Raw genomic sequence first — 230,686 nt, 5'->3', positions numbered from 1 at the left:
CAGCCTGGCGTTGTACGCGGATCAGGTCACCGACCTGGGCCACGTCCGATGGCTGCTTGGGCGCCGGGCCCATGCTGTTGGTGTTAAGGAAAGGGCGGGCCCATTTCATGCTGTCCCAGCTCACATGCTCTTCACCGGTGCGGGTCAGGACCTGCACGCCGGTCTTGTCGACCTGGGTGACGATGGCGGGTTCAAGCCCGCTGATAGGACGTTGTTTGGTCAGCTCCGAGGCCCAGGCTGCCTGGGTCTTGCCGGGCAGGCGGGATTCCGGGCCACGGTAACCGTGACGCTGGTCGTAGCTGATCAGGCCTTCATGAACGGCGGTGTTGGCCATTTCCTGCAGGTTGCTCGGCACCGTGGTGGTGACGCGGAAACCTTCGGTGTAGGCGTCGCTGCCGTAGCGCCCGACCATCTCGGCACGGGCCATTTCGGCGATGTACGGTGCGTTAACTTCGGGGGTCGGTACGTGGTAGCTGGCGTTGAGCGGCTCGTTGATCGCGGTGGTGTATGCCGCTTCGTCGATTTTGCCGAGCTTGTACATGCGGCCCAGGATCCAGTCGCGCCGCTCCTTACTGCGGGCCGGGTTGGCCAGCGGGTTGAAGCGCGACGGCGCCTTGGGCAGGCCGGCAATCATCGCCATCTGCGCCAGGCTCACGTCACGAATCGATTTGCCGTAATACACCTGCGCCGCCGCCTCGATGCCGTAGGCACGGTTACCCAGATAGATCTTGTTGACGTACAGCTCAAGGATTTCGTCCTTGGTCAGCTGGCGTTCGATCTGCAGGGCCAGGAGGATTTCCGTGGTCTTGCGCGAGAAGCTGCGTTCGCTGGTCAGGAAGAAGTTTTTTGCGACCTGCATGGTGATGGTGCTGCCGCCCGACTGGATGTGGCCACTCTTGACCAATTGGGTCGCGGCACGCATCAGGCTGCTGGGGTCAACACCGTAATGGTTAGCAAAGTTGTCGTCTTCAGCACTTAGTAACGCATTGATGAAGTTGGGGGGAATGTCGGCGAAACGTATCGGTGTACGGCGCATTTCGCCGAATTCTGCGATCAACTTGCCGTCGCTGCTGTAGACCCGGAGGGGAATCTGCAACTGGATACTTCTGAGCGCCTCTACGGACGGTAACCCAGGACTAAGATAGAGAAACGCGCCGGACAGAGCCAAAAGCAGCCCGCAGAACACAGCGACGATGGACCACCCGAAAAACTTCAGCAGACGAATCAAGGCTTTTGGATTTCCAGAGAAAGGAATGAATTAGGCGTCAGGGCATTCACGGCAAGTATTCACGGTAAATGGGATCGACCCACGCGGCAGGCAAAGCGGAAAAAAACGCTGGGCATTATAAGCATTTTCCGCCAAGGGCGTCATTTGCCGGTCTGTCAAGGCGCGGTGATTGAACGCAATGGGCATTAGGGAGTCCGTAACTCACGGAAAGTCATAGGGAATGGGTAGTGCTAGGACTCTTCAGTAAAAAGACGAGTTCCCTCCTGGGAATCGATATCAGCTCCACCTCGGTCAAGCTGGTCCAATTGAGCCGCGTCGGCGATCGCCACCGGGTCGAGGCCTACGCCGTGGAGGCGCTGCCTCACAGTGCGGTGGTCGAGAAGCGGATCGCCGAGCTTGAGGTGGTCGGGCAGGCCCTCTCGCGAGTAGTGCTCAAGGCCGATTCGCTCGGCAAGGGCGCAGCGGTGGCGATGGCCGGATCGGCAGTCATCAGCAAACTTATCCAGATGCCCGCCGGACTTTCCGACGAAGCGTTGGAAAACCAGCTCAAGGTCGAGGCCGGCCAATATATTCCCTACCCCCTGGACGAGGTCGCCATCGACTTTGAGGTCCAGGGCTGTTCTGCGCACCACCCGGACCAGGTGGACGTGCTGCTGGTGGCTTGTCGCAAGGAGCACGTCGAGGCGCGGGAAGCGGTCCTGGCGCTGGCGGGACTGACGGCGCGGGTGGTTGATATCGAGGTCGCCGCACTCGAGCGCGTCCTGGCGTTGCAGGTCGCGGTGCCGGGGCGGACTTCGGCGCTGGTCGATATCGGCGCCAGTATGACCACACTCAGCGTGCTGCACGACGGTCGAGTCATTTATAGCCGCGAACAATTGTTTGGCGGGCGCCAGTTGAGTGAAGCCATCCAGCGGCGTTATGGCCTGTCGGCCGATGAGGCCGAGCGGGCGAAGCATGATGGGCGTTTGCCGGACGACTACCCCGATCAGGTCCTGCAGCCGTTTTGCCAGGAGCTGGTGCAACAGGTCGCACGTTCCCTGCAGTTCTTTGCCGAATCGCCCCAGGCTCGGGCGCTGGATGACCTGCTGCTGGCGGGCGGTAGTGCCGGGTTGCCGGGTTTGGCGGAGGTCTTGGGCCGGGAGCTGGGTGTTGCGGTTCGGCTGGCCGATCCCTTCGCCGGCATGGTCATCGGTGACAAGGTCGATGCGTTGGCCCTGCAGCGTGACGGGCCGATGTTGATGATTGCCTGCGGCCTGGCGTTGCGAGGGCTCGACTGATGGCGCGGATCAACCTGTTGCCCTGGCGCGAAGAGTTGCGCGAGACGCGGCGCAAGCGTTTTTTCCTGACCCTGGGCGCAGTGCTGGTGGGCGGCTTGGCCGTGGTGCTGGTGGCCGAGCGCTACATTGATGCCGCGATCGAGCGACAACTGGCCCGCAATAACCACCTGAGCCAGCAGGCCGCCCACCTCGATCAGCGGATCGTGCAGATCAACGAACTCAAGGCCCATCGCCAGCAACTGATGGAGCGGATGAAGATCATCGAGGACCTGCAAGGTAACCGCTCGATCAGCGCGCGGGTGTTCGACCAGTTGGTGCGGACCCTGCCTGACGGGGTGTATTTCACCGACGTCTCCCAGGTGGGTACTACGCTGGCGATCTCCGGGTCCGCCGAGTCCAATGACCGGATCTCCGAGCTGATGCGTCAGCTGGACCGCTCCGAGTGGTTTGACGCGCCGGTGCTTGGCGAGGTCAAGGGAACGGCGGCCGAAGGTGCGAACCAGGCCAGCCGCTTCCAACTGAGCGTGCGTCAGACCCGGGCTGCCGCGCCGGAGGACCAGCAGTGAGCATCAGCCGTTGGTTTGCCGCGTTGCGCAAAACGGAATGGGGCGAGCTGGGTACCCACAACATTGGCTCCTGGCCGATCACGGTCAAGACGGCCGTGGCCGGTCTGGTGCTGCTGGTGGTGCTGGCGACGGGCTACAACCTTTATCTCAGCGGTTCGCTGGAACAACTGGAGCACAAGCGCGGGGAGGAGGTGCAGCTCAAGCAGCAGTTCGCCAGCAAGGCCCGCCAGGCTGCGAACCTTGAGCGCTACAGCGAGCAGCTGCATGTCATGCAGAACGCCTTCGGGCTCTTGCTGCGGCAACTGCCCAGCGATACCGAGGTGCCCGGCCTGTTGGAAGACATCAGCCGGACCGGACTGGGCAGTGGCCTGGAGTTCGAGGAGATCAAACTGCTGCCGGAGGTGACGCGGCCGTTCTATATCGAGCTGCCGATCCAGATCACCGTGATCGGTGCCTACCATGACCTGGCAACCTTCGTCAGCGGTGTCTCCGGACTGCCGCGCATCGTGACCCTGCATGATTTCGAGATCAAACCGCTGGCGGCGGGCGACGGCTCCCGGTTGCGCATGAGCATCCAGGCCCGGACCTATCGCTACAACGGCCAGGAGTCGCAGCGATGAACGTGCGGCAGTGGGGCCTGATGGTGATGCTGGGCGGCAGTTTGAGCGGCTGCGATGGCCGCGATGATTTCAGTGATCTGGACGCCTACATGAATCAGATGCGCCTGCAGCCGCCGGCGCAGATTGAACCAACGCCGGCAATCCGGTCTTACCCATCATTCACCTATGACGCAGCGTCGTTGCGCAGCCCGTTCCAGCCGCCACTCAGGGTCGATCCGGCGGGACGACTTCGGGGTTCGAGCAACGTGGCGCCGGACCCGGCCCGGGTGAAGCAGTTTCTCGAAGGGTTCGGCATTGAACAGTTCGAGATGGTCGGGACCCTTTCCAATGCTTCCGGATCCTTTGCATTGCTGCGCGGTGCGGGTGGTGTGTACCGGCTGAAAGTCGGTGACTACCTGGGGCGCAACGATGGCCGAGTCATCGCTATCAGCGATTCACAGATCGAGGTGGTCGAGATTGTTCCCGATGGAGCGGGAGCCTGGCTGGAGCGACCACGGACGATCCCCTTGAAAGAGCACTCTTAGTGGAACTCGAATAATGAACAGGATTCTTTCAGCCTTCGGCACCGCGCTATGGATAGCGCTGCTGTCGCCCATGGCCTTCGCTGCCAGCCCCAAGACCCAGGATGCCTCCGCCCAGGGGCGCGCCATCAACAGCCTGGATTTCCAGCGTGGCGATCGTGGCGAAGGCAATGTGCAGATCCGCTTGTCCGACCCGGGCATCAGCGCGGACGTCCAGCGCCAGGACGGCAAGATCGTCCTCAGGTTCAGCCGGGTCCAATTGCCCGAGCGGCAGCGTGTGCGCCTCGACGTCAAGGATTTCGCCACCCCGGTGCAGTTCGTCAACGCCACGGCCAAAGCCGATCAGGTGACCATCAGCATCGACGCCGGCGGCGAATTTGATTTTTCGACCTATCAGACCGACCGTCTGCTGACGGTCAGCGTTCGTCCCCTGAATGATAAAGACCGGCAAAAACGTGCAGCGACGCCAGCCTACAGCGGTGAAAAGCTGTCGCTGAATTTCCAGAACATCGAAGTGCGTTCCGTGTTGCAACTGATCGCCGATTTCACCGGGCTCAACCTGGTGGCCAGCGATACGGTGCAGGGCGGCATTACCTTGCGCCTGCAAAATGTGCCCTGGGATCAGGCGCTGGACCTGGTGCTCAAGACCAAGGGGCTGGACCAGCGCAAGATCGGCAACGTGCTGCTGGTGGCGCCGGCGGATGAAATCGCCGCCCGTGAACGCCAGGAACTGGAGTCGCAGAAGCAGCTGGAAGACCTGGCGCCGCTGCGTCGGGAACTGTTGCAGGTCAACTACGCCAAGGCGGCGGATATTGCCAAGCTGTTCCAGTCGGTCACCAGCGTTGAAGAAAAGGCCGACGAACGAGGCTCGATCACGGTCGATGACCGGACCAACAACATCATTGCCTACCAGACCCAGGAGCGCCTCGACGAGCTGCGGCGGATCGTGGCGCAGCTGGATATCCCGGTGCGCCAGGTAATGATCGAGGCGCGCATCGTCGAAGCCAACGTCGACTACGACAAAAGCCTGGGCGTGCGCTGGGGTGGCTCGGTGCAGAACCAGGGCAACTGGAATGCCTCCGGGGTACAGAACGGTGCCAATGGTTCGTCGACCATCGGCACGCCGGGCAGCACCAGCAGCAACGCGCCCTTCGTCGACCTGGGGGCGGTGGCCAACACCTCGGGGATCGGCATCGCCTACATCACCGATAACGTGCTGCTCGACCTGGAGCTGACCGCCATGGAAAAGACCGGCAACGGGGAAATTGTCTCGCAACCCAAGGTGGTCACTTCCGACAAGGAAACCGCCAAGATCCTCAAGGGCACCGAGATTCCCTACCAGGAGGCCAGCTCCAGCGGCGCCACCTCGGTGGCGTTCAAGGAGGCCTCGTTATCGCTGGAGGTGACGCCGCAGATCACCCCGGACAACCGCATCATCATGGAGGTCAAGGTCACCAAGGATGAGCCGGACTACCTCAACAGGGTTCAGGATGTGCCGCCCATCAGGAAAAACGAGGTCAACGCCAAGGTTCTGGTCAACGACGGGGTGACGATCGTCATCGGTGGGGTTTTCTCGAATACGCAAAGCAAGGTTGTAGATAAAGTGCCATTTCTTGGCGATGTGCCGTATCTTGGCCGCCTTTTCCGGCGTGACGTGGTGTCGGAGAAAAAATCCGAGCTGCTGGTATTTCTCACTCCGCGTATCATGAATAACCAGGCGATTGCTGTGAGTCGTTGATTCTGTGCGAAATTTGATTCTTGTTGGGCCGATGGGGGCTGGAAAAAGCACCATCGGTCGCTTGCTGGCCAAAGAGCTGCGCCTGCCATTCAAAGATTCCGATAAGGAAATTGAACTGCGCACGGGCGCCAATATCCCGTGGATCTTCGATAAGGAAGGCGAGCCCGGCTTTCGTGACCGCGAGCAGGCGATGATTGCCGAACTCTGTGGATCCGACGGCGTGGTTCTGGCCACCGGCGGCGGCGCGGTCATGCGTGAAGCCAATCGTCGAGCCCTGCACGAAGGCGGGCGCGTGGTCTATCTGCATGCTTCGGTGGAGCAGCAGGTGGGGCGTACCGCACGGGACCGCAACCGTCCGCTGCTACGCACTGCCGACCCGGCGAAAACCCTTCGCGACCTGCTGACGATCCGCGACCCGCTTTATCGGGAAATCGCCGATCTGGTGGTGGAAACCGATGAGCGGCCGCCGCGAATGGTGGTTCTGGACATACTGGAGCGCTTGCAGCAGCTTCCTCCCCGTTAATGCGCCGAGCGAAATGCGCTATCCTCGGCGTCGCGCTTTGACCGCCTGAGGTCGTGGCGTAGAGCCATCAGAGAGCGTCAGAACACCAGGCAATGCCAGCCGTTTATACAGGGCTCGGCGCCTGCTTCCATCTTCACTGTGGGGACACATGCAGACACTTAAGGTCGACCTGGGCGAGCGCAGCTACCCGATTCATATTGGCGAAGGTTTGTTGGATCAACCTGAGCTGCTGGTACCGCATATCGCCGGGCGGCAAGTGGCGATCATTTCCAATGAAACTGTCGCGCCGCTGTACCTTGAGCGTCTGACCCGCAGCCTCGGGCAGTTTTCCGTGATCTCGGTGATTCTTCCGGATGGCGAAGCCTTCAAGAACTGGGAAACCCTGCAGCTGATTTTCGACGGCCTGCTGACCGCGCGGCATGATCGGCGGACCACCGTCATCGCCCTGGGTGGCGGGGTTATCGGCGATATGGCCGGTTTTGCCGCAGCTTGCTATCAGCGCGGTGTCGACTTCATCCAGATTCCCACCACCCTGCTGTCGCAAGTGGATTCCTCGGTCGGCGGCAAGACCGGAATCAACCATCCGCTGGGCAAGAACATGGTTGGGGCGTTCTATCAGCCCAATGTGGTGCTGATCGATACCACCAGTCTCAACACCTTGCCGCCGCGCGAGCTATCGGCAGGCCTGGCGGAAGTGATCAAGTACGGGCTGATCTGCGATGAGCCGTTTCTCACCTGGCTTGAAGAAAACGTCGACCGGCTGCGAGCTCTGGACCAACAAGCGCTGACTTACGCCATCGAACGCTCCTGCGCGGCCAAGGCGGCCGTGGTCGGCGCCGACGAACGTGAGTCCGGTGTACGCGCCACGCTCAACCTGGGCCACACCTTTGGCCACGCCATCGAAACCCACATGGGTTATGGCGTATGGCTGCATGGCGAGGCGGTGGCTGCGGGCACCGTCATGGCCCTCGAAATGTCCGCGCGCCTGGGCTGGATTTCCGCCCAGGAACGCGACCGCGGCATTCGCCTGTTCCAGCGCGCTGGCTTGCCGGTCATCCCCCCTGAAGAGATGACCGAAGCGGATTTTCTCGAACATATGGCAATTGACAAGAAAGTGATCGACGGTCGTTTGCGTCTGGTGCTATTGCGCCGCATGGGCGAAGCCGTAGTGACCGACGATTATCCGAAAGAGGTTTTACAGGCCACGCTGGGAGCGGATTACCGCGTTCTGGCTCAGCTTAAAGGTTAATAAGATCCCCATGACTAGTTTGCACGCCGACGAGGCTTTCCTCGGCCATTACCAGTTAAGCCACGACCCTTTTGCACCGCGGGTCCCTGGTTTCAAATTTTTCCCTGCCCAACGCAAACCGGTGTTGGGCCAGTTGCATCACCTGGCGCGTTATAGCCAGTTGTTGCTGGTGGTTACCGGCCCCCAAGGCAGTGGCAAGACCCTGTTGCGCCAGGCCCTGGTGGCCAGCACCAACAAACAATCGGTGCAGAGCGTGGTGGTTTCCGCCCGTGGCGCCGGCGACGCGGCCGGCGTGTTGCGCCAGGTGGCGCAGGCGTTGAATGTGGCCCAGGCCGAGGTCGGGCCGATCCTGTCCCAGGTGGTGCAACTGGCACTGACTGGCCAGGAAGTCTATCTGCTGGTGGATGATGCCGAGCAACTCGACGAGTCAGCCCTGGAAGCCTTGCTGGCCCTGGCCGCTGGCGCGCCGGAAGGTCGGCCACATGTGTTCCTGTTTGGCGAGTCGTCGCTGATTGCCGCCCTGGAGCAATTGAGCACCGAGGAAGAGCGCTTCCACGTCATCGAATTGCAGCCCTACAGCGAAGAAGAAACCCGCGAATACCTGGCCCAGCGTCTTGAGGGGGCAGGCCAGGGGATCGAACTTTTCTCTGCGGATCAGATCACTGATATTCACGAAAGCTCCGATGGCTGGCCTGGCAACATCAACCAGGTCGCTCGCGATGCAATGATCGAAGCCATGATTGCCAGCCGCTCAGCGGTCAAGCGTCCAAGTATGGGGTTCAACATGCCGAAGAAACACGTATTGGCGATATCCGCAGTAGTGGTTGTCGCGGTGGCCGCTGCCTGGTTGATGCCGGGTCGCAGCAAAGCGCCGGCGACCGGCGCACCTGCTACTGAACAAGCGCAGCTGCCCCTGGGGCAGAAACCGACACCTAACAGTGGTGGAAGCCCGGCGGTCGAATTCGCCGGCTCTTCGCAGCCAATGCCGCTGCCGCTGGTAGGCCAGTCGCAACCGGTCATGCGCGGCCCTCTGGCCGAGGCGGCAGGTGGCATCAGCGAAGGCGACGATGGCGTGCCGGTCGAAGGCTCCAGCGCCACGCCACCGACCGTGACCACCACCGCGCCGCCTAGCGGCATGGCAGCGGGCCCGGCGCCGACTCCGGCCGCGCGTCCGACCCCGGCACCGACCCAGGTCGCCACCGCCAAACCTGCTGCCAAGCCCGCAGAGAAACCGGTCGCCGCCGCCAAACCGGCTGCGCCTGCCAAACCTGTCGAGAAACCAGTGGTGGTGGCCAAGGCCGCCGGTGGCAGTTGGTACGCCGGCCAGGCGCCGGGCAACTACGTGGTGCAGATCCTCGGCACCAGCTCGGAAACCGCAGCCCAGAGCTTCGTCAAGGAGCAGGGTGGCGAGTACCGTTATTTCAAGAAAGTCCTCAACGGCAAGCCGCTTTACGTGATCACTTACGGCAACTTCTCCAGCCGTGATGCAGCTGTAAACGCCATCAAAGCCTTGCCAGCGAAGGTTCAGGCTGGTAAACCTTGGCCTCGCACTGTCGCCAGCGTCCAACAAGAACTGGCAACAACTCGCTGAAGATTCGGCGGCCTTACCCAGGCCGCCTCTCCCGGCACCTCAAAAAAAATCACACGGGCATGCTGCCTTCCAGGCCGCGTGCCTTGTGGTGTCTGCGTCACAGTGGCTTTTGAGTCGTAGCGGTCAACATTAAAAATATTTTGACTAGCACAGCGTATCGCTTTAAACCTTTCATAAATGCGACATAGATTTGCGACATTTCGTCGCCAAATTTGTGAGCGTCTGTGTCGGTGTGTACAATGACCTCCCTTTTGCCCCCGCAAAGCTGGCGTACGTTCGGCGCGGATGGTAACGGGTTGAATTGAAAAGAAATTTGCCTCGAACAAGAGGCAGCCTGGTGAGAAAGTGTCTATGAAAGCAGGTCTGTACCAACCAGATGAATTCAAGGATAACTGTGGTTTCGGCCTGATAGCCCATATGCAGGGCGAACCCAGTCATACCCTGTTGCAAACGGCCATTGAGGCCCTGACCTGCATGACCCACCGCGGTGGGATCAACGCAGACGGCAAGACCGGCGACGGTTGCGGTCTGCTGATGCAAAAGCCCGATCTGTTCCTGCGCGCCATCGCCAAGGAACACTTCGGCAATGACCTGCCCAAGCAGTACGCCGTGGGCATGGTGTTCTTCAACCAGGATCCGGTAAAAGCCCAGGCTGCTCGCGAGAACATGAACCGCGAGATCCTGGCTGCCGGCCTGCAATTGATCGGCTGGCGCAAAGTGCCAATCGATACCAGCGTGCTCGGCCGCCTGGCCCTGGAGCGCCTGCCGCAGATCGAACAAGTGTTTATCGGTGGCGAGTCCTTGAGCGATCAGGATTTCGCGATCAAGCTGTTCAGCTCCCGTCGTCGCTCCTCGGTGGCCAACGCCGCCGACACCGACCACTACATCTGCAGCTTTTCCCACAAGACCATCATCTATAAAGGCCTGATGATGCCGGCCGACCTGGCCGCCTTCTATCCAGACCTAGGTGACCCGCGCCTGCAAACCGCGATCTGCGTGTTCCACCAGCGCTTCTCCACCAACACCCTGCCGAAATGGCCGCTGGCCCAGCCATTCCGCTTCCTCGCCCACAACGGCGAGATCAACACCATCACCGGCAACCGCAACTGGGCCCAGGCCCGTCGCACCAAGTTCGCCAACGACCTGATCCCGGATCTCGAAGAGCTCGGCCCGCTGGTCAACCGCGTGGGTTCCGACTCTTCCAGCATGGACAACATGCTGGAGCTGATGGTCACCGGCGGCATCGACCTGTTCCGTGGCGTGCGGATGATCATTCCGCCAGCGTGGCAGAACGTCGAGACCATGGACCCGGACCTGCGTGCGTTCTACGAGTACAACTCGATGCACATGGAGCCGTGGGACGGTCCGGCCGGCGTGGTCATGACCGACGGCCGTTATGCCGTGTGCCTGCTCGACCGTAACGGTCTGCGCCCGGCGCGCTGGGTCACCACCAAGAACGGTTTCATCACCCTGGCTTCGGAAATCGGTGTCTGGAACTACCAGCCTGAAGACGTGATCGCCAAGGGCCGTGTCGGCCCGGGTCAGATCTTTGCCGTGGACACCGAAACCGGGCAGATCCTCGACACCGACGCCATCGATAACCGCTTGAAGTCCCGCCATCCGTACAAGCAATGGCTGCGCAAGAACGCCCTGCGTATCCAGGCGACCATGGAAGACAACGACCACGGTTCGGCTTTCTACGATGTCGACCAGCTCAAGCAGTACATGAAGATGTACCAGGTCACGTTCGAAGAGCGCGACCAGGTGCTGCGTCCACTGGGCGAGCAGGGCTACGAAGCGGTCGGCTCCATGGGCGACGATACGCCGATGGCCGTGCTGTCCCAGCGTGTGCGCACGCCGTACGACTATTTCCGCCAGCAGTTCGCCCAGGTCACCAACCCGCCGATCGACCCGCTGCGTGAAGCCATCGTCATGTCGCTGGAGATCTGCCTCGGTGCCGAGCGCAATATCTTCCAGGAGTCGCCGGAACACGCCTCGCGCGTGATCCTCAGCTCGCCGGTCATTTCCCCGGCCAAGTGGCGTTCGCTGATGAACCTCGACCGCCCGGGCTTCGAGCGTCAGATCATCGATCTGAACTACGACGAAAGCCTTGGCCTGGAAGCGGCGATCCGCAACGTGGCCGATCAGGCTGAAGAAGCCGTGCGCTCCGGCCGCACCCAGATCGTCCTCAGCGACCGTCATATCGCACCGGGCAAGCTGCCGATCCACGCCTCCCTGGCCACTGGCGCGGTGCACCACCGCCTGACCGAAAAGGGCCTGCGTTGCGACTCCAACATCCTGGTCGAGACCGCCACTGCCCGCGATCCGCACCACTTCGCGGTATTGATCGGTTTTGGCGCTTCGGCGGTCTACCCGTTCCTGGCCTACGAAGTGCTGGGCGATCTGATCCGCACCGGTGAAGTGCTGGGCGACCTCTACGAGGTGTTCAAGAACTACCGCAAGGGCATCACCAAGGGCCTGCTCAAGATCCTGTCGAAAATGGGTATCTCGACCATCACTTCGTACCGCGGTGCGCAGTTGTTCGAGGCCATCGGCCTGTCTGAGGAAGTCTGTGAGCTGAGCTTCCGTGGCGTACCGAGCCGCATCAAGGGTGCGCGCTTTGTCGACATCGAAGCCGAGCAGAAAGCCCTGGCAGCCGAAGCCTGGAGCCCGCGCAAGGCCATCCAGCAGGGCGGTTTGCTGAAGTTCGTCCACGGTGGCGAGTACCACGCTTACAACCCGGACGTGGTCAACACTCTGCAGGCCGCTGTGCAGCAGGGCGACTACGCCAAGTTCAAGGAATACACGGCGCTGGTGGACAACCGCCCGGTGTCGATGATCCGCGACCTGTTCAAGGTCAAGGTCCTGGATACCGCGCTCGACCTCAGCGAAGTCGAGCCCCTGGAGTCGGTGCTCAAGCGCTTCGATTCCGCCGGGATCTCCCTCGGCGCACTGTCGCCCGAGGCCCACGAAGCCCTGGCCGAAGCCATGAACCGCCTGGGTGCGCGTTCCAACTCCGGTGAAGGCGGCGAAGACCCGGCGCGTTACGGCACCATCAAGAGCTCGAAAATCAAGCAAGTGGCCACCGGTCGTTTTGGTGTCACCCCGGAGTACCTGGTCAACGCCGAAGTGCTGCAGATCAAGGTGGCCCAGGGTGCCAAGCCCGGTGAGGGCGGCCAGCTGCCAGGCGGCAAGGTCAACGGCCTGATCGCCAAGCTGCGCTATGCGGTTCCGGGCGTGACCCTGATCTCGCCACCGCCGCACCACGACATCTATTCCATCGAAGACTTGTCGCAGCTGATTTTCGACCTGAAACAGGTCAATCCCCAGGCGCTGGTCTCGGTCAAGCTGGTGGCGGAAGCCGGCGTTGGCACCATCGCCGCTGGCGTGGCCAAGGCCTATGCCGACCTGATCACCATCTCCGGCTACGACGGCGGCACCGGCGCTTCGCCGCTGACGTCGATCAAGTACGCGGGCGCTCCGTGGGAGCTGGGCCTGGCGGAAACCCACCAGACCCTGCGCGGCAACGACCTGCGCGGCAAGGTCCGGGTGCAGACCGACGGCGGCCTGAAAACTGGCCTCGACGTGATCAAGGCCGCGATCCTCGGCGCCGAAAGCTTCGGCTTCGGCACCGCGCCAATGATCGCCCTGGGCTGCAAATACCTGCGCATCTGCCACCTGAACAACTGCGCCACCGGCGTGGCGACGCAGAACGAGAAACTGCGCAAGGATCACTACATCGGCACCGTCGACATGGTGGTGAACTTCTTCACCTACGTCGCCGAAGAAACCCGCGAGTGGCTGGCCAAGCTCGGCGTGCGCTCCCTCGAAGAGCTGATTGGGCGTACCGATCTGCTGGAAATCCTCGAAGGCCAGACCGCCAAGCAGCAACACCTGGACCTGACGCCGTTGCTGGGCAGTGATCACATTCCGGCCGACAAACCGCAGTTCTGCCAGGTGGACCGCAATCCGCCGTTCGACAAAGGCCTGCTGGCCGAGAAGATGGTCGACATGGCGAGGTCGGCCATCAACGACCTCAGCGGCGCCGATTTTGCCCTGGATATCTGTAACTGCGACCGTTCGATCGGTGCGCGGATCTCCGGTGAAATCGCCAAGCTCCACGGCAACCAGGGCATGGCCAAGGCGCCGATCACGTTCCGCTTCAAGGGCACCGCAGGCCAGAGCTTCGGCGTATGGAACGCCGGTGGCTTGAACATGTACCTGGAAGGCGACGCCAACGATTACGTGGGCAAGGGCATGACCGGCGGCAAGCTGGTGATCGTTCCGCCCAAAGGCAGCGTGTACAAGACCCAGGACAGCGCGATTATCGGCAACACCTGCCTGTACGGCGCCACTGGCGGCAAGCTGTTTGCCGCAGGTACGGCCGGCGAGCGGTTCGCGGTGCGCAACTCCGGTGCCCACACCGTGGTTGAAGGCACGGGCGATCACTGCTGCGAATACATGACCGGTGGTTTCGTCTGCGTACTGGGCAAGACCGGTTACAACTTCGGCTCAGGCATGACCGGCGGGTTCGCCTACGTGCTCGACCAGGACAACACCTTCGTTGACCGGGTCAACCACGAACTGGTGGAAATCCAGCGGATCAGCGGCGAAGCGATGGAGGCCTATCGCAGCCACCTGCAACGTGTGCTGGACGAGTACGTCGCGGAAACCGACAGCGAGTGGGGGCGTAACCTTGCCGAGAACCTCGATGACTACTTGCGTCGTTTCTGGCTGGTCAAACCCAAGGCGGCGAGCTTGAAATCTCTGCTCACCAGTACTCGTGCCAACCCGCAATAACGACGCAGCTGCAAGCGGCAAGCTTCAAGCCGCAAGTTAACAGCAGTGCGCGATATGCCTGCACACGTGATTGTCTTGCAGCTTGAAGCTTGTAGCTTCGAGCTGCTGCTAAGAGGTTTTGATAATGGCCGAACGTCTGAATAACGACTTCCAATTCATCGAAGTCGGGCGTAAAGACCCGAAGAAGAAACTGTTGCGTCAACGCAAGAAAGAGTTCGTGGAAATCTACGAACCGTTCAAACCCCAGCATTCGGCCGACCAGGCCCATCGCTGCCTGGGTTGCGGCAACCCGTATTGCGAATGGAAGTGCCCGGTGCACAACTTCATTCCCAACTGGCTGAAGTTGGTGGCCGAGGGCAACATCCTCCAGGCCGCCGAGCTGTCGCACCAGACCAATACCCTGCCGGAAGTCTGCGGCCGCGTTTGCCCCCAGGACCGGCTGTGCGAGGGTGCCTGCACCCTTAACGACGGTTTTGGCGCGGTGACCATCGGTTCGGTGGAGAAGTACATCACCGACACCGCCTTCGCCATGGGCTGGCGTCCGGACATGTCCAAGGTCAAGCCGACCGGCAAGCGCGTCGCGATCATCGGCGCCGGCCCGGCAGGCCTGGGCTGTGCCGACGTTCTGGTGCGCGGCGGCGTGACCCCGGTGGTGTTCGACAAGAACCCGGAAATCGGCGGCCTGCTGACCTTCGGCATCCCCGAGTTCAAACTGGAAAAGACCGTGCTGAGCAATCGCCGCGAAGTCTTCACCGGCATGGGTATCGAGTTCCGCCTCAACACCGAGGTGGGCAAGGACGTGACCATGGAGCAACTGCTCGCCGAATACGATGCCGTGTTCATGGGCATGGGCACCTATACCTACATGAAAGGCGGTTTTGCCGGTGAAGACCTGCCAGGCGTGCATGACGCGCTCGATTTCCTGATCGCCAACGTCAACCGCAACCTGGGCTTTGAAAAGTCGCCGGAAGATTTCGTCGATATGAAAGGCAAGAGGGTAGTGGTCCTGGGCGGCGGCGACACGGCGATGGACTGCAACCGCACGTCGATCCGTCAGGGCGCCAAGTCGGTGACCTGCGCCTATCGTCGTGACGAAGCGAACATGCCGGGCTCGCGCAAGGAAGTGAAAAACGCCAAGGAAGAAGGGGTGAAGTTCCTCTACAACCGCCAGCCGATCGCCATTGTCGGCGAAGACAAGGTCGAAGGCGTGAAGGTGGTCGAGACCCGTCTCGGCGCGCCGGATGCCCGTGGCCGCCGCAGCCCCGAGCCGATCCCGGGTTCCGAAGAGATCATTCCGGCCGACGCCGTGGTCATCGCCTTCGGTTTCCGCCCGAGCCCGGCACCCTGGTTCGAGCAGTTCAGCATCCAGACCGACAGCCAGGGCCGCGTCGTGGCTCCGGAACAGGCCCAGTACAAACACCAGACCAGCAACCCGAAAATCTTCGCCGGTGGCGATATGGTGCGCGGTTCTGACCTGGTGGTGACGGCGATCTTCGAAGGGCGCAATGCGGCCGAAGGGATCCTCGATTACCTGGGCGTCTGACGACGCCAGCGGCAAGCTGCAAGCGGCAAGTCAGAGGCGATACAGTCTCTCTCTTGAAGCTTGCGCTTGCAGCTTGCAGCTGCTCCCCTCTGTGACAAATTGCCCCCATAGACATAAAGAAACGGCTCTTGCCGTGCCTTTTGCGTCGCGCTCTGAGAAAATGCCCCCACTTTTTTTCCGGATGCCGACATGACTGCCCTGAAGAACGACCGTTTCCTTCGTGCCCTGCTCAAGCAACCCGTAGACGTCACCCCGGTGTGGATGATGCGTCAGGCTGGGCGCTACCTGCCTGAATACCGCGCCAGCCGTGCCAAGGCCGGTGACTTCATGAGCCTGTGCATGAACCCGGAGTTCGCTTGCGAAGTCACGATGCAGCCTCTGGACCGCTATCCGCAGCTGGATGCGGCGATTCTGTTCTCCGACATCCTGACCATCCCCGACGCCATGGGCCAAGGCCTGTATTTTGAAACCGGCGAAGGTCCGCGCTTCAAGAAAGTCGTCAGCACCCTGGCCGATATCGAAGCCCTGCCGATTCCGGATCCGCACAAGGACCTGGGTTATGTGATGGATGCGGTCAGCACCATTCGTCGCGAGCTCAATGGCCGTGTACCGCTGATCGGTTTCTCCGGCAGCCCTTGGACCCTGGCGACTTACATGGTCGAAGGCGGCTCGTCGAAAGACTTCCGCAAATCCAAAGCCATGCTTTACGAAAACCCTCAAGCCATGCACTTGCTGCTGGACAAGCTCGCGCAGTCGGTGACGTCCTACCTCAATGGCCAGATCATGGCCGGCGCGCAAGCGGTGCAGATCTTCGACAGCTGGGGCGGCAGCCTCTCGGCGGCGGCCTACCAGGAGTTCTCCCTGGCCTATATGCGCAAGATCGTCAGCGGCCTGATCCGCGAGCACGAGGGGCGCAAGGTTCCGGTGATCCTGTTCACCAAAGGCGGCGGCCTGTGGCTGGAAAGCATCGCCGACGCTGGCGCTGATGCCCTGGGCCTGGACTGGACCTGCGATATCGGCAACGCCCGTGAGCGCGTCGGCAACAAAGTCGCCCTGCAAGGCAACATGGACCCGACCGTGCTCTACGCCAACTCGGAAGCGATCCGCACTGAAGTCGGGCGCATTCTCGCCAGCTACGGCAAAGGCAGCGGCCACGTGTTCAACCTCGGCCACGGCATCACCCCGGAAGTCGATCCGGAACACGCCGGCGCCTTCCTGCGTGCGGTGCATGAGCTGTCGGCGCAGTACCACGAGTAAGCGTCATCCGCTAAAAAACGCCCGGCCAGTGCCGGGCTTTTTTATGGGCGGGGTAAACCGATCGGTGGATTAAGTTTCAATTCAGCATCACTGGTTAACCTGGCTCCATCGAAACCCACACTGGATCACTGCCATGAAAACCCGTTACCTCGTTCTGCTGCTTGCTCCGCTGTTCAGCACCGCTGCTCTGGCTGTCGGTTACACCGGCCCGGGCGCGCACGCGGTCACCACCGTTGCCGCGGCCAACGACGCCGCAGACGACACGCCGGTGGTATTGCAGGGCCACGTGACCAAGAAGTTGAACAATGACGACAAGTACGAATTCAAGGATGCCAGCGGCACCATCACCGTCGAGATCGATGACGAGGACCTGCCGCCCGTGGCGTTCAACGAAAAGACCCGGGTCAAACTGACCGGTGAAGTCGAGAAGAGCCTGATGAAGCGCGAGATCGATGTCGACCTGGTGGAAATCGTCCAGTAACTCGGCCCACCTTCTCAGATGCAGTTGCCCATGCCGGCGATCGGGTCCTGGCGCTCTACGCGCCGAACCCGATCGCCGGCAGGGGCGTTTCAGATCACTGGGTGGCCAGTGGCGGCAGTTTCGACAGCTTCATGGCAATCAGCAGCGCGCCCACCAGCAACGCCCCGATAAACAGCCCGATCCCATTCCAGCCCCCCAGATGCCAGAACACCCCGCCGGCGGTGCCGGCGATGCTGGAGCCGGCGTAGTAGCTGAACAGGTACAGCGACGAGGCCTGGCCCTTGGCCTTGAGGGCGCGGCGGCCGATCCAGCTGCTGGCCACCGAGTGCGCGCCGAAGAAGCCGAAGGTGAACAGCAGCATGCCCGCCAGTACCAGCGCCAGGGGTTGCAGCAAGGTCAGGGCGATGCCCGCCAGCATCAGCACGATGGTGCCCCAGAGCACGCGGCGACGGCCGAGTCGGTCGGCCAGGGCGCCGATTTTTGCCGAGCTGTAGATACCCGACAGGTAAACCACCGACAGCAGGCCGACCAGCGCCTGGCTCATGTGATAGGGCTCGGCCAGCAGGCGGTACCCGATGTAGTTGAACAGGGTCACAAAGGCCCCCATCAGCAGGAAACCTTCAAGGAACAACCAGGGCAGGCCGGCGTCGCGAAAGTGCATGGTGAAGCCGTCCAGCAGGCTGCGCGGGTGCAGCGAGCGGGCGCGGAAGTTGCGTGATTCGGGGAGGATCTTCCAGAACACCGCCGCCGCGATCAGGGACAACCCGCCGATCACCAGCATCGCTGTGTGCCAGCTGACGAAGTCGATCAGGACCCCGACGATCAGCCGCCCGCTCATGCCGCCGATGGCGTTGCCGCCGATGTACAGGCCCATGGCCAGACCGATGTGCTGCGGGTGGATCTCTTCGCTCAGGTAGGTCATGGCCACCGCCGCCAGGCCGCTCAGCGACAGCCCCACCAGCGCGCGCATCACCAGCACTCCCTGCCAGCTTGGCATCAGGGCGCTGGCCATGGTGCAGGCGGCCGCGGCCAGCAGCGCCGCGACCATCACCGGCTTGCGGCCGACGCGGTCGGAGATCGGGCCGGTGATAAGCAAGCCGACCGCCAGCATGCCGGTGGCAACGGACAGGATCAGGCTGCTCTGGGCCGCATTGATGGAAAACTCTTTGGACAGCAGCGGCATCATCGGTTGCACGCAGTACAGCAGGGCAAAGGTGGCGAAGCCGCCGGCAAACAGGGCCAGCACGGTACGCATGAACATCGGCGTGCCGTGTTCGATGTAAATGTCACTGCGCAAAGGGAGAACGTCGTCGAGGGCGGGAGCGGGTATTTCTTGGGCAAGTGGAGCAACGGCAGATTTCACGGGGACCTCAGGGGGGATGCGCAGCCGGTCAGGCAATGGAAAAAAGCATATAGCTGGCTAATGATTCTTTCCAATATATTGTTCGACCTGTTTGATAGGTTGTACGACCTAATGGAGTCTTTATGGAATTGCGTCATCTGCGCTACTTCATCGCGGTGGCCGAAGAGCTGCATTTCGGCCGCGCCGCGCAGGCCTTGGGGATCTCCCAACCCCCGTTGAGCCAGCAGATCCAGGCACTGGAACAGGAGATCGGGGCGCGGCTGTTCGAGCGCACCAACCGTCGGGTCGAACTCAGCGAGGCCGGGCGCCTGTTTCTCGAAGAAGCACGGCTGGTCCTGGCCCAGGTGGATAAAGCCGCCGATGTGGCCCGTCGCGCGCAACTGGGGGAGTTGGGGGAACTGAAGATCGGTTTCACCTCGTCGGCGCCCTTCAATTCCAATATCCCCCAGGCGATCTTCGCCTTTCGCCAGCGCTTCCCGGCGGTGCACCTCAACCTGCGGGAGATGAGCAGCACCCAGGTGGCGGATGCGTTGGTGGACCAGTCGATCCAGGTCGGCCTGATGCGACCCTTGCCGCTGCCTGACTCTTTGAGCGTGGTGGAGTTGCTGCGCGAGCCGCTGGTGGCGGTCCTCAGTGCCAAGCACCCGCTGGTGACGGGCAGCGAGGACGGCCTGCCATTGTCGGCGCTGGCCCATGAGCCGTTTGTGTTCTTCCCGCGCAGTTATGGCAGCGGCCTGTACGCGCAACTGCTGAGCCTGGCCCGTGATGCCGGGTTCACCCCGCATTTTGCCCAGGAGGCGGGCGAGGCCATGACCATCATCGGCCTGGTGGCGGCCGGGCTTGGGGTCTCGGTGTTGCCGGCGTCGTACCAGCGCATGCGCATCGACGGCGTGGTCTATCGCCGGCTGCTGGACCCGGAAGCGGTGTCGGCGGTATGGCTGGTACAGCGCACCGATCAGGCTTCGCCGATGGCCAAGGCCTTTGTCGAATTGCTCACGCGCAAGACCGAAAGCCTGGCAGGGCGGGCCTGATCGCCGGCCGGCAGGTTATTGCAGCCGCACCAGGTCGCCGCGCAACGCCACGCCGGCCATCAGCACTCCGGCATGGCACTCGTAGGTGTTGAGGTCCTTGCGCACCTGGTGCTTGTAGTAACTGACGATGTTGGTCACGGCGTTGGCCCCGGCCTTCTTGGCAGCGGCCTGCAAGGTGATCAACGCCGATTGCAGCACCCATTCGCAGGCGTCGTTGTCGCTCTTGTTGAAGCCGTTGGTCTTTTTGTTGGTGGCGACGTCGCTTACCAGTAGGCGCATCGGTCCTGCCGGCTGGTTGCCGGCCAGGTAGAACTGCACGCTGCCGTCCAGGCGTCCGGCGCGGATCGCATCGGCCACGACTTTCTCGAAGGGCATGTACAGCAGGTTGGTGGCGTGCCCGGTGTCGGGCAGCAGGCTGAGCAGGGCAACGGCGAACAGGGCTTTGATAGGCATGGTCAGCTCCTTGACGTTGAAGGAGAACCGCGATCATCCGCCGGCCCGGAATGCGTTTGGACAAACGCCGTGACGGTCACCTCGCAGTTCGCGCCGGCTGCAATGGGTCAGCTCGCTGTTGCGAGTGTAGACCGGGATTTGCCCCGCGCCGTAGCCGCTGCCGAGGCCCGAGGCTGCGCTGGCCCTCACAGCCGCCGTGGTTGCTTTGGCTGGCGGCAGCAACAGAAAGGGCGCCCTGAGGCGCCCTGGATGCAGCAGGGGCTTGGCTTACTGCACTTTGGCCAGGTCGCCGCGCAACGCTACGCCGGCCATGACGGCGCCGGCGTGGCACTCGTAGGTCTTGGCGTCTTTGCGTTCGTTGCTTTTGTAGAAGCTGGCGATGTCGGTCACGGCATTGGCGCCGACTTTTTTCGCCGCCTGGTGCAGGGTGATCAGCGCCGACTGCAGGGCCCATTCGCAGGCCACTTCGTCAGATTTGTTGAAGGCGTTGGTTTTCTTGTTGGTCACGGCGCCCGGGCTGATGACCGAGACCTTGCCCGCCGGCTTGTTGCCGGCCAGGTAGAACTTGACGCTGCCGTCGATCTTGCCGGTGGCAATGGCTTCGGCGACGACTTTGTCGAATGGGAGGTACAGCGCGGTGTCACGGGCCTGGCTGATGCCGGGCAGGGTAGCGAGCAGCAGGGTGGCGGCCGCGGCCAGGGTCTTGATTTGCATGGTGGTCTCCTTGACGTCTAAGGGGGGCAAAGCACAAAGGTGCAGCCGCCGCCCTGGGGCGACGGCTACAGATCAGTTCGGCGCAGGGATGGCCTGGGCCGCGTCGGACAGCTGTTGCGCGGTGCGTTCGTTCTGGTTGTCACGCAGCTCGCGCAGGATGCCCTTATCCAGCAGGCGCACCCAGCGGATGTAGTTCTTGTGGATCTTGCCGTCCTTGTAGTCCAGGTCACGGCTGTCGCGGTAGACGATCTTGTAGAAGCTGGCCGAGTACTCGATGTCGATCTCGGCATGGAATTCCTGGCGCACGGTGATCTGCGCCTGGATCAGGCCGGGGCTGATGCGTTGCACCTCCCACTTGCGGGCCACCAGGTTTTTCAGGATGGCCTGTTTGACCTGGTCCTGGTCGGCGGTGATGGTCGCCGGGATGACGCGGTTCGGGGTGTACATGCGTTTGCTGGTGCAGGAGACCGTGGTCAGCAGCGCCAGAACGATCAAGGTTGCGCGAAGCAGGGAAGACATTCCGTTTTCTCCAGTGGGGTGGGGCGGTTACGACCAGCGGCGGAAAATCAACGACGTGTTGACCCCGCCAAAGGCAAAGTTGTTGTTCATCACGTACTGATGGCTCATCTGCCGGAACTCGCCGCGCAGGTAGTCCAGTTCGCCGCAACGGGGGTCGACCTCATCGAGGTTGAAGGTGTGCACGTACTGGTCGCGGTTGAGCATCTCGATGCTGAACCACGACTCCAGGGCGCCGCAGGCACCCAGGGTGTGGCCGAGGAAGCTCTTCTGCGAACTGATGGGCATGCCGCTGCCGAACAGGCTGCTGGTGGCCAGGGTTTCGGCAATGTCGCCCTGTTCGGTGGCCGTGCCGTGGCCGTTGACGTAGCCGATGGCGGACGCCGGGATGCCGGCGTCTTCCAAGGCCAGCTCCATGGCCCGGCGCATGGTGGTCTGCTCCGGCCGGGTGGTGTGCTGGCCATCGGCGTTGCTGCCAAAACCGACGATTTCCGCGTGGATGTGCGCACCGCGCGCCAGGGCGTGCTCCAGTTCCTCGAGCACCAGCATGCCGCCGCCTTCACCGATCACCAGCCCGTCGCGGCCGCTGTCGTAGGGCCGAGGACTGGTTTGCGGGGCGTCGTTTTTCAGGCTGGTGGCGTACAGCGCGTCGAACACCATGGCTTCGGTGGGGCACAGCTCTTCGGCGCCGCCGGCGAGCATCAGCGGCAAGCGTCCGAACTTGATCGCCTCATAGGCGTAGCCGATGCCCTGGCTGCCGCTGGTGCAGGCGCTGGAGGTGGGAATCAGGCGCCCGGTGAGGCCGAAGAAGATGCTGATATTGGCCGCCGTGGTGTGGGGCATCATGCGCACGTAGGAGTTGGCGTTCAGGCCTTCTGCCACCGAGTTCAGCAGCATGTTGCCGAAGGCCTTGATCTCGTCGGTGCTGCCGGTGGACGAGCCACAGGCCACGCCCATGCGCCCGTCCTTGATCGACTCGTCGCCCAGCAGCCCGGCGTCGGCCAGCGCCTGCTCGGCGGCGCCCACGGCCAGGCGCGAAACCCGGCCCATGCTGCGCAATTGCTTGCGGGTCCAGTGGGCCGGAACCTTGAAGTCATCGATCGGCCCCGCCAGGCGGGTGTTGAGTTCGGTAAAGCGATCCCACTCGTCCATGCGCCGGATGCCGCTGCGGTTGGCGCTGAAGTTGCCGGCGATGGTGGCCCAGTCGCTGCCCAGGGAGGTGATGCCGGCCATGCCGGTGACGACCACGCGTTTCATCAGCACAGGCCTCCGTTGACGGCCAGCACCTGGCGCGTGATGTAGGACGCTTCGGCTGACATCAGGAAGTTCACCGCACTGGCGACTTCTTCCGGGGTGCCCATGCGTTGTGCGGGGATCATTTTCATCAGTTCCTCCACCGGGACATTCTCGTCGAGCATGGCGGTGTCGATCAGGCCCGGGGCCACGCAGTTGACGGTGATCTTGCGCTTGCCCAGCTCGATGGCGAGGGCCTTGGCGGCACCGATCACACCGGCCTTGGAGGCGCTGTAGTTGACCTGGCCACGGTTGCCGATCAGCCCGGAGACCGAGGTGATGCAGACAATGCGCCCGGCGGCGCGGCGCCGGATCATCGGCATCATCACCGGGTGCAGCACGTTGTAGAAACCGTCGAGGTTGGTGCGCAGCACGTCGTCCCAGTCGTCCTCGGTCAGGGCCGGGAAGGCGCCGTCCCGGGTCAGCCCGGCATTGAGTACCACGCCGTAGTAGGCGCCGTGGGTGTCGACGTCGGCTTCAAGAATGGCCTTGCAGGTGGCGCGGTCGGCGACGTCGAATTGCAGGATGCGCGCATTGCGCCCCAGGGCCTGGACTTCGGCCTGCACCGCCTGGGCCTCGGCGAGGCCGGTGCGGCAGTGCAGCACCAGGTCATGCCCGGCCTGGGCCAGGCGCAGGGCGATGGCGCGGCCGATACCACGGCTGGAGCCGGTGACCAGTACGGATTCAGTCATGGCGGGGTTCCTGTGTTTCGTCGAGATAGTGGGCCGCGTGCGGCGGGCGGAACACGTTGAGGCGAGCGCTGGCCTGGATGCCCGGGCCGCTGAGGTGGCACTCGAATACGCCCATGCCGTTGTCGTCTTCCAGGGAGCGCAGGGCGTGGATGCGCAGCTCGCTGCCGGCCGGAAAGTGTTCCACATTGCATTCGAATTTGCGCGTGCCGAGCAAAAAGCCCAGCTCCACGGCCTGCCCTTGCTGGCGTGCGCGGCAGCCGGCATAGGCGGCCACGCTCTGGGCCATCAGCTCGATACCGAGCCAGGCCGGCAGGCTGCCGTCGGCGCGGTTGAACAGGCCACCGGGCTTGACGGTGAGGCGGGTGTGGATCTGTTCTTCATCGAACCCCAGGACCTGATCGATCAGGATCATGTCGCCCGCGTGGGGCAGCAGTTCGGCGAGTGGCCAAGGGATCATGGGGCGTCTCCGATAATCAGGCTGACGTTGTTGCCGCCGAAGGCAAAGGAGTTGCTCATCAGGCAGCGCGGTGCGCCCGTGGCCAGGCGATCGGCGCTGCCGACCCAGCGCAGGGCGGGCAATTGCGGGTCGGGCTGGGCGTCCCAGACATGGGGTGGCAGGGCCTGTTGCCGATTGTCGGCGGCCAGGCTCAGCCAGCAGAAAGCGGCTTCCAGGGCCCCGGCGGCGCCCAGGGTGTGGCCGCTCATGGGCTTGGTCGACGAGCAGGGCACGCCTTCGGGAAACAGCTCGGCCACGGCCAGGCTTTCCATGGCGTCGTTGTGCTGGGTGGCGGTGCCGTGCAGGTTCAGGTAACCGATCTGCTGCGCTGCCAGGCCGGCACTGCTCAAGGCCTTGCGCATCGCTTGCAGGGCGCCCCGGCCGCTGGGCTCGGGCGCGGAAATATGGTGCGCATCGGAACTCGCGCCGCCGCCCAGCAGGGCGATGGGCTGCTGCGTGCCGGATTCTCTGCTCATCAGGAACAGCACCGCAGCCTCGCCGATATTGATCCCGTCGCGGTTGACCGAAAACGGGTTGCAGCGCTGGTCACTGACGGCTTCCAGCGCCGAAAAACCATTCAGGGTCAGTTGGCACAGGCTGTCGACCCCGCCGCACAGCACCGCGTCGCACAACCCCAGGTCGAGCAGGCGCCGGGCGCTCATCAGGGCCCGGGCGCTGGAGGTGCAGGCGGTAGAAATTACGTAGGCCGGACCGCTCAGTTGCAGCCAGTCGGCGAGAAAGTTCGCCGGTGCCCCGAGTTCCTGCTGCTGGTAGTCGTAGTGGGCCGGGAAGTGCTGGTCGCGCAGGTAATGGGCGATGCCACGGCTGGCTTCGTCGATGCCCGAAGTACTGGTGCCCAGCACCACGCCAATGCGCCCCGGGCCGTAGGCCTGGATCGCCTGGTCGATGTCGTCGCGGATCTGCAGCGCCGCCTCCAGCAGCAGCTGGTTATTGCGACTGTGCTGGCGGCTCAGGTGCGCAGGCAGGGCCGCCAGCGGGCCCTTGACCGCCGCCACCGGCAGGCTGCGCTCGGGCACCCAGCCGGCTTCGTCGCGCATGCCTGAGCAGTCACCGGCAAACAGGCTGCGGGCCACCTGTTGTTTGTCCCGCCCGAGGGCGCAGATCAGCCCCAGGGCGTTGAGGTAGGCCGTCATGGCGCGCGCTCGGCGGTCAACGGGCTGACGTGGTATTGCAGGCCTTGAGGCAGGTTCAACTGGAAATCCAATGGTTGGCGATAACGGAGCTGCCAGCGCGGGGCGAGGCTGCGTTGCTCGCCCCGGGCCTGCGCAGCGGGGTAATTCTCGGACAGCTCGGCGGCTGGCGTCAGGGCAAACAGCAGCGCGGCGAACAGCTCCCGCGCTTCGGGGTTGGGTGGCAGCAGGCCATCGGCCTGCCACTGGCCATCGATCAGGCGCTGGCGGGCCAGGGGAATGCCCAAGGGGTCCATCAGCGACCAGCGCAGGCCGGCGCCTTCGGCCTGGATCACCAGCAGCCAGTCCTGGCGTTGCGCTGCCTGCTCACGCTCGATGTGCAGCTGCAACGGCAGGGCCAGGCTCGGGGTTTTTGCGGGCAGCGGCGCCTGGCTGGCGCAACCGGCCAGCAGCAACAGGCAACCCACCAGCAGGGCGCGGATCATGCCGGCTGCCCTGGCGCGCAGTGCTCGTCCAACGGCTTGCGCGCCACCACGTTGACCAGGGTCTCTTCACGCTGGCCAAAGGGTTTCGGGCGGCGCAGGCCGAAGCGTTCCAGCAGGCCGAAATCCGTCGAACGGCTCCACCACAAGTAGGGGTAGGAGACGTTCTGCGGGGTGAACTCGAAGCCCTGGTTGCGGATCATGTCCAGGTACTGGGCGGCGCTTTTCTGCACGTGCATCGGGTGGCGGAACAGCCAGCGAATGACCCAGGTGTCGATGTAGGCCTCGGTGGACTCGGCAAACAGCAGGTAGCCGCCGGGCTTGAGCACCCGGTAGAACTCGGCCAGGGCTTTGTCCTGCTCCACCAGGTGGTGGAAGGTCTGGTGGCAGAACAGCAGGTCGACGCTGGCGTCCGGTACGTCCAGGGTCGCGCAGTCGCTGCCGATCAGTTCCACCTGCATGCCCTGGCGCGCCGCTTCCTGGGCGCTCAGTTCCAGGCTGTGGGGGTCGGCATCCAGGCCGATCAGGCGCTGGGGCGCGAACACCTGGCGCAGGTGCTGGAACGACTTGCCCTGGCCGCAACCGGCGTCGAGCAGCACCGGGTTGCCGGGCAGGTCGCGGGTGAACAGCGAGCGCAGGTCGTTGATCGCCACCCGCAATACATGGTGCTGCCAGGTGTGGCTGCGCAGGAACCAGAAGCCGAAGCGGGTTTCCTCGACGTACTTATCGCTCAGGTACTGTGGCTGGGGACTGCTCATGCCACCTCCGTCGCGCAGATTTCCGAGAGCATGCGCAGGCGGCGCTTGGGTTCGCTGACAAACGGGTTGCGCTCGTCCCAGGCGTAGCCGGCGAGGATCGAACTGATCATGCGGCGGATTTCCGGCGAGCTGCCGGGGTGGAAGATCACGTCCTGGAAGGTCCCGGCGTACCAGCCTTCGACGTAGCAGCGGAAGGTGTCGACCCCGCGCTTGAGCGGCTCGGCAAACTCGAGCTGCCAGTCGACGCTTTCACCTTGCAGCTGACGATGCAGCACGGCGGCGGCCATGCTCGCCGAACGCATGGCGATGGTGACCCCGGAAGAGAACACCGGGTCGAGGAATTCCGCGGCATTGCCCAGCAGGGCGAAGCCCGGGCCGTGCAGGCTCTTGACGTTGGCCGAGTAGCCGCCGATGGTCCGCGCCGGGGTGTCCCATACCGCGTTGGCCAGGACCTTGGCCAGGCTCGGGGTCTCGGCGATAAAGCCGCGCAGGCACTGGTCCAGGTCCTGGTCGCGGCCGACAAAATGTTCCTTGGCCGCGACCACGCCCACCGAGCACCGGCCGTTGCTGAAGGGGATGCTCCAGAACCAGATGTCGCGCTGGGTCGGGTGGGTGGTGACGAGGATCTTTTCCCGTTCGAAACCGGGGTGGTCGATGCGGTCTTCAACGTGGGTGAACACCGCCTGGCGTACCGGGAAGTTCGACGGCGCCTCCAGGTCGAGCAAGCGTGGCAGGACCCGGCCATAGCCGCTGGCATCGAGTACGAAATGGGCCTCGACCTGGTACTGGCTGCCGTCTTCGCGGCGCACTCCGAGCTGCGGCTGGGGCAGGCTGAAGTCGGCGCTGACGATTTCTTCGCCATAGCGCACTTCAACCCCTTGCAGCGCCGCCTGGTCGGCCAGCAACTTGTCGAAGTCGCCGCGCTGGACCTGGAAGGTGGTGGGCTTGCCGTTGCTGAAGGTGTCGCCGAAATCAAAGGCGCTGTAGCGCTCGCCCCAGGCGAAGGCCGCGCCGTTCTTCAGTTGGAAGCCGGCGGCTTGCACGGCTTCGAGCATGCCCGCTTCCTCGACGAAATCCAGGCAATGGGAGAGCAGGCTTTCGCCGATGGAGAACCGCGGGAAATGCTGGCGCTCGATGATCAGCACGTCGTGGCCCTTGCGCTTGAGCAGGGCGGCGGCAATGGCGCCCGATGGGCCGGCGCCGATGACCACAACCTGGCGGCGTTCCATTTCAACTGTTGGCACTGGGGCTCCTTGCCGGTTCGGCGATGTTCAGATTCAGAGGGACCAAGGGGGTTCGATGCATGCCGGCTACTGCCGGCAGCAGGGTCGCGATCAAGCCCATCAGCATCAGCGCAAAGTACAGCGCCGGGCTGATCAGCTGTTGTTGCAGCAGCAGGTTGAGAAACACGATCTCGCTCAGGCCGCGAATATTGAGCAGCAGGCTTTCCCGCCAGCGGCTGGCACCGGCGAAGGACGCACCGGCCCAGCCCAGGCCCAGCCAGTTGCCGGCCAGCTTGCTGGCAATCGGCACCAGCAGCAGGGCGCCCAGTTGCAGCCAGCTCAGGCTGTCCATGGCGCTGTGCACGTTGATCTGCACGATGCCAAACGTCAGGATCAGCGGGATGGCGATGTAGGTCTGCAAACGGCTCATCCAGGCTGCCTGTAACGGCAGCACCAGCGCCACCTTGAGGGCGGCCATGCACAGCAGGTAACCGATGCCGAAAATCAGCGCATTGAGCTTGTAGTGCTCGGCCACCACCAGCAGCGCAAAGAAGCCCAGGCTGTACAGCAGCGGCTGGCGCAGGCCGAGCAGGCGCAGGAGCAACGGCAGGCAGGCGCCGGCCAGGGGCAGCAGCAGGCTGGCCAGGTGCAGGCTGCCCTGGGCGATGGCGAACAGGCTCCAGCAGGTCAGGTCGATCAGGATCGCGGTCTGCACCAGGCGTCGAGTGGCGGCGGCCGGGTAGTTGATATGGCGCAGGTACAGGTAGAGCACCGGGATCGCGGTGATCGCAAACAGCAGGCCCACTGCCAGGGAGCTCAGCCACGGCTGCGGCGGCAGCAGCCAGAAGGCGATCGCCAGGCCGCAGGCGAAGGGGATGAGGAAACTCGGCAGGGCGATCTTCAGGCTCTGGCGGTCCAGGCGCAGGTCGATCACGTCGCTCAGGATATGCCCCAGCAGCAGGGCGAAGCTCAGGCTGTAGAGGTTTTTCAGCCACACCGGGGACACCAGTTGGGCGCCGCTCAACTGCCAGTGCGGCTCGATCCACAGCAGCATCAGCAGGGGCAGGCCGAAGGTTGCCAGCAGCAACTGACTGACGATCGGGATCAGGCCCAGGCGCCGACCGACGGCGGTCGCCAGGGCAAACAGCGCCAGGGCCAGGCACCAGAACAGGGCGATCAGCATGGGCTTGGCTCCGTCACCTTGGCGTGGTGTTGCTGCTGCCCGGCCCAGGGCGCGAGCATAAAGCTGAAGGCCAACCCAAGGCTGACCGACAGCCCGAAATTGCTCACCGCCGGGGTGCTGGAGATGGCCAGCAAACCGAACGACAGCCAGGTGGTCAGGGCCGCCAGCAGGGTGCCCAGCAGGCTGACGGCGGCGCCGCCGATCTGCTCGCGCATCAGGATGGCGTAGTCGACGCTGATGGCGGTCACCAGCAGCAGGCCGAACAGGCTGAACAGGGTCAGCGGTTGCCCCAGCCAGCCGAGGCTGGCCAGGCTGCACAGGGCCGCCAACAGCGGCAGGGCGACGATGCGCAGGGCCCCGCCAAGGCCGAACGGCAGAATCAGCAGCAACACGATCAGCACGCAGGAGGCGAGTTTGAGTTCGGCGGCACTGATCTGGGTTGCGGCAAAGACTTTATTCAATTCGCCAAGCCGGTCCACCAGTTGCACCCCGGGCAGGTCCTGGGCCTGGGCCCGCAGCAGGCCGGCATCGTTCAGCCCTTGCAGGCTGACCATGGCCGCCACGCCCTCGGGGCCGGCGCCCAGCCACAGTGTGCGGTAGGGTTCGGCCAGCGGGCCGCCGAGGGCGGCATCGATGTCCTGCACCGGCAGCGCCTGCAACTGGGCCAGCTCGGCCTGCAGGGCACTGGCCGGCACGCCGAGGTCCAGCAGCGGCTGCCAGAACTGCGGCAGGCGCGTGAGGGCCTCACGCAGTTGCTGTTGGTCGCTGGGCAGGTTGACCAGTTGATTGAGCGCCAGGTAACCCTGCAACTTGCCCTGCTTGACCAATTGCCCCAGGCGCTCGCCCAGGGCTTGCTGGCGTTCGAGCAATTGCTGCTGGTCGGCGGCGCGCACCAGGAAGAACTGGCTGGTGGGCTGATAGCCGGTGATGCGGGCAATGGCCTGGGCTTCGTTGAGCAACTGCGGCGGTGCACCGACCCACTGGCGAATATCGTTTTTGCTGGTCAGCTGCCACAGCCCGGCGGCGCAGAACACCGCCAACAGTGCCAACAGCACCGGGCTCGGCACTCGCCGCAGCAGGGCTTCGCGCAGTTGCAGCAGGCACTGCGCAACCCGCAGCGGCCATTGCGCCGGGCGCAGGTCAGCGCCCTTGAGCAGGGCCGGCAGCAGGCACACCGCCGACAGGTAGGCGCCGAGCAGGCCAGCCGCGGAGAACACGGCGATCTGGGTCAGGGCCGGGAACGGGGTCCAGGCCAGCGCCAGGTACCCGATGCAACTGGTGGCCAGGCTCAGGCTCAGGCCCGGCAGGGTCAGGCGCAACGCCGGCCAGCTGTGCCAGGGTTTCAGGCTCCAGCTCTTGGACAGGTAATGCAGCGGGTAGTCGACCGCGACGCCGATCAGGCTCGAGCCCAGGACCAGGGTCATCACATGCATATGGCCGAACAGCGCCACGCAGGCCACCGCGCCAAACAACATGCCCACCAGCACCGGCACAAACGCCAGCAGCACCCGCAGCCGGCGGAACGCCAGGAGCAACAGCAGCAGAATGCCCACGGTCGCACCGCCGCCGACCCAGGTGATTTCCCGGGTGGCTTGCTGCTGGCCATTGGCGGCGTACAGCAGGCCGCTGGCGGCCAGCAATTGCACATCGGCCTGGCTCGCCTGTTCGCGGCTTTGCCGGAGCAGCTCGGCCACCTGCAACGGCAGGCTCATATCAAAGGCGTTGCCGGTGGTGCGCGCCCGCAGCAGGACCCAGCTTTTGCCGTCGGCGTCGGCCACCAGGGCGCCGCTGCCGATGTCCAGTTGCACTGCGCCGCATTGCGGTTGGCTGTTCTGGATGCGCCCGGTAAGGCCCAGCCAGTCATCCTGGCTCGGCACCAGGCTGAACCCGGTAAAGGGGTCGAACAAGGCTTGGACCCGCTGCTGGATAAAGGCCGCGGGGTGTTCAATCAGTTGTTGCCGGTCGGCCGCCGAGAGCATCGCCAGCCGGCCTTGCAGCAGTTGGCTGCGCAGTGCCGGAAGGTCGGCTTGCAGGTTCCACTGGACCTTTTCGAACAACCCGCTGGCCTGCCAGCGCTCACCCAGTTGCTGGGCCATGGCCACCGCCTGCTGACGCTCGGCATGGCCCACCAGCACCAGCATTTCGCGGTTCAGCGGCTCTTGCATGCGCTGCTCGGCCTTGAGCTCCAGGGCGTCCGGGGCAGTGCCCGGCACCAGCTCCATCAGGTTGGCCGACAACGGCGCACCCTGGCGCCATTGCCAGCCGGCCAGGGCCAGCACCGCCACCAGCAGGATCAGGAACAGCCTGGGCAACCAGCGCTCACTGGGCAAAGTCATGTTGCTCCGCTGCGCTCAAAGGTTGGCTGCTGGTGCTGTCGCGCATCTGCAGCAGGGTGCTGTCGCCCTGGGTTTCCAGGAGTTCGATGCGCTGCACCAGGGCACCGCCGTCGATATTGATCTGGGTGAACACTTGCTTGAGCAGCAGCGAGCGCGGGGTCAGGGTCAGTTTCCAGTCCTGGGCGTCGCCCGCCAGCTTGAGTTCGAAGTCGCGCTGCAGGCCGCTGCTGTCGCCTTGCAACACCGCGAGGAACAGGCGGTTCTGCTCGGCGCCGGCACTTTTGCCCGGGAGCATCTGCCAGCCGTTGGCGTCACGCCGGGCGATGCCCTGGCCGGTGATGCGGTAGTCCTGTTGCAACGGCGTTTTCAGCAGCCAGAGCAGGCCGTGGTCCTTGGCCAGGACGAACGTGCCCTTGCTGGTCAGGGGCTGGGGCAGGGCCCGCAGGTGCTTTTCCTGGATGAAGTTGCCGTGGATGACCTCGGGCTTGGCCAACTGCTCGCTGAGTTGTTGCAGGTCGAAGGCCTGGGCCAGGGAACTGAACCCCAGCAGCACCAGGCCCGACAGGGCCACCCTGGCCAGAGGCAGGAAATTCAACCGGCTCATAGCAGCACCTTGGCCACGGCGTCGGTAAAGACCCGGGGCGAGGCCAGTTGCATCTCGCGGCTGGCCATGTCCACCGCGACCTGCACCGAGCTGGCGCGGGTCAGGCGTTCGCCGCTGGCGAGGTCGGTGATCAGGTAATTGATCTTCAGCCGGTTTTCCCACTCCACCAGGCTGGCGCGTACGTTCAGGGTCTGGCCGAACACCGCGCCGCGCACGTAGCGCAGTTGCAGGTCGATCACCGGCCAGGCGTAGCCCGACTCGACCATGGCCGTGTAGTTGTGGCCGATCCGATCGAGCAAGGCGCAGCGGGCGACTTCCAGGTATTTGACGTAATGCCCGTGCCAGACGACGTGCATGGTGTCGACGTCGAAAAACGGCACCAGGATCTGGGTGTCGGCGTGCAGCACTCCCTTACTGCGCATGCAGCCTCCAGTGTTGCTCGGCGATGCGTTGCAGGCACAGGCGCAGTTCGCCTTCCAGGGCGCGGTCTTCGATCACCGGCGGGAAATCCTTTGCCAACTCTGCATGCATCGCAGCCAGGGCCGGAGGCAAAGGCCGCGCATCGGCGGACTGGGCGCGCAGCCACACACCCTGGTTGGCTGCCAGCAGGGTGGCGGCGGCGACCTGTTCGGTCAGCTCCAGCACGCGAATCGCGTCCCGGGCGGCGATGGTGCCCATGCTCACCTTGTCCTGGTTGTGGCACTCGGTGGAGCGCGAGAACACGCTGGCCGGCATGGTGTTTTTCAGGGCTTCGGCGGTCCAGGCACTGGTGCCGATCTGCACTGCCTTGAAGCCGTGGTTGAGCATCGCGCGCTCGGCGCTGGCGCCGGACAGGTTGCTCGGCAGGCCGTGGTTGTAACGCACGTCCACCAGCAGCGCGAGCTGCCGGTCGAGCAGGTCGGCGACGTTGGCCACCAGGGTCTTGAGGCTGTCCATGGCGAACGCAATGTGCCCGCCGTAGAAATGCCCGCCGTGCAGCACGCGCTCGGCTTCGGCGTCGATGATCGGGTTGTCGTTGGCGCTGTTGAGCTCGGTCTCGATAAACGCGCGCAGCCAGTTCAGGCTGTCGGCCAGCACCCCCAGGACGTGGGGCGCGCAGCGCAGGGAGTAGCGGTCTTGCAGGCGATGCAGCGGCGCGGTCGGTGCGTCGATGGCCAAATCCTGGCGCAGCCAGGCCGCCACTTGCATCTGCCCCGGGTGCGGCTTGGCGGCGAACAGGCGCTCGTCGAAATGCTCGGGGTTGCCTTGCAGGGCTACTACGTTCAGCGCGGTGATGCGGGTTGCCAGTTGCAGCAGGTAATCAGCGCGGGCGAAGGCCAGGCAGGCCAGGCCGGTCATCACCGCGGTGCCGTTCATCAACGCCAGGGCTTCTTTGGGGCGCAGCACCAGCGGGTCCCAGCCCAGTTCCCGGTGCACGTCGGCGGCCTGACGGCGTTCGCCACGGAACAGGACTTCACGCTCGCCGGACAGGGTCGCAGCCACGTAGGACAGCGGCGTCAGGTCGCCGCTGGCGCCGACCGAGCCTTCTTCCGGGATCAGCGGCAGGATGTCGTGTTCGAGAAAAGCCTGCAGGCGCTCCAGCAGCTCGACCCGCACCCCGGACACGCCGTGGCACAGCGACTGCAAGCGCGCCGCCAGTACCGCGCGGGTGGCCTGGGCATCCAGCAGCTTGCCCAGCCCGCACCCGTGGAAGGTGTACAGGTGGCGCGGCAGGGCCTCGACGTGTTGCAGCGGCACCGCGACCACGCAGGAGTCGCCGTAGCCGGTGGTGACGCCATAGATCACGCCTTCCTTGTCGAGCAAGGAGTCGAGAAACTGCGCGCCCTTGGCGATGCGCTGGCGAAACCCGGCATCACCTTGCAGTTGCACGGGCACCTGACGGTTGGCCAGGGCCAGCACGTCTTCGATGCGCAAGGGGAGTTCGCCGAAGGTTACCGGCTCAAGCGGATGCGTCGTCATCGGTCTTCCAGAATGGGTAAAAGTTGAACCACTGTTGCGGCGCTTCGAGGCAGTACTGGCCCAGGCGTTCGGCGTAGCGGGCGGTCCACTGGGCGATCACTTGCTCGCGGTCGCTGCGTTTCCAGGCCACGGCGTCGGTGAAGGGCTCGAGGATCACCCGGTAGCGACCCTGATGCTTGAGGCACAGCAGCAGGTTGACCGGGCATTTGAGCAGCCCGGCCAGCAGCCACGGGCCTTGGGGGAATGCCGCCGGATGGCCGAGGAAATCCACCCGTACATTGCGTCCGCCGTGCAGCGGCACGCGGTCGCCGGCAATCGCCAGCCACTCGCCGCGGTCCAGGCGCTGGCTCAGTTGCAGCATGATCGCCGGGTCCAGCTCGCTGACCTGGATCAGCCGCAGGTTGGTGGCCCCGGCCTCGCCCAGCAGGCGGTTGAAACGTTCGGCGTGCTTGGTGTGCACCAGCACGTTCATGGTCACCTGCTCACCGAGTTCAGCCAGGGCGCGGCAGACTTCGAGGTTGCCCAGGTGCGCGCCCACCAGCATCTGCCCGCGTTCGCCGCGCAATTCGTTGCGCAGCAGCGCCGGGTCGACAATCTCGATCTGCTCGATGCGCAGCTTGCCGTTCCACACGTCGAGCTTGTCCAGCAGGGCGTCGGCAAAGGCCATAAACTGGCCGAACACCCGACGCTGGGTCGGGCGCAGTTCGTTGCGTCCGCTCCAGTCGGCGAGCCGTTGCTGATACTGCCAGGCGCTGTGTCGGGCGTTGCGGCCGAACAGGAAAAAGTACAGGACGATGGCGTACAGCACCGGGCTCAGCACCCGCCGCCCGAGGATCCTGACCCCGAATGCGGTGAGCTTCATCAGCCAGAAGCTGCCGCGTTCTTCATGCTCGGCCCAATGCTGTTGCTGGCTCATGCTCGCCACCGTCGCCAGAGGATCTGCGGCGCCCGCAGCAACATGCCGAAAAACAGCCGGGTGTGCATGCTGGAAATCAATGCGTTGTCGTGCAGCAGGCGAAAGTGCGAGAGGCCGTCGGTGGGGTAGTGGACCTTGGTCGGCAGCCAGCGCATCGGCTGATTGCGCCAGGCCAGGCGCACCAGGACTTCGGGATCGAAATCCATGCGCTTGCCGAGTTTGACCGAATCGATCAGCGCCAGCACTGGCGGCAGCGGGTAGACCCGGAAGCCGCACATGGAGTCGGGAATCTGCAACGACAGGCTGTTGATCCAGACCCAGACATGGGTCAGGTAACGGGCATACAGGCGGCCCTTGGGCACGCTGCTGTCGTACTGTGGATAACCGCAGATCAGCGCCTCGGGGTGGGCGCGGGAGCTGGCGATAAAGTTATCCACATCGCGCAGGTCGTGCTGACCGTCGGCATCCACCTGCAGGGCGTGGCTGAAGCCCAGGCGCGAGGCCTCGCGCAGCCCGGCCATGACCGCGCCGCCCTTGCCCTGGTTCAGTGCCAGGCGGATCAGGAACACCTGCTCGCGCTTGGCCAGTTGTTCCAGGACCGCCGCGCAGGCCGGGCTGCTGGCGTCGTCCACCAGCACGCAGGGCAAGCCACCGGCGAGCAGGGCTTCGACCACCGCCGGCACCGCGCCTTCGTGGTTATAAACCGGAATCACCGCACAGGGCTTATGCATCGACCGCCCCCTGCCGCAGGCTGCGGCCAATGGCCCGGAACACGCGGATTCCCCGATAAAACTTATCCACAGGCTGCCTCCAGCAAAATGCGCCCACTGGAACAGGCCGCCGTGTCGTTGCGGTAGGCGAAATACAATTTTCCGCGTTCATCGTCGAACCGCAGGTGCAATTGCACCTGGTCGCCGGGGCGCACCAGTTGCTGGAATTTCAGCACTTCCATGCCGGCAAAGCGGCCCGGCAGGTCCAGCAGTTGCTGGCCCAGGGCCAGGGCCCAATCGACCTGGACCACCCCAGGCAATACCGGGGTCTGCGGGAAATGCCCGCTGAAATAGGCCAGGTCCGGGGGAATGCTCAGTTGCAGGTTCCACTCGCCGTCCTGTTCGTGCTGTTCCAGCACTTCAGGCGCTTGTGGGCGCGGTGCCAGCAGCAGAGCCTCGACCTCGGCCTGGGGCAACTTGCCCTGGGCGTTCAGCGGCAGCTGGCGCAGCAACCGCCAGCGGCGCGGCAGGGCCAGGGCTTCGCAGTGCTGGCTCAGGTGCTGGCGCAGGGACTGGGTCAGGTGGCGGCGGCCGCCGTTGCGCAGGGCCTGCAAGCCCGCTTCGCTCAAGACCAGCACGGCGCCGAGGGAGGCTCGGTTTTCCTGGACCACGCCCAGGCGCGCTTCGCTGACCCAGGCGTGGCTGGCCAGGGCCTGTTCGAGCATGGGCAGGGAGATGCGTTTTTCTTCCAGCTTGACGATCCGGTCCAGGCGCCCGAGCAGCTCGAAACGGCCATCGGCCTCGATCCGTGCGGCATCGGCGCTGTGTTCGACATGCCCTTCTGGCAGGTAGGTCGAGGCAATCAGCAGCGCGCCGTCCGCGTCCTGGCTCAACTGCACGCCGGCGAAGGGTTGCCACAGGCTCGCGCCCTGGCGCCAGGCGATGCCGCCGGTTTCCGAACTGCCGAAAATCTCGGTCGGCCATTGGCCCAAGCGCTGTTGCAGGCTGTGCGCGGCCTCGGCGGGCAAGGCGCCGCCCGAGGAAAACACCCGGCTGACCTGGCTCAAGGCCGGCCAGTCGAGGTTGTCGCCCATGCGCTTGAGCAGCGCCGGGCTGGCGACCCAGGCAAAGGCCGGGTACTCGCGGCTGGCGCGTTGCAGGTCTTCGGGGAACGGCAACTGGCGGCGCACGAACGGGCGCCCGGCGCACAGCGGCCACAGCACCCGAAACAGCAGGCCGTAGATGTGTTGCGCGGCGACGCTGCCAATCATGCAGGCGCTGCCCAGTTCCGCGCCCCACAGCTGTTCCAGGGCCTGGACCTCGTTGGCCAGTTGCACCAGGGTCTTGTCGATGCGCTTGGGTTCGCCACTGGAGCCGGACGTGCACAGGCTCAAGCGGCACTGCGCCAGGTCCAGCTCGGCAGCCGGCAGCGGCGCCTGCAACAGGTCAGCGAGGCGCGTGTCGTGCTCCAGGTCGGTGAGCCACAGGTCGACCTCACCGGACCAGCGCTGGCGGGTCTGGGCCTGCAAGTCGGCCGGCAGCAGCACGCTGACCCCGGCCCGCCAGGCGCCGAGCAGGGCGATGGCCAGTTGCGCGGCGTCTTCCAGGTGCAGGGCCATGCGCTGCACGCCCCGGGCCTGGAGCCCGGCGGCCAGGCGCAGCGCCTGGTCGTGCAGGGCGCTGTGGTCGAGTACCGGGTCGAAGGTCACCGTCCGCCCCGGGTGAGCCTTGAGCAGCAGGTGCTCAAGCTTGATCCAATTCATGCGCGGCCTCGTACGCGTTGTCGTAATAGCCATTCAATGGCAAACAGCAAGCCCATCAGCCCGTAGGCGATCAGGCCGTTGTACAACGTCCACCAGCTCAGCGGCGCCCAGAGGGTCAGGGCGGCGGCGAGCAATCCGTTACAGAGGAAAAACACACTCCAGGCCACGGTGACCTGGCGTGTGTAGCGAATCGCCTTGGGCGGCAGCGCAGGCTCACGCAGGCGCGCCAGGCGCTCGGCCACCGGCGGGCCGTATTTCAGGCTCAGGCCGAACAGACCGAGCATGAAACTGCTGATCAGCACCGGGTACCAGCGCAGCAATTGCGGGCTGTCGAACAGCGCCAGCAGCAGGCAGAACAGCATGGCCGCCGCCGCCATCCACAGGCTGCTGGCCCGCCGTTCGCCGGTCAGTGCGCGGGCCAGCCACAGGCCGCCCAGCAACAGGCCGAACTGCCACGGGGCGAAGTGCTCCATGCCGAAATACACCGCAAAGGGGTACAGCAAGCCCGCCAGCAGCAGGCCCAGGCCGATCAGACGGCTCATGCGGCCGGCTGGACCAGACGGTAGACCGCCTCGACCACGTCATTGACGGTGCGCACCGACTTGAATTCCTCGGCGGCGATTTTCTTGCCGGTCTGACGCTTGATGTGGTCGATCAGGTCGACCGCGTCGATGCTGTCGATTTCCAGGTCCTGGTACAGGTTGGACTCAAGGCTCACGCGCTCGGGTTCCAGCTCGAAGAGTTCGACCAGGGCATCGCGCAGGGTGTTGAAGATATCGTCACGAGTTTGCATGGTCCGGTCTCAAGCTGCCTGTTTTGCAGTGACGAAGGCCGCAAGGCTCGCCACGTTACTGAAGTGATTGCGCGTGTCCTTGGCGTCGGCGTCGATCTTGATGCCGTACTTCTTCTGGATCGCCAGGCCCAGTTCCAGGGCGTCTACCGAGTCCAGGCCCAGGCCGTCGCCGAAAAGGGTCTGCTCGTTGCCGATATCCTGTGCGCTGATGTCTTCGAGGCCCAGGGCGTCGATGATCAACAGCTTGATCTCAAGGGTTAAGTCCGGGTGCAGATTGCTCATCTGAGGCGAGCTCCTTAATGAAATAGTGATGCAAGTGGTCGTTGAGTTTGCGCGAGGCCTGGGGTGCGGGGCCTTGAGCGGCGAAGGTCTGTGGGTCTATATCGGCACCCACGCGGAAACTGAAGTGCACGCGACGTTGCGGGATGCGGTACCAGGGTTCGGCCTTGGTCAGGGTGGTCGGGCTGACCTTTATCACCACCGGGGTGAGGATTCTCGCACCCCGCAGGGCAATCGCTGCCCCGCCCCGATGAAAGGCCGGTGCCTGGCCCGGTACGGTGCGCGTGCCTTCGGGGAAAATGATCAGGGTCTGGCCGTCCTGCAGTGCCTGGCCGGCGGCATCGAGCATGTCCATGCTGCCGTCATTGCTGATATAGCCGGCTTCGCGCACCGGGCCCCGGGTGAAGGGGTTCTGCCACAGGCTCTGTTTGACCACGCAGTTGGCGTTGCGCACCAGGCCGATCAGAAACACCACGTCGATCAGCGACGGGTGGTTGGCGATGATCATCTGCCCCGGGCGGCCGAGTTTCTCCGCGCCCTGGACGTCATAGGTCAGCACGCCGCAGCGGGCCATGAACCGGATAAACAGCCAGAACAGCCGGCTGATGGTCGCGCGGGCACGACGCTGGTGCGCCTCGGGTGTGCCCGGCAGGCAGCTCAATAGCGGAAAAATCACCAGGCGCAGGCACAAACTACCTAGACCGAACAGCGTAAAGCTCGCTGCCGTGGCCATCAGGCGCCAGTAGTAGGCATCGCGCGGTTTCGCGCTTACCGGTTGCGTTGCCAGGTCCATACACGATTCTTCCAGGCATGTTGGCAGGTGGCCTGCGGGGTGAGCAGGGTACGCAACAGATTCAGGGCATGGGGCCACTGGGCTCGCGGGCTGTCTTCAGACGCGCTGCCATCGCCGGCGCTGCCGAGGGACAACTGCCAGTCGTCGCCCGGGGTCAGCAGCAGGCCGACCGCATAAGGAAAGGGCACGTCGTCGATCCATTCGGCATAGGCCTGTGGCGGCTGCTCTTCGGTGATCAGCAGCAGCACCGCCGGGGCGCCTTCGGCGAGCAGCGCGGCGGCTTCGAGCATGCCGTGTTCCAGGCCGTCGCCGGCGGCGGCGAGGGCGGTCATTTCGCTGGTTTCGCCGCGCATGATCGACCACAGGCCGATCACCGCGTTATGCACCGACAGGCTGAACTGGGTCGGCGACAGGGGCTGGCCGGCGGCCAGGTCGCTGAGAATGTCGAAGGTGCGTGGGGTTTCGCCGTGGCGTGAAACAAACACCAGGGGCAAGTGTTCCAGGCCTTCGGCCAAGGGCCAGCCAACGCTGAAGGCCATTCGTGCCAGGCGGCTCAGGCGTCGGCGTTGCATGGCGGGCAGGAAGGACACGTCGGGGGCGGCATCGCTGCTGGCAAGCACGGTCGGTTGGCGGCTCCAGGCCTGCCAATCGTCCACGCTTTCGAGCCCAGGGGCCCATGCGCGCCATTGAGCGATGTTGAACTTGATCACTGGTTTTCATCCCGCCCCTGCGGGCTTCCTTGACGCGGTGAGTCGCGTTGATAGCGAACCGACTCTACGTGGCCCTATGGCCGAGTGGCGCGCATTATCCCGGTGCGGCTGGCTTGTAGCAAATATTGGTTACATTTGCTTGAAGAAATAAGACGCTTCTCATGCGGAGATGTCATTTTGACATCTTTTGCCCCGAAAAATAATGCAGCCCATCGGTAATACGGGGGCTTAGGATGATATTTTCCACTGCCGGCTGGGCTCGTGTGCGAGTGGGCCGCCAACGAGGTAGCTAAGCGGCAACCAGGGCTACTACACTCGCTGATCTTTGATACACGGAGGTTTTGACATGCGGCGTGTGGTGTTCAATCAGAAAGGTGGCGTGGGCAAGTCGAGTATTGCCTGCAATCTGGCGGCGGTCAGCGCCAGCGAGGGTTATCGCACCTTGTTGGTGGATCTGGATGCCCAGGCCAACTCCACCCAGTACCTCACCGGCCTGACCGGCGACGACATTCCCATGGGCATTGCCGATTTCTTCAAGCAGACCCTGTCGTCCGGGCCGTTTTCGAAGAAAAACCAGGTGGATATCTACGAGACTCCGTTCGACAACCTGCACGTGGTCACCGCCACCGCCGAGCTGGCCGACCTGCAACCCAAGCTCGAGGCCAAGCACAAGATCAACAAGCTGCGCAAATTGCTCGACGAGTTGTCCGAAGATTACGACCGGATCTACCTCGACACCCCGCCGGCCCTGAATTTTTATGCGGTATCCGCACTGATTGCCGCTGATCGGGTGTTGATCCCCTTCGATTGCGACAGCTTCTCCCGCCAGGCGCTATACGGCCTGCTGGCAGAAATCGAAGAATTGAAGGAAGACCACAACGAAGACCTGCAAGTGGAAGGGATCGTGGTCAATCAGTTCCAGGCCCGGGCCAGCCTGCCGCAGCAGATCCTCGACGAGTTGATAGCCGAAGGCTTGCCGGTGCTGCCGGTGTACCTGGCCAGCTCGGTGCGCATGCGTGAATCGCACCAGGCCAATATGCCGCTGATCCACCTCGACCCACGGCACAAGCTGACCCAGCAGTTTGTCGAATTGCACAATCTGCTGGAAAACGCCTGACTCCACCATGAGGGGGCAAGCCCCTCATTGGCCGGCGCAGGGCCTCAGATGCCCTGGCCGCGCAACCAGCCCAGCAGTTGCGGCAACGGCAGGGCGCCGCTCTGGCGGGCGACTTCCCGGCCGTTCTTGAACAGGATCAGGCTGGGAATCGATCGAATCCCCAATTGCCCCGACAACTGCTGATTGCTTTCGCTGTCGAGTTTGGCCAGCCGGCATTTGCCCTTGAGCTGGGCCGCCGCCTGTTCGAATACCGGGGCGAAGGATTTACACGGCCCGCACCACTGCGCCCAGACATCCACCAGCAACGGCAAGTCGCCCTTGATCTGGCTGGCGTAATCGCCCTGGGTCAGTTCAAAGGGTTTACCCAGCAACACCTCGGCCTTGCAGCGCCCGCACTTGGGCAGGTCGCCCAGGCGCTCGCCGGGGATGCGGTTGAGACCGTTGCAATGAGGGCAGGGGATCAGCAGTGGCTCGGACATGGTTGGGCTCCGCAAGCAGGGTAGAGCGCCTTAAATGGCGGCGCCCGGGGTGAATATCAAGTCGGCGCCGGCAGGCAGGTGCCGACGTGGCGCCCCGGGTTCACGGGGCGGTCGGGGCCTGCTCGACGCTGACCAGGCGGTCCATGGAACGGCCGATGTAAAAGGTAAAGGGCCGACCCAGGGCCATGGCCATACGCTCGCAGCGGCCCATGAACCCTATGTTTTGCAGGGGCGAAATCTCTCCGTCCTCGTGGTGCTGCAGGCCCAGGGAGCCGACATTGAACCCGACCCGGTCGGCCCGGCGATTGGGGCGCGTACCCCAGGAGGTCTTGATTGCACCCAATGTGATGCGGTTGTCGAACAGCTGCTGGTTGAGCGTGGGGTTGACGAAGGTGATGTTGCCGAACAGGTACTGCGCGGGCGCGTGCTTGTCCTCTTTCCACTGCAGGTACAGGTTGTAATCGCCTTTTCCGGTCCCGGCCTTGCTGCCCATCTGGCTGAACGGCATGCCCGGTGGCCGGACAGTGGCCTGGTATTGGCAAAACGCCTCGTTGGGGGTGCCGGCGGCTGCGAGCTTGCCGGTGGCCAATTCCTCTGCCGAGAACTGAAACATGACGTCGGCGAACTTCACCGGCTCCAGGGGCAGCGGCAAGCGGCGCGGCAGGTCCATGGCCTTTTTGCGGTAGTCGGCGCTGGTGTATTTCCCGGTTTCCGGGGCGATCTCCAGCACCGCTTCGAAGGTGCCGGCTGCACGGGCCTGGACGATCTCGTCGAACAGTTCTCGCAGGCGCAGGCGCTGGGCCTCGGGCACGCTGCTGTCCAGTTTGATATGCAGGGTCTTGTCGTCCTGGCGGTCCATCTCCAGGCCGATGTCGCCGGCCTCGATGCCGATCCCGGAGGCCATCTGGGTGATGGTCTCCTCAAAGTACGGCACGATTCTGGCCTGCTTGGGGTTACCCACCTCTTCCTGGAAATGCAGGGTGAGGTAGGTCTGCTTGCAGCCGGTCAGCAGCATCAGCAGCAGGGCGGTCACGCAGAGGCGTCGGTTCAATGGGGATCCTTGTCGCGCAAGTGGTTACAGGTAATCGACCCGGCTCAAGCGATCCAGGGTCCGGCCCATCTGAAACGTAAATGGCCGGCCCAGGGCCTGCATTTTTTGATCGCACAGCGCTTGCAGCTCATCTTTGCGGGTGTCGAAAGACTGGGCGGTTGTGAGCTTCTGCACGCCGATGGAGCCGATGCTGATGGCGAATTCGTCGAACGGAACAGGCGCGGGCCGGGTGATTTTCGAGCTCGATGGCCAGATCTGGACGTTTTTCTGTTGCAGGTGCCGGTTCAAGTCCGGGTCATCGAAATGCACCCTGAGCGGTACCTTGGCGATGCTGCTGCGGATCATCAATGAGATCAGGCCGGGCTCGCTGATGTCGTCCTGGAGGGCTTCGTAGGCGATCAATTGCAAGCGCTCGGGCATTTTCAGGTGGGCGGTGATCTTGCAACTGACCGGGCCTTCGATTTCGCTCTTGCTGACGATGGCGCTCATGCTGTCCTCATAGCTGCGGGCCAGCAGCATTTCGAACGTCGGGTCGAACTCCAGGCTGGCGTCGATGCTGTCCGGCAGCCCGCTGGAGCCGGACGGGGTGACGCTGGCATGGGCGTTATCCAGGTCCAGGCGCAGGTTCATCGAGCTGGCCTTACGCGCGTTGGTGACCCCTTCGAAGATGGCCCTGAGGCTGCCTCGTTGTTCCGGGCTCAGGGAACGGTCCGCCAGGCGCAGGTGGATCACCTTGTCATCCTCCGCGTCGCGCTCCAGGGCGATGGCATCCGGGTCCAGACCCTGGGCGCTGAGCGCGGTGTAAATGCTCTGCTTGTACGCCTCGTGCACCAATTGGTCGGAGAATTGCGGGCCGGCCTTGGGGTCGGAACGCACCGAGTCCTGGAAGTGCAGGGTCGCGAAGTCTTCCTTGCATCCGGTCAGTGAGAGCAGCAGTGGCAACAGCAGCAGGCAGCAACGTTTCATGGTGGGCTCGTGCAGAGGATCAGCGGGGGCAGGGTTCGCGGCATGAGCGAACCGGAGAAGGTGCGGACAGGCGGCCGACGCGTCACTGCGCGAGGCGGCGACCATTGAGGCCGATGACCACGGCGAACTTTTTGGCGATGACCACCTCGGCCAGGTTGCTGGCGGCCAGGAAGTTCTGCATCGGGTAGGGAAATTCCACGGGGATTTCACCGATCGACACATGTTGCAGCGCTTGCGCCGGCAGCTCGATGCCGTCGCTCGCGGCGCCGCCGCGAATCAGGTAGACGTTGTCGCTGACAGGTTCGTAGGACATGCCGCCACTGCCCTGGATGCGTTGCAGGCTGGCGGTCTGCTCGGCCAGCGCCTCCAGTTCGGCCTGGGTGATGGTGCGATGGGGTTTGCCGTGCAGGCGCAGGTCCTGCAGGTTCATGCGGTACTTGGCGCGGCGGCTCAGGTAGATGACAGCCGACACCAGGCTGATGACACCAAAAACCAGGGTGACCAGGTTGAGGAACAGGTTCATGCGCATCCTTGCAGGTACTAGCAATCAGGGTCGCGCATTATCCGCATCCGTTGCCGGTGGGTCCATGGCCCAGCCCGGGGCTTGCCCACTTTTTTGCGCGGCAGGCCAGGGCTTAATCGAAGCTCATGAAGCAGTCGCGCTCGGCGTAGTACTCGATGGCCGCCAGTAGCTCGGTGTTGCTCACCGTCGGCTTGTGGTGCAGGGCGCTCATGACCACGTCTTCGAGCAGTTCGTCGCTGAACCAGAATTCCAGGCCGTTCTGGATGACGTACGGCGGGTAGATTTCTTCGTCGTCATCGGTGATCCGGGAAAACGCCTCGATCACGCAGGGGGTGTGCAAGGTCAGAGGGGTGTCTTGTGGCGTGCCGTAGACGCAGAACTGCAGGGTTTTTTCCTGTTGGCGCAGACGCTCGATCAAGTCGCCAAAGGCCAGGTGCTGCTGGTAGTGCATAACACCTCCGCCGGTCATTCGCGGTAGCTGACGCTGGCGATGTAGTGAACGATCACGCCGCGGATGCTGGCGGTCGATGGGGTGCCGGTGAAACGGTGGTCGTAGGCCAGCACCAGTTGATTGAACGGCTGCGGGGTTTGCCCCAGGCCTTGCTCGGTGAGGCTGTCGCAGATGCTGGCGGCGTATGAAAAGTCTTCAAGGGCGGCGAGCAGCGAGCAGCCCACCTCGACTCGCGCAACTTCCAGCAGGTCGTCGTCGAGGCTCACGCCGAAGGCCCGGGAAAACTCCGAACCCTGGCTATCGCCGTCTTCGGTGTAGCTGGGGCAAGTCAGGTGGTGCAGCGTGTCCTCGCTCCAGTCAGCGTGGGTCGCCCAGATCGAGACGGTTTTTTCCGGCATTTGCGGTTCCTTGGCAAGCGCTCGGCATGGCGGCTCAAGCGTGCTCGGTAAAAGTGTTGCGGACTTTACCAGACACCAGAGTGCCCTGGAGTTTGTTGCAATCGCTCACACACTGCGCGGCAGGCAGGCGCCTTGGCTGTCTAGGCTTGGCAGTACACGAGCGCCGTTGGTCTGACGGCGGATATAGCATCTTGAGATATCCGATGCTCGCGTCTAGCCTCCATAGCACTATGCGATAGGGACATTGCATGCGAATCATCACGGTCAAACGAATCTGGGAAGCCAAGGCGCGCTGGCCGTAGTCGGCCAATGCCCTGGATACGTGGTATCGGTTGCTCAAGGGCAGCAAGCCGGTGGATTCGCCGCCCTGCGCGCCCTTTGTCCGGCGGTGGACAAAGTGGGCCCGCTGCATGTGTTCGATATCGGTGGTAACAAAGTGCGGTTGATTGCAGTGGTTCGCCATACCACGCAGAAGCTGTACATCCGTCATGTGTTGGATCACCGCGACTATGATCGCGGCCAATGGAGGGAGGAACGAGGATGAGTGTGTTGGTCGAGCAGGCTGCCGAGCATTGGCAGTATGTGGCGCCCCTGGTGTGCAAACCCAGGACCGAGGCGGATTACGACAGGTTGGTCGCGGCGCTCGATGAGTTGCTGGAGCTGACCGGGGATGACGAGGCGCATCCGCTCAATAGCCTGGTGGATATCATCGGCGACTGGATCGAGGCCTACGACGAAGAGCATCGGCCCATGCCGCAGGTCAGTGGGGTCAGTATGCTGGCGTCCCTGATGCGCGAGCACGGTCTGACCCAAAGCGACCTGCCCGGGGTGGGCGCGCAGTCGGTGGTGTCGGAGGTGCTCAGTGGCAAGCGCCAGCTCAACCTGCGGCAGGTCCGCTGGCTGGCCGAGCGCTTTGGCATCTCGGCCGAAGTGTTCATCTGAGGGCGCGACTTAGGAAGAACAACTGATCTCCAGGTGCTTGCCCCACTCCGGGGGCCGCTCGGCATAGGCCTGCATGCCGAGCTGCTCCTCGAACGGCTGGCTCAAGACGCTGTGCAGGCGGCGTACCTCGCTGTAGTCGCCGCTCTCGGCGGCATCGATGGCCTTTTGCGCCAGGTAGTTGCGCAGGATGTACAGCGGGTTGACCCCGTGCATCCGTGCCCGGCGCTGAGCCTGAGGCTCCTGCGGCTCGCGGGCGACCCGGGCCTTGTAGCGCTCGGCCCAGGCGTCGAACCCCTTGATGTCGACAAAGTCGTCCCGCAGGCGGGCTACGGCCAGTTCGGCGGACTCGTCCCCCAGGCGGCGGAAGAACAGGGTGTAGTCGACGCTGCTGCCCTGCATCAGTTGCAGCAGTTGCTCCAGCAACTTCTGGTCCTCGTCCTCGGCGGTGGTCAGGCCCAGGCGCCGGCGCATCAGGTCCAGGTACTGCGCCTGGTACAGCGGCAGGAACAGACCGAGGGTTTCGCGCAGCGCCTCGACGCTGATGAAGGGGGTCAGGGCCTGGGCCAGTGCGCTGAGGTTCCACTGGCCGATCGGCACCTGGTTGCTGAAGGAATAGCGGCCCTGGTCGTCGGAATGGTTGCAGATGAAGTGGGCGTCGAAGTCGTCGAGAAAGGCGAAGGGGCCGAAGTCGAAGGTGATGCCCAGGATCGACATGTTGTCGGTGTTCATCACCCCGTGGCAGAAGCCATAGGCCTGCCACTTGGCGATCAGTTCGGCATTGCGCTCGACGATTTCGCGAAACATCGCCAGGTACGGCTCAGGCTGCTCAAGGCACTCGGGGAAGTGCATGGCCAGCACGTGTTCGCCGAGCTGTTTTTGCTGCTCGGGTTTTTTCGTGTAGTAGAAATATTCGAAGTGGCCAAAGCGGATATGACTCGGCGCCATGCGCAGCACCATCGCCGCCCGCTCCTGTTTCTCGCGCCAGACCGGGGTGTCGGAGCCGATCACGCACAGCGCCCGTGAGCTGGAGATGCCCAGGGCATGCAGCGCCTCGGAGGCGAGGAATTCGCGGATCGACGAACGCAGCACCGCGCGACCATCGCCCATGCGCGAGTAAGGGGTTTGCCCGGCGCCCTTGAGGTGCAGATCCCAGTGCTCGCCGGCGGCGTTGTACACCTCGCCCAGCAGCAGGCCACGGCCGTCGCCGAGTTGCGGGTTGTAGGAGCCGAACTGATGCCCGGAATACACCATCGCCCGTGGCTCGGCCTCGGCCCACAGCTTGTGCCCGCCAAACAGCTCGGCGAACACCGGGGTCTCGGCCAGCGCCGGGTCCAGGTCCAGCAGGGCCATGGCGGCGTCGCTTGCCACCACCAGGCGCGGGTTGTCGATGGGGTCGGGCAGGACGTGGGTTGAGAAGGCGTCGCCCAGGCGGGCGAAGCGATTGTCGAAGGTCAGTTCGTCGAGGGCTTTCAACGGCCATCTCCTGGGGTCTGGTGCCGTTTGGTGATGAGCCGCGTTGCGGGGCCAAACGGTGCGAGGAAAGGCGCGGCCTGTCACCAAGCGGCAACAGGCCCTCGCAGAATGTCCGAGCATTCTGCTCGGGATAGGGCGCCTAGTCGAGTTTGCCCGGCGGCGGCTCTTGCAGCGGCTTGCCTTCGGGCAGCGGGACAATGGTCTTGGTCTCCGGCTCGATGGGCACCATTTTGTACTCCTGGCCGTGGAGGTTTTTCAGGTAGACCTCCATCTGCCGGAACGAAATGTTGATGTGCTGCTTCTTGAACTCGCGGTTGATAAAGCGGTTGACCTCATCCACCACCGGGTTGCGGTCGCCCAGCTCGCGCACGTGCATGCGCAGCTCGTGGTCCAGGGTGCTCTCGCCGAAATTGAGGAAGTACACGTGGGGCTCGGGCTCCTTGAGCACCCGTGGGTTCTCCCGCGCGGCCTTGAGCAGCAGTTCTTTCACCAGGTCCAGGTCCGAGCCGTAGTCGACGCCGAGCTTGAGGGTGACCCGGGTGATGGTATCGGTCAGCGACCAGTTGATCAGTTGCCCGGTGATGAAGGTCTGGTTGGGGACAATGATGTCCTTGCGGTCGAAGTCGGTGATGGTGGTGGCGCGGATGCGGATCTTGCTCACCGTACCCGACAGGTTGCCAATGGTGATGGTGTCGCCAATGCGCACCGGGCGCTCGAACAGGATGATGATGCCGGAGATGAAGTTGGCGAAGATCGCCTGCATGCCAAAACCCAGTCCCACGGACAAGGCCGCTACCAGCCACTGCAACTTGTCCCAACTGACCCCGAGGGTCGAGAGGGTGGCGACGAAACCGACCCCGGCAATGGCGTAGGACAGCAGGGTGGTGGTGGCGTAGGCGCTGCCCTGGGCCAGGTCCAGCTTGGACAGCACCAGCACCTCCAGCAGCCCCGGCAAGTTGCGCGCCAGGGCGAAGGTGATGCCGATGATGATCAGCGCGCCGAGCATGTCGCCGATGCTGATCGGCACCATGCTCATGTTGGCGCCGGTGCCGCTGGTGTATTCGTAGAGGGTGACGTTGTCCAGGTAGGAGAACACGGTGATCAGGTCCGACCAGACCCAGTACAGCGCCGCCATGAAGCCGCCGAGCAAGGCCAGGCGGATCAGGCGCAGGGATTGTTCGTTGACCTTTTCGATATCCAGGGGCGGCTCTTCGACCATCGCATCGCCGCTTTCCCCGGCTTCCTTGGCAGCCTGGCGCTTGCTCAGAGCGCGCTGGTAGGCCAGGCGCCGTGCCGCGACGCTGAGGCCGCGCACGAAGGTGGCTTCGATCACCAGCCAGAACATCAGCAGGTACAGGGTATTGATCAGGCGGTCGCTGAGTTTCAGCGCGGTGTAGTAGTAGCCGAAGCACACCGCGATGAACAAGGCGATCGGCAACGCCGTGAACAGCACCCCCACCGCCTTGCGAAACAGCGAGGCGTTCTGGTGGGTCGGGCTGCTCAGCAGCAGGCGGCTGAGCAGCCAGGCCATCAGTGCGTAACAGGTCAGAACCACGGCGATCCCGAGCACATCATCGGCCAGGGCCGCCGGTTGATGCTCGGCCACCGCCACCACGGCCACCAGTGCCAGCACCACCAGGCCCAGGCGCCGGACCCAGCCCTGGAGGAATTCGACCTGGGGCTTCTCCCAACGGAAATGCAGTTCGGCCACGCCGCCCGGCGCGAGGATGCGATAGGCGGTGTAGAACACCAGCCAGGCCTGGGCCGTCTGCAACAGCGCGGCACCGAGGTTGGCGTTCTGCCCCCGGGCGTCGATCTGCAGGGCATAGCCGCACAGCGCCAGGGCCAGGGTCACCGGCATGGCCAGGAGGATATTGACCAGGATCGCCAGCGGTGTGTGCCACTGGCTGTCGCGCTTGAAGTGGCCGATGTCCTGGTGAACCTTGTTCAGCCGCGAATACAGGCTCTTGCGTCGCCACAGCAGGGCACCGATCAATAGCAGCAGCGGCAGGAACAGCAACGGGCGCTGGGCCAGGCCGTCGGTCAGCTCGCTCAGGCTCGAGGCCCAGGGCAGGGTGGTGATCTGCTTCTGCAGGCGCTGCGGCACGCCTTCCAGCCATTCGAGGTCCAGCGGCTTGTTGCTGGGGATCCAGAACATCTGCTCGTCGAGGGTCGCCCGCAGGTTTTGCGAGGTGCTCAGCAATTGCTTCTGGTTCAGTTGCAGGGTGATGGATTCGTTGAGCAGCGCGCTCAGTTCGCGGTTCAGCCGCTCCAGCAGGTCGGCGCGGGTGATCGCCAGGTCGAGCAGGGTCCGGCGCAATTGCGGCGTGACCTGCTCGGACGGCTGGGTGGCCAGCAGGTTGTCGACGTAGGTGCTGGGGCTGCTGATCAGCTCGCGCTGCTGGTTGACTTCGAACTGGTACAGGCGGATGTCGGCGATCTGGTCGGCCAGGTCGCGGTCCAGGCGCAGGCGCGGCAGGGCCTGTTTCTGCTTATAGAGGATCTTCGACAGCAGCAGGCTGCCCTTGAGCACGCTGATCTGCTCGTCCAGGGCTGCATCGCTCTGGGTCACGCTGTCCAGTTGCTGCTTGGTTTCCAGGTTCTGCTGGGTCAGTTCGTTGAGACGGTCGGTGCTTTTGAGCAGGTAGTCGGAGAGCTTGAGGTTGGCCGCGCTTTCGCTGGCCAGCAGGCTGCTGCTGCCGGCCTTTTGCGCTTCGATGGACTGCTGGGTGACGGTCTGCTGCGACTGGGCCAGGCGCTTCTGGTTGATCAGGGTCTGCAGGTCCTGGATTTCCTGTTCCAGGCGCGCGGTTTTTTCCATCAGCAGGTCATGCTGGCTGTTGCCCAGGTCCTGCAACTGGCTATTGCCTGCCAGCTCCTGGCGCCGCAGGGGGATCAAGGCATTGATCGCCGCCAGTTCGGCATTCAACAGGTTGCGCTGGTCGGCGCTGAGCAGCTTGCCGTTGTCACGGCCGGACTTGAGGGTCAGGTTGATCTGCTGGGTGCGGGTCTGGCTGCTGCTGATTTCCGCCTGGGCGCGCTCCGGACGGGTTTGCGCGGTGATGGTCAGGCTGTTGGCATCGGCCAGGGCTTTTTGCAGGTCGCTCTGCTGGGTGGTGCGTTCGGTGAGCAGTTGCTCCAGCTGCGACACCGGCGCGCTGGCATAGCGTTGCGCCACTGGCACCACCTTGGTGGCTTTGAGGCGAGCCAGTTCACGCTGGTTTTCCGTGGTCTGGCGCGGCGCGTTGGCCAGTTGCTGCTTGAGGTCGTTCAGCCGCTGTTCGTAGTCCTGCTTGTTGCTCAACTGGGTCAGGGTGTTTTGCAGCACCGTCTGCAAGGCTTTCTGGTCGGCCTCGGGCAGTTTGCGGTCGGCGATTTTGTCCAGGCTTTGCTGGACCGCTTCGGCGCTGGGCGGTTCGGCAGCCTGGGCGGCGCTTACGGAAAAACACAAGCCCAGCAGGGCAATGGCGAGAAAAGTGCGCAGGGTTGGCATAGAGACCGGTCAAGCAAGTGGAAAAAGGGTCGGGTGCGTCAAAGCTGGTATCAGGTTGATACTAAACCGCAACGCGCCCTGGAGTTTAGAGGAAGAGACCGGGACCCGGGCGACTTCCTTCGGGGAATCTGACGCCCACTTTGCTGATCTTGTTCCCGTCCATCACTGCAACGGTCCAGATGGTGCTGTTCCACTCCACCTGGTCGCCCACCACCGGTGCGCCACCGACCTTCTGGGTGATGAAGCGGCTCAATGGCATGTCGCTATCAAGGCCGTCCAGCTTAAGCCCGTACAGCGCCGAAACCGCGCCCAGCTGGGCATCTCCTTCCAGCACGAAGTCGCCGAAGAAGCGCAGATCCAGGCCACGTTGCGGGGCCTGGCTGAAGAGTTTGCCGAGGGCTGAAAGGTTGTGTTCATGGCCGATCACGCACAGCAAATCATCGGCTTCGAGTACCGTACTACCCGACGGATGGAGCAGTTCCTGGCCGCGGAACAGGGCCGCGATCCGCGTGCCCTCGGGCATTTTCAGCTCGCGCAGGGCGGCGCCGATGCACCATTTCTCCGCGCCCAGGCGGTAAACGAACAGCTCCCACTCGCTGGTGACGTGGACTTCCAGCGCGGCCCGGGAAATCGGCGCCGGCTCCGGCGGCACCGTGACCTTCAGCAGCTTGGCGACCCAGGGCAGGCTGGTGCCCTGGACCAGCAACGACACCAGGACGATAAAGAACGCCAGGTTGAAGTACAGCTGGGCGTGGGGCAGCCCGGCCATCAGCGGGAACACTGCGAGAATGATCGGTACCGCGCCGCGCAGGCCGACCCAGGAGATAAAGGCTTTTTCCCGGCCATGGAAGGCCTTGAACGGCAGCAGGCCGACCATCACCGACAGCGGCCGGGCAAACAGGATCATCCACAGCGCCAGGCCCAGGGCCGGCAGGGCGATGGGCAGCAGGTCGTGGGGGGTGACCAGCAGCCCGAGTACCAGGAACATACCGATCTGCGCCAGCCAGGCCATGCCGTCGAGCATGTGCAGGATGCCGTGGCGGCTGCGCACCGGGCGATTGCCGATCACCAGGCCACACAGGTACACCGCGAGGAAACCACTGCCATGCAGGGCGTTGGTCAGGGCGAACACCAGCAGGCCGCCGCTGATCACCAGGATCGGGTACAGGCCGTTGGCCAGATGGATGCGGTTGACCATTTGCAGCATTACCCAGCCACCGCCCAGGCCGATCACGCCACCGATGCCGAACTCGCGCAGCAGGTGCCCGAGCAAGCTCCAGTGCAGGCCGGTCTGGCCGCTGGCGAGCATGTCGATCAGGGTCACGGTGAGGAACACCGCCATCGGGTCGTTGCTGCCGGATTCGATCTCCAGGCTCGCGGTCACCCGTTCGTTCAGGCCCTTGCCGCCCAGCAGGGAAAACACCGCCGCGGCATCCGTGGAGCCGACGATGGCGCCGATCAACAGGCCCTGGATCAGGTTGAGGTCAAATAGCCAGGCGGCGGCCATGCCGGTCAGCCCGGTGGTAATGAGCACCCCGACCGTGGCCAGGGACAACGCCGGCCACAACGCCACGCGAAAGCTCGAGACCCGGGTGCGCAGGCCACCGTCGAGCAGGATCACGGCCAGGGCCAGGTTGCCCACCAGGTACGCGGTTGGGTAATTGTCGAAAATGATCCCGCCGCCATCGACGCCGGCAGCCATGCCCACGGCCAGGATGATCACCAGGATCGGGATGCCCAGGCGGGACGAAAGTGAACTGACTAAAATGCTCGCACCTACCAGCAACGCGCCGATCAAGAACAGGCTGTTGATGGTCGTCGCATTCAAAGGCAGTACTCCAGGAGCGAAAAGGCGGGCACAAACTGACCATGCAGTCTGCGTGCCAGCGATTCTAACCTGTTGAAATACGGTGATGTCAAAAAGCTTTTTCAGCAATCGCTCGCCACCCTCTGATGCGAGCTAAAACGGGTTCAACCGCTGCTGGCAAAAGAGTGCCAGGTGCACACCGGGTGGTTTTTCCCCTTGCGCGGGTGCCTGGCCGGCCCTTTCCCGAGGTTGGTACCAACGCCGACGACCCTTGGGATTTTCAGAAAAATCCGAGCAGGCGACGAGGCGTCAGGAACCACATGGGCCCGAGGCAGTCTTTAGGACTCATCTGTGAGGTCAGCAGCCAGGTTTATCAAGGCGTTGCGCCGGATAGCCCTGGCATCCGTGGTGACTTTTCTTTATCGTACGCGCCCTTTGAAAATGCTCGGAAAATCATAATGTTGGAAGCATCCCTAAGCCAATTGGAACAGCTGGTCAGCGACCTGGTGCAACAGAACCAGGAACTGCTCGGCACGAACGAAACCCTGAAGAGCGAACTGGCTCAGGCCAAGGATGAAAACGAAAGCCTGCAACTGAGCCTGATGGAGCAGGAAGAGAAACAAGGCGCGACCGCCGCCCGTATCCAGGCCCTGGTCGAGCGCGTCAGCGCTGGTCCCGTTAGCGCATGATGCACGGCGCCGAAGGGGTAAAAGTCGTCTCGATTCTCGGTGAAACCTATTCGATCAAGGCGCCGGCCGGGGAAGAGCAGACCCTGCTGGACGCTGCATTGATGTTGAAAGCCGCGTTGGCCGACACCAAGAAGAAATACCCATCGTTGATTGGCGACCGGTTGTTGGTGCTGGCAGCGATGAATCTGTGTTCGCAGCAGATCGAGATGCAAAAGCGCCACCAGCAGGAACTCAACCGTTACCAAGAGCAAGTCAGCGCCACGGTTGAAGTCATCGCCAAGACCATCAACCAGGGTTGAAGGGTTTGAGTACAACCAAAGAATAGATTGTCGATTGAGTTGTATACAATCGGCACGGCTGTTGCAGTGTTTCAGCCTCTTATTCTTTGGGGGTGCTCCATGCAGTTCTGGCGACGCAGTATTCAATGGCAACTGATCCTGGGCATGGGTACTGCCCTGCTGGTCAGTGTTCTGATCGTGGTTGGCCTCTACACCCTGGTGGTCAACCGCCTGGCCCAGAGCTATCTGCTGGAGCAGGCACTGCCGTCGAGCATCGAAGCGATGCGCAACGATATCGAACGGATTCTGGTACAGCCGCTGACGGCGGCGAAGGACATCGCCGGCAACACAATGGTGCGTGATTGGCTGGCGGGGGGCGAAAACGTCGCTCAATCGGACAGCTTCGTCAGCTACCTGGAAGGTATCCGCGCCGAGCACCAGGCCTTCACCGCCCTGATCGCGGGCACCGCCAGCCACCACTACTACAACGAAAAAGGCCTGGACCGGACCCTCAGCCGGTCCAATCCCGCCGACTCCTGGTTCTACTCCTTCATCGACGGCGATTCGCCGCGCCTGCTCAATATCGATAACGACACCAGCACCGGCGAGCTGGCGCTGTTCATCGACCTCAAGGTGCGCCAGGCCGGCAAGGTGGTGGGCGTGGCCGGGCTGGGCCTGAGCATGCGCGAGCTGTCGGAGCTGATTCACAACTTCAGTTTTGGCGAGCGCGGCAAGGTATTGCTGGTGCGAGACGATGGCCTGATCCAGGTCCACCCCGAGGCCCGATTCAGCGGCAAGCGCCAGCTGGCGCAGCAGATCGGCGACGACGCGGCCAAGGCGGTGATGGGCCATCAAGGCCTGTCCAGCAGCGCCTTCATCCGCGACGGCGAGGACTACCTGGCCTTCAGCCTGCCCCTGCGCGACCTGGGCTGGACCCTGGTGGCCGAAGTGCCCAGGGCGCAGATCTACGCCGAGGCTCGGCAGGCCCTGTGGCTGACCAGCGGCATCGGTTTGGCCGTGGCCCTGGCCTGCCTGTTATTGGTGGTGCTGCTGGCGCGTGGGCTGGTGCGCCCGATCCGCCAGGTAACAGCGGCGCTGGTAGCGATTGGTAGCGGTGGTGGCGATTTGACCCATCGCCTGGATGCCAGTCGTGCCGATGAGCTGGGTGATCTGGCCCGGGGCTTCAATCGTTTTCTGCAAAGCCAGCGCGACATGATCGGCGAAGTCCTGGCCACCAGCGAGCGCCTGCGTGCGGCCGTGGGCCAGGTGGCGCAGGTGGTGGACAACACCGCCGGGCGTTCCGGCCGCCAGCAGGAAATGACCGACATGGTGGCCACCGCCGTCCACGAAATGGGCCTGACGGTGCAGGACATCGCGCAGAACGCCGGCAACGCCGCGCTCGCCTCGCAGTCGGCACGGGACGAGGCGTTGCAGGCCCGTGACGTGGTGGGGGGATCGATCCGGCATATCCAGAGCCTGTCCGATGAGGTGGGGATTGCCGCCGAGGCGGTGAGCGAACTGGCGACCCAGGTGGCTTCCATCGATCAGGTGCTGGCGGTGATTCGCAGTATTTCCGAACAGACCAACCTGTTGGCCTTGAACGCCGCCATCGAAGCGGCGCGGGCCGGTGACATGGGCCGTGGTTTCGCGGTGGTGGCCGATGAAGTGCGAACCCTGGCGCAGCGGACCCAAGCCTCCACTGATGAGATCCAGCACATGATCCAGCGCCTCAAGCAGGGCGCGGAGAACGCTGTGTCTTCCATGCATTCCGGGCAGGCGGCCACCGGCACCGGGGTCGAGTCGAGCCAGCGCACCGGGGCTTCCCTGACCGCGATTACCGGCCAGGTCGAGCGCATCAGCGACATGAACCATCAGGTGGCGACGGCCACCGAGGAGCAGTCGGCGGTGACCGAGGAAATCAATCGCAATGTCCAGGGCATCTCCGACCTGGCGCGGGCCACGGCCAGTGAAGTGCAGGCCTGCCGCGAGGACTGCCAGACCCTGCAGCGCCTGGCGGATGACCTGGCGCGGCAGGTGGGCGGGTTCAAACTGGGTTGATCGAGTGCGTCAGGCCCCGCGCCTCAGAACCCGTGCCTCAGAACCAGGCGTCCTGCATGGTCAGGCAGGTGTCGTCCCGGGCTTCGAGCAGGGCCAGTTCATGATGGCAACTCGGTACTTCCCAGGTCAGGAAGTACCGCGCCGCCTGTAATTTGCCCTGGTAGAAATCGCTGTCCGCCGGGTTGCCCCTGGCCAGCCCTTGTTCAGCGTGGATCGCCTGTTCCAGCCAGCGCCAGCCAATCACCGTGTGGCCGAAAGCTTTGAGGTACAGCGCCGAGTTGGCCAGGCTGCTGTTGACCCGGCCCTGGGCCAGGTCGCCGAGCAGGCCCAGGGTCACGCTTTGCAGGCGTGCCACCAGTTGCTCCAGGGGCTGGCGCAGGCGTGTGAGTGATTCATGGGCCTGGGCCCGTTCTGTGGTCTGGGCGATCAGGCGGATCAGTTGCTTCAGGCCGGCGCCGCCGTTCTGCGCCAGCTTGCGCCCCAGCAGGTCGAGGGACTGGATGCCGTGGGTGCCTTCGTGGATCGGGTTCAGGCGATTGTCGCGGTAGTACTGCTCCACCGGGTATTCGCGGGTGTAGCCGTGGCCGCCGAGGATCTGGATCGCCAGCTCATTGGCCTTGAGGCAAAACTCCGAGGGCCAGGATTTGACGATCGGGGTCAGCAGGTCCAGCAGTTCGTGGGCCTGCCTGCGCTCGGCCTCGCTGCCCAGGGTGGTGGTGTCATCGAACAGCCGCGCGGCGTACAGGCCAAGGTCGAACGCGCCTTCCACATAGGCCTTCTGGGTCAGCAGCATGCGCTTGACGTCGGCGTGCTGGATGATCGACACCGGTGCGGTGTTCGGGTCCTTGCTGTCCGGCAGGCGGCCCTGTGGCCGTTCGCGGGCGTACTCCAGGGAGTACAGGTAACCGGCATAGCCGAGCATCACCGCGCCCATGCCGACGCCGATCCGTGCCTCGTTCATCATCTGGAACATATAGCTCAGGCCCTGGTGCGGCTTGCCCACCAGGTAGCCGACGCAGGCGCCGTTGTCGCCGAAGTTCAGTGCGGTGGAGGTGGTGCCGCGCCAGCCCATCTTGTGGAACAGCCCGGCCAGCAGCACGTCGTTGCGCGGACCGAGGCTGCCGTCATCGTTGACCAGGAACTTGGGCACGATAAACAGCGAAATGCCCTTCACTCCGGCCGGTGCATCCGGCAGCTTGGCCAGGACCATGTGCACGATGTTTTCCGACAGCGGGTGATCGCCGCCGGAGATAAAGATCTTGTTGCCCTTGAGCCGGTAGCTGCCATCGGCCGCCGGTTCGGCGCGAGTGCGGATATCCGACAGCGAAGAGCCGGCGTGGGGTTCGGTGAGGGCCATGGTGCCGAAGAAACGACCGTCGATCATCGGTTGCAGGAAGCGTTGCTTCTGCTCCTCGGTGCCGAAGCTCTCGATCAGGTTGGCCGCACCCATGGTCAGGAACGGATAAGAAGTCGAGGCCGCGTTGGCCGCCTGGAAATGCGCAAAGCAGGCCTGGGACAGCAAGGTTGGCAACTGCATGCCGCCAGCCTCGAAACTGCGGGCAGCATTGAGAAAGCCGGCCTCGAGGAAGGCATCGACGGCGGGTTTGACGTCGGGAATCAGAATCGCGGCGCCGTTCTCATAGCGCGGTTCGTTCTCGTCACCCTTGCGGTTGTGCGGGGCGAAGAACTTCTCGGCAATGCTGCGGGCGGTGCCGATGGCGGCATCGAACGTTTCGCGATTGTGTTCGGCAAACCGCTCGCGCTGGGTCAGGCCCTCGGCATCGAGGACTTCATACAGCTCGAAAGCCAGATTGCGGGAACTGAGCAGCGTCTCGGACATGGCGGCCTACCTGTAGAAAAGTATGCCGCGAGTGTAGGAAGGCTTATAAAAAGGGGGAAGGAAGATAGATGGGGGTGATGGGGCGGCACAAGCAGCAAGTAACAGCGACAAGTTGCAAGCTTCTAGCGGCAAGAAAAAAGCAGCCCGAACTGGACTGCTTTTCCTTGCCGCTAGAGGCTTGCCGCTGCTCTTACCCGATGGTCATGAGGCTGGCGTTACCGCCCGCCGCAGCAGTGTTGACGCTCAGTGCGCGCTCGATCACCAGGCGTTCCAGGGCCACCCCGGTTTCGCCCTGGGACAGGCCGTGCACGCCGACGATGTCACCGGCACGCTTGGCCACTTGCTCGCACACCGCACGCAACTGGTCGGAGTCGCCATGATGCAGCACGGCATCGATCGCCACCTCGTCCTTGGTCCAGTCGGCGACGCGCTGGATGCGGGCCTGGACGTCCTTCGGCAGGCGCGCATACAGCGCCTTGCCCGGTTCACCTTCCGGCCATACCGCGCTGCCGCCTACGGCCAGTACCGCGGCCAGTTGCGTCAGCAGGTCGCCTTCGTCCTGGGCCAGGCACAGCACGTGTTCGCGGGGCAGGATCGCGTAGCTGTTGCGCTCACCGGTCGGGCCGGCCAGGGTCCGGGTGACGCCACTTTGCGATTGCGCCGCAAACTGCACGCAGAGCGCGCCCAGTTCCGCCAACTTATTGCTTTCGGCCCAGGCTTGCAGGGCGCCCAGCGGTTTGCTCATGGCGTCGCGCAGGCGCACATCCGGTGCATTCAGGGCGTCGCCACGAGCGAACGACTGCTCGATGGCGTCCACTGGGCGGGTCGACAGCAGGCGGTACAGGTACAGCGGGCCACCGGCTTTCGGGCCAGTGCCCGACAGGCCTTCGCCGCCGAACGGTTGCACACCGACCACGGCGCCAACGATGTTGCGGTTGACGTAGACGTTACCGGCATGGACGTTGTCGATCACCTTGGCGATGGTTTCGTCGATGCGGGTGTGCACGCCCAGGGTCAGGCCGTAGCCCGAGGCGTTGATCTGGGCGATCAACTGGTCGATCTCTTTGCGCTTGTAGCGCACCACGTGCAGCACCGGACCGAAGATCTCCCGTTGCAGCTCGTCGAAGCTTTCCAGTTCGATCAGGGTCGGCATGACGAAGGTGCCGCGCTTGATTTCTTCGCCGTCGGCAATCGCCACCTGGTACACGTTGCGACCTTTGTCGCGCATGGCCTGGATATGTTTCTCGATGCCGGCCTTGGCTTCGGCGTCGATCACCGGGCCGATGTCCACCGACAGGCGCTCCGGGTTGCCCAGACGGCATTCAGCCATGGCGCCCTTGAGCATTTCGATCACGCGGTCTGCCGAATCTTCCTGCAGGCACAGTACGCGCAGGGCCGAGCAACGCTGGCCGGCGCTGTCGAAGGCCGAGGACACCACGTCGATGACCACTTGTTCGGTCAGCGCCGAGGAGTCGACGATCATCGCGTTCTGGCCGCCGGTTTCGGCGATCAGCGGAATCGGCCGGCCCTGGTTGTCCAGGCGCCCGGCGACGTTGCGTTGCAGCAGCCGCGCCACTTCGGTGGAGCCAGTGAACATCACGCCTTTGACCCGATCATCGCCAACCAGGCGGGCGCCGACGGTTTCGCCGCGGCCCGGCAGCAGTTGCAGCACGCCTTCGGGAATCCCGGCTTCGAGCAGAATGCGCACGGCTTGTGCCGCCACCAGCGGGGTTTGCTCGGCAGGCTTGGCCAGTACCGGGTTGCCGGCAGCCAGCGCTGCGGCGACCTGGCCACTGAAGATGGCCAGCGGGAAGTTCCACGGGCTGATGCAAACCACCGGGCCCAATGGGCGGTGGGCATCGTTGGTGAAGTCGTTGCGAGCCTGTACCGCGTAGTAGCGCAGGAAGTCCACGGCTTCACGCACTTCGGCGATGGCGTTGGCGAAGGTCTTGCCGGCTTCGCGGGCCAGCAGGCCCATCAGCGGCTGGATCTCGCCTTCCATCAGGTCGGCGGCGCGTTCCAGGATCGCGGCGCGTTCGGCGGGCGGGGTCGCCTGCCAGATCGGGCCGGCGTTGATCGCGCACTGGAGAGCATTGTCGACGTCTTCGACCGTGGCTTCCTGGACATGGCCGACCACGTCGCGCAGATCCGACGGGTTGAGCACGGGGGCAGGCGCTTCGGTGCTGGACGCGCAGCCCAGCATCGGCGCGGCTTTCCAGTTGTTGTGAGCAGTGGCCAGCAGGGCGCAGGACAGCGATGCCAGGCGGTGTTCGTTGGCCAGGTCGATGCCCGCCGAGTTGGCGCGCTCGCTGCCGTACAGATCACGCGGCAATGGAATACGCGGGTGCGGCAGGCCGAAGCCGCCTTCCAGCGTCGCCATTTGCTCGATGCTGGCCACTGGATCGGCCACCAGCTCCTGGATCGAAATCGACTGGTCGGCAATTCGGTTGACGAACGAGGTGTTGGCGCCGTTTTCCAGCAGGCGACGGACCAGGTAGGCCAGCAGGGTTTCATGGGTGCCCACCGGTGCGTACACGCGGCACGGTCGGTTCAACTTGCCTTCGGCAACCTTGCCCACCACTTGCTCGTACAGGGGTTCGCCCATGCCGTGCAGGCACTGGAACTCGTACTGGCCCGGGTAATAGTTCTGCCCGGCGATGTGGTAGATGGCCGACAGGGTGTGGGCGTTGTGGGTCGCGAACTGCGGGTAGATGACTTCCGGCACCGACAGCAGCTTGCGTGCGCAGGCGATATAGGAAACGTCGGTGTAGACCTTGCGGGTGTAGACCGGGTAGCCCTCCAGGCCTTCGACCTGGGCGCGCTTGATTTCGCTGTCCCAGTACGCGCCTTTTACCAGGCGGATCATCAGGCGATGGCGGCTGCGGCGCGCGAGGTCGATCACGTAGTCGATCACGTACGGGCAGCGTTTCTGATAGGCCTGGATCACAAAGCCGATACCGTTCCAGCCGGTCAGCTGCGGCTCGAAGCACAGGCGCTCCAGCAGGTCCAGGGACAGCTCCAGGCGGTCGGCTTCTTCGGCGTCGATGTTCAGGCCGATGTCGTATTGCTTGGCCAAGAGGGTCAGCGACAGCAGACGCGGGTACAGCTCGTCCATCACGCGCTCGTACTGGGCGCGGCTGTAACGCGGGTGCAGGGCCGAGAGCTTGATCGAGATGCCCGGGCCTTCATAAATGCCGCGACCGTGGGAAGCCTTGCCGATCGAGTGGATGGCCTGCTCATAGGAGGCGAGGTACTTCTGTGCATCGTGTTCGGTGAGTGCCGCTTCACCGAGCATGTCGTAGGAGTAGCGGAAGCCCTTGGCTTCGAACTTGCTGGCGTTGGCCAGGGCTTCGGCGATGGTTTCGCCGGTGACGAACTGTTCGCCCATCAGGCGCATGGCCATGTCGACGCCCTTGCGGATCATCGGCTCGCCGCTCTTGCCGATGATGCGGCTCAGGGACGATGTCAGGCCGGCTTCGTTGTGGGTGGCCACCAGTTTGCCGGTCAGCAGCAGGCCCCAGGTGGCCGCGTTGACGAACAGCGACGGGCTGTTGCCCAGGTGCGGCTGCCAGTTGCCGGTGCTGATCTTGTCGCGGATCAGCGCGTCACGAGTGCCCTTGTCGGGAATGCGCAGCAGCGCTTCGGCCAGGCACATCAGGGCCACGCCCTCCTGGGACGACAGGGAGAACTCCTGCAGCAGGCCCTGAACGATACCGGCACGGCCGCCGGCGCTCTTCTGGTTGCGCAGTTTTTCCGCAATCGACGACGCCAGCTTGTTGGTGGCTTCGGCCATGGCCGCCGGCAGGCGGGCCTGCTCGATCAGCATCGGCACCACTTCCGGTTCCGGACGGCGGTAGGCGGCGGTGATCGATGCACGCAGCACCGACTGCGGGAGGATGCTTTCGGCGAACTCGAGGAAGCACTGGTGCGCGTGGTCGAGTTGCACCTCGCCGGCTTCGTCGCCGTCGGTGCGGATCGAACCGCTGAGCTCAGTCAGGGTTGCACCACCCTCGAGTTTTTCCAGGTAATTGAAAATTGCCTGCTTGATCAGCCAGTGCGGTGTGCGATCAATCGAGGTCGCGGCCGCCTTCAGGCGCTCGCGGGTCGGGTCATCGAGTTTGACCCCAAGGGTGGTGGTAGCCATATTTTTATCCTCATGTTTGCCACGACTGCGTGGCATCAGCTGGGCGCAAGATTAGCCGGGCGCCGAAAGAGGTGCAACCGGGTGCAACCCTTTTTTTGTCGGACAAATACGCAGCTCATCAGGAAAAAAATTCCAGTTGCTTGGGTGTGATCGCAGTTGGTGCTTTTCATTCTGAAAATCAGGCTTTTTGCTCCAAAAGGGAGCAAGAAATGGGTTATTACGGATTAAAACGACTAGGTGCAACTAATTCTCAAGAAACTGGTTGCACCCTATTTGGGTTGTTGAATAGGATTCGCGCCCAAGGTGCAACCGTCTCACGAGGGCGGTTCACCGGCTGATGGCTTTCCTGGGGAAACATCGGTCATAAATGCGCGGAACACCCCATCGTCTGTCAGACGTACACGTTTGGCGGTGAAGAATGACCGCAGCACCATAAAAACAAAGCCAGGGCGTAACTCAATGAGTGCAAGCAATCCAACCTTGATCACCTTCGTGATCTACATCGCAGCAATGGTGCTGATCGGCTTCATGGCCTATCGCTCTACCAATAACCTTTCCGACTACATTCTGGGCGGCCGCAGCCTGGGCAGCGTGGTAACCGCGCTTTCCGCCGGTGCCTCGGACATGAGCGGCTGGTTGTTGATGGGCTTGCCAGGTGCCATCTATATGTCGGGCCTGTCGGAAAGCTGGATCGCCATCGGCCTGATCATCGGCGCCTACCTGAACTGGCTGTTCGTGGCCGGTCGCCTGCGGGTGCAGACCGAGCACAACGGCGATGCCTTGACCCTGCCGGATTATTTCTCCAGCCGTTTCGAGGATAAAAGCGGTCTGCTGCGGATCATTTCCGCGGTCGTGATCCTGGTGTTCTTCACCATCTACTGCGCTTCGGGCATCGTGGCCGGCGCCCGTCTGTTCGAAAGCACCTTCGGCATGTCCTACGAGACCGCGCTGTGGGCCGGCGCTGCCGCGACCATCGCCTACACCTTCGTCGGCGGTTTCCTGGCGGTGAGCTGGACCGACACCGTACAAGCCACGCTGATGATCTTCGCCCTGTTGCTGACGCCGATCATCGTGCTGCTGGCCACCGGTGGCGTCGACACCACCTTCCTGGCCATCGAGGCCCAGGACCCAAGCAACTTCGACATGCTGAAAAACACCACCTTCGTCGGCGTGATCTCGCTGCTGGGCTGGGGCCTGGGTTACTTCGGCCAGCCGCACATCCTGGCGCGCTTCATGGCCGCGGATTCGGTGAAATCGATCGCCAAGGCCCGTCGCATCTCCATGACCTGGATGATCCTGTGCCTGGGCGGCACTGTGGCGGTGGGCTTCTTCGGCATCGCCTACTTCTCGGCGCACCCGGAAGTGGCCGGCCCTGTGACCGAGAACCACGAGCGTGTGTTCATCGAGCTGGCCAAGCTGCTGTTCAATCCGTGGATTGCCGGTGTCCTGCTGTCGGCCATCCTGGCGGCGGTCATGAGCACCCTGAGTTGCCAGTTGCTGGTGTGCTCCAGTGCCTTGACCGAAGACTTCTACAAGGCTTTCCTGCGTAAAAACGCTTCCCAGGTCGAGCTGGTGTGGGTCGGTCGGGCCATGGTGCTGCTGGTGGCCCTGGTTGCCATCCTCATGGCCGCCAACCCGGAAAACCGCGTACTGGGCCTGGTCAGCTACGCCTGGGCCGGCTTCGGCGCTGCCTTCGGTCCTGTGGTGCTGATCTCGGTGCTGTGGAAAGGCATGACCCGTGACGGCGCGTTGGCGGGGATCATTGTCGGTGCGGCCACTGTGATTCTGTGGAAACACTTCGACACCATGGGCCTGTACGAAATCATCCCGGGCTTTATCTTCGCCAGCCTGGCGATCCTCCTGGTCAGCAGCAAAGGCCGCCCTACGGCGGGCATGCTGCAACGCTTTGACGCTGCGGAAAAAGACTTCAAGCTCAATCGCTGACGGCCACGAGCCAAGGCTCGTTGCCCTCGGATAAGAAACGGCCCGCCACCTTCTGGTTGCGGGCCGTTTTTTTAGGCCAGGCTCAGGGCCTGGTCGAGGTCGGCAAGGATGTCTTCGATGGCTTCGATGCCCACCGAGAGGCGGATCATTTCCGGTTTGACCCCGGCTTTGGCCTGCTCCTGCTCATTCATCTGGCGATGGGTGGTGGAGGCCGGGTGACAGGCCAGGGACTTGGCGTCGCCGATGTTCACCAGGCGCTTGAAGATCTGCAGCGCGTCGTAGAAACGCACGCCGGCTTCATAGCCGCCCTTGAGGCCGAACGAGAGAATCGCCGACGGTTTGCCCTTCATGTATTTCTGCGCCAACTCGTGGTGCGGGTGGTCAGGCAGCCCGGCGTAGCTGACCCAGGCCACCTGGGCATGCTGCTGCAGGAACTGCGCGACCTTGAGCGCGTTCTCGGTGTGGCGTTCCATGCGCAGGGCCAGGGTCTCCAGGCCTTGCAGCAGCAGGAACGCGTTCATCGGCGCCAGGGCTGCGCCGGTGTTGCGCAGTGGCACGGTACGAGCGCGGGCGATAAAGGCCGCCGGGCCGAACTTCTCGGTGTAGACCACACCGTGGTAGGCCGGCTCCGGGGTGTTGAGGCTGGCGAATTTTTGCGGGTGGTCGGCCCACGGGAAGGTGCCGCTGTCGACAATCACCCCACCCAGGGAGTTGCCGTGGCCGCCCACGTACTTGGTCACCGAGTGCACCACGATATCGGCGCCGAACTGGATCGGCTTGCACAGGATCGGCGTGGCCACGGTGTTGTCCACCATCAGCGGCACGCCACGGGCGTGAGCGGCCTGGGCCAGGCCTTCGAGGTCGACGATGTTGCCGGCCGGGTTGCCGATGCTTTCGCAGTACACCAGCTTGGTCTTGTCGTCGATCAGCTCGGCAATCGCCTCGGCCGAATCATCCCGGGCAAACCGCACCTCGACGCCGAAGCTGGGCAGCAGGTGGGCGAACAGGGTGTAGGTGCCGCCGTACAGCTGCGGGGTGGAGACAATATTGTCACCGGCCTGGGTCAGGGTCTGGATCGCGTAGTGGATCGCCGCACTGCCCGCGGCCACTGCCAACCCGGCAATCCCGCCTTCCAGGGCTGCCATGCGCTGCTCCAGCACATCGTTGGTGGGGTTCATGATGCGGGTGTAGATATTGCCCGGCACATCGAGATTGAACAGGTCCGCGCCATGCTGCGCGTTATCGAACTCGAAGGCGACGTTCTGGTAGATCGGCACGGCCACGGCCTTGGTCGTCGGGTCTGATTTGAATCCATGGTGCAGCGCAATCGTTGCGTCTTTCATAAGTGGCTCGACCTCCTTGGCTTGCATTGGTTTTTTTGTAGGGCCTGAATGTAATGCCTTCGCAGCGCACAGGTCGAACTGGCATTAGAATTTTTTCTCACGCCGGCCCCGGTTTGCGGCATAAGCCAGGGGCTGCGCGGCGTGACCTGACGACGGCGCGTGTACAAGGTAAACTTCGCCCCCTGCGCAGGAGCAACCATGAACTATCGTCACGCCTTCCACGCCGGCAACCACGCCGACGTCTTCAAACACCTGACCCTGACCCGCCTCATCGCCCTGATGTCGCGCAAGGAGCAGCCATTCGCTTACCTCGACAGCCACGCCGGCATTGGTCTGTATGACCTTCAGGGCGACCAGGCGTCGCGCACCGGCGAGTACCTGGAGGGCATTGCCCGGTTGTGGGGCGAGCAGGATCTGCCGCCGCTGACCGCCGATTACATGGACCTGCTGCGCAAGATGAACCCGGATGGCCAATTGCGCTATTACCCGGGCTCGCCGGAGCTGGCGCGGCGCCTGACCCGTCCCCAGGACCGGGTGCTGCTCAACGAGAAACACCCCGAAGACGGGCAGTTGCTCAAGGACAACATGAAAGGTGATCGCCGGGTGGCGGTGCACCTGGGCGAAGGCTGGCACGTGGCGCGGGCCCTGCTGCCGGTGGCCGAGAAGCGCGCGTTGATGCTGATCGATCCGCCCTTCGAGCAATTGGACGAAATGCAGCGGTGCGCGGCGTCGCTCAAGGAAGCCATCGGCCGCATGCGCCAGACCGTGGCGGCCATCTGGTACCCGGTCAAGGATCAGCGCATGTTGCGCCGCTTCTACCAGGACCTGGCCGGCACCGGAGCCCCCAAGCTGTTGCGCGTGGAGTTGCTGGTGCACCCGCTGGACACCCCCAACAGCCTCAACGGTTCCGGCCTGGCCATCGCCAACCCGCCGTGGGGCCTGGAGGAAGAGCTGCGGGAACTGCTGCCGTGGCTGTCGAAAAAGCTCGGCCAGACCCAGGGCGGCTGGCAGATGGACTGGCTGATAGAGGAGTAACAGCGGCAAGCGGCAAGCCAGGACTGAGCCGCTTGTCGCTGCTCTTAACTTGCCGCTTGTGGCTGCTCTAAATGGGGCAAGTGACCCCGGTCCCACCGATGCCGCAGTAGCCGGCGGGATTTTTCGCCAGGTATTGCTGGTGGTAGGCCTCGGCAAAGTAGACGGTCGGGGCTTCTTCGATTTCAGTGGTGATGGTGCCCAGGCCGGCCTTGGTCAGTTCTTCCTGATAGGCCTGTGCACTGGCTTTTGCCGCCGCCAACTGCTCTGGCGTGGTGGCATAGATCACCGAGCGATACTGGCTGCCGATGTCATTGCCCTGGCGCATGCCCTGGGTCGGGTTGTGCAGTTCCCAGAACATTTTCAGCAGGTCTTCGTAGCGGGTCTTGGCCTGGTCGTAGACCACCAGCACCACTTCGCTGTGGCCGGTCAGGCCCGAGCAGACTTCTTCATAGGTCGGATTGGGCGTCAGGCCGCCGGCATAGCCGACCACCGTGCTGACCACGCCGTCGTGCTGCCAGAAGCGGCGTTCCGCGCCCCAGAAACAACCCAGGCCAAAGATCGCGAAGCCCACATCGTCGAGGAATGGGCCCAGCAGCGGGTTGCCATTGACGAAATGGGTTTCGGGCAGGTTCATCGGGGTTTCGCGGCCAGGTAGAGCTTGTTCTTTAGTCGGTAGCACGTTTTTGTTCACCAGGATTTCCGAGCGCAGAACCATGATTCAGTCCTCTCAGTCAGGTTGGGGAGTCAGTTACAGAATAGACACGCAGTTTGCCCGAGTGTTACAGCGCTGTCAGGCGATTGGGCCGCGCGGGTAGCGTTTGAGCTTGTCGATCAGCTCGGAGCCGGGGATCGGGCGGTCGAACAGGTAGCCCTGGCCGACGTCGCAACGGTGGCGGCGCAGGAAGGCCAGTTGCTCGGCAGTCTCGATGCCTTCGGCCACCACCTTGAGTTTCAGGTTGTGGGCCATGGCGATCACCGCTGAAGTGATCTCCATATCGTCCTGATTGTCGGGAATTTCGTGGATAAAGCTGCGATCGATCTTGATGATGTCGATCGGGAATTTCTTCAGGTAGCTCAGGGACGAATAGCCGGTGCCGAAGTCGTCCATGGCCAGGGTCAGGCCGAGCTTTTTCAACTGATCCAGTTGCTGGTGGGTGTCTTCCGTTGCTTCCAGCAGCAAGCCTTCCGTCAGTTCCAGCTCCAGCAGCGAGGAGGGTAGCTGCTCCTCCTTGAGGATGCTGGCGATCGAGGCCACCAGGTCCGGGTCGGAAAACTGCTTGGGTGACAGGTTGATCGCCACCTGCAGGTTGCCCAGGCCCGCTGCGGTCAGTTGCTTGCTCATGCGGCAGGCCTGGCGCGCGATCCACTTGCCGATGGGGATGATCAGGCCGGTCTCTTCAGCCACGCTGATGAACTGGTCCGGGCGGATCATGCCCTTTTCCGGGTGGTTCCAGCGCAGCAGGGCTTCCATCCCCAGCAACCGGCCGCTGCGCAGGCAGAGCTTGGGTTGGTAGAACACGTCGAGTTCGTTCTGGGTCAGGGCGCGGCGCAGGTTGTTTTCCACGAACAGCTTGTAGCTGGCCTCGGCGTTCAGTGCTTCGGTGAATACCTGCACCTGGTGCTTGCCGTTGGCCTTGGCCTTGTGCAGAGCCAGGCCCGCGTTGCGCATCAGGGTTTGCGGGTCGCGCCCGTGCAGCGGCGCGCAGGCCAGGCCCACGGAACCGGTGACGCTGATCAGCTGGTTGTCGACGAACATCGGCTTGTCCAGGGTCGTCAGCAACTGGCTGGCAATCAGCTGGCCGGCCTCCAGGCTGGTGTCATCCAGCAGCACCGCGAACTCGTTGCTGGCGAAGCGCGCCAGGCTGCCGCTCGGGCTCAGGCTGTTGCGCAGGCGGCGGGCCAGGCTGATCAGCAATTTGTCGCCGGTCTGGTGGCCGAGGCTGTCGTTGATCCGCTTGAAGTTGTCGATGTCCACCAGCAGCAGGCTGATGGGGGTGTTGCTGTCGCGGGCGAAACGTTCGTCAAGGTTGCGGATAAAGGCAGGACGGTTGCCCAGGTTGGTCAGGTTGTCGGTGTAGGCCAGGCGCTCGATGCGCTGCTGGGCCAGCTTGGCCTGGGTGATGTCTTCATAGATGCCGATGTAGTGCGTCAGCTCGCGGTTGTCGCCATAGACCTTGGAGATCGACAACTGGCCCCAGTAGGGCTCCAGGTTCTTGCGGCGGCTCTTGAACTCGCCTTGCCAGCTGTTGCTCTGGGCCAGGCTGGACGGCGCGTCGAACAGCAGCTCGCTGAGGTTTTCCAGGGCCGGCAGTTCCGACAGCCGATGACCGTGGACTTCCTCGGTGCTGTACTGGGTGATCGCAGTGAAACTGGGGTTGACGTACTCCACCACGCCATCGCAATTGACCAGCAAAAACGCGTTGGCGCTTTGCTCCACGGCACGCTGGAACAGGTGCAGGGCGCTGGTGGCGGTGCGGCGGTTGTGATTGTTGATGACCTGGGCGAACTGATCGGCCAGCTCGCCGGCAAAGGCGATCTCGTCGGACTGCCAGGCCCGGGTCACGCCGGTCTGTTCCAGGCACAGCACGCCGACCACCTGGCCGTCGATGCGGATGCTCGCGTCGAGCATCGCATTCACGTCGCGGGGCCTAAGGCTTTCTGCCATCTCTCGGGTGCGCGGATCGCGCATGGCGTTGTGCGCATCGATGGCGCGGCAGCTGTGCAGGGCCTCCAGGTAATCCGGAAAACCACTGGCGTCGATGACCTCGGGGATCCGGTATTCCTGAGTTGCGCGGGTGTACGCGGCGATCGGCTTCAACAGCTGGTCTTCGAGGTTCCAGATGCTCGCGCAGTCGATCTCGTAGATGTCGCAGGCGCAGCGGGTGATCAGCTCGGCGGCTTCCTTCAACGAGTTGCCGGAGCTGTAGCGCTGGCGCGTCAGGAGCAGGATCAGGTCCTGCTGGGCGCGTACCCGGTCCAGGTGCTGCAGCTGTTCCTGCTGGGCGCGCTGGTTGAGTTCCAGGGCGATCTGCAGGCGGCTGTTCTGGGTCTCCAGGTCCTGGGTGGGCAGTGTGGGGGCGTCGCTGAACAGGCCGTCGACCACCAGCAGGTAGCCGCGCAACAGGTGGCGATTGTGCTGTTTGTAGGCTTCGCCCAGCTCCAGCAGGCTCAACGGGCCTTCGGCTGTATGCAGGGTGTAGCGCACCAGATAGTGCGGGCTGTGGGTCAGTTGCTGCTGGATGGCGTCATGCAACTGATAGCGCGCTTCAGGCTCCATCAGGCTGGCGTAAGGGGCGCCGACCAGAGCACATAGCTCGACCGCCGGCAGGCCGAATTGGCGTTCGCAATTGGGGTCGAGAAACAGCAGCGCCCAGCTAGCTTCGTTCAGCCGTTCGAAACGCAGCATGCCGAGCCTGGAAGGCACGGGCAACTGCGTCACTACCTCGGCCACCATACGGCTGGCGGCATCGGGTTGGCTTTTCATTGAGGAACTCGCTTCGAAAATGCTGATCGCGCTGGGCTCGCGCCCTCTTCACTGTTGTCTGCGGCAAGGTTGCATCATGCGGCACTTACTGACAAGAGAGATGAAGGCTAAGTGCTATAAGAATCTATCGGCAGCGCTCAGGATTTCTGCACACTTATCGCGTGCCGTTTGGCGCCGGGCTCTGGCCTGGCTGCTGCGCCGATGTGCAGGCAAAAAAAGCCCCGCCAAATTGGCGGGGTTGAGGTACGAGCGTGGCGCTCGGAAAACAGTGCGTATCGGCTCTCCCGTGACAGGAGAGCCGATTGGCTTACAGCAGGATGGTGCGGATGTCGGCCAGCAGGTCGCTCAGGCGCTTGGTGAAGCGTGCCGCAGCGGCGCCGTTGATCACACGGTGATCGTAGGAGAGCGACAGGGGCAGCATCAGCTTCGGCTGGAAGGCTTTACCGTCCCAGACAGGCTGGATGGTGGCCTTGGAAACACCGAGGATCGCCACTTCCGGCGCGTTGACGATCGGCGTGAAGCCGGTGCCGCCAATGTGTCCGAGGCTGGAGATGGTGAAGCAGGCGCCCTGCATGTCGTCGGCCGAAAGTTTCTTGGTCCGGGCTTTTTCAGCCAGGGCCGCGGCTTCGGCAGCCAGTTGCAACAGGCTCTTCTGATCGACGTTCTTGATCACCGGTACCAGCAGGCCATCAGGGGTGTCGACCGCGAAGCCGATGTTGACGTACTTCTTGCGGATGATCGCCTTGCCGCTAGGGGCCAGCGAGCTGTTGAAGTCCGGCAGTTCCTTGAGCAGGTGTGCGCAGGACTTGAGCAGCAATGGCAGCACGGTCAGCTTGACGCCAGCCTTCTCGGCGACGGCTTTCTGGGCCACGCGGAACGCTTCCAGCTCGGTGATATCAGCCGAGTCGAATTGGGTCACGTGCGGTACGTTCAGCCAGCTGCGGTGCAGGTTGGCGGCGCCAGCCTGCATCAGGCGGGTCATCGGCACTTCTTCGATCTCGCCGAAGCGGCTGAAGTCCACGACCGGGATCGGCGGGATGCCAGCGCCACCGGTTGCGCCGGCAGCTGCCGGTGCTTCCTTGGCTTTCTGCAGCATGGCCTTGACGTAGACCTGCACGTCTTCTTTCAGCACACGGCCGTGTGGGCCGCTGGCGCTGACGCCGCTCAGGTCGACGCCGAATTCGCGAGCCAGTTGGCGAACCGCCGGACCTGCGTGAACCTTGGCGCCTGGCTTGGCCGGGGCCGCCGCGGGTGCGGCAGCAGGTGCCGGAGCCGCAGCGGCAGGTGCGCTTTCAGCCTTGGCCGCGGGAGCCGCAGCAGGGGCTGGAGCAGGAGCGGCTGCGGGAGCTGCGCCCTTGACCTTGAGCTTGAGGATCAGGTCGCCGGTGCCGACTTCGTCGTCCAGCTTGATCGAAACGCTTTCCACGACGCCGGCGGCAGGCGATGGAATTTCCATGCTCGCCTTGTCGGATTCGAGTGTGATCAGCGACTGGTCGGCGGTGACGGTGTCGCCAGCCTTGACCAGGACTTCGATGATCTTGGCCTTGCCCGACGAACCGATATCCGGGACGTGGATGTCCTGGACGGTGTCGGCTACCGGTGCTGAAGGCGCGGCCACAGGAGCGGCAGCGGCTGCCGGAGCAGGCGCTGCAGCCTGGGCTGGCGCGGCGGCGGCAGGGGCCGCAGCACCCGCCACTTTCAACGCCAGGATCAGGTCGCCAGTGCCGACTTCGTCGTTGAGCTTGACGCTGATGCTCTCGACCACGCCAGCGGCAGGCGATGGAATTTCCATGCTCGCCTTGTCGGATTCGAGGGTGATCAAGGATTGATCGGCCTCGACGGTGTCGCCGACCTTGACCTGGATCTCGATGATCTGGGCCTTGCCCGACGAGCCGATGTCCGGCACGTGGACTTGCTGCGTGGTGGCAGCAGCCGGCGCGGCGGCTGGAGCGGCGGCGGCAGGTGCGGCCGCCGGCGCAGGGGCAGCCGCAGGGGCCGCAGCAGCGGCACCTTCGACTTCCAGCTCGAGCAGTTCGTCGCCTTCTTTCAGGCGATCGCCCAGCTTCACTTTCAGGGCTTTGACGATACCGGCCTTGGGCGCAGGAATTTCCATGCTGGCCTTGTCCGACTCAAGCGTCAGGATGCTCTGGTCGGCTTCGACACGGTCGCCGACCTTCACAAATAGTTCGATTACTTCACCTTCACCGCTGCCGATGTCAGGTACGCGAATGAGTTCGCTCACAGAGTGTCTCCTCAGCAGTCCAGTGGGTTGCGTTTTTCCGGGTTGATCCCGAACTTGACGATAGCCTCGGCCACCACCTTGGGTTCGATATCACCACGGTCAGCCAAGGCTTCCAGGGCTGCCAACACCACGAAATGACGGTCTACTTCGAAGAAGTGACGCAGTTTCTTGCGGCTGTCGCTGCGGCCGAAACCGTCGGTGCCCAGGACTTTGAATTCCTTGGACGGGACCCACTGACGAATTTGTTCAGCGAACAGTTTCATGTAGTCGGTAGAGGCAATGACCGGACCTTTACGGCCGCTCAGGCACTCTTCGACGTAGCTCAGTTGCGGCTTCTGGCCCGGGTGCAGGCGGTTGCTGCGCTCGACGGCCAGGCCATCGCGACGCAGTTCGTTGAAGCTGGTAACGCTCCAGACGTCAGCGCCGATGTTGAACTCTTCACGCAGGATCTTCGCCGCTTCACGCACTTCGCGCAGGATGGTGCCGGAGCCCATCAGCTGGACGTGGTGCGCCGCTTCCTTGGTGTCTTCTTCGAGCAGGTACATGCCCTTGATGATGCCGTCCTCGACACCGGCCGGCATGGCTGGCTGCTGGTACGACTCGTTCATCACGGTGATGTAGTAGAAAACGTCCTGCTGCTCTTCGGTCATTTTCTTCATGCCGTCCTGGATGATCACCGCCAGCTCATAGCCGTAGGTTGGATCAAAGGTGCGGCAGTTCGGGATGGTGCCGGCCAGGATGTGGCTGTGGCCGTCTTCGTGTTGCAGGCCTTCGCCGTTCAGCGTGGTGCGGCCGGCGGTGCCGCCGATCAGGAAGCCACGGGTGCGGCTGTCGCCAGCGGCCCAGGCCAGGTCGCCGATACGCTGGAAGCCGAACATCGAGTAGAAGATGTAGAACGGCAGCATCGGCTGGTTGTGGCTGGAGTACGAAGTACCGGCAGCGATGAAGGAGCTCATGGCGCCCGCTTCGTTGATGCCTTCTTCGAGAATCTGGCCCTTCTTGTCTTCGCGGTAGAACATCACCTGGTCTTTATCGACTGGCTCGTAGAGCTGGCCGACGGACGAGTAGATGCCCAACTGGCGGAACATGCCTTCCATACCGAAGGTACGGGCTTCGTCCGGGATGATCGGAACGATGCGTGGGCCGATTTCCTTGTCCTTGACCAGCTGCGCGAGGATCCGCACGAAGGCCATGGTGGTGGAGATTTCACGGTCGCCCGAGCCGTCGAGGATGGCCTTGAGGGTGCTGAGGTCTGGCGTCGGGACGGCGAAGCTCTCGGCGCGGCGCTGTGGCACGAAACCGCCCAGGGCAGTGCGGCGCTCGCTGAGGTAGCGGGCTTCGGCGCTGTTTGGCTCTGGCTTGAAGAACGGCAGGTTCTCCAGCTCTTCGTCCTTGACCGGGATGTCGAAGCGGTCGCGGAACAACTTCAGGCTGTCGACATCGACTTTCTTGGTGTTGTGCGCGGTGTTTTTCGCTTCGCCGGCACCGGTGCCATAACCCTTGATGGTCTTGGCCAGGATGACGGTAGGTTGTTCTTTGTGGTTGACCGCTTCGTGGTAGGCCGCATAGACCTTGTACGGGTCGTGGCCGCCACGGTTGAGTTTCCAGATCTCGTCGTCGGACAAGTCGGCAACCATGGCCTTGAGTTCAGGCGTGTTGAAGAAGTGCTCGCGAACGAAGGCGCCGTCTTTGGCCTTGTAGTTCTGGTACTCGCCGTCGATGACTTCGTCCATGCGACGTTGCAGGATGCCGTCGACGTCCTTGGCCAGCAGTGGGTCCCAGAAACGGCCCCAGATGACTTTGGTCACGTTCCACTGGGCGCCACGGAATACGCCTTCGAGTTCCTGGATGATCTTGCCGTTGCCGCGAACCGGGCCGTCGAGGCGCTGCAGGTTGCAGTTGATGACGAAGATCAGGTTGTCCAGCTTCTCGCGGCCGGCCAGGGAGATGGCGCCCAGGGATTCCGGTTCGTCGCACTCGCCGTCGCCCAGGAAGCACCAGACTTTCTGCTTGCCTTCAGGGATGAAACCGCGGGCTTCCAGGTACTTCATGAATCGCGCCTGGTAGATCGCCTGGATTGGACCCAGACCCATGGATACGGTCGGGAACTGCCAGAAGTCAGGCATCAGCCAAGGGTGCGGGTAGGACGACAGGCCCTGACCGTCGACTTCCTGGCGGAAGTTGTTCATTTGTTCTTCAGAGATGCGGCCTTCCATGAACGCACGGGCGTAAACGCCTGGGGAGGTGTGGCCCTGGAAGTAGATCAGGTCGCCGCCGTGTTCGTCGGTCGGGGCCTGGAAGAAGTAGTTGAAACCGATGTCATACAGCGTCGCGCTGGAGGCGAAGCTGGAGATGTGACCGCCCAGGTCTGAATCCTTCAGGTTGGTGCGCATGACCATCGCCATCGCGTTCCAACGTACCAACGAGCGAATGCGGCGTTCCATGAACAGGTCGCCAGGCATGCGTGCTTCGTGGGTGACGGGAATCGTGTTGCGATAGGGCGTGGTGATGGCGTAGGGCAATTGCGAGCCGCTGCGGGTCGCGAGTTCGCCCATACGGGTCATCAGATAGTGAGCACGGTCTTCGCCTTCTTTGTCGAGAACCGATTCCAGGGCGTCCAGCCATTCCTGGGTTTCGACGGGATCGAGGTCTTGCATGGCTTGCTCCAGGGCGGAAAGGCTTCCAGAATCGGTTGCCTGAGTTTGCGACTGGCCTTGTGGGCAGACGATTATAAATTCTTGGATTGCCGGAGGGTTGATCCGGCGGCGTGTAGTTTTACTACAAATCGTCGGCCATTTCAGCCTTTCGAATGTATATACGAGTAGTAAAACTACAGAAGATTGGCTTGTGGCCTCCTGCTTCGTTGTGAGAAAAATCGTTACTGTTGGTCAGCGGCCAACATCCTTGGGTAGGAATTTGATGCTGGCTGCCAATAAAACAGAATTTTCAGCTATTTCTAACCTTTGTTCGACAGTCCATCACGACGCGTGTTTGCGGTATTTGCCACAGCCCCTCACTTTCCACGCCGATCAAGGATAGCCCATGAGCCTGCCCGTGCTTGCCCAAGTCCCCGCGATTCTCCTGCCATTAGTCACTCGTGCGCAGCAGTCGTTTCGTGACGCGGTGGCAGCCCTGGATGACGAACACGGGCTTGGAGCCTGGACCGAGCAACGCTGGGACGACTTTGCCCGGGTCGGCGCGGCCAGCGATTTTGTCATTGAGCAGAGTCTGCGTGACCCTTTGATGTTGCTGCAACTGGTGCAGTCCGGCGAGCTGGATCGCGGTTTTGCGCCGGGAGAGCTGTGCGCCCAGATTGCAGCCGCGGTGCAGCAGGCCGAAACCGAAGACGAGTTGGGTCGGGTGCTGCGCCGCCAGCGGACCCGGCACCAGGTCCGGATCATCTGGCGCGACCTGACGCGCCAGGCGGACCTGGTGCAAACCTGTCGTGACCTGTCCGACATGGCCGACGCCAGCATCGACCAGGCCTATCAATGGCTGTACCTGCGCCATTGCCAGCAGTTCGGCACCCCCACCGGTCGCCGCAGCGGCGAGCCGCAACAGATGGTGATCCTCGGCATGGGCAAGCTGGGGGCGGTGGAGCTGAACCTGTCTTCGGACATCGACCTGATCTTTGCCTACCCCGAGGGCGGCGAGACGGTGGGGGTCAAGCGTTCGCTGGATAACCAGGAATTCTTCATTCGCCTCGGTCAGCGCCTGATCAAGGCCCTGGACCCGATGACCGTCGACGGTTTTGTGTTCCGTGTCGACATGCGCCTGCGCCCTTATGGGTCGGCCGGCGCCCTGGTCCTGAGTTTCAATGCCCTTGAGCAGTACTACCAGGACCAGGGCCGGGACTGGGAGCGTTATGCCATGATCAAAGCGCGGGTGGTGGCTGGTGATCAAGTGGCCGGGGCCCAGTTGCTGGACCTGCTGCGGCCCTTTGTCTACCGGCGCTACCTGGATTTTTCGGCGATCGAAGCGCTGCGCACCATGAAGCAGTTGATCCAGCAGGAAGTGCGGCGCAAGGGCATGGCCGAGAACATCAAGCTGGGTTCTGGCGGCATTCGCGAGGTCGAGTTCATTGCCCAGGCGTTTCAACTGATCCATGGCGGGCGTGACCTCAGCTTGCAGCAGCGGCCTTTATTAAAGGTGCTGAGCACCCTGGAAGGTCAGGGTTACCTGCCGCCGGCAGTGATTGGTGAGTTGCGCGAAGGTTATGAGTTCCTGCGTTACACCGAGCACGCAATCCAGGCAATTGCCGACCGCCAGACCCAAATGCTGCCTGACAGCCCGCAGGACCAGGCGCGTATCGCCTTTATGCTGGGCTTTGCCGATTGGGCGGCGTTCCACGAGCAGTTGATGTACTGGCGCGGCCGGGTGGAGTGGCACTTCCGCCAGGTGATTGCCGATCCGGACGAGGAAGACGGTACCGAGAGCGAAGTGGTGGTCGGCGGCGAATGGCTGCCGCTGTGGGAGGAGGCCCAGGACGAGGAGGCAGCCTGCCGGCAGTTGCAGGAGGGCGGCTTCAACGATGCGCCCAAAGCCCTGAAAACCCTCGCCAGCCTGCGCAGCAGCCCGCAACTGCGGGCCATGCAACGCCTGGGGCGGGAGCGGCTCGACGCCTTTATCCCGCGCTTGCTCGCGCAGGCGGTGGAACATGCCAACCCTGATCTGGTGCTGGAGCGGGTGTTGCCGCTGGTGGAGGCGGTGGCGCGGCGTTCGGCCTACTTGGTACTGCTCACCGAAAACCCCGGGGCCCTGCGCCGTTTGCTGACCCTGTGCGCCGCCAGCCCGTGGATTGCCGAGCAGATCACCCGTTTTCCACTGTTGCTCGATGAATTGCTTAACGAGGGTCGGCTGTTCAAGCCGCCCCAGGCTCCGGAGCTGGCCGCCGAGCTGCGGGAGCGCCTGACCCGCATCCCCGAGGACGACCTTGAGCAGCAGATGGAAGCCTTGCGCCACTTTAAACTGGCCCACCGGCTGCGGGTCGCCGCCTCGGAAATCGCCGGCAGCCTGCCCTTGATGAAGGTCAGCGATTACCTGACCTGGCTGGCCGAGGCCATTCTCGAACAGGTTCTGGCCCTGGCCTGGCGCCAGACGGTGGCCAAATATGGCTCGCCCCAGCGCAGCGACGGCACCCTGTGCGACCCGGGATTTATCATTGTCGGCTACGGCAAGGTCGGTGGTATCGAGCTGGGGCACGGCTCCGACCTGGACCTGGTGTTTATCCATGACGGCGATCCCCAGGCCGAAACCGATGGCGCCAAGCCGATCGACGGTGCGCAATTCTTCACCCGGCTGGGCCAGCGGATCATTCATTTGCTGACCACTCAGACCAACTCCGGGCAGCTCTACGAAGTTGATATGCGCCTGCGTCCGTCCGGCGCTTCGGGGCTGTTGGTCAGCTCCCTGGGGGCCTTTGCGCGCTATCAGGAAAACGAAGCCTGGACCTGGGAACATCAGGCCCTGGTGCGGGCGCGGGTGCTGGTCGGCAGCCAGGATGTGGGCCGGGCCTTTGAAAAAGTCCGCGCCGCGGTGCTGGGCAAGGCCCGCGACCTGCCCAAGCTGCGCCAGGAGGTCAGCGAGATGCGGGCCAAGATGCGCGACAACCTGGGCAGCAAGCTGACCGCCGCCGGAACCGCGGCAAACGCCTTCGAAGCCACGGCGCCGTTCGATCTCAAGCAGGACGCCGGTGGTATCGTCGATATTGAATTTATGGTGCAATACGCGGCCCTGGCGTGGTCGCAAGAGCACCCGTCATTGCTGCGCTACACCGACAATATCCGCATTCTGGAAGGGTTGGAGGAGGTCGGGCTACTCCCCGCAGCCGATGCCAGCCTGCTGCGCGAGGTGTATAAGGCCTACCGTTCCGCCGCCCACCGCCAGGCCTTGCAGAACGAGGCCGGGGTGATTGCCGGTGATCAGTTCGCCAGCGAACGGCGCGAGGTTTTACGGATTTGGCGCGAGCTGGGGCTAAGCTAGGTTTTTGCCCATACCCGCGCAGCCAGGGTTGGCCAGCAACGTGAGGTTGCTACAAACGTACCCGGCGAGCCGTTCGCGGCTGGTCGTAAATCAACTGGCGGTGAAGGCCGCGGGTGCTGGATTCTCGAGGCGGGGAGGCGGAAGCCTCCCCGGTTCGTTTTTGGAAACCACATGAATATTCTGATCGTTGGGCCCAGTTGGGTCGGTGACATGGTGATGGCACAGACGCTGTTTCAGTGCCTGAAGCAGCGCCATCCGCAATGCGAGATCGACGTGCTGGCCCCCGAGTGGAGCCGCCCGATCCTGGAGCGCATGCCCGAAGTGCGCCAGGCCTTGAGCTTCCCGCTCGGCCACGGCGCGCTGGAATTGGCCACCCGTCGGCGCATCGGCAAATCCCTGGCCGGCCAGTACGACCAGGCGATCCTGCTGCCCAATTCCCTGAAGTCGGCCCTGGTGCCGTTTTTCGCCGGCATCCCCCAGCGCACCGGTTGGCGTGGCGAGTTCCGCTATGGCCTGCTCAACGATGTGCGGAAGATGGATAAAGAACGCTACCCGCTGATGATCGAGCGCTTTATGGCCCTGGCCTACGCGCCTGGCGCCGAGCTGCCGACGCCTTACCCGCGCCCGAGCCTGCGCATCGAACCGCAAAGCCGCGATGCCGCCCTGGCCAAGTTCGGCCTGAGCCTCGATCGCCCGGTATTGGCCTTGTGCCCGGGTGCCGAGTTTGGTGAATCCAAGCGCTGGCCGTCCGAGCATTACGCCAAAGTGGCCGAAACCAAGATCCGCGAGGGCTGGCAGGTCTGGCTGTTCGGTTCGAAGAACGACCATGGCGTGGGTGAAGAGATTCGCGCCCGCTTGATTCCGGGCCTGCGTGAAGAGTCATACAACCTCAGCGGCGGCACCTCCCTGGCCGAAGCCATCGATCTGCTGTCCTGCGCCGACTCGGTGGTGTCCAACGACTCCGGCCTGATGCACGTGGCCGCCGCCCTGAATCGCCCGCTGGTGGCGGTGTACGGTTCCACGTCGCCGGGTTTTACACCGCCGCTGGCGGAGAAAGTCGAAATCGTGCGCCTGGGCCTCGAATGCAGCCCCTGCTTTGACCGCACGTGCCGTTTCGGCCATTACAACTGCCTGCGCCAGCTCCTGCCGCAGCCGGTGAACGAAGCCTTGCAGCGCTTGCAGGGCACTGCGGTCGAGGTCCAGTAAGTTGCGGGTACTGTTGATCAAGACTTCCTCCCTGGGTGATGTGATCCACGCGTTGCCGGCGCTGACCGATGCCGCACGGGCGATTCCCGGGATCACGTTCGATTGGGTGGTGGAAGAAGGTTTTGCCGAGATTCCCACCTGGCACCCGGCGGTGGGCAAGGTGATTCCGGTGGCGATCCGCCGCTGGCGCAAGAACATCTGGCAGACCATCAAGAGCGGCGAGTGGAAACGCTTCAAGCAAAGCGTGCGTTCGACCAAATACGACCTGGTGATCGACGCCCAGGGCCTGCTCAAAAGCGCCTGGTTGACCCGTTACGTGCGCGCCCCGGTCGCCGGCCTGGATAAAGACTCGGCGCGTGAGCCGCTGGCGGCGCGCTTTTATTCGCGGCGCCTGGCGGTGGCCCGTGGGCAGCACGCGGTGGAGCGGGTGCGCCAGCTGTTTGCCGTGGCCCTGGGCTACGACCTGCCCCAGGGCCTGGGTGACTACGGCCTGAACCAGGAAAAACTGGTGGAGCTGCCGCGCAAGAATCCGTTCGTGTTGTTTCTGCACGGCACCACCTGGGACACCAAGCACTGGCCCGAAGCCTACTGGCGCGAGCTGTGCGAGCGCATGGGCAACCTTGGGGTCGAGGTCCGCCTGCCGTGGGGCAATGTGGCCGAGAAGGAGCGTGCGGAGCGCATTGCCAGCGGCCTGAAAAATGTCACGGTGCTGCCGAAGCTGAACCTGGCCGGAGTGGCCAAGGTGCTGGTCCAGGCCCAGGCCTGCGTGGCGGTGGATACCGGTCTTGGCCACCTGGCCGCGGCGCTGGATGTGCCGACCATCTCCCTGTTCGGCCCGACCAATCCGGGCCTGACCGGGGCCTATGGCAAGGTGCAGGTCCACATGGGCAGCGACTTTCCTTGCGCACCCTGCCTGCAGAAAAAATGCACCTACCAGCCGACGCCCCAAGACCAGCGCCGGTTTGACCTGAAACGCGAGTGGCCGCTGTGCTTCACTCGCCTGAATCCTGAGCGTGTCGCCAGCCGGCTGAGCAGGTTGTTACTGGCTGAGGAGCTGCGCTGATGCAACTGGCTTTTGTCCTTTACAAATACTTCCCCTTTGGCGGCCTGCAACGCGACTTCATGCGCATTGCCCTTGAGTGCCAGAGCCGTGGGCATCAGATCCGCGTCTACACGCTGATCTGGGAAGGTGATATTCCACCGGGTTTCGAAGTGCTGGTAGCGCCGGTCAAGGCCATCTTCAACCATCGGCGCAACGAGAAACTCAGCGCCTGGATGGAAGCCGACCTGGCCCAGCGCCCGGTGGATCGCCTGATCGGTTTCAACAAAATGCCGGGGCTGGACGTGTACTACGCCGCCGACGGCTGTTTTGAAGACAAGGCGCAGAACCTGCGCAACTCGTTCTATCGTCGCTGGGGCCGCTACCGGCATTTCGCCGAGTACGAGCGCGCGGTCTTCGCCAAGGATGCCAAGACTGAAATCCTGATGATTTCCGAAGTCCAGCAGCCGCTGTTCATCAAGCATTACGACACCCCGCTGGCGCGTTTCCACCTGCTGCCGCCGGGCATTGCCCAGGACCGCCGGGCGCCGCCCAATGCGCCTGAAATCCGCACCGAGTTCCGCCGCGAGTTCGGCCTGGCCGACGATGACTTGCTGTTGGTGCAGATCGGCTCCGGGTTCAAGACCAAGGGCGTCGATCGCAGCCTCAAGGCCCTGGCCGCGCTGCCCCCGGCCCTGAAGAAACGCACCCGGATGTTTGTAATTGGCCAGGACGACCCCAAGGTATTCCAATTGCAGAGTGCTGCATTGGGCTTGGGCGAGCATGTGCAGTTCCTCAAGGGGCGCAGCGATATTCCGCGCTTCCTGTTGGGCGCCGACCTGTTGATCCACCCGGCGTACAACGAAAACACCGGCACTGTATTGCTCGAGGCCCTGGTGGCCGGGCTGCCGGTGCTGGTCAGCGCCGTCTGCGGTTATGCCCATTACATCGCCGAGGCCGACAGCGGCCTGGTGCTGGATGAGCCGCTGGAGCAGGCGCAACTCAATCAATACCTGAACACCATGTTGACCGACGACGCTGCACGAGCGACCTGGAGCCGTAACGGCCTGGCGTTCGCCGAGACGGCCGACCTCTATAGCATGCCGCAGCACGCTGCGGATGTGATTCTGGCGGAGCAACACTGATGAAGTTGATTCTTGCCGAACCGTTCAAGAGCCTTTGGGCCGGGCGCGATGCGTTCGCCGAAGTCGAGCGTCTGGACGGCCAGGTTTATCGTGAACTGGAAGCCCGGCGCACCTTGCGCACGGAAGTCGCCGGTCACGGTTTCTTTGTAAAAATCCATCGCGGCATCGGCTGGGGCGAGATCTTCAAGAACCTGCTCACCGCCAAGCTGCCGGTGCTCGGCGCCGGCCAGGAATGGCAGGCCATCCAGCGTCTGCAGCAGGCTGGAGTGCCGACCATGACCGCCGTCGCCTATGGCGAGCGCGGCAGCAACCCGGCGGATCAGCATTCGTTCATCGTCACCGAGGAGCTGGCGCCCACCGTCAGCCTCGAAGACTTCAGCCTCGACTGGGTCAAGCAGCCGCCCGAGCCCCGGCTCAAGCGCGCGCTGATCGCCGAAGTGGCGCGCATGACCGGGATGATGCACCGCGCCGGGGTCAACCACCGCGACTGCTACATCTGCCACTTCCTGCTGCACACCGACAAACCGGTGACCGCCGATGACTTCAAGCTCTCGGTGATCGACCTGCACCGGGCCCAGACCCGCGACGCCATTACCCGGCGCTGGCGCGACAAGGACCTGGCCGCGCTGTACTTTTCGGCGTTGGACATCGGCCTGACCCGGCGCGACAAGCTGCGTTTTCTCAAGGGCTATTTCCAGCAGCCGCTGCGCCAGATCCTGGCCGAAGAAGCGGCGCTGCTGGCCTGGCTCGAAGGCAAGGCCAACAAGCTCTACGCACGTAAGCAGCGGTACGGAGATGCGCTCTGATGGCGGGTTGGAATCTGGAACCTGGCTACGAGGATCTGGCGCAGAGTTTTGGCAGTCTTGAGGCGGTGTTCGCCCTGCAGGGCGAGCGCCTGACCCGGGACCCGCTGTCCGAGGTCATCCGTGTCGAGCTCAAGGGCGTCAACTATTACGTCAAACGCTACAGCGGCGCCGGCAAGAACCTGCGGCGCTACCTGGGCAAGCCACGGGTCAAGTCCGAATGGCAGAACCTCAAGCGCTTTGCCAAGTGGGGCATCCCCACTGCCGAAGTTGTGGCCTGGGGCCTGGAGCGTCGTGGCCTGGCCTACGACCGCGGGGCGATGATCACCCGCGAGTTGCCGCAGACCGAAGACCTGTCGGCCCTGGCCGAGCGCAAGGACCCGCGCCTGGCGGATCGGGCCTGGGTCGATGGCATCAGCCGGCAGTTGGCGGGCTACACCCGGACCATGCACGATCAGCGCTTCACCCATAACGACCTGAAGTGGCGCAACCTGCTGGTGGATGATCAGGCCACGCTGTACCTGATCGACTGCCCGAACGGCGACTTCTGGCGCGGTTTCTGGCTCAAATATCGAATTACCAAGGACCTGGCGTGTCTGGATAAGGTGGCCAAGTATCACCTGTCGGCCACCCAGCGCCTGCGCTTCTACTTGCAGTACCGCGAAAGCAGTCGACTGAGTGAGGCGGACAAGCAACGGATTCGCCACGTGGTGAGATTCTTCGAGGGACGCGAATGACTGACTTCCTGGCGGCTGAAGACCGTGCCCTGCTGGAGCGCCACGGCTTGGGCGATTTTGATGCGCTGTGGGCCAAGCAGCTGGAGGCGGTGGATGAGCCCAACACCAATCGAGGTGGCTGGAGCAGCGTCTATCGGCTGGATCTGGAAGGTCGGGGCTTTTACCTCAAGCGCCAGAGCAATTACCTGACCCGGACCCTGCATCGCCCTTTTGGCGAGCCGAGCTTTGCCCGCGAGTTCCGCAATATCAGTCGCTACCGGCAACTGGGTATCCCGGCCCTGCAGGCGACGTTCTTCGGTGAGCGCAAGGTGGCCGGCGAGACCCGGGCCATCCTGCTGACCCGGGCGCTGGACGGCTGGAATGACCTGGACTCGCTGTTGCAGCAGTGGGAGCAGCTCAGCGTCGCGCAGCATCAGGCGATCCTGCGGGCGTGCGGCCTGCTGGCGCGGCAACTGCACGGCCTGCGCCAGGTGCATGGCTGTTTCTACCCCAAGCATATTTTCCTGCACGCCACCGGCGACGGTTACCAGGCGCAATTGATCGACCTGGAAAAGACCCGGCCGTTGCTGTTTGGGCAGCGCGATCGGGTCAAGGACCTTGAACCCCTGTTGCGCCGGGCGTCTGTCTGGAGCGTGGATGAGGTGCGTAGCTTGCTCGCAGCGTACCTGGACCAGGCGGTGGACAGTTCGCTGGTGCAAACCTGGGTTCAGCGCCTGACCGCGCGCAGCAGTCACAAGAGGGCGCGCTGATGCGGTTGTCTGAATTGAAAAACGCCGGGCGCACCCCGCGCTTGCCCCTGAGCCTGGAACTGGCGGACGCCGCCGGCCCGGCCCAGTTGCAATTGCTCAGCCTGCTGCGGGTGCTGCCCGGGCAGCGTTATGTCGGCGCCGGCGTCTGGCGCGGGCGCACGGTGCTGGCCAAGCTGCTGGTGGGCAATAAGGCGGCCCGGCACTTTCAGCGCGAGCTGCAAGGGGTGCGCCTGCTGGCCGAGCAGGGCCTGACCACGCCGCTGTTGCTCGCCGATGGCTTGCAAGAGGGCGAGGGCGGCTGGTTGTTGTTCGAGTTTCTCGAAGGCGCCCACAGCCTGGGCGATGCCTGGGAGCAGGTCGCGGCGTTGCCGGTGCTGGCGGATCCGCAGTTGGATGTACTGGGGCAGGCGTTGGCTGCGATTGCCGAACTGCATGCCAAGGGCCTGTGGCAGGAAGACCTGCACTTGGACAACCTGCTGCGCCATGACGACAAGCTGTATTTGATCGACGGCGCGGGTATCTGCGTGGAGCACGCCGGGCAGCCGTTGTCTCGGCAAAAGGTCCTGGAAAACCTTGGAGTGTTCTTCGCCCAGTTGCCCAAGAGCCTGGAGCCCTTCACCGAAGAGTTGCTGGTGCATTACCTGCTGGCCAATCCCGAGCACGCCTTGCCCCTGGAGATGTTGCAGAAGCAGGTGAGCAAGGTGCGCAGCTGGCGCCTGAAGGATTTCCTGAACAAGGTCGGGCGCGAGTGCAGCCTGTTCAGCGTGCAGCGCGGGCCCTTTGCCTTGCGCGCGATCCGCCGCGAAGAAGAGGCCGCGATGCTGCCGGTGCTGGAGCAGGCCGATCAACTGCTCGACCAGGGGCACCTGTACAAGACCGGAGGCGCCGCCAGTGTCGGTCGGGTCGACGTTGCGGGTCGCAGCCTGGTGGTCAAGCGCTACAACATCAAAGGGCTGGCCCACTGGTTCAAGCGCTTCTGGCGCCCGAGCCGGGCCTGGCATTCCTGGCGCGAGGGCAATCGCCTGGCGTTCCTGGGGATCGCCACACCCAAGCCGCTGGCGGTGTTGGAGAAACGCTTCCTGTGGTTGCGCAGCCGCGCCTACCTGATCACCGAGTATTTGCCGGGGCCGGACATCATCGAGCGTTTTGCGCCTTTCGTCGAAAGCGGCGCGGCGCCGGAATCCGAGCTGGTGGCGCTGGAGGCGTTGTTCGCCGAGTTGCTCAAGGAGCGCATCAGCCATGGCGACTTCAAGGGGCACAACCTGTTCTGGCAGGAGGATCGCTGGGCCCTGATCGACCTCGATTCCATGTGCCAGCACTCAAGCCTGAGCAGCTTCGCCCCGGCCTACGCCCGCGACCGGGCGCGCTTCATGCGCAACTGGCCGGAAACCAGCGCCCTGTACCAACTCATCGATCAACGCCTACCCAAAACCGCCCTGTAGCCGCTGCCGAGGTACGAGGCTGCGCTGTCCCTCGCGGGCGCCGGCGTCGTATCTGACCCATCACGGCCAGCCTGCGTACCCATCAGATCAAAACCGATACTCGGCGCCTGCTCCGGCATACCACGAGCGCCCCGGTGCGGCTTCGTAATAGCGTCCGTTGCCGTCGCCAACGATCACCGAACCGACGTACTGCCGATCCAGCAGGTTGTCCAGGCGCAGGGTCTGGTGGAAGGTCCAGTGCTCGACCTTCTGCTCGAAGCGCGTGCGCCAATTGAACACGCTGTAGCCCGGCGCGGCCTTGTCCTGGTTGCTGTCTTCGACGTAGACCTTGCTGCGGTACAGGCCTTCAAGGGCGGTGCTGACCCAGTCCCGCGGCTTCCAGTTCAGCTCGGCGAACAGCGTGGTCTGCGGTACGCCGGGCAGGTAGTTGCCCTTGTCGATGTGTTTTTGCGTGGCGCCGCTGCCGCTGGTGAAGTCGCTGTCGTAGGTGGCTTGCAGGCGGGTGTAGGCGAGGTTGGTGCTCCATTGTTCGCTGAGCTGGCTCTCGATACCCAGCTCGAATCCGCGGCGCAGGGTGCGGCCGGCGTTTTGGTAGCTGGTACGGCCTTGATTGGATTCCGCCACCACCAACTCGTCTTCGGTGGTGATCTGGAACACTGCGGCATTCACTCGCGTGTCGCTGTTAAGCCGAGCCTTCAGGCCGACTTCGTACTGCTTGCTCTCGGAAGGCTTGAGACCGAAGTTGAAGCCCTCGCTGCCTCCCGGGGCATAGGCCAGTTCGGCCTGGGTCGGGGTTTCGAAACCTTTGCCGGCGCTGACATAACCATGCAGGTCATCGGTGAAGGCATACATCGCACTCAGCGACGGGGTGGTCTTCTGGTAGCGCTTTGTACCGCTGGCGTCGCCATTGCTCAGGAAGTGATCGTCGACATCCAACTCCATGGTGCTGTGGCGCACGCCGGCTTGCAGGGTCCAGCGACCGATGGCCCAGTTGGCCTGCAAGTAAGGGTCGAGGCTGCGGGCTGTGTCGACTTCATCGCGGCGCAACTCGCCTTTGACGCCCAACTGGTTGCCGCTGTAGTTCCGGTAGCCGTTGCGGTCATCCTGGCTCTGGTCATAGTCCAGGCCGCCGATCAGGGTCAGCTCGCCGGGCACCCCATCCACCGGTTGCAGCCAGCGCACGCCGGCGCCATAGAACTTGCGGTCGAACTGCACCACGCCGCCGCCGCGTTCGTTGGCTGGCGTTCCCTTGGGAATCGACAGGTACTGAATCACACTCCGCCGTCCCGTATAAGCATTGACCTGCAAGGTCGCATCGCCGAAATAGCGCTCGTAATTCATCCCCAATTGCTGATGATCGATGCTTTTACGCGTGTTGTAGCTCAAGGCGTTGGCAGTCACCGAACGTGGATCGGCCTTATAGGCCGCCCAGGTCTGCCCCAACGGGTCCTGGGTGCCGTTCTGCTCCAGGCTGCTGAAAATCAGCGCCATCTTGCTGTCGTCGTCGGGCTTGAAGTTGACCTTGGCGAAGGTCTGGTCGCGCCGCGCGGCGCTGTGGTCGCGGTAACCATCGGTGTCCATGCGCGAGGCGTCTAGCACAAAGCCTGCGCCGTCGACCGCACCTTCGGCGCTCAGGTGATTCTTGCTCAGGCCGTCGCTGCCGATCAGGGTTTCGGCGCCGATCCGTGGTGGACCTTCGCCATCACGGGAGAACATCTGGATCACCCCGCCGGCATTGCTGCCATACAGGGTCGCCGCCGGGCCGCGCAGCACTTCGATGCGCTCGGCGGTGTCGAGGTTGAAGGTTGCCGCCTGGCCCTGGCCGTCCGGAGTGCTGGCCGGAATGCCGTCGGCCAGCAGCTTGATGCCGCGCACGCCGAAGGCCGAGCGCGCACCGAAGCCGCGGGAGGAAATCTGCAGGTCCTGGGCATAGTTCTGGCGGTTCTGCACCACCAGCCCCGGCACCCGTGACAGGGCTTCGGAGGCGTTGATGCCGAGCTGGCCGTTACTGATCTGTTGCTGGCTGACGCTGTCCACCGAGTAGGGCAGGTCGAAGCTCTGGGTGGCGCTGCGTGAGCCCGTGACGACGCTGGGGTCGAGTTCCAGGGGCGCTGGTGCGGCGAGGCTGGCACCACTGAGGCCAAGGAGCAGGCCCGGCAACAGCGGGACGAGGCGGGCAGGAGCGGCTTTTTTCATGGGGTGAGTCGAATTCCGGAAAGCGGGTCGCCCTGTCGGGGCGAGCAAAGGGGCGCGAGTTTACCCAGTGTGGAGCGCCTGGCAGGCGTCTGCGACATTCAGTCGCAAGCGGCGGGCCGGGTTGGCGATGGTAGCGCTGTTTCAGATAGACGTCCGGCTCGCGCCATAAAAAAGGCCGTCATGGCCTTCGCAGGCTGTCGCAGGGCCTGAATATCGGCAAAAGTCGCCTCAATCGCCGGCCGTTTGCCGCTAGAGGCTTGCCGCCGCTTTTACGTTATAATCCCGCCCTTTAGTTGTTTCTCGCCCTTTTGCGAGCACACATTTTCTCAAGGCGCATCGCGCCTGCACGCAGACTAAACGAGGCTAGACCCCTGTGGCATTGACGATTCTTGGCCTGTCCGGCGCCCTTAGCCATGATCCTTCAGCAGCCCTGTACATCGACGGCAAACTGATTGCGGCCGCTGAAGAAGAGCGCTTCGTGCGCGACAAACATGCAAAGAACCGCATGCCCTACGAATCGGCGAAGTTCTGCCTGGAACAGGCCGGGATCAAGCCTTCCGACGTTGACGTGGTGGCGATTCCGTTCGCCCCCATCAGCTTGTTCGGCGAGGCCCGCTGGCACTACGCCAAGCGTTACTGGTACGCCCCGGACCGCGCCCTCGACGCGATCCTGATGGGCAACCGCCGCTACAAACGCTATCGCAACAAGATCGTCTGGTGCCTCGAGCAACTGGGTTTCGATCCGAAGAAAATCAAGATCGAGCCGGTCGAGCATCACCTGGCCCACGCCTCCAGCGCCTACCACTGCTCGGGCTTCCAGGAGAAAACCGCGATCCTCGGGATCGACGGCAAGGGTGAGTACGCCACCACCTTCTTCGGCTACGGCGAAAACGGCAAGATCCACAAGATCAAGGAATTCTACGACCCGGACTCCCTGGGTGGCCTGTACGGCGCGATCACCGAGTTCCTCGGTTTCGAGATGCTCGACGGCGAGTTCAAGGTCATGGGCATGGCGCCTTACGGCGATGCCAGCAAGTACGATTTCTCGCGTCTGGCCAGCTTTGAAAACGGCCAGTTGGTGATCAACACCGACTACGCCAACGTCATTGGCCTGCGTCGCTATAAAGAGAAGGGCAAGGGCTTCTACTTCTCGCCAAAACTCATCGAGTGGCTGGGTCCCAAGCGCGAAGGCGACATCGCCGACGAACCGTACATCCACTACGCGGCCAGCATGCAAGCGCTGTTCGAGAAACTCTCGCTGCAGATGATCGACTACTACCTGGGCGATGTGCTCAAGGAAACCGGCAAGCTGGCCTTCGCTGGCGGCTGTGCGTTGAACGTCAAGCTGAACCAGAAAATCATCGCTCGCGACGACGTCAAGGAACTGTTCGTGCAGCCGGCCTCCGGCGACGCCGGGACCGCAGTCGGCGCGGCGGCCTACGTTTCCCACGCCCGTGGCGTACCGGTGGAGAAGATGGAACACGTCTATCTCGGCCCGTCCTACAGCAACGAAGACGTGATCGCCGCTTGCGCCCGTCATCCGAGCAAGCCGGTGTGGCGCAAGCTCGAAGACATGCCGGAAAAAATCGCCAAGATCATGGTCGACGGCAACCCGGTGGCCTGGTTCCAGGGCCGCATGGAGTTCGGCCCGCGCGCCTTGGGCGGTCGCTCGATCATTGGTTGCCCAAGCGCCACCGGCGTGGCCGACCGCATCAACCACCAGATCAAGTTCCGCGAGCGCTGGAGGCCTTTCTGCCCGTCGATGCTCGACACCGTGGCTCCACAGATGATCAAGGTCGATCACCCGGCGCCGTTCATGACCTTCACCTTCGAAGTGGCTGAAGAGTGGAAAACCCGCGTGCCGGAAGTCGTCCATGAAGACGGCACCTCCCGCGCCCAGGTGCTCAAGCGCGAATACAACCCGCGCTACTACGACATGATGAAGGCCCTGGAAGTCCTGACCGGCAACGGCGTTTCCCTGAATACCTCGCTCAACCGTCGTGGCGAACCGATGATCTGCTCGCCGACCGACGCGCTGAACATGTTCTTCGGCTCCGACCTGCAGTACCTGATCATGGAAGATATTTTGGTGGTCAAAGACGGCGCGGATGCTTATGACTCGCTCGGCTGAGCGCCATGTGCTGCAGTTCTGTCACGGATATGACGGGCCTTTTCTGGACTGCGCCCGGCAGTACGCCAGCCTGTTCGTGGGGCGCGGCTATCGGGTGACCACGGTCTTTTTGACCGGTGCCGCGGATGCGGAAGTCGCTGCTGGCTGTGCTTCCGATGAAGTGCTGTTCATGGAGCGCAGCTCCAAGAGTATCCGTGGCCTGAAACTGGGGGCGATCGCCGATTTGCGCAAAATCGTCGCCTCGCGCAATTTCAGTTTCTGTATCGCCCATCGTTTCAAGCCGATCTACATCGCGCTGCTGGGCAGCCGCTTGCCGGTGATTGGCGTGCACCACGCGTTTGGCGACTATCAGCGCTGCAGCCGCAAGCTGTTCGCGCGGATCTTTCGCCAGCGCTTGAGCCTGCTCGGTGTGTCCGATGCCGTGCGCGATGACATTCGTCGCTGCTTGCCGAATTGGTCGCCCTCACGTATTCAGACCCTCTACAACCGCATTGATATAGACGCCTTGCAGGCGTCTCAGTTGGACGCGGTCGAAGCCCGCCAAGAGCTGGGGCTGTCCGCCAATGCCTGGATTGTCGGCAATGTGGGTCGCCTGCACCCGGATAAAGACCAGGCGACGTTGTTGCGTGGTTTCGCGCTGGCCTTGCCGGGGCTGCCCGAGAACAGCCAGCTGGCAATCATGGGCAGCGGTCGGCTGGAATCGGACCTCAAGGCCCTGGCTCTTGAGCTGGGGATTGGCGAGCGGGTGCTGTTTCTCGGACAGGTGGCGCAAGGCCGTCGCTACTTCCGGGCGTTCGATGTGTTTGCCCTGAGTTCCGATCATGAGCCCTTCGGCATGGTGCTGCTCGAAGCCATGGCGGCCGGCGTACCGCTGTTGGCTACGGCTTGCGGTGGCGCCAGCGAAGTGGTCGAGGGCGTGGGTATTCTGTTTCCACTGGGCGATGCCGAGCACATGGCCCAGGGCCTGAAGCATCTGGCCGCGATGGAACCCAAGCAGCGCCTGCAATGTGCCGAGCTGATGCTTGATCGCTTGCGTGAGCGTTTTTCGGATCAGGCCGTGCGCGATGCATTCTGGCGTTTGCCATCCGTCACCGACCTGACCGCGAGGGGCTGATGCTTAACCGATTTCAAGGCTGGCGCGAGCGCGGTTGGTCAGTCATCGACGCGCCTGCCTATGCTACGGCCTGGCAGCGTTTTGGGGGCAGCGTCGCGACCCATCCTCTGGTGGTTGAGCGTCTTGCGGACCTGGCGAAAATTCCGGTGCGCTACCTTGCCTGGGAGCAGGACGGCGAGCTGACAGCCGCTATCCCGACCTGGGGGCGCGACTTGGCGCTGTCCAAGGATGTGCTCAAGCGGGCCGGCAAAAAAGGCTTGTTCGACCTCGGCAATGCCGAACTGATTCTGCCTGCCGCGCCTGAGGCCGGGGCGGTCTTGCGTCATCGTGGGCGTTACTTGTCGGCACTCAACGAAGGCCGATTCACGGCACTCAAGCCCCAGGCCGAGCAATTGGCCATGGCGCGCACGCCGGAAGAGCTGTCGAAGAAATTTCGCTACAACCAGCGCCGTGAGCTGCGGCTGCTGGAAGAGGCGGGTGGCGTGGTGCGCCCGGTCGGAGAGTTTTCCAGTGCCGAACTGGCCGCCATCTACTGCGATCTGTTCAAGCGGCGCTGGGGCTTTGTTGCCACCGGCGCAGAGCACATGGCGCAGGTCATCGAGTTGCTGGGCGAGCTATTGATGGGGTCGGTGATTTTTCTCAACGATGCGCCGATTGCCATCCAGCTGGTCTATCGGGTGGAAGCGCCGGAGTGGATCAGTGTCGAGTACGTCAATGGTGGCGTCGATCCGCAAACCCGCGAGTTCAGTCCGGGCAGCGTGCTGAGTTTCCTCAATACGCAAAGTGCCTGGGAGCACGCGCGTGCGCTCGGCAAGCCGCTGCGTTTTTCCTTCGGGCGCGCCGACCGTGAATACAAGGACCGTTGGTGCAATCCTGTACCGGTCTTCCAGGTATGAGCCAGCCCATGAGTCGCAAACAGCAACTGCTCAAACGCCATCGGCGCAACAAGCGTATCGGTCTGATGATCGGCCTGTTGGTGTTGCTGGCTGTTGGCGTGCTTGTGGTCTGGTGGCTGCCGTTGCTGCTGGCTGTCCTGGCCTGGGTGGCCCATGAGGCGTGGTTTGCCGATCACTTGTTCTATTCCCCCAGCGATGATTACGACTATCAGCTCGCCGCCGATGAGCAACTGGCGCTGACGCTGGTGGCAGGCCGCTTGAGCCTGCCCGGGACCTTGTCGCTGGGGGCTGGCGATACCTTGATGTTGAAGGTGCGCATCCGCGCATCCTGGTGCGGGCGGTTTCTCGATCCCGGAGTAAAGATTCTGGGCGGAACGGCCGATCAGCAGGATTTCGAGCGTGGCACCCGCGGTATTCGCTACCTCAATCTGACAGGTCAACATGAGGCACTGCTTGGCGGTCGGCTCCAGCTCCAGGGGCGTTTCTGTAAAGTTGCCGAGGCAGTAGAGCTGTCAGTCGTGCGTCACCCGGATTACCGAGCGCAGCGCTTACTGGTGATAGCGCCCCATGCCGATGACGCCGAGCTTGCGGCTTTTGGCCTGTACAGCAGCGCCGAGGAAAGCTGGGTGGTCACCCTCACGGCGGGTGAAATTGAGGCTGAGCATTATCAGGCAATGGGCCTGGATCGAGTCGCCGCCGCGCGATTGAAAGGCTCGTTGCGGGCGTGGGACAGCATCAGCGTGCCGTTGTGGGCGGGCGTGCCCCAGGAGCGTTGTGTGCAACTGGGCTATTTCTGCCTGCAGTTGCCGCAGATGCAGGCAGCGCCGAGCGTTGCCGTGCCTTCGCGAGAGGCAGACTTGAGCGATACCCGGTACTTCCGGCGTTTTAATGCCTTTGCCCTGGGCAGTGACGCTGATGGCATAGCGTCATGGGACAACCTGGTGGCTGATCTGGTCGAGCTGATCGAGCGCATCGAGCCGCAGGTGGTCGTCTTGCCGCACCCGCGCTTCGATCCTCATCCCGATCACATCTGTGCCCAACAGGCGCTGATGCAGGCCCTTACCCGCAGTTCCTGGCAGCCGCAATCACTGTTGCACTATGCCAACCACCTGCATGATAACGACCGCTGGCCTATGGGCGCCGCTGGCAGTGGCGTAGCCTTGCCGCCACAACTCGCCAGCCAGGGGCCGTTGCGGCCTTGGGCGCTGCCCGTTTCAGACCAGCAACAGTGGCACAAGGCTATGTCCTTGGGCATGATGCACGACTTGCAGCCCGCGCCCCCTTTCAAGCGCACGTTGCGGCGCATTATCCAGCGCTACCTCGCCGCGCGCCGGTGGCCTGCTTTCGGTGATAACGAGTTCTTTCGCAAGGCGGTTCGGCAGCACGAATTGTTCTGGGTCGACGAGAACCTCAGTAAGAGAGACAACCCTTGAAAGTCCTGTTTCTGGTGCAGAAAGAACAGCGTGCCATTCTCGACCGGTTCTACGACGGGATCGCTGAGCGTTGCGAGTGCGATATGCGCGAGCTGACCAGCGCTGAACAAGACAATCTGCGCAAGTATTTCCGCGAGCATGTGGATGTCTCGCGTTACGACCGCATCGTTTTTTTCCTGCGCTTCAAGAAAGAGATCAGACAGGTCAGGTTCATACAGACCCTGCCCAACCTGGTTATTCTCGAGCATGACGCCTATCAGAACTATATCCCCTGCAAGTACACCGGAAAATTCAGCGCCCATTACCGCAAGCTGCCTTGGGCCAGGGTCATCAGTTCCGGGTTCATGGTCAGCGAACGCTTGCGCCAGGAGGGCTTCGACGCGCACTTCGTGCCCAAGGGCTACGATCAGGCGCTGTTGCAGAATCGCGGGCGGGAGCGGGATATCGAACTCGGGTTTGTCGGCAGCCTCAACAGCGTGGCCTATGCCGGGCGAAAAGCCATGCTGGAGTCGGTGGCCGAGGTGGAGAACCTGCTGATCACCCGGACCAAGTCGGGTGAGGAATACTGCGAGACCTTGAGTCGTATTCGCTATTTCGTCAGTGCCGATGTCGACATGGGCGAGTACATGATCAAGAACTTCGAGGCGATGGCCTGTGGTTGTGTACTCCTGGCCTATGACCAGGGCGAAGAAGAAAACCGTGCGCTGGGTTTTGTCGATATGCAGAACATCGTGTTGTACCGCACTCGGGAAGAGCTCAGGAGCAGGCTGCAAACGCTGCGCGCCTCTGCCGCCTTGAGTCTGGCAATCGCCCAGGCCGGCCAGACTCTGGTCGAACAACGTTACAGTTTCAGGGCTCTCGGGCACGCCGTAGTCGAGGCCATGAGCGCCCCGCTGCGTGAGCGCGCACCGCTGAGCTGGAAAGAAAAACTACGTCTGTCGTTAGGTTTCTAAGAACTGGCGGCTACTCCACCCTTAATAAGGCGGTGCACATACATGCTGTTCAGTGAGAGTAGCGATATCTCGGTGATGGTGACCAGTTGCGGGCGTTTCGACTTGCTCAAGCGAACGCTCGAGACATTTGATCGCTTCAATACTGCGCCTATTCGCAAAGTGTTCATTACTGAGGACTCGGGTGATCGGGCCGTCGAAGAGTGCATTCCCGAGCATTGGAGGCCTCACACGGTTTTTCTCGTCAACAATCCGCGATTGGGCCAGTTGCGCTCGATCGATCTGGCCTATGGGCAGATTGATACCCCGTGGATTTTCCATTGCGAAGACGACTGGGACTTCTACCGCGAAGGTTTTATCGAAGAGTCTCAGCAGTTGCTGGAAGACGACCCTCAGGCCTTGCAGGTCTGGCTGCGCAGTGCCCATCACGACTTGGCGGTGCACAGCCCCTATGTCTTCTTGAATGAGCGCAAGGTGGCACATGGAATTGCGTTCTATGTGCTGGGCTCGCATAAAGCCGATTGGCAGGGGTTCTCCTTCAACCCAGGGTTGCGCCGGCGTGCCGACTACCTGCTGCATGCGCCGTATGCGGCGTTTTCCGGGGAGAAGGATTTGTCCCGGCTGTACGCCCAGGAAAATCGTTATGCGTTGATTCTGGAGAATGATGCGGTTCTGCACACCGGGTTTGGTGAGCATGTGGTGGTTCCTGAAGAGCGTTCGAACAAGCTACGGCGCAAGCGTCGAGACCGCGTAAAGCTCATGGCAACTTTAATTTTAGGTATGGCGATAGGGTGGTTGCTACATGGAATTTAATGGCGTGAAGTTAAGCAGAGTGACCACTTACTTCAGTGCGATGTTATGTCTGTTTCTGTTGAGCTTTGTCGTTGGTTGGTCGTCAAAATCGACCAATAACGTGTTTTACGGGCTGATTGCCCTGCCAGGGTTGTTCTTCCTGCTAAAAGGTCACGGCCTCAAGGTACTCAAAGAGCCATTGGCCTGGCTTTGGCTGGTGTTTATGCTCTGGTTTGCTGTTTCGGCCACGGTATTTGGGGCGATGGAGTTCTATAAACCCATTGTCTACGTCTTATCGTTTGTCTTTATCGTTGCCAGCCTGGTAAGCCCTGATTTTTTCAGAAGCAAAGAGTTTATCCGGGCCCAGTTCTGGATTCTGATTCTCTACATTTACCTGAGCGCGATATACAGCTGGAGCACAGGGCAATTCCCCTTTGGCAGTCGAGTGGCCTTGTTGCCAGCCCGGCTGATAAACGTGATTTACGCCAGCATCTGGTTGTTCTGTGCCCTGGCCCTGGCCTTGCCATACTGGGTCAAGACCAAGCGTTGGATTGAGGCCACTGCCGCAGTGCTGCTGTCGGTGATTGCCGTGACCTTTGTTCTGCAGACCCGGACCGCTCTGGTGGGGGCTGCATTTCTATTCGGGCTTTGGGTGCTGTATGGCCTTTATCTGCGGCCGAAGGTTGTCGGTAGCATTCTCCTGGTGGGAGCCTTGGTCCTGGGCCTGGTGGTCTGGGGCGTGCATAACGAAGCCTGGTACATCTCGCTGTGGAACCGTGGAGACTCTTACCGGGTCGAGATCTTCAACGTCATGGTCGGCGAGTGGAGAAACTGCGGCTGGACCTTGGGCTGCGGCGTTGGCTTCCACACTGAGCAATTGTTGGACGGGTTTATGCCGATCCAGCACCCACACAATATCTTCGTGGCCCTGGGTGTTTACACGGGGGCTCCGGCCTTGTTGCTGTTTGTGGTGTTGATGCTGACAAGTCTTCTGGCGGCCTGGCGCCTGCGCGATGCCTGGGGCATGTTCCTCGCCTGTGCGCTGGTGATGCTCAACTTTGATGGCAGTATTTTGGTCCACAGTCCGGATGAGCTGTGGCCGCTGGTGTTGATGCCCGCGGCATTGATCCTGGGACGTGTCTCGCAAGCGCGGCAGTTGCAGCGCGGGTAAGGCTTTGCCCCCGCCAGCGCTGAGGCGCTGGCGGGTGGTGTTCAGTTTTTATGCAGTTCGGTATTCAATTCGCTTATCGAGCACGTGCTTTGCGCCGCGGCGTAGTGCTCTATAAACACCCCGCCGTGGTTATCCAGCAACCACTCCCGATCTTGCTTGTAACGCAACATGTGTTTGAAGTTGCGCAGGCGCAAGGCCTTGCGCAATGGGCGGGAAAAGACTTTCAGGTCGGCAATGTCGATCAGCCCCAACTGCCCTTCAGGTGTCAGCACGATATTGCCCAGGTGCGCAGAGCGAAAGTAAATGCCGCGCTCGTGGAGTATCGCGATGAACCTGCCCAGTTGCGCCCTCAGTGCATCACCGCGCAGGCCATCATCCAGCAACTGACGCAGGGTCTGGCCCGGCAGTGGATCATAATGCACGGCATCCCTTTGAATGCTTGAGATCCGGTAAACCTGGCGGATGCTGGGGCACGGTATCTGGCGTTGCTTCAAGCGTGTGCAGTTATCGGCGAATCGCTTTGCATAGGGATACCAGGCCGCCGAAGTCAGGAGGCGCTTGCGCCGGAACAGTTTGAGTATCGAGCCATCCGTCAACCGCAGCACCTTATCGCCAGAACCGTCGGCTTCGAGGACTTCAGCTGCTTCGCGCAAAGTGAGGTAGTGATTATGGTCAAGCGCTTGCATCAATACTCCAGAGTTCAACAACAGCAGGCGGGGTCAAGGTACATGGTACCGTAGCTCATCGACTAAAATGGCCTGTGTTATAGTTGCGGGCTCATTTCTCATTCAACGGCTTCTCATGACTACCCCTGATTCGCCTGCGGCGTCGAGCCTGAAGATTTACCTGCGATTGCTGTCGTACGTCCGTCCCTATGCGGGGATGTTCGCGCTCAGTATCCTGGGTTTTGTCATTTTCGCATCGACGCAGCCGATGCTGGCGGGAATCCTCAAGTACTTTGTCGACGGCTTGAGCAACCCCGAGGCCGTACTCTTTCCAAACGTTCCTTACCTGCGTGATCTGCAACTGCTGCAGGCCGTGCCGATGCTGATCGTCCTGATCGCCGCATGGCAGGGGCTGGGTTCGTTTCTGGGTAACTTCTACCTGGCCAAGGTGTCCCTAGGGCTGGTGCATGATCTGCGGGTCGAGCTGTTCAACAAGTTGCTGGTCCTGCCCAATCGGTACTTTGACACCCACAACTCCGGACACCTGATTTCCCGCATCACCTTCAACGTGACCATGGTTACCGGTGCTGCAACGGATGCCATCAAGGTGGTGATCCGCGAAGGCCTGACCGTGGTGTTCCTGTTTGTCTACCTGTTGTGGATGAACTGGCAGTTGACCCTGGTGATGGTCGCGATCCTGCCGTTGATCGCGGTCATGGTCAGCAGCACCAGCAAGAAATTCCGCAAGCAAAGCAAGAAAATCCAGGTGGCCATGGGGGATGTCACCCACGTGGCCTCCGAAACCATCCAGGGCTATCGCGTGGTTCGCAGCTTTGGTGGCGAGGCCTATGAGCAGCAGCGTTTCGCCTTGGCCAGCCAGAGCAACACCGATAAGCAGCTGCGCATGACCAAGACCGGCGCGGTGTACACGCCCATGCTGCAGTTGGTGATTTATTCGGCCATGGCGGTTCTGATGTTCCTGGTGCTGTTCCTGCGTGGCGATGCCACGGCGGGTGACTTGGTGGCCTACATCACCGCTGCCGGCCTGTTGCCCAAGCCCATCCGCCAGTTGTCGGAAGTTAGCTCGACCATTCAGAAGGGCGTGGCTGGCGCGGAAAGCATCTTTGAGCAACTGGATGTCGAGCCTGAATCGGACACCGGCACCGTCGAGCTCGAGCGTGTCGAAGGGCGGCTGGAGGTGCGTAACCTGAGCTTCACCTACCCGGGCACCGAGCGTGAAGTGTTGCGTGATATCAGCTTCAGCGCCGATCCAGGACAGATGATTGCCTTGGTTGGGCGCTCCGGTAGTGGCAAATCCACATTGGCTGCACTTATTCCGCGCTTTTATCACCACGATATCGGGCAGATTCTGCTGGATGGTGTCGAGGTCGAAAGCTACCGCCTGCGCAACCTGCGCCGACATGTGGCCCAAGTGACCCAGCATGTGACCCTGTTCAACGACACCATCGCCAACAACATCGCCTATGGCGACCTGGCAGGAGCTCCGCGGGAGGATATCGAGAAGGCGGCCAAGGATGCCTACGCGATGGACTTCATCGCGCAAATGCCCCAGGGGCTGGACACCCAGGTCGGAGAGAACGGTGTGCTCCTGTCTGGTGGTCAGCGTCAGCGGTTAGCCATTGCCCGGGCCCTGCTGAAAAATGCCCCGCTGTTGATTCTCGACGAGGCAACGTCTGCGCTGGATACCGAATCCGAGCGGCATATCCAGGCTGCGCTGGACAAGGTCATGAAAGGCCGTACGACCCTGGTGATTGCACACCGCCTGTCGACCATCGAGAAGGCCGACCTGATCCTGGTCATGGATCAGGGGCAGATTGTCGAGCGCGGCACCCATACGCAGTTGTTGGAGCAGAACGGCTATTACTCCCGACTGCACGCCATGGGGCTGGAAGAGCCCGTTCATAACGATATTGCCTGACCGGTAAAAGGCAGTGGCCAGGCCACTGCCAATCAGGCCCGCATTGTGCAAGGCAATGGGGCCTGGTTTGTATCCGGATATTTACTGTCTTGACCAAGCCTAAATAATTTCTCCCGCCGTGCTTGTTATGGTTTCCCGCTATTAGTCGAATGATCGACGGGGCTATCCCCGCCGCGTGGGGGCTGGAATGCTGCAACGCTATTTGTGGAAGTTATTGCCCAAATCCCAGCGCACCTTGCTGTTGGGGCGCTTGTCGGTAGTGGATCGCCAGGCAGTGAATAAATCCATGTCTGCCGATGTACGCTTTCCCAAGGCGTTCACCAAACACTCCTGCTTGTACATCCATGTCCCCAAATGTGCCGGTAGCAGCGTGTGCTCCGCTTTGTTCGGGGGCTGGAGCCCGGGGCATCTGCCGCTGTACTGGTACGAGCAACAGTTCCCGCGCGCGTTTGCCAGCAGTTTCAAGTTCGCCTTCGTCCGTGACCCTCTGGCGCGCGCCTACTCGGCCTATACCTTTCTGCGAAGCAATCGGCTCAACCCCAGGGACCAGCCGGCCCAGGTCCTGGTCAACCAGTATCGGGATTTCGACGACTTCGTGGCGCGCTGGCTGCGATCGGACACCATCTGCAAGCAGATCCATTTCGCCCCGCAGAGTGACTTTCTCACCGATTCCCTGGGGCACATGTCGCTGGACTTCATCGGCTATCAGGAGCATTTGCCCCGTGATTTCGAGCTGGTATGCGAACACTTGGGCATCCACTCGCGACTGCCGCTGCTGAACGCTTCCTGCCAGCCTGCCAATGGCTCTGTGCGGGACCTGTGCTCAGTGCGTACCCGGCGCCTGGTGCGTCGGGTCTATGAGCGCGACTACGAGATGCTGGGTTATGAATAAGCCGATGCTCGCTGCCATGGAACAACCGCAGATCCGCCCTTATGCGCTGTCATTGTCGTGCGCTTCCCGAGCGGCCCTGAAGCAGCAGAAGCCATGCTGCCTCTGGTTGACCGGGCTGTCCGGTGCGGGCAAGTCGACCCTGGCCAATCTGCTGGAACTGCGCCTCAACCAACTGGGGCGGCACACCTTTATCCTCGATGGCGACAACGTGCGCCATGGCTTGTGCAGCGATCTGGGGATGAGTGCCGAGGCGCGCAAGGAAAATATCCGGCGCATGGCCGAAGTGGCGCGCTTGATGGTGGATGCCGGCCTGTTGGTCATCGTCTCGGCCATTTCGCCATTTCGCGCCGATCGTGAGACAGCCCGCGCTTTGTTCGCGCCTGGCGAGTTTCTTGAGGTGTACATCAGCACGGCGCTTGCGACCTGTGCAGAGCGTGATCCAAAAGGCCTGTATAAAGCCGCGTTGGCTGGGCAGATCAAGGATTTCACCGGCTTGGACAGCCCCTACGAAGCGCCGCTGCAGGCGGACTGTGAAATTGATACTGCCCGGGTCGGGGTCGATCAGGCCACGGCCCGCCTGTTGCAGCTTCTACTCGAGAAGTAAGCCGCTGAAAAACTTCAAGACCCAGGCTAAAGCCATAGAACTTGACGGCGCCAACCCTGTGTTAATATCGCGCCCCTGTTCATTTTGTATGTGGGTTGCACCATGAAGTTGTCCATGCCGCGATTCGATCAAGCCCCTGTCTTGGTGGTCGGCGATGTCATGCTCGACCGTTACTGGCATGGTGGTACCTCACGGATTTCCCCTGAGGCGCCGGTGCCGGTGGTCAAGGTCGAGCAGATCGAGGACCGCCCGGGCGGTGCCGCCAACGTTGCCCTGAACATCGCCGCCCTGGGCGCGCCGGCTTCCCTGGTCGGTGTGACCGGTGACGATGAAGCCGCCGACAGCCTGGCCAATAGCCTGCGCGGGGCGGGTGTGCGGGCGTTGTTCCAGCGCATTGCGCATCAGCCGACCATCGTCAAGCTACGGGTCATGAGCCGTCACCAGCAGCTGCTGCGCATCGACTTTGAAGAACCCTTCGCCACCGACGCCCTGGCCCTGGGCGCGGAAGTGGACGCGCTGCTCGAAGGCATCAAGGTCCTGGTGTTGTCCGACTACGGTAAAGGCGCCCTGAAGAATCACCAGGCGCTGATCCAGGCCGCCCGTGCCCGCGGCATCCCGGTGCTGGCGGACCCCAAAGGCAAGGACTTCTCGGTCTATCGCGGCGCGAGCCTGATCACACCGAATCTCAACGAGTTCGAAACCATCGTCGGCGGCTGCGCCGATGAGCACGAGCTGGTCAGCAAGGGCGCGCAGTTGATGCACGACCTGGAACTGGGCGCCTTGCTGGTCACGCGCGGCGAACACGGCATGACCCTGTTGCGTCCCGATCACGCGGCGTTGCATTTGCCAGCGCGGGCGCGTGAGGTGTTTGACGTCACCGGTGCCGGCGACACTGTGATCTCGACCCTGGCGGCGGCGATCGCGGCCGGTGAAGAGCTGCCCCACGCAGTGGCCCTGGCTAACCTGGCGGCGAGCATCGTGGTCGGCAAGTTGGGTACCGCCTCCATCAGCGCGCCGGAACTGCGTCGCGCCATCCAACGCGAGGAAGGCTCCGAGCGCGGCGTGCTGAGCCTCGACCAACTGCTGCTGGCAATCGACGATGCCCGTGCGCACAAGGAAAAGATCGTCTTCACCAACGGTTGCTTCGACATCCTGCATGCCGGCCACGTGACCTACCTCGAGCAGGCCCGGGCCCAGGGTGATCGCTTGATTGTCGCGGTCAACGACGATGCTTCGGTCAGCCGCCTGAAAGGGCCTGGACGGCCGATCAACAGTGTTGACCGACGCATGGCGGTACTGGCCGGCCTCGGCGCGGTGGACTGGGTGATCAGCTTCCCTGAGGGCACTCCGGAGAACCTGCTGAGCCAGGTGCGGCCGGATGTGCTGGTCAAGGGCGGAGACTACGGTATCGACCAGGTGGTCGGCGCCGATATCGTGGCGGCCTATGGCGGCACGGTGAAGGTGCTGGGGCTGGTGGAGAACAGCTCGACCACCGCGATCGTCGAGAAGATCCGCAAGACCTGAGTGACCGCTGGGCGCCATGCCGACTCCGATGCCGGAGCGGCGTGGCGGCCTTCAACGCTGCCGGCTGGCCTTGGCCGGCACGATCTTGCGCAGTATCTGCCGCGCCCTGCCGGTCAGGCGTTTGAGTTTCGAGTCCTTTTCCGGTGCGCTCAGGCCCTGCTGCCGCAGCCAATCCTTCCAGCGAATCCGTTCATCACGCACCAGCCAACCGTCCTGTTGGGCGAAGCTTTCCGCCAGGTATAAACCGCGGGTGCTGGCGGGTTGCAGTTGGTCCTTTTTCAGGGTGTAGAGCTCGGCGCAGGGCTGGCCGTCCTGCAAGGGCATCAGGTACAGGTCCGGGCGCTTGCGGTCCAGGCGTGCGACCAGTTGGTCGCCTTCCAGGCGTTCATCGACATGGAACAGGCTCAGGGACTTGGCCTCCTTGGGGATCTCTAGGCGCAGGTCGTAAATCAGTTGCAGCGACGCGGTCGGCAAGTGCACGTAGGCCCGCGGGCGCTCGATCAATTGCAGGTTGGCGCAGCGCACCGGGCGGGCAGCGCCGGACAGCGGTGTCAGGCGAAAGGGCAGGGCTTCGCGATAATGCAGTGCGTTGGCGTAGGGCGCTGGCAGCCAGGTGTCGTTGAAACGGCCGCTGAGCCAGCCCTCGGGGGTTTCCAGCAGGCACTCCTCGGCGATCTCCTGAATCGCGGTGTGCAGCGGCAGGTTCAGCTCCTGGGCGGGCACGTAGCCGGATATGAGTTTGAGCACCACGTCGCCACGGTCCTGGCGCCGTTGCCGGACCAGCACCCAGTAATCGCGATTTTGCCAGTGCAGGGTCAGGCGCACCGAGACCCCGAGGTTGGCCAGCTCCACGGAAAAGCGCTCGGCGTCTTCCACCGTGACCGGGCGCCGGCGTTGCAGGGTTTGGGAGAAATTGAGCGGCATCCCGACGCTCTGGTAGCTCAGGCCTTCGGGAGTCGCTTCGACGAACAGGGGCAGGGTCTTGAAGTTGCTGGGGTTCTTTCTTATGAGCGTGCGCGGCATGTCGGCTCCTTCTTGCGTCGGGGTCGGCCGCATGGGCGGCATCAGTTTTTGCGCAGGACCTGCGCCACAGTGGCCACATTGTGCGCCAGATGCAGTGGATTGATGGTCCCGACAATAGCACTGGCAACACCGGGCTGGTCAAACAGCAGTTCAAAGCTGGCCCGCACCGGATCGACCCCCGGGCTCAGGCACGCATGGCCGCTGGCCAGGGCTTTTTTTACCAGGATGCCTTTACCGTGGGCAGCGGCATATTCAATGACCGCCTGCTCGCCGCGTTCGTTCAGATTGAAGGTGACCATTGCGCAGTCACCGTGCTCCAGGGCCTTGAGGCCGCCTTCGACGGTTTTTCCGGAGAAGCCGAAACCGCGGATCTTGCCCTCGCGCTTGAGCTCGGCCAGGGTCTGGTAGACCTCGCACTGTTCGAGAATCATCAGGTCGTTGCCGTCGGAGTGCACCAGCACCAGGTCGATGAAGTCTGTTTCCAACCGTTGCAGGCTGCGCTCCACCGAGCGTCGTGTGTGCTCGGCGCTGAAGTCGTGCCGGGACTGGCCATCGCTGAATTCCTCGCCGACCTTGCTGACGATCACCCAGTCCTGGCGTTGCCCGCGCAGCAACGGGCCCAGGCGCTCTTCGCTGCGGCCATAGGCCGGCGCGGTATCGATCAGGTTGATCCCCAGGTCGCGGCTCATTTTCAGCAGCATGCGCGCTTCGTCGTCATCGGGAATCTGGAAGCCATTGGGGTACTTCACCCCCTGGTCACGACCGAGCTTGACGGTGCCCAGGCCCAGGGGCGAGACCACCAGGCCGGTGTCGCCCAGGGGGCGGTGGAACGGGTGCAGGGTCGCGAGGCTCATGGCAGCAGTTGCTCCCAGGCGGGTTGGGCCAGGGGCGGTTTGGGCAGGTCAGGCAGGTCGGTGGCGGGGCCCGGACGAATGCCATCGCGCTCCAGGGCAGCCAGTACCCGGTCGGCGAAGTCCGGGGCCAGGGCCAGTTTGGTCGGCCAGCCCACCAGCAACCGGCCCTCTTCGGCGAGGAAGGCGTTGTCCGGGCGGGTCAGCCCCGATTGCGCCGGCTCGGCCCGATCGACCCGCAGGGTGGCCCAGCGCGCTTGACTGAGGTCGACCCAGGGCAGCAGGTTGCCCAGCTCTTTTTGCGCCGCCGCGATCTGCGCCGCCGGCTCCCGGGCCACGCCTTCGGCTTCGGCGATATCGCCCCCCAGGTACCACACCCATTGCCCATCGGCGGCCGGGTGGGTAGTGACGGTGATTCGCGGTTTGGGGCCGCCACCGAGGCAGTGGGCGTACAGCGGCTTCAGGCTCGGGCCCTTGACCAGCACCATGTGCAGAGGGCGTTTCTGCATGGCCGGCTGGCTCAGGTCGAGGTTGGCCAGCAGCGCGGCGTTGCCGGCACCGGCGCTGAGCACGATGCGTTGCGCGCGAATCTCGCGGTCATCGACCCGCAGGCCGACCAGGGCGTTGTGTTCCACCAGGGGCTCGATTTTCTGCCCAGCCAGCAAACCGTCGCCGGCCAGCGCCGCGAGGCGTTCGATCAGGCTGGGCACGTCCACCACCAGCTCGGCCAGGCGATAGACCTTGCCCTTGAACCGGCGATCCTGCAGTGCCGGCGGCAACTGCTCGCCCTTGACCTGGTCGACCCGGCCGCGCACCGCCTTGCTGGCGAAGAAGCTGGTGAGGTTGCCGGCCAGGGTGCCGGGGGACCACAGGTAGTGGGCCTCGGACAGCAGGCGTACCCCCGACAGGTCCAGCTCGCCGGTGCCGGCCAGGGCTTCGCGCCAGCGGCGTGGCATATCGGCAATGGCTTCGGAGGCGCCGGTCAGGGCACCGTGCAGGGCGTACTTGGCGCCGCCGTGGATGATGCCCTGGGACTTCACGCTCTGCCCGCCGCCGAGGCTGGCGCTTTCCACCAATACCGTCGAGAAGCCCTGGCGACGCAGGCGCGCGTTGAGCCAGAGGCCGGCGACGCCAGCGCCGACAATCAGCACGTCGGTGGAAATAACGGATGGCATGCGGCGACCTCGGGAAACAAAACGGAGGCGCAAGTTTCAAGCTTCAAGCCGCAAGCTGCAAGCGTGTCGCCTTTCTTGCCGCGCAAAGCCTGTCGCTTGCCGCTGTTTTCCTAGTGCCCGGCGGTTTTCGAAAACAGCTGGATCACCACCACGCCAAGGACGATCAGGCCCATGCCGAGCATGGCCGGCAGGTCGAGTTTCTGGCCATAAATGAACAGCGCCGCGACGCTGACCATGACGATGCCCATGCCGGCCCATACCGCGTAGGCCACGCCCACGGGGACGGTACGCACCACCAGGGTCAGCATCCAGAACGCAATGCCGTAGCCAACGATGACCAGCAGCAGTGGCAACGGGGTGCTCAAGCCTTTGACCGCTTTCATCGAAACGGTGGCGATCACTTCGGCGCAGATGGCGATGGCCAGGTAGGTGTAAGCGTTCATGGGGACTTCCTCGTGGTGGTGCGTGCTGGATGAGGTCGGCATTTTAGAGTGCGCCCAGATGCGGTAAAGTCATTACCTATCTGAATTGAAGATAGGTTGCGCCATGAGTGTGCAGTGGAATCTGGAACATCTGCAGTTGTTTATCAGCGTCGCCGAACTGCGCTCCTTTTCCGCTGCGGCGCGGGATCAGCGCAAGGCGCAATCGGCGGTCAGCAGTGCGATTGCTTTGCTTGAGGCGGACCTGGGATTGAGTCTGTTCGAGCGTAGCAGCGGGCGTCAGCCACGCTTGACCGAGGCCGGCGAGGCGTTGCTCGAAGATGCGCGGGAAGTATTGCGCCAGTGCGAGCGCCTCAACGGTCGGGCGCTGGCCATGATGCGCGGCCAGGAGCCGCGGCTGCGGGTGGCGCAGGACGAGGCGATGCCCTATCAGGCGGTGGTCGACAGTTTCGAGGCCCTGGCCTTGCAGTTCCCCAGTATCGAAGTGCAATTGACCAGTGCCGCCCAGGGTGACGTGGCGCGCAAATTGGTGGAGCGCCGGGCCGATCTCGGGTTGCTGTTTTATCACGAGCAGATTCCCGAGGCCCTGGAGCGTCGGGTATTGGGCAGTGTGGAAATGGTCACCGTGTGCGGCGTGGCGCACCCACTGGCCCGGCAGGCGCGGGTGGATTGCCAGCAGTTGGCGCAGCATCGCCAGCTATTGATGTCGACTCAATCCAGCGTCTACCCCGGCAGCGAGGCTGCCAGCCCCCAGGTCTGGCGCGCCGACAGTTTCTATGTAATGGCCGAGTGGCTGGTGCGCGGCCTGGGGTGGGCCTGGTTGCCACGGCATGTGGTGCAGTACCCGGCGTATCAGGACCAGATGGTCGAGCTCAGCAGTGAGTGGACGCCCCCGGCGCTGGTGGTCGAGCTGGTGTGGCGTCGCGATGAGCCGCTTGGACCTGCGGCGCGTTGGCTAGCGGAACGTTTTGCCGTGCACTTGCAGGCTATCGGCGGCAAAAGCCGATAAACTCCGCCGCCATGAATAGAACTCTGTATACCGCGCTGTTTTACCTGGGGCTGCCATTGGTGGCGATTCGGCTATGGCTGCGTGCGCGCAAGGCGCCGGCTTACGCCAAGCGCGTTGGCGAGCGCTTTTCCTATGGCCTGCCGCCGTTGCAGCCGGGCGGGATCTGGGTGCACGCGGTGTCGGTGGGCGAAAGCATTGCGGCGGCGCCGATGATCCGGGCATTGCTGGCGCGCTACCCGCAACTGCCGATCACCGTGACCTGCATGACCCCGACCGGCTCGGAGCGGATCCAGGCGATGTTCGCCAATGAGCCACGAATCCAGCACTGCTATCTGCCTTATGACCTGCCCTGTGCCGCCGCGCGCTTTCTCGACCGGGCAAAGCCGAGGCTGGCGGTGATCATGGAGACCGAGCTCTGGCCCAATCACATCCACCAATGCGCCAAGCGCGGCATCCCGGTGGCGCTGGCCAATGCGCGCTTGTCCGAGCGTTCGGCCAGGGGCTACGCACGGTTTGCCCGATTGACCCGGCCGATGCTCGAGGAAATGAGCTTGCTGGCGGTGCAGACCGCTGCCGAGGCTGAGCGCTTCCTGAGCCTGGGCGCGCGCCCGGAGGCGGTGCAGGTCACGGGTTCGATCAAGTTCGACCTGACGATCGACCCGCAATTGCTGGTGCGGGCCAGTGAGCTGCGCCAGCAGTGGCGAGCGGTGGAGCGTCCGGTATGGATCGCTGCCAGTACCCACGAAGGTGAAGACGAGGTGGTGCTCAATGCCCATCGTCAGTTGTTGGCGAGCCATCCGGATGCCTTGCTGATTGTGGTGCCGCGTCATCCGGAGCGCTTCAACTCGGTGTTCGAACTGTGTCGCGAGCAAGGGTTCGAGACCATTCGCCGTTCCACCGGTGAGCCGGTCACCCGCAGCACGTCGGTGCTGCTGGGCGACACCATGGGCGAGTTGCTGTTTCTCTACGCCCTGGCCGACAGCGCCTTTGTCGGAGGCAGCCTGGTCAGCAACGGCGGGCATAACCTGCTGGAGCCGGCGGCGCTGGCCAAGCCGGTGCTGAGCGGGCCGCACCTGTTCAACTTCCTGGAAATCGCCGCAATGTTGCGCGAGGCGGGGGCCTTGCAAGAGGTCGACGATGCCGAGGGGTTGGCGGTGGCGGTGCAGCGTTTGTTCGAGCTGCCACGGGATGCGCAGAAAATGGCCGACGCGGGCCTTAAGGTCATGGCGGCCAACCAGGGTGCCCTGCAACGCTTGCTCGACGGCCTCGACCGCCTCCTCAACCCCCGCTGACCTGGAGCCGCTGCCGCAGGCTGCGCTGGCCCGAATCGACGCTGGGGATACTCCTGAGGTACCTCCGGCGTTCCCTATGGCCAGCGCAGCCTCGTGCCTCGGCCACAGATGAGCCACTGTAGCCGCAGGCGGCAATAAAAAAGGCCACCCGCTTGGGTGGCCTTTTTTTCTGTCGGTGGGTTCAAGGGCGGGCTTTAAGCTGCTCTTGCGCGGCTTTGGCCAAATCCGGCGGGAGGAAGTCGCGGTCCGGGTTGTAATCGGCCTTGAGGTAGCGCGACAGGTCCTGCAGGTCGCCCGGACTCAGGGTGCCCGCAGCCTGCTTCAGGCGCAGGTTGTCGAGGATGTAGTCGTAGCGGCTGTTGTTGTAGTTGCGCACCGAGGTGTACAGCTGGCGCTGGGCGTCGAGTACATCGACGATATTGCGCGTGCCCACCTGGTAGCCGATTTCGGTGGCTTCCACCGCGCTCTGGTTGGAGATGATCGACTGGCGCCGGGCTTGCACCTGCTCGACATCGGTATTCACCGCGCGGTGCAGGTTGCGGGTGTTTTCCACCACCTGCCGGCGCAGGCCTTCGCGTTGCTGTTCGGTCTGGCTCAGGCGCGAATAGGACTCGCGCACCTGGGAACTGGTCAGGCCGCCGCTGAAGATCGGGATATTCAGCTGCAGGCCGACGGTGCGCTGCTCGACGTCGCTGCCATAGCGCTGGCCCAGGGGGTTGGGGTTGCTGAAGCCGAGGGCGTCGTTATCGCCTTTCTTGTACTGCGCTACTGCGTCCAGGGTCGGTGCGTGGCCGGCCTTGCGCTGCTTGAGGGTTTCTTCGGCGGCGCTGACCGCGTAGTTGCTGGCCAGCAGGTTGAGGTTCTGGCGGGCGGCGGTGTCGACCCAGGACTTGGCGTCATTCGGCGTCGGCGCCAATACCGGCAAGGTGTGGACAATGCCCTGGATCGAGTTGTACTCGCGGTTGGTCAGGGTGATCAGTGCTTCGAAGGCATCGTCCACCTGGCGCTGGGCGAGGATCCGGTTGGCCCGCGCCGTGTCGTAGCTGGCCTGGGATTGCAGGACGTCGGTCTTGTCCGAGAGGCCGACATCGAAGCGCTCGTTGGACTGGTCCAGCTGGCGCTTGAAGGCCGATTCCTCGGCCTTGGTCGAGGCCAGGTTGTCCTGGGCACGCAGCACTGCGAAGTAGTTTTCGGCGGACTGCAGGATCAGGTTCTGCTCGGTGGCCGACAGTTGCAGGGCCGCCTGTTCATTGATGTCTTTGGCGGCTTGCAGTTGGAACCAGCGGTCGGCGCGGAACAACGGTTGAGCCAGGGTCGCCTGGTACACGGTGCCGCTGCGGGTGGCGGTCATCGAAGGTTCGTCGAACTTGGTTCGGGTGTTGTTCATGTCGGCGCCGGCCGAAAGATTGGGTAGCAGGCCGGCACGTGCCTGAGGCACGACTTCTTTCTGTGCGCCGTATTGGGCGCGGGCGGCGGCCAGGTCGGCGTTGTTGTCCACGGCTTCCTGGTAGACGCTGACCAGATCGGTCTTGGTGGTTAAGGGCGCTTCTGCTGCCCAGGCCAATCCATTGGACGCACAAGACACGGCAAGGGCCAGTGAGAGTTTGCGCAGCATGAGACGATCCCTAGAGTTGATATTACGGCGATAATTCAAGCGCCAAGGCTACGGCGCGGCCCGTGGAGCGTCAAGGCGCTGCACAGCCCCGCGAGTGTAGATGTGCTGACCTGTCGCAACAATCCTGCAATTACGCCATTCATCATGCTGATTGCACGGGCATTGGCATTGGGCGCGGACTTTGGTCTAGACTGCGCGAGTTCTTGTCGGGGTGCCTTGCTATGAGGCTGAGATCGGATAATCCGGATCCCGTTGAACCTGATCAGGTTAGCGCCTGCGTAGGGAACAAGATTTCTCGTCACCCGGCGAGTCCTCTTGTGCTTCGTCCGGGATGTTGTTCGACAATCGAACACCCCTCGAGCACTGAGCACAGCACCCACTGGTTTTTTCAGTGACGCGTGCGTCCATTCGTTACAGGTTCGCTCCGACAAAAATCCACTGCCTGGATGCTGTCTGGAGAGCCCGTGATGACTACAAAACTAAAAAGCGCAACCAACCTGAGTGACTCGGCCAAGGTCGATCAGCAATCGGTTCAGCCCTTTACTCGCTCGCAAAAAATCTACGTCCAGGGCTCGCGCCCGGACATCCTCGTGCCAATGCGCGAAATCAGCCTCGATGTGACCCCGACCGACTTTGGCGGCGAGATCAACGCGCCGGTCGTGGTCTACGACACCTCGGGCCCGTACACCGACCCCAACGTCATCATCGACGTGCGCAAAGGCCTGGCCGATGTGCGTTCGCCGTGGATCGAAGCCCGTGGCGACACCGAGCGCCTGCCCGGCCTGAGCTCCAACTTCGGCCAGGAGCGCCTGGCCGATGCCGAGCTCACCAAGCTGCGCTTCGCCCACGTGAACAACCCGCGCCGGGCCAAGGCCGGGGCCAACGTCAGCCAGATGCACTACGCGCGCCAGGGCATCATCACCGCCGAGATGGAATACGTCGCCATCCGCGAAAACATGAAGCTTGAAGTGGCCCGGGCTGCCGGCCTGCTCGATCAGCAACATGCCGGCCACAGTTTTGGCGCCAGCGTGCCGAAAATCATCACCCCCGAATTTGTCCGTGAAGAAATCGCCCGCGGTCGCGCGATCATTCCAGCCAACATCAACCACACCGAACTGGAACCGATGATCATCGGCCGTAACTTCCTGGTGAAGATCAACGGCAACATCGGCAACAGCGCCCTGGGTTCGTCCATCGAAGAAGAAGTGGCGAAGCTGACCTGGGGTATCCGCTGGGGTTCGGACACGGTCATGGACCTGTCCACCGGCAAGCACATCCACGAAACCCGCGAGTGGATCATCCGCAACTCGCCGGTGCCGATCGGCACCGTACCGATCTACCAGGCCCTGGAAAAAGTCGGCGGCGCCGCCGAAGACCTGACCTGGGAGCTGTTCCGCGACACCTTGATCGAACAGGCCGAGCAGGGCGTGGACTACTTCACCATCCACGCCGGCGTGTTGCTGCGCTATGTGCCGCTGACCGCCAAGCGCGTGACCGGCATCGTCTCCCGGGGCGGCTCGATCATGGCCAAGTGGTGCCTGGCGCACCACAAAGAGAACTTCCTCTACACCCATTTCGAAGACATCTGCGAAATCATGAAGGCCTACGACGTCAGCTTCTCGCTGGGCGATGGCCTGCGTCCGGGCTCGATTGCCGACGCCAACGACGCCGCGCAATTCGGTGAGCTGGAAACCCTCGGCGAACTGACGAAGATCGCCTGGAAGCACGACGTGCAGTGCATGATCGAAGGCCCGGGCCACGTGCCGATGCAGTTGATCAAGGAGAACATGGACAAGCAGCTGGAGTGCTGTGACGAGGCGCCGTTCTACACCCTTGGCCCGCTGACCACCGACATCGCTCCGGGCTACGACCACATCACCTCCGGCATCGGCGCGGCGATGATCGGCTGGTTCGGTTGCGCCATGCTCTGCTACGTCACGCCCAAGGAACACCTGGGCCTGCCGAACAAGGATGACGTGAAGACCGGGATCATCACCTACAAGATCGCCGCCCACGCGGCCGACCTTGCCAAAGGCCATCCCGGCGCGCAGATCCGCGACAACGCCCTGTCCAAGGCGCGCTTCGAGTTCCGCTGGGAAGACCAGTTCAACCTCGGCCTGGACCCGGACACCGCGCGCTCGTATCACGATGAAACCCTGCCGAAGGATTCGGCCAAGGTCGCGCATTTCTGCTCGATGTGCGGGCCGAAGTTCTGCTCGATGAAAATCACCCAGGAAGTCCGTGAGTACGCGGCCAACCAGCGGATCGAAGCCATCGACGTGGACGTCGCCCAAGGCCTGGCGGAACAGGCCGAGCGCTTCAAGCAGGAAGGCAGCCAGCTGTACAAGAAGGTTTAAGCCGCAAGCGGCAGGCTGCACGTTGCAAGCGAGGGCGCCGCGCCTTTTCTTGCAGCTTGAAGCTTGTTGCTGCGTTTCTCTGTCCCTCTCTGAGTCTCTCCCCTTGAGCATTCAATCCAGCACCTATTCCCCGGATATCGCGGTGCCCACCGACAAGCGTGTGTTTGGCGGCCGCGATCTGTTTTCCCTGTGGTTTTCCCTCGGCATCGGCCTGATGGTGTTGCAGACCGGTGCCTTGCTGGCGCCTGGCCTGGGCATGTCCGGCTCGTTGCTGGCGATTTTTTTCGGCACGGCGGTGGGCGTGCTGCTGCTGGCGGCGGTTGGTGTGATCGGCAGTGACACCGGCCTGTCGTCGATGGCGGCGCTCAAGCTCAGCCTCGGCAACCGTGGCGCCAGTCTGCCGGCGTTGCTCAACCTGCTGCAGCTGGTGGGTTGGGGATCGTTTGAAATCATCGTCATGCGCGATGCGGCCAGCCTGCTCGGCGCCCGCGCCTTCAGCGAAGGCAGCCTGTGGAGCAACCCCGTGCTCTGGACCCTGTTTTTCGGTGCCCTGGCGACCCTGCTCGCGGTCAGTGGCCCGCTGACCTTTGTCCGCCAGATCCTGCGCAAATGGGGCATCTGGCTGCTGCTGGCGGCCTGCCTGTGGCTGACCTGGAACCTGCTGGCCAAGGTCGATCTGGCGGCCCTGTGGGCTCAGGCCGGTGACGGTTCGATGCAGTTTGCCGTGGGTTTTGACATTGCGATCGCCATGCCGCTGTCCTGGCTGCCGCTGATTGCCGATTACTCACGCTTCGGTAAGCGCGCCAGGACCGTGTTCGGCGGCACCGCGCTGGGCTTCTTTATCGGTAACTTGTGGCTGATGAGCCTGGGCGTGGCCTACACCCTGGCCTTTGCTCCGAACGGCGAGGTCAATGCGCTGCTGCTGGCGTTGGCGGGGGCCGGCCTGGGGATTCCACTGTTGCTGATTCTGCTGGATGAGTCGGAAAACGCCTTCGCCGACATTCACTCGGCGGCGGTTTCCAGCGGGATTCTATTGCGCCTTAAGGTCGAGCACCTGGCCCTGGCCATCGGCGTGCTCTGCACCGTGATCGCCTGCCTGGCACCGCTGGCGCAGTACCAGAACTTCCTGCTGCTGATCGGCTCGGTATTCGCGCCGCTGTTCGGCGTGGTGCTGGTGGATCACTTCATCCTGCGCAGACGCAGCGCCCAGGTTTCGGCTGCGAGCTTGCGCTGGCCGGCGCTGCTGGCCTGGCTGGGTGGGGTCAGCACCTATCACCTGTTGGCCAACTTCTACCCGGATGTCGGCGCAACCCTGCCGTCGCTGATTCTGGCAGGGCTGCTGCAATGGCTGCTGGGCCGTGCCTTCAGTTACGGGCGGGAAACAGCTCGGGTTTGAGGATGCCGTTCAGGCGGTTGTAGGGGATCTTCAGTTCAACGTGGCCGAGGGCGTAAGGCGCGATCACCGACACGTTGTACTTGAGGATCACGCCGCCGGAGGTCAGCGCCACATTCGGGGTTTTCTGGAAGGGCCAGCTCTTGATGTACTCCGGCTCCTGATCCAGCTTGGTGCTGATCAGCCAGCTGTTGTGTGCCACTTGTGCGGCCTTCCAGAAGTTGTCTTCCTGCCCCGGCAACAGCATGTCGGCGAGGTTCAGCGCCTTGTGCTGCGCCCGTGAATAGTTGATGAAGCCGCGGCCCGGCGTGCCATGGGCGGCGCCGGTATCCAGATAACTGGCCAGCTCGATGATCACCAAGCCGTCATGCTGCTCACGTACCTTGGCTTGCAGGTACATGCTGTTGCGGCTGGGGGCTTCGCGTAAAAACGTCTGCCGATAGGCGCTGAGTGTGGCCGGAACCGAGTCTTGCGGGCTGGTACGCGTCATCTGCAACAGGCGCTTTTCGATGACGGCGTCCAGTTGCGGCTCGTCCGGGAAATGCACGGTGTCGATATTGACCAGCGGGCAGTCCGGGGCATTGCACCCGGGCTTGATCTGCTCCGACTTGTCGCTGGTGGTGCTCAGCGGAGTCTTGTAGCTGGGCTGGAACAGGCTTTGGCAGGCGCCCAGGGTCAGGGCGATACAGGCCACGGAGGCGATTTTGGCAAGCGACATGGGCGTCCTTCATAAACCAGGGGGGAGCGAAAGTTACCGGCTTCGACTGTCGGCGAGGCAGTCAGTTCGCCACTAAGCTCAATACAGGCAATTAGATTAGGTTTGCCCCCTCGCCGTCTATCCCGCTGACAGGAAAGGGGCTGCATCCGGGGTCACGAGCGCGTTAGGATGGCGCGAAGTCGAGGGGGATCCTCGCAAGAACAGGCAGTAGACGAGGATTGCTATGACTGACTTTGCCAACGCCACGCCGAGCGCGGTCGATATTGTCCGCCGCGAGAAATGCTACCAGGGCTTCTATCAGCTCGATCGGCTGCACCTGCGCCATGAGCTGTTTGCCGGTGGCATGGGCAACGAGATCAGCCGTGAAGTGTTCGTGCGTCATGATGCCGTGTGCATGCTGCCTTACGACCCGCAGCGCGATGAAGTGGTGCTGATCGAACAATTCCGCGTCGGTGTCGTGGGAAAGACCGGCAACCCATGGCTGATCGAACTGGTGGCTGGCCTGATCGACAAGGACGAACAACCGGAACAGGTTGCTCACCGCGAGGCGCAGGAGGAAGCTGGGCTGGACATCAGTGCGCTGTGGCCGATGACCAAATATTTTCCATCGCCGGGGGGCAGCACTGAATTCGTTCATCTGTTTCTCGGGCGCTGCGACAGCCGTGGCGTCGGCGGCCTGCACGGGCTGGTGGAGGAGGGTGAAGACATACGCGTGTCGGTCTGGGCTTTTGAAGACGCGCTGCAGGCGGTACGGGATGGGCGGATTTCCAACGCGGCGAGCATCATTGCCTTGCAATGGCTGGCTCTGAATCGCGCTGAAGTGAGGGGGCTATGGTCGTAAACAAGCAACGCGACCGCTATCGGGTCGATCTGGTGGGTCTGCAAACCTCCTGCGAGGCCAACTACGCGCGCTTGATGCGCGTCTTGCCCGACATGCGCAACCAGCCGGTCGCCCGGCGCATTGCGGTGACCCAGGGTGACCAGATGCTTGGCGTGCTGGCCCTCGAAGTGCTGCAGGCCTGCCCCTATACCACCACCTTGCAGGTGCGCCAGGAACACAGCCTGCCGTGGCTGCCGGTGCCGCAGCTGGAAGTGCAGGTGTACCACGATGCGCGCATGGCTGAAGTGATCAGCGCCGAACATGCCCGGCGCTTTCGCGGCATTTATCCTTATCCCAATGCACACATGCACCAACCGGACGAGAAGGCCCAGCTCAACGTATTCCTCGGTGAATGGCTGAGCCATTGCCTGGCCTGCGGCCATGAATTCGAAGCAGTGCGGTAGTTGTGAACTGCGTCCGGTTCGCCAGTTTCCTCTTTTGAATTTCCCCCAGCATAATTGCGCCACCTTTTATATCCCGTGACACGCCCTGGGAGACCGCCTTGCCGAGCGTATCCACTCTGACCACCGACGATAGCGTGTTGCTGGTGCAACTCTCCGACAGCCACCTGTTTGCCGAGGCGGACGGCACCCTGCTGGGCATGAATACCTGCGACAGCCTGCAACGGGTGATCGAACTGGTGCTGGCCCAGCAACCGAAGATCGACTTGCTGCTGGCCACCGGTGATTTGTCCCAGGACGGCAGCCTGGAGTCCTACCAGCGTTTTCGCCAGATGAGCGCGTCCATTGCCGCCCCGGCGCGCTGGATCCCGGGCAATCACGATGAGCCCCAGGTCATGGCCCAGGCCGTCACCCAAAGCCCGCTGCTCGAGCCGGTGGTGGACATCGGCAATTGGCGCATCACCCTGCTCGACTCGGCAGTGCCGGGCTCGGTGCCGGGTTATCTGCAGGATGAGCAGCTGCAATTGCTGGTCCGTTCCTTGAGCGAGGCGCCTGATCGCCATCACCTGGTGTGCCTGCACCATCACCCGGTGTCCATTGGCTGTGCGTGGATGGAACCGATCGGCCTGCGCAACCGCGAAGCGCTGTTCGCCGTCCTTGAGCGCTTCCCTCAGGCGCGGGCGGTGCTCTGGGGCCATGTGCACCAGGAGATCGACCGCTTGCACGGCAGCCTGCGGTTGCTGGCATCGCCCTCGACCTGCATTCAGTTCGAGCCCGGCAGTGAAGATTTCAAGGTCGATGAGCGGGCGCCGGGTTATCGCTGGCTGCGGTTGCTGCCCGATGGCGGCCTGGAAACCGGCGTCGAGCGGGTGACCGGCTTTGATTTCGAGGTCGACTACGGCAGCGACGGCTACTGAGCCCGGGGTGCCTGTCGCCACGGCGGGACAAGTCGATACACCTGAAGGCAAGTCAATCCGCCAGACTCCCTGTAAACTGCGCCCTTTGCTTGATGCCTAGGGAGCTCGCATGTCCGGTTCGATCCTGTATATCCACGGTTTCAACAGCGCACCGGCGTCGCAGAAGGCCAGTCAGTTGAGTTCGGTGATGAGCACCCTGGGGCTGTCCGATCAACTGCGGGTTCCGGCCCTGCATCATCACCCGCGCGAGGCGATGGTCCAGCTGGAGCAGGCGATTGCCGAGCTCGGAAGGCCATTGCTGGTCGGCAGCTCGCTCGGCGGCTACTATGCCACTCACCTTGCCGAGCGCCATGGCCTGAAAGCCCTGTTGGTCAACCCCGCTGTCAGTCCGCATCGGATGTTCGACGGCTACCTGGGCACGCAGAAAAACCTGTACACCGATGAAACCTGGGAACTGACCCACGACCATGTAGCGGCCCTGGCCGAACTGGAAGTACCGGCGCCCCAGGATCCCCAGCGCTATCAGGTGTGGTTGCAGACGGGTGACGAGACTCTGGACTATCGCAGCGCTCAGCTGTATTACCGTGCCTGTGCCTTGCGCATTCAAGCCGGCGGCGACCACGGTTTCCAGGGTTTTGCCGGACAATTACCGGCGTTGTTGAGTTTTGCCGGCATTGGCACAGATCAGTACCAGGCGATCGATTTCACTGCACTGTGAAGCCGCGCCTCTATTTTCATTGAACGACTAACGACGAGACCCCATGGCCACTCCCAGCGCTAGCTCTTATAACGCAGACGCCATCGAAGTCCTCTCGGGCCTCGACCCGGTGCGCAAACGCCCGGGCATGTACACCGACACCAGTCGGCCGAACCACCTTGCCCAGGAAGTCATCGACAACAGTGTCGACGAGGCCTTGGCCGGGCATGCGAAGTCGGTGCAGGTCATCCTGCATGCCGATCACTCCCTTGAAGTGTCCGACGATGGTCGCGGCATGCCGGTGGATATCCACCCCGAAGAAGGGGTTCCCGGTGTCGAGCTGATCCTCACCAAGCTGCACGCCGGCGGCAAGTTCTCGAACAAGAACTACCAGTTCTCCGGTGGTTTGCACGGCGTGGGCATCTCGGTGGTCAACGCCTTGTCGACCCTGGTCCGGGTCAAGGTCAAGCGCGACGGTAACGAATACCAGATGACCTTCGCTGACGGCTATAAAGCCACCGACCTGGAAGTGATCGGTACCGTTGGCAAGCGCAACACCGGGACCAGCGTGTATTTCGCACCGGACCCGAAGTATTTCGATTCACCGAAGTTTTCCGTCAGCCGCCTCAAGCACGTGCTCAAGGCCAAGGCCGTACTGTGCCCGGGGCTGCTGGTCAGCTTTGAGGACAAGTCCACCGGCGAGAAGGTCGAGTGGCACTACGAAGATGGCCTGCGCTCCTACTTGGAAGACGCGGTCAGCGAATTCGAACGCCTGCCCAACGAGCCTTTCTGCGGCAGCCTGGCCGGTAACAAGGAGGCGGTGGACTGGGCCCTGCTGTGGCTGCCCGAGGGTGGCGACAGTGTGCAGGAAAGCTACGTCAACCTGATCCCTACGGCGCAGGGCGGGACCCACGTCAACGGCCTGCGCCAGGGCCTGCTGGATGCGATGCGCGAATTCTGCGAGTTCCGCAGCCTGCTGCCGCGCGGGGTCAAGCTGGCTCCGGAGGACGTCTGGGAACGCATCGCTTTCGTGCTGTCGATGAAGATGCAGGAGCCGCAATTCTCCGGCCAGACCAAAGAGCGCCTGTCGTCCCGTGAAGCGGCGGCCTTTGTTTCGGGTGTGGTCAAGGACGCCTTTAGCCTGTGGCTCAACGAGCATCCGGAGCTGGGCCTGCAACTGGCGGAACTGGCGATCAACAACGCCGGCCGTCGTTTGAAGGCCAGTAAAAAGGTCGAGCGCAAGCGCATCACCCAAGGCCCGGCACTGCCGGGCAAGCTGGCCGACTGCGCCGGGCAGGACCCGATGCGTTCCGAGCTGTTCCTGGTGGAAGGTGATTCCGCGGGTGGTTCGGCCAAGCAGGCGCGAGACAAGGAATTCCAGGCGATCCTGCCGCTGCGCGGGAAAATCCTCAACACCTGGGAAGTCGACGGCAGCGAAGTGCTGGCCAGCCAGGAAGTGCACAACATCGCCGTGGCCATCGGTGTCGATCCGGGCGCAGCGGACATGAGCCAGCTGCGTTACGGCAAGATCTGCATCCTCGCCGACGCCGACTCCGACGGCTTGCACATCGCCACCCTGCTTTGTGCGTTGTTCGTCCAGCATTTCCGCCCGCTGGTGGATGCCGGCCACGTCTACGTCGCCATGCCGCCGCTGTACCGCATCGACCTGGGCAAAGAGATCTACTACGCCCTGGACGAGGCCGAACGCGATGGCATTCTCGATCGCCTGGTGGCCGAGAAGAAACGCGGCAAACCCCAGGTCACTCGATTCAAGGGGCTGGGTGAAATGAACCCGCCGCAACTGCGCGAAACCACCATGGACCCCAATACCCGGCGCCTGGTGCAGTTGACCCTCGAAGACTTCGAGGCGACCTCGGAAATGATGGACATGCTGCTGGCGAAAAAACGCGCCGGCGACCGCAAGTCCTGGTTGGAATCCAAAGGCAACCTGGCGGAGGTTCTGGGCTGATGCGCAGAGGCTTTGCCCTGGCCTTGGCGCTGGTGGCGACGTCGGTGCTGGCAGAGCCTGTACCCGAGCTGAAATTGCTTGCCGAACACCCGGTCGAAGGCATGCGCGGCGGCAACCTGTCGGGGTTGGCGCTGTGCGGCAATGAGCTGTGGACGGTCTCCGACCGTGATGATGATCAGATCTATCGTCTCGATACCCGGGACACGGTGTGGCAGGCCGAGACCGTGCACATCGAGGTGCCTGCGGTGCCGGATGCAGGCTTGCCCTGGGGCCTGAAGTCGCGCACCTGGGCGACCTCGCTGGTGCGCGGGGGCGAGCTGGATTTCGAAGGCATCGCCTGCGATGGCGCGGGCAACAAGTACATCGTCAGTGAGTCCGAGGCCACGGTGCTGCAGGTGCCGGTAACGGGGCGGCCGGACTGGCTGAAAATCTCGCCGATCCTGGTGCGTGAGGCCCGGGCCAGTGGCATGTTGCTGCACTTCAATGCCTTGTTCGAGGGGCTGGCGGTCAACCCGGAAGGTAACCGCTTATGGCTGGCGGCCGAGCGCGAGCGCCGTGGGTTGTTGCTGATCAAGCGCGAACAAAGTGTCTGGAACTGTGACGGCGCCTGCGTATTGCTCAGCGAGGCGGGTGTGGAAATGCAGCCGGCGCAGATGCCCAAGGCTCGCGCGGTATCTCGGGACTTTGCCGATTTGGCCTTGTTCGAGGGCAAGTTATTCACCCTGGAGCGCAACGCCTATCGGATCTGCCGCCGGGATGCGCAAACGGCCAAGGTCGAGCGGTGCTGGTCGTTTGCCGCCGAGGCGCTGGTAGAGAATCGCCAGTATCCACAGGCGTACGGCCTGGCCGAAGCATTGCTGGTGGATGCCGATGGCGCCTGGATCGGCCTCGACAACAACAACGGTGCCCGGGTCGATGGCGAGAGCAGGCCGATCGTCTGGCGCTTTGCCGCCCCGCAAGGTGGCTGGAGCGACAAATCATGAGCCGACAGCCGGGCAGTCGTGCAGGGAGGATCATGCTGATCCTGGCTTGGGCCGCCGGTCTGTTTTTGGCCACGCAGTTTTTTTCGCAGTGGGAGCGGCGGCAGGAGAACCCCAACGCTGTCGTCACTTCGCAACAACACGAGGGTTACATCGAAGTGAAACTGGTCGGAAACGGCCAGGGACATTTCGTCGCCAGCGGCCAGATCAACGGCCAGCCGGTGGATTTCATGCTCGACACCGGGGCCACCGATGTGGCGATTCCCACCCGCCTGGCCGAGCGCCTGGGGCTGGAGAAAGGCTCCCCGGTAACCCTGAGCACTGCCAATGGTCGCAGCGAGGGCTATCGAACCCGCCTCGACCGCGTGCAGTTGGGCGATATCGTTTTACGTGATGTCCGGGCGCTGGTTGCGCCGGGGCTGGACGGTGAACAAGTGCTGCTGGGCATGAGCGCTTTGAAACAACTTGAATTTACCCAGCGTGGCGGCACTTTGCTGCTGCGCCAGACAACGAACTGATGAGGCCCGCATGAGCGACTCCCTTGATCTCAGCCTGGACGGTGTAGAGCGCCGGTCACTGGCTGACTTCACCGAAAATGCCTACCTCAACTACTCCATGTACGTGATCATGGACCGTGCCCTGCCGCATATCGGCGACGGCCTGAAGCCCGTACAGCGGCGGATCATCTACGCCATGAGTGAGCTGGGGCTGGACGCTGATTCCAAGCACAAGAAGTCCGCGCGTACCGTCGGTGACGTGCTCGGCAAGTTCCACCCCCACGGCGACTCGGCCTGCTATGAAGCCATGGTGCTGATGGCTCAACCCTTCAGCTATCGCTACACGCTGGTGGACGGGCAGGGCAACTGGGGTGCGCCGGATGATCCCAAGTCCTTCGCGGCCATGCGTTATACCGAGGCGCGGTTGTCCCGTTACTCCGAGGTGCTGCTCAGCGAACTGGGCCAGGGCACCGCGGACTGGGGGCCGAACTTCGACGGCACCCTGGACGAACCCCTGGTGTTGCCGGCACGTTTGCCGAATATCCTGCTCAATGGCACCACCGGTATCGCTGTGGGCATGGCCACCGACGTGCCGCCGCACAACCTGCGTGAAGTCGCCACTGCCTGCGTCAGGCTGCTGGATGAACCCAAGGCTACGGTCGAACAGCTGTGCGAGCACATCCAGGGTCCGGACTACCCGACCGAAGCGGAGATCATTACCCCGCGCGCCGATCTGCTGAAAATGTACGAAACCGGCAAGGGCTCGGTGCGCATGCGTGCCGTGTACCACGTCGAAGACGGCGATATCGTGGTCACCGCACTGCCGCACCAGGTTTCCGGGGCCAAGGTCCTGGAACAGATCGCGGCCATGATGCAGGCCAAGCCGTCGAAAGCACCACAGGTTGCGGACCTGCGCGATGAGTCGGACCACGAGAACCCTTGCCGTATCGTGATCATTCCGGTCAATAGCCGGGTCGATCACGAAGCGCTGATGCAGCACCTGTTTGCTACCACCGATCTGGAGTCGAGCTACCGGGTCAACATCAACATCATTGGCCTGGACGGCAAGCCGCAGCTGAAAAATCTGCGCGCGCTGCTGGTGGAATGGCTGGAATTCCGGGTGCAGACCGTGCGTCGCCGCCTGCAATTCCGCCTCGACAAGGTCGAGCGTCGCCTGCACCTGTTGGACGGCTTGTTGATTGCCTACCTCAACCTGGATGAAGTGATTCACATCATCCGCACCGAGGAGCACCCCAAGGCCAGCCTGATCGCGCGTTTTGCCCTGAGTGAAATCCAGGCCGACTACATCCTCGACACCCGCTTGCGTCAATTGGCGCGGCTGGAAGAGATGAAGCTGCGTTCCGAGCAAGATGAGCTGCTCAAGGAACAGGCCAAGCTGCAAGCCTTGCTCAACAGCGAAGCCAAGCTGAAGAAGCTGGTGCGTACCGAACTGATCAAGGACGCCGAAACCTATGGCGACGATCGCCGCTCGCCGATTGTCGAGCGCGCCGAAGCCAAGGCCATGACCGAGCACGATCTGCTGCCCAACGAGAAAGTGACGGTCGTACTCTCGGAAAAAGGCTGGGTGCGCTCAGCCAAGGGCCATGACATCGACGCCACCGGGCTTTCCTACAAGGCCGGTGACGGCTTCAAGACCTCGGCGCCGGGGCGTTCCAACCAATATGCGGTGTTTATCGATTCCACTGGCCGCAGCTATTCGGTGGCTGCGCACACCCTGCCGTCGGCACGGGGCCAGGGCGAGCCATTGACCGGCCGTCTGACACCGCCACCCGGGGCGAACTTTGAATGTGTACTGCTCCCTGAAGACGATGCTTTGTATGTCATCGCCTCTGACGCCGGTTATGGTTTCGTGGTCAAGGGTGAAGACCTGCAGGCCAAGAACAAGGCGGGCAAGGCGCTGTTAAGCCTGCCCAACAACGCCAAGGTGCTGCCACCACGCCCGGTCGCCGACCGCGAGCAGAACTGGCTGGCTTCGGTCACCACCGAAGGTCGCCTGTTGATCTTCAAGATCAGCGATCTGCCGCAGTTGGGCAAAGGCAAGGGCAACAAGATCATTGGCATTCCCGGCGAGCGCGTAGCCAGCCGTGAGGAATATGTCACTGATATTGCCGTGCTACCCGATGGCGCAACCCTGGTGTTGCAGGCCGGTAAACGTACCTTGTCGCTCAAGGCCGATGACCTGGAGCATTACAAGGGCGATCGTGGACGCCGTGGTAATAAATTGCCACGTGGATTCCAGCGGGTGGATGCGTTGCTGGTAGAAAATCTCAATTAATGCGGGTTAGAGCGCTCGATCTGCGATTTAACGCGTAGATCGACGCTACAGCGCTGGAGTCAGGACGCATATTCACGGATGATATGCGCTTTCAAGCGCCGGCGTAGCTGAGCGTTATTTAGAGTTTTTTTGAGTATTTACACTGTGGCTAGCCTTGTGGCCGCCACCTGGATGGGATGATGACTGCTCTGCGCCTTCCTTTGGTTTTTTTGCTCGCTGGCGTTCTTGGCCTGGCGGGTTGCAGCGTACACCAACCGGTGTCGCTGTATCAGCTGGACAGCGGAAGTCCAGCTCAGCCGGCCAATGCCGGCATGTCGGTGGTGCTGGGTCCGGTGTTGATCGCCGATTACCTGCAACGTGAAACCCTGCTGCAACGCCAGGATGATGGCAGTTTGCAAGCTTCGACCGATGGTCGTTGGGCGGGTAGCCTGTCCTCCGATATTGGCCAACTGCTATTGCGCCAGGTGGCAGGTCACCTGGACAGCCAGCGCGTAGTACTGGCGCCGGCGACCAGCGGGTTTACCCCGGATGTGCAGGTGCTGCTGTCGATCACCCGCCTGGATTCCGGTAAATCGCAGCCGGCGGTACTGGATGCGCAATGGCGCCTGATCGACCGTCGTGGCCAGGTGCGTGATAACCGCATCGTGCACTTGCAGGAGCAGCACGCGGGCACTACGGCCTCCCAGGTCCAGGCCCAGGGCGTATTGCTGCAGCGTCTGGCCGAGCAACTGTCGGGCGCGCTGAAGCCGCTGGCCAACCAGCCTGTGGTGGCTGAGGTGCCACGCAAGGCCGCTCCGGCCCCTGCGGCCAAGCCTGTCGAGCAGGAGAAGCAGCCAAAGATCCCTATGGCTACTCCTATCCGTACGGATATGGAAGTGTTCAGGTTCTAGGTTGTTGGCCCCCAAGACAAAGCCCGCTCTGAAGCGGGCTTTGTTGTTTCTGGGGTAAGCCTTTGCCCATTGCCGTTGGCAGCGAGCTGGCAGGTTCGGGCGCTTGAAGGCTGCTGCCGCGATAGCGGTGGAAGGCGCCGTTACTCGACAGGCGCGTTGTTCAGCCACAAAAAAGCCCGCTACACAGCGGGCTTTTTATGGGCGGGACCAGGCTTAAAGCTTGGCCCGTGTCTCGTGCATGCGTGCCAGCTGGCGCTCCAGCATCGATGGGTAGGGTTCCATCAGGCGTTCGACGCAGCAGGCGCCTTCCGGGCTGGCGATTGGGCGAATGCGTGCGCGTTGGCGGATCAGCGCGTCATCACTGATCTTGCGTTCCACCAGCAGCAGATTGCGGCTGTGCTGGGACAGCGCCAGGGCATCCTGTGCGGTTTCGGTCAGCAGCAGGTCGATCTGGCTCAGGCCAAACAGCTCGTCACCCAGAGTCAGGCCCAGTTGCAATTGCAGGGTGATGCCGCTGTCCGCGACTTCGATCTGCAAGGCATGGCCCAGGGCGCGCAGCAGTTCGCCACAGCAGATGGCGTTGGTCAGGTAGTCGTCACCACTGTCTTCACTGTGGAACAGCATAAGGGTGCTGCCGTCGTTCAGGGTATGCAGCTCGCTCTGGTAGAGCGACGCAGCCTGGTCGAGGCAGTCGCGATAGCGTTCCAGCAGCTCCGTCAGTCGAGCACGGGGCAGGCGACGCAGTTGATCCTGGGCGCCGAGTTGTACCGCCAGCACCGCACTGTGCTGCGGTTGCGCGGGCGTTACCGTCCGTGCCAGCGGCTTGGGGGCGGTGGGTGTGGTGTGATCGCGCAGGTCGGCGAACGGGTCTTCTTCGTCCAGTTCGTCTTCTTCAGCGCTGACCAGCCGCCGCGGCGCAGGCTTGAGGCCGGCGACCGGGGCGCTTTCATCAAAACTAGGGTCGCGCAAGTTACGCATCTCGAAGGCCGGCTCGCGGTCCTGCGGTTCGTCGTAATCCTCGTCGTCGTAATCGGCCTCGGGTTCGGGTGCCGGCTGCGGTTTCTCCGGTGCCAGGCGGGCATGGAGCTGGCGCGCCAGGTCGCCGATTTCATCCTGGCGCTGGGTAGCCGGGGTGTGTTCGTCCATGTCACGCAGCCAGACCCGCAATTGCATCAGGGGGGTCGAGATGTGACGTCCCAGGCGCAGGCTCAGAGCCAGAGCCAGGGCCAGCAGGATCGCGCTGAGGATGCCCATGCTTTGCAGGCTGATGGTCATCGGCTGCTGGAACTGCGCCATGTCCAGGCTGATCCGCAGGTTGCCGGCGGTCACGTCCTGGAAGGTGATCTTGGTCTGGTAGACGCCTTCGGTCTCGCCCAACAGGCTGCTTTTCGGGCGTTGGCCGGCTTCGGCGAGGATCCGGTTATCGACGCTGTAGATGGCCGCGTGGGCCACCAGCGGATTTTTGGTCAGGTTGTTGAGCAGCACATTGAGGCTGAGGATGTCGTTGGACACCAGCAGCTCGGTCGCCGAAGTGGCGGTCTGGGTGGTCAGGCTCTGGCCCAGGGCATCGGCTTGTTCATGCATGGCTTGCTTGAATTGCAGGCCCATCACGCAGGCGTAGATCACCAGGGCCAGGGCGACCAGGATCACGTTATGGCTGGCAATGCGCAATGCAATCGGTACACGGCGGTGGCGCAGTGCACGGAAGATCAGCAGAAAGAAATTATCGGTTTTAACAGGCGTGGGCCGGTTCACTGAGCTCGGCTCTTTTGTCCGTGAAGTTGACGCGCAGTATAGCGACAGGCCCTAGGCCGGCAAAGCGCTGGCTGTGCCCGATGGTCACTGAATGTGGGTAGAATGCGGTTTTTTTCCACCTGCGGGGGTGCGCCTTGCGCGAAATCGTCCTGATAAACATCACCGGTGAAGATCGTCCCGGTCTCACTGCAGCCATTACCGGCGTTCTGGCCCAGGGTGGTGTGAATATTCTCGACATCGGTCAGGCGGTGATCCACGACACCTTGTCGTTCGGCATCCTGGTTGAAATCCCGAGCACCGAACAAGCGTCCTCGGTGCTCAAGGACATTCTGTTCACCGCTTACAAGCTGGACCAACAGGTACGTTTCACCCCGGTTTCCGAAGAGGATTACCAGCAGTGGGTCGGCGGTCAGGGCAAGAAACGCCATATTGTGACCCTGCTGACCCGCAAGGTGACGGCCGAGCAGTTGCAGCGAGTGAGTTCGATCACCGCCAAATACGGCCTGAACATCGACCATATCGACCGTCTGTCGGGGCGCATGCCCCTCGACACCCCGGCCGATCAAGGCAAAGGCTGCATCGAGTTCTCGGTGCGCGGTGAAGCCGCCGATCCCCAGGCATTGCGCGCCGAGTTCCTGAGCGTCGCCCAGGAATTGAACGTCGATATCGCCTTTCAGGAAGACTCGCTGTTCCGCCGCAATCGCCGCCTGGCGGTATTCGACATGGACTCGACGCTGATCGAGGCCGAAGTCATCGACGAATTGGCCAAGGCCGCAGGCGTGGGTGACCGTGTTGCCGAAATCACCGAGCGGGCCATGGCCGGCGAGCTGGATTTTCGCGCCAGCTTCAAGGAGCGCCTGGCGTTGCTCAAGGGGCTGGACGTCGGCGTGCTTGATTCCATAGGTGCATCACTGCGCCTGACCGAAGGCGCCGAGACGCTGTTTGCCGAGCTCAAGCGCCTGGGCTACAAAACCGCGATCCTCTCGGGCGGTTTCACCTACTTCGCCAAGCAACTGCAGGCCAAGCTGGGTATCGACTACGTGTTTGCCAACGAGCTGGAAGTGGTAGATGGCAAGGTGACGGGTGTGGCGGTCGAGCCGATTGTCGATGCCCAGCGCAAGGCTGATCTGCTGCGCGAACTGGCGCACAAGGAAGGCTTGCGCCTGGAGCAGACCATTGCCGTGGGTGACGGCGCCAACGATTTGCCGATGCTGGCGATTGCCGGGTTGGGCGTGGCGTTTCGCGCCAAACCGCTGGTCAAGCAATCGGCCAAGCAGGCGATTTCCACCCTGGGCCTGGACGGTGTGCTGTACCTGCTGGGCTTCCGTGATCGCGACGGCCAGCTCTAAGGGCCAGGTGTGCTGTTTTGCTCAGCTAACCCCCCATAAAAAACGCCGCTGATCAGCGGCGTTTTTTTGCGTCCGGGAATGGCTTCAGGCTTTTGGCAAGCCTAGGCCCTGGCCCATCTGCACCGGCGAGCCGGCGACCAACTCCTGCGCCCACTGCACCTGATCCGGGCCGAACAGCACGATGGCGGTCGATCCCAGTTTGAAGCGGCCCAGCTCGGCGCCTTTTTCCAGGTGGATCGGCGCACGCGCGGCTTCGTCGTAACGCACGGTTTTCAGCTCGCGCTTAGGTGGCGTTACCAGGCCGGCCCAGACGGTTTCGATCGAAGCGACAATCATCGCCCCCACCAGCACCACGGCCATTGGGCCGCGTTCGGTATCGAACAGGCACACCACGCGTTCGTTGCGGGCAAACAGCTCCGGGACGTTTTCGGCAGTGGTCTGGTTAACCGAGAAAATCCGGCCCGGCACGTAGACCATTTCACGCAGGGTGCCGGCCAGCGGCATGTGCACGCGGTGGTAGTCCTTAGGCGACAGGTAGATGGTGGCGAAGTCGCCGCCCATGAACGGCGCGGCAACGGCAGCATCCCCGCCCAGCAGTTCGAGCACGCTGTAGCTGTGGCCTTTGGCCTGGAACACCCGGCCATGTTCAATCGGGCCGAGCTGGCTGACGGCACCGTCGGCCGGGCTGAGGATGGCGCCCGGGGTTTGGTCCAGCGGGCGGGCGCCGTCTTTCAGGGCGCGGGTGAAGAAGGCGTTGAAGTGCTCGTAGGCACTCAGGTCTTCCACCAGGGCCTGGGACATGTCCACTTGATAACGCTTGGCGAACCAGGCAGTGAAGGCATTCTTGAACCAGCGCACGCGGCACTCGGCAATGCAGCCGGCCAGGCGCGACAGCAGGTGGTGAGGCAGCAGGTACTGGCTGAGGATAAACAAACGCTTTTTCATTAACTGTCCTTAAAAACCTTAAATCTCTACAGGCGTGTCGGGGTGGTTGCCCCATTCGCCCCAGGAACCGGCATAGCCCTTGACCCGCGGATAACCGAGCGCCTTGGCCACCAGGTAGGTGAAGCCAGAGCGGTGGTGGGTCTGGCAGTGGGTGATGATTTCTTTGTCTTTGCTGATGCCGAGGTTTTCGAGGATCTGCGGCATGTCGGAGCGGATGCGCAGGTTGCGCGTCTGGTCCATGCCGGCGGTCCACTCGAAATTCACAGCGCCGGGGATGTGGCCGCCTTTGGCTGCCAGGACTTTTTCGCCCGAGTACTCCAGCGGTCCACGGGCATCCCAGATCGCCAGGTCGGCAGCGCCGAGGCGGCTTTGCAGGTACTCGCGGGTGGCAGTGGGTTCGTCGTGCAGGGTCAGGGCGACCGGGCCGCCAGCGGCCGCCGGCACAGCAGTGGACACCGGCAGGCCTTGCGCCAGCCAGGACAGCAGGCCGCCATCGAGGTAGTGATACCGGGTGTGGCCGATGACATCGAGCAGCCAGATGAAACGCCCGGCCCAGCCGCCGCCTTCATCGTCGTAGACCACATAGACCGCGTTGGGGTTGTGCCCCAGTTCGCCGAACAGCGCTTCAAGCGCGCCTTGGGTCGGCAGCAGGCCCGGTGCGGGAGGCTGGCCGAGCTGGGTGCGCTTGGGGTCGACAAAGTGGGCGCCGGGAATATGGCCGGTGGCATAACGAGCGGCGCTGGTCAGGTCGACCAGGATCAGTTCGCGGGATTCGAGGCGGTCGAGCAAGTCGCTCGGCTCGATAACCAGCGGAAAGCCAGAGAAGTCAGACATGTGAGGTCTCCAGAGCACAAAGGGGAGGATTGTAGCGCAAGCGTCATTGGCTGCGGTTGGTAAAGCTGTGAAGGGCTTTTTCAATACATTGCGCAGTTTTGCCAAAGGCCTGGACGCTGATTTCCGAGAACGGCCCGCCGCCCTGGTCGGCGGCGATCAGCATCACCACGCGGCCGTTGCTCGAGAGCGAGCGCAGCAGCAGGTGCTCGCCACGGAACAGGCCGCGCAACTGCGGCGGCAGCAGGGCCGAGAATTGCGCGTTGTTGTCCGGGTTCAGGCGCACCTGAGCCGATTTGGTCACCAGGCGTTGCAGCACGTTGCTCTGGCTGACGCGCAGGGTCAGGTTCGCCGACTCCGCAGGCAGGCCGGCAATTTGTTGTGCCCGCAGATTGGCCAGGCCGCGATCGACCATCAGCAGCATCACCCGGCGCATGCCACAGGCCACCAGCGCATCGCAGGCGGCGCTGGTGAGGTGCAGCGCATTGCGAAAGGCGCTCGGTTCGACCAGCAGTTGTGCACATTGTTCGCGCCAGTGTCCCAGCGCTTCGGCAGTCGGTGCCGGGGCCGGCAGCAAACCCTTGGGCAGGCGCCGTGCATCCCACGGCCAGAGCAAGGCCTCGGCAGGGTGCCAGAGACCGGGCGCCGCGTCGTTGCGCGCGCTGATCACCGCCTGCTGGTGCAACTGCTGTTGCAGGTTGTCCATGGGCATTTGCAAATAAAGGCTGGTCAGGTGCTGCCAGCGCAGGCAGTGGGTACTGTCCCAGGCGTATTGCGCCGAAAGTGCCAGGCCGTTGGCCAGCAACACGCTGTTGGCCGGCTGGTTCAGCCAGCGACGCAGGTCGGGGTCGGCATCCAGGCGTTGTTGCTGATGCAGTGGATGTTCGCTGTCGCGGGCAATGTGCAGGACCTTGACCAGCAGCCGGCGCTCGCTGATCAACAGGCGATAGCCCTGTTGGACCCAGATCGGCAGGTGCCAGACCTCCACCAGTGCCTGGCATATCTCCAGCAACCTGACGCCGAACAACTCCAGCTCGACCTTGTGCGCCGATTCATGCTTGTGGATAACTCGCAGTTCCCACTCTTCCAGCAGCTTCGGCTGGGCCAGGGCCAGGGGCCACAGTGGCGATAGAAACAGCAGACTGCCCCAGTGGATGTCCTGCCAGAGGCGGGCCAGGCGGCTGGCGAAAAAACCATTGGCCTGCTGGCTGGCGTGCTGGCTGATCAGTTGCAGTTGGCGCAGGACCGGCGGGATCTGCCCTTCCGGCAGCGCTGGCAGGCGAGCGAGCAGTTCTTCGGTGCGCTTGAGGCCCAGGCGGTTGAGGGCGACCTCAAGGTTTTCCGCAGGCTCGCTCATGCTGCCGTGGGTATGCCGATTGGCCTCGCGGATGATGCTCAAGGCCAGCGCTGGGCTGTTCTGCATCAGGTCGGCGATATCGCGCAACGAACTGCGGCTGTCGGCGATGGCTCGACAGACTTTATCGTGGCTGACTTGCGGCACCGGCAACGGCACCCCGTCCAGGAGCTTTATCCAGCCGCTGAGGGTCGTCGGTCGGGGAGTTGGGACTGTCGTTTCATTAGACATGGCTGGGCGCAATCATCGTCTGCTGTAAACACGCCCAGAGCGGGCCAAACTGGCTTTTCGCCTTAACTGGCTATAGTCTGGCGCAGTTTTGCCGATAAGTAGAAGAAGAGTTTTAAGAACTTCCGAATATGACCTTGAACCCGACTCAATAAGTACTCTCCTACCTATGGCTAAAATTATCGGCATCATCGTCGTATTCGCGAGCGTGCTCGGCGGATACGTGCTCTCACACGGCAAAATCGCAGCCCTGATCCAGCCTTTCGAAGTGCTGATCATCGGCGGCGCGGCCTTTGGCGCATTCCTGCAGGCCAACCCCGGCTATATGACGATGCACGTCATCAAGAAATCCCTGGGGATGTTCAGTTCGCGCTTCACCCACACGTTCTATCTGGAAGTGCTGGGCCTGGTGTACGAGATCCTCAACAAGAGCCGCCGCGAAGGCATGATGGCGATCGAGGGAGATATCGAGGACGCCGCCGCCAGCCCGATTTTCGCCAAGTACCCGGCGGTGCTCAAAGATGCCCGCATGACCGCTTATATCTGTGACTACCTGCGCATCATGTCCTCCGGCAACATGGCTCCCCACGAGCTTGAAGGTCTGTTCGACATGGAGCTGTTCAGCATGAAGGAAGACCTCGAGCACCCTTCCCATGCGGTGACCGGCATCGCCGACGCCATGCCCGGCTTCGGTATCGTTGCCGCGGTATTGGGGATCGTGGTGACCATGGCTTCCCTGGGTGAGGGCGACCAGAAGTCCATCGGCCTGCACGTAGGTGCGGCGTTGGTGGGTACCTTCTTCGGTATTCTCGCGGCGTACGGCTTCTTCGGCCCGCTGGCCACCTCCCTGGCCCACGATGCCAAGGAAGAACTGAACGTCTACGAAGCCATCAAGGCGGCCCTGGTCGCTTCCGCATCCGGCATGCCGCCATCGCTGGCTGTGGAGTTCGGGCGCAAGGTGCTGTACCCGGCGCACCGTCCAAGCTTTGCCGAGCTGGAACAAGCGGTTCGCGGTCGCTAAGTCATGGAAAATAACCAGCCGATTATCATCAAGCGCGTCAAGCGCTTCGCTGGCGGACACCACGGGGGCGCCTGGAAAATCGCCTTCGCCGACTTCGCCACGGCGATGATGGCGTTCTTCCTGGTGCTGTGGTTGTTGTCCACCGCCACCCCGGAACAGAAGATCGCCATCGCCGGTTACTTCAAAGACCCGATCGGCTTCTCCGAAAGCGGCACACCCTACATCATCGACTTGGGCGGTTCGCCTGAGCTGGCGCCGGACACCACCCTCAACCCCGAGGTGAAGTCCCAGCCACAGCCGGACAAGGTGACGGTCGACTCCGAACAGGTCGAGGGCATGGCCGAGCAGGTCGAGCGCGAACGTCTCGAACTGTTGTTGCAGGAGCTGCAGAACAAGGTTGAAGAGAACCCGCAGCTGCAGAAATTCAAGGACCAGATCCTGTTCGAAATCACCCAGGACGGCTTGCGCATCCAGATCATGGACGCCGAGAACCGGCCGATGTTCGACTCGGGTAGCGCGCGTCTGAAACCGTATTTCGAAGACATCCTGCTGGCCATGGCCGACACCATCAAAGCGGTGCCGAACAAGATCAGCATCAGCGGCCACACCGATGCCAAGCCGTACTCGGGCGCCGGTGACTTTGGCAACTGGGAGCTTTCGGCCAACCGTGCCAACGCCGCACGCCGCGCCCTGGTCGCGGGCAGCTATCCCGACTCCCAGGTGGCACGGGTGGTGGGGTATGCCTCGTCGTCGCTGTTCGATCGCAAGGACCCGTTCAACCCGGTCAACCGGCGGATCGATATCGTGGTCCTGACCAAGAAGGCACAGCGTGCCATCGAGGGTGAGCAACTGCCGGCCGATGTGCCGACTCAGGGGCAGGGTGCGCCGGGCGAAGTGCCGGGGGCTGCGGCTGATCCGAATGCCTTGCCGCCAGGCGCCGATCCGCTGCCGGCACATGAAGTCCGGCAGCGCCTGAATATCTTCGAGGATGGGGTGTTGAAGATGGATGAGCCCGGCAAGTCTGGCCAGCCTTCGACCGCACCGGCACCGGCCACGCCACCTGCGGCGCCACCGCCAGCGTCTGCGCCCGCAGCGCCGAAGTAACCCACAAAAAAGGCCGCGATGATCGCGGCCTTTTTGTCAGTGCGGGGTACGACAGGTCAGTAGCTGGTTTCCGGCAGGCTGGCGATGATCGAGCGGTAGCTGTTCATCCGTTGCTGCTGCACGCGGCCATCTTCAAGGGCCTTGAGCAGGGCGCAACCGGGTTCGCGATCATGTTTGCAATCGCGGAAGCGGCAGGTGCCCAGCAGGTCGTTGAACTCGATAAACCCGGCTTCGACATCGGCGCGGCTGACGTGGCCCAGGCCGAATTCGCGAATGCCCGGGGAGTCGATCAATTCGCCGCCACCCGGGAAGTGGAACAGTCGCGCGGTGGTGGTGGTGTGAGTGCCCTGGCCGGACAGCTCGGACAGCGGGCCGACGCGGGTTTCGACTTCCGGCAGCAAGCTGTTCACCAGCGAGGATTTGCCGACACCGGATTGGCCGACGAATACGCTGATGCGCCCGTCCAGTTGGGCCTGCAATTGCTCCATGCCATCGCCGTGGTGCGCCGAGACTTCCAGCAGCGGGTAACCCAACTGGCGATACACCGCCAGCAGGGCATTGAGTGCCGGAGCATTCTGCTCGTCGATCAAGTCGGCCTTGTTCAGCAGCAGCAACGGTCGGATGCCGGCGTGTTCGGCGGCGACCAGGTAGCGGTCGATCAGGTTGGCATGGGGTTCGGGCAGCGGGGCGAAGACAATCACGATCATGTCGACGTTGGCTGCCACCGGCTTGAGCTGGCCGCGGCTGTCCGGGCGGCACAGCTCGGTGTTGCGTGGCAATTGGGCGACGATCACGCCGATGCCCTGGTTGCCGGCACGCCACACCACCTGGTCGCCCGTTACCAATGCTGGCAGGTTGGCGCGCAAGTGGCAGCGGAATACCTGGCCGGCCAATTCGCCTTCGCGAGCTTCGACTTCGACCTGAACGCCGAAGTGGGCGATCACCAGGCCGGTCTGCTCGGGGCCCAGGTCGCCTCCCTCAAGCGCGTCCACGGCGGATGATTCACGCTTGGCGGCGCGGGCGGCGCGCTCGCCTTGAATCTTTTCGATGCGCCAGTTTTGGCGACGGTTGAGCTGGCGTTTGGCCATGGGTGTTCCGTGTTGATAATGCAGCAGGATAGGTAAAACGGCGGCGAGTTTAGCACGCCGAGGAGGCCCTCTAGGCTAAACTGCGCAACTACGCCGAGGAGCCCACCCATGCAAAACCCACAGAATCTGATTTGGATCGATCTGGAAATGACCGGTCTGAACCCTGACACCGACGTCATCATCGAGATGGCCACCATCGTCACCGACAGCAACCTCAATACCTTGGCCGAAGGTCCGGTCATCGCCATCCATCACAGTGATGAAGTCCTGGCCGGCATGGACGAGTGGAACACCCGCACCCACGGTGGCTCGGGCCTGACGCAACGGGTCCGCGAGAGTCGCATCAGCATGGCCGAGGCCGAAGCCGAAACTATCGCCTTCCTGGAGCAGTGGGTGCCTCGGGGTAAGTCGCCGATCTGTGGCAACAGCATCTGCCAGGATCGCCGCTTCCTTTATACCCACATGAAATCCCTGGAAAGCTTCTTCCACTACCGCAACCTTGACGTGTCGACCCTCAAGGAACTGGCCGCGCGCTGGGCGCCGGACGTGCGCGACAGCTTCAAGAAAGGCAGCACCCACCTGGCCCTGGACGACATCCGTGAGTCCATCGCCGAGCTGCAGCATTACCGCAAACACTTCATCAAGTTCTGATGTCGGGCAGGCCGGCCTGGTCGTCCAGGGCTATTTCACGGCCTCGCCCTCTTTTGGTGCCCGTGCCAACTGAGTAGACTGCGCGCCTTCCTGCAAGGACCGCCATCATGCTGCTGATGCTCTACCTGATCGCCATTACCGCTGAAGCAATGACTGGCGCCCTGTCCGCGGGGCGCCGCGGCATGGACTGGTTCGGCGTGGTGCTGATCGCCTGCGTCACGGCCCTGGGTGGCGGTTCGGTGCGTGATGTATTGCTCGGCCACTACCCGCTGACCTGGGTCAAACACCCGGAATACTTGGTGCTGACCTCGGTGGCGGCCCTGGTGACGATCTTTATCGCACCGCTGATGCGCCACCTGCGTTCGCTGTTTCTGGTGCTCGACGCCGTGGGCCTGGTGGCGTTTACCCTGATCGGCTGCATGACCGCCCTGGAAATGGGCCACGGCATGTTGGTGGCCTCGGTCAGCGGGGTGATTACCGGGGTGTTCGGCGGGATTTTGCGGGATATCTTCTGCAACGATATTCCGCTGATCTTCCGCCGCGAGCTGTACGCCAGCGTCTCGTTCGCCGCGGCCTGGTGCTACATGCTCTGCATCTATCTGCAACTGCCCAGCGAGCAGGCGATCCTGGTCACCCTGTTCGGCGGCTTTCTACTGCGCCTGCTGGCGATCCGCTTTCACTGGGAAATGCCCAAGTTCGTCTACAACGACGCCGAGTGACGCTTGGCGTGTTGCGCCAGCGCCCACTCCACGTGTTCCTGCACCAGTTCTGATGGATAGTCCCGCCGCGCCTTGAGCGCTTCCAGCACCGGAATGCTCGAGGGCGCATTGCCCAGGCCGACCGCCAGATTGCGCAGCCAGCGCTCATACCCGGCGCGCCGCAGGGGCGAGCCCTCGGTGCTGCTGAGGAAACGCTCCTCATCCCACATGAACAGCTCGGCCAGTTCGGCGTTATCCAGGTTGTGTCGCGGCTTGAAGTCGTTTTCTCCCGACGGGCGAGCGAAGCGGTTCCAGGGGCAGACGATCTGGCAGTCATCGCAGCCGAACACCCGATTGCCGATCAGCGCGCGCAATTCTTCGGGGATGGCGCTTTTGAGTTCGATGGTCAGGTAGGAAATGCAACGCCGCGCATCCAGCACATAGGGGCCGACAAACGCCTGGGTCGGACAGATATCGAGGCAGGCGGTGCAGCGTCCGCAGTGCTCGCTGGCGTGGGGCTGGTCCACGGGCAGCGGCAGGTCGACGAACAGTTCGCTGAGGAAGAAATAGCTGCCGGCCTTGCGGTTGAGGACCAGGGTGTTCTTGCCGATCCAGCCCAGGCCGGCCTGTTCGGCGATGGCTTTTTCCAGCACTGGGGCGCTGTCGACAAAGGCGCGATAGCCAAAGGGGCCGATGGCTTGCTGGATGCGCTCGGCCAGTTGCTGCACGCGTTTACGAATCAATTTGTGGTAATCGCGGCCCAGGGCATAGCGTGAAACGTAGGCTTTGGCAGGCTGCGCCAGGCGCTGGGCCATTTGCGTATCGCCTGGCAGGTAGTCCATGCGCAGCGAAACCACACGCAAGGTGCCGGGCACCAGCTCCTCGGGGTGGGAGCGTTTGCTGCCGTGGGCGCCCATGTAGTCCATCTCGCCGTGGTAGCCAGCCTCGAGCCAGCGTTGCAGGTGCTGCTCGTGCTCGGCCAGGTCCAGGCCGCTGATGCCGACTTGTTGAAAGCCCAACTCGCGGCCCCAGTCTTTGATCGATTGAGCCAGAGCGGGCAGATCGGTGGTAATAGCAGGCATGAGGCGAGAGAAACCGGGGCTGAGGTGCGTATAATTCTGCCAGACATCGGAGCCTGAAGACGCATGCCGCAGACAAAACACGATTTACCCGACGCGCAGTTACTGATGCCCGGCCATTTGCCGAGGCTGGCTGCCCGTTCGCCGGACGCCCATAAGGGCCAGTTTGGCCATGTCCTGCTGATTGGCGGCGATCGCGGCTTTGGCGGCGCGGTGTTGCTGAGCGCGCAAAGTGCCCTGCGCAGCGGCGCTGGCCTGGTGTCCCTGGCGACGCGCAGCGAGCACGTGCCGGCCGCCCTGGCTCGTTTGCCGGAGGTGATGACCCAGGGCGTGCATTCGGCCAATCAACTGATGGGGCTGCTCGCCCAGGCATCGGTGCTGGTGGTCGGCCCCGGCCTGGGCCAGGCAGCATGGGGGCACAGCCTGTTGTCGGCGGCGGCAAATGCCTCGCAACCACAGGTCTGGGATGCCGATGCGCTGAATCTGTTGTCCAAGGGCGGGCTGAGCTTGCCCGAGGGCAGCGTCATTACCCCGCATCCGGGAGAAGCGGCGCGTTTGCTCGGGTTGTCGACGGCCGACGTGCAGGCCGACCGTCCGGCGGCGGCGCGGGCCTTGAGTAAAAAGTATGCAGTGGTGGCCGTCCTCAAGGGGGCGGGTACCCTGATCGCCAGCCCCGATGGCCAATTGGCACGTTGTGATCAAGGCCATCCGGCCATGGCCAGCGCCGGGTTGGGCGATGTGCTGGCGGGCGTGATCGGCGCCTTGTTGGCCCAGGGCATGAGCGCATTTGATGGCGCTTGCCTGGCCGTCTGGTTGCATGCGACGGCGGGTGAGCAGCAAGGCAAGTTGGGCCGGGGGCTGGCGGCCAGTGATCTGATACCGGCCATTCGTCAGTTGTTGGAGGAGCAAGCACCGTGTCTGAACTAACCCTTTATCTGGCCGATGAGCAGGCCATGGTCGAATTGGGTGCGCGAATCGCTCAGGTCACCCGAGGGGTTGGCGTGATCTTCCTGGAGGGCGACCTGGGGGCGGGTAAAACCACCCTGTCACGGGGCATCATTCGTGGTTTGGGGCATGTGGGGGCGGTCAAGAGCCCGACCTTTACCCTGGTCGAGCCCTATGAGATCGGTGAGATTCGAGCGTTTCACTTTGACCTGTATCGCCTGGTCGATCCGGAAGAGCTGGAGTTTCTCGGTATTCGCGATTACTTCGACGGCGATGCCTTGTGCCTGCTTGAGTGGCCCCAACGTGGTGCAGGCTTTTTGCCAAAGCCGGACCTGACCATTACCATTACCCCGCATAACAACGGGCGTTCTCTGCATTTGTTGTCGCAAGGCTCGCGTGGCGAGTCCTGGTGTGCCGCTTTGGCGTTGGAATTCAAATAAATTATGGGGTTAGGTATGCGCATTCGCGCGTTGGTTGCTGTCGTAGGACTGTTGCTTACGGCATTGGCCGTCGAGGCTGTAGCCGCGACACAGGTGCGCAGCGTGCGCCTGTGGCGAGCACCGGATAACACTCGTTTGGTGTTCGATCTGTCCGGCCCGGTTCAGCACAGCGTGTTTACCCTGAGCGCCCCCGACCGGCTGGTGATCGATATCAATGGCGCGACCCTCGGCGGTCCGCTGAACATTGCCACGGCCAACACCCCCATCACGGCCATGCGCTCCGCGCAGCGCACGCCGACCGATCTGCGGGTGGTCATCGACCTGAAAAAAGCCGTCACCCCCAAGAGCTTCACCCTGGCGCCGAACGCGCAATACGGTAACCGCCTGGTGGTCGACCTGTTCGACAACCCAGCTGACGCTGCTCCGCCGCCCACCCCTGCGCCCAGTGTCGCCACGGTCCCGGCGGTGCCGGTCACTCCGGTCGAGCCGGCGATCAAGCTGCCACCGGCGCCTGCCGGCAAGCGCGACATCATTGTGGTGATCGATGCCGGTCATGGCGGTGAAGACCCGGGCGCCTCCGGCTCCCGCGGCCAGCATGAAAAAGACGTGGTACTGGCCATCGCCCGCGAGTTGCAGCGTCAGGTCAATGGCCTGAAAGGCTTTCGCGCCGAGCTGACCCGTACCGGCGATTACTTCATTCCGTTGCGTGGCCGTACCGAAATCGCCCGCAAGAAGGGCGCCGATCTGTTCGTGTCGATCCACGCCGATGCCGCGCCGTCGGCCGCCGCCTTCGGGGCCTCGGTGTTTGCCCTGTCGGACCGTGGCGCCACTTCGGAAACAGCCCGTTGGCTGGCGGACAGTGAAAACCGTTCCGACTTGATCGGCGGGGCCGGCAACGTCAGCCTGGACGACAAGGACCGCATGCTCGCCGGGGTATTGCTCGACCTGTCGATGACCGCCTCGCTCACTTCCAGCCTGAATGTCGGGCAGAAGGTCCTGAGCAACATCGGCCGGGTCACGCCGTTGCACAAGCAGCGGGTGGAACAGGCCGGGTTCATGGTGCTGAAGTCGCCGGATATTCCGTCGATCCTGGTGGAAACCGGCTTTATCTCCAACGCCAACGAGGCCTCCAAGCTGGCCGCCGCCAGTCACCAGCAGGCCCTGGCGCGTTCCATCAGCAGCGGTATTCGTCAGTTCTTCCAACAGAATCCGCCGCCGGGCACCTACATTGCTTGGTTGCGCGACTCCGGGAAAATCGCCCAGGGCCCGCGTGATCACCGGGTCAGCCCGGGGGAAACCCTGGCCATGCTCGCGGTGCGTTACCAAGTGTCGGCGGCCACCCTGCGCACGGCCAATAACCTGAAGACTGATGAACTCAAGGTCGGGCAGACCCTGACCATCCCAGGCACTGAACTGGCGTCCAAGCAATGAGTGATACGGTCCTGAACAACGCGCGCATCGAGCTGCTCAGCCCGCGCCTGGCGAACCAGATTGCCGCAGGTGAGGTGGTCGAGCGTCCGGCTTCGGTGATCAAGGAGCTGCTGGAAAACAGTCTCGACTCGGGTGCCAAGCGCATCGACGTGGATGTGGAGCAGGCCGGCGTCAAGCTGCTGCGAGTGCGTGACGATGGTCGCGGGATTTCCGCTGATGATCTGCCGCTGGCGTTGGCGCGACACGCCACCAGTAAAATCCGCGATCTCGAAGACCTAGAGCGGGTGATGAGCCTGGGGTTTCGTGGCGAGGCCCTGGCGTCCATCAGCTCCGTGGCACGCCTGACCCTGACCTCGCGCACCCGCGACGCCGAGCAGGCCTGGCAGGTGGAAACCGAAGGCCGGGACATGGCGCCTCGGGTCCAGCCCGCAGCACACCCGGCCGGGACCTCGGTTGAAGTCCGCGACCTGTTCTTCAATACCCCGGCGCGGCGCAAGTTTCTCAAGGCTGAAAAAACCGAATTCGATCATCTGCAGGAAGTGATCAAGCGCTTGGCGCTGGCCCGTTTCGATGTGGCCTTCCACCTGCGACACAACGGCAAAAGCATCCTCAGCCTGCACGAAGCCAATGATGACGCGGCCCGTGCCCGGCGCGTGGCGGCGGTCTGCGGCGCGGGCTTCCTCGAGCAGGCATTGCCGATCGAGGTCGAGCGCAATGGCCTGCACCTGTGGGGCTGGGTCGGTTTGCCTACCTTCTCCCGTAGCCAGGCGGACCTGCAGTACTTCTATGTGAATGGCCGCGCGGTGCGCGACAAACTGGTGGCCCACGCGGTGCGCCAGGCTTACCGCGACGTGCTGTTCAATGGCCGGCATCCGACCTTTGTGCTGTTTTTCGAGGTTGACCCGTCGGTGGTCGACGTCAATGTGCACCCGACCAAACACGAAGTGCGCTTCCGTGACGGGCGCATGGTTCACGACTTTCTCTATGGCACCCTGCACCGCGCCCTGGGCGATGTGCGCCCCGAAGACCACCTGGCTGCGCCGGCCGCAGTCGCGGGCATGGTCCGGCCAACAGGCATCGACGCCGGTGAATTCGGCCCCCAGGGTGAAATGCGCCTGGCGGCCCATATGGCGCTGGAGCAACCGCAAACCCAGCCGGGCTTGAGTGCGCCGGGCACTGGGGCGGGGGCCGGTTATCAGTATCAGTACACGCCGCGTCCACAGGCGGTCCTGCCGGCGGCAGAGGCGCAGAGTGCCTATCGCGAGTTTTACGCGCCCTTACCCGACGCCGGCGGCGTTTCGCTGCCCGAAGGGCAAGGGGATATTCCGCCCCTGGGTTATGCCTTGGCGCAGCTCAAGGGGATCTACATCCTCGCGGAAAACGCCCAGGGCCTGGTGCTGGTGGATATGCACGCGGCCCACGAGCGGATCATGTACGAACGCCTGAAGGTGGCCATGGCCAGCGAGGGCTTGAGTGGCCAGCCGCTGCTGGTGCCGGAGTCGATCGCCGTCAGCCAGCGCGAAGCCGACTGCGCCGAAGAGCACGTCAGTTGGTTCCAGCGCCTGGGCTTCGAGCTGCAGCGCCTGGGGCCCGAGTCGTTGGCGATCCGGCAGATTCCGGCGCTGTTGAAGCAGGCTGAAGCCAATCGCCTGGTACACGACGTACTCGCCGACCTGATGGAGTACGGGACCAGCGACCGGATCCAGGCCCACCTCAACGAATTGCTCGGCACCATGGCCTGCCACGGCGCGATCCGCGCCAATCGGCGCCTGGCCCTGCCGGAAATGAACGGTTTGCTGCGCGACATGGAAAACACCGAGCGCAGCGGCCAATGCAACCATGGCCGACCGACCTGGACCCAATTGGGCCTGGACGATCTGGACAAACTATTCTTGCGCGGTCGTTGATGAGCCAGCTTCCTCCAGCGATCTTCCTGATGGGCCCGACTGCTGCTGGCAAGACCGACCTGGCCATCGAACTCACCAAAGTCCTGCCTTGCGAGCTGATCAGTGTCGATTCGGCGCTGGTCTATCGTGGCATGGACATCGGTACGGCAAAGCCTTCCCGGAAACTGCTGGACGAGTTTCCACACCGTTTGATCGATATTCTCGACCCGGCCGAGAGTTATTCCGCCGCCGATTTTCGTAAAGACGCCCTGGCGGCCATGGCCGAGATCACCGCGCGCGGCAACATTCCGCTGCTGGTGGGCGGCACCATGCTTTATTACAAAGCGTTGGTCGAAGGGTTGGCGGATATGCCCGCGGCTGATCCGCAGGTCCGTGCCGAGCTTGAGGAAGAGGCCGCACGCCTTGGCTGGCAGGCCCTGCACGATCAGTTGGCGGCAATTGATCCGGAGTCGGCGGCAAGAATTCACCCCAATGACCCTCAACGCCTGACGCGGGCGCTGGAAGTCTATCGGGTCAGTGGCCTGAGCATGACCACTCACCGCCAGCGACAATCTGCGCAAAGTACTGAAGCAGCCGCTTCGGGACAGGGACAATTGCCCTATACTGTTGCGAACTTGGCCATCGCTCCGGCGAATCGCCAGGTACTGCATCAGCGGATTGCACAAAGATTCACACAAATGTTGGAACAGGGATTCATCGACGAGGTCGTAGCTCTGCGTTCAAGAAGTGACCTGCATGCCGGGTTGCCGTCTATACGTGCGGTGGGCTATCGCCAAGTCTGGGATCATCTGGATGGCAAGCTGACGTCAGCCGAGATGCAGGAGCGGGGCATCATTGCCACGCGCCAATTGGCGAAGCGCCAGTTCACCTGGTTACGCAGTTGGGCTGATTTACACTGGCTGGACAGTCTGGATTGCGACAATCTGCCACGCGCCTTGAAATACTTGGGAACGGTCTCCATATTGAGCTGAGTCCTTGCAATTGCCGTCTATCCTTGGGGGTGTGGCGGCATAAGCCATCTGTTTTCTAATTTTTTATTATTGATCCTTAAAGGAGTGCGGCACATGTCAAAAGGGCATTCGCTACAAGACCCTTACTTGAATACTTTACGTAAAGAGAAAGTTGGGGTTTCCATCTATCTGGTTAACGGGATCAAGCTGCAAGGTACGATCGAGTCCTTCGACCAGTTCGTCATCCTGCTGAAAAACACCGTCAGCCAAATGGTTTACAAACACGCTATCTCGACAGTGGTGCCAGTTCGTCCAATTCGCCTGCCTAGCGCATCCGAATCCGAACAGGGCGACGCTGAGCCAGGTAACGCCTGATAGGAGTCTCCTTTGTTCTTTGAGCGCCACGGTGGTGGTGAGCGAGTGATCCTCGTTCACTTGGATGGACAGGACCCTGAGGCGCGCGAAGATCCGCAGGAGTTTCAGGAGTTGGCAAATTCGGCCGGCGCCGAGACCGTCGCGTTTTTTAACGTGCCGCGTCATCGGCCAACCGCTAAATTCCTGATTGGCAGTGGCAAGGTCGAGGAATTACGCGACCTGGTCCATGCCGAAAAGGCCGATCTGGTGATTTTCAATCACATCCTCACGCCCAGTCAGGAACGTAACCTCGAACGTGTATTCGAGTGTCGCGTGATCGATCGCACGGGTCTGATTCTCGATATTTTCGCCCAACGCGCCCGTACCCATGAAGGCAAGCTCCAGGTTGAACTGGCCCAGCTTGACCACATGAGCACCCGTCTGGTTCGTGGCTGGACTCACCTTGAGCGCCAGGGCGGCGGTATCGGCATGCGTGGTCCGGGTGAGACCCAGTTGGAAACCGACCGACGCCTGCTGCGGGTTCGCCTGCGACAGATCAAGGGTCGACTGGAGAAGGTGCGCAGCCAGCGTGAGCAATCGCGGCGTGGTCGGATGCGTGCGGATATTCCTACCGTTTCCCTGGTGGGCTATACCAACGCCGGTAAATCAACACTCTTCAACAACGTGACGAAATCGGACGTGTACGCGGCCGACCAACTGTTTGCCACGCTCGACCCGACCTTGCGCCGTCTGGATCTGGACGACCTGGGGCCGATTGTCCTGGCCGATACCGTGGGTTTCATTCGTCACTTGCCCCATAAGCTGGTCGAGGCATTTCGGTCTACGCTCGAAGAGTCGAGCAACTCCGACCTGCTGTTGCACGTGATTGACGCGGCCGAGCCGGATCGCATGTTGCAGATTGAACAGGTCATGGTGGTGCTGGGCGAGATTGGTGCCCAGGACTTGCCGATCCTCGAGGTCTATAACAAACTCGATTTGCTTGAAGGCGTTGAGCCACAGATCCAGCGCGACGAAAACGGCAAGCCCCAGCGGGTATGGCTTTCGGCGCGTGATGGCAGTGGCCTGGAATTGCTTGAGCAAGCCATTGCCGAGTTGTTGGGCAGCGATTTGTTCGTCGGCACCTTGCGCTTGCCTCAACGTTTTGCTCGGTTGCGTGCTCAGTTCTTCGAACTGGGCGCGGTACAGAAAGAAGAACACGACGAAGAAGGTGTCAGCTTGCTGGCCGTTCGATTGCCACGCTCGGAGCTGAATCGGCTGGTCAGCCGTGAAGGCGTTGTGCCGATGGAGTTCATCGAGCAACACACTTTGCAATAAAAGCCTGGGAAAGCGGTTGTGCCGCTGTGACAGGCATTCTGTAGCATTGGTCGGCGCGCCGTGGGTGCGTCTTTGCTTTATCAGATGGAGAGCGCTATGGCTTGGAATGAGCCGGGTGGCAACTCGAATAATCAGGATCCTTGGGGTGGTAAGCGCCGCAATAACGGCGACCGCAAGGGGCCACCGGATCTCGACGAGGCCTTCCGAAAGCTGCAGGAAAGCCTGAATGGGTTGTTCGGTGGTGGTAAGAAACGTGGTGGTGACGAGGGCGGCAGATCGGGTAAAGGCGGTGGTTTCGGCTTGCTCGGTATCGGCCTTGTCGTACTGGCGGCCGTTTGGCTGTACAGCGCGGTTTACGTGGTGGATGAGCAGGAGCAAGCCGTGGTGCTGCGCTTCGGCAAGTACTACGAAACCGTCGGCCCGGGCCTGAACATCTACTTCCCGCCGATCGATCGCAAGTACATGGAGAACGTCACGCGCGAGCGTGCCTATACCAAGCAGGGCCAGATGCTGACTGAAGACGAAAACATCGTCGAAGTGCCGCTGACCGTGCAGTACAAGATCAGCAACCTGCAGGACTTCGTGCTGAACGTCGATCAGCCGGAAATCAGCCTGCAGCACGCGACCGACAGTGCCCTGCGCCACGTTGTGGGTTCCACCGCGATGGACCAGGTGCTGACCGAAGGTCGTGAATTGATGGCCAGCGAGATCAAGGAGCGTCTGCAACGCTTCCTCGATACCTATCGCACCGGTATCACTGTCACTCAGGTCAACGTACAGAGCGCAGCGGCACCGCGTGAAGTGCAGGAAGCCTTCGATGACGTGATCCGTGCTCGTGAAGATGAGCAGCGTTCGCGCAACCAGGCTGAAACCTACGCCAATGGCGTGGTGCCGGAAGCCCGTGGTCAGGCCCAGCGTATCCTCGAGGATGCCAACGGTTACCGCGATGAAGTGGTTTCCCGCGCCAAGGGTGAGGCTGATCGCTTCACCAAGCTGGTCGCCGAATACCGCAAGGCTCCTGAAGTCACGCGTGAGCGTCTGTACCTGGACACCATGCAGGAAGTCTTCAGTAACACCAGCAAAGTGCTGGTGACCGGTGGCAAGGGGGGGCAGAACAACCTGCTTTACCTGCCGCTGGACAAGATGATCGACAGCGGTCGTAGCAACAACGCTCCGGCAACGGGTGCGGCGTCTGCGGCTGGCAATGAAGTGAATGCACGTGCGGCGGCTGACTTGCAACAACAGCAGACGCGTTCTAGGGAGAGTCGCTGATGAGCAATAAATCGCTGATCGCCCTGATTGTGGGTGTTGTCGTGGCGGTAGTTGCCTGGAACAGCTTCTACATCGTGGCTCAGACCGAGCGCGCGGTGTTGCTGCAGTTCGGTCGCGTGGTTCAGGCCGATGTCCAGCCTGGCCTGCATGTGAAAGTGCCCTACGTCAACCAGGTGCGTAAATTTGATGCGCGTCTGATGACCCTGGATGCACCGACGCAGCGCTTCCTGACCCTGGAAAAGAAAGCGGTCATGGTCGACGCCTTCGCCAAGTGGCGGGTCAAGGACGCCGAGCGTTTCTACACCGCGACTTCCGGTCTCAAGCAGATTGCCGACGAGCGTCTGTCTCGTCGTCTGGAGTCGGGCCTGCGTGACCAGTTCGGCAAGCGCACCTTGCATGAAGTGGTTTCCGGTGAGCGCGACGCCTTGATGGCTGACATCACCGCTTCGTTGAACAAGATGGCCGAGAAAGAACTGGGCATCGAAGTTGTCGACGTACGGGTCAAGGCCATCGACCTGCCCAAGGAAGTGAACCGCAGCGTGTTCGAGCGTATGAGCACCGAGCGTGAGCGTGAAGCTCGCGAGCACCGCGCCAAGGGTAACGAGCTGGCCGAAGGCATCCGTGCCGACGCCGATCGCCAGCGCCGTGTGCTGCTGGCAGAAGCCTATCGCGAGTCTGAAGAGGCGCGCGGTGATGGTGATGCCCAGGCAGCGGCGATCTACGCCAAGGCCTACGGCCAGGACCAGGAGTTCTACGCGTTCTATCGCAGCCTGCGTGCCTACCGTGAAAGCTTCGCGAACAAAAGTGACGTGATGGTTCTGGATCCGGGCAGTGACTTCTTCCGTTACCTGGAAAAAGCCAAGCCTTGATCTCACACTGACCCAGATCACCCCGCCGGGCGGCTAACGCACTTGGCGGGGTGATCCTTTGGGAAAACGTGTGTATCATGCGGCAGCCGGGAAATTCCCGGCTTTTTTGCGTCTGCACGTTTGATTGGTCGATTCGTTCAAGAGCTCGACAAGATTTTTCGAGGAAAGTGGTCTGTACAGCTGATTCCTGGCTGCCTGTCCGGCTGAGTTCGCGTCGGATGCGATCGCTTTCTGCTTCACTCAAGGCTGGCCGAAGGCTTGCCGCCCGGATCATAGGGGAAAGGCGTAATGGCAACGGTAGACCGCTGGCTGCTGCCAGATGGCATCGAAGAAGTATTGCCGCCGGAAGCGGCGCGCATCGAAGTAGCGCGTCGTCAGGTGTTGGATCTGTTCCAGAGCTGGGGTTACGAGTTCGTCGTGACCCCGCATATCGAATACCTGGAATCCCTGCTGACAGGTGCTGGCCAGGATCTGGATCTGCGCACCTTCAAGGTCATCGACCCGCAATCGGGTCGGCAGATGGGCTTTCGGGCCGACATCACGCCGCAAGTGGCGCGCATCGATGCGCACACCTTGCGTCGCGAAGGTCCGAGCCGCCTGTGCTACGCCGGCAGCGTGCTGCATGCCCAGCCGCGAGCCCTGTCGTCTTCGCGCAGCCCGATCCAGTTGGGCGCCGAGTTGTATGGCGATGCCAGCCCGAGCAGCGACGTCGAAGTCATCAGCCTGATGCTGGCGATGCTGCAACTGGCTGATGTACCGGATGTCCACATGGACCTGGGTCACGTCGGTATCTACCGCGGCCTGGCCCGTGCTGCCGGCTTGTCCGGTGAAGTCGAGCAACAGCTGTTCGATGCCCTGCAACGCAAGGCGATCGACGAGGTCATTACCTTGACCGAAGGCCTGCCTGCCGACCTGTCGGGCATGCTGCGTGCCCTGGTCGACTTGTGTGGCGGCCGTGAGGTATTGACTGCCGCCCGTGACCGCCTGGCCCATGCGCCGGCGCCGGTACTGGCGGCACTGGATGATTTGCTGGCGATCGCCGAGCGTTTATCGGTGCGTTTCCCGGAGTTGCCGCTGTATTTCGACCTGGGTGAACTGCGTGGTTACCACTACCACACCGGTGTGGTGTTCGCGGTGTTTGTTCCTGGCGTGGGTCAATCCATCGCACAGGGCGGGCGTTATGACGATATTGGCGCCGATTTTGGCCGTGCGCGGCCGGCGACCGGTTTTTCCACCGATTTGAAAACCCTGGTGACCCTGGGGCGTGCTGAAGTCGAGCTACCGTCTGGCGGTATCTGGATGCCTGACAGCACTGATGCGGCACTCTGGCAGCAAGTCTGTCAGTTGCGCGGTGAGGGTCAGCGTGTCGTCCAGGCGTTGCCTGGGCAACCTTTGGCCGCCGCCCGTGAAGCGGATTGCGACCGACAATTGATTCAGCAGAATGGGCTTTGGCAGTTACTGCCGCTGTCTTCTTGAGTTTTCCCGCCGGCGGCTGCCGGCACCAAGTTTGCGCGAATGAGGACAAGTGTTATGGGTAAGAATGTCGTAGTCCTGGGCACCCAGTGGGGTGATGAGGGCAAAGGCAAGATCGTTGATCTGCTGACCGAACATGCTGCCGCCGTAGTGCGCTACCAAGGTGGCCACAACGCGGGTCACACCCTGGTGATCGATGGCGAAAAAACCGTCTTGCACCTGATCCCGTCGGGTGTACTGCGCGAAGGCGTGCAGTGCCTGATCGGCAACGGCGTGGTGGTTGCACCTGACGCCCTGCTGCGCGAGATCACCAAGCTGGAAGAGAAAGGCGTGCCAGTGCGCGAGCGCCTGCGTATAAGCCCTTCCTGCCCTCTGATCCTGTCCTTCCACGTTGCGCTGGACCAGGCCCGTGAAAAGGCCCGTGGCGAGCTGAAGATCGGTACGACTGGTCGCGGCATCGGCCCGGCCTACGAAGACAAGGTTGCACGTCGTGGCCTGCGTGTGGGCGACCTGCTCAACATGCCGCGCTTTGAAGACAAGCTGCGTGAACTGGTGGATTACCACAACTTCATGCTGGTGGGTTACTACAAAGAGCCGGCCATCGAGTTTGAAAAGACCCTGGCCGAGTGCAAGGAATACGCTGAGCTGCTCAAGCCGCTGATGCTGGACGTGACTGCCGAGCTGCACGACCTGCGTCGCGCCGGCAAAGACATCATGTTCGAAGGCGCCCAGGGCTCGTTGCTGGACATCGACCACGGCACCTACCCGTACGTCACCAGCTCCAACACCACCGCTGGCGGCGTTGCGACTGGTTCTGGCGTTGGCCCGATGTTCCTGGACTACATCCTCGGCATCACCAAGGCGTACACCACGCGTGTAGGTTCGGGCCCGTTCCCGACTGAGTTGTTCGACGATGTCGGTGCGCATCTGGCCAAACAAGGTCACGAATTCGGTGCTACCACCGGCCGTGCCCGTCGTTGCGGCTGGTTCGATGCAGTTATCCTGCGTCGCGCTATCGATGTGAACAGCATCTCGGGCATCTGCCTGACCAAGCTGGACGTACTCGACGGCCTGGAAACCATCAACATCTGCATCGGCTACAAGGATGCGCAAGGCAAGGACGTTGCCCCGACTGACGCGGACAGCTACGTAGGCCTGCAGCCTGTGTACGAAGAAGTGCCGGGCTGGACTGAATCGACCGTGGGCGCCAAGACCCTGGAAGAGCTGCCAGCCAACGCCCGCGCTTACATCAAACGCGTCGAAGAGCTGATCGGTGCGCCGATTGACATTATTTCGACAGGTCCGGACCGCAACGAAACCATCGTTCTGCGTCATCCGTTCGCGTAATAAGTCGTTGATGTAAATCACAAAGGGCCCTGAATTGGGCCCTTTGTCGTATCTGGTGCTTGAACGGCACGACCCTTGCTGTTAACTCTGATTCTAGAGTGCCATCAATTTTATGGCGTCAAAGCAGAGGGATTTCCTGTGTCGGCCGTTCTCTCACTGTTACAAAGCCGTTTGCTGCGGCCAGTGTTCGTTACCCTAGGTATCGCCCTTTTGGTGCAGGTACTGGTGGCGGTTGCCCTGACCCGGAGCACGGTGACTGCGCTCGAGGCTGATCTTGCCGCCCGTCTGGGCGTTGATAGCCAGAAGCTGTCTGCGGAACTGGAGCAGGCCGGGCGTGAAGTCACATCCAGCCTGGAGAGCCTCTCCAGCAGTACCCGTCAGCGCCTGACCGCGGGCCTGTCCTCGCGCCTGCAGGAAGAGCAGGCGCAATTGCGCGCCACCCTGGAAAAAGACCTGAAGGATTCAGCCAATGACATGGCCCAATTGCTGGCGTCGGTAGCGCCGCGAGCAATGTGGGACAGCGACGTGCCGACTCTTTCCGAATTTGCCCGGCGTGCGCAACGCAATCCCAACGTGTTGTTCGTGGTTTACGACGACGCTGCGGGCGAACACTTGACCCGTTACCTGAACCGGGAAAACCCGATCAACAAGGCACTGCTGGAGAAGGGCAAGGGCGACCGAGCCCTGGACAAAGTGCTGGATGCGGCCAAGAACGACCCCTCGGTGTACTACCTCGAAGCGTCGATCAACCCCAATGGCGTGGAAATCGGCAAGGTGTTGATGGGTGTGTCCACTGCCTCGGTCGAGGCGGATGTGGCGGCGCTGGACAAGCGTTTTGCGGCGCTGATTGCCAGCAGCGATCAATTGGTGGGCGACAGCGTGAAAGGCGCCTCGGCAGAGAGCTCGGCGGCCATGCGCTCGCGCCTGCAATCGGCCCAGGGTACGGCCACGCAAATGCAGGCCAACACTGCTAGCACCGTGCAGGACGCGGCGCAGACCCTGCGCTGGCGGATCGGCCTGGGCCTGGCGCTGGTGGGCTGCGGTGTCTTGTTGTTGCTGGCGGTGGTGCTGGGGCGGCGTGTGGTCAACAAGCTGCACCTGCTGATCGCCGCGCTGAATGATCTGGCGGCGGGCGAGGGGGATCTGACCAAACGTGTGCAGCTCAACAGCAATGATGAAATCGGCGACATGGCCTCGGCGGTCAATCGGTTTGTCGACAAGTTGCAGCCCATCGTGCGCGAGGCGGGGGATGTGGCGCAGCGCACCGGGGTTGAGATCGGTGCCATGAGCCTGCGCAACGCCGGCGCCGATGCGGCGGCCGAAGCCCAGCGCGATGAAGTGGCCGAGAGTCTGCGGGCACTGTCGCAAATGGCCGATGAGGCCCAGGCCGAAAGCCAGGCGATGCAGGCAGCGTTGCAGCAAGTGGTGGAGATTCGCCAGGCCACCGACGAGAACACCCGGACTTCGGCCCAGGTCGGCGGCCTGATCGAGGCGCTGGCGGGGCAGGTCGATACCGGGGCCAAGGTCATCGAGCGCCTGGCCCAGCAGAGTGAACAGATCGAGGTGGTGCTGACGGTGATCCACGGTATCGCCGAGCAGACCAACCTGCTGGCGCTGAACGCGGCCATCGAAGCAGCGCGCGCGGGCGAAACCGGCCGCGGCTTCGCGGTGGTGGCCGATGAGGTCAGGGCCCTGGCCAGCAAGACCCAGAGTTCCACCGGCGATATCCAGGCCCATATCGGCGCCCTGCAGCAAGGCGCGCGCGAGGCCGTGGCGGCCATCGGCCAAGCCGGACGCCAGGCCAGCGAGGGGTTGTTGGTGCTGCGCGACAGTGCACGGCTGCAACAGTCAGTGCAGTCTTCGGTGGAGCAGGTGCACGCCGCCATCGGACTGGCGACCAAGGCTGCGGCTCATCAGGCGCAAGGTGCGCAGGCGGTGCGCGGGCGGGTTGAGACCATTCATGCCCAGGCCGAACGCGCGGCTCAGGCGGTGGTGGAGACCACGGCCAGTGGCAAGGTCCTCGACAGTCTGGCAGCGCAGCTCAAGGCCAGCCTGGGGCAATTCCGGGCCTGACCGTCCGGCCAACCGACTCCTGCAGGGGGGTGGATAACTGCAGGAGCGGTTGCGCGCACGCTCAGCGACTCAGGTACATCCGCGTGGTCAGCAGATACACCGGCAAGCCCGAGACCAGAATCAGCAGCGCCGCATAGGGCGCGGCCGCCGCAAACTCGACATTCGCCGTATGTGCCCAGACTTCAGTCGCCAGGGTGTTGAGCCCGGTCGGGCTGAGCAGCAGGGTGGCGGTGAGTTCTTTCATCGCATCCAGGAACACCAGGGCAAACGCGGCGCCAAGGGCTGGAAAGATAATCGGCAGCGTCACCCGGCAGAATGCACTGAACGAGGAAGCGCCGAGGGTGCGCGCGGCTTCTTCGAGTTGTGGCGCGGCCTTGTTCAATGCGGTGCGGATGGGGGCCTGGGCCAGCGGCAGAAACAGCAGTGCGTAGGCGATCAGCAGCAACGCCGAGGTCTGATACAGCGCCGGCACATAGTGCAGGGCGAAGAACACCAGCGTCAGGGCGATTACCAGGCCCGGCAAGGCATGCAGCAGATACGGCAGGCGCTCGGCCCATAGCGCCAGGCGGCCCTTGTAGCGCACCACCAGCAGCCCGACTGGCACCGCCAGCAGCAGGCACAGTGCAGCGCCGCCCAGGGACAGGGCCAGGGACGAGAGCAGGGCCTCGCTGATGGCCGCCACCGGAAAGGCCGCCGAAGAGCCCACGGCCAACCAGTAGGCAAGCATGCCCAGGGGGATGCCGCTGCCGATCACCGCCAGCAACAGGCAATAGACTTGCCCGCCCCAGGCCCAGTACCCCAGTCGAACCTGTTCGGCGTGACGCGCCGCACCCTGGCCGGTGCGCACGTGGCGGCCCTTGCCGCGAACTCGCAACTCCAGCCACAGCAGCATCAGGCACATCGCCAGCAGCACGGCGGAGAGCATGGCTGCGTTGGCGTTGCTGAACTCCAGCTCGAACTGTTGATAGATCGCAGTGGTGAAGGTTTGCAGGCCGATGATCGACAGCGCGCCGAACTCCACCAGCATATGCAGGGCGATCAGCAGCGAGCCGGCCAGCAGTGACGGCCAGAGCAGAGGCAAAGTGATTCTGAAGAACACTCCCAGGCGGTTTTGCCCCAGGGTGCGCGCGGACTCTTCCAGGGAAGGGTCGAGATTGCGCAGGGTCGCCGCCACCGGCAGGAACACCAACGGGTACTTGGACAGCGTCATCACCAGGATCGCCCCGCCCAGCCCTTCGAAATGAGCGCTGAGGGACACCCAGGTAAAGCTGCTGACAAAGGCCGGCACCGCAAAGGGCAGGCACAGCACCACGCCCCATAGCCGCCGCCCTGGCAAGTCACTGCGCTCCAGCAGCCAGGCCAGCGACAAGCCGATGACCGCACAGGCCAGCGTAACGCCGACCATCAGCAGCAGGGTGTTGCGCAGCAGCCCGAACACGTAGGGGCGCCACAGCAGGTGCAGGGCTTCAGCCCAGCCGGCCTGCCAGGCCTTGAGCCCGACATAGAGCAGCGGCAACAGGCTCAGGCCGACCAGCAGCAGCACCGGCAGCAGCAGCCAGATCGACGGCCGCTTGCGCCGCGGGACATAACCGACGCGGGCAGTGCCGGCGGGCAGCGACAGGCTCATCAGTTCAGGCCAACTTCACGTTCCAGTTCCAGGGCTTCCTCGGCGTTGCCCAGGTCGGCCGGGGTGACTTTCGGTGCCTGCAGCTCGCTGAATGGCTTGAGCCCGCGATCCGACTCCAGCCCCTTGCGTAGCGGGTATTCGGCGGTGGTCTGGGTGATGACCCGCTGGCCTTCTTCGCTGGCCATGTAGGCCAGGAACTGCTGGGCTTCCTTCGGATGTTTGCTTGACTTGAGCACCGCCGCGCTGGAGACCGTGATCAGGCCGCCGACGTCGCCGCCTGTGAAGTAGTGCAGTTTCGAATCCAGTTGGCCTTTCTCGCGTTGCAGGGCGAACCAGTAGTAGTTGTTCACCAGCACGGTGGCGACTTCGCCGTTTTCCACCGCTTTGAGCGCAACCATGTTGTTGCTGTAAGTCTTGCCGAAAGCGCGCAGGCCGGTCAGCCATTCTTCCGCGGCGTCCATCCCGTGCAGCTTGATAATGGCCACGGCTTGTTCCTGGAACGCGCCGCTGGTGGGCACGAACCCGACTTTGCCTTGCCATTGCGGCTGGGCGAAATCGAGCACCGACTTGGGCAGGTCTTTTTCGTCGATCAGTTTCGGGTTGAATGCCACTACGCGCACCCGAGCGGTGATGCCGATCCAGGTGCCATTGGTGGCGACGTAGTCCTTGGGCAGGACCTCCAGGGTCGCGGCATCGGTCTTGGCCAGCAGGCCTTGCTCACCCAGCTTGTTCAGCGGTGGCGACTCTTCGGTGTAGATCACGTCGGCCGGGGAGCGATCGCCTTCCTCGACGACCTGGCTGGCCAGTTGATTGCTGCTGCCCTTGCGCACATTGACGTGGATGCCGGTCTTGGCTTCAAACGCCTTGGCGATGGCGTCGCCGACCTCCTTGTGCTGACCGTTGTAGAGGGTCAGGGAAACCGGGTCGGCGGCTATGGCCTGTGATGCCCCCAGAATCAGGCCCAGCATCGAAACGGCCAGGCCGCGCAGCATCGGGTTATTGCGAATCGTCATGCGGGTACTTCCTCGCTTGCGGCTACATATCTTGAAATAATGATAAACGATATTGTTTCTCAAGTGCCTTTTTGCGGGAAATTGATAAGCAGGCTATCGGTCTCCGCCGCTGCCTTTTGCGTCACGCCCCTGCATTTTGCGGCTCCTGCCCCGGCCCATTCCTCCCTAGGCAATCCCCTTCTGGCCGCAGCTTTTACTCGCGCGGGCGGCCATTCAAGGGCGAATCAGCCGTTATGCAACCGGGAAAAGTTCCCGCGGCACCATCGCGCATAGGAATTACTTCGATGTGCATACAAAGCTAAGTGAGATTCATTTGCATTGGTGAGTAGTATCACTGCGTCGCCCGAGAGGGCCCGGAAACATCGTTTCGCAGTGCATGAAAACTACAGGTCCTCGCTATGTCCTTGCTTAGCCCGTCGCCGTCGCTGAACAGATTGAAGCCCCTGGCCTGTTCGATTCTGTTGGCGCTTGCCACTTTATCTACCCAGGCACAGGAAGCGCTTGAAAGCCCCGCCCCGCAGGCGCCGCTGAAGATGGGGGCGGTCGAGATCGAACTGCCCGCGGGGGGCGAGGAAGAAAAGCACCAGGGCACCTCGCAGAAAGGGCTGGAGGTGCTGCAGGCGATCGAGGTCAAGGGCGAGTGGGAGACCAAGGACGAGATCGGCCAGAACAATGTGTTCGCCAAGGATGTATCCAACGTCTACGCCGGCAAGGATGACCTGGAGCGCTATAAGGGCGCGAGCGTGTCCGATCTGTTCAAGGGCTTGAACGGCGTGTACAGCGGCGATGCGCGCAACAGTGGCTCGCTGGACCCGAATATCCGGGGCATCCAGGGCGAAGGGCGGATCCCGGTGACCGTGGATGGCACCGAGCAGGCCACGTCGGTGTGGATGGGCTCGGCGGGCGTCGCCAACCGCAATTATGTCGACCCGAACATGATCGGCAGCATCGCGGTGGAGAAGGGCCCGTCGATGAGTTCCGGGATCAAGAGCGGCATCGGCGGCTCGGTAGAGATCAAGACCCTGGACGTCGACGACATCGTCAGGCCTGGCGAAAGCTTTGGCCTGGAGATCAAGACCGAAACCGCGACCAATTCCATCAAGCCCAATGAAAGCGGAATGAAGTCTTTCGGCCGCGACTATCGGGATATCGATGGGGCCTACGCCGGGTACGACGGCAACCTGACCTTCAGCAAGGGCGGCGGCACCGAGTTCAGTCCGCGCGGCGGCTCCCATTCCGGCAATTTCGACTTCAACGACAACGCGTTTCGCATCGCCACCGCTACGCGCCAGGACAACTTCGACCTGTTCGCGGCCTACAGCTACCGCAACAAAGGCAACTACTTCAGCGGCAAGGGCGGTAGCCAGCGCTACCAGACCAGCGACTGGCTGGCCGATGCCAAGGCCGACGCGGGAGCCAAGGACGCCCCCGGCGACGCGAACGTGCAGTCCTACGTGGCTAACCTGTTCCTGCCCGGACACGAAGTGGCCAACACCTCCAGCGAGATGCGCACCACCTTGCTCAAGGGCACCCTGTACCTGCCCGATGAGCAGAGCCTGAAGCTGTCCTATATGCACAACGAGTTGGAGTACGGGGAGAGTTCGCCGTACCTGGTCTCTTACTACGTGGGCCTGGACAAGGCGGGGGGCAACAATATCGGGTTGCAGTTCCCCTACAGCCAGGTCAAGCAAGACACCTACAACCTGAACTACAGCTGGAACCCGGACAACCCGCTGATCGACCTCAAGACCGGTCTGTGGATGACCCGCAGTGACAGCGAGCGGCATCAGAATGGCGACGACGTCTATGGCATAACCGCGGCCGATGTCCGTGGCCAGGATGTGGCCTGGGACAACTATGTGCGCTGCCAGGCAGGCGCCAACCCCAGCAGTTGCGGGACGGCCCCGGAGAAGCTGCCCAATATCAACGATCGATACACCATCTACGCCAAGGCCCTGCAACTCTCGAAGCATGACCGTTGGGGGGTGAATGTCAGCAACAAACTGCAATTGACCGATGATCTGGCGGTAACCCTGGCCAGTGATTTCAGCCATGAAAAACTCGAGCAAAAAGACGCCTCGGAAGATCGCGCCGCGACCACCGCGACTTGGGGCAACCGGCATATGGGGCCGCGCAGTGGCAACCGCCAGCAATACAACTTCTCCTTCACCGGGGACTGGTCGCCCACCTCCTGGCTGGTCTTGAGCGCGGGCGCCCGCTACAGCGATTACAACTCGTTTGATGAGGGGTTGAAGCGTCACCGCGAAAACCAGGACGCCAACTGGCAGGTCAACGCGCCTACCGACCGCAAGGGGTTTGAGTATCGAAGGGTGATGAGCGATGCGGAAAACCAGCAGTTCGTGGATGCCGTCAATGAAGAGTTTGTGAACGGCAATTTAACGGCCGAAGACCTTCCGTTCGTGCTCGACAAAGACAAGGTCAACGGCGTTCGTTATACGACCGAGTCGGTGGATATTCCCTTTAACGGGTTCACTCTGGATCGCTCGCAGAACCCTTTTCTCAATGGCGGGATCAACCTTCAGGAAACGGTCAACAACCCCCAGGGCGTTTCCGGGGACTATGCCCGGTACCTTGTTAACCGCAGTTACACCGGTGTTGCCAAGTCGGGTGCCGAACCCGCCGATAAATGGGCGTTGCCGAAAAAACGCAAGGACAGTGCGTGGGCACCCATGGCGGGGGCGACCGTCTTTCTGACGGAGCATGCACGGGTCTACCTGCGCTACACCGAGTTCGTCCGCTTCCCCTCCATTTATGAAGATACCCAGGCCGCTTCGGGATTTGGCGGCACCGGTGTGTCAAACAATGCGATGCGCCCCGAGCACTCGTATAACTGGGAAGTGGGGTATGCCCACGACTTGAGAAGTTATTTTGAAGAGTGGCGGCATGCGGACTTCAAGATCAACTACTACAACAACACCATTCGCGATTATGTTGATCGCGATTACAACTTCAATATCGTTCAGTATGACAAGAAAGTGTATTCGGGTATTGAGCTGCAAACCCGGTTCGATACGGGTAAGTACTTCACCAACTTCTCCGCGAGTTATCGCCTGCAACAAAAGCTCTGCGACAAGGATTATGCCGCCACCCTGGATCCTTATTACAACAACGCGATCTCTACCTGCGTCACGGCCGGGTTCCCTACGACCTTTGCCCGCAGCAGCCTGCAGCCCGACTATTCGCTGAACCTGGACAGCGGCCTGCGCCTGTTCAATGAGAGCCTGGAGTTGGGCGGGCGCATGATTTACCACAGCAGTGCAGTCAATAAGGATGAAGAAGACTGGATTCGTAATGGCGTGATGTATGTCGACGGGTTCAATCGACCTCTTAATTGGCACCCGATCTGGGTCTTCGATACTTACGCCAGTTATCACGTGAATAAAAATGTCGATGTCGATTTTGGCATTAATAACCTGACCAATCGTTATTACCTCGACCCTTTGGCTCGAGTCATGATGCCGGCGCCGGGGCGCACCATGAAACTTGGTTTGACCGCCCGTTTCTGATTTTTTGCTGTTTTTAGTTAAAAGCAGTGGTTTTTATCATTTTAACTTGGAGGTTGTTATGAAAAAACTGTTTGTGTTTAGCGCGCTGGCATTGGTGACGTCGGGTAGTTTTGCTGCCCCCGTCACGGGTGGCTCTTCGAGCGCTTATGTACAGGTCGGACAATCTAACTTGCAAGGCATTGGGGAAGTTGGGGTTGCCATGCCGACTGCCGTCGGCGGGACTGCCGATACCAGCAAGATTGTCAGCTTCAAAAGCGGCCCTATTGCCCAGACCAATGCCTTGATCGCAACACCAGGCACGGCATCTGCGCATATTGTGATGAATGGCAACAAGATCTCGGAAACCTGGAAGTCTTCGGTTGCCTATGGCACTCAAGTCTATTCCTATCGGCAGATCTCCGACCCACTGCCAAACTTCCCACAGTTTGGCGGTGAAGTGATCGCCAAGGTCTCCGGTGCCGAAGTGTATTTCGGCGAATGGGCTCCGCGTAAAACCGGTGTGCAGCCGGATAACAGTACGGATCTCAATTTGACTCACGCCAACCGTACGGTGTTCTTCGCTGGCGAAAACCCAACGACCAGCATGCCGACGCTGGTCAATGCCAAGTACGACGTTGTCGGGATCAAGAAGTTTGATCCGGGGGCGCCGAATGTTTCGACGGGCACCCTGACTGCCAACTACGGTGGCGGCAGCGGCACCCTGGCCGGTTCTATCGCCGGTGGTGCGGGCACGGTTAACTTCGCGGGCACCAACATTGCCTCCAATGGCTCGTTCCAGAACACCAGCGGCCTTATCAAGGGCCAGTTCTATGGTGCAGGTGCTGAGGCATTGGCGGGTATCTACAATAACGGCATCTCATCCAGCAGCGTTGCCTTTGGTGGCAAAAAACAATAACTGAGCCTGGCATCAGAAAAGGGAGAGTCGATCTCTCCCTTTTTTAATCATTGTCTATTCGCTGGATCTGACCCACATGTCGATGTGCTTGCCTGTGCGGCTTGTCTTAATGCTTGTATTCACTCTATTGGCCGGTGCCGCAGGGGCCGATGAAGACGATACCCGGCGACTGTTGAACAAGATTGACCGAACGGTGAACGAGCGTGAGCGCTCGCATTTGATCGATATTGATCCGGCCACGGATGACTCGTCACTGATTACCATCGAGGGGCGCACGTACAACGTGCAGAACACTCTGGAGGATCTGGGGCCTGCCATCTATGTCACGCTGAATTTGCAGCAATGGCCCAAGGTGCGCCAGTTCGTCGAGCGCTACCGGCAACTGCCGGGGCATGACGAGAAAGTGGTGCTGATGGCCGAAGGCATGCTGGCCCGGCAGGAAAAGCGCTACGGCCGGGCCATCGCCCATCTTCGAGCCGCAGTGGCTATGGACCCGGCTTTTGTGCGGGCCAAGCTGGAGCTGGCCCGGGCATTGTTCGAGGACAACCAGTCGCGTGAAGCCAAGGTGCTGTTTGATGAAGTGGCGGCGAGTGCGGTTCCTGAGCAGGTCATTCCAGTGCTTGAGGGTTATCAGGGGGCCTTGCAGGAGCGGCGCAGCTGGCATGGGTCGGTTGCGCTGGGCGCCGGCTACAACAGCAACGTCAACCAGGCCAACGGCATGACGACCCATACGGACGTGTGTGATTTCTTTGGCTGCTACCGTTTCAGTCGCAAGATGCCCGAGCCCATCAAGTCCTCCAGCCTGGTGTACGACGCCGTGGCCGAGCGGCGCTTTCAGATCGATGGGCATCATCATGTGCTGGTTCGTGGACTCAGCTATGGCAACTACTACCATCGGCACAAGGAAGACGAGCCCGAGACCTATTACGACGAAAACACCAGTGTGATTTATGCCGGCTACAACTACCTGAGCGCGTTGAATGATGTCTCGGTGTCGCCACTGTTCGAAAGCTACTACGGCGATCGGCACAACAAGTATCAAGCCAGCGGCCTGCGCCTGGAGTGGAAGCACACCCTGACCGAGCGGCTGCAACTGAGCCTCCAGGGGCAGCAGAAGCACTTTCGTTTCCAGGGTGAGGAGCGGGACTACTTCGAGAACTACGACGAGCGCCTGGTGGGCGGCTCGGCGTCTTACCTGTTGGGCGGTCAAACCCTGGTGTACGGCGGCTTGACCTATACCCGTCGGACCCAGCCGCAGGAGTCGGCCAGTAACAAGGAATACATGGCGAGCCTTGGGCTGTATCGAATGTTCGATGTGGGGCTGAACCTCAATGCGACGGCGCTGTACCGGCGCACGCGGTATGACGAGCCGGATTACTTTCTCGGCGGGCTGCGTGAGGATCGGCAGCAGATCTATATCGCCAACCTGGCCATGCCACGCTTTAAAGTGGCGGGCGTGGTGCCCAACCTTTACGTCAAGCGCACCCTCAATGCGAGCACCATCGATTGGGCTTATCAATATCGCCAGACGGAAGTGGCGCTGAAGCTGGAGAAGAGTTTTTGATGGGGGAGGGGTGTGTAGCGCGTGACCGGGGAAAAACAGGAGGCCAGAAACGAAAAAACCCGCTTTCGCGGGTTTAATCTGAATTGGTGCCCAGAAGAAGACTCGAACTTCCACGACCTTGCGGTCACCAGCACCTGAAGCTGGCGTGTCTACCAATTTCACCATCTGGGCAGTATCGACATCGTTGCCGTGTCGATGGAGCGCACTATACGGAGCGTGATTTGATCTGTAAACCCCTGTTTTGGTTTTAATAAATCAAATACTTAGAATGCAAAAACCCGCTTTCGCGGGTTTTTGTGTGAGCCTTGAGATTGATCTACTCTCAAGCTCGAAATTGGTGCCCAGAAGAAGACTCGAACTTCCACGACCTTGCGGTCACCAGCACCTGAAGCTGGCGTGTCTACCAATTTCACCATCTGGGCAGTATCAACGACGTCGCCGTGTTGATGGCGCGCACTATACGGACCACTTTTTAAGCTGTAAACCCCTGTTTTGAAAAATACCCAAAAAATTGCGTAAGCCATGCTGCTAAGAGGTTTCCGAGGCGTTTCACGGATCTTTCGCGCGTTGTCTGAGCCTGAAATTTCCCGTTTCAATACGCGTATGCCAAACTAACCCGCATATAGACAAGGTGAAATTTATCTAATGGCCGATTGGCAGTCCCTCGATCCCGAGGCCGCTCGTGAAGCGGAAAAATACGAAAACCCTATTCCTAGCCGCGAACTGATCCTGCAGCACCTTGCTGACCGGGGTTCGCCTGCTAGCCGCGAGCAGTTGGTAGAAGAGTTCGGTCTGACCACAGAAGACCAGCTCGAAGCCCTGCGCCGCCGCCTGCGCGCCATGGAGCGCGATGCTCAACTGATTTACACCCGTCGTGGCACCTATGCCCCGGTGGACAAGCTCGACCTGATCCTGGGCCGCATCAGCGGTCACCGCGATGGCTTCGGCTTCCTGGTGCCGGACGACGGCAGTGACGACCTGTTCATGAGCCCAGGGCAAATGCGCCTGGTGTTCGATGGCGACCGCGCCCTGGCACGTGTTTCCGGCCTGGACCGTCGTGGTCGCCGTGAAGGCGTGATCGTTGAAGTGGTATCCCGTGCCCACGAGACCATCGTCGGCCGTTACTTCGAAGAGGGCGGCATCGGCTTTGTCGTGGCCGATAATCCGAAGATCCAGCAAGAAGTGCTGGTGACCCCGGGTCGCAACGCCAACGCCAAGGTCGGTCAGTTCGTCGAGGTGAAGATCACTCACTGGCCGACGCCGCGCTTCCAGCCGCAGGGCGATGTGGTCGAAGTGGTAGGCAACTACATGGCGCCGGGCATGGAGATCGATGTCGCGCTGCGTACCTACGACATCCCTCACGTCTGGCCGGAGGCCGTCCTCAAGGAAGCCGCCAAGCTCAAGCCGGAAGTCGAAGAAAAAGACAAAGAGAAGCGCATCGACCTGCGTCATCTGCCGTTCGTCACCATTGACGGCGAAGATGCGCGGGACTTCGATGACGCGGTTTATTGCGAAGCCAAGCCTGGCAAGTTGCGCCTGTTCTCCGGCGGCTGGAAGTTGTTCGTCGCGATTGCCGACGTTTCCAGCTACGTGAAGATCGGTTCGGCCCTGGACAACGAAGCCCAGGTGCGCGGCAACTCGGTGTACTTCCCCGAGCGCGTGATCCCGATGCTGCCTGAGCAGCTGTCCAACGGCTTGTGCTCGCTGAACCCGAAAGTCGACCGTTTGGCCATGGTGTGCGAGATGACCATCTCGAAAACTGGCGAAATGACCGACTACCAGTTCTACGAAGCGGTGATTCACTCCCAGGCCCGCCTGACCTACAACAAGGTCAGCACCATCCTGGAACAGCCGAAAACCAGCGAAGCCAAAACCCTGCGCGGTGAGTACGGCCATGTCGTGCCGCACCTCAAGCAGCTCTACGCGCTGTACAAGGTGCTGTTGGGCGCTCGGCATGTGCGCGGCGCGATCGATTTTGAAACTCAGGAAACCCGGATTGTCTTCGGTTCCGAGCGCAAGATCGCCGCGATCACCCCGACCACGCGCAACGACGCTCACAAGCTGATCGAGGAATGCATGCTGGCGGCCAACGTGGCCACCGCTGAATTCCTGAAGAAGCATGAGATCCCTGCGTTGTACCGAGTACACGACGGCCCGCCGCCGGAGCGTCTGGAGAAATTGCGCGCGTTCCTCGGCGAGCTCGGCCTGTCCCTGCACAAAGGCAAGGACGGCCCGACGCCGAAGGACTACCAGGCACTGTTGGCCAGCATCAAGGACCGTCCGGATTACCACGTGATCCAGACCGTGATGCTGCGCTCCCTGAGCCAGGCGGTGTACAGCGCCGATAACCAGGGCCACTTCGGCCTGAATTACGAGGCGTACACCCACTTCACCTCGCCGATTCGCCGTTACCCGGACCTGCTCACGCACCGGGCGATCCGCAGCGTGATCCATTCCAAGCAGAACACCCCGCACGTCAAGCGCGCCGGTGCCATGACCATTCCGAAGGCGCGGATCTATCCGTACGACGAAGCGGCCCTGGAGCAACTGGGCGAGCAGTGCTCCATGAGCGAGCGGCGTGCCGACGAAGCCACTCGCGATGTTGTGAACTGGCTCAAGTGCGAGTTCATGAAAGACCGCGTGGGCGAGTCGTTCCCGGGCGTGATCACCGCGGTGACTGGCTTTGGTCTGTTCGTCGAGCTGACTGACATCTACGTCGAAGGCCTGGTGCATGTCACTGCCTTGCCGGGTGACTACTACCACTTCGATCCTGTGCATCACCGCCTGGCGGGCGAGCGCACCGGTCGCAGCTTCCGTCTGGGCGATACCGTGGAAGTACAGGTCATGCGCGTCGACTTGGATGAGCGCAAGATCGACTTCGGCATGCCGGACAAGCCTGTTGAGCCGACTGGCCGTAAAAAACGTGGCAACGAAACCGCAGCACCAGCCGCGAAAGGTAAAGGTGCTCCTGCGAAAGCAGCGGCCGCCGAGCCTGCGCCAGCCAAGGCGGGTCGTCGTTCGTCTGCCAAGGACAAGGCCCCCGAAGCCTACCGCCCAAGCGATGCCGCGGCAAAAAACGCCGAAGTACGCAAGAGTCGTGAGTTGAAGCAGCAGTTGCTCAGCGAAGCCAAAAGCGGTGGTAAAGCGGCGTCTGGGGGAAAGTCCCAGGGCGCAGAAAAGAAACCGAGCAAACACCGTAAAGGCCCGCCGAAAGCGGGTTCGGCCCCCGCGAAAAGCGGCGGGTCGCGCAAACCTAAGGCCAAGTCATGAGTCTGGAAAAAATCTACGGCGTACACGCCGTAGAGGCATTGCTGCGTCACCACCCGAAACGCGTCAAGCAGGTGTGGTTGGCAGAAGGCCGCAGTGAGCCGCGCGTTCAAGCGCTGGTCGAGCTGGCCAACCAAAACAAAGTGGCGATCGGCCAAGCCGAGCGTCGTGAGATGGACGTCTGGGTCGAAGGCGTTCACCAGGGCGTGGTAGCGGACGTGAGCCCGAGCCAGGTCTGGGGCGAGGCGATGCTCGATGAGCTGCTCGATCGCACCGAAGGCGCACCGCTGTTGCTGGTGCTCGACGGCGTGACCGATCCGCACAACCTGGGCGCCTGCCTGCGCTCGGCCGATGCTGCCGGTGCGCTGGCGGTGATCGTGCCTAAAGACAAGTCGGCGACCTTGACGCCTGTGGTGCGTAAAGTCGCCTGCGGTGCGGCGGAAGTGATTCCGCTGGTGGCCGTGACCAACCTGGCGCGCACCCTGGAGAAGCTCCAGCAGCGTGGCCTGTGGATCGTGGGCACGGCGGGGGAGGCCGAGGTCAGCATTTATGACCAGGACCTGACCGGCCCAACCATCCTGATCATGGGGGCTGAAGGCAAGGGCATGCGTCGCCTGACTCGCGAGCATTGCGACTACCTGGTGCACCTGCCGATGGCCGGTAGCGTCAGCAGCCTCAACGTTTCAGTCGCAACGGGTGTCTGCCTGTTCGAAGCCCAGCGCCAGCGTGGCGCCAAGGCCAAAGCCAAGAAGTAACCAAGTTTGGCGCAGGTCAAAATGTGGGAGGGGGCTTGCTCCCGGATACGGTGTGTCAGCCAGTGCATTGGTTAACTGGCATACCGCTTTCGGAAGTACGCCCCCTCCCACATTTGTTTTTGTGGTGTATGGGGGATTGTTCAAATAATCACCAATCACCTTGCGCCCTTTCTCCCCCTTCTCTACAATTGCGCCCCTTGCCTTCCTGGCAGGCACGCATGTGCCTCCCTGCGGCAAGATCCATAAGTGTCATTCACTCCTTGTCTGACCGTTTTTGAGCGGCAGGCTACAACCCGTAAGGAGCATTCATGCGTCATTACGAAATCATCTTTTTGGTCCACCCGGATCAAAGCGAGCAAGTCGGCGGCATGGTTGAGCGTTACACCAAGCTGATCGAAGAAGACGGCGGCAAAATCCACCGTCTGGAAGATTGGGGCCGTCGTCAACTGGCCTACGCAATCAACAATGTTCACAAGGCTCACTACGTGATGCTGAACGTTGAGTGCACTGGCAAGGCCCTGGCCGAGCTGGAAGACAACTTCCGCTACAACGATGCAGTGATCCGTAACCTGGTCATCCGTCGCGAAGAAGCCGTTACCGGCCAATCCGAGATGCTCAAGGCTGAAGAAAACCGCAGTGAGCGCCGTGAGCGTCGTGACCGTCCTGAGCATTCTGACAGCGCCGATGGCGATGACAGCGATAACAGCGACGCCAGCGATAACGCTGACGAGTAATCCACGGACCTTTTGAGGAGCCAATTACATGGCACGTTTCTTCCGTCGTCGTAAATTCTGCCGCTTCACCGCTGAAGACGTGAAAGAGATCGATTACAAAGATCTCAACACTCTGAAAGCCTACGTATCCGAGACCGGCAAAATCGTTCCAAGCCGCATCACCGGTACCAAAGCTCGTTATCAGCGTCAGCTGGCCACCGCTATCAAGCGCGCCCGCTTCCTGGCCCTGCTGGCCTACACCGACAGCCACGGCCGCTGAGACCGGGCAGTCGACAAGTAGTAAGGGATTGAATGCATGCGCGCCTTAGCTGAGTTCATCATGCGCGGTCGTGTGCAGGCCACTCTGGTAGTGGCTGGATGTGCGGCATTGCCGTTGTTGTATTGGTTGGGTGCTGCTGCGGGAAGCCTTGTGCTCCTGCGGCGCGGATTGAAGGACGCCGTTGGTGTCCTCGCCCTGGGACTGCTGCCAGCGTTGATCTGGTGGTTTTATTCCGCTGATCCCCGCGCGCTTTTAGTGATGCTGGGGTCTTCGGGCCTTGCGTTGGTTTTACGCGCAAGCGAGTCCTGGAACCGTGTGCTGCTGGTCAGCATAGCGCTGGGCCTGGTGTTTGCTGGAGTGCTGGGTGTGACTTTCCGCCCCCAGATCGAGATGCTCTCGCAGGAGTTGGTAAAAATCCTGCCGTTGGCCCTCGGTGATCTCTACCAGCAATTATCGGTTGAAGAGCGAGCTCGTCTCGCCTCGCTGATAGCACCGGTCCTGACCGGCCTGATTGCGGCCTTGTTGCAGATCGTCAGTGTGCTGAGCCTGATTGTTGGGCGCTACTGGCAGGCGTTGTTGTACAACCCTGGTGGTTTTGGTCGCGAGTTTCGCGCTATCAGAATCCCGCTGGGGCCGGCGATGTTGCTGCTGGCGTGCATGCTTCTGGGACCGAACTTCGGCCCCCAGATGGCGATGTTGACGCCGTTGTGCAGCGTACCGCTGGTGTTCGCCGGGCTGGCCCTGATTCATGGGCTGGTGGCTGAGAAGCGGCTGGCCAGATTCTGGCTGGTGGGGTTGTACGTAACGCTGCTGCTGTTCATGCAACTGATCTATCCGTTGCTGGTGGTCTTGGCCATCGTCGACAGCCTGATTGATTTTCGCGGTCGTTTGGCGCCGAAAGACGCCGATAACGCGAACGGTGAAGGTTAAAAGTTAAGAGGATTTTCACATGCAACTGATCCTTCTGGAAAAAGTCGCCAACCTGGGCAACCTGGGCGACAAAGTGAACGTTAAGGCTGGTTACGGCCGTAACTACCTGCTGCCTTACGGCAAAGCTACCGCTGCGACCGCTGCCAACCTGGCTGCGTTCGAAGAGCGTCGTGCTGAGCTGGAAAAACTGGCTGCAGACCGTAAAGCATCGGCTGAAAGCCGCGCTGCCCAACTGGCTGAGCTGGAAGTGACTATCACTGCCACCGCCGGTGACGAAGGCAAGCTGTTCGGTTCGATCGGTACTCACGACATCGCTGATGCACTGACCGCCTCTGGCGTTGAAGTTGCAAAAAGCGAAGTTCGTCTGCCGAACGGCACCATCCGCAACGTAGGCGAATTCGACGTAGCCGTGCACCTGCACGCCGAAGTTGAAGCCACCGTACGCGTTGTCGTGGTAGCAGCTTAAGCAGCACTTGTCGGCTGGCACCCCCGGGTGCTTGCCGGTAACATCGGGCACGATCCTGTTTACAGGTCGTGCCCTTTGTCTTTCTGCACCCTGTGTTTTTTACTCCCCTGATTCCAAGTGGCCATGAACGATATCTCCGCTCCCGAGCAATACGATCTGCAAACCGCTGCCCTGAAGGTGCCGCCGCATTCCATCGAGGCCGAGCAGGCCGTGCTCGGTGGTCTGATGCTGGACAACAACGCCTGGGAACGCGTGCTCGATCAAGTATCGGATGGCGATTTCTATCGACATGACCACCGCCTGATCTTCCGTGCGATCGCCAAGCTGGCCGATCAGAACATGCCGATCGACGTGGTGACCCTGTCCGAGCAATTGGACAAGGAAGGCCAGACCTCGCAAGTGGGTGGCCTGGGCTATCTGGGCGAGCTGGCGAAAAATACCCCGTCGGTGGCCAACATCAAGGCCTATGCGGCGATCGTGCGCGAGCGTGCGACCCTGCGCCAACTGATCGGCATCAGCACCGAAATCGCCGACAGCGCCTTCAACCCCGAAGGGCGCACCGCCGCCGAGATCCTCGACGAGGCCGAGCGGCAGATCTTCCAGATCGCCGAGGCACGGCCGAAAACCGGCGGCCCGGTCAGCGTCAATGACCTGCTGACCAAGGCCATCGACCGCATCGACACCCTGTTCAACACCGACAACGCGATTACCGGCCTGTCCACCGGCTACACCGACCTCGACGAGAAGACCAGTGGCCTGCAGCCGTCCGACTTGATCATCGTCGCCGGCCGTCCATCCATGGGTAAAACCACCTTTGCGATGAACCTGGTGGAAAACGCCGTACTGCGCAGTGACAAGTGTGTACTGGTCTACTCCCTGGAGATGCCAGGCGAATCGCTGATCATGCGTATGTTGTCGTCCCTGGGGCGGATCGATCAAACCAAGGTCCGGGCCGGCCGCCTGGACGACGACGATTGGCCGCGCCTGACTTCGGCGGTCAACCTGCTCAATGATCGCAAGTTGTTCATCGACGATACGGCCGGTATCAGCCCCTCGGAAATGCGTGCGCGGACCCGACGCCTGGTGCGTGAGCACGGCGAAGTCGCGCTGATCATGATCGACTACCTGCAGTTGATGCAGATCCCGGGTTCGGGCGGCGATAACCGGACCAATGAGATTTCGGAAATCTCTCGCTCTCTGAAAGCCCTGGCCAAAGAGTTCAACTGCCCGGTGGTGGCGCTGTCGCAGCTCAACCGCTCCCTGGAGCAACGCCCGAACAAGCGCCCCATCAACTCCGACTTGCGGGAATCCGGAGCCATCGAGCAGGATGCCGACGTCATCATGTTCGTGTACCGGGACGAGGTGTATCACCCGGAAACCGAGCACAAGGGCATCGCCGAGATCATTATCGGCAAGCAGCGGAACGGTCCGATCGGTACCTCGCGACTGGCGTTTATCGGCAAGTACACCCGCTTCGAAAACCTGGCCCCAGGCAGCTACAACTTCGACGACGAGTAAGCCCGCCGGAGCTTCGGGCTCCCGGCGGCAGGTCCCAAGCCCGGCGCTGATATTTCCGACCGTTGCAGTCGGAATTGGTCATTTTTTGTGCTATATTCCGCGCCCGCGAAATTCAATGAAAGCCAACACCGGTTATCGACATGATGCAAGCAGCCAAGCCGTTATTTGACTATCCCAAGTACTGGGCCGAATGTTTCGGGCCAGCGCCGTTCCTGCCGATGAGCAGGGAGGAGATGGATCAGCTCGGCTGGGATTCATGCGACATCATCATCGTGACCGGTGATGCCTATGTCGATCACCCGTCGTTCGGCATGGCGATCATCGGCCGGCTGCTGGAGTCCCAGGGTTTTCGCGTCGGGATCATTGCCCAGCCGAACTGGCAGTCCAAAGACGATTTCATGAAGCTCGGCGAGCCGAATCTGTTCTTCGGCGTCGCGGCCGGCAACATGGATTCGATGATCAACCGCTACACCGCCGATAAAAAGATCCGTTCCGATGACGCCTACACCCCAGGTGGCATGGCTGGCAAACGTCCGGATCGCGCCAGCCTGGTCTACAGCCAGCGCTGCAAGGAAGCCTACAAGAATGTGCCGATCGTCCTCGGCGGCATCGAAGCGTCCCTGCGCCGTATCGCCCACTACGACTATTGGCAAGACCGCGTACGCAACTCGATCCTGATCGACGCCTGCGCCGATATCCTGCTGTACGGCAACGCCGAGCGGGCGATTGTCGAAGTTGCCCAGCGCCTGTCCTACGGTCACAAGATCGAAGACATCACCGATGTCCGTGGCACCGCGTTCATCCGTCGCGATACACCGAAAGACTGGTACGAAGTCGACTCCACGCGCATCGACCGTCCGGGCAAGGTCGACAAGATCATCAACCCCTACGTGAATACGCAGGACACCCAGGCTTGCGCCATCGAGCAAGAGAAAGGGCCGGTTGAAGACCCCAACGAAGCCAAGGTGGTGCAGATCCTGGCCAGCCCGCGGATGACCCGGGACAAGACAGTGATTCGCCTGCCGTCGGTGGAAAAGGTCCGTGGCGACGCGGTGCTGTATGCCCACGCCAACCGCGTGCTGCACCTGGAAACCAACCCGGGCAACGCCCGCGCGCTGGTGCAGAAGCATGGCGAAGTGGACGTCTGGTTCAACCCGCCGCCCATTCCCATGACCACCGAAGAAATGGACTACGTGTTCGGCATGCCCTATGCCCGCGTCCCGCACCCGGCGTACGGCAAGGAAAAAATTCCGGCCTACGACATGATCCGCTTCTCGGTGAACATCATGCGTGGCTGCTTCGGCGGCTGTACCTTCTGCTCGATCACCGAGCACGAGGGGCGGATCATCCAGAACCGTTCCGAAGAGTCGATCATTCGCGAGATCGAAGAGATTCGCGACAAGGTCCCGGGCTTTACCGGCGTGATCTCCGACCTCGGCGGCCCGACCGCGAACATGTACCGCATTGCCTGCAAGAGCCCGGAAATCGAATCCGCGTGCCGCAAGCCGTCCTGCGTGTTCCCGGGTATCTGCCCGAACCTGAATACCGACCACTCGTCGCTGATCCAGCTGTATCGCAGCGCCCGTGCCTTGCCGGGTGTGAAGAAGATCCTGATCGCTTCCGGCCTGCGCTACGACCTGGCGGTCGAGTCGCCTGAATACGTCAAAGAGCTGGTGACCCACCACGTTGGCGGTTACCTGAAGATCGCCCCGGAACACACCGAGGAAGGTCCGCTCAACCAGATGATGAAGCCGGGCATCGGCAGCTATGACAAGTTCAAGCGCATGTTCGAGAAGTACACCAAGGAAGCCGGGAAAGAGCAGTACCTGATTCCGTACTTCATCGCTGCGCACCCTGGCACCACCGACGAAGACATGATGAACCTGGCCCTGTGGCTCAAGGGCAACGGCTTCCGTGCCGACCAGGTGCAGGCGTTCTACCCGTCGCCGATGGCCACCGCCACCGCCATGTACCACTCGGGCAAGAACCCGCTGCGCAAGGTGACCTACAAGAGCGACGCGGTGACCATCGTCAAGAGCGAGGAGCAGCGTCGCCTGCACAAGGCGTTCTTGCGTTATCACGACCCGAAAGGCTGGCCGATGCTGCGTGAAGCCTTGACCCGCATGGGTCGCGCCGACCTGATCGGGCCGGGCAAGAACCAGTTGATCCCCTTGCACCAGCCGGCCACCGACAGCTACCAGAGCGCCCGTCGCAAGAACTCGACGCCGGCTGGCAGCCACAAAGTGGCCGGCGAGAAGACCACCAGGATCCTGACCCAGCACACCGGCCTGCCACCACGGGCCAGCGATGGCGGCAACTCGTGGGACAAGCGCGAGCAGGCCAAGGCGGCGGCTTTCGCCCGCAACCAGCAGGCGGCCAAGGAACGCAAGGATGCGGCCAAGGGCAAGGGGCCCAAGCCCGCGCGTAAACCGGTCGTACCGCGTTAAGCGCAACGCCAGCCTCAGGGCTGGCGTTTTGCATTCTGGCGAAACATTTTGCCGCGCTGCCGGTCTTAAAAGTCCTGCCGGCTTTGTTAAGGTGGCGCCAGCCTGCACCGCCGACGTGCCCGAGGCAGCTACCAGCTGACGCATGGCAGGCCGACTTTTCACCCATGAGATCAAGGACGAATCCCGTGACCAGCGCTTTAGACGAAGTGATCGGAGACCTGCGCCTGACGCAGGTTCTTGCCCGCCAGCGGATCGAAAGCCAGATCAACCTGCCGCGGCTGTTTGCCGCCATCGATACCGACCCCTCGATTGCCGGCGCCGGGGTGGTGTACATCGATGCCGACTTCAATGTGATCACCCTGCGCGAATTTCGGCCGATCTGCAGCATCCGGCCCAAACGGCTGATTCTGCGGGAGGCCAAGCGCTACATCGCGCCCCAGCAGTTTGTCGACCAGGTGAAGAACAACCCGCGGGAGTCGCGGCTGGCCAGTGAGTCCTTCAACACCACCCTGGCCTGCACGGCCGCGGTGATCGGCTGGGTGGTGGTGTTCAGTGGCAGCATTGCCGTGCCTTTCACCGCCGGCGCCAGTGCCTGGCTGGTGGTGCTGGGGGCTTCGGCAGCGATGGCCGGCACCGCTCAATGCGTGATCGGGGGTGTGCGGGTGGCCAACGAGATCCAGGACCCGGCGGCCAACGACCGCATGGACGATGCCGAGTGGTACAACGTCGTCTCGCCGATTCTCGATGGCATTTCCCTGGTGGGGGTCGGTGGATCAGCGCTGACCACCTACAGGCTGCTCAAGGCCAGCAAAGCGGCCAACGCCGGCAGAAGCTGGACGCAGTTGCTCAAGGGCCTCAACCGCCAGGAACGGGCCAAGTTGACCAACGAGCTGTTGAGCCTGCGGGACCCGAGCCTGACCGCCAAACTGTTGAAGCTGCGCCAGCGTGCCGGTGTCTTGCCCAAGCGCTATTCGACAACGCAGATCAGTCACGCGACCCTGACCCAGATGCAGGATGCTCTCGGCGCCACGCTGAGTACCGGCGGCAGCCTTAGATCCGGCAACATCAAAGCGGCGAAAGAATACGTGGTGCAAAAAGCCATCGCGCTGGGCCTCTACGAGGAGTTCGACGAATGATTGGCGGTGGCCGGACGGTGGATTTCCTTGCGCGTTATTTTCCGACCTTCATGCTCACGATCCTGCTCGGCTGCTTCAGTGGCTCGATCCTGCTGTCCCTGGCCGGCACCACCTATTGGCGCATGCTGGAGCCTTCGCGCAGTACCGATAATGTCGGGCTCGGCATGTTGGTGCTGGTGACGCTGCTGGTATTCGGCAACCTGATGATTGTGCGTGGGCGGGAATGGGCGGCGTGGCTGGTGGCGGGGTATTTCCTGCTGTGCCTGGCGGCGTTGGTGCCGATGTACCGGTATGGACCGCACCCGGGCCTGTATGGCTTTGCGCTGTTGCTGCCATTGCTCGGCCTGTTGTTACTCAACAGCCGACGCCATCGGGAGATGCGCAAGCAGCTTGTGCAGATTCGCCACGAACGCAAGCGCATCAAGCGTGAGGCCAAGGGGCCGGGCAAGCGCGGGTGAGGTATCGCACCGTGCCTGCCGCATTTGTGTGCAACCCTTGCACGGCAATGCAGGCACTGCGCGGTTTTGGTGCTGTACTGCGTTGAGTCACAGTGGAAAGCGTTGGCGGGGCGGGATGGCATAAGTCTTGCGCGCTTTCTTTCACCGCCCAGGCTCGCAGGAGGCACGCCGTGTCGATCCATGTCGCATTGCACCATGTCACGCATTACCGCTACGACCGCGCGGTCGAACTCGGCCCGCAGATCGTGCGCCTGCGCCCGGCCGCCCACAGCCGGACGCGGATTCTCTCCTATGCGCTGAAGGTTTTGCCTGAGCAGCACTTTATCAACTGGCAGCAGGACCCCCAGGGCAACTACCTGGCACGCCTGGTGTTCCCGGAAAAAACCAGCGAGCTGCGGATCGAGGTCGATCTGCTGGCCGAGATGGCGGTGTTCAACCCGTTCGACTTTTTCCTTGAGCCCTACGCCGAGCAAATCCCCTTTGTCTACGCCGCCGACGAACAGCGCGAGCTGGCGCCGTATCTGGAAACCTTGCCGCTGACCCCGAAATTCCAGGCCTACCTGGACGGCATCGACCGCACGCCACTGCCGGCAGTGGATTTCCTGGTGGCCCTCAACCAGCGCCTGAGCGAAGACATCGGCTACCTGATCCGCATGGAACCCGGGGTCCAGACCCCGGAGCAGACCCTGGACAACGCCTCGGGCTCCTGCCGCGACTCGGCCTGGCTGCTGGTCCAGCTGCTGCGCAACCTGGGGCTGGCGGCGAGATTCGTCTCGGGCTACCTGATTCAACTGACCGCGGATGTAAAGGCCCTCGATGGCCCCTCGGGCACCGAGGTCGACTTCACCGACCTGCATGCCTGGTGCGAAGTCTATTTGCCGGGTGCGGGCTGGATCGGCCTGGATGCCACCTCCGGGCTGTTTGCCGGCGAAGGGCACATTCCGTTGGCGTGCAGCCCCGATCCGTCCTCTGCGGCGCCTATCAGCGGCCTAGTGGAGCCTTGCGAGTGCGAATTCACCCACGAAATGTCGGTTGAGCGGATCTGGGAAGCCCCTCGGGTCACCAAGCCCTACACCGAAGAGCAGTGGCTGGCGATCCAGACCCTGGGGCGGCAGATTGACGCCGACCTGCTGCAAGGCGATGTGCGCCTGACCATGGGCGGCGAGCCGACCTTTGTCTCGATCGACGACCCGGACGGTGCCGAGTGGAACACCGCAGCCCTGGGGGCCGACAAGCGCCGGCTGTCCGCCGAGTTGTTCCAGCGCATGCGCAATCACTACGCGCCCAAGGGCCTGGTGCATTTCGGCCAGGGCAAGTGGTACCCCGGCGAGCAACTGCCGCGCTGGTCGTTGAACTGCTACTGGCGGCGGGACGGTGTGCCGATCTGGCACAACAGCGCCTTGATCGCCGATGAGCATCAGGACTATGGCGCCGATGGCCTGCTGGCTGGACGTTTTCTGGCGAGTGTCGCCGAGCGCCTGAAGCTGCCGGCGCGCTTCGTGTTTGCGGCTTACGAAGACAATTTCTACTACCTGTGGCGCGAGGGCGCCTTGCCATCCAACGTCACCGCCGAAGATTCGCGCCTGGACGATGCCCTGGAACGCGCGCGGCTGCATAAGGTGTTCAGCCAGGGCCTGGACAAGGTCATCGGCCAGGTCTTGCCCCTGGCGCGCACGGCCAAGGGCGACCAGTGGCAGAGCGGCCGCTGGTACCTGCGCGACAGTCACTGCCGGCTGATTCCCGGGGATTCGCCCCTGGGTTATCGCCTGCCCCTGGGTTCCCAGCCCTGGGTCAAGGCAGCGGAGTACCCGTTCATTCACCCGACCGACCCCAATCAGGAGTTCGCCGAGCTGCCCGGCAGCCAGCAACTGCACAGCCATGGCGAACCGTCTCCGGTGGATGAGCGGGTACCGGCCATTGATGAGTCCGCCGACTGGCTGACCCGCACCGCGCTCTGCGCCGAGGCGCGTGAGGGGCGGCTGTATCTGTTTATGCCGCCGCTGGAGCGAGTGGAGGATTACCTGGAGCTGGTGAGCGCCATCGAAGCCACCGCCGAGGAGTTGCACAGCCCGGTGTTGCTGGAAGGGTACGAGCCGCCCAGCGATCCGCGCCTGAGCAACTTCAGGGTCACCCCGGACCCGGGTGTGATCGAGGTCAACGTGCAGCCTTCGGCCAGTTGGGACGAGTTGGTGGAGCGCACCGAGTTTCTCTACGAAGAGGCGCGGCAGAACCGCCTGACCACCGAGAAATTCATGATCGACGGGCGCCACACCGGTACCGGTGGCGGCAACCACTTCGTCCTCGGCGGCGCGACCCCAGCGGACTCGCCCTTCCTGCGGCGCCCGGACCTGCTGCGCAGCCTCATCAGTTACTGGCACAACCACCCCTCGTTGTCCTACCTGTTTTCCGGGTTGTTTATCGGGCCGACCTCCCAGGCGCCCCGGGTCGACGAGGCGCGCAACGATGCCTTGTACGAGCTGGAAATCGCCTTCGCGCAAATGCCCGAACCAGGCCAGGAGTGCGCGCCGTGGCTGGTGGACCGGCTGCTGCGCAACCTGCTGATCGACGTCACCGGCAATACCCACCGGGCCGAGTTCTGCATCGACAAACTGTATTCGCCGGACGGTGCCACCGGACGCCTGGGGCTGCTCGAGCTGCGGGCCTTCGAGATGCCGCCCCATGCGCGCATGAGCCTGGCCCAGCAACTGCTGCTGCGGGCCCTGGTGGCGCGCTTCTGGCGCGAACCTTATGCGCCGGCCAAGCTGGCGCGCTGGGGCACCGAGCTGCATGACCGCTTTATGCTGCCGCACTTTATCGAGCAGGACTTCGCCGACGTCATTGTCGAGCTCAATGCGGCCGGCTACGGGCTGCGCGCCGAATGGTTTGCCGCGCACCTGGAGTTTCGATTTCCGAAGGTGGGGGATTACGCGGTCAGCGGTATCGAGCTGGAAGTGCGCCAGGCCCTGGAACCCTGGCATGTGCTGGGGGAAGAGGGCACGGCCGGCGGCACGGTGCGTTACGTCGACTCCTCGCTGGAGCGCCTGCAGGTCAAGCTCAGTGGGCTGGCACCGCAACGCTACATCCTGACCTGCAACGGGGTGGCGGTGCCGTTGCAGCCAACCGGCCGGGTCGGTGAGTTTGTCGCTGGCGTGCGCTATCGCGCCTGGCAGCCGGCCAACTGTCTGCAACCGACCATCCCGGTGCATGCGCCGCTGGTGTTCGACCTGCTCGACACCTGGATGCAGCGCTCCCTGGGCGGTTGCCAGTACCACGTTGCGCACCCGGGCGGGCGGAACTACGACAGCCTGCCGGTCAACGCCAATGAGGCGGAAAGCCGGCGCATGGCGCGCTTTTTCCGCCTGGGCCACACCCCGGGAACCTTGCCCGTGCCGAGCTTGAGCATCAACGACGAGTTGCCGATGACGCTCGATTTGCGACGTTTCTAAAGCAGACGCGACGTCCGGAGGATTCGAATATCCGGGCGTCATGTGTCTGCGTTAATCTGACGGTCCTTGCTGTCTGCCGAGTTTTCCATGCCCGACCTGCTTGCCCGCTACCCGCTGACGGCGGGTACTTACCATGAACTGCTGGACGACAGCGGTGCGGTCCGGCCGCACTGGCAGCGCCTGCTCGAGCAATTGCAACGGAGCACGCCGACGCAGTTGGCCCAGCGCCAGGCGCTGCTGACCCGGCAAATTCACGAGAACGGCGTCACCTATAACGTCTACGCCGATCCCAAGGGCGCCGACCGGCCCTGGGAGCTGGACTTGCTGCCCCATGTGATCCCCGCGGACGAGTGGCAGCATTTGTCGGCCGGGATCGCCCAGCGCGCGCGCCTGCTCAACGCCGTGCTGGCCGACCTCTACGGGCCGCAGCGCCTGATCAGCGAAGGCCTGCTGCCGGCTGAGCTGGTGTTTGGCCATAACAATTTCCTGTGGCCGTGCCAGGGTATCCAGCCACCTGACGGCGCCTTCCTGCACCTGTACGCGGTGGACCTGGCGCGCACCCCCGATGGCCGCTGGTGGGTCACCGCCGACCGCACCCAGGCGCCCTCCGGCGCCGGTTATGCCCTGGAAAACCGGATGATCGTGTCCCGGGCCTTTCCCGATCTGTACCGGGACCTGCAAGTGCAGCACCTGGCCGGGTTCTTCCGCACCTTGCAGGAAACCCTGGCCCGCCAGGCCCCGCGAGACGAGGAAGCGCCACTGATCGTGCTGCTGACGCCGGGGCGCTTCAATGAAAGCTATTTCGAACACCTGTACCTGGCGCGGCAGCTGGGCTACCCCCTGGTCGAGGGCGGCGACCTGACCGTGCGCGATGCCACGGTCTACCTGAAAACCCTCAGCGGGCTGCGCCGAGTGCACGCCATCATGCGCCGCCTGGACGATGACTTCTGCGACCCGCTGGAGCTGCGCACCGACTCGGCGCTCGGCGTGCCCGGGCTGCTGGAGGTGGTGCGTCAGGGCCGGGTGCTGGTGGCCAATGCCCTGGGCAGCGGGGTGCTGGAGTCTCCGGGGCTGCTCGGCTTCCTGCCGAAGATCAACCAATACCTGTTCGGCGAAGAGCTGATATTGCCGTCGGTGGCCACCTGGTGGTGCGGCGAGGCGCCGGTGCTGGCCCAGGCCCTGGAGAAAATGCCGGAGCTGCTGATCAAGCCGGCGTTTCCCTCGCAAAGCTTCGCGCCGCTGTTCGGCCGCGACCTGACCCCGGAGCAGCGCGTGGCGTTGGCCGAGCGGATGCGGACGCGGCCCTATGCCTATGTCGCCCAGGAGTTGGCGCAGCTGTCCCAGGCGCCGATCTGGCAGGCCGAGGACGGCCAGTTGCAGCCCCGTGCGATCGGCATGCGGGTCTACGCCGTGGCCAGTGCCGGTGGCTATCGGGTATTGCCCGGGGGCTTGACCCGGGTCGCCGCCGAGGCGGATGCCGAAGTGGTGTCGATGCAGCGCGGTGGCGCGAGCAAGGACACCTGGGTGCTTGGCGAACGGGCGCCCAGCGGCGAGCAGTGGAAGGGCCAGCGCACCATTGGCGTGTACGACCTGGTGCGGCGCGATCCGTACCTGCCGTCGCGGGTGGTGGAGAACTTGTTCTGGTTTGGCCGTTATTGCGAGCGTTGCGATGACAGCGCGCGGCTGTTGCGGATCATGCTCGCGCGCTACGTCGACGGCGATTACCCACAGGCCTTGCAGGCCGCCGTCGACCTGGGCGAAAGCCTGATGCTGCTGCCGGATGAAGGTGAGCTGCCGGAGCGCTTGCTGGCGGCGCTGCTGGGTGACGACTGGTCGTTCAGCCTGCGGTCCAATCTGCAACGCTTGCAGTGGGCGGCGTCCCAGGTGCGCGGCAAGCTGTCCCGGGAAAACTGGCAGGCCCTGGTGGAGTTGCAGCGCGAAGCCCTGGAGCTGGACACCGAGGAGCCAGACTTTGGCGAGCTGCTGGACTTCCTCAACCGCTTGGTGATGTCCCTGGCGGCGCTGTCCGGGTTTGCCCTGGACGACATGACCCGCGACGAGGGCTGGCGCTTCCTGATGATCGGCCGGCGCATCGAGCGCCTGCAGTTTCTCAGCGCCAGCCTTGCCGCATTCCTGCGTGGCACTGGCGCGTTCGATCAGGCCGGGCTGGAGTGGCTGCTGGAGCTGGGCAACAGCAGCATCACCTACCGCTCGCGCTACCTGGCGGTGGCGCAGTTGATCCCGGTGCTCGACTTGCTGCTGCTGGATGAGCAGAACCCGCACGCCGTGCTGTTCCAGTTGAAACTGGTGACCCGCACCCTGAAGCGCTTGAACGATGACTTCGGTGCCCCCCGCGAAGCCGGCCTGCCCAAGCTGGTGGAGCGCCTGTCGCGTTTTGACCTGGGCTGCCTGGAAAACTCCCTGTTTGGCGAAGCCAGCGTGCACGCCGCCATCGATGGCCTGGCCGACCTGTTGCAGGAGATCGCCGATGCCAGCAGCCAGGTGTCCGATCGCCTGGCCTTGCGCCATTTCGCCCATGTCGACGATGTCAGCCAACAAACGGTGTCTGTCTGATGAGCGCCCGGTACCAGATCTTTCATGACACTCACTATCACTACGACAGCCCGGTGTCCCTGGCTCAGCAACTGGCTCACTTGTGGCCGCGAGCCTGCGCCTGGCAGCGTTGCACCGAACAGCAGTTGCTGATCAGCCCGGAGCCGACGGTGCGCCGCGATGAGCTGGATGTGTTCGGCAACCCGCTGACCCGCCTGGCGTTCGAGCGGCCCCATGATGAGTTGCTGGTCAATGCCCAGCTGACGGTCGAGGTGCTGGCCCGGCCGCTGCTGGATTTCAGCCAATCCCCGGCCTGGGATGAAACCCGCAGCGCGCTGACCTATAGCGGCCAGCCCTTGTCGGCAGCGTTGCTGGACGCCTGCCGTTATCGGTTTGAATCGCCCTATGTGCACCTGAAGAAAAGCTTCGTCGAGTTTTCCGCGAGCTGTTTCCCGAGCGGGCGCCCGCTATTGCTCGGGGTTCAGGCGCTGATGGAGAAGATCTTCAGCGAGTTCACCTTCGACGCCGAGGCTACCCAGGTCGCTACGCCCCTGGTGGAAGTGCTGGAACGGCGGCGCGGCGTGTGCCAGGACTTTGCCCACCTGATGCTCGCCTGCGTGCGTTCCCGCGGGCTGGCGGCGCGTTATGTCAGCGGCTACCTGTTGACCCAGCCACCGCCCGGGCAACCCAGGCTGATTGGCGCCGATGCGTCCCACGCCTGGGTTTCGGTGTTTTGTCCGGTGCTGGGTTGGGTGGATTTCGACCCGACCAACAACGTCCAGCCGGCGCTGGAGCACATCACCCTGGCCTGGGGTCGGGATTTTTCCGATGTCTCGCCGCTGCGCGGGGTGATTCTGGGCGGCGGCAACCACGATCCGGAAGTGCAGGTCACGGTGATGCCCCTGGAGTGACTGCGGTTTGCCGGGCTTTCACCCAGGCGTGGTTGTACCTACGGCGGGGCTGGCGATCGGGATTTTTTGAGGGGGCGAGACCCGTGGGTCAAGGGGTGGGTCTGTGAGGACCGGCAGCGTGGCTGCCGATCCTGGGCACAGATCCCGGGGCCTGATCGGAACATCGGGCCCGGCGGGTATCAGGCCTGGGGAGCCTGATTGTCTACGGCGTCACTATCATCGGTTGCCACTTCACCTTCTGCTTCCGGGTTCAGTGCGCTGGCTTCTTCTTCAGCGGTCGCTTTCTTGCGTTGCAACTTTTCCTCTTTCTTCTGCTCCTTTGCCAGGTCTCTCTGACGTTTGGCGAAGGAGTAATTAGGTTTAGCCATGGGCGATCCTCTTGGGGTCGAAGGTGAGGTTGAGCGGCGCGTATTCTGCCTTGTATCGGGCCTGGGCGGTTAGCTGGGTTTTTGTTCGGCCCATTTTGCCGGGGCCGAAGGTTGCCAGGCGTCGAGTACATCCAGCAGTTCTGCGGGCGATTCGCTCATTTGCAGCATGGCACGGTGCGGAGCCCGAACGAAGCCTTCGCCGACGATATGATCGAGAAAACCACTGAGCTTTTCATAAAAACCGTTCACTTCCAGCAGACCCAGCGGCTTGCCGTGGTAGCCAAGCTGACCCCAGGTCCAGACTTCGAACAGCTCTTCCAGGGTGCCGAGACCGCCTGGCAGGGCGATGAAGGCGTCGCTCAGTTGGGCCATGCGCGCCTTGCGTGCGTGCATGCCATCGACCACTTCCAGGCGGGTCAGACCGGTGTGGCCGATCTCCGAATCCTTCAGGCTTTGCGGGATGATCCCGATCACTTCGCCGCCGGCCGCCAGGGCCGCATCGGCAACAATCCCCATCAGCCCGACAGCGCCGCCGCCGTAGACCAGGGTCAGCTTGCGCTCGGCCAGGGCCCGCCCGAGGGCAGCGGCCGCTTCACGGTAAACGGGGTTGGTGCCGGTGCTGGCACCGCAGAACACACAGACAGACGTTAATGGCATGCCTTACTCCCAGGTCATTGAGGGCCCAAGAGTAATGGCTTGAGGGTGATGCGCCAAACGTTAAACCTCGTGTTGCGGGGTTTCATGGGTGCCGCTGGCCCCACAGGCATAGGCGGCGAGCAAGCTGCGAAACAGGCTGTTGAGAGGCATGACGGTGCTCCAGCTGGGGGAATGAGCGGATCATAAAGGCCGAGTCGGCCCCGGGCCGGTCAATTGTCTTAATCGGGGCTATAGGTCGAAAGTTGTATACAATTTCTTGATGCAAATCATAGGAACTTGCGAAGTTTTCAGGCAGTCTTCACCCCCATGGATTCAGATGGATTTTGTTAAACCCTGCCTTGGAGATTCACCATGTTTGCCAAACTTGTTGCGGTATCCCTGTTGACACTGGCTAGCAGCCAATTGATGGCCGCCGAATGCAAGGTCGATGTTGATTCCACCGACCAGATGTCCTTCAACACGAAGGAAATCACCATCGACAAGAGCTGCAAGACGTTCACCGTCAACCTGACCCACTCCGGCAGCTTGCCGAAGAACGTCATGGGCCATAACTGGGTCCTGAGCAAAACCGCCGACATGGCCGGTATTGCCACCGACGGCATGGCCGCCGGCATCGACAAGAGCTACCTGAAAGATGGCGACACCCGCGTTATCGCCCACACCAAAATCATCGGTGCTGGCGAAAAAGACTCGGTGACCTTCGACGTGTCGAAGCTGACTGCTGGCGAAAGCTACCAGTTCTTCTGCTCGTTCCCTGGCCACAACTCGATGATGAAAGGCGCTGTGGTCCTGAAGTGATCGGTTGACCCGGCAGCAACAAAAAAGCCGCTTTCCTGGTAAGGGAAAGCGGCTTTTTTTATGGGGGGAGCCTGCTCCCTGGCCATAGGTGTTAGCGGGACCAGGGCCCGCAGGGACTCACGGCGCGAAGGGCATTTCGCGTTTGTGGTGGGTCTTGCGGTAGGTGTCGCAGATGATCTTGAACGCTTCTTCGCGCACCGGCTGGCCGTGCAGGAAGGCGTCGATCTCGGTGTAGGTGACGCCGTGGGAGGCTTCATCCGGTTTGCCCGGCGACAGGTCTTCAAGGTCGGCGGTGGGGACTTTTTCCACCAGGGACTCCGGCGCGCCGAAATGCCGGGCGATGGCCCGTACCTGGTTCTTCACCAGGCCGCTCAAGGGGGCCAGGTCGCAGGCACCGTCACCGAACTTGGTGAAGAAACCCATCACCGCCTCGGCCGCATGGTCGGTGCCGATCACCAGGCCATGGGCGGCGCCGGCGATGGTGTACTGGGCCACCATGCGCATCCGCGCCTTGGTGTTGCCGAGAACGAAATCCACCGACACCGCGTGCTGCCCTTCAAAGGCGGCGACTTCATTGGCCAGGGCCTTGACCGCAGGGCCGATATTGACCGTGTGCCGCTCATCGGGGGCGATGAAGTCCACCGAGGCCTGGGCATCGTGCTCGTCGAACTGGGTTTCGTAGGGCAGGCGCACGGCGATGAAACGGTACTTGTCGTCACCCGTGCGTGCGCGCAGTTCGCGCATGGCCCGTTGTGCCAAGAGGCCTGCGGTGAGGGAGTCGACACCGCCGCTGATGCCCAGCACCAGGGATTTGAGCCCCGAATTGAGCAGGCAGTCCTGGATAAAGGTCACGCGCCGGGCGACTTCCGCCTCCAGGGCGGCCTGGTCCTGGAACGGTGCCTGGACCTTGAGCTGCTGCGCAATCTCACGCTGTACGGCTTGCATGATTCACTCCTTGCTTGATGTGCCTGAAAGGGCGGCAGGTACTTGGAAAACGTGGCGCAGGTAACCTACGAAGTTCGGATCCCGGCAATGGGTCTTGCCCGCTTCGTCGGAGATCTTGGCGACCGGCTGGCCATTGCAGGCGGCCATTTTAAGCACGATGCTCATCGGCTCGACACCGGGAATATCGCAGGTCAGGTTGGTGCCGATGCCAAAGCTGACATTGATCCGACCACGCAGCGCCCGGAAAATCTCCAGGGAGCGGGGCAGTGTCAGGCTGTCGGAAAACACCAGGGTCTTGCTCATCGGCTCGATGCCCAGCTTGTGGTAATGGGCGATGGCTTTTTCGGCCCACAGGATCGGGTCGCCGGAATCGTGGCGCAAACCGTCGAAGAGCTTGGCGAAGTACAGGTCGAAGTCGCCGAGAAAGGCGTCGGTGGTGATGCAGTCGGTCAGGGCGATGCCCAGCAGGCCGCGGTACTCGCGGACCCAGCAGTCCAGGGCGGCGATCTGGCTGTCGATCAGCCGTGGGCCGAGCTGCTGGTGGGCCATGATCCATTCGTGGGCCATGGTGCCCAGGGGCTTCATGTCCAGCACCCGCGACAGGTGCACGTTGCTGGTGCCGACGAAGCGCCCGGGGAAGTCGTGCTTGAGCACGTTCACCACTTCCTCCTGCACGCGGTAGGAGAAGCGCCGGCGGGTGCCGAAGTCGGCGACCTGCAGCTCCGAAAGCTCTTCGCTGCTGGCGTTGGCGCTGAGCCAGTCGAACTTGCGGTACAGCTGCTCGCGCGCCTGCTCCAGCACCACTTCGCGGTAGCGATAGCGGTTACGCACTTCGCTGACGATGGCCAGCATCGGCACTTCAAACAGGATCACGTGCAGCCAGGGCCCGCGCAGGCGGATAAACAGCTCGCCGTCCTCGATGCCGGTGTAGACGTAGCGCAGGTTGAAGCGGAACAGACCGAGAAAACGCAGGAAGTCGGGCTTGAGGAAGCTGATGCGCTCCAGGGAGCTCAGTTGGTCAGCGCTCAGGCTGAGTTCGGCCAGGCGTTCGAACTGGTAGCGGATTTCTGCCAGGTACGGCCGCAGGTCCTCGCTGTTACGGCAACGGAACTCCCATTCGACTTCCACGTTGGGGTAGTTGTGCAGCACCGCCTGCATCATGGTCAATTTGTAGAAGTCGGTGTCGAGCAGGTTCTGCACGATGCGATCGGCAAACACACTCTCGCTCATAACGGGAATCTCCAGGCGGGCCGCGTAGAAATGCGCGGCTTTGCAGCTTTTTTCAATGAAGGCGGTAGTGGCGCATATCCGCAGTCTGTTTTGCCAGCGTTTTTTTAGCGGGCGCGGCCGAGCCGCTAGGGGGTCGGGCTGTCGACCTGCTCCAGCATCCAGCGCACAAAGTCGCGGACCTTGGGCACTTCGGCGGAATGCTCGGGGTAGGCGATGAAGTACGCATCGTTACTGGGCATCGCGTACTGCCAGGCGATCACCAGCTTGCCGTCGTTCAACTCTTCCTCCACCAGAAAGCGCGGCAGCAGGGCCACGCCGCAACCGACCTGGGCGGCGCGGATGCACATGTAGAAGGTTTCGAAGCGCGGGCCGTGATAGCTGTGTTCGGTGTGGTAGCCCTGGCTGTCGAACCAGTCGTGCCAGGCCTGGGGCCGGGAGGCATTCTGCAGCAGCACCAGATCGGCCAGTTGCGTCGGGTCGGTGAACGGCTGGTCCGGCAAGCTGCCTGGGGCGCAGACCGCCACCAGCTCTTCGCTGAACAGCTTCAGGCACTCGGTGCCGGGGCGCGAACCCTGGCCGAAGTAGAACGCCAGGTCGCTGCGGCCCTGCAGCAAATCATCGGCCTCCTGCTCGTTGCACAGGTCCAGATGGATATGCGGATGACGCAGGCGCCAGCCCTTGAGGCGTGGCACCAGCCAGCGCGCGCCGAAGGTCGAGGGCGTGGACACCCGCAGCACTTCGGTTTCACCGCCGTAGGAACGCAGGTAGTGGGTCGACATCTCGACCTGGGTCAGGATCTTGCGCACTTCCACCAGGTACAGGTCGCCGGCCGGGGTCATCTGCAAGCGTCGGCGCACGCGGCGGAACAACAGGTGTTGCAGCAGCTCTTCGAGTTGCGCCACCTGCTTGCTGACCGCGCTTTGGGTCAGGTTCAGCTCTTCGGCGGCACGGGTGAAGCTCAGGTGGCGGGTGACCGCTTCGAAACACTGCAAGGCGGTGATCGAGGGCAGGTGGCGTTTGTTCAGCATGGCGCAAGGTCCCTGGTTCTTGTCTCAGCGCTGCTTGGCCGACGCAGCATGAATAAACGGAATGATATCTCGCCTAATCGTCGTTTGTTGGCAAGTCTCAGGCCAGCTACAACTACAGGCCTCAATAGCTGGTTTATCGGCTACGACTTTTTGTTTTTTTATCTGTAAGGAGTGACCCATGGTTGCCGCATTGCTTGATCGTCTCGGTGTGAACCCGGCCCTGTATCAGTCGGGCAGCCAGCCCGTGCACTCGCCGATCGACGGCAGCCGCATCGCCGCCGTGAACTGGGAAGGCGCGGCCGAAGTCGAGCAACAGGTCAGTCGCGCAGAGCATGCATTCGAACTCTGGCGCAAGGTGCCGGCGCCCCGTCGTGGTGAGCTGGTCCGCCAGTTCGGCGAAGTGTTGCGCGAGTACAAGGCCGACCTTGGCGAGCTGGTGTCCTGGGAAGCCGGCAAGATCACCCAGGAAGGCCTGGGTGAAGTGCAAGAGATGATCGACATCTGCGACTTCGCCGTCGGCCTGTCGCGCCAGCTCTACGGTTTGACCATCGCCTCCGAGCGTCCTGGCCACCACATGCGTGAAACCTGGCACCCGCTGGGCGTGGTCGGGGTGATCAGCGCGTTCAACTTCCCGGTGGCGGTCTGGGCCTGGAACACCACTCTGGCGCTGGTCTGCGGCAACCCGGTGATCTGGAAGCCGTCAGAGAAAACCCCGCTGACCGCTCTGGCCTGCCAGGCGTTGTTCGAGCGCGTGCTGAAAAACTTCAGCGACGCTCCGCCCTACCTCAGCCAGGTGATCATCGGCGGGCGTGAAGCCGGCGCCGCGCTGGTGGACGATCCGCGTGTGGCCCTGATCAGCGCCACCGGCAGCACCCGCATGGGCCGTGAAGTGGCGCCCAAAGTCGCCGCGCGCTTTGCCCGCAGCATCCTCGAGCTGGGCGGCAACAACGCGATGATCCTCGGCCCAAGCGCCGACCTGGACATGGTCGTGCGCGCCATTCTGTTCAGCGCTGTCGGCACCGCCGGCCAGCGTTGCACGTCCCTGCGCCGACTGATTGCCCATGAGTCGGTCAAGGAAGAAATCGTCACCCGGCTCAAGGCCGCCTACTCCAAGGTGCGGATCGGTCATCCGCTGGAAGGCAACCTGGTCGGCCCGCTGATCGACAAGCACAGCTTCGACAATATGCAGGACGCCCTGGAGCAGGCCTTGAGCGAAGGCGGCCGGGTGTTTGGCGGCAAGCGGCAGTTGGAAGAACAGTTCCCGAATGCCTATTACGTGTCGCCGGCCATCGTCGAGATGCCTGAGCAGAGCGACGTGGTGCGCGATGAAACCTTTGCCCCGATCCTCTACGTGGTCGGCTACACCGAGTTTGCCGAAGCGCTGCGCCTGAACAACGCTGTGCCTCAGGGCCTGTCGTCGTGCATCTTCACCACCGATGTGCGCGAAGCCGAGCAGTTCATGTCGGCGGTGGGCAGCGACTGCGGCATCGCCAACGTCAACATCGGCCCGAGCGGCGCGGAAATCGGCGGCGCCTTCGGTGGCGAGAAAGAAACCGGTGGCGGTCGTGAGTCCGGCTCCGATGCGTGGCGCGGTTACATGCGCCGCCAGACCAACACCGTCAACTACTCCCTGGAACTGCCACTGGCCCAGGGCATTACCTTCGATTGAATGAGGGCGGCTACAGCTGTAGCGGGTGTCCGGGGAGGGCGTTGTTTGCGAGAAGCAGCGTCCGAACGGCGGGCCGAGCCTGCGGCGGCGGTTACAGCGGCGAATGCAAACCTGTATGTGGTTGATTTCGGAGTCTGGCAATGGCGTTACGCGAAGAGTGTCTATGGGAAAAACTGACGCCGCAAAGGCCTGACAACGCCGCGCTCAACGGCGAGGTCGCGGTGGATGTCTGCGTGATTGGCGCAGGCTTCACCGGTTTGTCGGCGGCGGTGCATTTGCTGGAGCAGGGCAAGCGGGTCTGCGTGCTGGAGGCTCACCGCGCGGGGCATGGCGGCTCGGGGCGCAACGTCGGCCTGGTCAACGCCGGGATGTGGATCGCGCCCGACGATATCGAGGCCGGCTTCGGCGAGCAGGTCGGCAGCCAGCTCAACCGCATGCTGGGCGCGGCGCCGTCCCTGGTGTTCAGCCTGGTGGACAAATACCGCATTGATTGCCAGTTGCGCCGTGAAGGCACCTTGCACATGGCCCATAACGCCCGGGGCGAGGCCGACCTGCGCAGTCGCGAACAACAATGGAAGCGCCGTGGCGCGCCGGTGGAGTTGCTGACCGGTGCCGCATGCGAAGCCGCCACCGGCACCCAGAAGATTGCCGCCGCGCTCCTGGATCGACGCGCCGGCACCATCAACCCCATGGCCTATACCTCGGGCCTGGCCAAGGCGGCGGTGGACCTGGGCGGGCTATTGTTCGACCACTCGCCGGTTACTCGCCTGGAACGCCAGGGCCAGCGCTGGTCGGTGCAAACGGCCCAGGGCTCGGTGCTGGCCGAGCAGGTGGTGATTGCCTCCAATGCCTACACCGAAGGCGACTGGACCGAACTGCGGCGCAATTTCTTCCCCGGTTACTACTACCAGGTTGCCTCCCGGCCTCTGACGGAAGACGCCGCGCAGCAAATCCTGCCGGGTGGCCAGGGCTCCTGGGACACGCGCCAGGTGCTGAGCAGCATCCGCCGCGATGCCGAAGGCCGCCTGCTGCTCGGCAGCCTGGGCAACGGCAACCAGAAACCCGCCTGGTTCCTCAAGGCCTGGGCCGATCGGGTGCAGCAGCATTACTTCCCGTATCTCAAGCCGGTGGAGTGGGAGTGCACCTGGACCGGCTGCATCGCCTTCACCCCCGATCACCTGATGCGTCTGTTCGAACCTGCGCCCGGTTTAGTGGCAGTCACCGGTTACAACGGGCGTGGCGTCACCACCGGGACCGTGGTCGGCAAAGCCTTTGCCGATTACCTGTGTAACGGAAACCCTCAAGCCCTGCCGATTCCCTTCGCGCCCATGCAGCCGCTGGCCGGGGTGGGCCTGCGCAGTTGCCTGTACGAGGCTGGGTTCTCTCTGTATCACGCGGGCCAGTGCCTGCGGATCGTCATCTGATCGGCGAAATTCAACCCCTGGGGCGGCGCTTTTCGGCGCAGCGACTAGCCTGTAATGGTGCGGCTCGTAGCAGTGCCGCACCAGCAGTGTGCACTTCGGTGACGCAGGCTGTTACAGGCTGGTTGCACGTTGATTTGCGCCGTGGTTGCAATGATGGCGCGTGCGGGTTGCGCCTTTCATTTTTTACGGTTTTACCTTCCGCGGTTTAGACGGTTGCACGCCCAATAAAAAAGGGCTCGAAACAGTCGAAATAACAACATCAGAACGACTTTTTTCAGAATAAAAAACCAATGGCACGGCCCTTGCTCTGAGCATTCAGTGAAGTCGCATTGCCAACTAAAAAAACCTTGGAGCACCACCCCATGTCCCAGACGTTTTACAAGAAAGGCTTTCTGGCCCTCGCAGTGGCAGCTGCGCTGGGTGTTTCTGCGTTTGCTCAGGCCGACCTGAAGATCGGCGTAGCGGGTCCCATGACTGGCGCCAACGCGGCATTTGGCGAGCAGTACATGAAGGGTGCACAGGCAGCGGCTGACGAAATCAACGCCAAGGGCGGCGTCAACGGCGAGAAGATCGTCCTGGTCAAGGGCGATGACGCTTGCGAGCCCAAGCAAGCGGTGGCCGTGGCCAACCGCCTGGTGGATCAGGACAAGGTCGCAGGCGTGGTCGGGCACTTCTGCTCGTCCTCGACCATTCCGGCGTCCGAGGTGTACAGCGATGCGGGCGTGATCGCCATTACCCCAGGCTCGACCAACCCGCAGGTTACCGAGCGCGGCCTGAGCGCCATGTTCCGCATGTGCGGGCGTGACGACCAGCAGGGCATCGTTGCCGGCGACTACATCGTCGATGTGCTCAAGGGCAAGAAGGTCGCGGTGCTGCACGACAAGGACACCTACGGCCAGGGCCTGGCGGATGCCACCAAGGCACAGCTGACCAAGCGCGGCGTGACCCCGGTGCTGTACGAAGGCCTGACTCGTGGCGAGAAAGACTTCAGCGCCGTCGTGACCAAGATCCGCTCCGTGGGGGCCGATGTCGTGTACTTCGGCGGCCTGCATCCGGAAGCCGGTCCACTGGTGCGCCAACTGCGCGAGCAAGGCCTCAAGGACGTGAAATTCATGTCCGATGACGGCATCGTCACCGATGAACTGGTCACCACTGCTGGCGGCCCGCAATACGTCGACGGCGTGTACATGACCTTCGGTGCCGACCCGCGCCTGCTGCCAGACAGCAAGACCGTGGTCGACGCTTTCCGCAAGGCCGGCACCGAGCCTGAAGGCTACACCCTGTACGCCTACGCGTCGGTCCAGGCCCTGGCTGCCGGCTTCGGCGGCGCCAAGTCGAACAAGGGTGAAGACGCGGCCAAATGGCTGAAAGCCAATCCGGTGAAAACCGTGATGGGCGAGAAGACCTGGGACGCCAAAGGCGACCTGAAGATCTCCGACTACGTGGTCTACCAGTGGGACAAGGACGGCAAATACCACCAGCTCGAAAAACAGAAGTGACATGAGCGTCTGAGAACCGGTTTACGGTCCGGCGAGCAAGGTTCAGGCACTTTCAACGTCGTCTGAGCCTGGCGCAACTGACCGTACACCGGTTCTGAGCCGTCCGGCACCGCCCCCCGGTGTCGGCCGGTTGCCCGTGCAGTACTTGTCTTTTCTCGTAGAGCTGCACAATGGCCGTGTTGCGCCGGTGGCTGAACACCAGTCCGTCGTCTCCGCTGTGTGCAGTCTCTCAAATGCGTGAGATTGCGTTATGGATGGTATTTTCCTGCAGCAACTGATCAATGGACTGACCCTCGGGTCTGTCTATGGTCTGATCGCCATAGGCTACACAATGGTCTACGGCATCATTGGCATGATCAACTTCGCCCATGGCGAGGTTTACATGATTTCCGCTTACCTCGCGGCAATCAGTCTGGCTCTGCTGGCCTACTTTGGCATCGAATCCTTCCCGCTACTCATTCTCGGCACCCTGGTCTTTACCGTCGTCGTGACGGGGGTCTACGGCTGGGTCATCGAGCGCGTCGCCTACAAACCCCTGCGCAACTCCACCCGCCTGGCGCCGCTGATCAGCGCCATCGGTATCTCGCTGATCCTGCAGAACTATGCGCAGATCAGCCAGGGCGCCAAGCAACAGGGTGTGCCAACGCTGTTGGCCGGTGCCTGGAAGGTCGATATCGGCAGCGGTTTCGTCCAGCTCACCTACACCAAGATCTTCATCCTGGTTGCGGCATTCGCCGGCATGGCATTGCTGACCTACATCATCAAGTACACCAAGCTTGGCCGCATGTGCCGTGCTACCCAGCAAGACCGCAAGATGGCCTCGATCCTCGGGATCAACACCGACCGCGTGATCTCCTATGTGTTCGTCATCGGCGCCGCCATGGCTGCGCTGGCGGGCGTGCTGATCACCATGAACTACGGCACGTTCGACTTCTATGCCGGCTTTGTCATCGGGATCAAGGCGTTTACCGCTGCGGTTCTCGGCGGCATTGGCTCGCTGCCGGGCGCGATGCTGGGCGGGATCATCCTCGGGATCTCCGAGTCGCTGTTCTCCGGGTTGATCAACTCCGACTACAAAGATGTGTTCAGTTTCTCGCTGCTGGTGCTGATTCTGATCTTCCGTCCCCAAGGCCTGCTGGGTCGCCCTCTCGTGGCGAAGGTATAAGTATGTCTGCTGCCAATAAACCGATTGATATCAAAAAGAGCGTTATCGACGCCGTACTGGCCGGGCTGATCTCGCTGATCGTGTTCGGGCCGATTGTCGGCGTGGTCCTGGATGGCTACAGCTTCAACCTGCAGCCGGCGCGCGTCGGCTGGCTGGTGGCGATCGTGATGATCGGCCGCCTGGCCATGAGCCTGTTCCTGCAGACCCCCAAGGGCCTGAAGATTCTCCAGGGCTTCGAGAGCACCGGCTCCGGCGTGCATGTGCGCCCGCCGGACTACAAGTCGCGGCTGCGCTGGATCATTCCGGTGCTGATCGTGATTGCCATCGTGTTCCCGATCTTCGCCAACAAGTACCTGCTGACCGTGGTGATCCTCGGCCTGATCTATGTGTTGCTGGGCCTGGGCCTGAACATCGTGGTCGGCCTGGCTGGCCTGCTCGACCTGGGTTACGTGGCCTTCTATGCCATCGGCGCCTACGGCCTGGCATTGGGTTACCAGTACCTGGGCCTGGGTTTCTGGTCGGTGCTGCCGCTGGCGGCGATTGCGGCGGCGCTGGCCGGCTGCATACTCGGCTTCCCGGTCTTGCGAATGCACGGTGACTACCTGGCCATCGTGACCCTGGGTTTCGGCGAGATCATCCGCCTGGTCCTCAACAACTGGCTGTCCTTCACCGGCGGTCCCAATGGCATGCCGGTGCCGTCGCCGACCTTCTTCGGCCTGGAGTTCGGCCGCAAGGCCAAGGATGGCGGTGTGCCGTTCCATGAGTTTTTCGGCATGGACTACAACCCCAATCTGAAATTCCTGTTTATCTACATCGTGCTGTTCCTGGTGGTGCTGCTGGTGCTCTACGTCAAGCATCGCCTGACCCGCATGCCGGTCGGCCGGGCCTGGGAAGCCTTGCGCGAAGACGAAATCGCCTGCCGGGCGATGGGCCTGAACCACGTGCTGGTCAAGCTCTCGGCGTTCACCATCGGCGCCTCGACCGCGGGTCTGGCCGGGGTGTTCTTCGCCAGCTACCAGGGCTTCGTCAACCCGTCGTCCTTCACCTTTTTCGAGTCGGCGCTGATCCTGGCCATCGTGGTGCTGGGCGGCATGGGTTCGACGGTGGGCGTGGTGATTGCCGCGTTCGTGCTCACCGTGGCCCCGGAACTGCTGCGCAGCTTCTCCGAGTACCGGGTGCTGCTGTTCGGGGTGTTGATGGTGTTGATGATGATCTGGCGACCCCGTGGCCTGATTCGCATCAGCCGTACCGGTGTGACCCCGCGTAAAGGTGTCCTGACCCAGAGGAGCGCATCATGAGCGATGAAGTGATTCTCTCGGTAGAGAACCTGATGATGCACTTCGGCGGGATCAAGGCCCTGAGCGACGTCAGCCTCAAGGTGCGCCGCAACTCGATCTTCGCCCTGATCGGCCCCAACGGTGCAGGCAAGACCACGGTGTTCAACTGCCTGACCGGGTTCTACAAGGCCTCCGGCGGGCGTATCGAACTCAATACCCGGGGCCAGAGCACCAACGTCATCAAACTGCTCGGCGAGCCTTTTCGCGCCACTGACTTCTTGTCGCCCAAAAGCTTTGCCAGCCGCCTGTATTACAAGATGTTCGGCGGCACCCACCTGGTGAACCGGGCGGGCCTGGCGCGGACCTTCCAGAACATTCGCCTGTTCAAGGAAATGTCGGTGCTGGAGAACCTGCTGGTGGCCCAGCACATGTGGGTCAACCGCAATATGCTGGCCGGCATTCTCAACACCAAGGGCTACCAGAAGGCCGAGAGTGACGCGCTGGACCACGCTTTCTACTGGCTGGAAGTGGTGGACCTGGTGGACTGCGCCAACCGCCTGGCTGGTGAATTGTCCTACGGCCAGCAGCGGCGCCTGGAAATCGCCCGGGCCATGTGCACCCGTCCGCAGATCATCTGCCTCGACGAACCGGCCGCCGGCCTCAACCCTCAGGAAACCGAAGCGCTGAGCGCGATGATCCGTCTGCTGCGTGACGAGCACGATCTGACCGTGGTGCTGATTGAACACGACATGGGCATGGTGATGAGTATTTCCGACCACATCGTGGTGCTCGACCACGGCAACGTGATCGCCGAAGGCGGGCCGGAGGCGATCCGCAACGATCCGAAAGTGATTGCCGCCTACCTGGGTGCCGACGAAGAGGAGCTGGTATGACTCAACCTATCCTCGAACTCAAGGACTTGGACGTTTACTACGGCCCGATCCAGGCCCTGAAGAAGGTCTCGCTGCACATCAATGAAGGCGAGACCGTGAGCCTGATCGGCTCCAACGGTGCCGGCAAGTCGACGTTGCTGATGTCGATTTTCGGCCAGCCCCGGGCCGAGTCCGGGCAGATCCTCTACCGTGGCGTGGACATCACCCACAAGTCGTCGCACTACATCGCCTCCAACGGTATCGCCCAGTCGCCGGAAGGGCGACGGGTGTTCCCGGATATGACGGTGGAGGAAAACCTGCTGATGGGCACCATCCCCATCGGCGACAAGCACGCCACCGAAGACATGCAGCGCATGTTCGACCTGTTCCCCCGGCTCAAGGAGCGGCGTACTCAGCGGGCCATGACCATGTCGGGCGGTGAACAGCAGATGCTGGCCATTGCCCGGGCGCTGATGAGCCGGCCCAAGCTGCTGTTGCTGGATGAGCCGAGTCTGGGCCTGGCGCCGATTGTGGTGAAACAGATCTTCTCCACCCTGCGTGAGCTGGCGGGCAGCGGCATGACCATCTTCCTGGTGGAGCAGAACGCCAACCATGCGCTGAAGTTGTCGGACCGGGCCTATGTGATGGTCAACGGCGAGATCCGGCTGAGCGGCACCGGGCAGGAACTGCTGGTCAATGAGGAGGTGCGCAACGCGTATCTGGGCGGCCACTGACGCTCCGCACTGTGGATAAAACCCGCCCCGATGTGCCTTGGCCATCGGGGCCTTTTTTTGTCCCCAGGCGCCTGAAAAAGCTGAAACGGAGGGCGTTTTATCGGATGTCCACAGCGGGCACTGGAAATTGTGGAAAACATTATTCGCAAGCTATCAAAGCGCGGCATAAAGCCGCTGCAATTAGTTGTTTTGTCACGGTTTTGACTTGTCCCCGTTTGCTGTGGAACTGGCTGTGGGTAACGTGGGAATAGCTGGCTGGAGGCCTTGATTGGCGTGGCCTGCAAGCGGGTGGTTGTTTTTTGATCAGGGGTTTTTGGTGAAGCGGGCGGCGCGATTGTCAACCCCTTTATTGTCGCAGCCAGACGCTCTTGAGGGTGCCCTTCAGCCTGTGGATAAGTCTGTGACTAAACTCTGGAAAGACTCGGCTAAGCGCCGTAGTTACTGGCTTCAAGCCATCTCCTTAAACCGCTGTTTCGTGGTCAAACCCCTAGGGGCTGCATGATGGCCATGGGCGGGTCAAGCAAAAAACTTGCAAAGCCGGGCTGCAAGCCCTGTGGACAGCGGCTTCCAGACTTTTGCACTTGCCCCCAAAGACTGTGGACCGGCCTGTGGATAAGATGCGCGCAGATGGCTGCAGGCCATGTAAATCAACGCCTTGCGCCCGCTGATCGTTTTTCGTACAGCGATCCATCATTTATCACGCAAATCCTGTAGCCGCTGCCGAAGGCTCGGGCCGCGTTCGGACGCGGGCCCTCAATTTCGCCGTGAAGTACCTGACACCCCTCTATCGCCCATCCGGGCCAGCGCCGCCTCACGGGCTCGGCAGCGGCTACGGGTGCAACGTCTGGTTGCCGCTCGGAGCGAGGCCGGGCATGCTGCGAAGCGATTTTCCATTCCAATGGCTGCGCGCCACCCAGCAAGGAGAACACCATGACTTCCACCCTGTTTATCACCGGGGCCACTTCCGGTTTTGGCGAAGCCTGTGCCCGGCGTTTCGCCGAGGCCGGCTGGTCGCTGGTGCTCACCGGTCGTCGTGAAGAGCGCCTGAATGCGTTGTGCGCCGAGCTTTCCAAACAGACACAGGTGCATGGCCTGGTGCTCGATGTGCGTGACCGCAAGGCGATGGAGGAGGCGATCGCCAACCTGCCGCCGTCCTTCAGCACGCTGCGCGGCCTGATCAACAACGCCGGCCTGGCCCTGGGCGTCGATCCGGCGCCCAAGTGCGACCTGGATGACTGGGACACCATGGTCGACACCAACATCAAGGGCCTGATGTACAGCACCCGCCTGTTGCTGCCCCGGCTGATCGCCCACGGGCGCGGCGCCGGGATCATCAACCTGGGGTCCATCGCCGGCAACTACCCGTACCCGGGCAGCCATGTCTATGGCGCGAGCAAGGCCTTCGTCAAACAGTTCTCCCTGAACCTGCGCTGCGACCTGCAGGGCACCGGCGTACGGGTGACCAATATCGAGCCGGGCCTGTGCGAGAGCGAGTTCTCCCTGGTGCGCTTCGCCGGTGACCAGGCGCGCTACGACGCGACCTACGCCGGTGCCGAGCCGATCCAGCCGCAGGACATCGCCGAGACGATTTTCTGGGTGCTCAACACCCCGGCCCACATCAATATCAACAGCCTGGAGCTGATGCCGGTCAGCCAGACCTGGGCCGGCTTCTCGATTGAGCGCAACGCCAAGCCCTGAGGCATGTACGTGGTGGGCGCGCAGCCTGGCGGCACAGACTCCCTGTAGTCGCTGCCGCAGGCTCGGGCCGCGTTCGGACACTGGCCATCGACAACCACCCACCCATTGGCCTCCCCCCAAGACGCTCGCCAGCTACAGTTGTTGTGCCTGGAAACACATAAGCTGATTCGTTTCAGCTTGAGGTCAGCCCAGCCCAGGTAGAATCCCCGCCAGACACTTCGCTACCGTCTCCTTCGAGGCGGTGGGTTTGAGGTTCGATAGGAGGCGTTGTGAGTAACCGAGGTGAGCAGGTTCTGCTCAAGCAATCGACCGTACTGATGTTCGCCGTGGCGATCGCCGGTATCGTCACGGGTTTTGTTTCTGGTGCCCAATCCATCCTGTTCGATGGCTTTTTTTCCCTGATCGCGACCTTTATCAAAGTCCTGATGCTGATCACCGCCAAGCTGATCGCCAAGGAAAGCAACCAGCGTTTCCAGTTCGGCTTCTGGCACCTGGAACCCATGGTGCTGTTGATCGAAGGCAGCTTCCTGCTGTTAATCGCGATCTACGCCTTTCTCAACGGTGTGTTCGGCATCATCAATGGCGGGCGTGAGATCGAGTTGGGGCTGGTGATCATCTACGCCGCGGTATTCACCGTGGTCGAGTTCGCTTATTTCTTCTACATCCGCCATCGCAACCGCACGCTCAAGTCCACCCTGATCCAGTTCGACAACATCAGTTGGCTGGTGGACGCCATGCTGTCCGTCGGCCTGTTGGTGAGCTTTCTCGCCGCCTTGCTGCTCAAAAGCCAGGGCTACCACGACTGGGCGATGTACGTTGACCCGCTGATCCTGATCCTGCTGGCGCTGAGCATGCTGCCCGCGGCGTTCAAGATCCTGCGGCCGGCGCTGCGGGACGTGCTGGGGATTGCCCCGGATCAGTTGGACGACAAGGTGCGTAACGTGATGGAAGCGGCCAAGGCCGAGCACGGTTTCGCCGACTATGTGTCTTACGTGCAGAAACACGGCCGGGCGCGCTTTATCGAGATCCATATCGTGCTGCCGGACGGCTATCCGCTGCACAGCGTGGCGACCCTGGATCAGTTGCGCGAAGAGATCTCCAGCCAACTCGGCCAGGCGGACACGGCGCGTTGGCTGACCATCAGCTTCACCGGGGATCGCAAGTGGATTGCCTGACCTGAAACTTGGGGCCGGCCGGAGTCTGTACGATCCCGGCGGCCCAGTCAGGTGAAGTATTCAGTCAGGCCGCGATAGCAGGTGGCCAGGTGATAAGGCGTGGTCGACGGCATGTCTTGCCGGCTGACCTTGCCGGCTGCGTCCAGGCATTCGTTCCAGCCGGCGGGGTGCAGGAAGTGTTGCTGCAACGCCAGCAATTGGCGACGCAGCGATGCCTGGCTGTGAGGGCGCAAGGTCAGGGCGCGCAGGTATTCGGCCTGGGCCCAGATGCGCTGGGTGGCATCCCTTGGCTGTGCCGTGGCTTGCAGGTCGAGCATGGCCGCCACTGCGCCGGTCTCCGGGTCGACTCCGCAGTCTTCGGTGAAGGCAAAAGCCCGATCCAGTGAGCCGTGCAGCGCCGTGCCTCGCAGCAGGGGCGAAGATTCCAGGAGGAAAAACCACTCGAACTGATGCCCCGGCTCAAACCAGTTATCCACAGCCCCCAGCGGCTTCTCCAGCATCACCCCGGTTTGCGGGTCGATGAAGCGCCGCTGCATGGCCTCGCATAACGCGGTGAGAGCGCCTTGCACGCGACGGTCTTCGCGCACCGCCAGGGTTGCCAGGAAGGCTTCCGCCAGGTGCATCAGCGGATTCTGCAGCGGCCCGGAGCCCAGGGACGACCAGTCTTGATCAAGGCTGGCCTGGTACAGGCCGTCGCCGCTGGCGAAACGTTCGGCCACCACGCTCAGCGCCGCATTGAGTACCGATTCCACCAGGGGCTCGCGCGCCTTGGCCCAGTAATGGGCGCAGGCGAAAATGATGAACGCGTGGGTATAGAGGTCCTTGCGCTTGTCCAGCGGCGCGCCCTGGGCGTCGATGCTGTAGAACCAGCCGCCGTGTTCGGCATCGTGAAAGTGCTGCTGCAGGGAGCGGAACAGTGCGGCGGCGCGTTGTTCAGCCGCGGGCACCTGGCCGATCAGGCTGGAGAACAGATACAGCTGCCGGGCGCAGGCCATGGCGCGATAGCGCTGCACCGGCAATGGCTGATGCCTGGCGTCCAGGGCTTCGAAAGGCAACGCCAGCGCCGGGTTCCAGCCAGGGCCTTGCCACAGAGGCACGATGACCCCCTGGAAGTGCTGCTGCACGGCCGCGAACAGAGCGGTCAATTCAGGCTGGGAGGCGGAGCTGGAAACATCGGGCATTGGCTGGCGTCGTCACGGCAGGGTTGAGTGCGCGACATGGTAGCAGGGCGAACGGGGCGGGCGCTCGCGAAAGCGCCGGCCCGTCTGTTCGGTCGTCGCTATTGGCCTCAGCCGGCCAGCAACCACACACCGGTGGCCGCCGATGCCGCACCGGCGACCCGTACCAGCGGCGCCGCAGCCTGGGGCAGGACCCGTACCACGGCGTAACCCGCGGCGTGCAGGGCGGCGGTCGCGGCCACGAAGCCTGCGGCATAGGCCCAGGGGCTGGACATGTCCGGCAGTTCCAGGCCGTGGGCCACACCGTGGAACAAGGCAAACAGCGCGGTGGCGGCCAGGGCCAGGCTCAGCGGTGGGCGTACCGCCAGGGCCACGGCCAGGCCCAGGGCCAGCACCGAGGCGGCGATCCCGCTTTCCAGGGCCGGCAGGTTCAGGCCTTCAAAACCCAGCAGGCCGCCGATCAGCATGGTGCCGACGAAGGTGCAGGGCAGGGCCCAGCGAGCGGCGCCTTGTTGCTGGGCCGCCCATAAACCGACCGCCAGCATCGCCAGCAAGTGGTCGAGGCCGCCGATGGGGTGGCTGATGCCGGCCATCAGACCGTTGTCGCCATGCCCTGGGTGGGCGAAGGCCAGGGCCGGGGTCAGCAGCAGGGCCAGGGCTCCGAAAATACGCTTGAGTGTCATAGGGTGGCTTCCTTGTTGAGTCGTTTATCAAGGGGAATCAGGCGGCGCCAAGCAGGCCCTGGCGTTCGATGAATTCGATGATCTGGTCCAGGCCGAGGCCGGTTTTCTGGTTGCTGAAGACGAACGGCTTGCCCGCGCGCATGCGCTGGGTGTCGCTGTTCATCAGTTCCAGGGAGGCGCCCACCAGTGGCGCGAGGTCGACCTTGTTGATCACCAGCAGATCGGACTTGCAGATCCCCGGGCCGCCCTTGCGCGGCAGCTTGTCGCCCGCGGAAACGTCGATCACGTAGATGGTCAGGTCCGACAGCTCCGGGCTGAAGGTCGCCGACAGGTTGTCGCCGCCGGATTCCACCAGAATCAGGTCCAGCCCGGGAAAACGCCGGTTCAGTTGATCCACCGCTTCGAGGTTGATCGACGCATCTTCGCGAATGGCGGTGTGCGGGCAGCCGCCGGTTTCCACGCCGATGATCCGCTCCGGCGCCAGGGCCTGGTTGCGCACCAGGAAGTCGGCGTCTTCGCGGGTGTAGATATCGTTGGTGACCACCGCCAGGTTGTAGCGCTCGCGCAGGGCCAGGCACAGGGCGAGGGTCAGGGCGGTCTTGCCGGAGCCGACCGGGCCGCCGATGCCGACGCGCAGGGGTTGTGAGTTCATGTGCTTCTCCACAATAAAAGGCGCCATGTCAGAGGGGGCCTAGGAACGGAATAGACGGCTGTACTGGCGCTCATGGGCCATGCACGCCAGGGACAGGCCAAACGCGGCGCTGCCGTAATGGATGGGGTCGCTGTGGGTGGCGGCATGCTGCGCCTGTTGCAGCAGCGGCAGCAGTTCACTGGTCAGGCGCTGGGCGGCTTGCTGGCCCAGGGGCAGGGTTTTCATCAGCACCGCCAGTTGGTTTTCCAGCCAGCTCCAGAGCCAGGCGGCCAGGGCGTCCTGGGGGCTGATCTGCCAGGCACGCGCCGCCAGGGCCCAGCCCAGGGCCAGGTGCGGCTCGCCGCGTTGCTGGAGAAAATCCCGGGCGGCCTGATCCAGCTCAGGCAGGCCGTTGAGCAGTTGCTGCAGGGAATAGCCCATCTGCCGGCTTTCCTGATACAGCTCGCGGGTTTCCCGGCTGGCGCGATGCTCGTCGCACAGTTGCAGCAACTGCGCCCAGTCTTCATCCGCTGCGGCCTGGCAATGGGCGAGCAACAGCGGCGCTTCGAACCGCGCCAGGTTCAACAGCAATTGATCGCTGATCCAGCGCCGGGCGCTGGCCGAGTCCATCACGCGCTGCTGCTCGACGGCCATTTCCAGGCCCTGGGAATAGCTGTAGCCGCCAATCGGCAACTGCGGACTGGCCAGGCGCAGCAGGGCCCAGGCTGGGTTCATGGGCGCACGCCAAACTGGTGCAGGCGCGGCGGGTAGTTGAAGTCCTCGTCACCGTGCCGCGAGTGATGGTGGCCGCCGCCGTAGGCGCCGTGTTCCGGTTGGAATGGCGCTTCAATGGCTTCGGCCGAGGCTCCCAGTTGTTCGAGCATGGCCTTGAGCACGTAGTCATCGAGCAGGCGCAGCCAGCCATCACCGACTTGCAGCGCGACATGGCGGTTGCCCAGGTGATAGGCGGCGCGGGTCAACTCGAAGGCGTTGCGGCAGGTGACGTGCAGCAGCGCTTCCGGGCGAGCGCGAACGCGCACGACGCGTCCGTCTTCGGCAGCCAGGCATTCACCATCGTGCAGCGGCGGCTGGCCGCGCTCCAGAAACAGACCGACGTCTTCACCCTCGGCACTAAAACAGCGCAGACGGCTTTTGCTGCGGGCCTCGAAGTTCAGGTGCAGCTCGGCGGACCATTGGGCTTGAGGTTCGATTCGGCGATGAATCACCAGCATGTGAGGGCTTCCAGCTAAGAGCGATGCAGGTGCTAGAGCAAGGGCCTTGCCAATCACCGGATACGCTCGAAAAACCCGGCGACCCCCCTATGTGCACGCCTGAAAATGGGGCACGCTCGTGTTTTATTTTGTTACAAGTTGGCGAGGTGCACTGATTTATAGCACCGGCTTGGTGCGTCGTCGGATTTTTTGCTGCAAGGCGGGGCGCCGCGTCGGGTGCTAAGCGTTCGGCTTGATCGGGCGAGAAGGGGGCGGTGCTAGGTGGGGAAGGTACGGGGTTACTCGGTGCTGCCCAGGCCTTGCCAGTGCTTGAGGCCAATGAAAATAAAGCGCAGTTGCTGGGTGATCTTGGCCTGAGGCGTCAGGTGTTCGGGCAGGGCCGCAGCGGGCGGATCGATGATGTCCGGCAGGGTGGCGAACACACTTTTGACGATCAGGTCGGCGATCACGCCGAGGTCCGCCGTCGCCAGGTGCTGCAATTTGGGCATCAGGCTCAGGTCGGTGGCGAGGTCGGTGCTGATGTTTTCCCGCAGGTTGGCAATCGCCTGGCGCACCGGCAGCGAGCCACCGTACTGCTCACGCGCAAGAAACAGGAACTGCGAACGATTGGCCGCCACCACGTCGAGGAAGATCCGTACCGATGCGTCGATGATCCCGCCCATGACGAACTCGTTATGGCGGACCAGGCGAATGGTTTCGCGGAAGGTCTGGCCGACTTCGCTGACCAATACCAGGCCCAGTTGGTCCATATCGGCAAAGTGCCGGTAGAAACCGGTGGGGACGATACCGGCGGTCTTCGCCACTTCGCGCAGGCTCAGGCTGCCAAACCCTCGGCCACACTCCATCAAGTGACGGGCTGCGTCCATCAGGGCATTGCGGGTTTGTTGCTTCTGTTCGGCACGGGGCAGCATTGGCGGGCTGACTTTCTACTCAGGAAGAGCGGGGCACTCTAGCAAATCAACTTTGTCGGCGTCGAACCCGGGCTGGATTGACGGGGAGGCGTGTTGGAACGAGGTGAGGGCTTTACAAAGTCAAAGCCCGATCCAGGGACCGGGCTTTTTTCTGGGCCAGCATGGGCTCAGCTCACAGCTTGATGACGTTGTTCCAGGCGATCAGCACCGTCTGCGGCAACAGTCTGACCTTGTGGGGTGCGATCGAAGCCATCTTCGGCAACGGTCTGGCCTTGTGGGGTGCGGTCGAAGCCATCTTCGGCAACGGTCTGGCCTTGTGGGGTGCGGTCGTAACCATCTTCGGCAACGGTCTGACCTTGTGGGGTGCGATCGTAGCCGTCTTCAACCAGGCCTTTCTGTTCCAGGCGATCACGGCCACCTTCGGCTACGGTTTGGCCTTGTGGGGTGCGATCATAGCCGTCTTCGGCAACGCTCTGGCCTTGTGGAGTACGGTCCGAGCCATCGGCAGCGACTTTGTTGCGTTCGATCAGGCGGTCCGAACCACCTTCAGCGAGGGTCTGGCTGAACACGGTGTGGCTGGCTTTGACTTGTGGAGTGGCCTGTTCGGCGGCTGGCAGGGCATAAGCGTTGGCGGCCAGGATCGAGAGGGTCAGGCTGAGCAGTAATTGGCGTTTCATGATGGGGGTGCTCCTCGGGGGGGCGATAAAGTGGGTACGGAGCCAATGTTACGCGCGCTAAATCGATAGAAAAGTTCATAAAGACAATGGTAATAATCAACGGAATTGATTGTTCGGCCCAAAGGCTCTATCTCGGGCCTTTGCGGCGAGGTGTTTTGCACCGGAGTGGGTATTTCCGACTCACTTTCGCTTCACATTCGGGCGGGCGCGGTAACGCGAAGCTGGCGGCCTGGTCAGAAAACCCCGGGTTATTTCGTCTAAATCGGCATTCGGGTTAAACCTGAGAGCGCTTTATCAGTCGTAGTTTTCATGGCCGATCATTTTTGTCCGGCATTTCATCCAAGGCGCCGTCCTACGCGCGCCTCGTCGTATTCAGGAGCCCTGTGCAATGACGCGCACTCGTAAAATTTTCGCCTGGACCATCGCCATCCTGGTGCTGCTATTGGCCGTGTTGGTGCTGTTGATTGCCTTCTTCGATTGGAACCGGATCAAGCCGCAGATCAACGCCAAGGTGTCCGAGGAGCTGCATCGGCCATTCGCAATCAATGGTGACCTGGCGGTGATCTGGCAGCGCGAGCCCGACGAAGGTGGCTGGCGGGCCTGGGTGCCGTGGCCGCATGTGGTGGCGCAAGACCTGACCCTGGGCAACCCGGACTGGTCCAAGGCCCCGCAGATGGTCACTCTCAAGCGTGTCGAGTTGCGTATTTCGCCCCTGGCACTGTTGGCGCAGCGCGTGCACATCCCGCGTATCGACCTGACCGAACCCAATGCCGCACTGCAACGGCTGGGCGATGGGCGCGCCAACTGGACCTTCAAGTTCGACCCCAAGGACCCCAACGCCGAGCCCTCCAATTGGGTGGTGGACATCGGCGCCATCGGTTTCGACAAGGGCCACGTGACCCTCGACGACCAGAGCCTGAAAACCCAGCTCGACCTGCTGATCGACCCATTGGGCCAGCCAATTCCATTCAGCGATATCGTCGGCGACAAGGCCGCGAAAAAGGTCCAGGAAAAAGGCGCCGAGCCCCAGGCCTATGCCTTCGCGTTGAAGGTCAAGGGTCAATACCATCAGCAGAAACTGACCGGCACCGGCAAGATCGGCGGGCTGCTGGCCCTGCAGGACGCGGCCAAGCCGTTCCCGTTGCAGGCCAAGGTCAAGATCGCCGACACCAGCGTTGAGTTGCAGGGCACCCTGACCGATCCGCTGAACCTGGGGGCGCTTGATCTGCGCCTGAAACTGGCCGGCAGCAGCCTGGGCAACCTGTACCCGCTGACCGGCGTCACGCTGCCGGATTCGCCGCCCTATGCCACCGACGGCCACCTGATTGCCAAGCTGCATGACCCGGCCGGCGCGAGTTTTCAGTACCAGGACTTCAACGGCAAGATCGGCGACAGCGACATCCATGGCAACCTGGCCTATGTCGCCAGCCAGCCGCGGCCCAAGCTCACCGGGGCGCTGGTGTCCAACCAGTTGCTGTTCGCCGACCTGGCGCCGCTGATCGGTGCCGACTCCAATGCCAAGCAGAAGGCCCGGGGCGGCGAAAGCAAACAGCCGGCGGACAAAGTGCTGCCTGTGGAGGAGTTCCGCACCGAACGCTGGCGCGATATGGACGCCGATGTCGAATTCACCGGCAAGCGCATCGTCCACAGTGCCGACCTGCCGTTCACCGACCTCTATACCCACCTGGTGCTCAATGACGGGCACCTGAGCCTCGAGCCGCTGCGTTTTGGCGTGGCCGGCGGCAAGCTCGATGCGCAGATCCGCCTCAATGGCCAGGCCACGCCCTTGCAGGGCCAGGCCAAGCTGACGGCGCGCAACTTCAAGCTCAAGCAGTTGTTCCCGACCTTTGAACCGATGAAAACCAGTTTCGGCGAGCTCAATGGCGACGCCGATATCTCCGGCACCGGCAATTCGGTGGCCGCGTTGCTGGGGACCGCCAATGGTGACCTGAAGATGCTGATCAACGATGGCGCCATCAGCCGCAGCCTGATGGAAATCGCCGGGCTCAACGTCGGTAACTATGTGGTGGGGAAAATGTTCGGCGACAAGGAAGTGAAGATCAATTGCGCCGCCGCCGACTTCGGGATCAAGAGCGGGCTGGCCACCTCGCGCCTGTTCGTCTTCGACACCGAGAACGCCATCATTTACATCGATGGCACGGCAAACATGACCCGCGAGCAGCTCGACCTGACCATCACCCCGGAATCCAAGGGCCTGCGTCTGTTCTCCCTGCGCTCGCCGCTCTATGTGCAGGGCCCGTTCATCAAGCCGAGCGCCGGGGTCAAGGCGGTGCCGCTGATGCTGCGCGGTGCCGGCATGGTCGCCTTGGGGGTGATTGCCGGGCCGGCGGCGGGCCTGTTGGCGCTGGTTGCGCCGAGCGGGGGCGAGCCGAACCAGTGCGCGCCGCTGCTGGACCAGATGCGCTCGGGCAAGGCACCGGTCACGGTCAAGCCGACCAAGTAACCCGCCCAAACGAAAACAGCCAGCTCCGGAGAGCTGGCTGCGGTATTACGAGAAGCGGCTTACAGGTCGGCCAGGATATCCGCCATGTCGTCGGCGTGTTCCTCTTCCTGGGCCAGGATGTCTTCAAAGATACGACGCGTGGTCGGGTCCTTGTCGCCGATGTACTGGATGATCTCGCGGTAGCTGTCGACGGCGATCCGCTCTGCCACCAGGTCTTCGTAGACCATCTCTTTCAAGGTATTGCCGGCCACGTACTGGGCATGGGAGTTCTTGGACAGCAGGTCGGGGTTGAACTCCGGTTCGCCACCCAGTTGCACGATGCGTTCGGCCAGCTTGTCGGCGTGCTCGGCTTCCTGGTTCGCGTGCTCGAGAAATTCGTCGGCGGCGACACTGGCCTTGATCCCGTTGGCCATAAAGTAGTGCCGTTTGTAGCGCAGGACGCAGACCAGTTCAGTGGCCAGCGACTCGTTGAGCAGGCGCAGGATCTCTTCCCGGTCGGCACTGTAGCCTTCGGTCACGGCGCCGTTCTCCACATGCTGGCGGGCGCGTTCGCGAAGGGTGTTTACATCAGATAAATGCATGTCGCTCATCTCGATCTCCTGGAGGCTAATCCGATTGACGCCAGGCTCTGTCGGCCTGATCGCTACCTTGGGTGTGAGTCTCGGGAGCTGCAAAAAGTTTTATCGGATGTGTCCGGCGGTCAACTGCGCGCCAGGGGTGGATGTCCGGCCAGCAGCGATTCCTGCTGCAGCCATTGGAGAAAGGCGCGCACCGGCGGATGGCGCTCGCGCCCCGGCACACACAGTGCGCTGTAGCCGGCACCGTCCACCTGGACCTCGGGCCGGTAGGGCTGCAGCAGGCCGCCGGCCACGCTCTGCGACACCAGGATGTTGCTGGCCAGGACCAGGCCCTGACCGGCAATCGCGGCTTGCAGGGCGTACTGTTCCTCGTCGTAGGAGCGGATCAGCGGCTGGTGCTCGAACCAGCTTTCCCCGGCCAGGGCGCACCAGGCCTGCCAGCCGTCGGCATAGAGCCGGGAGTTGCGCCAGTGCACGCTGATCAGGGTCGGTTGCTGCTGGTGGGCCTGGGCCACTTGCTGCGGGGCGCCATAGACCGCGAAACGCTCGTCGAACAGGCACAGGCCGTGCAGGTTCAGGTAGCCCTCCTGGCTGTAGCGGATCGCCACATCGATGCTCGCATCCTGTTGCAGGTCGACCACCTCGGATTGGCTATCCAGGCGCACGCTGATGTTGGGATACCGGGCATAGAAACGCCCCAGCCGCGGTACCAGCCACAAGGCGGCAAAGGCCGCGGTGGTGGAGACCGTCAGTTGGGTGTTGCTGGGTTTTGGGCGCAGGGTATCGACGCTCTGGGTCACCTCCAGCAGGGCGCTATGCAGGCTGTGGAACAAGCGCTGGCCGGGCTCGGTCAAGCGCACCTGGCGCGGCAACCGTTCGAACAGCGCCACCCCCAGCCAGTGTTCCAGGCTACGGATCTGGTGTGACACCGCGGTGGGCGTCACCGACAGGTCTTCGGCGGCGGCCTTGAAACTCAGCAGGCGCGCGGCGGACTCGAAAGTGCGCAGGGCGGTGAGAGGCAGGTGAGCAAACATCCAAGGCTCCACGATTGATTTAAATTCATCTGAAAGGATTTCTGCTCATTTGTTGAGGCAGGGTTTGGCTAATAGATTTAGCGCGGACAGGCCCTGGTTTCAAGGCCGCAATCAGCAACCTGCATGAGGCAGATGAGATGAATACAGTTCTTGCGGTTCACGGTAGCCCACGGGGCGAGCGCTCCCATACCCGGCGCTTGGCCGAGGTTTTCCTCCAGGCCTGGCAAACGGCCAACCCCCAGGGGCATCTCACCCGGCGCGAGGTCGGACGCGGGCATTTGCCCCACGTCAGCGAGGCTTTTATCGCCGCGGCGTTTTATCCACAGCCCGAGGCGCGGCCGCTGTCGATGCAGGCGGACCTGGCTTTGAGCGATGAGCTGGTGGCGGAGCTGCTCGGCCACTCGCGCCTGGTGATCGCGGCGCCGATGCACAACTTCAGCGTGCCCAGCGGGATCAAGGCCTGGGTCGATCACATCGTGCGCCTGGGGCGGACGTTCAACACCCTGCAGGACAACGGCGTGGCTCAGTACCAGCCGTTGGTTCAGGGCAAGAAAGTGTTGATCGTCACCAGTCGTGGCGGGGGCGGCTTTGGTCCGGGAGGCGAGCATGAAGCGATGAACCACGCGGATCGCTGGTTGCGTACCGCCCTGGGTTTTATCGGTATCGAGAACGTCACGGTGGTTGCCGCGGAGGGTGAGGAGTCGGAGAGCGAGGGTTTTCAGCGTTCCTGCGCAGAGGCGCAGCAGCGCTTGCTGGCCCTGGCGCAAACCTTCTGAGAAGGCAGTGTTGGCCAGGATGTTGCTGCGGTTGGTGGGGCTGATGGGGGCGGGGGTGGTCAGGCTTAAGCAGCCGGGTGGGCGACAGGGCTGTCATCAGCGTGTCGCCAAAGCGTCATGGGGGCTGACGATGTCCCTGGTTATGGTTTAGCTTTCAGCCAGCCCCGCTGCCTTCGCACAAGGACGTCGCCGCATGTCTCAAGAGCTCGCCACGCGTTACCCGCTGGTCCTGGTGCCCGGCATGCTGGGGTTTGTCCGCCTGCTGCTGTACCCCTATTGGTACGGGATAGTCGCAGCCTTGCGCCGGGGTGGTGCGACCGTGATTGCGGTGCAGGTTTCGCCGCTCAACTCCAGTGAGGTGCGCGGCGAGCAGTTGCTGGCGCGGATTGAAGCCATCCGCCAGGAAACTGGAGCGGCCAGGGTCAACCTGATCGGCCACAGCCAAGGCTCGCTGACCGCGCGTTATGCCGCGGCCAAGCGACCGGACTGGGTGGCGTCGGTGACCTCGGTGGCCGGGCCCAATCACGGTTCGGAACTGGCTGACTACCTGGAGAAACACTACCCGGCGACCACCGCCAAAGGGCGTCTGCTGAGTGTTGCCCTGCGCTTGATTGCAGCGCTGATGAGCCTGCTGGAGACCGGCTATCGCGGGCCGCGGCTGCCGGTGGATGTGCCGGCGGCGCACCAATCGTTGACCAGCGAGGGCGTGGCCCTGTTCAACCGCCAGTACCCCCAGGGCTTGCCTGATACCTGGGGCGGCCAGGGGGCGGAAGAGGTCGACGGCGTGCGCTATTACTCCTGGTCCGGGACCTTGCAGCCCGGCAAGACCGACCGCGGGCGCAACCTGCTGGACGGCACCAACCGCAGTTGCCGGCTGTTCGCCAGGACCTTCGTGCGGGAAGCCGGGCACTGCGATGGCATGGTCGGGCGCTACAGCTCGCACCTGGGCACGGTGATCGGCGACGAATACCCGCTGGATCATTTCGATATCGTTAACCAATCCCTGGGACTGGTGGGCAAGGGCGCCGAACCGGTGCGACTGTTTGTCGAACATGCCCGGCGTCTCAAGGCTGCGGGCGTCTAGCCTGTGCCTGGGGGATGCAGCCGCTTCAGGCCAGTTGCGGCGAACGGCCGATGACGGTGGTCCAGCGTTCGCAGACAATCACCCCGCCCAGGGTCAGTACGCCGCCCACCATGTGGTACAGGGCCAATTGTTCGTGCAGCACCACGGCCGCGATCAGGGCGGTGACCAGCGGCAGCAGGTTGAAAAACTGCGTGGTGCGGCTCGGCCCCAGGCGCGACACGGCCTGCATCCAGGCCAGGGGCGCCAGCATCGAGGCCAGCAGGCAGGCATAGAGCACCAGGGGAATATTGCGCAGGGTCGGGCCGACTTTCTCGGACAGCAGAAACAACGGCAACAGCACCAACACCGCCACCAGCACCTGCAGGTACAGCAGCACCAGGGGCGGGATGCGCAGCTGCCATTTTTTCAGCAGGGTGCTGTAGATCGCGTAGGCCAGGGTGGCAATCAGCATCATCGCGTCACCCAGGTTCACCCCATGTTGCAGCAGGGTCTCCAGGCTGCCGGCGGACACCACCACCAGCACCCCGGCAAATGACAGCAAGGCGCCGACCAGCGCGCCGGCGGTCAGGCGCTGGCCGAGGCTGATAATGGCCATGGCCAGCGACATCAGCGGCATCAGCGACAGGATGATTCCCATATTGGTGGCCGACGTGCGGCTCGCGGCGAAATAGGCCAGGCTCTGGTAAACCGCCATGCCCAGTACCCCGAGGATGAAAATCCGCCCCAGGTTCGGGCGGATCAGCGGCCAATGCTGCTTCACCGGCTTGAGCATGAACGGGGTGAACAGCAGCCCGGCCAGCAGCCAGCGGTAAAAACCGATCTCCGCCGGGAAGATGGCGTCGGCCGCCAGTTTGGTGACCACGGTGTTGCCGGCCCAGATCAGAATCGCCAGCAAGGGATAAGCGTATTGCATGAGAACAGCCATAACGTTGAAGAGGAGGGATTATCCGTCTGTCTGGATAAATGCTTATACTTCGAAACAGACAACCCGCCCTTGAATCCGGACAGCATGAGCAAAAAACATATCGAGCTGCTGCCTTTCAGCGGTCTGCCGGCACCGCTGTACTTTCGCCATGCGCACTTTCATGCCCACAGCCATGCCCTGGAGCATCGGCATCCCTGGGGTTGCCTGGAGTATTCGGCCCATGGCGTGCTGCACATGGAGATCGCAGGCAGCCGCTTCATGTCGCCGCCGCAGTTCGCCATCTGGGTGCCACCCCACACCGAGCACAGCTTCTACAGCCCGCAGCCGATCACCTACCGTGCCGTGTGCCTGGTGCCCGAATTGTGCGAGGCGCTGCCGCAGCAGGGCTGTACCCTGGCCATCAGCGATATTCTCAAGGCCATCCTCAAGGACTTTGCCGTGCGCGACGTGCAGATACCCGACGGCGCGGCTGACCAGCGCCTGGCCGAGGTGGTGCTGGATCAACTGCAACAGGCGCCGGTGCATGACTGCTATCTGCCCTACGCCAGCAGCCCGGCCTTGCTCGGGGTGCTGGAAGCCTTGCAGGCCGCGCCGGGGGACAACCGCCCGCTGGCCGACTGGGCCGGGCAGATCCATGTCAGCGAACGCACCTTGGCCCGGCAGTTTGTCCGGGAACTGGGGATGAGTTTTGGCGAGTGGCGCCAGCGCCTGCGCTTCCTGGCGTCGATCGAGGCCCTGGACAGTGCCCGCAGCGTCCAGGAAGTGGCATTCGACATGGGCTACAGCAGCGCTTCAGCTTTTATCGCGATGTTCCAGCGCCAGGCCGGCTGCACTCCCGAGCAATACCGGCGGACCAGTTTGCAGAACAGGTGAAGGTGTAACCGGGTTTGTCTACACTGCGCTGGAGGCCGTGCCGATCGGCGCGGTAACCAGGAGAAAACTCCATGAAGATGCTGCGTATTCCGTTGTTGATGGTGGGCCTGTTGCTGTGTTCCCAGGGGTTTGCCGCAACGGCTGCCCAACAGGCCCAGCAGGACAAGATGAAGTCCTGCAATGCCGACGCCACCACCAAGGCCCTCAAGGGTGATGAGCGCAAGGCCTTCATGAGCACCTGCCTGAAAGCCGCCAAGCCCACTCAGCAAGACAAGATGAAAACCTGCAACGCCGACGCCACCACCAAGGCCCTCAAGGGCGATGAGCGCAAAACCTTCATGAGCACCTGCCTCAAGAACAAGTAAATCCCCCCGGTTCAGGCCTCTGCTGTTGCCGCAGTCGGAGGCCTTGGCCGAGGTTCAAGTCCCTTCGCCAAATCCCTGCATCCCGACCTATCCCTTTGGTTATGATTCGGCGCCGTAGTGGCGCTTTGTCATTGTCTGCGATGAGGCGTGCGGGTCCTGCTCGCTCATTGCTCTACCCAGGAATACGCGGTGAAGAAAATCGTATGGATGATGGTGCCCCTGTCGCTGCTGGGATGTGATTTTAACGCCCGCAGTTCCGCACCGACCCTCTGGAGCGACGGCATCATGCTGGAGCAGAAAAAGGTGGCGGTGGATGAACAGCACGCAAAAGTGATCATGCAGTCGACGAGTGTCAGCGCAGTGGAGTTTTCGGTCAGGCGCGAAAACGATCCGGACCCGCGTCCCGAAAAACTGGGCACCGCGTCCAAGCCTCTGGGCGGCAAGCTGGGGGCTTGGTTCGCCACCTTCGAGAGCGCCGTGCACAAGAACTTCCCCCAGCTTGAAATACCGGCGCAGCCGGGCCAGAAGTTGCAGGTGCTGGGCTATTGGGAAACCTCGGGCACTCAGCCGGCGCCGGGTTATGAGTATCAGAGCACAGTGCAGAAGGTGTACGACCCGCAGAAGAACAAGTGGGAAGACAAGCCGGTGTCCATTCCCACCGTGCCGACCTCAAGCCATTGCGGGCCGTTGGGCAGCACCTTTGTGCCGGAGAAGCAAAAGGTCTACCTGGTGGAGTTCGCCAGGGTCGATAACGACACGGCTTGCCAGCAGCATGTCTATGACATCACCCAGCCCAATCAACGCATCCCGGTGGTGCTGATCGATGACATGCCCGGTTCGAGCATGCAGGCGTTTCATTCGCCTTAGAACGGGCGCCGAAGCAGGAGGTTTTTCAATAGGCCCGGCTATGAAAAGCCCACCAGCGGGAGCGGCAGGGCGCAATGGGGAGGGGAAAATCCGGTGTGTCTGTTTAGATACAAAACACCTCGTCCGGCGTGCTCCCAGCTGCTTTCTTTGCCGGCGCACTACTGGCAATAAGCCTTGTAGCCGCTCGTCGTTTTTCTGTCATGTAACGGATTTAACGCCTTAATATCTTTCCCCTTCAAAAGCAGGTGCTGGATTACACCTGATAGGCGCTGCGGTTTTCTGCGTCGGTTATTCAAGGGAATTGAATGAATGTCACGTTTTGGCATCACGCCTGTAGTAGCGTTTTGTGCTCTGTTCACTTCCATGCTCCAGGCTGCCCCGGTGCAGACCCCGGGCGATCGCGACCTGATTCGTGATCGCCAGCAGCAGTTGCTGCAAGAGCAGCAAAAACGTCTCGAAGAACTCCAGCAGCTGCCGGGTAAGTCCCTGCCGCCTGCACCCACCGAAAAAGCCGATGAACAGCGCTGCTTCACCATCAAGACCGTGGTGCTGGACGGTGCCGAACACTTGAGCTCCGGCGATCGCGACCGCTTGTTGGCGCCCTATCGCAACCAGTGCCTGTCGGTCGGCCAGATCAACACCCTGCTCAAAGCCATTACCCATCACTACCTGGAACGCGGGTATGTGACCACCCGTGCCTATCTGCCGGCCCAGGACCTGTCGACCGGTGAACTGAAGATCGTGGTGGTCGAAGGCCGCCTCGAGTCCCTGGACAGCTCGGCGCTGGCCAGTTCCCGGGAGTTGGCGATGACCTTTCCGGGGCAGGTGGGGGACGTGTTGAATCTGCGGGAACTGGAGCAACTGGTCGATCAGTTGACGCGCCTGCCTTCGCGCCAGGCCGAGCTTGAGCTGGCCCCCGGCGACGAGGTCGGCGGCAGCCGGGTCGGGCTCAAGGGTGAACGACTCAAGCCCTGGCGCGTCTCGGCGACCCGTAACAACGATGGCGATAAAACCACCGGCGAGCAGCAGATGGGCGTCGGTCTCGATTGGGACAGCCCGCTGGGCCTGGCCGACCAGTTGAGTTTGCGCGCCAATCAGGATGCGGTCAGTGATCGCTGGCGCCACTCCGACAACCAGAGCCTCTACTACAGCCTGCCCTGGGGCTGGTGGACCCTCAGTTATTCCTACAGCCAGAGCTACTACCGGACCCGCAATGACGACGCCGGGTTTGCTTTCGAATTCGATGGCGTGAGCAAGAGCCAGCAACTGCGCGCCGAGCGTGTGCTGCACCGCGACAACCTGAGCAAGACCGGCCTGAGCCTTGGCCTGAGCCAGTTGCATACGCGCAATTACATCGATGACAACTTTATCGATGTGTCCAGCAACCGCATCACCGAAACCCAGTTGGGCTTCAACCACGGCCGGCGTATCGGCAGCGCCTTTGTCAACGCCGATATCGGCTGGCAACAGGGCATCGGTGCCCTGGATGCCCAGGGCAGCGGCCACCCGCGCGGCAGCGAGCCCGTGGCCCGCTACAACAAATACACCCTGACCCTGAGCTACCTGCAGCCGTTTCGCCTGTGGGACGAGAACTTCAGCTTCGACAGCCTGGCCACTGGTCAGCGCAGCGAAGACGTATTGTTCAGCCCGCAACGAATCAGCCTGGGCGGGGTCAGTTCAGTACGGGGCTTTCAAGACCAGAGCCTGTCCGGCGACAGCGGTGGCTACTGGCGCAACCAGTTGCGCTGGCGGCGCGCCGTGACCTGGCAGCCGCTGCTGCCTTTCGTGCATGAGTACGGGGCGGCCCTGGCCTATGACGTTGGCGTGATAAAGGGCGGGCGCTACAACCCGGATGCCAAGGGGCGCATGACCGGCAATGCCCTGGAATTCAACGCCCGCGGCCAGTACCTGGCGGCTTCGGTCAGTTTTGCTCGATCCCTGGAGCGACCCGGCCTGATCGAGAAACGAGAACATCCGGTGTATTTCCGCCTCGACATGTTCTTTTGATTTGACTCACTTTCAGTGAATGGATGATTGCCACATGGACGTTCGCAAGCCCTTTGCTCAATGCATTGCCCTATCACTGTCGGGCATCATTTTCCTGAACCCGATTGTCAGCGTCGCCGCCGGGCTGACGCTCGATCCCCAGGCGGGTGGCAATGCCACCATCGGCCAGGCAGGCAATGGCGTGCCAGTGGTCAATATCAATGGGACCAACGGCAGCGGGCTGTCTCACAACAAATTCAGCGAATACAACGTCGGCAGCAACGGCCTGATCCTCAACAACAGCGTCAATTCGGTGCAGAACACCCAGCTTGGCGGTTACATCCCGGGCAACGCGAACCTCAAGGGCCAGGCCGCGCAAGTCATCCTCAACGAAGTCACCGGCAGTAACCGCAGCACCCTCAAGGGCTACACCGAAGTCGCGGGCCAGGCGGCGCGGGTGATAGTCGCCAACCCCCATGGCATCACCTGCAACGGCTGCGGCTTCATCAATACGCCGCGCGCCACCCTGACCACCGGCAAACCGGTGATCAATGGCCAGAAACTTGATCACTTCCAGGTCGATGGCGGGGATATCTCCATCGAGGGCGCGGGGCTCAACGCCAGCAATATCGACCAGTTCGACCTCATCACCCGCAGCACCAAACTCAATGCCGACCTGTACGCGAAGAAGCTCAATGTCATCACCGGCCGCAACGATGTCGGCGCCGATGACCTGAGCGTCACCGCGCGTGCAGACGACGGCAGTGCCAAGCCGGAAATGGCCATCGACAGCTCGGCCCTGGGCGGTATGTACGCCGGGGCGATCCGCCTGGTGGGCACGGAAAAGGGCGTGGGGGTGAACATCTCCGGCGAAATGGCCGCCAGCACCGGCGACATCCAGATCGATGCCAGCGGCAAGGTGACCGTAGCCAGCATGGGCGCCAACCAGGCCATCGCCATCAAGGCCCAGAGCGTCGAGCTTCAGGGCCCGGCCTATGCGGGCACCGAAGCGCGGATCGACAGCCGCGGCGCCGTGACCGTCAGCAAGAGCCTCGCCGCGCGGGACAAAGTACAGGTCACCAGCGGCAGCCAGATACGCAACAACGGCATCATCGAGGCGGGGGTCAACCCGGATAACACGCGCACTGCCACGGGCGATGTGACCCTCGTCAGCCAGACCCTGAGCAACCAGGGCAATGTGCTGGCCAGCCGCACGCTCAACGTGAAGGCGCAGCAGGCCGTCGAAAACAACAACGGCGTGATACAGGGCGCCAAGGTGCAAGTGAGCACCGCGCGCCTGGTCAGCCAGGGCGAGCAGGCGCGGCTGCTTGCGCAGCACACCCTCACCCTCGACACCCCGGCCATCGTCAACCTCGGCGGGCTGATCCGCTTTGGTGACGGCCAGGCGGTCGACCTCAACCTTGCCAGCCTGGACAACACTGGCGGGCGGATCGAGGTTGCCGGTGCCGGTCTGAACTTGCGCACCAGCGATTTCATCAACCAGAAGGGCAAGGTGATTGCCGACCAGGTACTGGTCACGGTTGATCGCCTCAACAACCAGCAAGGCCTGATCGGTGCGAGCCAGGGCAGTGCGATTTTCAAGATCAGCGGCCAGCTCGATAACGACGGCGGCCACCTCCAGGCCAAGAGCCTGCTTGAAGTGCAAGCGGGTGAAGCCCTGAACCGTGGCGGCAGCTTGCTGGGCGACCAGATCACCCTGACCGCGCAACGCCTGGACAACAGCCAGAAAGGCATGATCAGCGCAGAGAACGGGGCGACCGCAATCACCCTCGACCAGGACCTGATCAATGCCGGTGGGCAGATCCAGGCCACTACCGCGCTCGACCTCAAGATGGCGAGCCTGGACAACCGTGGCGGCACTTTGATTGCGCCGCAACTGACTCTGGACAGTCGCGGCAACCTGGCCAACCAGGGCGGCACCATCAACGGTGATGTGCTCAAGCTCAAGGCCGGGGATGTGGATAACAGCGGCGGCCTGCTGCAAGGCCGGCAAACACTGAATCTGCAAGCCGGTGACCTGGCGAACAATCAGGGTCGTGTCCTCGGCAACGAACTGACGGCCCACCTCGACGGGCTCAGCGACAACGCCAACGGCGTGCTCAGCGCCGAGAACGGTCCGCTGACGCTGATCGTCAAGCAGCACCTGAATAACGCCCTGGGCCATCTGCAAGCCAAACAGGGCAATGTGCAGGTCGAAGCCGGCAGCGTCGGCAACCAGCAAGGGGTCGTGGTCGGTAACCAACTGGTGCTGACCAGCAGCGGGATGCTCGACAACCGTGGCGGGCGCCTGGTGGGTGACCGCCTGACGGTCACCGCCAGCGGCCTGGACAACCAGGCCAAGGGGCTGCTCGCGGCCGGAACCGATGGCTTGACGTTGACCATCAACCCCAACGGCACCGCACCGGGTCAGGTGAGCAACAGCCAGGGGCGGATCCAGAGCGATGGCGCCTTGCAGATCGACGGTGGCCAGTTGAGCAACAGCGCGGGCGTGATGCTCGGCAATAGCCTGGTGATCAATGCCGACAGCCTGGACAACAGCAACCAGGGCGCACTGGTCGCCCAGGCCGGCAATGTCGCCCTGACCCTCAGTGGCGCCTTGAACAACAACGCCGGACTGATCGATGCCGGCGAGCAGAAACTGCGGGTCAGCCAGTTCAGTCAGCTCGACAACCTGGGTGGCACCTTGAAGGGCAAGCGCCTGGAAATCCAGGGCGGGGCTGTGGATAACCGTCAGGGCCAATTGCTCGCGGGCAGCGCGGGCCTGGAGCTGATCACGGGCAACCTGGATAACCGCGGGGGCATGATCCTGGCCAAGGATAGCCATGCCGAAGTGGCCCTGGCCCAGGGCGCCATGGATAACCGTGGTGGGACCTTGCAAGGCGCCAGCGTCGCGCTGACTGCCGGCTCTGTGGATAACAGTGCCCTGGATGGCAAGGCCGGCCTGATCAGCAGCCAATCCGGCGCGCTGAAATTGACAGTCGACCGCCTGACCAACCAGGCCGGCAAGCTGTATGCGAACGGCTTGCTCAGCTCCTCCGGGCAACTGCTGGACAATCGGGGTGGCGAAGTCAGCGCCCGGCAACTGGAACTGGCGGCCCGTGGCGACCTGTTGAACCAGGGTGGCCTGATCGAATCGGCTGACGGCCTGCTGCTTACCGGCGGCAACCTGGACAACAGCAGCGGCGGTCGAGTGCGGGCGCTGGCGGGGCAGTTGGGCACTGTTGCGCTGACCGGCAACCTGAATAACCAGGGCGGATCGCTGGCCATCGGTACGGCTGCATTTGCCCTCAACGCCGGGCTGTTGAGCAACTCCCTGGGGAGCATCGAGCATGCCGGGGGCGGCCAGTTCAAGCTGGACCTGGCCGGGCTTGCGGGCAGCCAGGGCCGTGTCACCGGTCTCGGCCACGGCGATTGGGATATCGGCGCGGTCAATGGCGCCGGGCTGTTGCAGCTCAATGGCGCACTGGACTTGAGCACCTCGGGTGATCTCAGCCTCAATGCCGGCGACCGCATTGCCAGCGCCAGCGGCCTGCGCCTGGGCGCGGTGAACCTGAACAACGGGGGCGAGCTGGTCAGCGATGGCGACCTGGCCCTGGAGCTGGGTGGCAACCTGAACAACAGCGGCCTGCTCTCGGCGCAGAAAAAACTCACGGTCGGCGCCACCGACTTGAACCAGCTCGGCGGACGTATCGCCAGTGGCGGTGATACCCAACTGAACCTGCGCGGCACCCTGGACAACCTGGGGCGCCTGATCGCCAGCCAGAACCTGTCGGTGTCCGCAGCGCAGATCAACAACCGCGGCACCCTGGGCGCCCTGGGACAATTGGAACTGCGCTCGGCCAATGGCATCACCACCTCGGCCGACACGCTGATCTACAGCGGCGCCGACATGATCCTGCGCGGCAACGGCCTGGCCAACAGCTACGGCGATATCTACAGCGCCGGCAACCTCAGTTTCACCGCCTTGGATGGCGGGCGAGCGGCGTTGCTCAGCAACCGTTCCGGCACCATCGAAAGCGAAGGCGACATGTACATCGACGTGGGGTTGCTGGAAAACGCCATGGACAAATTCAAGATCGGCGAAAGCATCGTCAGTCGCCGTATCGACATCAATTGCACCGACTGCTCGGGCGATCACCACACCGCCACTTACATCGTCAACACCACCTACCAGGACAAGGTCCTGGAGCAATCGCCGGCTGCACGGCTGGTCTCCAATCGTGACCTGACCCTTCATGCCGACACCGTGGAAAACAGCCAAAGTCTGATCGCTGCCAACCGCGATGCCTTTGTCACCGCCAATAATTTCTACAACCGTGGCTCGACCCTGAACCAGCGGCTCGAGAGCATGACCTACTGGCTGCATGGTGTTCCCAAAAGCGCGTACCGCTATGCCAAGCAAGAAACCCTCGCCTGGAACGCCCGCAACGCGAATGTCGCCCCCGATCAGCAAGAGGCGGTACCGGGGGTGATTCTGCTGTACCCGCTCTTGTCCTCCCACAGCACCGTACTGCCGGGCACACAAACAGGCTACGCCTCGATCTTGCAAGCGGGTCAGCGGCTGAACCTGCAAGTCAGTGGCAATCTTGAAAACGGCACCCTGACCGAACAGAGCCGCGCCCAACTGACGGGCCAGCAGTTGCAGAACAACCTGTCCCAGGCCGGTGGCCAGGTGATCACGGTCAATGCGCAAAGCTCTGCCGCCAGCAATCAGGAAGCCAAGGATGTGCAGCGCGTCGAGCGCGTAGCCGCCGATGGCAGCACCCAGGTCGGTTTCGTGCCAGTGGACTTCAGCGGCACGCCGTTCGTTGCGGTCGATCCGACTTCGCTTGCGAGCTACCACCTGCCCCAGGGCGAGTACGGCATGTTCGTCAAGAGCCAGAACCCCAGCGGTCGTTACCTGATCGAGACCAACCCGGCCTTTACCGATCTGTCGCGTTTCATGAGCTCCGACTACATGCTCGGCCATCTCAACTACAACACCGACCAGACCTGGCGCCGCCTGGGCGACGGGCTGTATGAGACTCGGCTGATTCGCGAGGCCGTGTTGGCGCAAACCGGGCAACGCTTCCTGGCAGCCAGCCTGACCAGCGATTACGACCAGTATCGCTACCTGATGGATAACGCCATTGCGTCCAAGGACCAGTTGCAACTGAGCGTCGGGGTCTCCCTCAACGCGCAGCAAGTGGCGGCCTTGACCCACGACATCGTGTGGATGGAAACCCGCCAGGTGCAGGGCGAACAGGTATTGGTGCCGGTGCTGTACCTGGCCCAGGCCGACTCGCGCAATCTGCGCGGCGGCAGCCTGGTGCAAGGGCGGGATATGACCGTACTGGCAGGCAATGACCTGACCAACGTCGGCACCCTGCGCGCCAGCAATGACCTGAGCGTCAATGCCGGCGGCAACCTGTATCAGGGTGGCCTGGTGGAGGCCAACCAGCGGGTCAGCCTGATGGCCCAGGACAGCGTGCGAAATGCCCTGGGCGGTGAAATCCGCGGTAACCAGGTGAGCGTCACCGCGATCAAGGGCGACCTGATCAACGACCGCACCGCCGTTGCAGTGGGTTATGGCTCGGGTTCGCGCACGGTGCTGGATCAGGGCAGCCAGATCAGCGCGCGGCAGCAGCTGGACCTCAGTGCAGGACGCGACCTGACCAACGCAGGCCAGATCAGCAGCGCCGGCGATGCCAAGCTCAGTGCCGGCCGGGATATCGATCTGCTCGCGGTGCAGGACCATACCTTCACCCAGAGCGCCATCAGCCGTGGCCTGGTCACCAAGGACACGCTGCAGAACCTGGGTTCCAGCGTGACCACCCAGGGCAATCTCGAACTCAATGCCGGGCGTGATTTGGCGGTGGTGGCGAGCAAGGTCGCTGCGGGCAAGGACCTGACGCTCAATGCCGAGCGCGATATGGTCATCGCTTCGGCCCAGGACGCAGAGGCGTCGACCTTCTCCCAGAAGAAAAAAGGCTCCTGGGGCAGCAGCAAGACCACCCGCAGCGCGGATTCAGCCACCACCAACGTCGGTTCTGAAATCAGCGCCGGGCATGACCTGATGGTCAATGTCAGCCAGGACAAGGACGGCCGCATCAGCCTCAATGGCGGGCGCGATGTCACCGTGGTCGGCAGCCAGTTGAAAGCCGGTAATGACCTGTTGCTCGGCGCCGGTGGCGATGTGAGCCTGGTCTCGGCGCAAGAGCAGCAGGACAGCGCCTACAGCCAGAAGAAAAAAGGCAGCTTCGGCCTCAATAAAAGTGGCAACAGCCGCAGTTCCAGCACCACCACCCAGGTGGGCAGCGAGCTGAGCGCCGGCAATGACGCCGTGATCATCGCCGGCACCAACGTCAACCTGTCGGCCAGCACCGTCGAGGCCAAGCGTGATGCGGAGCTGCGAGCAGGGCTGATCGACAAGAACGGCGACATCAACCTGATCGATGCGGCGAACGAGTCCACCAGCCAAAGCGAGAAGTACCGGAGCAAGGTCGGTTTATCCAGTTCCGGCAGTTTTATCTCGATTGCCTCGTCCAAGAAGTCGGGGCAGGAAAACCTGCAGACCCAGAGCGTCGGCAGTGTGGTCAGTGCCGGGCGTGATACCACGCTGCAAGCGGCCCGTGATGTGAACATGATCGGCAGTACCGCTGCGGCGGTGCGCGACCTCAACGTCGGTGCGGGGCGCGACGTCAATGTCCTGGCCGGCAGCAACAGCCAGGACCAGAGCAATTGGAAAAGCGAGAAGCACACCGGCTTGTCCCTGGAAAGCGACCGGAACGGCGTCACCGCCTTCCTGGGGCGTGAGGCCCTCAAGGAGAAATCGCGCAATGCCCAGCAGACGGTCGCCGAGAGCCAGTTGCTGGCCGGGCAGGACGTCAACATCAAGACCGGTCGCGACCTGACTGTGGAAGGTTCGCGGATCGACGCCAATCGCGACGTCAACCTGCAGGCCGGACGCGACATCAATGTCGATGCCGGCAAGGAAACCTCGATTCAGGAAAACAGCAAGAGCCGCGACCGCAACGGCCTGACGGTCAATATCAGCCACAACTATGGCAACACCAAGGACGCCCTCGCAGGCACCGGCAAGGGTGACGACGGCGTGAGCAAGGCCTCGAGTGTGCTGAGCACCGTGGATTCGATCAACCAGTTCACCTCCGGGCCGACCAGCGCAACCCACTTCGGCTCGGCCAGCCAGGCCACCAGTTCGCGCCAGGAAGTCCGGAGCAACAGTCCGTCGAATGTGGGCGCGGGTCGAGACATCAGTGCCGTGGCCGGCAATGACATCACTGTTCGTGGCAGCCAGTTTGACGCCGGGCGCGATATCACCCTGGCCGGGCGCAACATCACCGTGGATGTGGCGCGTGGCGTGGTCTCGGAAGAGAGCAAGACCACCCGCAGCCAGGGTGGCATCAACGGCCAGAGCGGCGGTGGCAGTGCCCGGGCCGGGATCGGCGGCAGTGTCGGCTCGGCTACCGAGCAGCTCAGCGATGGCACCAGTACGCCTTCGGTGTTTCTGGCCGGGCGTGACGTCAGCCTTGAAGCCCGTGACAACCTGACGCTGATTGGGACCCAGGTCCATGCCGGGCGGGATATCGACCTCAGTGCCGGCAAGGACCTGACCATTCGCGCGGCGCAGAATGACTCCAGCAGTGAGTCCGATCGCAGCAGTGGCGGCGGTGAAGTCGGCCTGGCAGTGGGCGGCAAGGACTTCATCTCTGTGTATGCCAGTGTCGATATGGGCAAGGGCAAGCTTGATCGCGAGAACGAACGGCAGCAGAACGCCAACCTCGTTGCCGGTGACCAGTTGCGCTTCACCAGCGGCAAGGACAGCACTATTTCCGGTGCGACCTTGCGTGGCGATGAAGTCATCGGCCGGGTGGGCGGTGACCTGACCGTGTCCTCGGTGCCCGATACCGGCAAAGTCAGCGGCAAGCAACTGGATGCCAGTGTGACGGTGAGCATCGGCCTGGGCGGCGGTGGCAGTGTCAGCGGTTCGCTGGGGGTGGGCAAGACCACCGGCAAGACCGATTGGGTACAGGAACAGACCAGTATCACCGGCAAGAACGGCGTGGATATCCGCACCGAAAACCATACCCAGATCGACGGTGCGGTGATCGCCGCCGACAACGGCAAGCTGAAGCTGGACACCAACACCCTGGGCTTCCGCGATATCTCCGGCCAGGACAAGGAGCACAGCTACTACGTCAACGTGGGTGGCACCTTCGGCTGGGGAGGCGGTGGTGAAGGCGCCGATCAGATGACTGGCAAGGACGTGGCGTTTACCACCGACAAGAGCCTGGCCGGCAAAGGCAAGACTGGCGCCTCCGGCTGGAGCGTCAGCGGTTATGACTACCGCAAAGAGAAGGAGCAGGAAGTTCGCGCCACCGTGGGCGCCGGCAGCATCATCGTGCGCAACGATGCCAAGACTGGCGTGGACTCCACGACAGGCCTGAACCGCGATCTGACCAAGGCCTTCGAGATCACCAAGGACAAGGAAAAACGCACCGACCTGTATGTCAGCCAGTCCTCCCTGGACGGCGTGTCGCATCCGGTGGATACCGTGAACAACTGGCGCCAGGGTGTGAAGGACTATGGCAAGAACGCGGCGGGGATTTTTAGCCAGTACGCCGCCTTGAGCGGTGCCGCCAGCGCGGCGCTTGAAGAGAACCCGTCGCTGTGGCCATTGGCATGGATTCCGGGGCTGCTGGAAACCGTCATGGACAAGGCGTCCACCTACACCCTCGGGGTCATGCCGGGTGTTGAAAGTCATGGTGGCCTGATTACCCAGGTGCCGACTCTGTTGACCGGGGACATGCGTTTTTATCGAGTCAAAACCGGCTTCGAATACGAGTCAGACGGCAAGACCATCAAAGTGGATGACGGTGGCAAACCGGTGCTCAAGAAAGATCAGAGCCTGGTTGAGATCAGCCGGCCGGATGGCGATGGTGCGATTTTCACCAACGGCATTCAGAACTCGCTGCTCTCGGCCCTGGTCAATGGCGCTATGCAGACGGGCTCGGATACCTTCATGCAGGCCTACAACCCGGAGCACGGCATATTGGGCGACCTGGTCGAGTCATTGTGGGATGTGGCGCTGGGGGGTGTAGTGCGCTCCGGTAACGCGCGCGAACTGCATGACTTCTATCAGGCTGGCATCGACGACAATTACAAACTGGACATCGCCGGCCACAGCCAGGGTGGTCTCCTGACCTACCGCGGGATCTCGGGGCTGGACTTCAACCTCAATGGCAAGGTGGGCAGCATTCAATTGTCCGGTGCGCCTGTGGGCTCGACGAGTTTCTTCCAGGCGGCCAAGGAGGCCGGGTTCAACATTGAGGACGGCGCGTACTTCCAGGTGAACCGTCCCGGGTCGAAAAACTTCTTCGGCATGTTGCCCGTCACCGATACCGTGTCTGACTTGTTGGGCGGCAACTTCCTCCATTCGTCCGACCCGGTGGCGCGCTTCTTTGGTTCCCTGACCACCAGCACGTCGTTGCTGGGTGCGGCCAGCCCTCACTCCAACTACTTGTGCGTGTCCAAAGCCATGTGCGGTGATCAACCCAACGCCCTGCAAGAGCAGTTCAAAGGCAATTCGCGCTACATCACGCCGACGGTGATCGATGCCAACGGCACCCACACGCGCTTGCCCGATCCGGCCAACAAGACCAACAAGCTATGAAGATTCTCAGAGCAGTCGTGGCAGGCGGGTTGCTGATCCTGGGCAGCGGGTGCAGCAACCCGCCCCTGGTCTACGAGAATGCTCGCTTCGATAACCGCATGCTCTGCACCGAAGGCGCCAAGCGGGTCACGTTGATGCAGCGTTATTCCTTCGACCTGCCGGGGCCTTTTCGTCATGCGCCCTGCGGGACGATCACCAGCGGGTTTTATTATGAGAAGGGACTTGATGCTCTCTCCGTAGGGACGTCCGGAACCTTTTCCTATGGCGATATCCAGGTGACGGCGTCCGGGCTCTATATGCGGGTCAACAGCTTTCTCAGTGGCAGGTCGGACGGGCTGCTCTATCCCAAGCAGGCGTTTAAGGACGATCTTGTGGCCAGGCAGGCGTTGCCTTCCTATCACGGGGTCAAACCCAGCAGTTTCGATTGGGTGACACGCCAGGGTTTTCAATGCCTGCGTACCTACGAGCGCTGGGAAGGGAAGGCGGTTGGCATTTTCGAGGATGAGGTCAAGTACTGGTGCTGGGAGCAGGAGAGCGGCTTGAAGCAGCCTTTCTACGTGCATGCGGGCCAGCGCCTGCCTTTGGGAACCAAGGGCTACGACCTGGATCAGGTCTTTATCGAACCGTTCTTCCAGAGCCTGAAAATCAATCGATTGCCCGCACCGGTGCTGGCCAAGGCGCAGGCGGATCTGCAAGCCTTCTGTAGCCACGTCAAGTCTCGTCTGGACAAGAACCTGCCCTGGGGCGATGACTACCCCGACAAGCGCCTGAACCTGACCTTTCTGCATTACTGCGGCTACGACGTGCCGCTGCCTGACTCGGCCGCGCCAGCGCTCTGATGGCACCATTGATTCGAACCAACGGCTGTCGCGACACTCTTGTAAATAATTGAGCCGCTTTCCTTACGGCGCCTGCCCCTATTCGTGCCCGGAGAACGCTGGCAGACTGCCAATCTTTTCAAGCCGTTCGTTTTGAGGCTATATGCCAACGTTTTCTCAGCGTCATCTGTTGTTGTTCAGTTGGGTCATCATTTTCGGCGGGTTGCTTCTGGTTCTGCCGCTGCGACTATTGCCAAGCCTGCTGGCCGGGCTGCTGGTTTTCGAACTGGTCAATATGCTCACCCCGCAGCTGCAACGGCTGATCGAAGGACGACGCGCGCGTTGGCTGGCAGTGGCGTTGCTCGGCACCCTGGTGGTCAGCCTGCTGACGCTGCTGTTTGCCGGGGCCATCAGTTTTCTGCTGCACGAGGCGGAAAACCCAGGCGCTTCCCTGGATAAATTCATGGCCGTGGTCGACAAGGCGCGTGGCCAGCTGCCGCCGTTTCTCGACTCCTACCTGCCGGCCAGTGCCGCAGAATTCCAGGCCGCGATTGGCGCCTGGGCCAGCAAGCATTTGAGTGAGTTGCAACTGGTGGGCAAGGACGCGGCCCATATGTTCGTGACCTTGCTGATCGGCATGGTGCTGGGGGCGATCATCGCCTTGCAGCGGGTGCCCGACCTGACCAAGCGCAAACCGTTGGCCGCTGCCCTGTTCGATCGCCTGCACTTGCTGGTCCAGGCGTTTCGCAACATCGTGTTTGCCCAGATCAAGATTTCCCTGCTCAACACCTTCTTCACCGGGATCTTCCTCGCGGTGGTACTGCCGATGTTCGGGGTCAAGCTGCCGCTGACCAAGACCCTGATCGTGCTGACCTTCCTCCTGGGCCTGCTGCCGGTAATCGGCAACCTGATCTCCAACACCCTGATCACCATAGTCGGGCTGTCACTGTCGATCTGGGTGGCGGTGGCGGCGCTGGGCTACCTGATCTTTATCCACAAGCTGGAATACTTCCTCAACGCGCGAATCGTCGGCGGGCAGATCAGTGCCAAGTCCTGGGAGTTGCTCCTGGCGATGCTGGTGTTCGAGGCCGCGTTCGGCCTGCCGGGGGTGGTGGCAGGGCCGATTTACTACGCCTACCTGAAAAGCGAGTTGAAGCTGGCGGGGCTGGTCTAGGCCGCCGCTTGCTTCAATTGCGCTTGTCGCCCTCATAGGTGACCGACTGGAGACGATCAAGACCTGAACCGATATGGAACGAGAACGGCCGGCCCAGTTGCTGGATCTTCTCGGCGCATTGAGCGTTCCAATCGTCGTTACGGTTATCGGGGCTGAAGTCGGCGGTTAGCAGCTGTTCACCCAGGTTGGCGACTTCAATCGACAGTTGCAGCTTGGTCCGCAGCAGGTCGTCCTGAACCATGTCTTCGCTCCACAGGCGAATCTCGCCTTTGCGCACGCTTTCGCGCAATTGGGCGTCCTTGATGATCATTTGGCCGGTCACGGTCTTTTTTCTATAGCCCTGGCTGCGGTAGTTGATGCGCACATGCTCCGGCGATTGCCCGGGAACTTGTTGCACGCTCACCGCGTTGAAGGGCAGGTCGCCGTCCAGTTGGCCCTGGATGTTGCAGACGATTTCGACCGGAACCCCACTCTTGTTGTAATAGCCCAGTGCCCGGTCGAGCAGCAGGTAGCGCGCCGAAAGCCTGACCTCGGAGTTGATGGACAGGGTCAGGGTGGTCGGCTGCGGGGGCGCGTCCCCCGGCTGCGGTTCGAGTGTCATGTCGATGGCCATGCTGCTGGCCGTTCGCGCTTTGAGAATGTCATCGAACAGTGCGCGCAATGCCTCGCGCTGCTCGGGGCTCAGGCTGTCCTTGAGGGACAGATGAACCACTCGGTTGTCTTGCTCATCCAGCGCCAGCTCGACCTTTTCAGGATCGATGCCGCGGGCGCGAATCGCCTCCACCAACAAGGCGCTGACACTACCATTGACCTGCTGGCCCTGGTACCCAACCGGCTGCTCGAAGTGCAGGGACATGAAGTCTTCCTTGCAGCCGGTCAGCAGCAGGGCGGCGAGCAGGGGCAACAGTTTGTACAGGTTCATCGTTTCGGTTCCTTGCGAAAATTTTCCCCAGCCCTGGGGCACGACGGTCGAGCGGGTTTCTAGCCGTAGCGCTTCCTGGCTTCAATCGCCAGACCGCTGCCGATGCTGCCGAAGATGTTGCCTTCGACGTGACGGGCATTGGGCAGCATGGCCGAGATGCTCTGGCGCAGGGCCGGGATGCCGCTGGAACCGCCGGTGAAGAACACCGTGTCGACCTGGGCCACATCGACGCTGGCATCGTCCAGCAACTGGGTCACGCTGTTGCGGATGCGCTCCAGCAGGTTGTCGATGGCCGACTCGAACAGCGCCCGGCTCAGCTCCACGCTCAACCCCGGCTCGATACGGTCCAGGGGCACGTGGCGGCTGTCGGTGTGGGTCAGCTGGATCTTGGTTTCCTCGACTTCCATCGCCAGCCAGTGGCCGGCACGCTGCTCGATCAGCTTGAACAGGCGGTCGATGCCACCGGTGTCTTCGATGTCGTAGCGCATGCTGCCCAGGGCCAACTGGGATTTTTGCGAGTACACCGAGTTGATGGTGTGCCAGGTCGCCAGGTTCATGTGGTGGCTGGTGGGCATGTAGGCGCCGCTTTTCATCCGGCTGCCGTAGCCGAACAGCGGCATCAGGCCTTGCAGGCTCAATTGCTTGTCGAAATCGGTACCGCCGATGTGCACGCCACCGGTGGCCAGGATGTCGTCGTGGCGGTTGTCCAGGTCGCGGCGCTCGGGGGCCAGGCGTACCAGGGAGAAGTCGGACGTACCACCGCCGATGTCGACGATCAGCACCAGTTCTTCGCGTTCGATGGTCGACTCGTAGTCGAAGGCTGCGGCGATGGGCTCGTACTGGAAGGACACTTCCTTGAAGCCCAGCTTGCGCGCCACCTCCACCAGGGTGTTTTCAGCTTCCTGGTCGGCGGCGGCATCGTCATCGACGAAGAACACCGGGCGACCCAGGACCACTTCCTCGAATTCCCGACCGGCGGCGGTTTCCGCGCGGGCCTTGAGTTGGCCGATAAACAGGCCCAGCAGGTCCTTGAAGGGCATCGCCGTGCCCAGCACGCTGGTGTCGTGCTTGATCAGCTTGGAGCCCAGCAGGCTTTTCAGCGAGCGCATCAGGCGGCCTTCATAGCCTTCCAGGTACTCGTGCAACGCCAGGCGACCGTACACCGGGCGACGTTCTTCGATATTGAAGAACACCACCGAGGGCAGGGTGATCTTGTCATCCTCCAGCGCGATAAGCGTTTCCATGCCGGGGCGCAGCCAGCCGACAGTGGAGTTGGACGTGCCAAAGTCGATACCGCAGGCACGGGCCGGAGATGCGTTTTTCATGTCTTTCAAGTTCCGGTTAAAAAACGGCCGCGCAGTGTATGCCAGTCGCTGGCAGATTCGAAGGCCGACTATCCGCTAAATCGAAACCTTTTCCTGCCTTGAAAGACTATTCTTCACCCCAAACTTGCAGGCATGAGCCGGGCAATCACCGGGCGCTCGCAAGAACCGCCGGCGATTGCCGATAAACTTTTGATGCGCCGCACCAGTCAACGGGTTGAGATTGATCAATCCTTATGCTGCCAATGAGAGCATGCTGCACTGTATGCCGCGCGATATTGATAACGGATGGTGATTCCCTCGATGGACTTCAAAGACTATTACAAGATTCTCGGTGTGGAACCGACGGCGGACGACAAGGCGATCAAGGCGGCCTATCGCAAGCTGGCGCGCAAGTACCACCCTGACGTCAGCAAGGAAAAGGACGCCGAGGCAAAGTTCAAGGACGCCTCGGAAGCCTATGAAGCGCTGAAAAGTGCCGACAAACGCGCCGAATACGACGAAATGCGCAAATACGGCCAGCACGGCCAACCGTTCCAGGGGCCGCCGGGCTGGCAGGGCCGTGGCGGTTTTGGCGGTGGCCAGGATACCGGCGACTTTTCGGACTTCTTCAGTTCGATCTTCGGTAACCGTGGCCCGGGCTTTGGTGGTGGTGAACAATCGCGGCGCAGCGCCGGACGTCGTGGACAGGATGTGGAAATGGAACTGCCGATCTTTCTTGAAGAAACCCTCTCTGCCGAGTCGAAGAAGATCAGCTTCCAGGTGCCGCAGTACAACGCCGCCGGCCAGCATGTGAGCAACACCAGCAAGAGCCTGAACGTGAAGATCCCGGCCGGGGTCAGCGATGGCGAGCGTATCCGCCTCAAGGGCCAGGGCGCGCCGGGTGTGGGCGGTGGGGCCAATGGTGACCTGTACCTGACCATTCGCTTCGCCCCGCACCCGAAATTCGACGTCGAAGGCGAGAACCTGATCATCACCTTGCCCCTGGCTCCGTGGGAGCTGGCGCTGGGTACCGAGGTCGCGGTGCCGACCCTGACCGGCAAGATCAACCTCAAGGTGCCGGCCGGCAGCCAGAACGGCCAGCGCATGCGCGCCAAGGGCCATGGCTTGCTGAACAAGGCCGGCGAGCGTGGTTCGCTGTTCGTCCAGCTCAAGGCGGTGATGCCGAAACAGGCTGACGATGACGTCAAGGCGTTGTGGCAGGAGCTGGCGAAAAAGGCGGCGTTCGACCCACGGGAACATTTTTGATTCGAGAATGGAGTAGCTGAGTATGAGTACCCTGATCGTTCAGCTGGACATGGAAGAATTCTGTGAGGTGACCGACCTGTCGGCCGCTTACGTGATCGAAATCGTCGAACACGGGATCCTCGAACCTCAGGGCCAGGCGCCCAAGGATTGGCGTTTCAACGATTACCAGCTGGCCCTGGCCAAGCGCGCGGCCATCCTGCACCGCGACCTGGAGCTGGAGTGGCAAGGCGTCGCCCTGGCCCTGGACCTGCTGGATGAAGTGCGCGAACTGCGCGCGGAAAATCGCATGCTCAAACAACGCCTGGGGCGCCTGGTCCTCGACTGACCTGTAGCCGCTGCCGAAGCCTCGGGCCGCGTTCGGACGCTGGCCCTGATAAACACCGCGGATGTTTCAGGAAAACGTCGGCGTTTGGGCGCCCCGTTGTGTTTTCAGGGCTGTGCCCGGGAAACCCGGGGCAGGGTGACGGTGAAGGTGGTGCCGTCGCTTTCGTTGGAGCTGACTTCGATGCTGCCCTGGTGCGCGCTGACCACTTCCTTGACGATAAACAACCCCAGGCCAAGGCTGGTGGAGGGGGTGCCCAGCTCTTCACTGGCGCTGCGCACCAGGGGGTCGAACAAGGTGCTCAGGGCGTCCTTGGGGATGGGCGTGCCGTAGTTGTGCACCGTCAGCAACACCTGTTCGGCGCCGCCGGTGATGGTCACGGTCACGGTGCGGCTGTTGTTTCCGTGCTGCAACGCATTGCCGATCAGGTTCTGCAGCATCTGTTCGATGCGCCCGCGATCCCAGATGCCGTGGCCATCACCGTGGAAATTCAGCGAGGGGGAGCAATCGGGCTGCCCGGCGCAGGCTTCATCCATGGCCGCTTTGGCGGCGCTGGCCAGGTCCATCGGTGCCGGCTCGATCGGCAAGCCGCTGCCCAGCCGGCTGCGCACAAACTCCAGCAAGTCACTGACCATCGCCCCCATGTGTCGCGCGCCGCTCTTGATCCGCGCCACGTAGGCCAGGCCCTCGGCGTCCAGCGCGACACGCCGCGCCAGCATCTCGGTGGACATGCTCACAGCCTGCAAGGGTGCGCGCAGGTCATGGCCGAGAATCGCCAGGAAGATATCCCGCGAACGATCGACCTGTTCGGCATAGGCCGCGGTGGACTCGGCCAGCGCTTCGTCGATGGCTTCGTTGAAGCGGATCATGTCCTGGAAGTACATCAGGTCCGGTGATTCCAGGCTGCCCACCCACAGGCGGATCACGCAGGCGCGCAGGTGGCGAAATTCGGAGGTCATCTGCACCAGGTCAAAGCCCACGGTGTGCCGCAGTTCGCCATGGCTGGCGGCGGCCTCATCCAGGCTTGGGGTTTTTTCCGGCCCTTCGCCCTTGGCCTTGGCCTGTTGTTCATGGGCGGTCTGGGCGGTGCGCATATCGCGCGCGGCGGCCAGCAGGATCGATTTTGCGTGATCGCGCAATTGCAGGCGGGTCATGGAGTCGGCGGCAGGGGCGATGGATTTCGCAAACTGCTCCCATTCATCAACGATTCGATCAACGTGTTGCACGATGAAATCGGACAGGCGCATAGCCGGGAACCCTGCAGGCAATTGTGAGAAATCGAGTGGCATCTTAGCGCCAAACCGGGGTTTTCAAAACTCGTGCTGCCAAACAGGGTTCCGGGCTGATCAGTGCCGGGTTCTAGAAGAGAAAATAACGTTGTGCCATGGGTAGCACCTCCGCCGGTTCACACCACAGCAGCACGCCATCGGCCTTGACCTGATAGGTCTGCGGGTCGACATCGATCTGTGGCAGGTAGTCGTTGTGGATCAGGTCGGTCTTTTGCACCTGGCGACAGCCCTTGACCACCGCGATGCGTTTTTTCAGGCCCAGGGTCTCGGGCACGCCGGCGTCCAGGGCCGCCTGGCTGATAAAGGTCAGGCTGGTGGCATGCCGGCTGCCGCCAAAGCTGGCGAACATCGGGCGGTAATGCACCGGCTGCGGGGTCGGGATCGAAGCGTTGGCGTCGCCCATCAGGCTGGCGGCAATCGCCCCGCCCTTGAGGATCAGGGTCGGCTTGACCCCGAAAAACGCCGGGCGCCACAGCACCAGGTCCGCCCACTTGCCGACTTCGATCGAGCCCACTTCGTGGCTGATGCCGTGGGTGATCGCCGGGTTGATGGTGTATTTGGCGATGTAGCGCTTGACCCGGAAGTTGCTGTTGCCCTCGCCGTCGCCCGGCAGCGGACCGCGCTGCTTGTGCATCTTGTCGGCGGTCTGCCAGGTGCGGGTGATGACTTCGCCGACCCGGCCCATGGCCTGGCTGTCGGAGCTGATCATGGAGAACGCGCCCAGGTCGTGGAGGATGTCTTCGGCGGCGATGGTCTCGCGGCGAATGCGGCTTTCGGCAAAGGCCACGTCTTCGGCGATGCTTGGGTCCAGGTGATGGCAGACCATCAGCATGTCCAGGTGCTCGTCGATGGTGTTGCGGGTGAAGGGCCGGGTCGGGTTGGTCGAACTCGGCAACACGTTGGCAAAACCGCAGGCCTTGATGATGTCCGGTGCATGGCCGCCGCCGGCACCTTCGGTGTGGTAGGTGTGAATGGTGCGGCCTTTGAAGGCGGCCAGGGTGGTTTCGACGAAGCCCGACTCGTTGAGGGTGTCGGTGTGGATCGCCACCTGGACGTCGTACTGGTTGGCGACGCTCAGGCAGTTGTCGATGGCCGCGGGGGTGGTGCCCCAGTCTTCATGCAGCTTGAGGCCGATTGCCCCGGCCTTGACCTGCTCGATCAAGGGCTCCGGCAGGCTGGCGTTGCCCTTGCCGGTAAAGCCGATGTTCATCGCGAAGGCGTCGGCGGCCTGGAGCATGCGCGCCATGTGCCAGGGCCCCGAGGTGCAGGTGGTGGCGTTGGTTCCGGTGGCTGGCCCGGTGCCGCCGCCGATCATGGTGGTGACGCCGCTCATCAGCGCTTCTTCGATCTGCTGCGGGCAGATGAAGTGGATATGGGTGTCGATGCCGCCGGCGGTGAGGATCATGCCTTCGCCGGCGATGACTTCGGTGCTGGCGCCGATGGCGATGGTCACGTTGGGTTGGATGTCCGGGTTGCCGGCCTTGCCGATGGCGGCGATGCGCCCGTCCTTGAGGCCGACATCGGCCTTGACGATGCCCCAGTGGTCGATGATCAGGGCGTTGGTGATCAGGGTGTCGACCACCTCGGCCGCCAGCAACTGGCCCTGGCCCATGCCGTCACGGATCACCTTGCCACCGCCGAACTTCACTTCTTCGCCGTAGGTGGTGAAGTCCTTCTCCACTTCAATCCACAGCTCGGTATCGGCCAGCCGCACCTTGTCGCCGACGGTGGGGCCGAACATGTCGGCGTAGGCCTCGCGGGAAATGCGCATTCCTCGGTCCTCGGAAATAAGCGGCAAGCTTTAAGCTGCCCGCTGCAAGAAAAATCAAAAGCTATCGATAGCGCCGCAAATGGCTGTTACTTGCCGCTTGAAGCTTGAAGCTGCGCTCAAAGAGCGCCCATCACTCGCCCGGCAAAGCCGAATACCCGGCGATGCCCGGCCAGGTCCACCAGTTCCACTTCCCGGGTCTGCCCCGGCTCGAAGCGCACGGCGGTGCCGGCCGGGATGTTCAGGCGCATGCCCCGGCTGGCGGCGCGGTCGAAGGTCAGGGCGTCATTGGTCTCGAAGAAGTGGTAGTGCGAGCCGACCTGGATCGGCCGGTCGCCGCTGTTGGCCACTTTCAGGCTCAAGGTGCGACGGCCGACATTGAGTTCGATGTCGCCGGGCTGGATCTGGTATTGGCCTGGAATCATGCGGGCAGTCCCAAAGTCTTGAAGTAAATGGCGGTCGGGGTGTAGCTGCCGTCCGGGCTCTGGCAGTAATTGGGCAGTTCACCGACCCGGATGTAGCCCAGGGAGCGGTAGAAGTCCTCGGCGGGGGAGCCGGCTTCGGTGTCCAGGTACAGCAGGCCGCGCTTGTTCTGGCGGGCTGCCTGCTCCAGGGCCGTCATCAGTTGCTGGCCCAGGCCGCGGCGACGGGCGTCGTGGCGCACCTGGAGTTTCTGGACCTCGGCGCGATTGCGTCCGTTGGGTTTCTGGCACAGCGCCAGTTGTACGCTGGCCAGGACCTTTTCGTTATCCACCACTACCCACAGCAGCAGGCTGGCGTCTTCCACCCCGGCCTGCAGGTTGCGCAAGTAGGCATCGGCCTGGGCCTGGTCGAGGTCGGCCATGAAGCCGATCGAGGCCCCGTGCTGCACCGCGTCGAACAGCAGATCACTCAGTCCCTGGCGGTAATGGGCAAAACTTTCCCCATGTACTCGGCGCAGTTGGGCAGCGTTCATCGGGTATCACTCCTTGTCGATGGCGGGCGGCAGCGCCCCGGGGTTGAGGATCAGTTGCATGAAGGTCAGGTCCAGCCAGCGTCCGAACTTGGTGCCTACTTGAGGCATCTGTCCGGTGGTGATGAAACCCAGACGCTGGTGCAGGCGGATCGAAGCCTCGTTGCCGCTTTCGATGGCTGCGACCATTACGTGCTTGTCACAGCCCCGGGCGCGTTCGATCAGTGCTTCCATCAGGCGTGGGCCAAGGCCGTTGCCGCGCTGGTCGTCGCGCACGTACACCGAGTGTTCGACGCTGTGGCGAAAGCCGTCGAACGGTCGCCAGTCGCCGAACGAAGCGTAGCCGAGCACCACTTCGTCGGCATTGATGATCACCAGGATCGGGTAACCCTGGGCCTGCCGGGCGCTGAACCAGGCCTGGCGGTTGCCCAGGTCCACGGGCTGCTCGTTCCAGATCGCCGTGGTAGTGCGCACGGCGTCGTTGTAGATGTCACGGATCGCCGGCAGGTCGGCATGCAGTGCATCGCGGATGCGGTAAGTCATGGCGCGGCCTCAGGCGATGGGTTGGTGGACGGTGACCAGCTTGGTGCCGTCGGGAAAGGTCGCCTCGACCTGGATCTCCGGGATCATTTCCGGGATGCCCTCCATCACTTGTTCACGGCTGAGCAGGGTGGTGCCGTAGTGCATCAGTTGGGCCACGGTCTGGCCGTCACGGGCGCCTTCGAGCAGCGCCGCGGAGATATAGGCCATGGCCTCCGGGTAATTGAGTTTCACGCCACGGGCCAGTCGTCGCTCGGCCACCAGGCCGGCGGTGAAGATCAGCATCTTGTCTTTTTCGCGTGGGGTCAGGTCCATCGTGTTCAATCCGTTTGGGCAGTTAAAAGGTTCAGCGCGTCAGGGCGGCGGTCCCGCGTGACAGGCGCTTCATGTATTCCAGATCCTCGGCGGCACGGCCTCGCGCCCGAGCAGGGCGGGGCGCAGCAGGCGCCACAGGTCGATCAGCCAGGCCCGGGCCAGCAGCGCTTCGCTGGCCAGGCAGCGGGCCACCAGCAGCCCGGGCAGTTGTGTCAGGTCGCCGCGTACCTCGTGGGGCAGGGAGCGGCAGGTCTCCAGCAGTTGCGTGTCGATTTCGCCGGTGACCAGCAGGGTCGCGAACACCGGCTGGCCGTCCAGGCCGATGGGCGAGTCCAGCAGGCCGTCGCCCCCGACAATGCGCTGGCGTTCGTGCCAGAGCAACTGGCCGTCACGGCGGATATCCAGGTGCGATTGAAAATGCCCGAGGTCAAAGCGTTCACCGCTGGCCGGGCGGCCCAGGGCCACGATGTCCCAGTAGAACAGTCGAGCGTCGCCCTCAAGCTCTATCACGGTCGCCAGTTCCGCCTGGGCGGCGCTGAACACGATGCTCTCCTGGGGCAGCCATTCCAGGGTGGCACCGGCGGCGACGTGCAGCTCAAGGTTTTGGTACGCCGGCCCAGCGGCGCGGTACCACTTGGCGGCGCCAGGGCTGGTCAGTTGCGCCCAGGCATCGGTGCCGACGCTGGCGCGGATGTCCAGGCGGTCGCCACCGGCAATCCCCCCAGGGGGGTGGACGATGATGTGCTGGCAGACCTCGGGGCCTTCGGCATACAGGTGCTTCTGCACCCGCAGCGGGCCCAGGTGACGGCGCTGCACCGGACGCGTGGTGTCGCCGAAACGGGCGTAGCCCAGCTCCAGCTCGGCATGCCAGCTAGGGGTGAACAACGCGGTGTGGGCAGGAAGATTCATGGTTCGCGCTTATCGTCAGGAGGCTACAGGTTAGATCGTAACCAGGCCGCGTACACCTTCGGTTTCCATATTTTCGCCCCGCCCTTGCTGGACGATTTCACCCCGGGACATCACCAGGTACTGGTCGGCCAGCTCAGCGGCGAAGTCATAGAACTGTTCCACCAGCAGGATCGCCATGTCGCCTCGCGCCGCGAGTTTTTTGATCACCGCGCCGATCTCCTTGATCACCGAAGGCTGGATGCCTTCGGTGGGCTCGTCGAGGATCAGCAAGCGCGGGCGGCTGGCCAGGGCGCGGCCGATGGCCAGTTGCTGCTGCTGACCGCCCGACAGATCGCCGCCGCGACGCTGCTTCATTTGCAGCAGCACCGGGAACAGTTCGTAGATAAAGGCCGGCACCTCCTTGGCTTCCTTCGCGCCGAAACGTGA

At 62.6% G+C, this 230,686-nt stretch carries 188 protein-coding genes, 2 tRNA genes, 4 pseudogenes and 1 riboswitch (2 of these 195 only partly in view); of the genes and pseudogenes, 110 read left to right on the top strand and 84 right to left on the bottom strand.

What is annotated here, in order from left to right; all coding sequences use genetic code 11:
• A protein-coding gene (locus AC19YX_RS11035; protein ID WP_500606379.1) for a penicillin-binding protein 1A crosses the window boundary here: on the bottom strand, nucleotides 1-1,225 show its 5' portion. 1,211 nt of this gene lie to the left of the window's left edge; 1,225 of the gene's 2,436 nt are visible here — the first part of the coding sequence; its start codon is at nucleotides 1,223-1,225; its stop codon lies off the left edge, out of view.
• A gap of 230 nt (nucleotides 1,226-1,455) precedes the next feature.
• Between AC19YX_RS11035 and AC19YX_RS11030 the strand changes: the two genes are divergently transcribed.
• The 12 genes and pseudogenes from AC19YX_RS11030 to AC19YX_RS10975 all read left to right on the top strand — a co-directional run bounded on the left by AC19YX_RS11030 (nucleotide 1,456) and on the right by AC19YX_RS10975 (nucleotide 17,394).
• Nucleotides 1,456-2,505, top strand: coding sequence for a pilus assembly protein PilM (locus tag AC19YX_RS11030; protein ID WP_500606243.1), 1,050 nt, complete (start codon nucleotides 1,456-1,458; stop codon nucleotides 2,503-2,505).
• Entirely contained in the window at nucleotides 2,505-3,071 is a 567-nt protein-coding gene (locus tag AC19YX_RS11025; protein WP_201129127.1) for a PilN domain-containing protein, read from the top strand. Before AC19YX_RS11030 ends, AC19YX_RS11025 begins: the two co-directional genes overlap by 1 nt.
• Entirely contained in the window at nucleotides 3,068-3,691 is a 624-nt protein-coding gene (locus AC19YX_RS11020; protein ID WP_500606242.1) for a type IV pilus inner membrane component PilO, read from the top strand. The genes AC19YX_RS11025 and AC19YX_RS11020 overlap by 4 nt, the downstream gene beginning before the upstream one ends.
• Nucleotides 3,688-4,215 (top strand): pilus assembly protein PilP, encoded by a 528-nt coding sequence (locus AC19YX_RS11015; RefSeq protein ID WP_078469454.1) that lies wholly within the window; start codon nucleotides 3,688-3,690, stop codon nucleotides 4,213-4,215. Before AC19YX_RS11020 ends, AC19YX_RS11015 begins: the two co-directional genes overlap by 4 nt.
• Before the next feature lie 112 nt (nucleotides 4,216-4,327).
• Nucleotides 4,328-5,950, top strand: a pseudogene (locus AC19YX_RS11010) (type IV pilus secretin PilQ); the annotation flags it as partial.
• Between the two features lie 4 nt (nucleotides 5,951-5,954).
• A complete protein-coding gene (gene aroK / locus AC19YX_RS11005) occupies nucleotides 5,955-6,473 on the top strand; it encodes a shikimate kinase AroK (RefSeq protein ID WP_078469456.1) in 519 nt (172 codons plus the stop codon).
• A 148-nt stretch (nucleotides 6,474-6,621) separates the two neighbouring features.
• Nucleotides 6,622-7,722 (top strand): 3-dehydroquinate synthase, encoded by a 1,101-nt coding sequence (gene aroB / locus AC19YX_RS11000; protein WP_500606241.1) that lies wholly within the window; start codon nucleotides 6,622-6,624, stop codon nucleotides 7,720-7,722.
• 10 nt (nucleotides 7,723-7,732) lie between these two features.
• Nucleotides 7,733-9,313, top strand: coding sequence for an AAA family ATPase (locus tag AC19YX_RS10995; protein ID WP_201129131.1), 1,581 nt, complete (start codon nucleotides 7,733-7,735; stop codon nucleotides 9,311-9,313).
• A 351-nt stretch (nucleotides 9,314-9,664) separates the two neighbouring features.
• Nucleotides 9,665-14,113 carry a glutamate synthase large subunit gene (gene gltB, locus AC19YX_RS10990; protein WP_078469459.1) on the top strand — a complete coding sequence of 1,483 codons (4,449 nt, stop codon included), beginning with the start codon at nucleotides 9,665-9,667 and terminating at the stop codon, nucleotides 14,111-14,113.
• A 124-nt stretch (nucleotides 14,114-14,237) separates the two neighbouring features.
• Nucleotides 14,238-15,656: an FAD-dependent oxidoreductase gene (locus tag AC19YX_RS10985; RefSeq protein ID WP_078469460.1), complete on the top strand. Its 1,419-nt coding sequence runs from the start codon at nucleotides 14,238-14,240 to the stop codon at nucleotides 15,654-15,656.
• Nucleotides 15,657-15,845: 189 nt separating this feature from the next.
• Complete coding sequence (gene hemE, locus AC19YX_RS10980; RefSeq protein ID WP_500606240.1) at nucleotides 15,846-16,913, top strand: uroporphyrinogen decarboxylase; 1,068 nt, start codon at nucleotides 15,846-15,848, stop codon at nucleotides 16,911-16,913.
• A 133-nt stretch (nucleotides 16,914-17,046) separates the two neighbouring features.
• Nucleotides 17,047-17,394 (top strand): YgiW/YdeI family stress tolerance OB fold protein, encoded by a 348-nt coding sequence (locus AC19YX_RS10975; RefSeq protein ID WP_078469462.1) that lies wholly within the window; start codon nucleotides 17,047-17,049, stop codon nucleotides 17,392-17,394.
• A gap of 94 nt (nucleotides 17,395-17,488) precedes the next feature.
• Here the strand turns inward: AC19YX_RS10975 and AC19YX_RS10970 are convergent, their stop codons facing one another.
• Nucleotides 17,489-18,724 (bottom strand): MFS transporter, encoded by a 1,236-nt coding sequence (locus AC19YX_RS10970; RefSeq protein ID WP_500606378.1) that lies wholly within the window; start codon nucleotides 18,722-18,724, stop codon nucleotides 17,489-17,491.
• Between the two features lie 155 nt (nucleotides 18,725-18,879).
• Here AC19YX_RS10970 and AC19YX_RS10965 point away from each other — a divergent pair, with 155 nt between their 5' ends.
• A complete protein-coding gene (locus AC19YX_RS10965) occupies nucleotides 18,880-19,788 on the top strand; it encodes a LysR family transcriptional regulator (RefSeq protein WP_500606239.1) in 909 nt (302 codons plus the stop codon).
• Between the two features lie 15 nt (nucleotides 19,789-19,803).
• Here the strand turns inward: AC19YX_RS10965 and AC19YX_RS10960 are convergent, their stop codons facing one another.
• The 23 genes from AC19YX_RS10960 to AC19YX_RS10850 form a co-directional block, all read right to left on the bottom strand.
• A complete protein-coding gene (locus AC19YX_RS10960; RefSeq protein ID WP_500606238.1) occupies nucleotides 19,804-20,241 on the bottom strand; it encodes an excinuclease in 438 nt (145 codons plus the stop codon).
• A gap of 267 nt (nucleotides 20,242-20,508) precedes the next feature.
• The gene (locus AC19YX_RS10955; protein WP_078469465.1) at nucleotides 20,509-20,955 is read right to left on the bottom strand and encodes an excinuclease; all 447 of its coding nucleotides are present in this window, start codon (nucleotides 20,953-20,955) and stop codon (nucleotides 20,509-20,511) included.
• 72 nt (nucleotides 20,956-21,027) lie between these two features.
• On the bottom strand, nucleotides 21,028-21,474 hold the full coding sequence (locus tag AC19YX_RS10950) for a hypothetical protein (protein ID WP_078469466.1): 447 nt from the start codon (nucleotides 21,472-21,474) through the stop codon (nucleotides 21,028-21,030).
• Between the two features lie 27 nt (nucleotides 21,475-21,501).
• Nucleotides 21,502-22,728: a beta-ketoacyl-ACP synthase gene (locus tag AC19YX_RS10945; protein ID WP_078469467.1), complete on the bottom strand. Its 1,227-nt coding sequence runs from the start codon at nucleotides 22,726-22,728 to the stop codon at nucleotides 21,502-21,504.
• Nucleotides 22,728-23,456, bottom strand: coding sequence for a 3-oxoacyl-ACP reductase FabG (fabG, locus tag AC19YX_RS10940; RefSeq protein WP_078469468.1), 729 nt, complete (start codon nucleotides 23,454-23,456; stop codon nucleotides 22,728-22,730). The genes AC19YX_RS10945 and fabG overlap by 1 nt, the downstream gene beginning before the upstream one ends.
• A complete protein-coding gene (locus tag AC19YX_RS10935) occupies nucleotides 23,449-23,913 on the bottom strand; it encodes a hotdog family protein (protein WP_078469469.1) in 465 nt (154 codons plus the stop codon). The genes fabG and AC19YX_RS10935 overlap by 8 nt, the downstream gene beginning before the upstream one ends.
• Complete coding sequence (locus tag AC19YX_RS10930) at nucleotides 23,910-25,106, bottom strand: beta-ketoacyl-[acyl-carrier-protein] synthase family protein (protein ID WP_500606237.1); 1,197 nt, start codon at nucleotides 25,104-25,106, stop codon at nucleotides 23,910-23,912. Before AC19YX_RS10930 ends, AC19YX_RS10935 begins: the two co-directional genes overlap by 4 nt.
• Entirely contained in the window at nucleotides 25,103-25,588 is a 486-nt protein-coding gene (locus tag AC19YX_RS10925; protein WP_078469471.1) for a DUF3261 domain-containing protein, read from the bottom strand. The genes AC19YX_RS10930 and AC19YX_RS10925 overlap by 4 nt, the downstream gene beginning before the upstream one ends.
• Nucleotides 25,585-26,343 carry a class I SAM-dependent methyltransferase gene (locus AC19YX_RS10920; protein ID WP_201129143.1) on the bottom strand — a complete coding sequence of 253 codons (759 nt, stop codon included), beginning with the start codon at nucleotides 26,341-26,343 and terminating at the stop codon, nucleotides 25,585-25,587. Before AC19YX_RS10920 ends, AC19YX_RS10925 begins: the two co-directional genes overlap by 4 nt.
• On the bottom strand, nucleotides 26,340-27,587 hold the full coding sequence (locus tag AC19YX_RS10915; RefSeq protein ID WP_078469473.1) for an NAD(P)/FAD-dependent oxidoreductase: 1,248 nt from the start codon (nucleotides 27,585-27,587) through the stop codon (nucleotides 26,340-26,342). The genes AC19YX_RS10920 and AC19YX_RS10915 overlap by 4 nt, the downstream gene beginning before the upstream one ends.
• Nucleotides 27,574-28,749 (bottom strand): cation:proton antiporter, encoded by a 1,176-nt coding sequence (locus AC19YX_RS10910; protein WP_500606236.1) that lies wholly within the window; start codon nucleotides 28,747-28,749, stop codon nucleotides 27,574-27,576. Before AC19YX_RS10910 ends, AC19YX_RS10915 begins: the two co-directional genes overlap by 14 nt.
• Entirely contained in the window at nucleotides 28,743-31,085 is a 2,343-nt protein-coding gene (locus AC19YX_RS10905; RefSeq protein WP_500606235.1) for an MMPL family transporter, read from the bottom strand. Before AC19YX_RS10905 ends, AC19YX_RS10910 begins: the two co-directional genes overlap by 7 nt.
• Nucleotides 31,069-31,689 carry an outer membrane lipoprotein carrier protein LolA gene (locus tag AC19YX_RS10900; RefSeq protein ID WP_078469476.1) on the bottom strand — a complete coding sequence of 207 codons (621 nt, stop codon included), beginning with the start codon at nucleotides 31,687-31,689 and terminating at the stop codon, nucleotides 31,069-31,071. The genes AC19YX_RS10905 and AC19YX_RS10900 overlap by 17 nt, the downstream gene beginning before the upstream one ends.
• The gene (locus tag AC19YX_RS10895) at nucleotides 31,686-32,111 is read right to left on the bottom strand and encodes an acyl-CoA thioesterase (protein ID WP_078469477.1); all 426 of its coding nucleotides are present in this window, start codon (nucleotides 32,109-32,111) and stop codon (nucleotides 31,686-31,688) included. Before AC19YX_RS10895 ends, AC19YX_RS10900 begins: the two co-directional genes overlap by 4 nt.
• Nucleotides 32,101-33,648, bottom strand: a complete 1,548-nt coding sequence (locus AC19YX_RS10890; protein WP_078469478.1) for an HAL/PAL/TAL family ammonia-lyase — start codon at nucleotides 33,646-33,648, stop codon at nucleotides 32,101-32,103. The genes AC19YX_RS10895 and AC19YX_RS10890 overlap by 11 nt, the downstream gene beginning before the upstream one ends.
• The gene (locus AC19YX_RS10885; RefSeq protein ID WP_078469479.1) at nucleotides 33,629-34,564 is read right to left on the bottom strand and encodes a lysophospholipid acyltransferase family protein; all 936 of its coding nucleotides are present in this window, start codon (nucleotides 34,562-34,564) and stop codon (nucleotides 33,629-33,631) included. The genes AC19YX_RS10890 and AC19YX_RS10885 overlap by 20 nt, the downstream gene beginning before the upstream one ends.
• Entirely contained in the window at nucleotides 34,561-35,295 is a 735-nt protein-coding gene (locus AC19YX_RS10880) for a glycosyltransferase family 2 protein (protein WP_078469480.1), read from the bottom strand. The genes AC19YX_RS10885 and AC19YX_RS10880 overlap by 4 nt, the downstream gene beginning before the upstream one ends.
• Before the next feature lie 62 nt (nucleotides 35,296-35,357).
• Entirely contained in the window at nucleotides 35,358-37,037 is a 1,680-nt protein-coding gene (locus tag AC19YX_RS10875) for an ApeI family dehydratase (RefSeq protein WP_500603544.1), read from the bottom strand.
• Nucleotides 37,034-37,579 (bottom strand): COG4648 family protein, encoded by a 546-nt coding sequence (locus tag AC19YX_RS10870; protein WP_078469482.1) that lies wholly within the window; start codon nucleotides 37,577-37,579, stop codon nucleotides 37,034-37,036. The genes AC19YX_RS10875 and AC19YX_RS10870 overlap by 4 nt, the downstream gene beginning before the upstream one ends.
• On the bottom strand, nucleotides 37,576-37,830 hold the full coding sequence (locus AC19YX_RS10865) for an acyl carrier protein (protein ID WP_078469483.1): 255 nt from the start codon (nucleotides 37,828-37,830) through the stop codon (nucleotides 37,576-37,578). Before AC19YX_RS10865 ends, AC19YX_RS10870 begins: the two co-directional genes overlap by 4 nt.
• A 9-nt stretch (nucleotides 37,831-37,839) precedes the next feature.
• Nucleotides 37,840-38,112 carry a phosphopantetheine-binding protein gene (locus AC19YX_RS10860; protein WP_020297332.1) on the bottom strand — a complete coding sequence of 91 codons (273 nt, stop codon included), beginning with the start codon at nucleotides 38,110-38,112 and terminating at the stop codon, nucleotides 37,840-37,842.
• Nucleotides 38,081-38,902 (bottom strand): lysophospholipid acyltransferase family protein, encoded by an 822-nt coding sequence (locus AC19YX_RS10855; RefSeq protein WP_020297331.1) that lies wholly within the window; start codon nucleotides 38,900-38,902, stop codon nucleotides 38,081-38,083. Before AC19YX_RS10855 ends, AC19YX_RS10860 begins: the two co-directional genes overlap by 32 nt.
• A complete protein-coding gene (locus tag AC19YX_RS10850) occupies nucleotides 38,878-39,612 on the bottom strand; it encodes a beta-ketoacyl synthase chain length factor (RefSeq protein ID WP_078469484.1) in 735 nt (244 codons plus the stop codon). The genes AC19YX_RS10855 and AC19YX_RS10850 overlap by 25 nt, the downstream gene beginning before the upstream one ends.
• A 346-nt stretch (nucleotides 39,613-39,958) precedes the next feature.
• Between AC19YX_RS10850 and AC19YX_RS10845 the strand changes: the two genes are divergently transcribed.
• The gene (locus tag AC19YX_RS10845) at nucleotides 39,959-40,729 is read left to right on the top strand and encodes a ParA family protein (RefSeq protein WP_078469485.1); all 771 of its coding nucleotides are present in this window, start codon (nucleotides 39,959-39,961) and stop codon (nucleotides 40,727-40,729) included.
• Nucleotides 40,730-40,773: 44 nt separating this feature from the next.
• On the opposite strand, the gene trxC is transcribed toward AC19YX_RS10845, so the two are convergent.
• The 6 genes from trxC to AC19YX_RS10815 all read right to left on the bottom strand — a co-directional run bounded on the left by trxC (nucleotide 40,774) and on the right by AC19YX_RS10815 (nucleotide 44,597).
• A complete protein-coding gene (gene trxC, locus AC19YX_RS10840) occupies nucleotides 40,774-41,208 on the bottom strand; it encodes a thioredoxin TrxC (RefSeq protein ID WP_500606234.1) in 435 nt (144 codons plus the stop codon).
• A gap of 100 nt (nucleotides 41,209-41,308) precedes the next feature.
• On the bottom strand, nucleotides 41,309-42,259 hold the full coding sequence (locus AC19YX_RS10835) for a hypothetical protein (protein WP_500606233.1): 951 nt from the start codon (nucleotides 42,257-42,259) through the stop codon (nucleotides 41,309-41,311).
• 24 nt (nucleotides 42,260-42,283) lie between these two features.
• The gene (locus AC19YX_RS10830) at nucleotides 42,284-43,225 is read right to left on the bottom strand and encodes a hypothetical protein (RefSeq protein WP_500606232.1); all 942 of its coding nucleotides are present in this window, start codon (nucleotides 43,223-43,225) and stop codon (nucleotides 42,284-42,286) included.
• A gap of 82 nt (nucleotides 43,226-43,307) precedes the next feature.
• Nucleotides 43,308-43,748 carry a hypothetical protein gene (locus AC19YX_RS10825; protein ID WP_201129157.1) on the bottom strand — a complete coding sequence of 147 codons (441 nt, stop codon included), beginning with the start codon at nucleotides 43,746-43,748 and terminating at the stop codon, nucleotides 43,308-43,310.
• A gap of 112 nt (nucleotides 43,749-43,860) precedes the next feature.
• A complete protein-coding gene (locus tag AC19YX_RS10820; RefSeq protein WP_500606231.1) occupies nucleotides 43,861-44,199 on the bottom strand; it encodes a DUF7716 domain-containing protein in 339 nt (112 codons plus the stop codon).
• A 14-nt stretch (nucleotides 44,200-44,213) separates the two neighbouring features.
• A complete protein-coding gene (locus tag AC19YX_RS10815) occupies nucleotides 44,214-44,597 on the bottom strand; it encodes an immunity 22 family protein (RefSeq protein ID WP_078469490.1) in 384 nt (127 codons plus the stop codon).
• Between the two features lie 248 nt (nucleotides 44,598-44,845).
• Here AC19YX_RS10815 and AC19YX_RS10810 point away from each other — a divergent pair.
• Nucleotides 44,846-45,141, top strand: a pseudogene (locus tag AC19YX_RS10810) (type II toxin-antitoxin system HigB family toxin).
• Nucleotides 45,138-45,539 (top strand): helix-turn-helix domain-containing protein, encoded by a 402-nt coding sequence (locus tag AC19YX_RS10805; RefSeq protein WP_078469492.1) that lies wholly within the window; start codon nucleotides 45,138-45,140, stop codon nucleotides 45,537-45,539. The pseudogene AC19YX_RS10810 and the gene AC19YX_RS10805 overlap by 4 nt, the downstream one beginning before the upstream one ends.
• A 9-nt stretch (nucleotides 45,540-45,548) precedes the next feature.
• Here AC19YX_RS10805 and selO read toward each other — a convergent pair whose 3' ends face one another.
• The 3 genes from selO to AC19YX_RS10790 all read right to left on the bottom strand — a co-directional run bounded on the left by selO (nucleotide 45,549) and on the right by AC19YX_RS10790 (nucleotide 52,333).
• Nucleotides 45,549-47,012, bottom strand: a complete 1,464-nt coding sequence (selO, locus tag AC19YX_RS10800; RefSeq protein WP_500606230.1) for a protein adenylyltransferase SelO — start codon at nucleotides 47,010-47,012, stop codon at nucleotides 45,549-45,551.
• 139 nt (nucleotides 47,013-47,151) lie between these two features.
• Entirely contained in the window at nucleotides 47,152-50,505 is a 3,354-nt protein-coding gene (gene mscK / locus AC19YX_RS10795; protein ID WP_201129161.1) for a mechanosensitive channel MscK, read from the bottom strand.
• An 85-nt stretch (nucleotides 50,506-50,590) separates the two neighbouring features.
• Nucleotides 50,591-52,333 carry a potassium/proton antiporter gene (locus AC19YX_RS10790; protein WP_078469495.1) on the bottom strand — a complete coding sequence of 581 codons (1,743 nt, stop codon included), beginning with the start codon at nucleotides 52,331-52,333 and terminating at the stop codon, nucleotides 50,591-50,593.
• 437 nt (nucleotides 52,334-52,770) lie between these two features.
• On the opposite strand from AC19YX_RS10790, the gene AC19YX_RS10785 reads away from it, so the two are divergent.
• The 4 genes and pseudogenes from AC19YX_RS10785 (at nucleotide 52,771) to AC19YX_RS10770 (ending at nucleotide 55,337) form a co-directional block, all read left to right on the top strand.
• Nucleotides 52,771-53,001: a hypothetical protein gene (locus tag AC19YX_RS10785; RefSeq protein WP_078469497.1), complete on the top strand. Its 231-nt coding sequence runs from the start codon at nucleotides 52,771-52,773 to the stop codon at nucleotides 52,999-53,001.
• The gene (locus AC19YX_RS10780) at nucleotides 52,998-53,300 is read left to right on the top strand and encodes a cell division protein ZapA (RefSeq protein WP_078469498.1); all 303 of its coding nucleotides are present in this window, start codon (nucleotides 52,998-53,000) and stop codon (nucleotides 53,298-53,300) included. Before AC19YX_RS10785 ends, AC19YX_RS10780 begins: the two co-directional genes overlap by 4 nt.
• 99 nt (nucleotides 53,301-53,399) lie before the next feature.
• Nucleotides 53,400-54,470 (top strand): annotated as a pseudogene (locus AC19YX_RS10775) (HAMP domain-containing protein); the annotation flags it as partial.
• Between the two features lie 21 nt (nucleotides 54,471-54,491).
• Nucleotides 54,492-55,337, top strand: coding sequence for a methyl-accepting chemotaxis protein (locus AC19YX_RS10770; protein WP_500606377.1), 846 nt, complete (start codon nucleotides 54,492-54,494; stop codon nucleotides 55,335-55,337).
• 37 nt (nucleotides 55,338-55,374) lie between these two features.
• On the opposite strand, the gene AC19YX_RS10765 is transcribed toward AC19YX_RS10770, so the two are convergent.
• Together AC19YX_RS10765 and putA are read right to left on the bottom strand one after the other, a co-directional pair.
• The gene (locus tag AC19YX_RS10765; RefSeq protein ID WP_421548891.1) at nucleotides 55,375-57,177 is read right to left on the bottom strand and encodes an acyl-CoA dehydrogenase; all 1,803 of its coding nucleotides are present in this window, start codon (nucleotides 57,175-57,177) and stop codon (nucleotides 55,375-55,377) included.
• 190 nt (nucleotides 57,178-57,367) lie between these two features.
• Entirely contained in the window at nucleotides 57,368-61,321 is a 3,954-nt protein-coding gene (gene putA / locus AC19YX_RS10760; protein WP_500606229.1) for a trifunctional transcriptional regulator/proline dehydrogenase/L-glutamate gamma-semialdehyde dehydrogenase, read from the bottom strand.
• A 459-nt stretch (nucleotides 61,322-61,780) separates the two neighbouring features.
• On the opposite strand from putA, the gene putP reads away from it, so the two are divergent.
• On the top strand, nucleotides 61,781-63,265 hold the full coding sequence (gene putP, locus AC19YX_RS10755) for a sodium/proline symporter PutP (RefSeq protein ID WP_078469502.1): 1,485 nt from the start codon (nucleotides 61,781-61,783) through the stop codon (nucleotides 63,263-63,265).
• A 71-nt stretch (nucleotides 63,266-63,336) separates the two neighbouring features.
• On the opposite strand, the gene AC19YX_RS10750 is transcribed toward putP, so the two are convergent.
• On the bottom strand, nucleotides 63,337-64,608 hold the full coding sequence (locus AC19YX_RS10750) for an O-acetylhomoserine aminocarboxypropyltransferase/cysteine synthase family protein (protein ID WP_078469503.1): 1,272 nt from the start codon (nucleotides 64,606-64,608) through the stop codon (nucleotides 63,337-63,339).
• Nucleotides 64,609-64,806: 198 nt separating this feature from the next.
• Here AC19YX_RS10750 and AC19YX_RS10745 point away from each other — a divergent pair, with 198 nt between their 5' ends.
• Entirely contained in the window at nucleotides 64,807-65,643 is an 837-nt protein-coding gene (locus AC19YX_RS10745; protein WP_078469504.1) for a 23S rRNA (adenine(2030)-N(6))-methyltransferase RlmJ, read from the top strand.
• Nucleotides 65,644-65,710: 67 nt separating this feature from the next.
• Here the strand turns inward: AC19YX_RS10745 and msrA are convergent, their stop codons facing one another.
• From msrA to aceE, 4 genes are all read right to left on the bottom strand, one after another.
• The gene (msrA, locus tag AC19YX_RS10740; protein ID WP_020297308.1) at nucleotides 65,711-66,358 is read right to left on the bottom strand and encodes a peptide-methionine (S)-S-oxide reductase MsrA; all 648 of its coding nucleotides are present in this window, start codon (nucleotides 66,356-66,358) and stop codon (nucleotides 65,711-65,713) included.
• 75 nt (nucleotides 66,359-66,433) lie between these two features.
• On the bottom strand, nucleotides 66,434-69,127 hold the full coding sequence (locus AC19YX_RS10735) for a sensor domain-containing phosphodiesterase (RefSeq protein ID WP_078469506.1): 2,694 nt from the start codon (nucleotides 69,125-69,127) through the stop codon (nucleotides 66,434-66,436).
• 307 nt (nucleotides 69,128-69,434) lie between these two features.
• Nucleotides 69,435-71,369 (bottom strand): dihydrolipoyllysine-residue acetyltransferase, encoded by a 1,935-nt coding sequence (gene aceF, locus AC19YX_RS10730; protein WP_500606228.1) that lies wholly within the window; start codon nucleotides 71,367-71,369, stop codon nucleotides 69,435-69,437.
• 11 nt (nucleotides 71,370-71,380) lie between these two features.
• Nucleotides 71,381-74,026 carry a pyruvate dehydrogenase (acetyl-transferring), homodimeric type gene (aceE, locus tag AC19YX_RS10725; RefSeq protein ID WP_078469508.1) on the bottom strand — a complete coding sequence of 882 codons (2,646 nt, stop codon included), beginning with the start codon at nucleotides 74,024-74,026 and terminating at the stop codon, nucleotides 71,381-71,383.
• Nucleotides 74,027-74,411: 385 nt separating this feature from the next.
• Here aceE and glnE point away from each other — a divergent pair, with 385 nt between their 5' ends.
• From glnE to AC19YX_RS10685, 8 genes are all read left to right on the top strand, one after another.
• Nucleotides 74,412-77,351, top strand: a complete 2,940-nt coding sequence (glnE, locus tag AC19YX_RS10720; RefSeq protein WP_500606227.1) for a bifunctional [glutamate--ammonia ligase]-adenylyl-L-tyrosine phosphorylase/[glutamate--ammonia-ligase] adenylyltransferase — start codon at nucleotides 74,412-74,414, stop codon at nucleotides 77,349-77,351.
• Nucleotides 77,352-77,522: 171 nt separating this feature from the next.
• Nucleotides 77,523-78,557, top strand: coding sequence for a lipopolysaccharide heptosyltransferase II (gene waaF, locus AC19YX_RS10715; RefSeq protein ID WP_500606226.1), 1,035 nt, complete (start codon nucleotides 77,523-77,525; stop codon nucleotides 78,555-78,557).
• 1 nt (nucleotide 78,558) lies between these two features.
• Nucleotides 78,559-79,620, top strand: coding sequence for a lipopolysaccharide heptosyltransferase I (waaC, locus tag AC19YX_RS10710; protein WP_500606225.1), 1,062 nt, complete (start codon nucleotides 78,559-78,561; stop codon nucleotides 79,618-79,620).
• Nucleotides 79,620-80,741 (top strand): glycosyltransferase family 4 protein, encoded by a 1,122-nt coding sequence (locus tag AC19YX_RS10705; RefSeq protein WP_500606224.1) that lies wholly within the window; start codon nucleotides 79,620-79,622, stop codon nucleotides 80,739-80,741. Before waaC ends, AC19YX_RS10705 begins: the two co-directional genes overlap by 1 nt.
• The gene (gene rfaP, locus AC19YX_RS10700; RefSeq protein ID WP_078469512.1) at nucleotides 80,741-81,547 is read left to right on the top strand and encodes a lipopolysaccharide core heptose(I) kinase RfaP; all 807 of its coding nucleotides are present in this window, start codon (nucleotides 80,741-80,743) and stop codon (nucleotides 81,545-81,547) included. Before AC19YX_RS10705 ends, rfaP begins: the two co-directional genes overlap by 1 nt.
• Nucleotides 81,547-82,281, top strand: a complete 735-nt coding sequence (locus AC19YX_RS10695; protein ID WP_500606223.1) for a lipopolysaccharide kinase InaA family protein — start codon at nucleotides 81,547-81,549, stop codon at nucleotides 82,279-82,281. Before rfaP ends, AC19YX_RS10695 begins: the two co-directional genes overlap by 1 nt.
• Nucleotides 82,278-83,030: a lipopolysaccharide kinase InaA family protein gene (locus tag AC19YX_RS10690; protein WP_500606222.1), complete on the top strand. Its 753-nt coding sequence runs from the start codon at nucleotides 82,278-82,280 to the stop codon at nucleotides 83,028-83,030. Before AC19YX_RS10695 ends, AC19YX_RS10690 begins: the two co-directional genes overlap by 4 nt.
• On the top strand, nucleotides 83,030-84,472 hold the full coding sequence (locus AC19YX_RS10685) for a lipopolysaccharide kinase InaA family protein (RefSeq protein WP_500606221.1): 1,443 nt from the start codon (nucleotides 83,030-83,032) through the stop codon (nucleotides 84,470-84,472). The genes AC19YX_RS10690 and AC19YX_RS10685 overlap by 1 nt, the downstream gene beginning before the upstream one ends.
• Before the next feature lie 87 nt (nucleotides 84,473-84,559).
• Here the strand turns inward: AC19YX_RS10685 and AC19YX_RS10680 are convergent, their stop codons facing one another.
• On the bottom strand, nucleotides 84,560-86,668 hold the full coding sequence (locus tag AC19YX_RS10680) for a TonB-dependent receptor family protein (RefSeq protein WP_500606220.1): 2,109 nt from the start codon (nucleotides 86,666-86,668) through the stop codon (nucleotides 84,560-84,562).
• Between the two features lie 373 nt (nucleotides 86,669-87,041).
• On the opposite strand from AC19YX_RS10680, the gene AC19YX_RS10675 reads away from it, so the two are divergent.
• The 7 genes from AC19YX_RS10675 to AC19YX_RS10645 are packed head-to-tail and all read left to right on the top strand — an operon-like array spanning nucleotide 87,042 to nucleotide 95,155.
• Nucleotides 87,042-88,799: a carbamoyltransferase family protein gene (locus tag AC19YX_RS10675; RefSeq protein ID WP_020298928.1), complete on the top strand. Its 1,758-nt coding sequence runs from the start codon at nucleotides 87,042-87,044 to the stop codon at nucleotides 88,797-88,799.
• Entirely contained in the window at nucleotides 88,783-89,913 is a 1,131-nt protein-coding gene (locus AC19YX_RS10670) for a glycosyltransferase (RefSeq protein WP_078469518.1), read from the top strand. Before AC19YX_RS10675 ends, AC19YX_RS10670 begins: the two co-directional genes overlap by 17 nt.
• On the top strand, nucleotides 89,913-90,809 hold the full coding sequence (locus AC19YX_RS10665) for an antimicrobial resistance protein Mig-14 (protein WP_078469519.1): 897 nt from the start codon (nucleotides 89,913-89,915) through the stop codon (nucleotides 90,807-90,809). Before AC19YX_RS10670 ends, AC19YX_RS10665 begins: the two co-directional genes overlap by 1 nt.
• Before the next feature lie 8 nt (nucleotides 90,810-90,817).
• On the top strand, nucleotides 90,818-92,242 hold the full coding sequence (locus AC19YX_RS10660; RefSeq protein WP_078469692.1) for a PIG-L deacetylase family protein: 1,425 nt from the start codon (nucleotides 90,818-90,820) through the stop codon (nucleotides 92,240-92,242).
• A complete protein-coding gene (locus AC19YX_RS10655) occupies nucleotides 92,239-93,195 on the top strand; it encodes a glycosyltransferase family protein (RefSeq protein ID WP_500606219.1) in 957 nt (318 codons plus the stop codon). Before AC19YX_RS10660 ends, AC19YX_RS10655 begins: the two co-directional genes overlap by 4 nt.
• Nucleotides 93,196-93,237: 42 nt before the next feature.
• Nucleotides 93,238-94,005: a glycosyltransferase family 2 protein gene (locus AC19YX_RS10650; protein ID WP_500606218.1), complete on the top strand. Its 768-nt coding sequence runs from the start codon at nucleotides 93,238-93,240 to the stop codon at nucleotides 94,003-94,005.
• The gene (locus AC19YX_RS10645) at nucleotides 93,995-95,155 is read left to right on the top strand and encodes an O-antigen ligase family protein (RefSeq protein ID WP_078469522.1); all 1,161 of its coding nucleotides are present in this window, start codon (nucleotides 93,995-93,997) and stop codon (nucleotides 95,153-95,155) included. The genes AC19YX_RS10650 and AC19YX_RS10645 overlap by 11 nt, the downstream gene beginning before the upstream one ends.
• Nucleotides 95,156-95,196: 41 nt before the next feature.
• On the opposite strand, the gene AC19YX_RS10640 is transcribed toward AC19YX_RS10645, so the two are convergent.
• The gene (locus AC19YX_RS10640) at nucleotides 95,197-95,841 is read right to left on the bottom strand and encodes a BUD32 family EKC/KEOPS complex subunit (RefSeq protein WP_500606217.1); all 645 of its coding nucleotides are present in this window, start codon (nucleotides 95,839-95,841) and stop codon (nucleotides 95,197-95,199) included.
• Between the two features lie 115 nt (nucleotides 95,842-95,956).
• Between AC19YX_RS10640 and msbA the strand changes: the two genes are divergently transcribed.
• From msbA to hldE, 4 genes are all read left to right on the top strand, one after another.
• Complete coding sequence (gene msbA / locus AC19YX_RS10635) at nucleotides 95,957-97,759, top strand: lipid A export permease/ATP-binding protein MsbA (protein WP_078469524.1); 1,803 nt, start codon at nucleotides 95,957-95,959, stop codon at nucleotides 97,757-97,759.
• A 187-nt stretch (nucleotides 97,760-97,946) separates the two neighbouring features.
• Nucleotides 97,947-98,651, top strand: coding sequence for a sulfotransferase family 2 domain-containing protein (locus AC19YX_RS10630; protein ID WP_500606216.1), 705 nt, complete (start codon nucleotides 97,947-97,949; stop codon nucleotides 98,649-98,651).
• On the top strand, nucleotides 98,644-99,255 hold the full coding sequence (gene cysC / locus AC19YX_RS10625; RefSeq protein ID WP_500606215.1) for an adenylyl-sulfate kinase: 612 nt from the start codon (nucleotides 98,644-98,646) through the stop codon (nucleotides 99,253-99,255). The genes AC19YX_RS10630 and cysC overlap by 8 nt, the downstream gene beginning before the upstream one ends.
• A 102-nt stretch (nucleotides 99,256-99,357) precedes the next feature.
• Nucleotides 99,358-100,779, top strand: coding sequence for a bifunctional D-glycero-beta-D-manno-heptose-7-phosphate kinase/D-glycero-beta-D-manno-heptose 1-phosphate adenylyltransferase HldE (hldE, locus tag AC19YX_RS10620; protein WP_078469527.1), 1,422 nt, complete (start codon nucleotides 99,358-99,360; stop codon nucleotides 100,777-100,779).
• A 51-nt stretch (nucleotides 100,780-100,830) separates the two neighbouring features.
• On the opposite strand, the gene AC19YX_RS10615 is transcribed toward hldE, so the two are convergent.
• The 4 genes from AC19YX_RS10615 to AC19YX_RS10600 all read right to left on the bottom strand — a co-directional run bounded on the left by AC19YX_RS10615 (nucleotide 100,831) and on the right by AC19YX_RS10600 (nucleotide 104,271).
• The gene (locus tag AC19YX_RS10615) at nucleotides 100,831-101,802 is read right to left on the bottom strand and encodes a hypothetical protein (protein ID WP_020298916.1); all 972 of its coding nucleotides are present in this window, start codon (nucleotides 101,800-101,802) and stop codon (nucleotides 100,831-100,833) included.
• Nucleotides 101,803-101,843: 41 nt separating this feature from the next.
• Complete coding sequence (locus AC19YX_RS10610; RefSeq protein ID WP_500606214.1) at nucleotides 101,844-102,656, bottom strand: aldo/keto reductase; 813 nt, start codon at nucleotides 102,654-102,656, stop codon at nucleotides 101,844-101,846.
• Nucleotides 102,653-103,828 carry an FAD-dependent oxidoreductase gene (locus tag AC19YX_RS10605; protein WP_078469529.1) on the bottom strand — a complete coding sequence of 392 codons (1,176 nt, stop codon included), beginning with the start codon at nucleotides 103,826-103,828 and terminating at the stop codon, nucleotides 102,653-102,655. Before AC19YX_RS10605 ends, AC19YX_RS10610 begins: the two co-directional genes overlap by 4 nt.
• Before the next feature lie 110 nt (nucleotides 103,829-103,938).
• Nucleotides 103,939-104,271, bottom strand: coding sequence for a DMT family transporter (locus tag AC19YX_RS10600; protein ID WP_078469530.1), 333 nt, complete (start codon nucleotides 104,269-104,271; stop codon nucleotides 103,939-103,941).
• A 103-nt stretch (nucleotides 104,272-104,374) separates the two neighbouring features.
• On the opposite strand from AC19YX_RS10600, the gene AC19YX_RS10595 reads away from it, so the two are divergent.
• Both AC19YX_RS10595 and waaA read left to right on the top strand, forming a co-directional pair.
• Nucleotides 104,375-105,277 (top strand): LysR family transcriptional regulator, encoded by a 903-nt coding sequence (locus AC19YX_RS10595; RefSeq protein ID WP_078469531.1) that lies wholly within the window; start codon nucleotides 104,375-104,377, stop codon nucleotides 105,275-105,277.
• Between the two features lie 11 nt (nucleotides 105,278-105,288).
• Nucleotides 105,289-106,569, top strand: a complete 1,281-nt coding sequence (gene waaA / locus AC19YX_RS10590; protein WP_500606213.1) for a lipid IV(A) 3-deoxy-D-manno-octulosonic acid transferase — start codon at nucleotides 105,289-105,291, stop codon at nucleotides 106,567-106,569.
• 181 nt (nucleotides 106,570-106,750) lie between these two features.
• On the opposite strand, the gene AC19YX_RS10585 is transcribed toward waaA, so the two are convergent.
• A complete protein-coding gene (locus AC19YX_RS10585; protein WP_020299466.1) occupies nucleotides 106,751-108,184 on the bottom strand; it encodes a TolC family outer membrane protein in 1,434 nt (477 codons plus the stop codon).
• Between the two features lie 197 nt (nucleotides 108,185-108,381).
• A riboswitch (TPP riboswitch) is annotated at nucleotides 108,382-108,486 on the top strand.
• 165 nt (nucleotides 108,487-108,651) lie between these two features.
• On the opposite strand from AC19YX_RS10585, the gene thiC reads away from it, so the two are divergent.
• Both thiC and cytX read left to right on the top strand, forming a co-directional pair.
• Nucleotides 108,652-110,541 carry a phosphomethylpyrimidine synthase ThiC gene (gene thiC, locus AC19YX_RS10580; protein ID WP_020299465.1) on the top strand — a complete coding sequence of 630 codons (1,890 nt, stop codon included), beginning with the start codon at nucleotides 108,652-108,654 and terminating at the stop codon, nucleotides 110,539-110,541.
• A 103-nt stretch (nucleotides 110,542-110,644) separates the two neighbouring features.
• Nucleotides 110,645-111,937, top strand: coding sequence for a putative hydroxymethylpyrimidine transporter CytX (cytX, locus tag AC19YX_RS10575; RefSeq protein WP_500606212.1), 1,293 nt, complete (start codon nucleotides 110,645-110,647; stop codon nucleotides 111,935-111,937).
• On the opposite strand, the gene AC19YX_RS10570 is transcribed toward cytX, so the two are convergent.
• Nucleotides 111,906-112,652: an RsiV family protein gene (locus tag AC19YX_RS10570; protein WP_500606211.1), complete on the bottom strand. Its 747-nt coding sequence runs from the start codon at nucleotides 112,650-112,652 to the stop codon at nucleotides 111,906-111,908. The two genes, cytX and AC19YX_RS10570, sit on opposite strands and share 32 nt — an antisense overlap.
• A gap of 223 nt (nucleotides 112,653-112,875) precedes the next feature.
• Between AC19YX_RS10570 and AC19YX_RS10565 the strand changes: the two genes are divergently transcribed.
• From AC19YX_RS10565 to AC19YX_RS10525, 9 genes are all read left to right on the top strand, one after another.
• Entirely contained in the window at nucleotides 112,876-113,493 is a 618-nt protein-coding gene (locus tag AC19YX_RS10565) for an NUDIX domain-containing protein (protein ID WP_078469535.1), read from the top strand.
• On the top strand, nucleotides 113,484-113,936 hold the full coding sequence (locus AC19YX_RS10560; RefSeq protein ID WP_500606210.1) for a DUF1249 domain-containing protein: 453 nt from the start codon (nucleotides 113,484-113,486) through the stop codon (nucleotides 113,934-113,936). Before AC19YX_RS10565 ends, AC19YX_RS10560 begins: the two co-directional genes overlap by 10 nt.
• A 98-nt stretch (nucleotides 113,937-114,034) precedes the next feature.
• Nucleotides 114,035-114,850 carry a 3',5'-cyclic-AMP phosphodiesterase gene (gene cpdA, locus AC19YX_RS10555; protein WP_421548878.1) on the top strand — a complete coding sequence of 272 codons (816 nt, stop codon included), beginning with the start codon at nucleotides 114,035-114,037 and terminating at the stop codon, nucleotides 114,848-114,850.
• A 109-nt stretch (nucleotides 114,851-114,959) separates the two neighbouring features.
• On the top strand, nucleotides 114,960-115,568 hold the full coding sequence (locus AC19YX_RS10550) for a YqiA/YcfP family alpha/beta fold hydrolase (protein ID WP_078469538.1): 609 nt from the start codon (nucleotides 114,960-114,962) through the stop codon (nucleotides 115,566-115,568).
• A 43-nt stretch (nucleotides 115,569-115,611) separates the two neighbouring features.
• On the top strand, nucleotides 115,612-117,516 hold the full coding sequence (gene parE / locus AC19YX_RS10545) for a DNA topoisomerase IV subunit B (RefSeq protein WP_020299458.1): 1,905 nt from the start codon (nucleotides 115,612-115,614) through the stop codon (nucleotides 117,514-117,516).
• Entirely contained in the window at nucleotides 117,516-118,499 is a 984-nt protein-coding gene (locus AC19YX_RS10540) for an esterase-like activity of phytase family protein (RefSeq protein ID WP_201129185.1), read from the top strand. The genes parE and AC19YX_RS10540 overlap by 1 nt, the downstream gene beginning before the upstream one ends.
• Nucleotides 118,496-119,014, top strand: coding sequence for a retropepsin-like aspartic protease family protein (locus AC19YX_RS10535; RefSeq protein ID WP_020299456.1), 519 nt, complete (start codon nucleotides 118,496-118,498; stop codon nucleotides 119,012-119,014). The genes AC19YX_RS10540 and AC19YX_RS10535 overlap by 4 nt, the downstream gene beginning before the upstream one ends.
• 10 nt (nucleotides 119,015-119,024) lie before the next feature.
• On the top strand, nucleotides 119,025-121,289 hold the full coding sequence (parC, locus tag AC19YX_RS10530; RefSeq protein WP_500606209.1) for a DNA topoisomerase IV subunit A: 2,265 nt from the start codon (nucleotides 119,025-119,027) through the stop codon (nucleotides 121,287-121,289).
• Nucleotides 121,290-121,468: 179 nt separating this feature from the next.
• Complete coding sequence (locus tag AC19YX_RS10525) at nucleotides 121,469-122,179, top strand: PqiC family protein (RefSeq protein ID WP_020299454.1); 711 nt, start codon at nucleotides 121,469-121,471, stop codon at nucleotides 122,177-122,179.
• Nucleotides 122,180-122,392: 213 nt separating this feature from the next.
• Here AC19YX_RS10525 and AC19YX_RS10520 read toward each other — a convergent pair whose 3' ends face one another.
• Nucleotides 122,393-123,934: an AhpA/YtjB family protein gene (locus tag AC19YX_RS10520; RefSeq protein ID WP_500606208.1), complete on the bottom strand. Its 1,542-nt coding sequence runs from the start codon at nucleotides 123,932-123,934 to the stop codon at nucleotides 122,393-122,395.
• A gap of 134 nt (nucleotides 123,935-124,068) precedes the next feature.
• Here AC19YX_RS10520 and serB point away from each other — a divergent pair, with 134 nt between their 5' ends.
• Nucleotides 124,069-125,283, top strand: a complete 1,215-nt coding sequence (serB, locus tag AC19YX_RS10515; RefSeq protein ID WP_020299452.1) for a phosphoserine phosphatase SerB — start codon at nucleotides 124,069-124,071, stop codon at nucleotides 125,281-125,283.
• An 84-nt stretch (nucleotides 125,284-125,367) separates the two neighbouring features.
• Here the strand turns inward: serB and asd are convergent, their stop codons facing one another.
• Genes asd through AC19YX_RS10500 form a run of 3 tightly spaced genes read right to left on the bottom strand, consistent with a single transcriptional unit; the run spans nucleotide 125,368 to nucleotide 128,644 of the window.
• Complete coding sequence (gene asd / locus AC19YX_RS10510; RefSeq protein WP_201129187.1) at nucleotides 125,368-126,228, bottom strand: archaetidylserine decarboxylase; 861 nt, start codon at nucleotides 126,226-126,228, stop codon at nucleotides 125,368-125,370.
• Between the two features lie 18 nt (nucleotides 126,229-126,246).
• Nucleotides 126,247-127,062 carry a rhodanese-like domain-containing protein gene (locus tag AC19YX_RS10505; protein WP_500606207.1) on the bottom strand — a complete coding sequence of 272 codons (816 nt, stop codon included), beginning with the start codon at nucleotides 127,060-127,062 and terminating at the stop codon, nucleotides 126,247-126,249.
• A gap of 43 nt (nucleotides 127,063-127,105) precedes the next feature.
• Nucleotides 127,106-128,644 carry an HDOD domain-containing protein gene (locus AC19YX_RS10500; RefSeq protein WP_078469544.1) on the bottom strand — a complete coding sequence of 513 codons (1,539 nt, stop codon included), beginning with the start codon at nucleotides 128,642-128,644 and terminating at the stop codon, nucleotides 127,106-127,108.
• A 166-nt stretch (nucleotides 128,645-128,810) separates the two neighbouring features.
• Here AC19YX_RS10500 and motA point away from each other — a divergent pair, with 166 nt between their 5' ends.
• Nucleotides 128,811-129,662 (top strand): flagellar motor stator protein MotA, encoded by an 852-nt coding sequence (motA, locus tag AC19YX_RS10495; protein WP_020299448.1) that lies wholly within the window; start codon nucleotides 128,811-128,813, stop codon nucleotides 129,660-129,662.
• Nucleotides 129,663-129,665: 3 nt separating this feature from the next.
• Nucleotides 129,666-130,766, top strand: coding sequence for a flagellar motor protein MotB (gene motB, locus AC19YX_RS10490; RefSeq protein ID WP_201129189.1), 1,101 nt, complete (start codon nucleotides 129,666-129,668; stop codon nucleotides 130,764-130,766).
• A gap of 56 nt (nucleotides 130,767-130,822) precedes the next feature.
• Here motB and rsgA read toward each other — a convergent pair whose 3' ends face one another.
• Entirely contained in the window at nucleotides 130,823-131,854 is a 1,032-nt protein-coding gene (gene rsgA / locus AC19YX_RS10485) for a small ribosomal subunit biogenesis GTPase RsgA (RefSeq protein ID WP_500606206.1), read from the bottom strand.
• Nucleotides 131,855-131,962: 108 nt separating this feature from the next.
• On the opposite strand from rsgA, the gene orn reads away from it, so the two are divergent.
• Both orn and AC19YX_RS10475 read left to right on the top strand, forming a co-directional pair.
• Nucleotides 131,963-132,505 carry an oligoribonuclease gene (orn, locus tag AC19YX_RS10480; RefSeq protein ID WP_020299445.1) on the top strand — a complete coding sequence of 181 codons (543 nt, stop codon included), beginning with the start codon at nucleotides 131,963-131,965 and terminating at the stop codon, nucleotides 132,503-132,505.
• A 104-nt stretch (nucleotides 132,506-132,609) separates the two neighbouring features.
• Complete coding sequence (locus AC19YX_RS10475; protein ID WP_178102921.1) at nucleotides 132,610-133,224, top strand: trimeric intracellular cation channel family protein; 615 nt, start codon at nucleotides 132,610-132,612, stop codon at nucleotides 133,222-133,224.
• Here the strand turns inward: AC19YX_RS10475 and queG are convergent.
• On the bottom strand, nucleotides 133,206-134,285 hold the full coding sequence (gene queG, locus AC19YX_RS10470; RefSeq protein ID WP_078469547.1) for a tRNA epoxyqueuosine(34) reductase QueG: 1,080 nt from the start codon (nucleotides 134,283-134,285) through the stop codon (nucleotides 133,206-133,208). The genes AC19YX_RS10475 and queG overlap by 19 nt on opposite strands.
• Nucleotides 134,286-134,348: 63 nt before the next feature.
• Between queG and AC19YX_RS10465 the strand changes: the two genes are divergently transcribed.
• From AC19YX_RS10465 to AC19YX_RS10405, 13 genes and pseudogenes are all read left to right on the top strand, one after another.
• On the top strand, nucleotides 134,349-135,209 hold the full coding sequence (locus AC19YX_RS10465; protein ID WP_421548873.1) for an NAD(P)H-hydrate dehydratase: 861 nt from the start codon (nucleotides 134,349-134,351) through the stop codon (nucleotides 135,207-135,209).
• Nucleotides 135,197-135,667, top strand: a complete 471-nt coding sequence (tsaE, locus tag AC19YX_RS10460) for a tRNA (adenosine(37)-N6)-threonylcarbamoyltransferase complex ATPase subunit type 1 TsaE (RefSeq protein WP_020299441.1) — start codon at nucleotides 135,197-135,199, stop codon at nucleotides 135,665-135,667. The genes AC19YX_RS10465 and tsaE overlap by 13 nt, the downstream gene beginning before the upstream one ends.
• Nucleotides 135,668-135,670: 3 nt before the next feature.
• Nucleotides 135,671-137,098, top strand: coding sequence for an N-acetylmuramoyl-L-alanine amidase (locus tag AC19YX_RS10455; RefSeq protein WP_201129193.1), 1,428 nt, complete (start codon nucleotides 135,671-135,673; stop codon nucleotides 137,096-137,098).
• Nucleotides 137,095-139,005 carry a DNA mismatch repair endonuclease MutL gene (gene mutL, locus AC19YX_RS10450; protein WP_078469550.1) on the top strand — a complete coding sequence of 637 codons (1,911 nt, stop codon included), beginning with the start codon at nucleotides 137,095-137,097 and terminating at the stop codon, nucleotides 139,003-139,005. Before AC19YX_RS10455 ends, mutL begins: the two co-directional genes overlap by 4 nt.
• Nucleotides 139,005-139,976, top strand: a complete 972-nt coding sequence (miaA, locus tag AC19YX_RS10445; protein ID WP_500606205.1) for a tRNA (adenosine(37)-N6)-dimethylallyltransferase MiaA — start codon at nucleotides 139,005-139,007, stop codon at nucleotides 139,974-139,976. The genes mutL and miaA overlap by 1 nt, the downstream gene beginning before the upstream one ends.
• A gap of 93 nt (nucleotides 139,977-140,069) precedes the next feature.
• Nucleotides 140,070-140,330, top strand: coding sequence for an RNA chaperone Hfq (gene hfq, locus AC19YX_RS10440; RefSeq protein ID WP_007921378.1), 261 nt, complete (start codon nucleotides 140,070-140,072; stop codon nucleotides 140,328-140,330).
• Nucleotides 140,331-140,342: 12 nt separating this feature from the next.
• Nucleotides 140,343-141,644 carry a ribosome rescue GTPase HflX gene (hflX, locus tag AC19YX_RS10435; protein WP_020299437.1) on the top strand — a complete coding sequence of 434 codons (1,302 nt, stop codon included), beginning with the start codon at nucleotides 140,343-140,345 and terminating at the stop codon, nucleotides 141,642-141,644.
• Between the two features lie 96 nt (nucleotides 141,645-141,740).
• Nucleotides 141,741-142,916: an FtsH protease activity modulator HflK gene (hflK, locus tag AC19YX_RS10430; RefSeq protein WP_078469552.1), complete on the top strand. Its 1,176-nt coding sequence runs from the start codon at nucleotides 141,741-141,743 to the stop codon at nucleotides 142,914-142,916.
• Nucleotides 142,916-143,785, top strand: a complete 870-nt coding sequence (gene hflC / locus AC19YX_RS10425) for a protease modulator HflC (RefSeq protein WP_020299435.1) — start codon at nucleotides 142,916-142,918, stop codon at nucleotides 143,783-143,785. Before hflK ends, hflC begins: the two co-directional genes overlap by 1 nt.
• Before the next feature lie 288 nt (nucleotides 143,786-144,073).
• Nucleotides 144,074-145,261, top strand: a complete 1,188-nt coding sequence (locus AC19YX_RS10420) for an ATP phosphoribosyltransferase regulatory subunit (protein ID WP_500606204.1) — start codon at nucleotides 144,074-144,076, stop codon at nucleotides 145,259-145,261.
• Between the two features lie 54 nt (nucleotides 145,262-145,315).
• Complete coding sequence (locus AC19YX_RS10415) at nucleotides 145,316-146,605, top strand: adenylosuccinate synthase (RefSeq protein WP_078469554.1); 1,290 nt, start codon at nucleotides 145,316-145,318, stop codon at nucleotides 146,603-146,605.
• 474 nt (nucleotides 146,606-147,079) lie between these two features.
• A pseudogene (locus AC19YX_RS10410) lies at nucleotides 147,080-147,772 on the top strand (methyl-accepting chemotaxis protein); the annotation flags it as partial.
• Nucleotides 147,773-147,793: 21 nt separating this feature from the next.
• Nucleotides 147,794-148,678: a methyl-accepting chemotaxis protein gene (locus tag AC19YX_RS10405; RefSeq protein WP_371106546.1), complete on the top strand. Its 885-nt coding sequence runs from the start codon at nucleotides 147,794-147,796 to the stop codon at nucleotides 148,676-148,678.
• Between the two features lie 61 nt (nucleotides 148,679-148,739).
• On the opposite strand, the gene AC19YX_RS10400 is transcribed toward AC19YX_RS10405, so the two are convergent.
• Both AC19YX_RS10400 and AC19YX_RS10395 read right to left on the bottom strand, forming a co-directional pair.
• Nucleotides 148,740-150,305 carry an ABC transporter permease gene (locus AC19YX_RS10400; protein ID WP_078469555.1) on the bottom strand — a complete coding sequence of 522 codons (1,566 nt, stop codon included), beginning with the start codon at nucleotides 150,303-150,305 and terminating at the stop codon, nucleotides 148,740-148,742.
• Nucleotides 150,305-151,318 carry an extracellular solute-binding protein gene (locus tag AC19YX_RS10395; RefSeq protein WP_500606203.1) on the bottom strand — a complete coding sequence of 338 codons (1,014 nt, stop codon included), beginning with the start codon at nucleotides 151,316-151,318 and terminating at the stop codon, nucleotides 150,305-150,307. Before AC19YX_RS10395 ends, AC19YX_RS10400 begins: the two co-directional genes overlap by 1 nt.
• Before the next feature lie 398 nt (nucleotides 151,319-151,716).
• On the opposite strand from AC19YX_RS10395, the gene AC19YX_RS10390 reads away from it, so the two are divergent.
• The 3 genes from AC19YX_RS10390 to AC19YX_RS10380 all read left to right on the top strand — a co-directional run bounded on the left by AC19YX_RS10390 (nucleotide 151,717) and on the right by AC19YX_RS10380 (nucleotide 157,304).
• Nucleotides 151,717-154,845: a TonB-dependent receptor domain-containing protein gene (locus AC19YX_RS10390; RefSeq protein ID WP_500606202.1), complete on the top strand. Its 3,129-nt coding sequence runs from the start codon at nucleotides 151,717-151,719 to the stop codon at nucleotides 154,843-154,845.
• Nucleotides 154,846-154,903: 58 nt separating this feature from the next.
• Nucleotides 154,904-155,740: a Slam-dependent surface lipoprotein gene (locus AC19YX_RS10385; protein ID WP_500606201.1), complete on the top strand. Its 837-nt coding sequence runs from the start codon at nucleotides 154,904-154,906 to the stop codon at nucleotides 155,738-155,740.
• A gap of 109 nt (nucleotides 155,741-155,849) precedes the next feature.
• The gene (locus AC19YX_RS10380) at nucleotides 155,850-157,304 is read left to right on the top strand and encodes a porin family protein (protein WP_500606200.1); all 1,455 of its coding nucleotides are present in this window, start codon (nucleotides 155,850-155,852) and stop codon (nucleotides 157,302-157,304) included.
• An 84-nt stretch (nucleotides 157,305-157,388) separates the two neighbouring features.
• Here the strand turns inward: AC19YX_RS10380 and AC19YX_RS10375 are convergent.
• Both AC19YX_RS10375 and AC19YX_RS10370 read right to left on the bottom strand, forming a co-directional pair.
• Nucleotides 157,389-157,475: transfer RNA gene (locus AC19YX_RS10375), tRNA-Leu, on the bottom strand.
• A gap of 164 nt (nucleotides 157,476-157,639) precedes the next feature.
• Nucleotides 157,640-157,726 (bottom strand) — tRNA-Leu (locus tag AC19YX_RS10370).
• Between the two features lie 223 nt (nucleotides 157,727-157,949).
• On the opposite strand from AC19YX_RS10370, the gene rnr reads away from it, so the two are divergent.
• The 13 genes from rnr to AC19YX_RS10305 all read left to right on the top strand — a co-directional run bounded on the left by rnr (nucleotide 157,950) and on the right by AC19YX_RS10305 (nucleotide 176,184).
• Nucleotides 157,950-160,574: a ribonuclease R gene (gene rnr, locus AC19YX_RS10365; protein ID WP_078469559.1), complete on the top strand. Its 2,625-nt coding sequence runs from the start codon at nucleotides 157,950-157,952 to the stop codon at nucleotides 160,572-160,574.
• On the top strand, nucleotides 160,571-161,326 hold the full coding sequence (rlmB, locus tag AC19YX_RS10360) for a 23S rRNA (guanosine(2251)-2'-O)-methyltransferase RlmB (RefSeq protein WP_078469560.1): 756 nt from the start codon (nucleotides 160,571-160,573) through the stop codon (nucleotides 161,324-161,326). Before rnr ends, rlmB begins: the two co-directional genes overlap by 4 nt.
• A gap of 308 nt (nucleotides 161,327-161,634) precedes the next feature.
• Complete coding sequence (gene rpsF / locus AC19YX_RS10355; RefSeq protein WP_020299424.1) at nucleotides 161,635-162,060, top strand: 30S ribosomal protein S6; 426 nt, start codon at nucleotides 161,635-161,637, stop codon at nucleotides 162,058-162,060.
• Between the two features lie 28 nt (nucleotides 162,061-162,088).
• Nucleotides 162,089-162,319 (top strand): 30S ribosomal protein S18, encoded by a 231-nt coding sequence (gene rpsR / locus AC19YX_RS10350; RefSeq protein ID WP_002551829.1) that lies wholly within the window; start codon nucleotides 162,089-162,091, stop codon nucleotides 162,317-162,319.
• A 36-nt stretch (nucleotides 162,320-162,355) separates the two neighbouring features.
• Nucleotides 162,356-163,249 (top strand): YybS family protein, encoded by an 894-nt coding sequence (locus tag AC19YX_RS10345; protein ID WP_078469561.1) that lies wholly within the window; start codon nucleotides 162,356-162,358, stop codon nucleotides 163,247-163,249.
• A gap of 19 nt (nucleotides 163,250-163,268) precedes the next feature.
• The gene (rplI, locus tag AC19YX_RS10340; RefSeq protein WP_020299422.1) at nucleotides 163,269-163,715 is read left to right on the top strand and encodes a 50S ribosomal protein L9; all 447 of its coding nucleotides are present in this window, start codon (nucleotides 163,269-163,271) and stop codon (nucleotides 163,713-163,715) included.
• Nucleotides 163,716-163,838: 123 nt separating this feature from the next.
• Complete coding sequence (gene dnaB / locus AC19YX_RS10335; RefSeq protein WP_078469562.1) at nucleotides 163,839-165,233, top strand: replicative DNA helicase; 1,395 nt, start codon at nucleotides 163,839-163,841, stop codon at nucleotides 165,231-165,233.
• A 143-nt stretch (nucleotides 165,234-165,376) separates the two neighbouring features.
• On the top strand, nucleotides 165,377-167,680 hold the full coding sequence (locus tag AC19YX_RS10330) for a YgiQ family radical SAM protein (protein WP_078469694.1): 2,304 nt from the start codon (nucleotides 165,377-165,379) through the stop codon (nucleotides 167,678-167,680).
• A 185-nt stretch (nucleotides 167,681-167,865) separates the two neighbouring features.
• On the top strand, nucleotides 167,866-168,816 hold the full coding sequence (ssp4, locus tag AC19YX_RS10325) for an Ssp4 family T6SS effector (protein ID WP_421548867.1): 951 nt from the start codon (nucleotides 167,866-167,868) through the stop codon (nucleotides 168,814-168,816).
• Nucleotides 168,813-169,274, top strand: a complete 462-nt coding sequence (locus AC19YX_RS10320; RefSeq protein ID WP_500606199.1) for a hypothetical protein — start codon at nucleotides 168,813-168,815, stop codon at nucleotides 169,272-169,274. Before ssp4 ends, AC19YX_RS10320 begins: the two co-directional genes overlap by 4 nt.
• A gap of 170 nt (nucleotides 169,275-169,444) precedes the next feature.
• Nucleotides 169,445-172,720, top strand: coding sequence for a transglutaminase family protein (locus tag AC19YX_RS10315; protein WP_500606198.1), 3,276 nt, complete (start codon nucleotides 169,445-169,447; stop codon nucleotides 172,718-172,720).
• Nucleotides 172,721-172,807: 87 nt separating this feature from the next.
• Nucleotides 172,808-175,294: a circularly permuted type 2 ATP-grasp protein gene (locus AC19YX_RS10310; RefSeq protein ID WP_500606197.1), complete on the top strand. Its 2,487-nt coding sequence runs from the start codon at nucleotides 172,808-172,810 to the stop codon at nucleotides 175,292-175,294.
• Entirely contained in the window at nucleotides 175,294-176,184 is an 891-nt protein-coding gene (locus tag AC19YX_RS10305; RefSeq protein ID WP_078469567.1) for a transglutaminase family protein, read from the top strand. The genes AC19YX_RS10310 and AC19YX_RS10305 overlap by 1 nt, the downstream gene beginning before the upstream one ends.
• 179 nt (nucleotides 176,185-176,363) lie before the next feature.
• Here the strand turns inward: AC19YX_RS10305 and AC19YX_RS10300 are convergent, their stop codons facing one another.
• Nucleotides 176,364-176,552 (bottom strand): hypothetical protein, encoded by a 189-nt coding sequence (locus AC19YX_RS10300; protein ID WP_500606196.1) that lies wholly within the window; start codon nucleotides 176,550-176,552, stop codon nucleotides 176,364-176,366.
• Nucleotides 176,553-176,621: 69 nt separating this feature from the next.
• Nucleotides 176,622-177,209 carry a cytokinin riboside 5'-monophosphate phosphoribohydrolase gene (locus tag AC19YX_RS10295; RefSeq protein ID WP_078469568.1) on the bottom strand — a complete coding sequence of 196 codons (588 nt, stop codon included), beginning with the start codon at nucleotides 177,207-177,209 and terminating at the stop codon, nucleotides 176,622-176,624.
• A 351-nt stretch (nucleotides 177,210-177,560) separates the two neighbouring features.
• On the opposite strand from AC19YX_RS10295, the gene azu reads away from it, so the two are divergent.
• Nucleotides 177,561-178,007 (top strand): azurin, encoded by a 447-nt coding sequence (azu, locus tag AC19YX_RS10290; protein ID WP_020299412.1) that lies wholly within the window; start codon nucleotides 177,561-177,563, stop codon nucleotides 178,005-178,007.
• Nucleotides 178,008-178,124: 117 nt separating this feature from the next.
• Here azu and nadE read toward each other — a convergent pair whose 3' ends face one another.
• From nadE to AC19YX_RS10275, 3 genes are all read right to left on the bottom strand, one after another.
• A complete protein-coding gene (gene nadE, locus AC19YX_RS10285; protein ID WP_020299411.1) occupies nucleotides 178,125-178,952 on the bottom strand; it encodes an NAD(+) synthase in 828 nt (275 codons plus the stop codon).
• A 3-nt stretch (nucleotides 178,953-178,955) separates the two neighbouring features.
• Nucleotides 178,956-180,182 (bottom strand): nicotinate phosphoribosyltransferase, encoded by a 1,227-nt coding sequence (pncB, locus tag AC19YX_RS10280; RefSeq protein ID WP_020299410.1) that lies wholly within the window; start codon nucleotides 180,180-180,182, stop codon nucleotides 178,956-178,958.
• Nucleotides 180,183-180,307: 125 nt separating this feature from the next.
• Nucleotides 180,308-181,210, bottom strand: a complete 903-nt coding sequence (locus AC19YX_RS10275; RefSeq protein ID WP_078469569.1) for a LysR family transcriptional regulator — start codon at nucleotides 181,208-181,210, stop codon at nucleotides 180,308-180,310.
• Between the two features lie 178 nt (nucleotides 181,211-181,388).
• Here AC19YX_RS10275 and amaB point away from each other — a divergent pair, with 178 nt between their 5' ends.
• The 9 genes from amaB to AC19YX_RS10230 all read left to right on the top strand — a co-directional run bounded on the left by amaB (nucleotide 181,389) and on the right by AC19YX_RS10230 (nucleotide 192,723).
• Complete coding sequence (amaB, locus tag AC19YX_RS10270) at nucleotides 181,389-182,879, top strand: L-piperidine-6-carboxylate dehydrogenase (RefSeq protein ID WP_500606195.1); 1,491 nt, start codon at nucleotides 181,389-181,391, stop codon at nucleotides 182,877-182,879.
• A gap of 140 nt (nucleotides 182,880-183,019) precedes the next feature.
• On the top strand, nucleotides 183,020-184,303 hold the full coding sequence (gene amaA, locus AC19YX_RS10265; RefSeq protein WP_201129210.1) for an L-pipecolate oxidase: 1,284 nt from the start codon (nucleotides 183,020-183,022) through the stop codon (nucleotides 184,301-184,303).
• Nucleotides 184,304-184,665: 362 nt separating this feature from the next.
• A complete protein-coding gene (locus AC19YX_RS10260) occupies nucleotides 184,666-185,802 on the top strand; it encodes a branched-chain amino acid ABC transporter substrate-binding protein (protein ID WP_020299406.1) in 1,137 nt (378 codons plus the stop codon).
• Nucleotides 185,803-186,052: 250 nt separating this feature from the next.
• Complete coding sequence (locus AC19YX_RS10255) at nucleotides 186,053-186,967, top strand: ABC transporter permease subunit (protein ID WP_020299405.1); 915 nt, start codon at nucleotides 186,053-186,055, stop codon at nucleotides 186,965-186,967.
• A 2-nt stretch (nucleotides 186,968-186,969) separates the two neighbouring features.
• A complete protein-coding gene (livM, locus tag AC19YX_RS10250) occupies nucleotides 186,970-188,265 on the top strand; it encodes a high-affinity branched-chain amino acid ABC transporter permease LivM (RefSeq protein WP_078469572.1) in 1,296 nt (431 codons plus the stop codon).
• Complete coding sequence (locus AC19YX_RS10245; protein ID WP_500606194.1) at nucleotides 188,262-189,137, top strand: ABC transporter ATP-binding protein; 876 nt, start codon at nucleotides 188,262-188,264, stop codon at nucleotides 189,135-189,137. Before livM ends, AC19YX_RS10245 begins: the two co-directional genes overlap by 4 nt.
• Nucleotides 189,134-189,850, top strand: a complete 717-nt coding sequence (locus AC19YX_RS10240; protein ID WP_078469574.1) for an ABC transporter ATP-binding protein — start codon at nucleotides 189,134-189,136, stop codon at nucleotides 189,848-189,850. The genes AC19YX_RS10245 and AC19YX_RS10240 overlap by 4 nt, the downstream gene beginning before the upstream one ends.
• 930 nt (nucleotides 189,851-190,780) lie before the next feature.
• A complete protein-coding gene (locus AC19YX_RS10235; RefSeq protein WP_078469575.1) occupies nucleotides 190,781-191,548 on the top strand; it encodes an SDR family oxidoreductase in 768 nt (255 codons plus the stop codon).
• Between the two features lie 269 nt (nucleotides 191,549-191,817).
• The gene (locus tag AC19YX_RS10230; protein WP_078469576.1) at nucleotides 191,818-192,723 is read left to right on the top strand and encodes a cation diffusion facilitator family transporter; all 906 of its coding nucleotides are present in this window, start codon (nucleotides 191,818-191,820) and stop codon (nucleotides 192,721-192,723) included.
• A gap of 47 nt (nucleotides 192,724-192,770) precedes the next feature.
• Here AC19YX_RS10230 and AC19YX_RS10225 read toward each other — a convergent pair whose 3' ends face one another.
• From AC19YX_RS10225 to AC19YX_RS10195, 7 genes are all read right to left on the bottom strand, one after another.
• Nucleotides 192,771-193,904, bottom strand: coding sequence for an AGE family epimerase/isomerase (locus tag AC19YX_RS10225; protein WP_500606193.1), 1,134 nt, complete (start codon nucleotides 193,902-193,904; stop codon nucleotides 192,771-192,773).
• Between the two features lie 107 nt (nucleotides 193,905-194,011).
• Nucleotides 194,012-194,584, bottom strand: coding sequence for a HupE/UreJ family protein (locus AC19YX_RS10220; protein WP_201129214.1), 573 nt, complete (start codon nucleotides 194,582-194,584; stop codon nucleotides 194,012-194,014).
• A 37-nt stretch (nucleotides 194,585-194,621) separates the two neighbouring features.
• Nucleotides 194,622-195,236, bottom strand: a complete 615-nt coding sequence (gene ureG, locus AC19YX_RS10215; protein WP_020298712.1) for an urease accessory protein UreG — start codon at nucleotides 195,234-195,236, stop codon at nucleotides 194,622-194,624.
• 39 nt (nucleotides 195,237-195,275) lie between these two features.
• Nucleotides 195,276-195,950 carry an urease accessory protein UreF gene (locus AC19YX_RS10210; RefSeq protein ID WP_078469579.1) on the bottom strand — a complete coding sequence of 225 codons (675 nt, stop codon included), beginning with the start codon at nucleotides 195,948-195,950 and terminating at the stop codon, nucleotides 195,276-195,278.
• Nucleotides 195,947-196,447, bottom strand: a complete 501-nt coding sequence (ureE, locus tag AC19YX_RS10205) for an urease accessory protein UreE (RefSeq protein WP_500606192.1) — start codon at nucleotides 196,445-196,447, stop codon at nucleotides 195,947-195,949. The genes AC19YX_RS10210 and ureE overlap by 4 nt, the downstream gene beginning before the upstream one ends.
• Nucleotides 196,448-196,725: 278 nt before the next feature.
• Nucleotides 196,726-197,358 (bottom strand): TetR family transcriptional regulator, encoded by a 633-nt coding sequence (locus AC19YX_RS10200; protein ID WP_020298715.1) that lies wholly within the window; start codon nucleotides 197,356-197,358, stop codon nucleotides 196,726-196,728.
• Between the two features lie 167 nt (nucleotides 197,359-197,525).
• Nucleotides 197,526-198,035: a hypothetical protein gene (locus tag AC19YX_RS10195; RefSeq protein ID WP_078469582.1), complete on the bottom strand. Its 510-nt coding sequence runs from the start codon at nucleotides 198,033-198,035 to the stop codon at nucleotides 197,526-197,528.
• A 388-nt stretch (nucleotides 198,036-198,423) separates the two neighbouring features.
• Here AC19YX_RS10195 and AC19YX_RS10190 point away from each other — a divergent pair, with 388 nt between their 5' ends.
• A complete protein-coding gene (locus AC19YX_RS10190; protein WP_201129219.1) occupies nucleotides 198,424-200,499 on the top strand; it encodes an AsmA family protein in 2,076 nt (691 codons plus the stop codon).
• A 59-nt stretch (nucleotides 200,500-200,558) separates the two neighbouring features.
• Here AC19YX_RS10190 and AC19YX_RS10185 read toward each other — a convergent pair whose 3' ends face one another.
• A complete protein-coding gene (locus tag AC19YX_RS10185; protein ID WP_020298718.1) occupies nucleotides 200,559-201,089 on the bottom strand; it encodes a ferritin-like domain-containing protein in 531 nt (176 codons plus the stop codon).
• Nucleotides 201,090-201,199: 110 nt separating this feature from the next.
• Nucleotides 201,200-202,111 carry a LysR substrate-binding domain-containing protein gene (locus AC19YX_RS10180; protein WP_078469584.1) on the bottom strand — a complete coding sequence of 304 codons (912 nt, stop codon included), beginning with the start codon at nucleotides 202,109-202,111 and terminating at the stop codon, nucleotides 201,200-201,202.
• Between the two features lie 137 nt (nucleotides 202,112-202,248).
• Here AC19YX_RS10180 and AC19YX_RS10175 point away from each other — a divergent pair, with 137 nt between their 5' ends.
• Complete coding sequence (locus AC19YX_RS10175; RefSeq protein ID WP_500606191.1) at nucleotides 202,249-202,887, top strand: FMN-dependent NADH-azoreductase; 639 nt, start codon at nucleotides 202,249-202,251, stop codon at nucleotides 202,885-202,887.
• A gap of 193 nt (nucleotides 202,888-203,080) precedes the next feature.
• A complete protein-coding gene (locus tag AC19YX_RS10170; RefSeq protein ID WP_078469586.1) occupies nucleotides 203,081-203,971 on the top strand; it encodes a lipase family alpha/beta hydrolase in 891 nt (296 codons plus the stop codon).
• A 25-nt stretch (nucleotides 203,972-203,996) separates the two neighbouring features.
• On the opposite strand, the gene AC19YX_RS10165 is transcribed toward AC19YX_RS10170, so the two are convergent.
• Nucleotides 203,997-204,884: a DMT family transporter gene (locus tag AC19YX_RS10165; protein WP_500606190.1), complete on the bottom strand. Its 888-nt coding sequence runs from the start codon at nucleotides 204,882-204,884 to the stop codon at nucleotides 203,997-203,999.
• A gap of 96 nt (nucleotides 204,885-204,980) precedes the next feature.
• Between AC19YX_RS10165 and AC19YX_RS10160 the strand changes: the two genes are divergently transcribed.
• The 7 genes from AC19YX_RS10160 (at nucleotide 204,981) to AC19YX_RS10130 (ending at nucleotide 220,673) form a co-directional block, all read left to right on the top strand.
• A complete protein-coding gene (locus AC19YX_RS10160) occupies nucleotides 204,981-205,769 on the top strand; it encodes an AraC family transcriptional regulator (RefSeq protein ID WP_078469588.1) in 789 nt (262 codons plus the stop codon).
• A 71-nt stretch (nucleotides 205,770-205,840) separates the two neighbouring features.
• Nucleotides 205,841-206,134 carry a PsiF family protein gene (locus tag AC19YX_RS10155; protein WP_020298724.1) on the top strand — a complete coding sequence of 98 codons (294 nt, stop codon included), beginning with the start codon at nucleotides 205,841-205,843 and terminating at the stop codon, nucleotides 206,132-206,134.
• Between the two features lie 189 nt (nucleotides 206,135-206,323).
• On the top strand, nucleotides 206,324-207,001 hold the full coding sequence (locus AC19YX_RS10150) for a hypothetical protein (protein ID WP_500606189.1): 678 nt from the start codon (nucleotides 206,324-206,326) through the stop codon (nucleotides 206,999-207,001).
• 309 nt (nucleotides 207,002-207,310) lie between these two features.
• Nucleotides 207,311-209,008 (top strand): ShlB/FhaC/HecB family hemolysin secretion/activation protein, encoded by a 1,698-nt coding sequence (locus tag AC19YX_RS10145; protein WP_500606188.1) that lies wholly within the window; start codon nucleotides 207,311-207,313, stop codon nucleotides 209,006-209,008.
• A 34-nt stretch (nucleotides 209,009-209,042) separates the two neighbouring features.
• Nucleotides 209,043-218,681 carry a hemagglutinin repeat-containing protein gene (locus AC19YX_RS10140; RefSeq protein WP_500606187.1) on the top strand — a complete coding sequence of 3,213 codons (9,639 nt, stop codon included), beginning with the start codon at nucleotides 209,043-209,045 and terminating at the stop codon, nucleotides 218,679-218,681.
• A complete protein-coding gene (locus AC19YX_RS10135) occupies nucleotides 218,678-219,520 on the top strand; it encodes a hypothetical protein (protein ID WP_421548850.1) in 843 nt (280 codons plus the stop codon). Before AC19YX_RS10140 ends, AC19YX_RS10135 begins: the two co-directional genes overlap by 4 nt.
• A 142-nt stretch (nucleotides 219,521-219,662) precedes the next feature.
• Complete coding sequence (locus tag AC19YX_RS10130) at nucleotides 219,663-220,673, top strand: AI-2E family transporter (protein WP_078469592.1); 1,011 nt, start codon at nucleotides 219,663-219,665, stop codon at nucleotides 220,671-220,673.
• A 13-nt stretch (nucleotides 220,674-220,686) separates the two neighbouring features.
• On the opposite strand, the gene AC19YX_RS10125 is transcribed toward AC19YX_RS10130, so the two are convergent.
• Together AC19YX_RS10125 and AC19YX_RS10120 are read right to left on the bottom strand one after the other, a co-directional pair.
• Entirely contained in the window at nucleotides 220,687-221,595 is a 909-nt protein-coding gene (locus AC19YX_RS10125; protein ID WP_500606186.1) for a hypothetical protein, read from the bottom strand.
• Between the two features lie 59 nt (nucleotides 221,596-221,654).
• Nucleotides 221,655-222,920 (bottom strand): Hsp70 family protein, encoded by a 1,266-nt coding sequence (locus tag AC19YX_RS10120; RefSeq protein ID WP_078469594.1) that lies wholly within the window; start codon nucleotides 222,918-222,920, stop codon nucleotides 221,655-221,657.
• A 300-nt stretch (nucleotides 222,921-223,220) separates the two neighbouring features.
• Between AC19YX_RS10120 and AC19YX_RS10115 the strand changes: the two genes are divergently transcribed.
• Both AC19YX_RS10115 and AC19YX_RS10110 read left to right on the top strand, forming a co-directional pair.
• The gene (locus AC19YX_RS10115) at nucleotides 223,221-224,165 is read left to right on the top strand and encodes a DnaJ C-terminal domain-containing protein (protein ID WP_078469696.1); all 945 of its coding nucleotides are present in this window, start codon (nucleotides 223,221-223,223) and stop codon (nucleotides 224,163-224,165) included.
• A gap of 22 nt (nucleotides 224,166-224,187) precedes the next feature.
• Nucleotides 224,188-224,490 (top strand): chaperone modulator CbpM, encoded by a 303-nt coding sequence (locus AC19YX_RS10110; RefSeq protein WP_020298733.1) that lies wholly within the window; start codon nucleotides 224,188-224,190, stop codon nucleotides 224,488-224,490.
• A gap of 104 nt (nucleotides 224,491-224,594) precedes the next feature.
• Here AC19YX_RS10110 and AC19YX_RS10105 read toward each other — a convergent pair whose 3' ends face one another.
• From AC19YX_RS10105 to urtE, 8 genes are all read right to left on the bottom strand, one after another.
• The gene (locus AC19YX_RS10105) at nucleotides 224,595-225,734 is read right to left on the bottom strand and encodes a sensor histidine kinase (RefSeq protein WP_201129225.1); all 1,140 of its coding nucleotides are present in this window, start codon (nucleotides 225,732-225,734) and stop codon (nucleotides 224,595-224,597) included.
• 112 nt (nucleotides 225,735-225,846) lie between these two features.
• Complete coding sequence (ureC, locus tag AC19YX_RS10100) at nucleotides 225,847-227,547, bottom strand: urease subunit alpha (protein WP_500606185.1); 1,701 nt, start codon at nucleotides 227,545-227,547, stop codon at nucleotides 225,847-225,849.
• Between the two features lie 116 nt (nucleotides 227,548-227,663).
• Nucleotides 227,664-227,969, bottom strand: coding sequence for an urease subunit beta (locus tag AC19YX_RS10095; protein WP_078469597.1), 306 nt, complete (start codon nucleotides 227,967-227,969; stop codon nucleotides 227,664-227,666).
• Complete coding sequence (locus tag AC19YX_RS10090; RefSeq protein ID WP_500606184.1) at nucleotides 227,966-228,499, bottom strand: GNAT family N-acetyltransferase; 534 nt, start codon at nucleotides 228,497-228,499, stop codon at nucleotides 227,966-227,968. The genes AC19YX_RS10095 and AC19YX_RS10090 overlap by 4 nt, the downstream gene beginning before the upstream one ends.
• Nucleotides 228,500-228,505: 6 nt before the next feature.
• The gene (locus AC19YX_RS10085) at nucleotides 228,506-229,039 is read right to left on the bottom strand and encodes a GNAT family N-acetyltransferase (RefSeq protein WP_078469599.1); all 534 of its coding nucleotides are present in this window, start codon (nucleotides 229,037-229,039) and stop codon (nucleotides 228,506-228,508) included.
• Nucleotides 229,040-229,048: 9 nt separating this feature from the next.
• Nucleotides 229,049-229,351, bottom strand: coding sequence for an urease subunit gamma (locus AC19YX_RS10080; protein WP_020298739.1), 303 nt, complete (start codon nucleotides 229,349-229,351; stop codon nucleotides 229,049-229,051).
• Nucleotides 229,352-229,420: 69 nt separating this feature from the next.
• On the bottom strand, nucleotides 229,421-230,260 hold the full coding sequence (locus tag AC19YX_RS10075; protein ID WP_201129226.1) for an urease accessory protein UreD: 840 nt from the start codon (nucleotides 230,258-230,260) through the stop codon (nucleotides 229,421-229,423).
• 30 nt (nucleotides 230,261-230,290) lie between these two features.
• Nucleotides 230,291-230,686, bottom strand: partial view of an urea ABC transporter ATP-binding subunit UrtE gene (urtE, locus tag AC19YX_RS10070; protein WP_201129228.1) — the 3' portion only. 303 nt of this gene lie beyond the right edge of the window; 396 of the gene's 699 nt are visible here — the last part of the coding sequence; the start codon falls outside the window, past its right edge; the stop codon is at nucleotides 230,291-230,293.

The sequence above is a fragment of the Pseudomonas sp. MF09150 genome, from assembly GCF_059862355.1.
The sequence above is the reverse complement of the archived record's forward strand: the minus strand, read 5'-3'. Positions and strand labels throughout refer to the sequence as shown.

Coding starts and splice junctions, on each gene's coding strand:
- AC19YX_RS11025 (WP_201129127.1), top strand. CDS start 2,505: ATGGCGCGGATCAACCTGTTGCCCTGGCGCGAAGAGTTGCGCGAGACG.
- AC19YX_RS11015 (WP_078469454.1), top strand. CDS start 3,688: ATGAACGTGCGGCAGTGGGGCCTGATGGTGATGCTGGGCGGCAGTTTG.
- aroB (WP_500606241.1), top strand. CDS start 6,622: ATGCAGACACTTAAGGTCGACCTGGGCGAGCGCAGCTACCCGATTCAT.
- AC19YX_RS10995 (WP_201129131.1), top strand. CDS start 7,733: ATGACTAGTTTGCACGCCGACGAGGCTTTCCTCGGCCATTACCAGTTA.
- gltB (WP_078469459.1), top strand. CDS start 9,665: ATGAAAGCAGGTCTGTACCAACCAGATGAATTCAAGGATAACTGTGGT.
- AC19YX_RS10985 (WP_078469460.1), top strand. CDS start 14,238: ATGGCCGAACGTCTGAATAACGACTTCCAATTCATCGAAGTCGGGCGT.
- hemE (WP_500606240.1), top strand. CDS start 15,846: ATGACTGCCCTGAAGAACGACCGTTTCCTTCGTGCCCTGCTCAAGCAA.
- AC19YX_RS10975 (WP_078469462.1), top strand. CDS start 17,047: ATGAAAACCCGTTACCTCGTTCTGCTGCTTGCTCCGCTGTTCAGCACC.
- AC19YX_RS10965 (WP_500606239.1), top strand. CDS start 18,880: ATGGAATTGCGTCATCTGCGCTACTTCATCGCGGTGGCCGAAGAGCTG.
- AC19YX_RS10960 (WP_500606238.1), bottom strand. CDS start 20,241: ATGCCTATCAAAGCCCTGTTCGCCGTTGCCCTGCTCAGCCTGCTGCCC.
- AC19YX_RS10955 (WP_078469465.1), bottom strand. CDS start 20,955: ATGCAAATCAAGACCCTGGCCGCGGCCGCCACCCTGCTGCTCGCTACC.
- AC19YX_RS10950 (WP_078469466.1), bottom strand. CDS start 21,474: ATGTCTTCCCTGCTTCGCGCAACCTTGATCGTTCTGGCGCTGCTGACC.
- AC19YX_RS10945 (WP_078469467.1), bottom strand. CDS start 22,728: ATGAAACGCGTGGTCGTCACCGGCATGGCCGGCATCACCTCCCTGGGC.
- fabG (WP_078469468.1), bottom strand. CDS start 23,456: ATGACTGAATCCGTACTGGTCACCGGCTCCAGCCGTGGTATCGGCCGC.
- AC19YX_RS10935 (WP_078469469.1), bottom strand. CDS start 23,913: ATGATCCCTTGGCCACTCGCCGAACTGCTGCCCCACGCGGGCGACATG.
- AC19YX_RS10930 (WP_500606237.1), bottom strand. CDS start 25,106: ATGACGGCCTACCTCAACGCCCTGGGGCTGATCTGCGCCCTCGGGCGG.
- AC19YX_RS10925 (WP_078469471.1), bottom strand. CDS start 25,588: ATGATCCGCGCCCTGCTGGTGGGTTGCCTGTTGCTGCTGGCCGGTTGC.
- AC19YX_RS10920 (WP_201129143.1), bottom strand. CDS start 26,343: ATGAGCAGTCCCCAGCCACAGTACCTGAGCGATAAGTACGTCGAGGAA.
- AC19YX_RS10910 (WP_500606236.1), bottom strand. CDS start 28,749: ATGCTGATCGCCCTGTTCTGGTGCCTGGCCCTGGCGCTGTTTGCCCTG.
- AC19YX_RS10905 (WP_500606235.1), bottom strand. CDS start 31,085: ATGACTTTGCCCAGTGAGCGCTGGTTGCCCAGGCTGTTCCTGATCCTG.
- AC19YX_RS10900 (WP_078469476.1), bottom strand. CDS start 31,689: ATGAGCCGGTTGAATTTCCTGCCTCTGGCCAGGGTGGCCCTGTCGGGC.
- AC19YX_RS10895 (WP_078469477.1), bottom strand. CDS start 32,111: ATGCGCAGTAAGGGAGTGCTGCACGCCGACACCCAGATCCTGGTGCCG.
- AC19YX_RS10890 (WP_078469478.1), bottom strand. CDS start 33,648: ATGACGACGCATCCGCTTGAGCCGGTAACCTTCGGCGAACTCCCCTTG.
- AC19YX_RS10885 (WP_078469479.1), bottom strand. CDS start 34,564: ATGAGCCAGCAACAGCATTGGGCCGAGCATGAAGAACGCGGCAGCTTC.
- AC19YX_RS10880 (WP_078469480.1), bottom strand. CDS start 35,295: ATGCATAAGCCCTGTGCGGTGATTCCGGTTTATAACCACGAAGGCGCG.
- AC19YX_RS10875 (WP_500603544.1), bottom strand. CDS start 37,037: ATGAATTGGATCAAGCTTGAGCACCTGCTGCTCAAGGCTCACCCGGGG.
- AC19YX_RS10870 (WP_078469482.1), bottom strand. CDS start 37,579: ATGAGCCGTCTGATCGGCCTGGGCCTGCTGCTGGCGGGCTTGCTGTAC.
- AC19YX_RS10865 (WP_078469483.1), bottom strand. CDS start 37,830: ATGCAAACTCGTGACGATATCTTCAACACCCTGCGCGATGCCCTGGTC.
- AC19YX_RS10860 (WP_020297332.1), bottom strand. CDS start 38,112: ATGAGCAATCTGCACCCGGACTTAACCCTTGAGATCAAGCTGTTGATC.
- AC19YX_RS10855 (WP_020297331.1), bottom strand. CDS start 38,902: ATGGACCTGGCAACGCAACCGGTAAGCGCGAAACCGCGCGATGCCTAC.
- AC19YX_RS10845 (WP_078469485.1), top strand. CDS start 39,959: ATGCGGCGTGTGGTGTTCAATCAGAAAGGTGGCGTGGGCAAGTCGAGT.
- trxC (WP_500606234.1), bottom strand. CDS start 41,208: ATGTCCGAGCCACTGCTGATCCCCTGCCCTCATTGCAACGGTCTCAAC.
- AC19YX_RS10830 (WP_500606232.1), bottom strand. CDS start 43,225: ATGAAACGTTGCTGCCTGCTGCTGTTGCCACTGCTGCTCTCACTGACC.
- AC19YX_RS10825 (WP_201129157.1), bottom strand. CDS start 43,748: ATGAACCTGTTCCTCAACCTGGTCACCCTGGTTTTTGGTGTCATCAGC.
- AC19YX_RS10820 (WP_500606231.1), bottom strand. CDS start 44,199: ATGCACTACCAGCAGCACCTGGCCTTTGGCGACTTGATCGAGCGTCTG.
- AC19YX_RS10815 (WP_078469490.1), bottom strand. CDS start 44,597: ATGCCGGAAAAAACCGTCTCGATCTGGGCGACCCACGCTGACTGGAGC.
- AC19YX_RS10805 (WP_078469492.1), top strand. CDS start 45,138: ATGAGTGTGTTGGTCGAGCAGGCTGCCGAGCATTGGCAGTATGTGGCG.
- mscK (WP_201129161.1), bottom strand. CDS start 50,505: ATGCCAACCCTGCGCACTTTTCTCGCCATTGCCCTGCTGGGCTTGTGT.
- AC19YX_RS10785 (WP_078469497.1), top strand. CDS start 52,771: ATGTTGGAAGCATCCCTAAGCCAATTGGAACAGCTGGTCAGCGACCTG.
- AC19YX_RS10780 (WP_078469498.1), top strand. CDS start 52,998: ATGATGCACGGCGCCGAAGGGGTAAAAGTCGTCTCGATTCTCGGTGAA.
- AC19YX_RS10770 (WP_500606377.1), top strand. CDS start 54,492: ATGATCGGCGAAGTCCTGGCCACCAGCGAGCGCCTGCGTGCGGCCGTG.
- AC19YX_RS10765 (WP_421548891.1), bottom strand. CDS start 57,177: ATGTCCGAGACGCTGCTCAGTTCCCGCAATCTGGCTTTCGAGCTGTAT.
- putA (WP_500606229.1), bottom strand. CDS start 61,321: ATGGCTACCACCACCCTTGGGGTCAAACTCGATGACCCGACCCGCGAG.
- putP (WP_078469502.1), top strand. CDS start 61,781: ATGAGTGCAAGCAATCCAACCTTGATCACCTTCGTGATCTACATCGCA.
- AC19YX_RS10750 (WP_078469503.1), bottom strand. CDS start 64,608: ATGAAAGACGCAACGATTGCGCTGCACCATGGATTCAAATCAGACCCG.
- AC19YX_RS10745 (WP_078469504.1), top strand. CDS start 64,807: ATGAACTATCGTCACGCCTTCCACGCCGGCAACCACGCCGACGTCTTC.
- msrA (WP_020297308.1), bottom strand. CDS start 66,358: ATGGTTCTGCGCTCGGAAATCCTGGTGAACAAAAACGTGCTACCGACT.
- AC19YX_RS10735 (WP_078469506.1), bottom strand. CDS start 69,127: ATGAAAAGCCAACCCGATGCCGCCAGCCGTATGGTGGCCGAGGTAGTG.
- aceE (WP_078469508.1), bottom strand. CDS start 74,026: ATGCAAGACCTCGATCCCGTCGAAACCCAGGAATGGCTGGACGCCCTG.
- glnE (WP_500606227.1), top strand. CDS start 74,412: ATGAGCCTGCCCGTGCTTGCCCAAGTCCCCGCGATTCTCCTGCCATTA.
- waaF (WP_500606226.1), top strand. CDS start 77,523: ATGAATATTCTGATCGTTGGGCCCAGTTGGGTCGGTGACATGGTGATG.
- AC19YX_RS10705 (WP_500606224.1), top strand. CDS start 79,620: ATGCAACTGGCTTTTGTCCTTTACAAATACTTCCCCTTTGGCGGCCTG.
- rfaP (WP_078469512.1), top strand. CDS start 80,741: ATGAAGTTGATTCTTGCCGAACCGTTCAAGAGCCTTTGGGCCGGGCGC.
- AC19YX_RS10695 (WP_500606223.1), top strand. CDS start 81,547: ATGGCGGGTTGGAATCTGGAACCTGGCTACGAGGATCTGGCGCAGAGT.
- AC19YX_RS10690 (WP_500606222.1), top strand. CDS start 82,278: ATGACTGACTTCCTGGCGGCTGAAGACCGTGCCCTGCTGGAGCGCCAC.
- AC19YX_RS10685 (WP_500606221.1), top strand. CDS start 83,030: ATGCGGTTGTCTGAATTGAAAAACGCCGGGCGCACCCCGCGCTTGCCC.
- AC19YX_RS10680 (WP_500606220.1), bottom strand. CDS start 86,668: ATGAAAAAAGCCGCTCCTGCCCGCCTCGTCCCGCTGTTGCCGGGCCTG.
- AC19YX_RS10670 (WP_078469518.1), top strand. CDS start 88,783: ATGACTCGCTCGGCTGAGCGCCATGTGCTGCAGTTCTGTCACGGATAT.
- AC19YX_RS10665 (WP_078469519.1), top strand. CDS start 89,913: ATGCTTAACCGATTTCAAGGCTGGCGCGAGCGCGGTTGGTCAGTCATC.
- AC19YX_RS10660 (WP_078469692.1), top strand. CDS start 90,818: ATGAGTCGCAAACAGCAACTGCTCAAACGCCATCGGCGCAACAAGCGT.
- AC19YX_RS10650 (WP_500606218.1), top strand. CDS start 93,238: ATGCTGTTCAGTGAGAGTAGCGATATCTCGGTGATGGTGACCAGTTGC.
- AC19YX_RS10645 (WP_078469522.1), top strand. CDS start 93,995: ATGGAATTTAATGGCGTGAAGTTAAGCAGAGTGACCACTTACTTCAGT.
- AC19YX_RS10640 (WP_500606217.1), bottom strand. CDS start 95,841: ATGCAAGCGCTTGACCATAATCACTACCTCACTTTGCGCGAAGCAGCT.
- msbA (WP_078469524.1), top strand. CDS start 95,957: ATGACTACCCCTGATTCGCCTGCGGCGTCGAGCCTGAAGATTTACCTG.
- AC19YX_RS10630 (WP_500606216.1), top strand. CDS start 97,947: ATGCTGCAACGCTATTTGTGGAAGTTATTGCCCAAATCCCAGCGCACC.
- cysC (WP_500606215.1), top strand. CDS start 98,644: ATGAATAAGCCGATGCTCGCTGCCATGGAACAACCGCAGATCCGCCCT.
- hldE (WP_078469527.1), top strand. CDS start 99,358: ATGAAGTTGTCCATGCCGCGATTCGATCAAGCCCCTGTCTTGGTGGTC.
- AC19YX_RS10615 (WP_020298916.1), bottom strand. CDS start 101,802: ATGCCGCGCACGCTCATAAGAAAGAACCCCAGCAACTTCAAGACCCTG.
- AC19YX_RS10610 (WP_500606214.1), bottom strand. CDS start 102,656: ATGAGCCTCGCGACCCTGCACCCGTTCCACCGCCCCCTGGGCGACACC.
- AC19YX_RS10605 (WP_078469529.1), bottom strand. CDS start 103,828: ATGCCATCCGTTATTTCCACCGACGTGCTGATTGTCGGCGCTGGCGTC.
- AC19YX_RS10600 (WP_078469530.1), bottom strand. CDS start 104,271: ATGAACGCTTACACCTACCTGGCCATCGCCATCTGCGCCGAAGTGATC.
- AC19YX_RS10595 (WP_078469531.1), top strand. CDS start 104,375: ATGAGTGTGCAGTGGAATCTGGAACATCTGCAGTTGTTTATCAGCGTC.
- waaA (WP_500606213.1), top strand. CDS start 105,289: ATGAATAGAACTCTGTATACCGCGCTGTTTTACCTGGGGCTGCCATTG.
- AC19YX_RS10585 (WP_020299466.1), bottom strand. CDS start 108,184: ATGCTGCGCAAACTCTCACTGGCCCTTGCCGTGTCTTGTGCGTCCAAT.
- thiC (WP_020299465.1), top strand. CDS start 108,652: ATGACTACAAAACTAAAAAGCGCAACCAACCTGAGTGACTCGGCCAAG.
- AC19YX_RS10570 (WP_500606211.1), bottom strand. CDS start 112,652: ATGTCGCTTGCCAAAATCGCCTCCGTGGCCTGTATCGCCCTGACCCTG.
- AC19YX_RS10565 (WP_078469535.1), top strand. CDS start 112,876: ATGACTGACTTTGCCAACGCCACGCCGAGCGCGGTCGATATTGTCCGC.
- AC19YX_RS10560 (WP_500606210.1), top strand. CDS start 113,484: ATGGTCGTAAACAAGCAACGCGACCGCTATCGGGTCGATCTGGTGGGT.
- AC19YX_RS10550 (WP_078469538.1), top strand. CDS start 114,960: ATGTCCGGTTCGATCCTGTATATCCACGGTTTCAACAGCGCACCGGCG.
- parE (WP_020299458.1), top strand. CDS start 115,612: ATGGCCACTCCCAGCGCTAGCTCTTATAACGCAGACGCCATCGAAGTC.
- AC19YX_RS10540 (WP_201129185.1), top strand. CDS start 117,516: ATGCGCAGAGGCTTTGCCCTGGCCTTGGCGCTGGTGGCGACGTCGGTG.
- AC19YX_RS10535 (WP_020299456.1), top strand. CDS start 118,496: ATGAGCCGACAGCCGGGCAGTCGTGCAGGGAGGATCATGCTGATCCTG.
- parC (WP_500606209.1), top strand. CDS start 119,025: ATGAGCGACTCCCTTGATCTCAGCCTGGACGGTGTAGAGCGCCGGTCA.
- AC19YX_RS10525 (WP_020299454.1), top strand. CDS start 121,469: ATGACTGCTCTGCGCCTTCCTTTGGTTTTTTTGCTCGCTGGCGTTCTT.
- asd (WP_201129187.1), bottom strand. CDS start 126,228: ATGAAAAAGCGTTTGTTTATCCTCAGCCAGTACCTGCTGCCTCACCAC.
- AC19YX_RS10505 (WP_500606207.1), bottom strand. CDS start 127,062: ATGTCTGACTTCTCTGGCTTTCCGCTGGTTATCGAGCCGAGCGACTTG.
- AC19YX_RS10500 (WP_078469544.1), bottom strand. CDS start 128,644: ATGTCTAATGAAACGACAGTCCCAACTCCCCGACCGACGACCCTCAGC.
- motA (WP_020299448.1), top strand. CDS start 128,811: ATGGCTAAAATTATCGGCATCATCGTCGTATTCGCGAGCGTGCTCGGC.
- motB (WP_201129189.1), top strand. CDS start 129,666: ATGGAAAATAACCAGCCGATTATCATCAAGCGCGTCAAGCGCTTCGCT.
- rsgA (WP_500606206.1), bottom strand. CDS start 131,854: ATGGCCAAACGCCAGCTCAACCGTCGCCAAAACTGGCGCATCGAAAAG.
- orn (WP_020299445.1), top strand. CDS start 131,963: ATGCAAAACCCACAGAATCTGATTTGGATCGATCTGGAAATGACCGGT.
- queG (WP_078469547.1), bottom strand. CDS start 134,285: ATGCCTGCTATTACCACCGATCTGCCCGCTCTGGCTCAATCGATCAAA.
- AC19YX_RS10465 (WP_421548873.1), top strand. CDS start 134,349: ATGCCGCAGACAAAACACGATTTACCCGACGCGCAGTTACTGATGCCC.
- AC19YX_RS10455 (WP_201129193.1), top strand. CDS start 135,671: ATGGGGTTAGGTATGCGCATTCGCGCGTTGGTTGCTGTCGTAGGACTG.
- mutL (WP_078469550.1), top strand. CDS start 137,095: ATGAGTGATACGGTCCTGAACAACGCGCGCATCGAGCTGCTCAGCCCG.
- miaA (WP_500606205.1), top strand. CDS start 139,005: ATGAGCCAGCTTCCTCCAGCGATCTTCCTGATGGGCCCGACTGCTGCT.
- hfq (WP_007921378.1), top strand. CDS start 140,070: ATGTCAAAAGGGCATTCGCTACAAGACCCTTACTTGAATACTTTACGT.
- hflK (WP_078469552.1), top strand. CDS start 141,741: ATGGCTTGGAATGAGCCGGGTGGCAACTCGAATAATCAGGATCCTTGG.
- hflC (WP_020299435.1), top strand. CDS start 142,916: ATGAGCAATAAATCGCTGATCGCCCTGATTGTGGGTGTTGTCGTGGCG.
- AC19YX_RS10420 (WP_500606204.1), top strand. CDS start 144,074: ATGGCAACGGTAGACCGCTGGCTGCTGCCAGATGGCATCGAAGAAGTA.
- AC19YX_RS10415 (WP_078469554.1), top strand. CDS start 145,316: ATGGGTAAGAATGTCGTAGTCCTGGGCACCCAGTGGGGTGATGAGGGC.
- AC19YX_RS10405 (WP_371106546.1), top strand. CDS start 147,794: ATGGCCTCGGCGGTCAATCGGTTTGTCGACAAGTTGCAGCCCATCGTG.
- AC19YX_RS10400 (WP_078469555.1), bottom strand. CDS start 150,305: ATGAGCCTGTCGCTGCCCGCCGGCACTGCCCGCGTCGGTTATGTCCCG.
- AC19YX_RS10395 (WP_500606203.1), bottom strand. CDS start 151,318: ATGACGATTCGCAATAACCCGATGCTGCGCGGCCTGGCCGTTTCGATG.
- AC19YX_RS10390 (WP_500606202.1), top strand. CDS start 151,717: ATGTCCTTGCTTAGCCCGTCGCCGTCGCTGAACAGATTGAAGCCCCTG.
- AC19YX_RS10385 (WP_500606201.1), top strand. CDS start 154,904: ATGAAAAAACTGTTTGTGTTTAGCGCGCTGGCATTGGTGACGTCGGGT.
- AC19YX_RS10380 (WP_500606200.1), top strand. CDS start 155,850: ATGCTTGTATTCACTCTATTGGCCGGTGCCGCAGGGGCCGATGAAGAC.
- rnr (WP_078469559.1), top strand. CDS start 157,950: ATGGCCGATTGGCAGTCCCTCGATCCCGAGGCCGCTCGTGAAGCGGAA.
- rlmB (WP_078469560.1), top strand. CDS start 160,571: ATGAGTCTGGAAAAAATCTACGGCGTACACGCCGTAGAGGCATTGCTG.
- rpsF (WP_020299424.1), top strand. CDS start 161,635: ATGCGTCATTACGAAATCATCTTTTTGGTCCACCCGGATCAAAGCGAG.
- rpsR (WP_002551829.1), top strand. CDS start 162,089: ATGGCACGTTTCTTCCGTCGTCGTAAATTCTGCCGCTTCACCGCTGAA.
- AC19YX_RS10345 (WP_078469561.1), top strand. CDS start 162,356: ATGCGCGCCTTAGCTGAGTTCATCATGCGCGGTCGTGTGCAGGCCACT.
- rplI (WP_020299422.1), top strand. CDS start 163,269: ATGCAACTGATCCTTCTGGAAAAAGTCGCCAACCTGGGCAACCTGGGC.
- dnaB (WP_078469562.1), top strand. CDS start 163,839: ATGAACGATATCTCCGCTCCCGAGCAATACGATCTGCAAACCGCTGCC.
- AC19YX_RS10330 (WP_078469694.1), top strand. CDS start 165,377: ATGCAAGCAGCCAAGCCGTTATTTGACTATCCCAAGTACTGGGCCGAA.
- AC19YX_RS10320 (WP_500606199.1), top strand. CDS start 168,813: ATGATTGGCGGTGGCCGGACGGTGGATTTCCTTGCGCGTTATTTTCCG.
- AC19YX_RS10310 (WP_500606197.1), top strand. CDS start 172,808: ATGCCCGACCTGCTTGCCCGCTACCCGCTGACGGCGGGTACTTACCAT.
- AC19YX_RS10305 (WP_078469567.1), top strand. CDS start 175,294: ATGAGCGCCCGGTACCAGATCTTTCATGACACTCACTATCACTACGAC.
- AC19YX_RS10300 (WP_500606196.1), bottom strand. CDS start 176,552: ATGGCTAAACCTAATTACTCCTTCGCCAAACGTCAGAGAGACCTGGCA.
- AC19YX_RS10295 (WP_078469568.1), bottom strand. CDS start 177,209: ATGCCATTAACGTCTGTCTGTGTGTTCTGCGGTGCCAGCACCGGCACC.
- azu (WP_020299412.1), top strand. CDS start 177,561: ATGTTTGCCAAACTTGTTGCGGTATCCCTGTTGACACTGGCTAGCAGC.
- nadE (WP_020299411.1), bottom strand. CDS start 178,952: ATGCAAGCCGTACAGCGTGAGATTGCGCAGCAGCTCAAGGTCCAGGCA.
- pncB (WP_020299410.1), bottom strand. CDS start 180,182: ATGAGCGAGAGTGTGTTTGCCGATCGCATCGTGCAGAACCTGCTCGAC.
- AC19YX_RS10275 (WP_078469569.1), bottom strand. CDS start 181,210: ATGCTGAACAAACGCCACCTGCCCTCGATCACCGCCTTGCAGTGTTTC.
- amaB (WP_500606195.1), top strand. CDS start 181,389: ATGGTTGCCGCATTGCTTGATCGTCTCGGTGTGAACCCGGCCCTGTAT.
- amaA (WP_201129210.1), top strand. CDS start 183,020: ATGGCGTTACGCGAAGAGTGTCTATGGGAAAAACTGACGCCGCAAAGG.
- AC19YX_RS10260 (WP_020299406.1), top strand. CDS start 184,666: ATGTCCCAGACGTTTTACAAGAAAGGCTTTCTGGCCCTCGCAGTGGCA.
- AC19YX_RS10255 (WP_020299405.1), top strand. CDS start 186,053: ATGGATGGTATTTTCCTGCAGCAACTGATCAATGGACTGACCCTCGGG.
- livM (WP_078469572.1), top strand. CDS start 186,970: ATGTCTGCTGCCAATAAACCGATTGATATCAAAAAGAGCGTTATCGAC.
- AC19YX_RS10245 (WP_500606194.1), top strand. CDS start 188,262: ATGAGCGATGAAGTGATTCTCTCGGTAGAGAACCTGATGATGCACTTC.
- AC19YX_RS10240 (WP_078469574.1), top strand. CDS start 189,134: ATGACTCAACCTATCCTCGAACTCAAGGACTTGGACGTTTACTACGGC.
- AC19YX_RS10235 (WP_078469575.1), top strand. CDS start 190,781: ATGACTTCCACCCTGTTTATCACCGGGGCCACTTCCGGTTTTGGCGAA.
- AC19YX_RS10225 (WP_500606193.1), bottom strand. CDS start 193,904: ATGCCCGATGTTTCCAGCTCCGCCTCCCAGCCTGAATTGACCGCTCTG.
- AC19YX_RS10220 (WP_201129214.1), bottom strand. CDS start 194,584: ATGACACTCAAGCGTATTTTCGGAGCCCTGGCCCTGCTGCTGACCCCG.
- ureG (WP_020298712.1), bottom strand. CDS start 195,236: ATGAACTCACAACCCCTGCGCGTCGGCATCGGCGGCCCGGTCGGCTCC.
- AC19YX_RS10210 (WP_078469579.1), bottom strand. CDS start 195,950: ATGAACCCAGCCTGGGCCCTGCTGCGCCTGGCCAGTCCGCAGTTGCCG.
- ureE (WP_500606192.1), bottom strand. CDS start 196,447: ATGCTGGTGATTCATCGCCGAATCGAACCTCAAGCCCAATGGTCCGCC.
- AC19YX_RS10200 (WP_020298715.1), bottom strand. CDS start 197,358: ATGCTGCCCCGTGCCGAACAGAAGCAACAAACCCGCAATGCCCTGATG.
- AC19YX_RS10195 (WP_078469582.1), bottom strand. CDS start 198,035: ATGAAACGCCAATTACTGCTCAGCCTGACCCTCTCGATCCTGGCCGCC.
- AC19YX_RS10190 (WP_201129219.1), top strand. CDS start 198,424: ATGACGCGCACTCGTAAAATTTTCGCCTGGACCATCGCCATCCTGGTG.
- AC19YX_RS10185 (WP_020298718.1), bottom strand. CDS start 201,089: ATGAGCGACATGCATTTATCTGATGTAAACACCCTTCGCGAACGCGCC.
- AC19YX_RS10180 (WP_078469584.1), bottom strand. CDS start 202,111: ATGTTTGCTCACCTGCCTCTCACCGCCCTGCGCACTTTCGAGTCCGCC.
- AC19YX_RS10175 (WP_500606191.1), top strand. CDS start 202,249: ATGAATACAGTTCTTGCGGTTCACGGTAGCCCACGGGGCGAGCGCTCC.
- AC19YX_RS10170 (WP_078469586.1), top strand. CDS start 203,081: ATGTCTCAAGAGCTCGCCACGCGTTACCCGCTGGTCCTGGTGCCCGGC.
- AC19YX_RS10165 (WP_500606190.1), bottom strand. CDS start 204,884: ATGCAATACGCTTATCCCTTGCTGGCGATTCTGATCTGGGCCGGCAAC.
- AC19YX_RS10160 (WP_078469588.1), top strand. CDS start 204,981: ATGAGCAAAAAACATATCGAGCTGCTGCCTTTCAGCGGTCTGCCGGCA.
- AC19YX_RS10155 (WP_020298724.1), top strand. CDS start 205,841: ATGAAGATGCTGCGTATTCCGTTGTTGATGGTGGGCCTGTTGCTGTGT.
- AC19YX_RS10145 (WP_500606188.1), top strand. CDS start 207,311: ATGTCACGTTTTGGCATCACGCCTGTAGTAGCGTTTTGTGCTCTGTTC.
- AC19YX_RS10140 (WP_500606187.1), top strand. CDS start 209,043: ATGGACGTTCGCAAGCCCTTTGCTCAATGCATTGCCCTATCACTGTCG.
- AC19YX_RS10135 (WP_421548850.1), top strand. CDS start 218,678: ATGAAGATTCTCAGAGCAGTCGTGGCAGGCGGGTTGCTGATCCTGGGC.
- AC19YX_RS10130 (WP_078469592.1), top strand. CDS start 219,663: ATGCCAACGTTTTCTCAGCGTCATCTGTTGTTGTTCAGTTGGGTCATC.
- AC19YX_RS10125 (WP_500606186.1), bottom strand. CDS start 221,595: ATGAACCTGTACAAACTGTTGCCCCTGCTCGCCGCCCTGCTGCTGACC.
- AC19YX_RS10120 (WP_078469594.1), bottom strand. CDS start 222,920: ATGAAAAACGCATCTCCGGCCCGTGCCTGCGGTATCGACTTTGGCACG.
- AC19YX_RS10115 (WP_078469696.1), top strand. CDS start 223,221: ATGGACTTCAAAGACTATTACAAGATTCTCGGTGTGGAACCGACGGCG.
- AC19YX_RS10110 (WP_020298733.1), top strand. CDS start 224,188: ATGAGTACCCTGATCGTTCAGCTGGACATGGAAGAATTCTGTGAGGTG.
- AC19YX_RS10105 (WP_201129225.1), bottom strand. CDS start 225,734: ATGCGCCTGTCCGATTTCATCGTGCAACACGTTGATCGAATCGTTGAT.
- ureC (WP_500606185.1), bottom strand. CDS start 227,547: ATGCGCATTTCCCGCGAGGCCTACGCCGACATGTTCGGCCCCACCGTC.
- AC19YX_RS10095 (WP_078469597.1), bottom strand. CDS start 227,969: ATGATTCCAGGCCAATACCAGATCCAGCCCGGCGACATCGAACTCAAT.
- AC19YX_RS10090 (WP_500606184.1), bottom strand. CDS start 228,499: ATGAACGCTGCCCAACTGCGCCGAGTACATGGGGAAAGTTTTGCCCAT.
- AC19YX_RS10085 (WP_078469599.1), bottom strand. CDS start 229,039: ATGACTTACCGCATCCGCGATGCACTGCATGCCGACCTGCCGGCGATC.
- AC19YX_RS10080 (WP_020298739.1), bottom strand. CDS start 229,351: ATGGACCTGACCCCACGCGAAAAAGACAAGATGCTGATCTTCACCGCC.
- AC19YX_RS10075 (WP_201129226.1), bottom strand. CDS start 230,260: ATGAATCTTCCTGCCCACACCGCGTTGTTCACCCCTAGCTGGCATGCC.